202 protein-coding genes, 4 pseudogenes and 2 riboswitches (2 of these 208 cut by a window edge) are annotated in these 230,686 nt (G+C 46.5%); of the genes and pseudogenes, 131 read left to right on the top strand and 75 right to left on the bottom strand.

What is annotated here, in order from left to right; translation table 11 throughout:
* Window positions 1-80: the beginning of a DUF3055 domain-containing protein gene (locus QMA13_RS28730; RefSeq protein ID WP_028551132.1), read on the bottom strand. It extends 214 nt beyond the left edge of the window; 80 of the gene's 294 nt are visible here — the first part of the coding sequence; the start codon lies at window positions 78-80; the stop codon falls past the left edge of the window.
* A gap of 207 nt (window positions 81-287) precedes the next feature.
* Between QMA13_RS28730 and ilvD the strand changes: the two genes are divergently transcribed.
* A complete protein-coding gene (gene ilvD, locus QMA13_RS28725) occupies window positions 288-1,973 on the top strand; it encodes a dihydroxy-acid dehydratase (protein WP_282937090.1) in 1,686 nt (561 codons plus the stop codon).
* A gap of 69 nt (window positions 1,974-2,042) precedes the next feature.
* Here ilvD and QMA13_RS28720 read toward each other — a convergent pair whose 3' ends face one another.
* Complete coding sequence (locus tag QMA13_RS28720) at window positions 2,043-2,354, bottom strand: hypothetical protein (RefSeq protein ID WP_282937089.1); 312 nt, start codon at window positions 2,352-2,354, stop codon at window positions 2,043-2,045.
* A gap of 176 nt (window positions 2,355-2,530) precedes the next feature.
* Here QMA13_RS28720 and QMA13_RS28715 point away from each other — a divergent pair, with 176 nt between their 5' ends.
* Entirely contained in the window at window positions 2,531-3,580 is a 1,050-nt protein-coding gene (locus tag QMA13_RS28715) for an HRDC domain-containing protein (RefSeq protein ID WP_282937088.1), read from the top strand.
* 168 nt (window positions 3,581-3,748) lie between these two features.
* Here the strand turns inward: QMA13_RS28715 and QMA13_RS28710 are convergent, their stop codons facing one another.
* The gene (locus QMA13_RS28710) at window positions 3,749-4,180 is read right to left on the bottom strand and encodes a universal stress protein (protein WP_282937087.1); all 432 of its coding nucleotides are present in this window, start codon (window positions 4,178-4,180) and stop codon (window positions 3,749-3,751) included.
* Between the two features lie 117 nt (window positions 4,181-4,297).
* Window positions 4,298-5,233, bottom strand: a complete 936-nt coding sequence (gene corA / locus QMA13_RS28705) for a magnesium/cobalt transporter CorA (RefSeq protein WP_282937086.1) — start codon at window positions 5,231-5,233, stop codon at window positions 4,298-4,300.
* 541 nt (window positions 5,234-5,774) lie between these two features.
* Window positions 5,775-5,917, top strand: a riboswitch (SAM riboswitch).
* 118 nt (window positions 5,918-6,035) lie between these two features.
* Between corA and metA the strand changes: the two genes are divergently transcribed.
* From metA to QMA13_RS28650, 11 genes are all read left to right on the top strand, one after another.
* The gene (gene metA, locus QMA13_RS28700) at window positions 6,036-6,962 is read left to right on the top strand and encodes a homoserine O-acetyltransferase MetA (RefSeq protein WP_282937085.1); all 927 of its coding nucleotides are present in this window, start codon (window positions 6,036-6,038) and stop codon (window positions 6,960-6,962) included.
* Window positions 6,959-8,140, top strand: coding sequence for an aminotransferase class I/II-fold pyridoxal phosphate-dependent enzyme (locus tag QMA13_RS28695; protein ID WP_282937084.1), 1,182 nt, complete (start codon window positions 6,959-6,961; stop codon window positions 8,138-8,140). Before metA ends, QMA13_RS28695 begins: the two co-directional genes overlap by 4 nt.
* Before the next feature lie 7 nt (window positions 8,141-8,147).
* Complete coding sequence (locus tag QMA13_RS28690; protein WP_282937083.1) at window positions 8,148-9,320, top strand: trans-sulfuration enzyme family protein; 1,173 nt, start codon at window positions 8,148-8,150, stop codon at window positions 9,318-9,320.
* A 217-nt stretch (window positions 9,321-9,537) separates the two neighbouring features.
* The gene (locus tag QMA13_RS28685; RefSeq protein ID WP_282937082.1) at window positions 9,538-10,911 is read left to right on the top strand and encodes an EAL domain-containing protein; all 1,374 of its coding nucleotides are present in this window, start codon (window positions 9,538-9,540) and stop codon (window positions 10,909-10,911) included.
* A 161-nt stretch (window positions 10,912-11,072) separates the two neighbouring features.
* Window positions 11,073-12,209 carry a cyclic dehypoxanthinyl futalosine synthase gene (gene mqnC, locus QMA13_RS28680; RefSeq protein WP_282937081.1) on the top strand — a complete coding sequence of 379 codons (1,137 nt, stop codon included), beginning with the start codon at window positions 11,073-11,075 and terminating at the stop codon, window positions 12,207-12,209.
* A gap of 166 nt (window positions 12,210-12,375) precedes the next feature.
* The gene (ytxC, locus tag QMA13_RS28675; protein WP_282937080.1) at window positions 12,376-13,305 is read left to right on the top strand and encodes a putative sporulation protein YtxC; all 930 of its coding nucleotides are present in this window, start codon (window positions 12,376-12,378) and stop codon (window positions 13,303-13,305) included.
* Between the two features lie 317 nt (window positions 13,306-13,622).
* Entirely contained in the window at window positions 13,623-15,563 is a 1,941-nt protein-coding gene (gene thrS, locus QMA13_RS28670; protein WP_282937079.1) for a threonine--tRNA ligase, read from the top strand.
* A gap of 169 nt (window positions 15,564-15,732) precedes the next feature.
* On the top strand, window positions 15,733-16,434 hold the full coding sequence (locus tag QMA13_RS28665) for a 3D domain-containing protein (protein WP_282937078.1): 702 nt from the start codon (window positions 15,733-15,735) through the stop codon (window positions 16,432-16,434).
* Window positions 16,435-16,499: 65 nt separating this feature from the next.
* A complete protein-coding gene (locus QMA13_RS28660) occupies window positions 16,500-16,628 on the top strand; it encodes a hypothetical protein (protein ID WP_282937077.1) in 129 nt (42 codons plus the stop codon).
* Between the two features lie 246 nt (window positions 16,629-16,874).
* Window positions 16,875-17,237: a hypothetical protein gene (locus QMA13_RS28655; protein WP_282937076.1), complete on the top strand. Its 363-nt coding sequence runs from the start codon at window positions 16,875-16,877 to the stop codon at window positions 17,235-17,237.
* 251 nt (window positions 17,238-17,488) lie between these two features.
* Complete coding sequence (locus QMA13_RS28650; RefSeq protein WP_282937075.1) at window positions 17,489-17,980, top strand: hypothetical protein; 492 nt, start codon at window positions 17,489-17,491, stop codon at window positions 17,978-17,980.
* A gap of 77 nt (window positions 17,981-18,057) precedes the next feature.
* On the opposite strand, the gene QMA13_RS28645 is transcribed toward QMA13_RS28650, so the two are convergent.
* Window positions 18,058-19,350, bottom strand: a complete 1,293-nt coding sequence (locus QMA13_RS28645; RefSeq protein ID WP_282937074.1) for an ammonium transporter — start codon at window positions 19,348-19,350, stop codon at window positions 18,058-18,060.
* A gap of 193 nt (window positions 19,351-19,543) precedes the next feature.
* Here QMA13_RS28645 and QMA13_RS28640 point away from each other — a divergent pair, with 193 nt between their 5' ends.
* The 8 genes and pseudogenes from QMA13_RS28640 to glnA all read left to right on the top strand — a co-directional run bounded on the left by QMA13_RS28640 (window position 19,544) and on the right by glnA (window position 28,831).
* Window positions 19,544-19,960 (top strand): YugN-like family protein, encoded by a 417-nt coding sequence (locus tag QMA13_RS28640; protein ID WP_282937073.1) that lies wholly within the window; start codon window positions 19,544-19,546, stop codon window positions 19,958-19,960.
* A gap of 511 nt (window positions 19,961-20,471) precedes the next feature.
* Window positions 20,472-22,030 (top strand): annotated as a pseudogene (locus tag QMA13_RS28635) (S1C family serine protease).
* A gap of 119 nt (window positions 22,031-22,149) precedes the next feature.
* Window positions 22,150-22,842, top strand: coding sequence for a response regulator transcription factor (locus tag QMA13_RS28630; protein WP_028551160.1), 693 nt, complete (start codon window positions 22,150-22,152; stop codon window positions 22,840-22,842).
* Between the two features lies 1 nt (window position 22,843).
* The gene (locus tag QMA13_RS28625) at window positions 22,844-24,373 is read left to right on the top strand and encodes a sensor histidine kinase (RefSeq protein WP_282937072.1); all 1,530 of its coding nucleotides are present in this window, start codon (window positions 22,844-22,846) and stop codon (window positions 24,371-24,373) included.
* 24 nt (window positions 24,374-24,397) lie between these two features.
* Window positions 24,398-25,354 (top strand): 4-hydroxy-3-methylbut-2-enyl diphosphate reductase, encoded by a 957-nt coding sequence (locus tag QMA13_RS28620; protein WP_282937071.1) that lies wholly within the window; start codon window positions 24,398-24,400, stop codon window positions 25,352-25,354.
* Between the two features lie 22 nt (window positions 25,355-25,376).
* Window positions 25,377-25,916 (top strand): DUF2062 domain-containing protein, encoded by a 540-nt coding sequence (locus QMA13_RS28615; RefSeq protein WP_282937070.1) that lies wholly within the window; start codon window positions 25,377-25,379, stop codon window positions 25,914-25,916.
* Window positions 25,917-26,110: 194 nt separating this feature from the next.
* On the top strand, window positions 26,111-27,154 hold the full coding sequence (aroF, locus tag QMA13_RS28610) for a 3-deoxy-7-phosphoheptulonate synthase (RefSeq protein ID WP_282937069.1): 1,044 nt from the start codon (window positions 26,111-26,113) through the stop codon (window positions 27,152-27,154).
* Window positions 27,155-27,406: 252 nt separating this feature from the next.
* A complete protein-coding gene (gene glnA / locus QMA13_RS28605) occupies window positions 27,407-28,831 on the top strand; it encodes a type I glutamate--ammonia ligase (RefSeq protein ID WP_282937068.1) in 1,425 nt (474 codons plus the stop codon).
* A gap of 96 nt (window positions 28,832-28,927) precedes the next feature.
* Here glnA and QMA13_RS28600 read toward each other — a convergent pair whose 3' ends face one another.
* On the bottom strand, window positions 28,928-29,401 hold the full coding sequence (locus tag QMA13_RS28600) for a GNAT family N-acetyltransferase (RefSeq protein WP_282937067.1): 474 nt from the start codon (window positions 29,399-29,401) through the stop codon (window positions 28,928-28,930).
* A gap of 527 nt (window positions 29,402-29,928) precedes the next feature.
* Between QMA13_RS28600 and QMA13_RS28595 the strand changes: the two genes are divergently transcribed.
* Together QMA13_RS28595 and QMA13_RS28590 are read left to right on the top strand one after the other, a co-directional pair.
* Entirely contained in the window at window positions 29,929-31,245 is a 1,317-nt protein-coding gene (locus QMA13_RS28595; protein WP_282937066.1) for a DUF1800 domain-containing protein, read from the top strand.
* An 18-nt stretch (window positions 31,246-31,263) separates the two neighbouring features.
* Window positions 31,264-32,505 (top strand): DUF1501 domain-containing protein, encoded by a 1,242-nt coding sequence (locus tag QMA13_RS28590; protein WP_282937065.1) that lies wholly within the window; start codon window positions 31,264-31,266, stop codon window positions 32,503-32,505.
* A 71-nt stretch (window positions 32,506-32,576) separates the two neighbouring features.
* Here QMA13_RS28590 and thpR read toward each other — a convergent pair whose 3' ends face one another.
* Entirely contained in the window at window positions 32,577-33,167 is a 591-nt protein-coding gene (gene thpR / locus QMA13_RS28585) for an RNA 2',3'-cyclic phosphodiesterase (protein ID WP_282937064.1), read from the bottom strand.
* Between the two features lie 178 nt (window positions 33,168-33,345).
* Between thpR and serC the strand changes: the two genes are divergently transcribed.
* Complete coding sequence (gene serC / locus QMA13_RS28580) at window positions 33,346-34,434, top strand: 3-phosphoserine/phosphohydroxythreonine transaminase (protein ID WP_282937063.1); 1,089 nt, start codon at window positions 33,346-33,348, stop codon at window positions 34,432-34,434.
* A 202-nt stretch (window positions 34,435-34,636) separates the two neighbouring features.
* Here the strand turns inward: serC and QMA13_RS28575 are convergent, their stop codons facing one another.
* Entirely contained in the window at window positions 34,637-35,350 is a 714-nt protein-coding gene (locus QMA13_RS28575; protein WP_282937062.1) for a response regulator transcription factor, read from the bottom strand.
* Between the two features lie 152 nt (window positions 35,351-35,502).
* On the opposite strand from QMA13_RS28575, the gene trmL reads away from it, so the two are divergent.
* Both trmL and QMA13_RS28565 read left to right on the top strand, forming a co-directional pair.
* Window positions 35,503-35,967 (top strand): tRNA (uridine(34)/cytosine(34)/5-carboxymethylaminomethyluridine(34)-2'-O)-methyltransferase TrmL, encoded by a 465-nt coding sequence (trmL, locus tag QMA13_RS28570; RefSeq protein WP_282937061.1) that lies wholly within the window; start codon window positions 35,503-35,505, stop codon window positions 35,965-35,967.
* A 128-nt stretch (window positions 35,968-36,095) separates the two neighbouring features.
* On the top strand, window positions 36,096-36,341 hold the full coding sequence (locus QMA13_RS28565) for an AbrB/MazE/SpoVT family DNA-binding domain-containing protein (RefSeq protein ID WP_282943615.1): 246 nt from the start codon (window positions 36,096-36,098) through the stop codon (window positions 36,339-36,341).
* Window positions 36,342-36,646: 305 nt separating this feature from the next.
* On the opposite strand, the gene QMA13_RS28560 is transcribed toward QMA13_RS28565, so the two are convergent.
* Genes QMA13_RS28560 through QMA13_RS28545 form a run of 4 tightly spaced genes read right to left on the bottom strand, consistent with a single transcriptional unit; the run spans window position 36,647 to window position 41,611 of the window.
* Complete coding sequence (locus QMA13_RS28560; RefSeq protein ID WP_282937060.1) at window positions 36,647-37,723, bottom strand: phosphodiester glycosidase family protein; 1,077 nt, start codon at window positions 37,721-37,723, stop codon at window positions 36,647-36,649.
* A 13-nt stretch (window positions 37,724-37,736) separates the two neighbouring features.
* Window positions 37,737-38,168, bottom strand: a complete 432-nt coding sequence (locus QMA13_RS28555) for a hypothetical protein (protein WP_282937059.1) — start codon at window positions 38,166-38,168, stop codon at window positions 37,737-37,739.
* On the bottom strand, window positions 38,165-39,781 hold the full coding sequence (locus tag QMA13_RS28550) for a response regulator transcription factor (protein WP_282937058.1): 1,617 nt from the start codon (window positions 39,779-39,781) through the stop codon (window positions 38,165-38,167). The genes QMA13_RS28555 and QMA13_RS28550 overlap by 4 nt, the downstream gene beginning before the upstream one ends.
* A 45-nt stretch (window positions 39,782-39,826) precedes the next feature.
* The gene (locus QMA13_RS28545; protein ID WP_282937057.1) at window positions 39,827-41,611 is read right to left on the bottom strand and encodes a cache domain-containing sensor histidine kinase; all 1,785 of its coding nucleotides are present in this window, start codon (window positions 41,609-41,611) and stop codon (window positions 39,827-39,829) included.
* A gap of 152 nt (window positions 41,612-41,763) precedes the next feature.
* On the opposite strand from QMA13_RS28545, the gene QMA13_RS28540 reads away from it, so the two are divergent.
* From QMA13_RS28540 to QMA13_RS28525, 4 genes are all read left to right on the top strand, one after another.
* The gene (locus QMA13_RS28540; protein ID WP_282937056.1) at window positions 41,764-42,648 is read left to right on the top strand and encodes a carbohydrate ABC transporter permease; all 885 of its coding nucleotides are present in this window, start codon (window positions 41,764-41,766) and stop codon (window positions 42,646-42,648) included.
* The gene (locus QMA13_RS28535) at window positions 42,648-43,484 is read left to right on the top strand and encodes a carbohydrate ABC transporter permease (protein WP_282937055.1); all 837 of its coding nucleotides are present in this window, start codon (window positions 42,648-42,650) and stop codon (window positions 43,482-43,484) included. The genes QMA13_RS28540 and QMA13_RS28535 overlap by 1 nt, the downstream gene beginning before the upstream one ends.
* Window positions 43,485-43,658: 174 nt before the next feature.
* Entirely contained in the window at window positions 43,659-44,960 is a 1,302-nt protein-coding gene (locus tag QMA13_RS28530; protein WP_282937054.1) for an ABC transporter substrate-binding protein, read from the top strand.
* Between the two features lie 428 nt (window positions 44,961-45,388).
* Window positions 45,389-46,660: an MFS transporter gene (locus tag QMA13_RS28525; protein ID WP_282937053.1), complete on the top strand. Its 1,272-nt coding sequence runs from the start codon at window positions 45,389-45,391 to the stop codon at window positions 46,658-46,660.
* Between the two features lie 66 nt (window positions 46,661-46,726).
* Here QMA13_RS28525 and QMA13_RS28520 read toward each other — a convergent pair whose 3' ends face one another.
* Both QMA13_RS28520 and QMA13_RS28515 read right to left on the bottom strand, forming a co-directional pair.
* Complete coding sequence (locus tag QMA13_RS28520; protein ID WP_282937052.1) at window positions 46,727-47,263, bottom strand: hypothetical protein; 537 nt, start codon at window positions 47,261-47,263, stop codon at window positions 46,727-46,729.
* A gap of 121 nt (window positions 47,264-47,384) precedes the next feature.
* Window positions 47,385-47,879 (bottom strand): hypothetical protein, encoded by a 495-nt coding sequence (locus tag QMA13_RS28515; protein WP_282937051.1) that lies wholly within the window; start codon window positions 47,877-47,879, stop codon window positions 47,385-47,387.
* Between the two features lie 170 nt (window positions 47,880-48,049).
* On the opposite strand from QMA13_RS28515, the gene QMA13_RS28510 reads away from it, so the two are divergent.
* Window positions 48,050-48,973, top strand: coding sequence for an NAD(P)/FAD-dependent oxidoreductase (locus QMA13_RS28510; RefSeq protein ID WP_282937050.1), 924 nt, complete (start codon window positions 48,050-48,052; stop codon window positions 48,971-48,973).
* Window positions 48,974-48,990: 17 nt separating this feature from the next.
* Here the strand turns inward: QMA13_RS28510 and QMA13_RS28505 are convergent, their stop codons facing one another.
* Both QMA13_RS28505 and QMA13_RS28500 read right to left on the bottom strand, forming a co-directional pair.
* On the bottom strand, window positions 48,991-49,860 hold the full coding sequence (locus QMA13_RS28505) for a polysaccharide deacetylase family protein (RefSeq protein WP_282937049.1): 870 nt from the start codon (window positions 49,858-49,860) through the stop codon (window positions 48,991-48,993).
* Between the two features lie 174 nt (window positions 49,861-50,034).
* On the bottom strand, window positions 50,035-50,874 hold the full coding sequence (locus QMA13_RS28500) for a DUF2161 domain-containing phosphodiesterase (RefSeq protein WP_282937048.1): 840 nt from the start codon (window positions 50,872-50,874) through the stop codon (window positions 50,035-50,037).
* Between the two features lie 114 nt (window positions 50,875-50,988).
* Between QMA13_RS28500 and QMA13_RS28495 the strand changes: the two genes are divergently transcribed.
* From QMA13_RS28495 to QMA13_RS28485, 3 genes are all read left to right on the top strand, one after another.
* Window positions 50,989-52,317 (top strand): sn-glycerol-1-phosphate dehydrogenase, encoded by a 1,329-nt coding sequence (locus tag QMA13_RS28495; RefSeq protein WP_282937047.1) that lies wholly within the window; start codon window positions 50,989-50,991, stop codon window positions 52,315-52,317.
* Between the two features lie 194 nt (window positions 52,318-52,511).
* Window positions 52,512-54,407 (top strand): PrkA family serine protein kinase, encoded by a 1,896-nt coding sequence (locus tag QMA13_RS28490; protein ID WP_282937046.1) that lies wholly within the window; start codon window positions 52,512-52,514, stop codon window positions 54,405-54,407.
* Window positions 54,408-54,610: 203 nt separating this feature from the next.
* On the top strand, window positions 54,611-54,826 hold the full coding sequence (locus QMA13_RS28485; protein WP_282937045.1) for a hypothetical protein: 216 nt from the start codon (window positions 54,611-54,613) through the stop codon (window positions 54,824-54,826).
* 81 nt (window positions 54,827-54,907) lie between these two features.
* On the opposite strand, the gene QMA13_RS28480 is transcribed toward QMA13_RS28485, so the two are convergent.
* From QMA13_RS28480 to QMA13_RS28465, 4 genes and pseudogenes are all read right to left on the bottom strand, one after another.
* Window positions 54,908-56,467 carry an ATP-binding protein gene (locus QMA13_RS28480; protein WP_282937044.1) on the bottom strand — a complete coding sequence of 520 codons (1,560 nt, stop codon included), beginning with the start codon at window positions 56,465-56,467 and terminating at the stop codon, window positions 54,908-54,910.
* Between the two features lie 57 nt (window positions 56,468-56,524).
* A pseudogene (locus QMA13_RS28475) lies at window positions 56,525-57,540 on the bottom strand (ArsB/NhaD family transporter); the annotation flags it as partial.
* Between the two features lie 230 nt (window positions 57,541-57,770).
* A complete protein-coding gene (locus tag QMA13_RS28470) occupies window positions 57,771-57,926 on the bottom strand; it encodes a hypothetical protein (protein ID WP_282937043.1) in 156 nt (51 codons plus the stop codon).
* A gap of 45 nt (window positions 57,927-57,971) precedes the next feature.
* On the bottom strand, window positions 57,972-58,736 hold the full coding sequence (locus QMA13_RS28465; RefSeq protein WP_282937042.1) for a YwaF family protein: 765 nt from the start codon (window positions 58,734-58,736) through the stop codon (window positions 57,972-57,974).
* A gap of 214 nt (window positions 58,737-58,950) precedes the next feature.
* Between QMA13_RS28465 and QMA13_RS28460 the strand changes: the two genes are divergently transcribed.
* The 6 genes from QMA13_RS28460 (at window position 58,951) to QMA13_RS28435 (ending at window position 65,516) form a co-directional block, all read left to right on the top strand.
* Window positions 58,951-59,718, top strand: a complete 768-nt coding sequence (locus QMA13_RS28460) for a class I SAM-dependent methyltransferase (protein ID WP_282937041.1) — start codon at window positions 58,951-58,953, stop codon at window positions 59,716-59,718.
* A gap of 290 nt (window positions 59,719-60,008) precedes the next feature.
* Window positions 60,009-61,952 carry a DUF2334 domain-containing protein gene (locus tag QMA13_RS28455; protein WP_282937040.1) on the top strand — a complete coding sequence of 648 codons (1,944 nt, stop codon included), beginning with the start codon at window positions 60,009-60,011 and terminating at the stop codon, window positions 61,950-61,952.
* 90 nt (window positions 61,953-62,042) lie between these two features.
* Window positions 62,043-62,738: a response regulator transcription factor gene (locus QMA13_RS28450; protein ID WP_282937039.1), complete on the top strand. Its 696-nt coding sequence runs from the start codon at window positions 62,043-62,045 to the stop codon at window positions 62,736-62,738.
* A 175-nt stretch (window positions 62,739-62,913) separates the two neighbouring features.
* The gene (locus QMA13_RS28445; RefSeq protein ID WP_282937038.1) at window positions 62,914-63,204 is read left to right on the top strand and encodes a MerR family transcriptional regulator; all 291 of its coding nucleotides are present in this window, start codon (window positions 62,914-62,916) and stop codon (window positions 63,202-63,204) included.
* A gap of 208 nt (window positions 63,205-63,412) precedes the next feature.
* The gene (locus QMA13_RS28440; protein WP_282937037.1) at window positions 63,413-64,708 is read left to right on the top strand and encodes a Gfo/Idh/MocA family oxidoreductase; all 1,296 of its coding nucleotides are present in this window, start codon (window positions 63,413-63,415) and stop codon (window positions 64,706-64,708) included.
* 229 nt (window positions 64,709-64,937) lie between these two features.
* Window positions 64,938-65,516 (top strand): LOG family protein, encoded by a 579-nt coding sequence (locus tag QMA13_RS28435; RefSeq protein ID WP_282943612.1) that lies wholly within the window; start codon window positions 64,938-64,940, stop codon window positions 65,514-65,516.
* 98 nt (window positions 65,517-65,614) lie between these two features.
* Here the strand turns inward: QMA13_RS28435 and QMA13_RS28430 are convergent, their stop codons facing one another.
* Window positions 65,615-66,778, bottom strand: a complete 1,164-nt coding sequence (locus QMA13_RS28430; protein WP_282937036.1) for an acyltransferase — start codon at window positions 66,776-66,778, stop codon at window positions 65,615-65,617.
* Window positions 66,779-66,975: 197 nt separating this feature from the next.
* The gene (glsA, locus tag QMA13_RS28425; protein WP_282943610.1) at window positions 66,976-67,914 is read right to left on the bottom strand and encodes a glutaminase A; all 939 of its coding nucleotides are present in this window, start codon (window positions 67,912-67,914) and stop codon (window positions 66,976-66,978) included.
* 78 nt (window positions 67,915-67,992) lie between these two features.
* Here glsA and QMA13_RS36740 point away from each other — a divergent pair, with 78 nt between their 5' ends.
* Window positions 67,993-68,217, top strand: coding sequence for a pectinesterase family protein (locus QMA13_RS36740; RefSeq protein WP_481858253.1), 225 nt, complete (start codon window positions 67,993-67,995; stop codon window positions 68,215-68,217).
* Between the two features lie 82 nt (window positions 68,218-68,299).
* On the top strand, window positions 68,300-69,232 hold the full coding sequence (locus QMA13_RS28420) for a manganese-dependent inorganic pyrophosphatase (protein WP_282943609.1): 933 nt from the start codon (window positions 68,300-68,302) through the stop codon (window positions 69,230-69,232).
* Between the two features lie 177 nt (window positions 69,233-69,409).
* On the opposite strand, the gene QMA13_RS36735 is transcribed toward QMA13_RS28420, so the two are convergent.
* The 9 genes from QMA13_RS36735 to QMA13_RS28380 form a co-directional block, all read right to left on the bottom strand.
* On the bottom strand, window positions 69,410-69,619 hold the full coding sequence (locus QMA13_RS36735) for a hypothetical protein (RefSeq protein ID WP_481858044.1): 210 nt from the start codon (window positions 69,617-69,619) through the stop codon (window positions 69,410-69,412).
* The gene (locus QMA13_RS28415) at window positions 69,585-70,841 is read right to left on the bottom strand and encodes a SpoVR family protein (protein ID WP_481858043.1); all 1,257 of its coding nucleotides are present in this window, start codon (window positions 70,839-70,841) and stop codon (window positions 69,585-69,587) included. Before QMA13_RS28415 ends, QMA13_RS36735 begins: the two co-directional genes overlap by 35 nt.
* Window positions 70,838-71,995 (bottom strand): sporulation protein YhbH, encoded by a 1,158-nt coding sequence (gene yhbH, locus QMA13_RS28410; RefSeq protein WP_282937035.1) that lies wholly within the window; start codon window positions 71,993-71,995, stop codon window positions 70,838-70,840. The genes QMA13_RS28415 and yhbH overlap by 4 nt, the downstream gene beginning before the upstream one ends.
* A gap of 336 nt (window positions 71,996-72,331) precedes the next feature.
* Complete coding sequence (locus QMA13_RS28405; protein WP_282937034.1) at window positions 72,332-73,372, bottom strand: copper amine oxidase N-terminal domain-containing protein; 1,041 nt, start codon at window positions 73,370-73,372, stop codon at window positions 72,332-72,334.
* 163 nt (window positions 73,373-73,535) lie between these two features.
* Window positions 73,536-73,862, bottom strand: coding sequence for a cytochrome o ubiquinol oxidase subunit IV (gene cyoD, locus QMA13_RS28400; RefSeq protein ID WP_282937033.1), 327 nt, complete (start codon window positions 73,860-73,862; stop codon window positions 73,536-73,538).
* 1 nt (window position 73,863) lies between these two features.
* Window positions 73,864-74,478 (bottom strand): cytochrome o ubiquinol oxidase subunit III, encoded by a 615-nt coding sequence (gene cyoC, locus QMA13_RS28395; RefSeq protein ID WP_282937032.1) that lies wholly within the window; start codon window positions 74,476-74,478, stop codon window positions 73,864-73,866.
* Window positions 74,478-76,451, bottom strand: coding sequence for a cbb3-type cytochrome c oxidase subunit I (locus tag QMA13_RS28390; RefSeq protein ID WP_282937031.1), 1,974 nt, complete (start codon window positions 76,449-76,451; stop codon window positions 74,478-74,480). The genes cyoC and QMA13_RS28390 overlap by 1 nt, the downstream gene beginning before the upstream one ends.
* Before the next feature lie 24 nt (window positions 76,452-76,475).
* Entirely contained in the window at window positions 76,476-77,441 is a 966-nt protein-coding gene (cyoA, locus tag QMA13_RS28385) for a ubiquinol oxidase subunit II (protein WP_282937030.1), read from the bottom strand.
* A 255-nt stretch (window positions 77,442-77,696) separates the two neighbouring features.
* A complete protein-coding gene (locus QMA13_RS28380) occupies window positions 77,697-77,972 on the bottom strand; it encodes a hypothetical protein (RefSeq protein WP_282937029.1) in 276 nt (91 codons plus the stop codon).
* A 517-nt stretch (window positions 77,973-78,489) separates the two neighbouring features.
* Between QMA13_RS28380 and QMA13_RS28375 the strand changes: the two genes are divergently transcribed.
* The 12 genes from QMA13_RS28375 (at window position 78,490) to QMA13_RS28320 (ending at window position 93,264) form a co-directional block, all read left to right on the top strand.
* Window positions 78,490-79,680: a glucuronate isomerase gene (locus QMA13_RS28375; protein ID WP_282937028.1), complete on the top strand. Its 1,191-nt coding sequence runs from the start codon at window positions 78,490-78,492 to the stop codon at window positions 79,678-79,680.
* A gap of 35 nt (window positions 79,681-79,715) precedes the next feature.
* Complete coding sequence (locus QMA13_RS28370) at window positions 79,716-80,675, top strand: Gfo/Idh/MocA family protein (RefSeq protein WP_282937027.1); 960 nt, start codon at window positions 79,716-79,718, stop codon at window positions 80,673-80,675.
* A gap of 117 nt (window positions 80,676-80,792) precedes the next feature.
* On the top strand, window positions 80,793-82,349 hold the full coding sequence (locus QMA13_RS28365; protein WP_282937026.1) for an extracellular solute-binding protein: 1,557 nt from the start codon (window positions 80,793-80,795) through the stop codon (window positions 82,347-82,349).
* A 156-nt stretch (window positions 82,350-82,505) separates the two neighbouring features.
* On the top strand, window positions 82,506-83,525 hold the full coding sequence (locus tag QMA13_RS28360; protein WP_282937025.1) for a response regulator transcription factor: 1,020 nt from the start codon (window positions 82,506-82,508) through the stop codon (window positions 83,523-83,525).
* Window positions 83,522-85,330, top strand: coding sequence for a cache domain-containing sensor histidine kinase (locus QMA13_RS28355; protein WP_282937024.1), 1,809 nt, complete (start codon window positions 83,522-83,524; stop codon window positions 85,328-85,330). The genes QMA13_RS28360 and QMA13_RS28355 overlap by 4 nt, the downstream gene beginning before the upstream one ends.
* Window positions 85,331-85,624: 294 nt before the next feature.
* A complete protein-coding gene (locus tag QMA13_RS28350; RefSeq protein ID WP_282937023.1) occupies window positions 85,625-87,223 on the top strand; it encodes a glycoside hydrolase family 28 protein in 1,599 nt (532 codons plus the stop codon).
* A 21-nt stretch (window positions 87,224-87,244) separates the two neighbouring features.
* On the top strand, window positions 87,245-88,261 hold the full coding sequence (locus QMA13_RS28345; RefSeq protein WP_282937022.1) for an NAD-dependent epimerase/dehydratase family protein: 1,017 nt from the start codon (window positions 87,245-87,247) through the stop codon (window positions 88,259-88,261).
* 138 nt (window positions 88,262-88,399) lie between these two features.
* Entirely contained in the window at window positions 88,400-89,383 is a 984-nt protein-coding gene (locus tag QMA13_RS28340) for an aldo/keto reductase (RefSeq protein ID WP_282937021.1), read from the top strand.
* Window positions 89,384-89,488: 105 nt separating this feature from the next.
* Window positions 89,489-89,782 carry a DUF3817 domain-containing protein gene (locus tag QMA13_RS28335; RefSeq protein WP_282937020.1) on the top strand — a complete coding sequence of 98 codons (294 nt, stop codon included), beginning with the start codon at window positions 89,489-89,491 and terminating at the stop codon, window positions 89,780-89,782.
* A 191-nt stretch (window positions 89,783-89,973) separates the two neighbouring features.
* A complete protein-coding gene (locus QMA13_RS28330; RefSeq protein WP_282937019.1) occupies window positions 89,974-92,289 on the top strand; it encodes a glycoside hydrolase family 95 protein in 2,316 nt (771 codons plus the stop codon).
* Window positions 92,290-92,464: 175 nt separating this feature from the next.
* On the top strand, window positions 92,465-92,767 hold the full coding sequence (locus QMA13_RS28325; RefSeq protein ID WP_282937018.1) for a hypothetical protein: 303 nt from the start codon (window positions 92,465-92,467) through the stop codon (window positions 92,765-92,767).
* 116 nt (window positions 92,768-92,883) lie between these two features.
* Window positions 92,884-93,264, top strand: a complete 381-nt coding sequence (locus QMA13_RS28320) for a DUF423 domain-containing protein (RefSeq protein WP_282937017.1) — start codon at window positions 92,884-92,886, stop codon at window positions 93,262-93,264.
* Between the two features lie 84 nt (window positions 93,265-93,348).
* Here QMA13_RS28320 and QMA13_RS28315 read toward each other — a convergent pair whose 3' ends face one another.
* On the bottom strand, window positions 93,349-93,738 hold the full coding sequence (locus QMA13_RS28315) for a tautomerase family protein (RefSeq protein ID WP_282937016.1): 390 nt from the start codon (window positions 93,736-93,738) through the stop codon (window positions 93,349-93,351).
* 268 nt (window positions 93,739-94,006) lie between these two features.
* Here QMA13_RS28315 and QMA13_RS28310 point away from each other — a divergent pair, with 268 nt between their 5' ends.
* Window positions 94,007-95,932: a sensor domain-containing protein gene (locus QMA13_RS28310; protein WP_282937015.1), complete on the top strand. Its 1,926-nt coding sequence runs from the start codon at window positions 94,007-94,009 to the stop codon at window positions 95,930-95,932.
* Window positions 95,933-96,079: 147 nt separating this feature from the next.
* Here QMA13_RS28310 and QMA13_RS28305 read toward each other — a convergent pair whose 3' ends face one another.
* On the bottom strand, window positions 96,080-96,583 hold the full coding sequence (locus tag QMA13_RS28305; RefSeq protein ID WP_282937014.1) for a hypothetical protein: 504 nt from the start codon (window positions 96,581-96,583) through the stop codon (window positions 96,080-96,082).
* Window positions 96,584-96,767: 184 nt separating this feature from the next.
* Between QMA13_RS28305 and QMA13_RS28300 the strand changes: the two genes are divergently transcribed.
* The 5 genes from QMA13_RS28300 to QMA13_RS28280 all read left to right on the top strand — a co-directional run bounded on the left by QMA13_RS28300 (window position 96,768) and on the right by QMA13_RS28280 (window position 102,025).
* On the top strand, window positions 96,768-97,070 hold the full coding sequence (locus QMA13_RS28300; protein WP_282937013.1) for a YunC family protein: 303 nt from the start codon (window positions 96,768-96,770) through the stop codon (window positions 97,068-97,070).
* Between the two features lie 183 nt (window positions 97,071-97,253).
* The gene (locus QMA13_RS28295; protein WP_282937012.1) at window positions 97,254-98,876 is read left to right on the top strand and encodes a LytS/YhcK type 5TM receptor domain-containing protein; all 1,623 of its coding nucleotides are present in this window, start codon (window positions 97,254-97,256) and stop codon (window positions 98,874-98,876) included.
* On the top strand, window positions 98,861-99,610 hold the full coding sequence (locus tag QMA13_RS28290) for a LytR/AlgR family response regulator transcription factor (protein ID WP_282937011.1): 750 nt from the start codon (window positions 98,861-98,863) through the stop codon (window positions 99,608-99,610). Before QMA13_RS28295 ends, QMA13_RS28290 begins: the two co-directional genes overlap by 16 nt.
* Window positions 99,611-99,741: 131 nt before the next feature.
* Complete coding sequence (locus QMA13_RS28285; protein WP_282937010.1) at window positions 99,742-101,829, top strand: carbon starvation CstA family protein; 2,088 nt, start codon at window positions 99,742-99,744, stop codon at window positions 101,827-101,829.
* Window positions 101,822-102,025 carry a YbdD/YjiX family protein gene (locus tag QMA13_RS28280; RefSeq protein WP_282937009.1) on the top strand — a complete coding sequence of 68 codons (204 nt, stop codon included), beginning with the start codon at window positions 101,822-101,824 and terminating at the stop codon, window positions 102,023-102,025. The genes QMA13_RS28285 and QMA13_RS28280 overlap by 8 nt, the downstream gene beginning before the upstream one ends.
* An 84-nt stretch (window positions 102,026-102,109) precedes the next feature.
* On the opposite strand, the gene QMA13_RS28275 is transcribed toward QMA13_RS28280, so the two are convergent.
* Window positions 102,110-102,586 (bottom strand): dihydrofolate reductase, encoded by a 477-nt coding sequence (locus QMA13_RS28275; protein WP_282937008.1) that lies wholly within the window; start codon window positions 102,584-102,586, stop codon window positions 102,110-102,112.
* Between the two features lie 123 nt (window positions 102,587-102,709).
* On the opposite strand from QMA13_RS28275, the gene QMA13_RS28270 reads away from it, so the two are divergent.
* Window positions 102,710-104,479, top strand: coding sequence for a glycoside hydrolase family 36 protein (locus QMA13_RS28270; RefSeq protein ID WP_282937007.1), 1,770 nt, complete (start codon window positions 102,710-102,712; stop codon window positions 104,477-104,479).
* A gap of 54 nt (window positions 104,480-104,533) precedes the next feature.
* Here QMA13_RS28270 and QMA13_RS28265 read toward each other — a convergent pair whose 3' ends face one another.
* On the bottom strand, window positions 104,534-105,838 hold the full coding sequence (locus tag QMA13_RS28265) for an ABC transporter substrate-binding protein (RefSeq protein ID WP_282937006.1): 1,305 nt from the start codon (window positions 105,836-105,838) through the stop codon (window positions 104,534-104,536).
* A 168-nt stretch (window positions 105,839-106,006) separates the two neighbouring features.
* Between QMA13_RS28265 and QMA13_RS28260 the strand changes: the two genes are divergently transcribed.
* The gene (locus tag QMA13_RS28260; protein ID WP_282937005.1) at window positions 106,007-106,867 is read left to right on the top strand and encodes a helix-turn-helix domain-containing protein; all 861 of its coding nucleotides are present in this window, start codon (window positions 106,007-106,009) and stop codon (window positions 106,865-106,867) included.
* Window positions 106,868-106,979: 112 nt separating this feature from the next.
* Window positions 106,980-108,518 (top strand): FAD-dependent oxidoreductase, encoded by a 1,539-nt coding sequence (locus QMA13_RS28255; protein ID WP_282937004.1) that lies wholly within the window; start codon window positions 106,980-106,982, stop codon window positions 108,516-108,518.
* 111 nt (window positions 108,519-108,629) lie between these two features.
* Here the strand turns inward: QMA13_RS28255 and QMA13_RS28250 are convergent, their stop codons facing one another.
* A complete protein-coding gene (locus QMA13_RS28250) occupies window positions 108,630-110,600 on the bottom strand; it encodes an alpha-amylase family protein (RefSeq protein ID WP_282937003.1) in 1,971 nt (656 codons plus the stop codon).
* 213 nt (window positions 110,601-110,813) lie between these two features.
* Here QMA13_RS28250 and QMA13_RS28245 point away from each other — a divergent pair, with 213 nt between their 5' ends.
* On the top strand, window positions 110,814-111,686 hold the full coding sequence (locus QMA13_RS28245) for an AraC family transcriptional regulator (RefSeq protein WP_282937002.1): 873 nt from the start codon (window positions 110,814-110,816) through the stop codon (window positions 111,684-111,686).
* A gap of 151 nt (window positions 111,687-111,837) precedes the next feature.
* Window positions 111,838-112,551 carry a FadR/GntR family transcriptional regulator gene (locus QMA13_RS28240; protein WP_282937001.1) on the top strand — a complete coding sequence of 238 codons (714 nt, stop codon included), beginning with the start codon at window positions 111,838-111,840 and terminating at the stop codon, window positions 112,549-112,551.
* A gap of 138 nt (window positions 112,552-112,689) precedes the next feature.
* On the opposite strand, the gene QMA13_RS28235 is transcribed toward QMA13_RS28240, so the two are convergent.
* Window positions 112,690-113,691, bottom strand: a complete 1,002-nt coding sequence (locus tag QMA13_RS28235; protein ID WP_282937000.1) for a phosphotransferase enzyme family protein — start codon at window positions 113,689-113,691, stop codon at window positions 112,690-112,692.
* A gap of 270 nt (window positions 113,692-113,961) precedes the next feature.
* Here QMA13_RS28235 and QMA13_RS28230 point away from each other — a divergent pair, with 270 nt between their 5' ends.
* The 13 genes and pseudogenes from QMA13_RS28230 to QMA13_RS28170 all read left to right on the top strand — a co-directional run bounded on the left by QMA13_RS28230 (window position 113,962) and on the right by QMA13_RS28170 (window position 127,407).
* Entirely contained in the window at window positions 113,962-115,062 is a 1,101-nt protein-coding gene (locus QMA13_RS28230; protein ID WP_282936999.1) for a GerAB/ArcD/ProY family transporter, read from the top strand.
* Window positions 115,059-116,495, top strand: coding sequence for a spore germination protein (locus QMA13_RS28225; RefSeq protein ID WP_282936998.1), 1,437 nt, complete (start codon window positions 115,059-115,061; stop codon window positions 116,493-116,495). The genes QMA13_RS28230 and QMA13_RS28225 overlap by 4 nt, the downstream gene beginning before the upstream one ends.
* Complete coding sequence (locus tag QMA13_RS28220; RefSeq protein ID WP_282936997.1) at window positions 116,492-117,670, top strand: Ger(x)C family spore germination protein; 1,179 nt, start codon at window positions 116,492-116,494, stop codon at window positions 117,668-117,670. The genes QMA13_RS28225 and QMA13_RS28220 overlap by 4 nt, the downstream gene beginning before the upstream one ends.
* A gap of 186 nt (window positions 117,671-117,856) precedes the next feature.
* Window positions 117,857-118,600, top strand: a complete 744-nt coding sequence (locus QMA13_RS28215; RefSeq protein WP_282936996.1) for a (Fe-S)-binding protein — start codon at window positions 117,857-117,859, stop codon at window positions 118,598-118,600.
* A pseudogene (locus tag QMA13_RS28210) lies at window positions 118,584-120,085 on the top strand (LutB/LldF family L-lactate oxidation iron-sulfur protein). Before QMA13_RS28215 ends, QMA13_RS28210 begins: the two are co-directional and overlap by 17 nt.
* Window positions 120,075-120,851: a LutC/YkgG family protein gene (locus tag QMA13_RS28205; RefSeq protein WP_282936995.1), complete on the top strand. Its 777-nt coding sequence runs from the start codon at window positions 120,075-120,077 to the stop codon at window positions 120,849-120,851. The pseudogene QMA13_RS28210 and the gene QMA13_RS28205 overlap by 11 nt, the downstream one beginning before the upstream one ends.
* A gap of 328 nt (window positions 120,852-121,179) precedes the next feature.
* Entirely contained in the window at window positions 121,180-121,938 is a 759-nt protein-coding gene (locus QMA13_RS28200; protein WP_282936994.1) for an IclR family transcriptional regulator, read from the top strand.
* 33 nt (window positions 121,939-121,971) lie between these two features.
* Window positions 121,972-122,745 carry an SDR family NAD(P)-dependent oxidoreductase gene (locus tag QMA13_RS28195; RefSeq protein WP_028548151.1) on the top strand — a complete coding sequence of 258 codons (774 nt, stop codon included), beginning with the start codon at window positions 121,972-121,974 and terminating at the stop codon, window positions 122,743-122,745.
* Window positions 122,746-122,798: 53 nt separating this feature from the next.
* Window positions 122,799-123,719 carry a fumarylacetoacetate hydrolase family protein gene (locus tag QMA13_RS28190; protein ID WP_282936993.1) on the top strand — a complete coding sequence of 307 codons (921 nt, stop codon included), beginning with the start codon at window positions 122,799-122,801 and terminating at the stop codon, window positions 123,717-123,719.
* A gap of 144 nt (window positions 123,720-123,863) precedes the next feature.
* On the top strand, window positions 123,864-124,184 hold the full coding sequence (locus tag QMA13_RS28185; RefSeq protein ID WP_028548149.1) for a UxaA family hydrolase: 321 nt from the start codon (window positions 123,864-123,866) through the stop codon (window positions 124,182-124,184).
* Between the two features lie 245 nt (window positions 124,185-124,429).
* Entirely contained in the window at window positions 124,430-125,590 is a 1,161-nt protein-coding gene (locus QMA13_RS28180; protein ID WP_282936992.1) for a UxaA family hydrolase, read from the top strand.
* Window positions 125,591-125,638: 48 nt separating this feature from the next.
* The gene (locus tag QMA13_RS28175) at window positions 125,639-126,433 is read left to right on the top strand and encodes an SDR family NAD(P)-dependent oxidoreductase (protein WP_282936991.1); all 795 of its coding nucleotides are present in this window, start codon (window positions 125,639-125,641) and stop codon (window positions 126,431-126,433) included.
* Between the two features lie 380 nt (window positions 126,434-126,813).
* The gene (locus tag QMA13_RS28170; protein ID WP_282936990.1) at window positions 126,814-127,407 is read left to right on the top strand and encodes a PilZ domain-containing protein; all 594 of its coding nucleotides are present in this window, start codon (window positions 126,814-126,816) and stop codon (window positions 127,405-127,407) included.
* An 87-nt stretch (window positions 127,408-127,494) separates the two neighbouring features.
* Here QMA13_RS28170 and QMA13_RS28165 read toward each other — a convergent pair whose 3' ends face one another.
* Window positions 127,495-128,292, bottom strand: a complete 798-nt coding sequence (locus tag QMA13_RS28165; RefSeq protein WP_282936989.1) for a hypothetical protein — start codon at window positions 128,290-128,292, stop codon at window positions 127,495-127,497.
* Window positions 128,293-128,472: 180 nt separating this feature from the next.
* Here QMA13_RS28165 and QMA13_RS28160 point away from each other — a divergent pair, with 180 nt between their 5' ends.
* Both QMA13_RS28160 and QMA13_RS28155 read left to right on the top strand, forming a co-directional pair.
* Window positions 128,473-129,510, top strand: coding sequence for a LacI family DNA-binding transcriptional regulator (locus QMA13_RS28160; protein ID WP_282936988.1), 1,038 nt, complete (start codon window positions 128,473-128,475; stop codon window positions 129,508-129,510).
* 53 nt (window positions 129,511-129,563) lie between these two features.
* Window positions 129,564-132,725, top strand: coding sequence for an alpha-mannosidase (locus QMA13_RS28155; RefSeq protein WP_282936987.1), 3,162 nt, complete (start codon window positions 129,564-129,566; stop codon window positions 132,723-132,725).
* A 74-nt stretch (window positions 132,726-132,799) separates the two neighbouring features.
* Here QMA13_RS28155 and QMA13_RS28150 read toward each other — a convergent pair whose 3' ends face one another.
* From QMA13_RS28150 to mtnK, 6 genes are all read right to left on the bottom strand, one after another.
* Window positions 132,800-135,082 (bottom strand): hypothetical protein, encoded by a 2,283-nt coding sequence (locus QMA13_RS28150; RefSeq protein WP_282936986.1) that lies wholly within the window; start codon window positions 135,080-135,082, stop codon window positions 132,800-132,802.
* Window positions 135,083-135,121: 39 nt separating this feature from the next.
* Window positions 135,122-136,303 (bottom strand): ABC transporter permease, encoded by a 1,182-nt coding sequence (locus tag QMA13_RS28145; protein WP_282936985.1) that lies wholly within the window; start codon window positions 136,301-136,303, stop codon window positions 135,122-135,124.
* A complete protein-coding gene (locus QMA13_RS28140) occupies window positions 136,300-137,037 on the bottom strand; it encodes an ABC transporter ATP-binding protein (protein WP_282936984.1) in 738 nt (245 codons plus the stop codon). Before QMA13_RS28140 ends, QMA13_RS28145 begins: the two co-directional genes overlap by 4 nt.
* 28 nt (window positions 137,038-137,065) lie before the next feature.
* The gene (locus QMA13_RS28135; protein ID WP_282936983.1) at window positions 137,066-138,742 is read right to left on the bottom strand and encodes an efflux RND transporter periplasmic adaptor subunit; all 1,677 of its coding nucleotides are present in this window, start codon (window positions 138,740-138,742) and stop codon (window positions 137,066-137,068) included.
* 213 nt (window positions 138,743-138,955) lie between these two features.
* Entirely contained in the window at window positions 138,956-140,032 is a 1,077-nt protein-coding gene (gene mtnA / locus QMA13_RS28130) for an S-methyl-5-thioribose-1-phosphate isomerase (RefSeq protein WP_282936982.1), read from the bottom strand.
* Between the two features lie 32 nt (window positions 140,033-140,064).
* Window positions 140,065-141,270, bottom strand: coding sequence for an S-methyl-5-thioribose kinase (mtnK, locus tag QMA13_RS28125; RefSeq protein ID WP_282936981.1), 1,206 nt, complete (start codon window positions 141,268-141,270; stop codon window positions 140,065-140,067).
* A 359-nt stretch (window positions 141,271-141,629) separates the two neighbouring features.
* On the opposite strand from mtnK, the gene QMA13_RS28120 reads away from it, so the two are divergent.
* The 3 genes from QMA13_RS28120 to QMA13_RS28110 all read left to right on the top strand — a co-directional run bounded on the left by QMA13_RS28120 (window position 141,630) and on the right by QMA13_RS28110 (window position 145,396).
* Window positions 141,630-141,803 (top strand): hypothetical protein, encoded by a 174-nt coding sequence (locus tag QMA13_RS28120; RefSeq protein WP_282936980.1) that lies wholly within the window; start codon window positions 141,630-141,632, stop codon window positions 141,801-141,803.
* Between the two features lie 240 nt (window positions 141,804-142,043).
* Window positions 142,044-143,684 (top strand): S-layer homology domain-containing protein, encoded by a 1,641-nt coding sequence (locus tag QMA13_RS28115; protein ID WP_282936979.1) that lies wholly within the window; start codon window positions 142,044-142,046, stop codon window positions 143,682-143,684.
* Between the two features lie 32 nt (window positions 143,685-143,716).
* Window positions 143,717-145,396 carry an S-layer homology domain-containing protein gene (locus QMA13_RS28110; protein ID WP_282943608.1) on the top strand — a complete coding sequence of 560 codons (1,680 nt, stop codon included), beginning with the start codon at window positions 143,717-143,719 and terminating at the stop codon, window positions 145,394-145,396.
* 73 nt (window positions 145,397-145,469) lie between these two features.
* Here the strand turns inward: QMA13_RS28110 and QMA13_RS28105 are convergent, their stop codons facing one another.
* A complete protein-coding gene (locus tag QMA13_RS28105; RefSeq protein WP_282936978.1) occupies window positions 145,470-145,640 on the bottom strand; it encodes an asparagine synthase in 171 nt (56 codons plus the stop codon).
* Between the two features lie 191 nt (window positions 145,641-145,831).
* Between QMA13_RS28105 and QMA13_RS28100 the strand changes: the two genes are divergently transcribed.
* From QMA13_RS28100 to sufB, 6 genes are all read left to right on the top strand, one after another.
* A complete protein-coding gene (locus tag QMA13_RS28100; RefSeq protein ID WP_282936977.1) occupies window positions 145,832-146,407 on the top strand; it encodes a DUF1802 family protein in 576 nt (191 codons plus the stop codon).
* A gap of 183 nt (window positions 146,408-146,590) precedes the next feature.
* Window positions 146,591-147,421 carry a Fe-S cluster assembly ATPase SufC gene (gene sufC / locus QMA13_RS28095; protein WP_282936976.1) on the top strand — a complete coding sequence of 277 codons (831 nt, stop codon included), beginning with the start codon at window positions 146,591-146,593 and terminating at the stop codon, window positions 147,419-147,421.
* 27 nt (window positions 147,422-147,448) lie between these two features.
* The gene (gene sufD / locus QMA13_RS28090) at window positions 147,449-148,753 is read left to right on the top strand and encodes a Fe-S cluster assembly protein SufD (protein ID WP_282936975.1); all 1,305 of its coding nucleotides are present in this window, start codon (window positions 147,449-147,451) and stop codon (window positions 148,751-148,753) included.
* Window positions 148,750-149,976, top strand: a complete 1,227-nt coding sequence (locus tag QMA13_RS28085; protein WP_282936974.1) for a cysteine desulfurase — start codon at window positions 148,750-148,752, stop codon at window positions 149,974-149,976. Before sufD ends, QMA13_RS28085 begins: the two co-directional genes overlap by 4 nt.
* Window positions 149,963-150,391, top strand: a complete 429-nt coding sequence (gene sufU / locus QMA13_RS28080; protein WP_282936973.1) for a Fe-S cluster assembly sulfur transfer protein SufU — start codon at window positions 149,963-149,965, stop codon at window positions 150,389-150,391. The genes QMA13_RS28085 and sufU overlap by 14 nt, the downstream gene beginning before the upstream one ends.
* 46 nt (window positions 150,392-150,437) lie before the next feature.
* Window positions 150,438-151,835, top strand: a complete 1,398-nt coding sequence (sufB, locus tag QMA13_RS28075; RefSeq protein ID WP_282936972.1) for a Fe-S cluster assembly protein SufB — start codon at window positions 150,438-150,440, stop codon at window positions 151,833-151,835.
* A gap of 99 nt (window positions 151,836-151,934) precedes the next feature.
* Here sufB and QMA13_RS28070 read toward each other — a convergent pair whose 3' ends face one another.
* The 3 genes from QMA13_RS28070 to QMA13_RS28060 all read right to left on the bottom strand — a co-directional run bounded on the left by QMA13_RS28070 (window position 151,935) and on the right by QMA13_RS28060 (window position 154,907).
* On the bottom strand, window positions 151,935-152,993 hold the full coding sequence (locus tag QMA13_RS28070) for an HD-GYP domain-containing protein (protein WP_282936971.1): 1,059 nt from the start codon (window positions 152,991-152,993) through the stop codon (window positions 151,935-151,937).
* A gap of 136 nt (window positions 152,994-153,129) precedes the next feature.
* A complete protein-coding gene (locus QMA13_RS28065) occupies window positions 153,130-154,200 on the bottom strand; it encodes a ThiF family adenylyltransferase (protein ID WP_282936970.1) in 1,071 nt (356 codons plus the stop codon).
* A gap of 17 nt (window positions 154,201-154,217) precedes the next feature.
* Window positions 154,218-154,907 carry a molybdenum cofactor biosynthesis protein MoaE gene (locus QMA13_RS28060; RefSeq protein WP_282936969.1) on the bottom strand — a complete coding sequence of 230 codons (690 nt, stop codon included), beginning with the start codon at window positions 154,905-154,907 and terminating at the stop codon, window positions 154,218-154,220.
* Window positions 154,908-155,025: 118 nt separating this feature from the next.
* Between QMA13_RS28060 and QMA13_RS28055 the strand changes: the two genes are divergently transcribed.
* Together QMA13_RS28055 and QMA13_RS28050 are read left to right on the top strand one after the other, a co-directional pair.
* Window positions 155,026-155,481 carry a molybdopterin-dependent oxidoreductase gene (locus tag QMA13_RS28055; protein WP_282936968.1) on the top strand — a complete coding sequence of 152 codons (456 nt, stop codon included), beginning with the start codon at window positions 155,026-155,028 and terminating at the stop codon, window positions 155,479-155,481.
* A gap of 32 nt (window positions 155,482-155,513) precedes the next feature.
* Window positions 155,514-156,950: a bifunctional metallophosphatase/5'-nucleotidase gene (locus QMA13_RS28050; protein WP_282936967.1), complete on the top strand. Its 1,437-nt coding sequence runs from the start codon at window positions 155,514-155,516 to the stop codon at window positions 156,948-156,950.
* A gap of 71 nt (window positions 156,951-157,021) precedes the next feature.
* Here the strand turns inward: QMA13_RS28050 and QMA13_RS28045 are convergent, their stop codons facing one another.
* Window positions 157,022-157,837, bottom strand: coding sequence for an undecaprenyl-diphosphate phosphatase (locus QMA13_RS28045; RefSeq protein WP_282936966.1), 816 nt, complete (start codon window positions 157,835-157,837; stop codon window positions 157,022-157,024).
* Window positions 157,838-158,082: 245 nt separating this feature from the next.
* Between QMA13_RS28045 and QMA13_RS28040 the strand changes: the two genes are divergently transcribed.
* From QMA13_RS28040 to ytvI, 4 genes are all read left to right on the top strand, one after another.
* A complete protein-coding gene (locus QMA13_RS28040) occupies window positions 158,083-159,177 on the top strand; it encodes an HD-GYP domain-containing protein (RefSeq protein ID WP_282936965.1) in 1,095 nt (364 codons plus the stop codon).
* Between the two features lie 144 nt (window positions 159,178-159,321).
* Window positions 159,322-160,449 (top strand): radical SAM/CxCxxxxC motif protein YfkAB, encoded by a 1,128-nt coding sequence (yfkAB, locus tag QMA13_RS28035; RefSeq protein WP_282936964.1) that lies wholly within the window; start codon window positions 159,322-159,324, stop codon window positions 160,447-160,449.
* A 72-nt stretch (window positions 160,450-160,521) separates the two neighbouring features.
* Window positions 160,522-161,859 (top strand): hemolysin family protein, encoded by a 1,338-nt coding sequence (locus tag QMA13_RS28030; RefSeq protein ID WP_282936963.1) that lies wholly within the window; start codon window positions 160,522-160,524, stop codon window positions 161,857-161,859.
* Window positions 161,860-161,889: 30 nt separating this feature from the next.
* Complete coding sequence (ytvI, locus tag QMA13_RS28025; RefSeq protein WP_282936962.1) at window positions 161,890-162,936, top strand: sporulation integral membrane protein YtvI; 1,047 nt, start codon at window positions 161,890-161,892, stop codon at window positions 162,934-162,936.
* A 314-nt stretch (window positions 162,937-163,250) separates the two neighbouring features.
* Here the strand turns inward: ytvI and QMA13_RS28020 are convergent, their stop codons facing one another.
* Window positions 163,251-163,925, bottom strand: coding sequence for a C40 family peptidase (locus tag QMA13_RS28020; RefSeq protein WP_282936961.1), 675 nt, complete (start codon window positions 163,923-163,925; stop codon window positions 163,251-163,253).
* A gap of 132 nt (window positions 163,926-164,057) precedes the next feature.
* Between QMA13_RS28020 and QMA13_RS28015 the strand changes: the two genes are divergently transcribed.
* Genes QMA13_RS28015 through QMA13_RS28005 form a run of 3 tightly spaced genes read left to right on the top strand, consistent with a single transcriptional unit; the run spans window position 164,058 to window position 165,160 of the window.
* Window positions 164,058-164,261, top strand: coding sequence for a spore coat associated protein CotJA (locus tag QMA13_RS28015; RefSeq protein ID WP_282936960.1), 204 nt, complete (start codon window positions 164,058-164,060; stop codon window positions 164,259-164,261).
* A gap of 25 nt (window positions 164,262-164,286) precedes the next feature.
* On the top strand, window positions 164,287-164,553 hold the full coding sequence (locus QMA13_RS28010; RefSeq protein ID WP_282936959.1) for a spore coat protein CotJB: 267 nt from the start codon (window positions 164,287-164,289) through the stop codon (window positions 164,551-164,553).
* Between the two features lie 37 nt (window positions 164,554-164,590).
* On the top strand, window positions 164,591-165,160 hold the full coding sequence (locus tag QMA13_RS28005; protein ID WP_282936958.1) for a manganese catalase family protein: 570 nt from the start codon (window positions 164,591-164,593) through the stop codon (window positions 165,158-165,160).
* Between the two features lie 212 nt (window positions 165,161-165,372).
* Here the strand turns inward: QMA13_RS28005 and QMA13_RS28000 are convergent, their stop codons facing one another.
* Window positions 165,373-165,540, bottom strand: a complete 168-nt coding sequence (locus QMA13_RS28000; protein ID WP_481858041.1) for a hypothetical protein — start codon at window positions 165,538-165,540, stop codon at window positions 165,373-165,375.
* Between the two features lie 749 nt (window positions 165,541-166,289).
* Between QMA13_RS28000 and QMA13_RS27995 the strand changes: the two genes are divergently transcribed.
* From QMA13_RS27995 to QMA13_RS27985, 3 genes are all read left to right on the top strand, one after another.
* Entirely contained in the window at window positions 166,290-167,513 is a 1,224-nt protein-coding gene (locus QMA13_RS27995) for a chorismate-binding protein (protein ID WP_349254238.1), read from the top strand.
* A gap of 67 nt (window positions 167,514-167,580) precedes the next feature.
* Window positions 167,581-168,249, top strand: a complete 669-nt coding sequence (locus QMA13_RS27990) for an HAD family hydrolase (protein ID WP_282936956.1) — start codon at window positions 167,581-167,583, stop codon at window positions 168,247-168,249.
* 298 nt (window positions 168,250-168,547) lie between these two features.
* A riboswitch (cyclic di-AMP (ydaO/yuaA leader) is annotated at window positions 168,548-168,681 on the top strand.
* A gap of 5 nt (window positions 168,682-168,686) precedes the next feature.
* The gene (locus QMA13_RS27985; RefSeq protein WP_282936955.1) at window positions 168,687-169,235 is read left to right on the top strand and encodes a C40 family peptidase; all 549 of its coding nucleotides are present in this window, start codon (window positions 168,687-168,689) and stop codon (window positions 169,233-169,235) included.
* Window positions 169,236-169,345: 110 nt separating this feature from the next.
* Here QMA13_RS27985 and QMA13_RS27980 read toward each other — a convergent pair whose 3' ends face one another.
* Window positions 169,346-170,425: a CapA family protein gene (locus QMA13_RS27980; protein WP_282936954.1), complete on the bottom strand. Its 1,080-nt coding sequence runs from the start codon at window positions 170,423-170,425 to the stop codon at window positions 169,346-169,348.
* Window positions 170,426-170,676: 251 nt separating this feature from the next.
* On the opposite strand from QMA13_RS27980, the gene QMA13_RS27975 reads away from it, so the two are divergent.
* Window positions 170,677-171,459 carry a YheC/YheD family protein gene (locus QMA13_RS27975; protein WP_282936953.1) on the top strand — a complete coding sequence of 261 codons (783 nt, stop codon included), beginning with the start codon at window positions 170,677-170,679 and terminating at the stop codon, window positions 171,457-171,459.
* A gap of 138 nt (window positions 171,460-171,597) precedes the next feature.
* The gene (locus tag QMA13_RS27970; RefSeq protein WP_282936952.1) at window positions 171,598-172,074 is read left to right on the top strand and encodes a succinylglutamate desuccinylase/aspartoacylase family protein; all 477 of its coding nucleotides are present in this window, start codon (window positions 171,598-171,600) and stop codon (window positions 172,072-172,074) included.
* A gap of 307 nt (window positions 172,075-172,381) precedes the next feature.
* Here QMA13_RS27970 and QMA13_RS27965 read toward each other — a convergent pair whose 3' ends face one another.
* The 3 genes from QMA13_RS27965 to QMA13_RS27955 form a co-directional block, all read right to left on the bottom strand.
* On the bottom strand, window positions 172,382-173,428 hold the full coding sequence (locus QMA13_RS27965; protein WP_282936951.1) for a C40 family peptidase: 1,047 nt from the start codon (window positions 173,426-173,428) through the stop codon (window positions 172,382-172,384).
* Between the two features lie 317 nt (window positions 173,429-173,745).
* Window positions 173,746-174,402 (bottom strand): YheC/YheD family protein, encoded by a 657-nt coding sequence (locus QMA13_RS27960; protein ID WP_349254237.1) that lies wholly within the window; start codon window positions 174,400-174,402, stop codon window positions 173,746-173,748.
* The gene (locus QMA13_RS27955) at window positions 174,390-174,794 is read right to left on the bottom strand and encodes a hypothetical protein (RefSeq protein WP_282936949.1); all 405 of its coding nucleotides are present in this window, start codon (window positions 174,792-174,794) and stop codon (window positions 174,390-174,392) included. The genes QMA13_RS27960 and QMA13_RS27955 overlap by 13 nt, the downstream gene beginning before the upstream one ends.
* Window positions 174,795-175,040: 246 nt before the next feature.
* On the opposite strand from QMA13_RS27955, the gene QMA13_RS27950 reads away from it, so the two are divergent.
* Window positions 175,041-176,408, top strand: a complete 1,368-nt coding sequence (locus QMA13_RS27950) for a YheC/YheD family endospore coat-associated protein (RefSeq protein WP_282936948.1) — start codon at window positions 175,041-175,043, stop codon at window positions 176,406-176,408.
* Between the two features lie 196 nt (window positions 176,409-176,604).
* Here the strand turns inward: QMA13_RS27950 and QMA13_RS27945 are convergent, their stop codons facing one another.
* The 4 genes from QMA13_RS27945 to QMA13_RS27930 all read right to left on the bottom strand — a co-directional run bounded on the left by QMA13_RS27945 (window position 176,605) and on the right by QMA13_RS27930 (window position 181,879).
* Entirely contained in the window at window positions 176,605-177,762 is a 1,158-nt protein-coding gene (locus tag QMA13_RS27945) for a YheC/YheD family endospore coat-associated protein (protein WP_282943605.1), read from the bottom strand.
* Window positions 177,763-177,768: 6 nt separating this feature from the next.
* The gene (locus tag QMA13_RS27940; RefSeq protein ID WP_282936947.1) at window positions 177,769-179,133 is read right to left on the bottom strand and encodes a YheC/YheD family endospore coat-associated protein; all 1,365 of its coding nucleotides are present in this window, start codon (window positions 179,131-179,133) and stop codon (window positions 177,769-177,771) included.
* 93 nt (window positions 179,134-179,226) lie between these two features.
* A complete protein-coding gene (locus QMA13_RS27935) occupies window positions 179,227-180,423 on the bottom strand; it encodes a YheC/YheD family endospore coat-associated protein (protein ID WP_282936946.1) in 1,197 nt (398 codons plus the stop codon).
* 88 nt (window positions 180,424-180,511) lie between these two features.
* Window positions 180,512-181,879 carry a YheC/YheD family endospore coat-associated protein gene (locus QMA13_RS27930; RefSeq protein WP_282936945.1) on the bottom strand — a complete coding sequence of 456 codons (1,368 nt, stop codon included), beginning with the start codon at window positions 181,877-181,879 and terminating at the stop codon, window positions 180,512-180,514.
* Between the two features lie 520 nt (window positions 181,880-182,399).
* On the opposite strand from QMA13_RS27930, the gene QMA13_RS27925 reads away from it, so the two are divergent.
* Complete coding sequence (locus QMA13_RS27925; protein ID WP_282936944.1) at window positions 182,400-183,692, top strand: WD40/YVTN/BNR-like repeat-containing protein; 1,293 nt, start codon at window positions 182,400-182,402, stop codon at window positions 183,690-183,692.
* An 86-nt stretch (window positions 183,693-183,778) separates the two neighbouring features.
* On the opposite strand, the gene def is transcribed toward QMA13_RS27925, so the two are convergent.
* The 5 genes from def to QMA13_RS27900 all read right to left on the bottom strand — a co-directional run bounded on the left by def (window position 183,779) and on the right by QMA13_RS27900 (window position 187,500).
* On the bottom strand, window positions 183,779-184,297 hold the full coding sequence (gene def / locus QMA13_RS27920) for a peptide deformylase (RefSeq protein ID WP_282936943.1): 519 nt from the start codon (window positions 184,295-184,297) through the stop codon (window positions 183,779-183,781).
* Window positions 184,298-184,300: 3 nt separating this feature from the next.
* Window positions 184,301-184,549, bottom strand: a complete 249-nt coding sequence (locus QMA13_RS27915) for a helix-turn-helix domain-containing protein (RefSeq protein WP_282936942.1) — start codon at window positions 184,547-184,549, stop codon at window positions 184,301-184,303.
* 169 nt (window positions 184,550-184,718) lie between these two features.
* Entirely contained in the window at window positions 184,719-185,912 is a 1,194-nt protein-coding gene (locus QMA13_RS27910; protein WP_282936941.1) for an MFS transporter, read from the bottom strand.
* Window positions 185,909-186,727, bottom strand: coding sequence for an HAD family hydrolase (locus QMA13_RS27905; protein ID WP_282936940.1), 819 nt, complete (start codon window positions 186,725-186,727; stop codon window positions 185,909-185,911). Before QMA13_RS27905 ends, QMA13_RS27910 begins: the two co-directional genes overlap by 4 nt.
* Window positions 186,724-187,500, bottom strand: coding sequence for a DeoR/GlpR family DNA-binding transcription regulator (locus QMA13_RS27900; RefSeq protein WP_282936939.1), 777 nt, complete (start codon window positions 187,498-187,500; stop codon window positions 186,724-186,726). The genes QMA13_RS27905 and QMA13_RS27900 overlap by 4 nt, the downstream gene beginning before the upstream one ends.
* A gap of 229 nt (window positions 187,501-187,729) precedes the next feature.
* Between QMA13_RS27900 and QMA13_RS27895 the strand changes: the two genes are divergently transcribed.
* The gene (locus QMA13_RS27895) at window positions 187,730-188,824 is read left to right on the top strand and encodes an acyltransferase (RefSeq protein ID WP_282936938.1); all 1,095 of its coding nucleotides are present in this window, start codon (window positions 187,730-187,732) and stop codon (window positions 188,822-188,824) included.
* 146 nt (window positions 188,825-188,970) lie between these two features.
* Window positions 188,971-189,249 (top strand): hypothetical protein, encoded by a 279-nt coding sequence (locus QMA13_RS27890; RefSeq protein WP_282936937.1) that lies wholly within the window; start codon window positions 188,971-188,973, stop codon window positions 189,247-189,249.
* 57 nt (window positions 189,250-189,306) lie between these two features.
* On the opposite strand, the gene QMA13_RS27885 is transcribed toward QMA13_RS27890, so the two are convergent.
* The gene (locus QMA13_RS27885) at window positions 189,307-190,056 is read right to left on the bottom strand and encodes an SDR family NAD(P)-dependent oxidoreductase (protein ID WP_282936936.1); all 750 of its coding nucleotides are present in this window, start codon (window positions 190,054-190,056) and stop codon (window positions 189,307-189,309) included.
* Window positions 190,057-190,419: 363 nt separating this feature from the next.
* The gene (locus QMA13_RS27880) at window positions 190,420-190,737 is read right to left on the bottom strand and encodes an acetyl-CoA acetyltransferase (RefSeq protein WP_282936935.1); all 318 of its coding nucleotides are present in this window, start codon (window positions 190,735-190,737) and stop codon (window positions 190,420-190,422) included.
* A 157-nt stretch (window positions 190,738-190,894) separates the two neighbouring features.
* On the opposite strand from QMA13_RS27880, the gene QMA13_RS27875 reads away from it, so the two are divergent.
* Window positions 190,895-192,223: a DRTGG domain-containing protein gene (locus QMA13_RS27875; RefSeq protein ID WP_282943603.1), complete on the top strand. Its 1,329-nt coding sequence runs from the start codon at window positions 190,895-190,897 to the stop codon at window positions 192,221-192,223.
* 45 nt (window positions 192,224-192,268) lie between these two features.
* On the opposite strand, the gene QMA13_RS27870 is transcribed toward QMA13_RS27875, so the two are convergent.
* From QMA13_RS27870 to QMA13_RS27860, 3 genes are all read right to left on the bottom strand, one after another.
* Entirely contained in the window at window positions 192,269-192,556 is a 288-nt protein-coding gene (locus QMA13_RS27870; protein ID WP_282936934.1) for a YtpI family protein, read from the bottom strand.
* A gap of 125 nt (window positions 192,557-192,681) precedes the next feature.
* Window positions 192,682-193,176, bottom strand: a complete 495-nt coding sequence (locus QMA13_RS27865; RefSeq protein WP_481858252.1) for a sporulation membrane protein YtrI — start codon at window positions 193,174-193,176, stop codon at window positions 192,682-192,684.
* Window positions 193,177-193,178: 2 nt separating this feature from the next.
* Window positions 193,179-193,511 carry a YtrH family sporulation protein gene (locus QMA13_RS27860; protein ID WP_282936932.1) on the bottom strand — a complete coding sequence of 111 codons (333 nt, stop codon included), beginning with the start codon at window positions 193,509-193,511 and terminating at the stop codon, window positions 193,179-193,181.
* Between the two features lie 206 nt (window positions 193,512-193,717).
* Between QMA13_RS27860 and QMA13_RS27855 the strand changes: the two genes are divergently transcribed.
* The 8 genes and pseudogenes from QMA13_RS27855 to QMA13_RS27820 all read left to right on the top strand — a co-directional run bounded on the left by QMA13_RS27855 (window position 193,718) and on the right by QMA13_RS27820 (window position 205,045).
* Entirely contained in the window at window positions 193,718-197,392 is a 3,675-nt protein-coding gene (locus QMA13_RS27855; protein WP_282936931.1) for a DNA polymerase III subunit alpha, read from the top strand.
* A gap of 210 nt (window positions 197,393-197,602) precedes the next feature.
* Window positions 197,603-198,076 (top strand): annotated as a pseudogene (locus QMA13_RS27850) (phosphatidylglycerophosphatase A family protein); the annotation flags it as partial.
* A gap of 295 nt (window positions 198,077-198,371) precedes the next feature.
* Window positions 198,372-198,563 (top strand): hypothetical protein, encoded by a 192-nt coding sequence (locus QMA13_RS27845; RefSeq protein WP_028548091.1) that lies wholly within the window; start codon window positions 198,372-198,374, stop codon window positions 198,561-198,563.
* A 47-nt stretch (window positions 198,564-198,610) separates the two neighbouring features.
* Window positions 198,611-199,534, top strand: a complete 924-nt coding sequence (gene accD / locus QMA13_RS27840; protein ID WP_282936930.1) for an acetyl-CoA carboxylase, carboxyltransferase subunit beta — start codon at window positions 198,611-198,613, stop codon at window positions 199,532-199,534.
* Window positions 199,524-200,504, top strand: a complete 981-nt coding sequence (gene accA, locus QMA13_RS27835) for an acetyl-CoA carboxylase carboxyl transferase subunit alpha (RefSeq protein ID WP_282936929.1) — start codon at window positions 199,524-199,526, stop codon at window positions 200,502-200,504. The genes accD and accA overlap by 11 nt, the downstream gene beginning before the upstream one ends.
* Entirely contained in the window at window positions 200,497-202,254 is a 1,758-nt protein-coding gene (pyk, locus tag QMA13_RS27830) for a pyruvate kinase (RefSeq protein WP_282936928.1), read from the top strand. Before accA ends, pyk begins: the two co-directional genes overlap by 8 nt.
* A 110-nt stretch (window positions 202,255-202,364) precedes the next feature.
* Window positions 202,365-202,781, top strand: coding sequence for an acyl-CoA thioesterase (locus tag QMA13_RS27825; RefSeq protein WP_282936927.1), 417 nt, complete (start codon window positions 202,365-202,367; stop codon window positions 202,779-202,781).
* A 164-nt stretch (window positions 202,782-202,945) separates the two neighbouring features.
* The gene (locus QMA13_RS27820; RefSeq protein ID WP_282936926.1) at window positions 202,946-205,045 is read left to right on the top strand and encodes an RNA degradosome polyphosphate kinase; all 2,100 of its coding nucleotides are present in this window, start codon (window positions 202,946-202,948) and stop codon (window positions 205,043-205,045) included.
* Here QMA13_RS27820 and QMA13_RS27815 read toward each other — a convergent pair.
* Entirely contained in the window at window positions 205,005-206,546 is a 1,542-nt protein-coding gene (locus QMA13_RS27815; RefSeq protein WP_282936925.1) for a Ppx/GppA phosphatase family protein, read from the bottom strand. The two genes, QMA13_RS27820 and QMA13_RS27815, sit on opposite strands and share 41 nt — an antisense overlap.
* A gap of 364 nt (window positions 206,547-206,910) precedes the next feature.
* On the opposite strand from QMA13_RS27815, the gene citZ reads away from it, so the two are divergent.
* From citZ to QMA13_RS27780, 8 genes are all read left to right on the top strand, one after another.
* Window positions 206,911-208,026 carry a citrate synthase gene (gene citZ / locus QMA13_RS27810; protein WP_282936924.1) on the top strand — a complete coding sequence of 372 codons (1,116 nt, stop codon included), beginning with the start codon at window positions 206,911-206,913 and terminating at the stop codon, window positions 208,024-208,026.
* A gap of 145 nt (window positions 208,027-208,171) precedes the next feature.
* Window positions 208,172-209,470 carry an NADP-dependent isocitrate dehydrogenase gene (icd, locus tag QMA13_RS27805; RefSeq protein ID WP_282936923.1) on the top strand — a complete coding sequence of 433 codons (1,299 nt, stop codon included), beginning with the start codon at window positions 208,172-208,174 and terminating at the stop codon, window positions 209,468-209,470.
* Between the two features lie 240 nt (window positions 209,471-209,710).
* On the top strand, window positions 209,711-210,652 hold the full coding sequence (gene mdh / locus QMA13_RS27800; protein WP_028548082.1) for a malate dehydrogenase: 942 nt from the start codon (window positions 209,711-209,713) through the stop codon (window positions 210,650-210,652).
* Window positions 210,653-210,859: 207 nt separating this feature from the next.
* Window positions 210,860-211,453, top strand: coding sequence for a TetR/AcrR family transcriptional regulator (locus tag QMA13_RS27795; protein ID WP_282936922.1), 594 nt, complete (start codon window positions 210,860-210,862; stop codon window positions 211,451-211,453).
* On the top strand, window positions 211,450-214,539 hold the full coding sequence (locus QMA13_RS27790; RefSeq protein ID WP_282936921.1) for an efflux RND transporter permease subunit: 3,090 nt from the start codon (window positions 211,450-211,452) through the stop codon (window positions 214,537-214,539). Before QMA13_RS27795 ends, QMA13_RS27790 begins: the two co-directional genes overlap by 4 nt.
* Window positions 214,540-214,638: 99 nt before the next feature.
* Window positions 214,639-215,064 carry a hypothetical protein gene (locus QMA13_RS27785; RefSeq protein WP_282936920.1) on the top strand — a complete coding sequence of 142 codons (426 nt, stop codon included), beginning with the start codon at window positions 214,639-214,641 and terminating at the stop codon, window positions 215,062-215,064.
* Window positions 215,065-215,173: 109 nt separating this feature from the next.
* Window positions 215,174-215,503 (top strand): transposase, encoded by a 330-nt coding sequence (locus QMA13_RS36730; RefSeq protein ID WP_481858038.1) that lies wholly within the window; start codon window positions 215,174-215,176, stop codon window positions 215,501-215,503.
* Window positions 215,500-216,351, top strand: coding sequence for an IS3 family transposase (locus QMA13_RS27780; protein ID WP_481858037.1), 852 nt, complete (start codon window positions 215,500-215,502; stop codon window positions 216,349-216,351). Before QMA13_RS36730 ends, QMA13_RS27780 begins: the two co-directional genes overlap by 4 nt.
* Before the next feature lie 65 nt (window positions 216,352-216,416).
* On the opposite strand, the gene QMA13_RS27775 is transcribed toward QMA13_RS27780, so the two are convergent.
* The 3 genes from QMA13_RS27775 to QMA13_RS27765 all read right to left on the bottom strand — a co-directional run bounded on the left by QMA13_RS27775 (window position 216,417) and on the right by QMA13_RS27765 (window position 219,114).
* Window positions 216,417-217,238, bottom strand: a complete 822-nt coding sequence (locus QMA13_RS27775; protein ID WP_282936919.1) for a MerR family transcriptional regulator — start codon at window positions 217,236-217,238, stop codon at window positions 216,417-216,419.
* Window positions 217,239-217,334: 96 nt separating this feature from the next.
* Window positions 217,335-217,928 carry a 5'-deoxynucleotidase gene (gene yfbR / locus QMA13_RS27770; RefSeq protein WP_282936918.1) on the bottom strand — a complete coding sequence of 198 codons (594 nt, stop codon included), beginning with the start codon at window positions 217,926-217,928 and terminating at the stop codon, window positions 217,335-217,337.
* A gap of 22 nt (window positions 217,929-217,950) precedes the next feature.
* Complete coding sequence (locus tag QMA13_RS27765) at window positions 217,951-219,114, bottom strand: polysaccharide deacetylase family protein (protein ID WP_282936917.1); 1,164 nt, start codon at window positions 219,112-219,114, stop codon at window positions 217,951-217,953.
* A gap of 265 nt (window positions 219,115-219,379) precedes the next feature.
* Between QMA13_RS27765 and QMA13_RS27760 the strand changes: the two genes are divergently transcribed.
* The 5 genes from QMA13_RS27760 (at window position 219,380) to QMA13_RS27740 (ending at window position 226,031) form a co-directional block, all read left to right on the top strand.
* Window positions 219,380-220,912 (top strand): fumarate hydratase, encoded by a 1,533-nt coding sequence (locus QMA13_RS27760; protein ID WP_282936916.1) that lies wholly within the window; start codon window positions 219,380-219,382, stop codon window positions 220,910-220,912.
* A gap of 1 nt (window position 220,913) precedes the next feature.
* Window positions 220,914-221,909 (top strand): bile acid:sodium symporter family protein, encoded by a 996-nt coding sequence (locus tag QMA13_RS27755; protein ID WP_282936915.1) that lies wholly within the window; start codon window positions 220,914-220,916, stop codon window positions 221,907-221,909.
* A gap of 119 nt (window positions 221,910-222,028) precedes the next feature.
* Window positions 222,029-223,822: a two-component system histidine kinase PnpS gene (gene pnpS / locus QMA13_RS27750; protein ID WP_282936914.1), complete on the top strand. Its 1,794-nt coding sequence runs from the start codon at window positions 222,029-222,031 to the stop codon at window positions 223,820-223,822.
* Between the two features lie 153 nt (window positions 223,823-223,975).
* Complete coding sequence (locus QMA13_RS27745; protein WP_282936913.1) at window positions 223,976-224,695, top strand: response regulator transcription factor; 720 nt, start codon at window positions 223,976-223,978, stop codon at window positions 224,693-224,695.
* A gap of 253 nt (window positions 224,696-224,948) precedes the next feature.
* Entirely contained in the window at window positions 224,949-226,031 is a 1,083-nt protein-coding gene (locus QMA13_RS27740) for a Gfo/Idh/MocA family protein (RefSeq protein ID WP_282936912.1), read from the top strand.
* Between the two features lie 91 nt (window positions 226,032-226,122).
* Here QMA13_RS27740 and QMA13_RS27735 read toward each other — a convergent pair whose 3' ends face one another.
* Together QMA13_RS27735 and QMA13_RS27730 are read right to left on the bottom strand one after the other, a co-directional pair.
* Window positions 226,123-227,142, bottom strand: coding sequence for a cytochrome d ubiquinol oxidase subunit II (locus QMA13_RS27735; protein ID WP_282936911.1), 1,020 nt, complete (start codon window positions 227,140-227,142; stop codon window positions 226,123-226,125).
* Window positions 227,139-228,494, bottom strand: a complete 1,356-nt coding sequence (locus tag QMA13_RS27730) for a cytochrome ubiquinol oxidase subunit I (protein WP_282943601.1) — start codon at window positions 228,492-228,494, stop codon at window positions 227,139-227,141. The genes QMA13_RS27735 and QMA13_RS27730 overlap by 4 nt, the downstream gene beginning before the upstream one ends.
* A 362-nt stretch (window positions 228,495-228,856) precedes the next feature.
* On the opposite strand from QMA13_RS27730, the gene QMA13_RS27725 reads away from it, so the two are divergent.
* Both QMA13_RS27725 and dgoD read left to right on the top strand, forming a co-directional pair.
* Complete coding sequence (locus QMA13_RS27725; protein WP_282936910.1) at window positions 228,857-229,642, top strand: heparin lyase I family protein; 786 nt, start codon at window positions 228,857-228,859, stop codon at window positions 229,640-229,642.
* Window positions 229,643-229,748: 106 nt separating this feature from the next.
* A protein-coding gene (gene dgoD, locus QMA13_RS27720) for a galactonate dehydratase (RefSeq protein ID WP_282943599.1) crosses the window boundary here: on the top strand, window positions 229,749-230,686 show its 5' portion. Its footprint extends 211 nt past the window's final position; only the first 938 of its 1,149 coding nucleotides appear in the window; the start codon lies at window positions 229,749-229,751; its stop codon lies beyond the right edge, outside the window.

Below are 230,686 nucleotides of genomic sequence, written 5' to 3'. Positions count from 1 at the left end.
CGCATCGATTCCCCAACGAAGCAAACAAAGCGTGTCGTTGTATCCTCGCTAGAATCGTATAAGTAATCCAAATCTGACATGTAAGCGTCACCCCGTTCTCGCATTTCAATCGAATTGTATTCTGTATTATACATGAAGAATCGTTTGCGGGCAAAAGGCAAACATAATATTTCGCATAAGAACATTTTACATTTTCATTTCTGTGCAAACATGATAGAATTTATAGAATGATAGAACGACGAAAGTCAGTTTACTAGCCAAAACTTACCTAGGAGGTCTCACCAGATATGTCCAAACCGAAAATGAGAAGCGACATGATTAAAAAAGGCTTCGACCGTGCTCCACACCGCAGCTTGCTGCGTGCAGCCGGTGTTAAAGAAGAAGATTTCGACAAGCCGTTCATCGCGGTTTGTAACTCTTATATCGATATCGTTCCAGGTCACGTTCACCTGCAGGAATTCGGTAAAATCGTTAAAGAAGCTATCCGTGAGGCGGGCGGCGTTCCTTTCGAATTTAACACTATTGGCGTAGATGACGGTATTGCCATGGGACACATCGGTATGCGTTACTCGCTGCCAAGCCGTGAGATTATCGCTGATTCACTTGAAACGGTAGTTTCCGCTCACTGGTTTGACGGAATGGTATGTATCCCTAACTGTGACAAAATTACACCAGGGATGATGATGGGCGCATTGCGCGTGAACATTCCTACGATGTTCGTCAGCGGCGGACCGATGAAAGCCGGCAGAACAAGCGATGGCCGTGCGATCTCCTTGACCTCCGTATTTGAAGGCGTTGGTGCTTTCCAAGTTGGTAAGATCGATGAGAAAAGCTTGCTTGAGCTTGAGCAATATGGATGTCCGACATGCGGTTCATGTTCCGGTATGTTCACAGCTAACTCTATGAACTGCTTGGCAGAAGGCCTTGGTCTTGCGCTTCCTGGTAACGGAACGATTCTTGCGATCGCCCCAGAGCGTAAAGAATTCGTTAAACGTTCCGCTAAACAATTGATGGAACTCATTAAACAAGATATTAAACCTCGTGATATCGTGACTATCGAAGCTATCGACAATGCTTTTGCATTGGATATGGCTATGGGTGGTTCCACGAATACAGTTCTTCATACTTTGGCTTTGGCTCATGAAGCTGGATTTGAATATCCAATTGAGCGGATCAATGAAATCGCTAACCGTGTACCTCACTTGGCGAAAATTGCTCCGGCTTCCGATTATCATATCGAAGACGTGCACAACGCAGGCGGCGTGAGCGCGATCATCAACGAGCTTTTGAAAAAGCCGGGCGCTCTGAACGGCGACTGTATCACGGTAACAGGCAAAACGCTTCGTGAAAACGTAGCGGGCTGCGAAATTGCAGATAAAGACGTTATCCATCCATTGGATAACCCGCACTCCGAACGCGGTGGCTTGGCTGTATTGTTCGGTAATCTGGCTCCTAAAGGTTCCATCATTAAAGTGGGCGCAGTTGATAAATCGGTCGGCGGCTATCACAAAGGTCCTGCTATCTGCTTTGATTCCCAAGAGGATGCTCTTCATGGTATCGCTAACGGTCATGTAAAAGAAGGACATGTTGTCGTTATCCGTTATGAAGGCCCTAAGGGCGGTCCAGGTATGCCAGAAATGTTGGCTCCTACTTCCCAAATCGTGGGTATGGGTCTTGGCGCGAAGGTTGGTCTTATTACAGACGGCCGTTTCTCCGGCGCATCCCGCGGTATCAGTATCGGCCACATTTCTCCGGAAGCGGCTGAAGGCGGACCTATCGCTTTCGTTGAAGATGGAGATATCATCGAGTTGGATTTGGAGAATCGTACCATCCAACTGCAAATTTCGGATGAAGAATTCGAAAAACGCAGAGCGAACTGGAAAGGCTTTGAGCCGAAAGTAACTACAGGCTACTTGGCTCGTTATTCCAAGCTCGTTACGAATGCAAGCACAGGCGGAGTTATGAAGGTTTAATTCATAGCGCGGCTTAATTAAATGAAGGCAGAGAGGAATTTTTCGTCCTCCTGCCTTTTTTTGTTGCAGTTATTCCTCCGGTGCTCCATGCTCTTCGTCGCCGTCAATGTAAGAATGAGTTGGGTGAGAGCCAGGGTAGTCTCTGGATATGCCGGCATGAAGCTCACGGTTCTCATAAGTAAATCGATTCTGTGGACGTTGGTCGATTCGCCAAGGAGAGCTTTTCTCGGCAGTAGCTTCGTGCAGATTTGCCCCGTAAGGACCCTCTGGGAACTCCTCCGCAATAAGATCGTTTCTTTGCGATTCAACGGTTTTGAGATCCGTATATTTATGCCGGTCCTCCTTGAGGAAGCCGTCTTTTTGATCATCGGTATCACCCATAAAGTAACCTCTTTTCTTTGGTTATCTGCTAAGTTTGCTTATATTAGAATACCCTCTATGCGTTAGCCGCTATGCGTTATTGCTTTGAATGCCATTTTGTGATAAAATGGGAATAATTTCAAATCGTTGAGGAAGCACCTCTCTTACCATGTATCATGTGTAGGAGGGGTGCTTTTTTGCGTTTGAATATGAATAAAGGAGTGGTTCATATGAAGCTGCTATTTTTGAACAGTATGGAGAAACAAGTAGGCGAGGGGCGTGCTCGGAACGCTCAGGTTTCGGTGGGGGAAAGTAAGGGGCGCTGGTTTGCCGGTTGGCAGGAAACGAAGGAGGATGGGAAGCTCGTTCAAGAAACCTGGTACGAAGGGACAAGCTGGGATGAGCTGCAATCGTTAATTCGCAAGCAGCTCATTATGAAGCAGCAAGACGGGTTTAGGCCGATGCTTAGTTCAGGATTGTTTGCTGAAGTCGTTCCTCTTAGCAGCAAGTCCGAATATGCGCACCTGCTTCATTATTACAGTGAAGAGCATTCCAATGAGAAGCTCTACGAGGAGCTGAGGCAATGGCGGCTTAAGCAGGCGAGTAAGGAAGGCAAATCCCCTTTCCTGATTGCAACCAATCGTCTTCTCCGAATGATATGTGCTTATTTGCCGCAAACACCGGAAGAGCTGATTCAGCTTCCTGGCTTGGGTCCTAATAAAGCAGCGCTGTATGGCTCAGAATTCATTCAATTTACGCAAAATTACACTCGGACAACTTCTTTTCCGCTCGATTGGGTGGAAGCCCAGGTCAATCTCGTTGAATTTGATGAATGGAAGCAGCGGGAAAAAGAACGGCGGAACCAAGCAGAGCAGAATAAGAGAGAGCTTAAACAAAAGCTTTTGGAAGCGATATCTCGAGGAGATAGCTTGGAAACGATTCAAGATGAAACGAAACTGCAACGTAGAGATTTGGCGATTTGGATAGAGGAGCTGGAGCGAGAGGGGTATGACTTGGATTCTTACATTGAAGCCGTGCTTCAAGGCGTTCCTGAAGAAGAATTACATTTGGCGTGGGACGCATTCGAGCTTCATGGAGACCGTTATTTGAAGCCTGTACTGCAAACGCTCTACAAACAGGATGAGCTCGATAGCAAGCAAATCGATACCATTTATGAATGGCTTAGGGTGCTTAGGATTAAGTTCAGACGTATTCAAAATGGAAAAACAGCCGCCGCGGCGGTCTAAGTGTAGCTCATTTTCAAAACATATAGCGTTTTATCACCTTGTGATTGAGCAGATGCCACTAACAGGGAAGTCGTTCGCCAATAATCAAAGGACATAACGGTTCTTCCCTGCTTCATGGCTTGTATCTATAGCTCAAAGGTTCAGCAATCCATTCTATTGCGATTCGGATCATTTAACGACCAGCACAGGAATTTTGGCATGCTGCACGATTTCATAGCTCACGCTGCCCAGCAAGAGCTCCTTGAACGTTCCGAGTCCGCGGCTCCCGACAATGATGAGATCGAATAAATGTGTATCGGCATATTCGAGAATCAATTGAGCCGGGGCACCGCCTTCCAACAGTGTGGTTGTAGCAAGACCCATATACGATACTCGTTGTCTTGCTTCATCAAGCACAGCTTCAGCAGCATCATGCAGCTCATCTTGTATCGCGGCAGAGCTGGTAATGAAGGCATCGCCGACAACGATGTTATTTAATTGGGCTACATGGACGATTTCCAGTATCGAATCCGGCAGCAGTATTTTCATTTCCATCGCTTGCTCCAAGGCATGCTTTGCCGTTTCTGAGCCGTCATAGGCTAATAAAATTTTGCCGAACATAAATACTCACCTCAACTTTCGTATAATGCTTTCTATTACACGAGAGCTGCCCTAGGTGAAACAGGAACCAAAAAATCTTGCCTCAGCAGCTATGGCAGCCAAGGCAAGATTTTAATATTACAGCCAATTTTTTTTGCGGAACAGAATGAACATCGAGATGCCAATAATGAACATAAAGATCACTGCAGCAACACCACCATATTCCCAATGAATGCCGGGGATATGCTCAAAGTTCATACCGTAAATACCGGTAATAAAGGTCAGAGGCATGAAAATCGTCGTTAACGCCGTAAAAATGCGCATAATTTCGTTGGCGCGATTCGACAGACTGGATTGGTAAGCCTCACGTAAGTTGCCCATCAAATCCCGGAAAGTATCGAACGTTTCCGATATTTTTACGGCATTTTCATAGATGTCTCCGAAATATTTCTTGAGTGGATCGCTGATTAGGCGAAGCTCTTTTTTGTTTAGGGTATTGATTACTTCTTTTTGCGGTACGAGTACTTTCTTGAGCCATAAGATTTCACTTCGAAGACCGATGATCTCATTGAGATGCGATTTTTTCGTATTCATGAGGATATCTTCTTCCAGCTTTTCAATCTTAGCTTCAATACGGTCCCCAACATTCGTATAGTTATCGACAACCAGGTCGATCAAATGATATAAGAAACGGTCGGGCGCGGTGACTTCCTCTTCCCACAGCACCGGCTTCAAAATACGCAGCTCGTTGATTTTTTGTCTTGTCACCGTAATGATGTAATGTTTGCCTAGAAATATATTCAAGGCTCTGAGAAAAATTTCTTCATCATCGAACCGGATGCTATTGACCACAATAAAGTAATGGGTGTCGTACAGCTCGATCTTCGGACGCTGCTCTTCTTCGGTTAAACAATCTTCCACCGCTAATTCATGAAGATGAAATAAGGGCTGTAATATAGTTAAATCATCGACGTCGGCGTCAATCCAATAAAAGCCTTGCTCCGGTGCTTCTATCGTTTGGGTAATATCCTCAATTAAAGTAAAAATGCCGTCCTGAACCAAACGTGCTTTCATTTGCTCCACCCCTTCACATGGCTTACTATAGGCTCACCTCTTACATAGGGAACCGTAAAGTCAGCCTTTACTTAGGCTCGTGTGGAATACAAACGGAATAACGTCGTTGATTCGTGCGGACGGCACCTTCACCATTGTTTTTATTATGGTCAAAGATAAGCTTGTTCGTTAGGTAAATGAATAAGCAAAGGATCAGTCGGCGCATTGAAATCAACGGCGTGAGCCGTCGGCATTCCAAACGAAATATTCGGTTGTTGTTGAACGCAGATACTACTCCTCGGGTCTCCGTCCATTTGTTTGGTGCACCCCTTTGCTAGTGTTGTCGAATTACTTGTCTAGTATAACTGTTCATTTGTTATGCATCAAGGTGAAATCGATCGTTTTTTGTTGTTTTTACTCTATTTTAAAGTATGCGGTTTAGGGGAGTTGGTGCTGGATAGAGGGAGGGTTTTCCAATTATGAATATCATTATAGCGTCTTGACGATAAAGTCGTTTTCGTATACAGTAAGACTATAACAACTTCATAAACTAAGTTTCAAACTCTTATCAAGAGCAGGTGGAGGGACTAGCCCGATGATACCCGGCAACCGACAGACCTTTCGGCATTCACGCTAATCAGCGCGAATGGGAGGAATGCACGGTGCTAAATCTTGCGGAAGCGTATGGCTTCTGAGAGATGAGAGAGGACATTGTTATATTGACAAGGCCTTTCTCGTTGCGCGCGAAAAAGGCCTTTTTTAGTGCCTTTTTGCAGGAGTTTGTTTCTTAAATTGAACACCTACAAAAAAGGAGTGACTGACAATGCCTATTAAAATTCCTGATCATTTGCCAGCAAGAGAAATATTATTGAACGAAAACATATTCATCATGGATGAAACGGTGGCTTTCCACCAAGATATTCGTCCGTTGCGAATTGCTATATTGAATTTAATGCCGACTAAGGAAACGACAGAGACTCAAATCCTGCGTTTGATCGGCAATACGCCCCTTCAAGTCGAATTCGTACTGCTTTATCCGAAAACACACACTTCCAAGAACACTTCTGCTGAGCATTTGGAGCAGTTTTACAAAACCTTTGACGATGTGCGTAATGAAAGATTCGATGGTCTTATCATTACGGGGGCGCCGGTAGAGCAGCTTGATTTTGAAGATGTGAACTATTGGGAAGAGCTGACACAAATTATGGAGTGGAGCCGCGAGCATGTTACATCAACCCTGCATATATGCTGGGCTGCTCAAGCTGGCTTGTACCACCACTTTGGAGTTCCTAAATATCCATTGGAGCAAAAAATGTTCGGTGTGTTCACCCATATCGTCAGTACCCACAATGTGAAGCTGCTTCGCGGCTTTGATGAAATGTTCTTTGTTCCGCAATCCCGCCACACCGAAGTACGTAAAGAAGATATTGAACATCATCCTGAGTTGGAAATTTTGTCCGAGTCTCCGGAAGCTGGAGTTTACATCGTCGGAACGAAAGATGGAAAACAAATTTTTGTTACCGGGCATTCGGAATACGATGCGTGTACACTGAAATATGAGTACGACCGTGACGTGAATAAAGGAATGGAAGTAGCCGTACCGAAAAATTATTACCCGAATGATGATCCGTCTAAGCCGCCGCTAGTATCATGGAGAGCGCATGCGAACCTGTTGTTTTCCAACTGGTTGAACTATTATGTTTACCAAGAGACGCCGTTTGATCTGCACAAGGAGGAGTACAGTATATGAGCGAACAGAACAACCCGTTAAAAATTGAGAGCCGATTGGCGCAAATCGGTTCCCAGGAGGAGCCGGTAACCGGAGCGGTTAGCTTCCCGATCTACCAATCGACGGCTTTCCGTCATCCGAAGCTTGGTCAAAGCACTGGCTTTGATTATGCCCGCACGAAAAGCCCTACACGCAAGGTGTTAGAGGATGCTATTGCAGGTCTCGAATCCGGTGATGCCGGATTTGCTTGCAGCTCCGGTATGGCTGCGCTGCAAACGATTTTTGCCTTATTCAGTCAAGGCGATCATTTGATTGTATCACTAGATCTATACGGTGGGACTTACCGTTTGCTCGAGAAGATCATGTCACGTTTCGGCGTAACCGCAACATATGTGGATACGAATGATTTGGACGCTCTGGAGTCCAACTACCGCTCTAACACGAAAGCTGTTTTGATCGAGACGCCGACGAATCCGCTGATGATGATTACAGACCTGGAGCTTGTTTGCGGCTGGGCTAAGAAAAAAGGCATCTTGTCCATCGTGGACAACACGCTGCTGACTCCGTTCTTCCAGCGTCCGATCGAGCTTGGAGCCGATATCGTCATCCATAGCGCGACCAAATATTTGGGAGGACATAATGATGTCCTTGCTGGCTTGATCGTCACTAAAGGCAAAGAGCTGTCAGAGCAAATGGCATTTTTGCACAACTCCATTGGAGCCGTTCTGAATCCGCAGGACAGTTGGCTGCTAATGCGTGGTATGAAAACATTGGCGATCCGTATGGAACGCCATCAATATAACGCAACGAAAGTTGCCGAGTTTTTGCTGAATCACCCGCAAGTGGAATCTGTGTATTATCCTGCACTAGAAAGCCATCCGGGCTATGAGATTCAGAACAAGCAATCGTCCGGTAACACAGGCATTTTCTCTTTCAAAATGAAGGATGCCCGCTATATCGAGCCGATTTTGCGCCACATTCAGCTTATTGCTTTTGCTGAAAGCTTGGGTGGAGTTGAGTCTTTGATGACTTACCCTGCAGTTCAGACGCATGCGGATATTCCAGAAGAGATTCGCCGTCAAGTGGGGGTAGACGACCGTTTGCTTCGCTATTCGGTAGGCATCGAGCATGTAGATGATCTGATCGCCGATCTTTCGAGAGCCATTGATCTGGCACAGGCGGAAATAGAGGGGGCTTAAAGCCGGAATGACTGGGAATAACAACAAGAGCCCGCACGCGAATCGACAATTTGCAACGAAGCTAATTCATTTTGGAGCAGAGATCGATCCGAGAACGGGCGCATCTAGTGTACCCATCTGTCAAGCTTCCACCTTTCATCAATTTTCTCTGGATGAGCCTCAGGAGTATCATTATTCCCGTTGGGGTAATCCGACTCGTCAAGCACTAGAGGATTACATCGCGCTGCTGGAAGGCGGTACCCGCGGATTTGCTTTTGCATCCGGAATGGCTGCTATTTCGGCTGCCTTCATGCTGCTATCTGCCGGGGATCATGTCATTTGTACGGAGGACGTCTACGGCGGAACCTATCGGCTTCTGGAGTCCGTCATGACTCGTATGAACATAGAAACTTCATTTGTCGATGTAACCGATCTTGATCAGGTGAAGGCGGCATGTAAGCCGAATACGAAGGTTGTCTATTTGGAAACCCCTTCGAATCCGACGCTAAAGATTACCAATATTGCTGAAGTTACAGCATGGGCTAAGGAGCAGGGGTTACTGACGATTTTAGACAATACATTCATGACTCCATATCACCAGCGTCCGCTCGAATTCGGAGTCGATATCGTCTTGCACAGCGCGACCAAATTTTTGGGAGGACACAGTGATGTAACGGCTGGCTTGGCTGTTGTAGCTGACGATCTTATTGGAGACCGGCTCATGCAGATTCAGAACATTCTTGGAACGATTCTCGGAGTATACGACTCCTGGCTGTTGATGCGTGGGATGAAGACATTGAAGGCCCGAATGGAAGCCCATGAGATTAGTGCGCGACGCTTATCTGATTGGCTGTCGTCGCATCCATACGTAGAGAAGGTGTACTACCCTGGACTGCCCAATCATCCGGGTCGTGAGATTCATGAGAAGCAATCCAAGGGCTACGGCGCTGTTGTTTCATTCGATGTAGGGTCTGGGGAACGCGCCAGGCAAGTGCTTGGTCAAGTGCAAATTCCGCTAGTAGCGGTCAGCTTGGGAGCCGTAGAGAGTATCTTGTCGTACCCTGCTATGATGTCACACGCGGCGATGCCGCGGGAAGTCCGGCTTGAAAGAGGGATCACCGATGGACTCGTTCGTTACTCCGTTGGCTTGGAGAGCATAGATGATATTATTGAAGACTTGGATCATGCTCTTCGCGCTTAAACAATTTATGAAGCCGGTTGAATGCCTATTGTGTATTCAACCGGTTTTTGTGTTTTCAAGGCTTTCTCCGAGGTTTGACAGCATATTTCGACACGGTAGTTCTTAAGCATTATTTTGAGTCAAAAAGCCTCGTTTATAGGACATTATGTCTATTCATTGTTAGGGTCTCATGTTATGATGGTTTCAAAAAGGTGCTTGCAGGTAGAGGGGGAAGAAAATGCCGTCGCTTTTTATCAATAAGTGGAAACAACGTTTCAAGATGCTCTGCTATTTACCCTTCTCCAACCGTTCCCTGAAGTATTTTCCTCCCGAGTTTATATTTCGCGATCCAATAGCCTCCATGGTGAAGCAGCAGCGCCTCCAAGGCAAGGGCTGCAATTTGATCTTATTTCATATGGAGGATTTTCATCACCTGTTCTCCATTCATTCTTATTCGAGCATTCAAAAGCTTCAACAGCAAATCAACGATATGGTACTGGACTTACTGCCGCGCTATTTCAACCATCAGGACATTATAGGAATTAAGCGATTCGGACAAGAAGATATGGGTCTGTTTGTGAAACAGCAGACAAGCCTATCTTACGATGTGCTTCAGCAAAAAGCGCAGCAGATGGGCGCGGAGCTGCAAACTCGTTTACGTACCGGCTTTGTCAGGCAAGAAGGTCTTCTAACTTGCCTAACGGGCTGTTATATGATGGGGCCAGAAATTGAGAGTATCGATGCAGCGATTCAATATGCATATCGTTATGCTTTATCCATAGCTACGAAGAAGCTGCCTGTCCATTTCTCTAAATCAAGACAACAGCTTATCGATATTATTGATTCGGAAAATATTTCTGTGCTAGCTCAACCGATAATGAATTTGACGAGCGGAGATATTTTCGGTTGGGAGATATTAACCCGTGGCCCGCAGAATACTCCGTTTCACAGCCCTGCCGAGCTGTTTGATTTTGCTCATCAAGCGGATGTGCTGTCTAAAATGGAGTTTTTGGTCATGAAAAAAGCGTTTGAGGAAATGTCTAAACGAAACATTAAGGAACAAGTGTTCATAAATATTACGCCGGTTACACTATCTCATCCGTTACTGCTGGAGCAACTGCTAATGCTCCTTAAAAAGCATCCCTCGGTGGCTCCCTCACAGATCGTACTCGAAATTACGGAGCGCCATGCGATTCAGGATTTTAATTTCGTAGGAGCTTTGATGGCCAAATACCGTTCACTTGGGTTCCGATTTGCTGTAGATGATGCGGGAGCCGGCTATTCCAGCCTTCAATCGATCACGGAGCTTATTCCCGACATCATTAAAATTGACAAATCCGTCATTCAAAATATTGATCAAATGACCGTGAAGCAGTCTTTGCTTCGCTCGCTCATGCATTTTGCCGAAAACATTAACTGTCAGGTTATTGCAGAGGGCGTGGAGCGTGAAGAGGAAGCGGAGATGCTGTACGATTTGAAGGTACAGATGGGACAAGGTTTTTACTTCGCACGGCCTGAGCCATTGGTTGCGGATCAGGATCGGGTGCAGCGGTTTGACCTGTTAAAAGCAAAAATTCAGCGGAGCCGCCAAGCGAATATGCTGCTCGCATAATGCCAAAAGTGTGTCAGGAGATTGACGGAACGGGGCTCAGCCTCGATCTGCCAGTCTCTTTTTTAATGACTAGACTCTTGGTTTGTGGTACGATTATTGTAAAGTTTTTTCGTATGCAAAATAATTTTTGGCATTAGCTAGCAAAAAGGAGTGAGCAAAGGATGAGTACTATTGACCGCATCCTCGATAGTGCGCTGGCCGGAAACCGAATCAGTCTTGAAGACTGTATTCAATTATATGAATCGGATCAGATTGAAAAGATGGGCCATGTCGCAAACCAAATCATGCTGAGGCATCATCCGGACCCGATCACAACCTTTGTCATCGGCCGCAATATTAATTATACGAACATTTGTGATGTATACTGCCGTTTCTGCGCATTTTACCGTGCGCCGGGTTCAAATGAAGGGTATGTGCTTCCAGATGAGACTATTTTCCAGAAAATTCAAGAAACTCTTGATGTTAACGGAACGGAAATTCTCATGCAGGGTGGAACGAACCCGAACCTTCCTTTCACCTATTATACGAATCTCCTGCGCGAGATTAAGAAGCGCTTTGACATTACTATGCATTCCTTCTCTCCAGCCGAAATATTGAAGATGAAGGATGTATCCGGTGGATTAACGCTTGAAGAGGTTATGCGGGAGCTGAATATGGCCGGCTTGGACTCGCTTCCTGGAGGAGGCGGTGAAATTCTGGATGACCGTACAAGACGCAAGATCAGCCGCTTGAAAGGCTCTTGGCGCGATTGGATGGACGTCATGCAAATGGCTCATAAGATCGGCATGTCCACAACGGCCACGATGGTTATCGGCTTCGGAGAGTCGATGGAAGAGCGTGCTCTTCATCTGCTTCGTGTTCGCGACGCTCAAGACGAATGTATCGCAAACAAGTATAATTCGCCAGGCTTCTTGGCGTTTATTTCCTGGACGTTCCAACCAGACAACACGAATCTGAAGGCCGACAAGCTCGGTCCTGACGATTACTTGAAGAACGTGGCGATCAGCCGTATTATGCTCGACAATATCCCGAACTTCCAATCCTCTTGGGTTACGATGGGGCCAGAGGTCGGTAAAAAGTCGCTCCATTTTGGCTGCAATGACTTTGGCAGCACAATGATTGAGGAGAACGTCGTTTCCGCGGCAGGCACTACGCACAAGGTCAACATCGGCTCGACGCTGCAAATCATCCGCGAAGCGGGCAAAATCCCGGCACAGCGCAATACGCGTTACGAAATTTTGCGCATTTTTGATAACGAGGAAGATAAGGTTGACAACGACTTTGTAATGCAAAACTAATTCATAACGACCCTGCGAAGGATTATTCGCGGGGTCTTTTTTTTCGAGGCTAGGTGCTTGTTGTTCTATTCACTTACTATTCCATGGGAAATTGTTGTTTGTATATATGCCCCCTCCCGACCATATACTTAAAAAAGAGAAGTAAGGGAAGGAAGGAGTGAATAGGATGAAGCTGTTTGCCTTGACCTTGATGAAAACATCGGAAACATCCGTTCATAAGCTTTATGCGGCGGTGGATGATGCTGTCAGAACTGTATATAAAAATAACGTGGCAACACAAGTTCGCCAAGACCATACGTCCTTTGTCATTCATGCTGAAGGGATATACCCCCTTTTTCAATTGGATAAAAAAACCGATGAGCTGTATTCAAAGGTAGCTGAAGCGGTTTCTGAGTGGATTATTCAGGAAGAAGAAGGACGTTTAATCCGCGCCATGATATCCCGGGATTTCGATTACAAGCTGGAAGAGGATATTGCCTCTATTCTGAGCTATTGCCGTCCTGTCCAATCATCAGAAGATGATGTTGAGTCTTTTGAGCCTACCTTTGAACAGTCAGTTTCCCGGCGCAAACAAATGATTGCACAGGCAATCAGCACATTTTTGCAGGAATATACAGATTTAAATCTTCAGGGCTTTCTTAAATTCCGTCTGCAGGATTATATGGGTGAGCTTCGTGAAGTGGTCGAATATGCCATTGATGAGTTTTTGATGGATCAGCAGTATCAGGAGTTTATTTCGCTGTTGAAATATTTCGTATATATTCAAGAAGCTAAAATTCCGACAGCTCACTTGATACATAAAGGCGGCAACGAATTTACATTATTGAACGATCGGATGGAGCCTATTGACACGAGTCAGACTGACGCCACTTTAACCGTGGAAATGATCGAGAAGGACATCAACTTTGAAGATGTCATCGTCAGCACATTAATTTCCGTATCTCCGAGGCAAATTTGTATTCACACCAGAGATCCCGAGGTACAGGTCATCAAAACGATCACGCAAATTTTTGAGAATCGCGTTGAGCTCTGTGAGTATTGCAGATTATGCCATAATCTTGACCGATCGGCAGCTGCTGATTATAATAAGGGTTAAGGCAACAATCAAAGACAATAATGGTTGAAGTGCTGTGCAGAGAGAGGAGACTTGGCTGTAATCTCCTTCAGTGAACGACAATCATTTACCCCTTTGTAGCTGAGATATGGAACGCGACTTGCTGTAGCAGGCTATTCGTCAAGTATATATCTCCGATTCATTCTCGTTAAAGAATGCTTACGAGGATTCGCGGAACGAATTGCGAATCGAACTAGGGTGGAACCACGAGACCAAGCGCACTCGTCCCTTTTTGGGATGATGCGCTTTTTTGCTATTCATAGCTAAAAAAGGTTCAATATTACAGGAGGTCGAACAAAATGGCAGTAAAAGTTACTTTTCCAGACGGAGCGGTAAGAGAGTACGAGCAGGGAACGACTATTGAAGAAGTAGCGGGTTCCATCAGCTCCGGATTGAAGAAAAATGCAGTAGTGGGCAAATTGAACGGCAAAGCGGTGGATTTGAACACGGCTATCGATCAGGATGCAGCTTTGGAGATCATAACGTTAGATAGCGAAGCCGGTCTCGAAGTATACCGTCATAGTACGGCTCACTTGATGGCGCAAGCTCTTAAACGCATTTATGGAGACAAAGCGGTAAAGCTTGGTATCGGACCTGTGATCGAGGACGGTTTCTATTATGATATCGACTTGGAAACACCGGTAACTCCAGAGGATCTGGCCAAGATCGAGAAGGAAATGGAAAAAATCGCTCAGGAGAACCTGCCGATCCGACGCAGAGTGGTTGGCAGAGAAGAAGCTATCCGTATTTTTACGGAGTTAGAAGATCCATTGAAGCTGGAATTGATTCGTGATTTACCGGAAGATTCCGTGCTGACGATCTATGATCAAGGTGAATTTTTTGACTTGTGCCGTGGACCTCACTTACCATCTACTGGACGTATTAAAGCATTCAAGCTGTTAAGCGTAGCGGGTGCTTACTGGCGTGGAGATTCCAAAAATAAAATGCTTCAGCGTATTTACGGTACAGCATTCCCGAAAAAGGCTGAGTTGGACGAGCATCTTCATTTGCTTGAGGAAGCTAAGAAGCGTGACCACCGTAAATTGGGTAAAGAGCTTAAAATGTTCACCTTCTCCCGTGAAGTTGGACAAGGCTTGCCTCTGTGGCTGCCTCACGGTGCCAAAGTACGTCGTACGATGGAACGTTATATCGTAGATTTGGAAGAACGTCTTGGCTACCAACATGTCTATACGCCTGTTCTTGCCAATGTAGAGCTGTACAAAACGTCCGGACACTGGGAGCACTACCAAGAGGACATGTTCCCTAAAATGATTATGGACAATGAAGAGCTTGTTCTTCGTCCAATGAACTGCCCGCATCATATGATGGTGTACAAAAGCGACATGCGCAGCTACCGCGATCTGCCGATTCGTGTAGCCGAGCTTGGAACGATGCATCGTTACGAAATGTCTGGAGCCTTGACAGGCTTGCACCGTGTACGTGCTATGACATTGAACGATGCGCATATCTTCTGCCGACCGGACCAAATCAAAGAAGAGTTCGCGCGCGTCATCGGCTTGATTCGTCAAGTATATGAGGATTTTGGCATTAAGGATTACCGTTTCCGTCTGTCTTACCGTGATCCAGCGGATACTGAGAAATATTTCCCGGACGATAATATGTGGGAAATGTCCCAACGCATGCTGCGTGAGGTTGTAGAGGAGCTTGGCTTGCCGTTCTATGAAGCAGAAGGCGAAGCGGCATTCTATGGTCCTAAGCTGGACGTACAGATCAAAACAGCTCTGAAAAAAGAAGAAACGCTTTCTACAGCACAGCTCGACTTCCTTCTACCGGAACGTTTCCAATTGGAATACGTCGGCGAAGACGGACAGAAGCACCGTCCGGTCGTTATTCATCGCGGTATTATCTCGACTATGGAACGGATGACTGCTTTCTTGCTCGAAAACTTTGCGGGTAACCTTCCAACCTGGTTATCTCCTGTTCAAGCGAAAGTTATTCCAGTTTCAACTGCTTTCGAGAGCTATGCAAAAGAGGTTGAAGAGAAGCTCCAATTTGCCGGTATTCGTGTTGAATCTGACCTGCGTAATGAGAAGCTGGGTTACAAAATCCGTGAGGCGCAGCTTGAGAAAATCCCTTACATGCTGGTTGTTGGTGAGAATGAAATGAATAACAACAGCGTTTCCGTGCGTAAGCGCGGCGAAGGTGACTTGGGCGTACAAAGCCTGGATAGCGCAGCGGCTTTAATTAGCGAAGCTATTCGCACGAAGCAAATCGACTAAATTACCTACGGGCTACTTATTATTAGAGAACAATCCCTTTTCCTGGGGTTGTTCTTTTCTTTTGAAGACAGAGTCAAATGAACATTACATAGTGCTTGTTTGGATTTTTTGTATATTCCTAGTAGTAATTGGTTAGCCTCTTATAATAAGGGGAGGTTTTAAACCAAGTATGTTACCAAAAGCCGTAAGTCATGCGAAATGGATCTGTTTCATTGCCGTCCTGCTCGGATTGTTTTTGGCACTAGAACAAGAGCAGCAATCACTGGCGCAAAACGGTCCCGTCGAACACGGTCAATTCAAACAAGCTTTACCGGCGTTGTCCCAAAATGTACAGACAGCTGCACAACCACAGGCTGTGTCCCAGCAGGAGGAAAACGCTGCAAAAGAGACGAAGGCTGTTTCAGCAACAAAACAAAACACTACCGTTAACTATAACAAGAAGACCGACAAATATACCTTTTTGCCTAACTTGAAGAAGGACATATCCCACTATACGGCGGTGGAAGTGACTGCAACCGGTTATTACGCGGGGAAAGAATCGACAGGTAAAACGCCTGGTCATCCCGAGTATGGAGTCACTTTTTCCGGAATGAAGGTTCAGCGCGATAAAAACACATTCTCTACCATCGCTGCTGACCCGACCGTATTTCCACTTGGAACGGTTCTATGGATTCCAGGATACGGGTACGGTATCGTAGCGGATACAGGAAGTGCCATCAAAGGCAAACGGATCGATTTGTATTTCGAAACGAAAGATCAAGTGTATCGGGAATGGGGTAAAAAAACATTGAACGTATTTGTCGTCAAAAAAGGCGACGGCAAAATAACGAAGATGATTTGGAGCCAGCTCGAGAACGAAATATTGTTTTAAACTTCCAACATAAATGGGGTTCACCTTACTCATACTAATGGGTGTAAGGGGAGGTGAATGACACCATGGCTAAGAACAAAAACAAAAAGCAACAGAACGATACCGAATTTGCTCAAGAGGTAGTAGCTAAAAACGTTAAGCAAGCCGGACAAAACAATGCAAGTGAAGGTGCCAACGAAAACGCAAAATACTAATTAACGGTATGTGAGATATGATGCAAAAGAAGCGGACGCTGTATAGTGTCTGCTTCTTTTTTTGTTATGAATTGCTGGTAAAATTATGTGAATAACATTGATTCTAAATAGAAAATGGTTTATTCCTGACATGGATAACGAAATAGATGTTTTCAAAGCATATTTTTTAGTGTAGAATGAGTAATATACTGTGATAAAAGTTAACATGAGAAGATAGGGTGATGTCCCATGCGAGACGTTCTATTAATGGGGAGTTCAATACCAGTAACAAAAAGAAAAGCGGCGGAAGTGCTGCCTTTTTTAGAGGCTTATGTGGCTCGCAAGGAAGAACAGATCGCTGAAATTGAGCAGGTCATCGAGCGATACGAAAAGAAAAGGCTTATGGAGGAACGCAGCTATCGGGCTATGTCATCTTTTCGTCGAATGTTTGCCGGGAAAAAACCAGACCATCATCTGGCTGTAGAGTATATTCACTACGTTAAAAAGCCAATGGAGCAAATCCGACAGCTGCGTCTAGAGATTGAAAAGGCGAAGGCTGTGTTGAAAGAAACGGAACAATCCGATGATGTTGCGATCAGTGAGGAATTAGTTGAGGAGCTTGGCTTGTAGCTCGGATATCATCTGTATCATCTTTCCATTCCCACGTAATTTCAGCCTGTGGCTCCGATGCGTGTTGCTTCTATTTGAAGCGATGGCGACGGGGTTATTTTGTGTTTTTGGAGATACATAATCTTGACGGATGAAACTGGAATCGACTCAAGACTTTGCTTTACGACAAAAAAATCGTTATAATGGGTTCAGTCGGGCGGCTGCAGGGTTCAATATCATCTCTGAAATACAATCATGAATGGAGGGATTTGATGATGCGCCAAGTACTCATCATATTTTTTGCCGTAGCATTATTAGTATCAGGATGCACCACCAAACCAGCGGATCAGGCTGCTCAGCCGGATGCGTCCAAGCAACAACAGACACCATCTCCTAGTCCTTCAGCTTCACCCGATCCTAACGGAACGGATGCCGCTAAAGGGGATCAAACCAACACAACAAAGCCAACCGATCAGAACGCTAATAAAGCAACTCCTGCACCTGTGGAAGCGCCAAAAGGAGCAAAGGAGCAGCCGATTGTTACTTCGGATCAATATGGTAAAGTTGATTTTGGTATGACTTTCGATGAGGTGTCCAAAAATATGGGCCAAATGGGTAAGTTGATCAGTGAGTTTAAAGAAGAGGATGGCAGTAATCCAGTTGTAACTTACGAATACCAATTAAAAGACGGCGGTTCGGTTAAGGTTACCTTCCGTAACGGAAAAGTGACATCCAAATCCGACAGCACCGGTCCAAAAAAATAAGATGAAGGGCTGGCAGAAAGCAAATATGATTTGCTTCCTGCCAGCCCTTTTTGTATTTCTTGAGACCTTATGCAATACTAACTTTTCTTTAGTTGGTTCAATTCGATAAAGTCATGATCCTGGCTGTAAGCGGGAACACCGTGGATACCTACGTCGAGGCCAACAAGTTCTTCGTCGCGGCTGACACGAACCGGGACAAGCCGATTAATAAGCTTCAAAGATAACCATGTCAGCGCAAATCCCCATATGGAGACGATAACGAGCCCTAATGCTTGCACTCCAAGAAGACTCCATCCACCACCGTAGAACAAACCGCTATAGCTTTGACCTATACTCTCAGTTAATTCGGGTTTGGCGAACAATCCTACTGCGAGGGTGCCAATACTGCCGCTAACTCCGTGGACAGCAAAGGCTCCTACGGGATCATCCACTTTTTGGGAATCCAAATACTCCGTTGCAAATACCATGGCGATGCCGCTGACGGCACCGATGAAAATAGCTGCTCCATCACTTACGAACGCACAGCCGGCCGTAATACTGACCAACCCGGCTAAGGAACCGTTAATGACCATAGGAGGATCTGCTTTCCGATAACGGAATAAGGTGAACAGGATGCAGGTCGCACCTCCTGCAGCCGCGGCAAGCATGGTCGTTACTGCAATATGTCCGATAGAACCGTTTGTTGCGCTAAGGGTACTGCCGGAGTTAAAGCCGAACCAACCGAACCACAGGATGAATGCACCTACGGAGGCTAAAGGAAGATTGGAGGGAGGTACGATATTCGGTGTTCCATTTTCAGAGAATTTACCAATACGTGGACCGATGAACATGGCTGCAGCCAGTGCGGAGAACCCACCCATCGCATGAATGACGGCGGAGCCTGCAAAATCGATCATGCCGAGACTGCCTAGCCATCCACCGATGCTCCAAACCCAATGACCAGCGATAGGATAGATGAGGCCTGTCATAGCAATGGTGTACAGTATATAAGCGTGGAAGTGGATGCGTTCGGCGACAGCACCCGATACTATGGAGATGACCGCGATGACAAAGGCGCATTGGAATAGCCAGTACGTATCATTTGAGATAGAGAGCTTAATGTGTGTCAGGTCTCCTCCCATCATAAACCCGCTTGTTCCGATGAGCCCGAACGCATCCTTGCCATACATGAGACCGAATCCGATAAAATAAAAAATAAGCGCGCCAAATGTGATGTCCACAAATACTTTCATTATGATACTGACGGCATTTTTTTGCCGTACAAAGCCTGCTTCCAGAAGGGCGAATCCCCCTTCCATCAACAGGATCATCGCAGCTGTCAAGACGACCCAAATCGTATCCAACCCACTTGATAAAGCGGACAAATCCATATGTTCAACTCCCTTATAAGCAGCATTTTGGTCTTTCTACGCCAATCATTATACGGTTTTCATGATAGTTATGTCAACGAATGACGTAAGATAAAATGACATATAATGATGAATAATCGCTTTTATAAAGAAGAGGGATAAATTTCGGCTGCTCCGTTCATTCTATAACTAAAACATACATGGAGGATGGACGATGATTCCAGTGGATTCTGCCCTGGTAAACCGGGAAGAAGCGTACGATCAAATTCGCGATTATTTGCATGATCATCAATTTACTCTTGGCGGCAATTGGGAGTACGATCACGGTTATTTTGACCGTGCTTTGGATAATGACAATAAAGTGTGGCTTCGCATTCCTTTCGGCGTTACGCACGGAAGATTGGATGGGGATACGAATTCGACGGATGCTATTATTCGTATCGGCTCTCCATTTGTCTTGAAGCATTTATATAATGAAGGCTTGGATAAAGAGGCACAGGTTAACACATATGGAGCACTAGTTGACCAATTCCAGGAGCCGGTCGATAAAGATGCGCCTGTTGACGATGAGTGGGTCTCTAAAGCGAAGAGTATTTTGCGGGAAGTCGAAGCGAACTGGGCGACTCCGTAAAGCTAGTATGAGTAGGAACATTTAAATAAGAAGAGAAGTTGTCGAGGGCAACTTCTCTTCTTATTTAAACAGCCCAGCGAATATAACTTCTTTTGCCCTTTGCTCCAACGTCAAGCGTGTCCAGGCAAACTTTGCTTGCAAAGGAGCTAGGACAGACGCCCTCCACAAACGCTCAACGTCCCTCCAAGCACAAGCCCGTTCCCGCACTCATGCAAGCGTGTCCTGACGTTTTTTTGCTGATAAGCAAAGAACCGTCAGGACGAACGCGATCCACCCACTAACGTACCATCGAAGCCGCACGGCCCACTCCCACCACCGAGCTTGCGGGGTCCAGGGGCGCCAGCGCCCGGGGTCCCCCTTGAGAGCAGGGGGGATTGACTGGGTGATTGACCTCTCTTTTTAACTCCGATTCATTTAATTTTAAGGTTTCTTTAAGGTTACGAAGGCATTATATAGTCAAAGATAGCAAGTAGCACAAAGAACCTTAAAGCCTGAACGGAGGGTTTCTTCAATGGATGATAAAAAAAATTATGACGACTTCTTTCGCCGTCAAGACGGTGAAACTAACGATACTTCATCGCATGAGACAGAAAAATCAGAAGGAAATGAATCGCAGCAAGAAAAACCATCATACTATTATTCCTACGGGCCTTATAAATCTGCTATGGGAAATGAAGAAACGCCGAGCTCAACTACAGCAAGCTCAAGTGAAGGGGATACACGTGTTGAAATGACGCCTCCCAAACCGATTCGCTCTTTTTCGTACAATGGGCAGGAAGGTGGCGGAATGCCTCAAGACCCAATGAGAAACTGGCAGTATGAACCGAAGAAAAGAACCTCATCGTTCCGAAGTGCATTTATTTCTTTTTTAGCGGGAGCGGTAGTGATAGGCAGCTTGATGTTCGCTTCCGATAAAATGAACTGGTTTACCGGTTCCCAGGGAGTCATGGGCAGCAACGCATCTTCTGGAGCTTCCCAGTCTTCAAGCGGCAACGGAGCGGTCAAGCCTACTTCCCTTAGCTTAGGAAGACCAGATAATATCGCTCAAATCGCTGAGCAGTCCGGACCTGCAGTCGTTAAAATTGAGACTAAGGTGAAGGCGAAGGCAAGCAGCGGCAATTCCATTTTTGATGATCCTTTTTTCGCCAATTTTTCGGGGATGACAGCCGTTCTCAGCAAAAGCAAAAAAGCAAGGATACTGAACAATTGCAGCCTGGCGGAATGGGTACCGGATTTATTTTTGAAAAGTCCGGCTATATTTTAACGAATGAGCACGTTATTGACGGCGCTGATGAAATTTGGGTAACGGTTCAAGGGTACCAACAGCCATTTAAAGCACAGCTGCTTGGTAACAGCTATGATCTCGATTTGGCGGCTTTGAAAATTGATGCGACGGATGGCAAAGATTTTGCTTCCCTGCCGCTCGGTAAAGCAGAAGATACAAGTGTTGGTGACTGGGTAGTCGCTATCGGGAATCCATACGGATTTGACCATACAGTTACGGTAGGAGTATTGAGTGCCAAAGAACGTCCAATCTCCATTCCGGATACGCAAGGAACTCGCGAATACAAGCATTTGCTGCAGACGGATGCTTCCATTAACCCTGGTAACTCCGGCGGCCCGCTGTTGAACTTGAACGGTGAAGTTATTGGAATCAATACAGCGGTTAGTGCACAAGCTCAGGGTATCGGGTTTGCTATTCCGACAAGTACGATTTCCAGTGTATTGGATAACTTGAAAAACAACGTTAAAATTCCAAAAGAACCGTCTCCATATATCGGAGTAGCTATGTCTCCTATCGATAAGGACTGGGTTTCCGAACTTAAGCTTGAAAATACAGACGGAGCCATTATCTCGGATGTCGTAAGAAAAAGTCCTGCTTTTAAAGCCGGATTGAGACCGTATGATGTCATCGTAGAAGTGAATGGTGCCAAAGTAAAAACGACTCAAGAAGTGCAAGATAAAATCAAAGCGTTGAAGGTCAATGATAAAGTGACGCTCGGCGTTATGCGCGATGGCAAGAAAGAAAATGTGACTGTCATCATCGGCGACAAAAACGCGGAACAATAATAGATACAGAAAAGGGTTAGAACAAAAGAAAGAAGTAGAGCGAAGCCTAGTCTGTTGCTCTGCTTCTTTTTGTATCTAGAACATATATTTTGTTACAATAGGATGAAGGTGGTGCTGAGATGAGAGAAAAGATTTTGGTTATAGATGATGATGAAAAAATTACATCGATGCTTCGGAGATCCTTAGCCTTTGAAGGCTATACCGTATTCACGGCTAATCATGGTATGGATGGATTGAAACAAATATTGGAGCACGATCCGGATGCCGTTATATTGGATGTTATGATGCCGCAGCTGGATGGCTGGGAGGTTGTCAGACGTATTCGTGAGGGTGGGGCAACAGTACCGGTCCTCATGCTAACGGCCAAAGACGAGATAGCAGATCGGGTGAAAGGTCTGGATAGTGGGGCGGACGACTATTTGGTCAAGCCTTTTGCATTGGAGGAGCTCCTTGCACGTATTCGTGTGCTTCTGCGCAGAAAGACAGCTGACAAATCAGAGCAGGCGACAAATCGTTTGCAATACCAGGATGTATTCATGGATTTGGATACGCGTGAAGTGTTCCGCGGTGGGCAGTTGGTTGAGTTGACGACTAAAGAATTCGAGCTGCTGCATTTATTTATGCAAAATCCGAAGAGGGTGCTTTCCAGAGACCTGATTATGGAAAAAATATGGGGATATGACTACAGCGGCGAGTCCAACGTGCTTGAGGTTTACATCGCGCTGCTGCGACAAAAAACGGAGGAGCATGGGCATAAACGGATGATCCAAACCGTTCGTGGCGCCGGATATGTACTGAGAGGAGAGGGATGACGTGAGCATACGTCTTCGTCTGACTTTATGGTATACGGGCATTTTGTCGGTCACCGTACTATTGTTCGGCTTTGGCTTGTACGGATTGCTCTACTATAATAACTATACTTCATATAAAGATAACTTGATCAATCAGACGGAGGATGTCTACACGCGTATTCAGCCTCGAATGGTGGTTACTTTGGGCGGCGGTGTCAGCTGGGATTTCTTTATGCCTCAAGGTCGCGAACTGCTTAAAAATTCGACGACATTTTACCAGCTAAACAACTATTTAAATGGTAAATCCGATCAATCGGCAAATTTGAAGGAACTTAATATGTCATTGCCGGATCTGAGTGATAAACAGCGGCAAGTCTTAGTGGATGATGGGAAGCTGTTCCAAAAGGTGAAAATCGAAAACATGGATTTCATGGTATATAGCCTTCCGATCCCGGCCTTGAAGAATGGTCAACAGCAGCTTGCAGGTGTTTTTCAAGCGGCGGTATATACGGCTGATTTCGAAAAGCTGTTCTCGTTGCTGCGTTTAATCCTCATTTTCGCTTCGGCTGTAACGATTCTTTTGGCGGCTTCCGTCGGTTGGTTCATGGCACGCAAGGCGCTTAAGCCTATCGATCAGGTTATCGATGCCGCGAATCAGATTGAGAAGGGCGCGGATTTGGGGAACCGGATCAACTACGATGGCCCGGAGGATGAGATTGGGCGTTTGACGAATACAATCAATGGCATGCTGGGACGGCTGCAGACAACCTATTCTGATCTGGAGGAAGCTTACCGGAAACAGCGGCGCTTTGTATCTGATGCTTCCCATGAGCTGCGAACACCGCTGACGACCATCCGCGGGAATGTCGATTTGCTTGAAAAAATGTGGAAGCGAACAGCTGCCAATGGTACGGCTGAAGAAAGAGAGCAGCTAGAGCTATCCCTTGAAGCGATGCATGATATTGCCGGTGAATCGGAGAGAATGACACGTTTGGTGAATGACCTTCTGGCTCTCGCACGTGCGGATGCGGGCTTTGTAATGGAAAAATCGGACATTGAATTAAAGCCGGTTGTTGAGCAGGTTATTCGCAAAGCTCAGATGCTTCCAAGAGCGGTTGAATGGGTAGCCGGTGACTTAACAGCGCTTGAGGGAGTTTACGTTAACGGGAATAAAGACTACTTGCAGCAGCTGATTTTTATTTTCGTAGAAAATGCTTTTAAATATACCGAGAGCGGAGCGGTCAGATTGGATGCTCAAATCATGAATGATCAGATTGGAGTGCGGATCGAGGATACAGGCATCGGTATGGATAAAGAAGAGGTTCCGTTAATCTTCGAACGCTTCTACCGAGCAGACCCTTCAAGAGGGCAAACCGCAGGAACAGGTCTGGGATTATCCATTGCCAAGTGGATCATAGACGAGCATCAAGGCTCCATTGAGGTTACCACTCGCAAAGGAGAGGGGAGTACGTTTATCATTTGGCTGCCCTTGGTTCGGATATCGACAACATTCGAGTATAGGCATTCCCTAGAGACGGGGAATCAGGTATAATGAACTAGAAGGGCAGGTGCAGTGATGGATGTAATGAAAATCACTCCGAGAGGCTACTGCTACGGAGTTGTGGATGCTATGGCGTTAGCCATGCAAACGGCAAAAAATCTGAATCTGCCGAGACCTATATTTATTTTAGGCATGATCGTGCATAATTCCCACGTAACGGATTATTTTGATAAAGAAGGCGTTATAACTTTGGACGGTCCAAACCGTCTTGAAATATTGCGGCAGGTGGAGAAAGGCACCGTTATATTTACGGCTCACGGTGTATCGCCTGAGGTTCGTCAGCTTGCAAGGGAGAAAGGTCTCACAGTTGTCGACGCAACTTGTCCCGATGTGACCAAGACGCATGACCTGATCAAGGAAAAAACAGCTGAAGGCTATCATGTTATTTATATAGGCAAGAAAGGGCATCCTGAACCCGAAGGAGCCATTGGCGTTGCCCCGGATAAGGTTCACCTGATAGAAAAGCTTGACGAAATCGACCGGTTGTCATTTGATGCTTCTGCTAAGGTTATTATCACGAATCAGACGACAATGAGCCAATGGGATATCAAACACATTATGAATGGCTTGTTGGAGAAATTCCCTAAGGCTGAAATTCATAACGAAATATGTTTGGCTACTCAGGTTCGCCAGGAAGCAGTAGCCGAGCAAGCCAAAGATGTCGATCTGGTGCTAGTGGTGGGAGACCCGCGAAGCAACAATTCGAATCGTTTAGCACAGGTATCTGAAGAAATTGCAGGAGTTAAAGCGTACCGTATTGGAGATATTACGGAGATCAAGCGAGAATGGTTGGAGCCTGTAAGACGCGTTGGGGTTACCTCAGGTGCGTCTACGCCGACACCGATTACTAAAGAGGTCATAAACTATTTAGAACAGCTTGATCCACAAAATGAATCATCATGGGAAATCAAGCGAACGATTAATATGAGCAAATTGATTCCATCGGTGAAGCAAAAGGCCAGTATTGAATAACATAACGTTAGGATGAAGGGAAATGCAGCTGAAGAAGAAGGCAAAAAGCAAAAAACCTTTTCAATTCCGGAATATTAAACGTTGGTTTAAGTTGAAGTACTTGCTGCTTACTCGGGCTAAAGGAGGACCCGGTATGGTAGCCGCCGGTTTCTCCGTTGGCTTAGCGATAGAGATGTTTACGCTGCCCACCGTTGGATTGGCCTTTTTCTTAATCTTCCCGTTAGTCTATTTGTTCCGCGGCAGCATGGCTGCGGCATTGATCGGTTTTGTATTCGGAAAGATTATTTATATTCCGATGACGTACTTTCATATGAAAATTGGCGGTTTACTATTGCCGCGCGGTACCAGACAGTTTCTGGCGCAGCATTTGCCGGATTGGATGGATACATTTATACGTTCCAATCTGAAGCTGTTCATCGGCGGTGTGGTCGTTGGTATTATTTTAGGTCTTCTTGTTTATTATCCGATTCGCTGGGGACTAGAAATGTACCATTCCAGAAGAAAAGAAAGACGTAAACAAAGAAAAGCTCAATTAATGATAAGCTCTGAGTCAACGCACTAAGAGGAATTTATAAGTTCCTCTCTTGACGAGGAGCTTATTCTCGTTGTATAGTTACTTTAGTGATTAAAAGCTTAAAAGCGTATAAGCGTTGAAGTGTGTTAGTGGTTTGTCTATTTTAATTGCTTTTATAGGTACTAGTTCATGGAATCACTTATCCACGATTCTAACATTATATAAATAGGAGTGTTGTTATTATGATCGTTATTATTTCTAATAAAGTGACAGAAGAACGTGTTCAAGAAATCGTACGCCACATCGAAAAGCATGAAGTTCAAGCTCATGTATCCAAAGGAGTGGATCGGACGGTTATAGGCATTATTGGCAAAGCAGATCCAATGCTTGCTGAGCAGCTGCGTCAGTTATCCGGTGTAGAGCAGGTAGTCAAAATTTCAAAATCATACAAATTGGCGAGCCGCGATTTCCATCCGAATGATACGGTCATTAAAATTAAGGATGTTGAGATTGGTGGAGAACAGCTCGTTATTATGGGAGGACCTTGCGCGGTAGAGTCTCCTGAGCAGATTGATGAGATTGCACGTCTTGTCAAAGCGGCAGGTGCTCAAGTGTTACGTGGCGGGGCGTTCAAGCCTAGAACAGGACCGTACAGCTTTCAAGGTGTTGGCGTAGAAGGCTTGGTGATGATGGCCGAAGCGGGCAAGAAGCACGGACTTCTTACTATTACTGAGGTCATGACCCCTGAGTACGTAGATGTATGCGCCCAATACGCGGATATATTGCAGGTTGGTACACGGAACATGCAAAACTTTGATTTGCTGCGCAAGCTTGGTTCGATTCAGACACCAGTATTATTGAAGAGAGGGTTTAGCTCCACGTACGATGAGTTTCTGAATGCGGCGGAATATATTTTGGCCGGAGGTAACCCGAATGTCATGCTCTGTGAGCGCGGAATCCGAACATTCGAACCTTACACGAGAAATACGTTGGATTTGGCTGCAATCCCAGTTCTTCAATCTTTGAGTCATTTGCCGGTTATTTCTGATCCAAGTCATGGAACGGGCCGCAGAGAGCTGGTAGAGCCGATGAGCAAAGCTTCCGTAGCTGCTGGTGCTAACGGTTTGATCGTTGAAATGCATACAGATCCGGACAATTCGATGACAGGAGACGGTGTACAATCGTTGTTCCCGGATCAATTTGCCAAGCTGATGGTAGACTTAGAGAAGCTCGCTCCGCTGTGTGGCAAACGATTTGATACGAAGAAAGAAGAAATAACCGTATAATCTAACAGGAATGTTAACAATTCACAAGGCTTGATTCCTTGCTACAAGGGGGATCAAGTCTATTTTTGTCGAATTTATGAACGAAAACCATGTTATGTGTAAGAATACCTTACATACTCGTAAAAAATACCTGACATAAGTATTGACGATCATTCATGAAAAGTTTTATAATAACACCATGATAAATAAAAAACTTGAACAATGTACGAACAAACCAAGAAGAATGTTCGGAAATTAGGAGGTTGGCGATTCATGTCAGTTCAAAACGTATTAAACATCCTTAAAGAAAAAGGCATCGAGTGGGTAGATTTTCGTTTTGTAGATCTTTCCGGTAGAGCTCACCATATTTCCTTGCCAGCTAATGAAGTTGATGAAGCTACATTTGAGAACGGGGTAGCATTCGACGGATCTTCCATCCCAGGATTTAAAGGTATTGAAGAGTCTGACATGGTTATGCTTCCTGATACCGAGACGGTATATGTAGATCCTTTCACAGCTCATCCTACATTGATCGTAATGTGTAACATCCACACTCCAGATGGCGAGCGCTATGATCGTGACCCGCGCAGCATCGCTCAAAAAGCGGAAGAGTACTTGCAAACGGCTGGAGTTGGAACAACAGCATTCTTTGCACCAGAATCCGAATTCTTCATCTTTGACGAAGTTCGTTTCCAAAGCGGACAAAACGAATCTTCTTACTTTGTAGATTCCGAAGAAGCTCACTGGAACTCCAACCGTAAAGAAGAAGGCGGTAACCTTGGATTTAAAGTCGGCCACAAAGGCGGCTATGTACCAGTAGGTCCTACAGATACTCAACAGGATATCCGCAGCGAAATGTGTCGTCTGTTGATGGAAGCCGGTCTTCGCATCGAGCGCCATCACCACGAAGTTGCAACTGCAGGTCAAGGCGAAATCAACTTCCGTTTTGACACATTGACTACTACAGCTGATAACTTGATGAAATACAAATATATCGTACAAAACACAGCTAGACAATATGGCAAAGTAGCCACTTTCATGCCTAAGCCATTGTTTGGCGATAACGGTAGCGGAATGCACGTTCACCAATCCATTTTCGATGGCGATACTCCTCTTTTCTATGAAAAAGGCGGCTATGCTAACCTGTCTGAAATGGCTTTGCATTACATCGGTGGTATCTTGTACCATGCACCAGCTTTGATCGCTTTGACGAACCCATCCACGAACTCCTTTAAGCGTCTGGTTCCTGGTTATGAAGCACCAGTTAACCTGGTATTCTCCAAAGGTAACCGTTCCGCGGCTGTTCGTATCCCGGTTGCTGCTGTAACGCCAAAAGGCTGCCGTATCGAGTTCCGTACTCCGGACTCCACAGCTAACCCTTACTTGTCATTCGCAGCTATGCTGATGGCTGGTTTGGATGGTATCAAAAAGAAAATCGATCCAAGTGCTCTTGGATATGGTCCATTGGATAAAAACATCTATGACCTGTCTGATGCAGAAAAAGGCGAAATCCGCAGCGTACCTGGTACATTGGATGAAGCTCTTAACGCTTTGGAAGCTGACTATGAGTTCTTGACTGAAGGCGGAGTGTTTACTAAAGACTTCATCGATAACTACATCGGCTTGAAACGCAGCGAAGCTAAAGCAGTTGCAATCCGTATTCATCCGCATGAATACTCCTTGTACTTCGATCTGTAAGAACTTATCTATCTCTCATATAGAGAAACAGCCTTCCGGTTTCCGGAGGGCTGTTTCTCCTTCTTGCTGTACAGGAAGTTTCAGTTTACTCTTTCGTTAGGAGCGCCAACCGTTCATAGGGTACATGTAGACTATCTTTTGCTCTATCCAGAGAAAGCCTAACTTCTCATATAAAGGTCGAGCTGCTGCGTTATTAAGATCGGTTTCCAACTGCATCCGATTAGCGCCTTCCTTCTCAGCTATCGCACGGGCATGGAGAAGCAGTTGATGCGCTGCTCCCCTTCGCCTGTAGCGAGGGGCGGTATACACATCTTGAATCCGCATGATAGGCAATGCCCTCGATGTAGAGAAGCCCCAATTATAGGTTAAAAATCCGGCATATTCATCTTCGATGGTGGCCAATAAGCAGAAGGCATGCGGATACCGGAGAAGCCTCATCAGCGTCTCTTTGCATTCTGAAAGCTGTAGTTCATTTGAACAGTCTAGGTTCTTGTGCTGACCTATCAATAGAATTGCCTCTGGAATGATGTCTTCATTTAACTCGATAACCTGTACACTAACATGATCCATAGCTGTATTAACCTCCTTTTTTATAATACATTGGAAATTATTGCATTAATTAGGAAAAAATAATAGACTTATCCTGAACTGATTGTTATGATGTTGAGTTAGGTATAGTTGAATTTTCGGACTCCTTTACGGGGGACCTAGTACGGCATACATCTTTTGAATTTTCATAAGTTTCTTGATCATCTTTAGACCGCTTAAATAGCGGTCTTTTTCTTATGGAAAAGAAAAGGAAAAAGAAGCAGCACCAAGCTCAGAGTAGAACAAAAGAGGGAATGGGTGTGGGGTGGAGAAGCGATAGCGTCCGCCTTTGAAGTTCGTGTTCCAACCGCTGCAAATATGATTCTAGGACAACCACTTCAACAGCGGTCGTAATCCGACATCCACTAGCGAATGGGTTTAAGCCAAAGAGGACCGTTCGGCGAATTTTCAGACGGCATAATTCATTTTTTTGCAATCGTCACCGTTTTGTAATACATCTTCATTATAATGGAAGTAAAGAAACCTAGTTGGGATAGGTGGTGCAATGGATGAGTGCAGCATGGATGGAGAAGGAAATTGTACATTTATTGAGCCGTTCAGGGTTCTATGCAGACAAAAGAAGTGTTAGCGCTTGCATAGAGCTAGGCAAGGAGGAGACGGTACGCCGTTTGATCGCGGGAGAATCGTTAACTGGGACCGTCAGCGAGCTTCAGCCGTTGGAGCAAATCAAGGCGGACGGCAAAGAGTTGAAGGCCGATTCGATAGGGGATCAGCAAACGTATTGGCTTTATCGCATGGTTACCTCAGAGGCTCCGTTAGTTGAAAAAATGACGCTATTTTGGCATGGTCATTTCGCAACCTCCTATCAAAAGGTCAAGGAAATTCCTATCATCATTAAGCAAAATGAGCTTTTTCGCAAGTATGCCTTGGGCAATTTTCATGATCTGGTGTTAGAGGTCGGCAAAGACCCGGCTATGATGCTGTATTTGGATTCCAACAATAACAAGAAGGGCAAGCCTAATGAGAACTATGCTCGTGAAGTGATGGAGCTGTTCACACTGGGGATTGGCAATTATACGGAGCAGGACATTAAGGAAGCGGCTCGAGCTTTTACCGGATGGTCGTATAATAAGCAGCTGGATGAATTGAAGTTCAATAAAGGACAGCATGACACTGGCATGAAGACGATTTTGGGGGAAAAAGGGAATTTCGACGAGAGCAGCACGGTTGACGTGTTGTTCAAGCAGGACGCACTTTCTCATTTTTTGGCGACGAAGCTGTTGAAGTTTTTTGCTACCGATGAACCGTCTGCTGAGTGGGTCAATCAGGTGGCAGCAGATTTTGCCCATTCTAATAATGTAGGCGAAGTGCTGTCGAAGCTGTTTCTGTCCGATATGTTTTATAACACCGAATATCAAGGCAGCTTAATTAAGACGCCTGTCGAGTACGTTGTAGGCATTCTGAGAGCATTCCGTATCCCTATGTCCAAAGGCTTCGCGCAGGCTGCAAGGAAAATGGGACAAGAGCTGTATTTGCCGCCCGATGTGGCCGGCTGGAGAGGTGGCACAACCTGGCTTATGACCACAAGCCTTCTTGCGCGTTATCAGTTCGCTGAATCGGTTGCAAAACGTATAAACAATACTTTACTTACTAGTAAAGATTATAAGCTGGAAACCTCGACAGCAGCAGAGGATTGGGTCACCCAATACGCTCAAAATGCTGGGGTATGGTATCTAGGTGAGCAGACGACGCAAGTGCTGTCAAAGTATGCCGACGAGACGTTCATACATTCCGCGCAAAAAGCTGCGGGAATGAAAGGGCTGCTGCAGCTCATTATGCTAAGTCCGGAAGCGCAAATGAAATAAGAGAGGAGTGAAAGCATAATGAAGCTGACAAGAAGGGATTTTTTGTTAAAAGGTACGGCTTTGCTGGCTACTCTCGGGTTAGGTGGTCCGATGATTTTTGCGCAGGATGGATCTCCGCTTAGCAGTGCTTCCGATGATGATCAACAGAATGTAGACGCGCCTGTCCTTGTCGTTATCCAGCTATCCGGAGGCAATGACGGGATCAATACACTCATCCCTTACGGGATGGGAGGATATTTCGACGCTCGCCCCACACTTAAAATTACGGACAAAGAAGTGCTCACTATAAATAATGAAGTAGGATTGCATCCTAGTCTGGCGCAATTGAATGAGCTGTATAAGAACGGTAAGCTCGCCATTATACAAGGCGTGGGATATCCAAAGCCCGATCATTCGCATTTCCGTTCAATGGAGATATGGCAAACTGCAGAGCCGGAAAAATATATTCGATCTGGATGGCTGGCAAGGTATGTGGAATCCTCTTTAGCCCAATCGGCGAATCCGCTTAAAGCGCTCCAGATCGGGAACAATGCGAATAAGGCGTTCTATTCCGATAGCATCAATGTTCCCGTTATTCAAACTGTCGAAACGTATAATATGTTTGATCCCAAGACGCCGAAGGCTGAACAGAACCGGTTGGCCAAAGCCTTTATCGATATGTACGATCCGAGTAGACAAGGCATGCAAATCAAGATAACCTGCCAACGAGGGGCAGACGCTTACCAGAGCGTTGAAGCCATTCATGGCTTGACCAGCGGCTATCAAAATAAGCTGGAATATCCGAAATCCAACATCGCTCGCGATCTTCAATTGGTATCCAAGCTGCTGTCAGGTAAGTCGGGAACCCGAGTATTTTATGTAGAGCTGGGTGGCTTCGACGATCATGCACAGGAGAAGGAACAGCATGCGAAGCTGCTGAAGCAGTTGGATGAGGCTGTGGGGACATTTTATAAGGATTTGGAAGCACAGGGCCTGCAGGACCGTGTCGTCACGATGGCTTTCTCCGAGTTCGGTCGAAGAGTGAAGGAGAACGGCAACGGCGGAACGGACCATGGCACGGCTGCTCCTATGTTTGTACTTGGCGGCAAAGTAAAGGGCGGAATGTACGGCGTTATGCCGAGCCTCACTAATTTGGACAATGGAGACTTGAAGTACGAGGTTGACTTTCGCTCCGTTTATTATACATTGGTAAATAACTGGCTGAAGGGTGACGCCACGAGTGTGCTGAAAGGAACCTACGAAAACCTGGCCTTTATTTAATTCATAATGATACATTTCATGAGCCGATTCATTTTCTTAGGAGAATGAATCTTTTTTTATTGCAGAATGCTTTACACATTATCCATTTGCTGCCCGTCTAAAGGAAAGGTGCCTAGGATCTCGTACATAGGCTGTTGGTGCATATGGGTACGGAACAATACAATACGTCGTACGATCCATGAGGAAGAGCTTCGCTCCTCCGAGCGTTCAGGTGTTGGAAGCAAGGCTTTGGAGAAGTCTTCGTCACCAGTATTCTTTTTGGCAATGGTGATGTGAGGTCGATAGGGGCGATTTTCCGGCATGAAGCCTAATGGTTCCATCGCATGCTCGATTTGAGCTTGCAGCTGCCTCAGTGGCTCCATGTCGCCGCTCACGCCCACCCACAATATATTGGGAGAGCTCGGCTTGCCGAATGTGCCAAGTTCCCCTAACTCCAAACGAAATGATGGCACAGGCTCTGTAATTGCCGACAGGGTGTCTTTTACTTTTTCTGCAGTGTCAGGGTCGGTATCACCTAAGAAACTCAGCGTAATGTGCAAATCCTCAGGATGGACCCATTTTCTAAAGGAATGCAAAGACTGGATGGCTTCCATTTCAGTCAGCAGTATGGAGCGTTGCTCCGGTTCTATTGGAATAGCAATAAATAATCGATCCTTCTCCATGGTAAGTGTCTCCTTTCATCCTTCTACATGAAATTAAGTTATCCGACTGTTTGTGAAATATGTATCAATGATGTGAAGAATACGCATAACTACTTGATGGATAGGGACAAACTTTGCTATCATACCTATATCAAATCAAAAGATGCTGATGTAAATAACAAGGTGAAGGTGTGAAACCATGACAAAACGAGCGTATAATTTTAACCCGGGTCCTGCGGCGCTTCCGTTGGAAGTATTACAGCAAGCTCAAGAGCAATTTGTAGAGTATAACGGAATTGGCATGTCCTTGATGGAAATTTCCCATCGCAGTAAAGAGTATGAAGCTATCAATGCGGAAACGCAAGCTTTGCTGCTTGAGCTGTTGGGAATTGAATCCGGATATAAAGCATTGTTCATGGGCGGCGGAGCAAGCACGCAGTTTGCCACCATTCCTTTGAACTTCCTGAAGCCTGGTAAAGTGGGCAGCTACATCATCACCGGCAGTTTCTCCGAAAAAGCTTATGAAGAGGGCAAAGTAGTAGGAGAAGCCGTCATTGCAGCATCCAATAAAGAAGGCAAATGGAGAAGCCTGCCGAAGGCAGAAGACATCCATATTGATCCGAACTCAGCGTATGTCCACATGACTACGAACAATACGATCGAAGGCTCCCAGTTCTCTTACATTCCGGAAACAGGCGGCATTCCTTTGATTGGAGATATGACAAGCGGTATTTTGAGCCGTCCGATCGATGCAAGCAAATACGCAATGATCTATGCAGGCGCACAAAAAAACTTGGGTCCATCGGGCGTAACGGTTGCTATTATCCGCGACGATCTGTTGGCGGAAGAACCGAAGCACATTCCTTTCATGCTTCGCTATACAACGCATGCTAAGAACAGCTCCCTTTACAACACGCCTCCGGTACACTCCATCTACATGGTGAACCTGATGCTGAAATGGGTTAAGAACAATGGCGGCGTTGCAGCGATGGAGAAAAATAACATCGAGAAAAGCAATCTCGTATACGATGTCATCGATGCTAGCGGTGGCTTCTACAGCGGCAACATTGATGCCGACAGCCGTTCGATTATGAACATCACGTTCCGTCTTCCAAATGAAGAGCTTGAGAAGAAATTCGTGAAGGAGTCCGAGCAGCATAACTTCGTTGGTTTGGCAGGTCACCGCAGCGTAGGCGGTATCCGTGCTTCTGCTTACAACGCAGTACCTTACGAAGCTTGCAAAGCATTGGCTGACTACATGATCGATTTCCAAAAACGCAACGGTTAATAGATGAAGCGGCAGTCCTTACTGCACAAGGGGGACTGTCTTTTTTATAAATTCGGGGCTCCCCGCAAAGTACCTGAATCAGCTTCGAAGCCAAGGCCCCACTTTGTGGGGTTATTTTATGGCTCAACGGATCAAGAGACAATAAAAAATGAGTACCGCTACCTAAGTAAGGCGGCACTCATTTTTAACGAATAAAATCGGATTAAGCGAGGGATTCCTTCATTGCGGGTTCGGTCAGCTTGTAGCCGACATTCCGAATAGTGACAATGTATTCAGGATTTCGCGCATTGTGCTCAATTTTATCACGCAGATGGCTTATATGAACATCAACGATTCGGGTATCGCCGAGAAAGTGATAATCCCATACGCCGTGAAGCAGCTGCTGGCGGCTCAATACTTTTCCGCGGTGCTTGCAAAGGAATAAGAGCAGGTCAAATTCTTTGGGCGTAAGCTCAATAGCTTGCCCACGAATGGTAACTTCCCGCTGATCGGCTTGAATCTCGATTTGACCAACAGCAAGAGGGGCGTTCTCAACAGTAGACGGCAGTGTCTGTAAACGGCGTAAAATAGCTTGTATACGGGATATCAATTCTTGCGGACTAAATGGTTTAGTCATGTAATCATCGGCTCCGTTATCAAGACCGGCTATTTTATCGGACAAGTCCTGCATAGCTGTCAGCATAATGATAGGAACCAGGTTATTTTGTTCGCGCAGCTTGCGGCACACTTGTATACCATCCATTTTGGGCAGCATCAGGTCCAGTACGATCACATCGGGTCGAAAATGTTGAATGGCTTGAAATACCGCTTCGCCGTCATATACGCAGTGCACCTCGAAGCCTACCAGCTTCAGGTTAAACTCTATCAGCATCGAAATGGAAGGTTCGTCGTCAACAACAAGAATTTTCTTCTTCATCCTTCGAATCTCCTTTTGTATGTTAGCACTTGATAGTTATATTATTGCAAGCTTCTATCATCCACATATTAAGGATAGGTAAAGCGAATGTTAAATCTCATGATGAATGTATACTATAATTAAGCAGAATAAAACGAGGTGACGATTCAGCTATGGCATTTCATATTGTATTGGTAGAACCGGAAATTCCGGCGAATACAGGCAACATTTCAAGAACCTGTGCGGCTACAGGAACGTGGCTGCATCTGGTAAGACCGCTTGGCTTCGATACAGACGACAGAACTTTAAAACGGGCTGGGCTGGATTACTGGCATTCCGTGAAGCTTGAATACCATGATTCATTTCAAGAAGTGAAGGATAAATATAAAGACGGACGCTTCTTTTTTGCAACGACGAAGGCGAGTCGAGTTTACACAGATTTTACATTTCAGGACGGGGACTTTCTTGTTTTCGGTAAAGAGACTAAAGGTTTGGCACCGGAAATTTTGGAGGAGCACCCTGAGACTTTGATGCGTATGCCGATGTCGGATGCGGTACGTTCGCTGAATTTGTCCAATTCGGCTGCGATCATTTTATATGAAGCTTTGCGGCAAAATGGCTTCCCAGGACTGACTTAAATTGCAACAAATAAGGGGGGTATGGCAGGAATTTTAACATACGCAACGAATAGTATTAAGACAAGCTTCTGTTCGTTTTAAGGCTTGGCTATACTGTTTTTTGTTGCGGAAAGAGAGGTGAATTAATGATGAAACCGGCAGGTGTAGTTAGAAAAGTTGATCAGTTGGGCCGTATCGTACTTCCGAAATCGCTGCGTAAACGTTATCAGATGAATGAAGGGGACCCTGTTGAAATATTAGTTAGCGGAGATCACATTATTTTGGAGAGATATCGGCCGCGGTGTGTATTCTGCAGCTCGATGGAGCAGGTTAGCGAGTTCAAGGAGCGTCATATTTGCGCTGAGTGCTTATCTGAAATGAGCGTCCTAAAATAGTACCCCAATAGATGGTTAAAAAAAGCAGAAAGCATCACGGATTCCTTGATTCAAGGAATGTGATGCTTTTTTCGATCTTAGCTTCCGGTAAACCGAAAAAGAAGATTATCTCATTATGAATCTGTAGAAAGGTCTTAATTAAAGACCTTTCGTTTTGTCATCATTATAAGATGCAGTGCACATAGCTACAATAAACATCAAGAATACTAAGTTCACAATCCAAAATGTTGCTGACATCGGCTGCACCCCCTGCACATTATTATAACCAATCACTGCCTAAAAAAATATTACCAAAATGTGAACATTTATTTAAAAAACAAGAAATGAGTCGGCAAAAGCCGTAACCGACCGTCTGAAGGACGATTAATGATTTGACCATCATATATCAGGCTGGAAGAGCCTCCGCCATCTAGATTGTAGGCATCCTTGACTCCAAGCTGGAGGAGCTTGTCCTGCAGCTCGGCAAGAGTAGCGCCAGAATTGCCTCGCTCATCATAACCGTCCGTAACTAAGAACAACAGTTGATCGTTCTTAAAGTTGCCGACTACGGTTCTTGGCGCTCTGGCTGGCGAGTTTTGCCATTGAGGCGGAATGGCTTGCTTCTTGCCGTTTTGCAGCAGGACAGGAACGAAGGTAGCACCGAATGCTGGCTTCAGCTTGTCTAGATCCTCCTGACGCGAGAATCTTCCTCCGATGAGCTTGCGGTCTGTGCTCAAGCCGATAAACGCAAGATCCTCAAAGGTCGGCTCGAAGCCGTACACATACTTGCTGTTATACATGGTCGTGCTGAGCGGAAACCGTTTGCCGGTCTTGTTATCATCGGCAAAGCCGCCTGCGTTGATGCCGGCTACAGCGCCGTATCGCCGTGCCGCATCCAAAGTGGTCTCGCTGCCGCCTACCGCATCCTTGCCAAGCACCATCTTCATCGCTTTATCCGATTTCATATTTACCTTCAAAGCGTAGCCCTTATAGTTCTTATCGCTAAAATTATACAGCTTGAGATCGATATTAGAGCTGCTTGTTTGTCGGGCGACACTCCCGCCGAGCTTGGACATAATGCGTGAGTCGAATATGGCCATAGGCTTAGCGGAAGCGGCGTCTGCTGTCGTCACCATGGCCGTGACGTCTGAGGCACTTTTATCATAGAGCTGAAAAAAACGCTCAATGGTCGACTTGGTTTGAGTTGCATCCGTTTTGGCCTTGTCCAGCTGTTGACCCGATGCTTCCAATTGAGTCTGAATCGAGAACTCCGTTTTGGCAAACCGCTTAAGGTCCGGAAGCTGGACCGACAACTGGGTACAAAGTAAAAAGATCATAATACCGATAAAAGGCGCTAAGGCCAATAGAAGGGTACGGTTAATAAGTTGAATAGGATTATTCATTGCATGGGTCTCCTTATTGCAGTACATCCAGGTTTTTCTTCAACTCATCGAGTTTTTTCTTCACTTCATTCAGCTGTGTATACAGCTGATTACTGTTGTCGGTCTTGCTGTTGGCGCTATCTTTAGTAAAAGCGAGCAGTTCGTTCAAAGAATCGATTTTTCCTTGCATCTTCGTCAGATCGCTGCTGACGCTATCTTTTAGCTGGGCAATTTGCTTCTGGTAGTCCTCTTGTACGGCTTGCAGCTGTACCTCAGTCTGCTGAGCTATCTCAGCGGCGATTTGCTGCCGCAAATGATCCGTATATAGCTTGGCGCCAAGCGCTCCCAGGGCGATCAGCAGCGTCCATCCCATAAATAAAAAAACATACGTTTTTTTTCTTCCTTTAGCTGGCTTGCTTTTTCGCACCACAAGCTGCTCGGAAGCAGGTTCGATGGGCGTATTCATGGTTGATTCACCTTCCTGTACTCGTTCGGTGAGAGGCCAACCGTCTTTTTAAACACTTTACTGAAATATTTCTCATCATCGTAGCCTACCATCTCGGCGACCTGAGCAATCCGCAGATGAGGATTTAACAGGAGAAGCTTCGCTTTCTCAACACGAATGTCACTAAGATAATCGGATAAATTGACTTTAAACTCTTGTTTGAATTTACGGGAAATATATTCACGGCTTAAATAGAAATGATTGGCAATCTCTTGAAGCGTAATATCCTGATGATAATGGTTTTGAATATACTTTGCAATCTCGTAAATGACGTTTTGATCCTGATGCTGATGCTCAAGCAAATGCTTGGATAGCTCAATCAAGCTTTCGGTTAGCTGCTCCCTCCATAACGGTACGGACAAGGAGCCTGCCTCATCTGATGGGATCGTGAATGGAGTGGAGTTCAGCCATGTTTTTAGGGCAGGCGGCTTCTCGCCGAACCACTCTACAAGCCAGCGGCTGCGCATCACGTTGTATTCGCTCCACCATAGCTCAAGCTGCTCCAAGGTGATTACATCGAGCGTGCTTACAGCTGTAAACCAGTCTTCCGCCGCTCTGCTGATTTGTTCGACGCTGCCGCTTTGAACGGCCAGACGGATCTGTTCCGAATAATTGCTGAATGAAAGCACGGGCTGCGAGGTTGGCAGCGGGTCCGGCATCAAATAGACCTGCTTTTCCTTGGAGAGCAGGTTGCGTCTGCGCAATGCAGTACGTGCGTCCTTGTAAGCGGGAGACAAACCGGAAGGGAAAGGCTGGACACGGCTGACACCGATATCCAAGCTGCTTCGCAGCGCAGTCATCATTCCCTGTTGAATGGAAGAGAGAATAGTTCTCCATGAATCACTAGAGCCGAACAGCAGCAGGATAATCTCTCCCTCGCTGTTCCAGTAGCGATATGCGACTCCACGTTGGCCATCCCGCAGGATCTCATTACATATATTCGTAATGGAAAAGAATAATAGGTCCGAGTTCGCATCGAACTTCTTTTTGAGTGCGGCGTTCATCGTATCCAGGGTCATGATGGCTACCCTGCACTCCTTCACGCTGCGGTCCAAGCCGAACTCCTGGCTTAAAGCGGCTGCGGTGGCTTCATAAGTAGATGGCTCCGCAACCAGGTTGGAGAGCAGCTTCTCCCAATATACAGGTCGAATCTGATTCATCTCGATGTTGCTCTGCCGCTGACGATGGCGCTCATCCTCTTCGCGGGTCCAGCTTTCCAATGCTTTACTAACTGCTGCATGAAGCTGCTCCGCATCAATAGGCTTCAATATGTAATCGACACCGCCGTGCTTGACGGTATGCCGTACCAATTGAAAATCATCATGTCCACTGATGACGATCGTTTTGCCACAAGTATAATGAGCCGCGAGCCATTCCAGCAGCTCCAGCCCGCTTTTAACCGGCATCATCATGTCCGTGAAGATAAGCTGCGGCTGATGCTCCCGAATCATCTCAATCGCTTCTTCGCCGTCCTGGGCTTCGAATATAGCATCGATCCCAAAATGCTTCCAATCTACAAGCAGCTTGACAGCTTCGCGTACATGCTTCTCGTCGTCTACAATGATGGCTTTCATGATGTGGTTCCTCCTAAACAGCCCCTGTAGGATACTGAGGCCAAACTAACTATGGTTTTGTGCATCTAATGGAATCGTAATCGTAACCTTTAACCCGGACGGGTTGCAAGCCTCAATGCTCATGGCTGCTCCCTGAAAATAAAGCTGCAGCCTTGCGCTCACATTCAGTAGTCCGATGCTTTCCGATGGTTCGGCTGCAGCTTTCAGATGCTGACTCAACTGCTTTTGCAGCTTGACGAGCTGCTCTGCTTCTATACCACTCCCGTTGTCTTCCACAATAAGCTGAAGCTGCCGTCCATCCATGATCTTTCCGGCTATAAGCAAGCTGTTCGATTTCTCGCGAGGGTCGAAGCCATGCTTGAAATAGTTTTCAACCAACGGTTGAAGAATCATCTTAGGTACCTCGATTTCAAGCGTATCGTCATTCACTTCGAATGAGACGGACAGGTCATTTTCAAAACGCTGCATTTGCAGCTGCAAATACGATTTGACATGATCCAGCTCCTGCTTGAGCGGGACAATGGTTTCATTCGTGTTCATGCTGTAGCGCATCATTTTGGCCAAAGATGACAGCAGTGTGTAAATCTTGGGTGCCTGGTGCTGCAATGCTAATGTCCCTATCGACTGAAGGCTGTTATACAAAAAATGCGGATTGATCTGCGCCTGCAGCGCCTTCAACTGATTCGTCTTATTGGCTAAATCCAGCTTGTACTCACTCAATATCAAATTGTTGATCGTCTGCATCATGAGACGGAAGCGCCGAGCGAGAATACCAATCTCATCGTTGCTGCTCACCTGAATATCGACCTGCATATTGCCGGTCTGAATTTTGTTAATGTATCCGATCAAATTTTTGATCGGCGCTGTAAATCGGAACGAAATATAGAGCGTTGCCGAAATAACAACAATCAAGAACACGCTGAAAATGAGCGTGTTGATTTTGGTAAGCTCACGTGCATTTTTGTACAAGCTTTCGTACGGAATCCGTTTCACTAGGGTCCAGTTCATGTATGGCGTCGACATACGTTCGTAAATATGTATGCCGGAGAACGATTTGCTTTTCCACTCGAAGCTTCCTTTATTATCGGGCATAGCCAGAAGATGATCTACCCATTCCTCACGGAGCACATGTCCCACCGTAGCAGGATCTGTCCCATATACAACCGTACCGTTGTTATCCAGTATGTACAGCTCGTCCTGGCCGGGTGTGTATAGCTGATCACTAATGGATCGAATTACGTCTACACTGAAATCGATGGACAGAATGCCGAGCTCCTGCTGCGTCAAAGCGTTTCGGATTGACCGATGAAGTGTAATAACGGACGACGGAGGAACGTAAAATATGCCTCCCATCTTGTAGTCATGGATGAGGTGAGTAGGCTCCAGACGAAGCTCACTATTCATCATGTCGGGATGGTATTTGGCACTTACACCTTCGTTGCGTAATGGATTCCCCAGCAATATCGAGAACGAACGATCGCTTTTGGCGATGAATAAATACGTCTGCCTGATTTCCTTAACCGAATTAAACAAGGTTTGCAGGCCTCTCGATATTTCGCTGATGCTTAAATAATCCGAATCTCCGCTCTCGATAATTTTGTACAGCGTTGTGTCGTTATACACCGATAAGGAGCTCTGCTCGATCACCCTGAGGTAGTTCATAATATTCGTCTTCCCCTGGTAGATGAGGTTCGAGTTGCTAGCGATAGTCTCTCCCGAAATCGACTGCTTCGTGAAAAAATAAGTAATAACCATAGAAGTAGAGATCGGGATGATGGTAGCGGCAAGCAAAAAGATAATCAGCTTATTGCGGATGCTGTTACGGATCATAGACGGCCCCCTTCGTGGTCTTATGCAATTGCCAAGTTTATTGTAACAAGGGATATCAATAAATTCCACCTGATGGGTCACCATAATCGGTGTTTTTCAACCGCATTCGTTTCTATACTAGGGTTATACTTATCAAAAGGGGGAAAGATGCTATGAAAGCTAAGCATCGCTTGTCGGATTGGATGCTCCAGACAGTATTCGTCGGTCCGGCGCTCGTCTTTTTCTCCATTATCGTGATCGTACCGTTTCTGATGAGCATTTATTATTCGTTTACCGAATGGAACGGAGTCACTTCTACGATCAAATGGATAGGACTCGATAATTTCAAAAAAATTATTGTGGACGATAAAGATTTTCACTCGTCTTTCTGGTTTACAGCCAAATTCACCATAACGAACGTGGTGCTTGCCAACTTGGTCGGTTTCTCATTAGCTCTTCTGCTGACGCAGGCGCTGAAAACCCGTAATATTTTACGTACCGTGTTTTTCATGCCTAACGTCATTGGGGGCTTGCTGCTCGGCTTCATCTGGCAGTTCATTTTTGTAAAAGGGTTTGCAACGATCGGCGAGGCGACGAACATCGGATTTTTCCAACTGCCTTGGCTCGGAGATGCTCCAACCGCCTTCTGGGGTCTGGTCATCGTAAGCGTATGGCAAACCGCAGGGTATTTGATGGTCATCTACATTGCCGCATTGGCGAATGTGCCAAAGGATATTGTAGAAGCTGCCTATATCGATGGGGCAAACCGGTGGCAAACGCTTCGTCAAATTACGATTCCGCTCATTATGCCTGCCGTCACTGTCTGTTTATTTCTGACGATTTCGTGGGCGTTCAAAATGTACGATCTCAACGTTTCGTTGACTAAAGGCGGTCCGTTCAACTCAACGCAGTCCGTTGCGCTTAACATCTACGACGAGGCGTTCCGTAATAATCGTTATGGGCTAGGAACGGCCAAAGCATTTATATTCTTTATCGTAGTAGCGCTCATTACAATGGTTCAAGTTTGGACAACGAAGAAGAAGGAGGTTGAAGTGTAATGGAAGCGAAACACACTTACAATCTTCGGTTGTTATCGTTAGAAATTATCGGTATTATCGTTGGATTGCTGTTTCTTGTCCCGTTTTATTTTGTTATCGTCAACTCCATGAAAAGCTTCGGTGAACTGTTAATTAACTCAGCAAGCCTGCCGCAGTCGCTCAACTTCAGCAATTACGTGAAAGTATGGGGCATCATGAAGTTTCCGCAAGCATTCTGGAATTCATTGCTCATTACCGTATTCAGTAATCTTGGGCTAGTCGTGATCAGCTCGTTGGCTGCCTATCGGTTGGTCAGAGTTCCGTCACGCTTTAATAATCTAGTGTTTCTTGCCTTTGTTGCAGCGATGGTCATCCCGTTCCAATCGATCATGATTCCGTTGGTGCGTGTAGCCAGTGAAGTTGGACTTATGGACAGTATCCCCGGTCTCGTAATATGTTATTTCGGGTTTGGCGTTTCCCTTAACGTATTTTTGTATCATGGATTTATTAAATCGATTCCTATGGAAGTGGAAGAATCGGCTACGGTCGACGGATGCTCTCCTTTGGGCGTATTTTGGAAGATTGTTTTCCCGCTGCTGAAGCCGATGACGGTAACGGTTGTTCTCTTAAACAGCTTGTGGATATGGAACGACTTCCTGCTTCCGATGCTTATATTGAACAGTCCGGATTTGCGGACGATTCCGTTAACGACCTATTCCTTCTTCGGTCAATATACGAAACAGTGGGATTTAGCGCTCGCAGCGCTGGTACTGGGTGTCATTCCAATTGTTCTGTTTTTCCTGGCGATGCAAAAGCATATCATCGAGGGAATCACAGCAGGCTCGGTAAAAGGATAATTGTAGATAAGGATTTGGATTGGATCCAGTACAGCGAGTCAATAGGTTACACCTTTTCGTTCAATATTGTCCGTGTTCGCAGTAGGGATAATTTTTTACAATAAAGGCGTTAACACTAAAGATTTGATATAGACGCTTCATAGAAATCATCAATTTTAAGGGGAGGCTTCTCTAATGAAAAAGAAGATTGCAATATTAAGCTTGACTACGGTAATGCTGGGCTCCTTGCTAGCTGGCTGCGCGAAGAGCGACCCGGCACCAGGAGCAGCAGGTACGACAGGCGGAGATGCCGGTGCCAAAAAAGTAACGCTCAAAATGTTCCAATTCAAGGTGGAAATCGCCGAGCCTTTGGCTAAGTTAGCCGCAGAATATGAGAAAGCGAACCCGGGGGTTAAGATTCAAATCGATACAGTGGGCGGCGGCTCCGACTATGGCGCAGCGCTGATGGCAAAGTTTAACTCGGGCGACAAGCCGGATATTTTCAACAATGGCGGTTTCTCCGACCTGGATAAGTGGATCGAGCATCTGGAAGATTTGTCCGATCAGCCTTGGGTTAAAGACATGGTACCTGTAGCTAAAGAGCCAATGACCAAAAACGGCAAGCTGTACGGTCAGCCGCTGAATTTGGAAGGCTATGGCTTCTTGTATAATAAAGACTTATTTGCTCAAGCAGGCATTACAGAAGTGCCTAAGACGTTGTCTCAGCTGGAAGACGCGGCTAAGAAGCTGCAGGACAAAGGCATTCAGCCTTTCGTGAACGGTTATGGAGAGTGGTGGGTGCTGGGTAACCACTTCGTCAACATTCCATTCGCTCAACAGCCTGATCCTAATGCATTTATTGACGGCTTGAACAAAGGTACGGCTAAAATTCAAGGCAACGCAGGATTCGAGAATTGGATGAAGCTGTTCGACCTGCAATTGAAATACGGCAACAAAAACCCACTGCAAACCGACTATAAAACGCAAGTTACTGAGTTTGCGACAGGTAAAGCGGCTATGACGCAGCAAGGTAACTGGACACAGCTGCAAATTACACAAACGAACCCTAATATCAAAGTAGGCTTCCTGCCTATGCCGATCAGCGATGATGCGGCAGCGAATGATAAGCTTCCAGTCGGCGTGCCTAATAACTGGGTTATTAACAAAAACTCACCTAATAAAGAAGAAGCTAAAAAGTTCCTTAACTGGATGGTTAGCTCCGATATCGGTAAAAAATATATTACGGAAGAATTCAAGTTTATCCCTGCCTTTACTAACATTCCGGCAGACGAGAAAATTTTAGGTCCACTGGCTGCAGATATTATCAAATACAGTAAAGAAAACAAGACGCTCAGCTGGAACTGGTTTAAGTTCCCGGGCGGAGAAGCGAGCAGCCAGAAGTTCGCCGCTGCGATGCAAGCCTACGTTGCTAAGCAAAAAACGAAGGATCAAATGCTGGACGAATTCCAAAAAACTTGGGATAGCCTGAAAAAATAATATTCCTAACTCAGACCTCGGCGCAAGCCGGGGTCTTTTAGATTGTTAAGGAACTGAAATAGGAACTTGTGTGGGGAGGTAGGGTGTCCCCTGGAGGAGCGATAGCGGCCGCCTTTGTTATCGGGAAATACCCGCTGTAAAGCAATGAATTGAAAATTTCCCGATAACAACAGTGGCTGGAAGGGGATATCCTACCGGATCGAAGGGGATACCCCACCGGAAGGGGGAACTATTTTACAGCAAAGCGAGCATTAGGAAGCAATGGGGACGAAATAGCTATCAAGGAATGATTAGCCAGTAAAACCAATGCTAAATCCGCTCACATGTGCTTACGTCGGGTTTTGGCGCGGCTGTGTCCGTTTAACAGAAGCGGGGTATCGCTGTTACAATGAGTATGATTAGCGGCCAGATGGTGACGGGGGATGGACATGATAACAAGGCTTATTTCGGGTAGCAAGCAATGGTATGTGGCAAAAAAACGGTATTTACCTGAGGATAAGCGGTTATCCAGGGATGCGATCGTATCCTTATTTATTCACTTTTGCTTTCAGTTCGGGGCCTCCATGTCTGGGATTTTTTTGACCCTGTATTTGTGGCGATTGACCGAGAGCTTGTGGATTAACGGCATGTATTATATTGTCAACTATGGCATAGCGCCATTGGCGTTTGCGCTCGGAGGCTTCATCATCAAGCGGAAAGACCGCATGGTGTCCTACCGTATCGGCATCGGGCTAATTGCCTTGTTTTATCTGATCGTTGTGTTTGCACAGGAGAAGGTCGTAGATTACTATGTGCTGTTCGCGATTTTTGGAGGTGCAGCTGGTTCTTTCTACTGGGCAGGGTACTTGACCTTAATGTACGATGTGTCCACAGAGAAAAATCGGATTCGGTACTTGGCTATCAATATGATCGTGTTCACATTGGCCGGTTTGATAGGGCCTGCATTGGCGGGATTTATTATTCGGCAAAACGATGGACTGCAGGGATACACAATCGTGTTCTCCATCGCCTTTTTCATGTTCCTGATCGCCACATTAGGAAGCTTAAAAATTAAAACGAAAGTATCTCATCATAAAGCTTATTATTTAAAATTCGTTGGATTGCTGATGAATAAAAACAAGCGTTGGTTCAAATCGCTGATTGGCTTCTGGGTTATGGGGCTGTTTCAGGGAATCATGCTGTTTTTGCCGAATATATTATTGTTTCAGATCGTTGGCAGGGAGGATCTAGTAGGCTATTTGGGCGTTCTATATGCAACCTTGAGCATAGGAATGGGCATGGTCCTAACCCGTTATGGACGGGAAGACCGGGCGCGCAAGTTCTTGATTATATCTACTGTAGGGTACGTTCTGGGAACTGTATTTATCTTATGGAAGCTCACCTTGTTAACGGTCATCTTGTTCATGGTGCTTTACTCTATTTGCTCACCACTGCAAGGGAATACGATAACTTCCTTCTACTTCCGTCTGATCGGAGCGCTTCCGTTAAAAGGGCAGTTGAGAGTAGAGTCGGTTGTTATGCGGGAGACGTTCCTTAACTTTGGGCGGGTAGTTTCGATTCTAGCTCTGATTCTTATTACCAGATATAGCGGAAATGAGCTGCTTCCATGGGTATTGTTCTTCGCTGCTATAACCCAAATAGGGATGGTGTGGCTGCTTGAGCGTGTCCCGGAGATTGAAGCGGAGAAGCAGGATACCTAAAAGAATAGTAGAAACAAGAAGAGCTCGTCGTATAGATGCAGCTCTTCTTTCGTATGAGGAAACTGCCTACGAGCTCAGGATCCATTCTGTACCTTCTTTTCCCTCGAACCGGTACCATATTTCTCCGGTGTCGGAAATCCATTTGCCGTTGGCCTGAACCTTCTGAGGGGCGTAATAGCCGGCTTGATGCTTCACTTCATCCTTGATTGGAAAACGGTACGTGATGGTTTGGGTCTTCACATCGATTAAGTTCGTTACTGCCTGAACGTCGAGGGGCTTCTCCAGGAGTACGCGGCTCGTACGAAGCCATACTCTGCCTGAATCGGTTTCTATACAGGACCATTCTCCCGAATTCACGACAATATCATAATTGCCTGGAGGCAGCCAGCCGATTTCCCCTGCCTCAGAGGGTTGATTAAACAGTCGTGCCTCCGTCGGAAGCTTCACTTTCATTCCAAGCTCCTTGTTCCAAAGAAGCCAACGATCTCCTTGAGGGAGCTCGATCTTCAACCACATAGAATTGTCAAAAGGACGATTTCCGGGTTTCCACAGTGCTTTAGCGTGAACAGTATCGGGCGGCAGTGTCTCCTGCTGTTCCTTCATTTGGGTAGGATAAGGAAATACAACGGCAGGTTCAGTAAGAACAACATCGAAGGATACGCTAGCAGCTTTAACGTTTTCAGGAATGAAAGGTTCTGCGATCCATTTGATTCCATAGCTGGTCTCAATCTGATACCACGTATGCTGGCTTAAGGCTAGAGAAGTGACATTGAGCGCCTTGTAGTTGAAGCGTAGTATAAGTACCGAGAACTTTTACTTTCTGTGGCGGAATCATCAGGTCTGTCGGATCATAGCTCTGCTGCAAGTCGAAGAGTCTTGTCTCCTGAACCAGAGTAATGTCTCTATCCTCCGTGTGATAACTTCCGGTTGCTACTTTATCGGATGCCGGAATCCATTTGTCGCCAAGCCAAGTCTCGACCAAGAACCATTCGATATCACCATCCTCTTGTTTTGGAAGTGTATCCTTAACGCTCACCTGCTGGGGTGCGGAAACTATTCCAACAGGCTCCTGAGACAGGCTGCTGACATCATACATCGGAGAGTCCTTTAGTATGACTAGGCTGCCGACAAACAGATTAGCGTGAGCTTGTGCTACAAATACCATGGAGGCAAGCATGATGCCAAATACAATTATAAGATTGTTCCGTTTTTTACTCATTTCTCATCCCATCCTTTCACAATGATAATGACGCATGGATGCTGGGTTGAGTCGCTTGCCTTTTTTTTTGAAGATTTTGTAAAATCCAGATTTGATACTTCCAATGCATGGACCCTTCTCAGCTTGGTTAACCTATGGAAAAAATCGTTGCGAAGGGATGTTTATGGAAGGTGACTAGGCAAGAAGAATACGACTGCATCATCATTGGGGGCGGGATAGCTGGTCTTCAGGGAGCGATTCAGTTGGGGAGATACAAGCATAGAACGCTCGTTATAGATAAAGGCGTTGGCAGATCGACGTTGTGCCAGTGCTATCATAATGTATTGGGATGGCCGGATGGCGTATCGGGACCGGAGCTTAGACGACTTGGCCGGCTGCATGCTGAGCGGCTAGGTGTGCATTTCATGAACGATGAAGTTATTGGGCTGAGTGCGGTGGAAGGCGGATTCGAAGTGCAAACCAAAGCAGGGCGGCAGGAGCTGAGGGCGGCGACGCTGCTTTTGGCTACGGGTCTAACAGATCGTTTTCCTCAGCTGCCGGGGTTGGAAGGCTGTCTCGGATTGACGGTTTACGTCTGTCCGGATTGTGACGGATATGAGGTGAGCGGCAAAAAAACGATTGTGCTCGGAGCGGGTAATGTGGGAGCCTCCATGGCGCTGACTTTATCCTATTGGACTAAGGAGCTTGTCTTTATTAATCATGAATCGACCAAGTCATCTGTTTCCACCGATTTGCAGGAGCAATTGAAGGAAAAAGAGATTCTGGTGATTGACCATCCCTTAGCAGAGGTGTTGGTTACGCAGAGCGGTGATTTCAACGGCATTCGCTTAGAGGATGGGCGGATAGTGGAGGGGGAACGAGGGTTTATCGCTTTTGGCGGTAATGAGGTTCAATCCCATTTGGCAGCCCAGCTTGGAGTGGAACGGCTTGAGAATCGTCATATCTCCGCCGACCCCCGGTCCAAGATGACGAATGTGCCGGGGGTTTGGGCTGCCGGAGATGTAGGCGTGCACGCGGAGCAAGTGACGATTGCGATGGGTGAAGGCTCACAGGCGGCTATATGGATTCATAAAGAGCTTTTGAAACGAAATTAAGAGCAGCCGGTGCTGCATTAATTGGGTGCCAATCTGGCTATCCACTTCTCAATGGACTCTTCTCCATTGACGAAAATCCGAGTGAGCTTGAAAGGCTCTTGCTTGGAGGTAGTCATTCCTTGCTCGATCGTGAACGCATATCGGAATTCATGGTCCTTAAGAATCTTGAGGGTTGTTTGATTCCATTCGCCGTAAGGGTAGCAGTACACATCGGCAATTGATCCCAGCTGCTCTTCGATCTGACGCCTGGCTTCGGTGATTTCGTATTCTTGCTTGTCTTTCTTTATAAGCGGCAGATGCGGATGAGTCATACCATGAGGCTGAATATCCCAGCCGGCTTCATGCATTTCCTTGATCTGGTCCCAGTTAAGAAAATAGCCATCCTCGACCATGCCGGGAGACATAAATAAAGTAGCGTGAAAACCTAGCTTCTTGAGCAGCGGAAGCGCATGCTCGTAATTATCGGCATAGCCATCGTCAAAGGTGAGGAGCACCGGTTTGTCGGGAGCACTCTCGCTACCTTCCAAAATGTCGATAAACTGCTCTAACGACAAAGGTGTATAGCCATTATCGGTTAAATAGATCATTTGAGCTTCGAACTTCTCCGGGGTAATGGTGGCACGATTACCGGGATCGACGGTGATGCTGTGGTAATTGAGCACAGGAATGGGCGGTGGCGGTTTGACGGGACGGGTGTCACCTGCCTTGACCTTGCCGGTTTCCTGCTGTAGGAAGGCAGTTTCGTCCGTTTGAGCGAAGACAGACGGGGTCAGGCAGCTCCATACGACGGAGAGCATGGCAAGCCAGCAGCTAACAACAAGAAAGCCGTGACGCAGTAAGGCGCGAATCGATTGGGAACGCATACATAATAGCTCTGTTGAATTCATAGACAGACTCCTTTGCTTAGAAATCTACTACTCTATTTATATAAGGAGCTAGATGGGAATATGTCTGTTTGTATGCATTAACCATTTGGGCATAGGATGTATAGGAGGCGGCGTCCCCCCGAGCGCCGCATGACACATGAGGATGATGACTGAGAGCTGATGGAGGAGGGGGAATTATGTAGGGATGGAAACTGGTTTAGGCGGCTCCAGCTGCTCCACCACATGAGCATAGGTTTGCAGTGCTTCTTCACCGATTGGTGTCACTGAATAAATACCTCTCTCGACACGCTGAAACCAACGGTAATAGTTTTTTTGCAGCAGGCTTGCGGCATTTGGAATGCTCGTTTGTTCGCGCAGTTTGCGCGGACTCATCGGTCCGTTCAGCTGAAGCAGGTGCGCCATATGAAGCGCTTTTTCCCGATAAGAGGTGACGAGCTTGCGCTTACTGCTGCCTCCTACGTTATAATCGGCGCGCCGTTCCTTAAATTCCCGTACAATTCGCTCGGCGGCTCGTTTGTTATGGCGAGGCCGTACGGCAGGAGCAGCGGGAGAAGCATTTGCTTCCACAGCGGCAGTGTAATCGGTCGGTTCCGTAAAGCTCTCCAGAATGGGAGCTAGGGGCAGCATGTCTTGTTTGGATGACGCTGCTGCGGGAGGATGGCATTCTATAGTGACCTGCGGTTTTTTGCGTTTATAAAATTGTACGGTCATCATACCGACCCCGAGCATCTGACATAGCTTGCGCAGCTCAGGCCAGGTCGCACCGTGCGGTGCGCGGTTTTTATTCGGCATTTCAAAGGCAACGTACACCTGTCGTGTTAAGCGAAGCCTGTTGATACCTTGAAGGAGCAGAGGAATCGAGAAGTTTTTTTTCAGCTCGACGATGACAGGAGGCTCTTCGTCACGGATAGCGACAAGGTCGCAGTGATGGACTTCGCCCCGGACATGGTAGCCCTGCTGCTCGAAGAAGCTTTTGACCGGCGCATATAGCTCCGTCTCGGTTTTGATCGCCACAGCGGTTCGTCTCCTTTAGAACGGGTTCGTTTCTACTGTAAAATTAATGTTCATTATAGCATAGTTTTGATAAGATAGATCCAAAAGACTTGCATTAGTAGAGAGGAAATAAGCATGATAGAACAGGCCGGTCGAATAGAGTCGTGGTTGGGAAAACGATTTATATGTGATTGTGGAAAGGAGCATTCGGCTCCGATCCACAAAGTAGTTATAGAGCGCGGCGCGCTGGCGGAGCTCGCGCCGTATGCCCAGGAGCGAGGTTATAGCGAGCTCCTGGTGGTTGCCGACCGGCACACGCTGGAAGCGGCAGGCCGGGAGCTATTGCAGCTGTGCGAAGCGGCACAGCTGAAGGCGCGTTTGTGCGTGCTCGCGGAAGACGAGCACGGGGAGCTCGCCGCCGACGAGCGCGTCATCGTGCAGCTGATGCTGCACGTGACGCCGTCGGCGCAGGCGATCGTGGCCGTCGGCTCGGGCACGATCCACGACACGGTTCGTTTCGTCGCACACCGGACGAACCGTGCATTTCTCTCCGTGCCGACAGCCCCGTCGGTGGACGGCTTCGCCTCGGTCGGAGCGCCGCTTATTGTCGGCGGCTTCAAACAAACGATTCCGGCTATGCCGCCGGAAGCAATATTTGCGGACTTGGCCATACTCGCCAAGTCACCCCAAGCCATGATCGCCGCAGGCTTCGGCGACATGCTGGGCAAGTACACCTCGCTCGCCGATTGGCAGCTCGGGCAAGTGCTGTTCGGCGAGCCCTACTGCGAGCTCGCCGCCGAAATGACCCGGCAAGGTCTCGCGCTGTGCGTCGACCATGCCGAAGATATTGCAGCCGGGACGGAACTCGGCGTCCGCAAGCTGATGGAGGGCCTGACCTTGTCAGGCATCTCCATGCTGCTTGTCGGCAACTCGCGGCCGGCCTCCGGCGGAGAGCATCATCTCTCCCATTATTGGGAGATGCGGTTCATTCAAGAGCGGCGCCGCGCCCTGCTGCATGGCGCCAAGGTCGGTGTCGCGGCCGTCAAGATGGCCGCGCTGTATGAGTCGGCCGCTTCCCTTACGAAGGAAGCGGCCGCTGAAGCCATCGCCGCTAAACAAGCTAGCGGCGATGTTCCTACTCCTGAGCGCATGTACGCTCAGATTCAGAAGGGCTACGGTACCATCGCCGATCAGGTGGTGGCCGAGAATGGACTCGAGGCAGGCTCCGCTTCCTCGTGGGACGAGGAGCTGCCCCAGCGCATCATCGAGCGCTGGGATGCAGTTCATACCGTTTGTCGGAGCGTACCATCCGCTGCAGTCTTGGCAGAAGCTCTGCAGCGAGTCGGAGGTCCAACCACGATAGAGGAGCTCGGTGTTGAGGAAGAGCTTTTGCAGGAGAGCCTGCAATATGCTATGTATGTGCGCAATCGATATACGATCATGCGGCTTGGACAATGGCTCTAAGCCCTCACAATAACAGCGGTAGCGATTCCATGGACGTACTTATGAAAGGTGTCCTCAAGGAATCGGCTCGCCGCTGTTTTTTGTTTTTGTCTAAAATTTCGGGCAACTTATCCCCGTGCCTTGCATAATTATTTAATACACTTCGTTTCTTTGATGTTGTGACCGCAAATGCACCGTACGGAGGAGGTTAACTCATGGACATATTCAAGAAAATTTCAGATTACCGCACAGAAACCGACAGACTAGCTTGGACCGGAACCTTTGCCGAATATATCGCCTTGGTTCGTAAGAACCCGCATTTGGCGATGACGGCGCATTCCCGTGTTTACGAGATGATCGCATCGCAAGGCATCGGAAACGATAACGGCAAGCGCAGGTATCATTTCTTTGAAAAGGAAATATTCGGTCTTGATACGGCCATCGAAAAATTGGTCGAGGAATATTTCCACTCAGCGGCTAGACGCCTGGATGTGCGTAAGCGTATCCTCCTTCTGATGGGGCCGGTCAGCGGCGGGAAGTCGACGATCGTTACGTTACTTAAGAGAGGGCTGGAACAATATTCGCGTACGGATCAAGGCGCGGTCTACGCTATCAAAGGATGTCCGATGCATGAAGAGCCGATGCATTTGATACCGCAGGAGCTGCGGTACGAGGTGGAAGAGGAGTTTGGGATCAAGATCGAGGGAAACTTGTGCCCATCATGTCAAATGCGCCTGAAAACTGAATACCATGGACGCATTGAAGATGTTCTGGTGGAACGTGTATTGATCTCGGAGGATAACCGGACGGGGATTGGTACCTTCAGCCCATCGGATCCAAAGTCCCAGGATATTGCTGACTTAACGGGCAGCATCGATTTCTCGACGATCACAGAGTTCGGGTCCGAATCCGACCCCCGAGCTTACCGATTCGATGGGGAGCTGAATAAAGCAAACCGCGGTATTATGGAGTTCCAGGAAATGCTGAAGTGTGATGAGAAATTTTTGTGGAATTTACTGTCGTTGACTCAAGAGGGGAATTTCAAGGCGGGACGGTTTGCCCTTATTTCGGCGGATGAGCTGATCATTGCTCATACGAACGAATCCGAGTATAAATCATTTATCGCGAACAAGAAGAATGAAGCCCTTCAGTCGCGGATGATCGTGATGCCGATCCCTTACAATTTGAAGGTGTCGGAGGAAGAAAAAATCTATACGAAGCTGATCCGGCAAAGCGACATGTCTCACGTTCACATTGCACCGCATTCCTTGCGGGCAGCAGCGATCTTCTCGATTCTGACTCGCTTGAAGGAATCAAAGAAGCAGGGGATGGACCTCGTCAAAAAAATGCGCATGTACGATGGGGAAGAGGTCGAAGGGTTCAAGGAAGCGGATTTGAAAGAAATGCAAAACGAGTACCTGGAAGAAGGCATGTCCGGTATAGATCCACGGTATGTTATCAATAGAATATCGAGCGCATTGATACGTCAAGGCTTGGAATTTATTAACGCACTGGATGTGCTGCGAGCGCTGAAGGACGGTTTGGACCAACACCCTTCCATTACAAAGGAAGAGCGTGAGCGTTATTTGAACTTCATCTCCGTTGCCCGCAAGGAATATGACGAGCTGGCCAAGAAGGAAGTTCAGAAAGCATTCGTTTACTCATTCGAGGAGTCAGCCAAAACGTTGTTCAACAACTACCTCGACAACATCGAGGCTTATTGTAACTGGGGCAAGATTAAAGATCCGTTAACCGGCGAGGAGATGGATCCGGATGAAAGACTGATGCGTTCCATTGAGGAGCAAATCGGGATTTCGGAAAATGCCAAAAAAGCGTTCCGTGAAGAAATTTTGATCCGCATGTCCTCTTATTCGCGTAAAGGACATCGTTTCAATTACAGCAGTCATGAACGGCTGCGTGAAGCGATTGAGAAGAAGCTGTTTGCCGATTTGAAGGATATCGTGAAAATTACGACTTCAACCAAGACGCCGGACGAAAATCAATTGAAGAGGATCAACGAGGTTATTAAGAGGCTCGTTGAGGAGCACGGCTATACTACGGCTTCGGCCAATGAATTGCTGAGATATGTAGGCAGTTTGTTGAACCGATAATAGGCGCGCCGAAGTGCCCTAAATAAATAGGAGTGTACTTAGAGGGGCCATCCATTGATGGCTCTTACTGTTTTTTGATTGAGAGAATGTCGATTAGGTATTCGCCCATTTTCTATATAGGCGAACACCCTCTTGGGCTTACCCACATATACTTACATTATGACAGATGCCTATATTACTTACGGAAAGAGGGAGAATACCGAATGACGAACACTCAATTCGAAAATGAAGAAGAAATTCAGCCTGTTGGTTATGGAGGAGGATTTCACGGGGGACATGGGGAATATTTCCTTGGAGGAGGCTATTATAATCCTTTCATCGTACCTATTGTTGTAACTGACGATGGAAGATATTATCAATATCCGCATCCATATCCCTACCCTTACTATCCGTATCCATACTCTTATCCCTATTATTGATCACACTGTTCAACGGCCATAGGAACAGTTAAAAGCCTTCAGAACCACAGAAAAGTGGGGACCGAAGGCTTTTTTCAGCTCTTATCCTCTTAGTTGGAGGTTTTCTCTTCGATAAACAGGCATCGTTATTTCAACAACGGTTCCTTCATCCACAACGCTGCTAATTTCCATACGGCCGCCATGGTTTTCAATAATTTTATAGGTTACCATCAAGCCCAGGCCGGTACCCTTTTCCTTGGTCGTATAGAACGGTTCGCCGAGCCGTGGAATTCGTTCTTCAGGGATTCCGCAGCCTTGATCGGAAAAGCGGATCAGCAGTTTATCGTCACGAGCACAAAGCTCCATTACGATCTCTCCGCCCTCGGGCATCGAATCAATGGCGTTGTTTAAAATGTTGATGAACACTTGTTTAATCTGATTCTCATCACAATTGATATTTGGAAGTGAGGGGTCGATTTTCATAACCAGCTTTACATTATGTATCATGGCTTGTGAACTGAGCAGAGCAACCGTGTTTTGTAATATTTGTGCAGCATCACGCGGTTGAGCGCGCAGCGATTGCGGCTTGGCGATTACTAAAAACTCGCTTACGATAAAATTGATCCGGTCGAGCTCGTCCATCATAATGTTGAAATAAGACTCGAAGCCTGAAATTTTCGTTTGCATTAGCTGTACGAAGCCTTTGAGTGAAGTGAGCGGATTGCGGATTTCGTGAGCAACACCGGCAGCCAATTGACCTACAATCGATAGTTTTTCGGACCGGAGCAGCATTTCCTCAGCTCGTTTCCGCTCGCTAATATCTTTACCTATCATATAAACGCCCTTCATTTGTCCATTGACTACGATGGGCACGTTCAGAACACTCAATTCAACAGCACTGCCGTTTTTATGTAAAAAGGTGATTTCATATTGATGATTTTGTCCGCAAAGGGTGCCAGCAAACTGCTCCTGCCACCGGGTTGTATGCTCTGGCACAATAAGATGATGAATGGATTTGTTCAGCAGTTCTTCTTCCGTGTAGCCGGTCATTTGGAATAAAGCTGGATTGGCACTGGTACAGTAGCCGTAGCTATCGAACGAGCAGATTGGGTCGGGATTGTGCTGAAACAGGGATCTATAGCGTTGTTCGCTTTGCTCGAGCTTTTTCTCCGCCTTTTTCTTCTCATAAATGGCTTGTATCATCGCATAGGATCGGGCAAAACGGCTATCTTCCTCCTGAGCTAAAATGGAATCGAAGATATCGTTCTGAAACTCGTCCGGCTCGCTGCTCTTATCGAGTTTCTTCACTTCACCGATCATGGTTTGCACGTTGGTGATATGATCCTTATGAATCCAGGCAGCCGAAGCTGTCTTCGAGGGACTCTCCTGATCGGTGCTTAAATAAACAATGCCTTTCTTGACATCGTAACCGGTCACATGATTCATATTAACGACGTTCATCTGGTCGATCAGCCTGAAGCCTTCCTCATACATCCATTCCTCGAAAGCTTCCAGAGAGGCAGTCCAATAATATTTTTCATTGGTGGTATGGATTACGTACTCCTTATCTCTCAAGCATTCGATTTTGACTACGTCATCGGAATGCACGATCATAATATCGGAGCCTTTTTTACCGTCTCGGGTGACGGGAATTTTTTGCATGTTTTTGGTTCACCTGCCTACCTACATCATTTCTTTAATATTGGAACAGCATTTGTGTTAAAACGATAGACGTATATAAAGTCTGAGTAGTGTAATGAACAGAGTGGGTATCGTTAAAATAACGCCTGCTTTCAAGTAATACCCCCAGCTAACGTTAACGCCTTTTCGCGATAAAATATGAACCCAGATCAAGGTTGCCAAAGAACCGATAGGAGTGATTATGGGCCCCAAATCGTAGCCGACCACATTAGCGTAAATCAAGGCTTCTTTAATCGTGCCGCTTGTGTGCGTCGTATCAATCGAGATTGTTCATGACCGAGGACAGCATCACCGATAGGAAGCCCATCCCTATTGCGGCAGCAAATAAGCCGTATGCGGCAAACGAATCGATCCATTCACGGCGCTTCCTTCAGCATTTTATTAGCATTCATAATCTTGGAGCGATGGGTGGTCCACACAAGCACCAAAGCTGTGAAGCATGCGATCAAACTGACCGGAATGCCCAGCGTTTCACCGAACAGATACCCTAGTAAAAGTGCGCCTAATATGTACCAGGAAAGCTTGAACATCGGAATGCTTTTAATAGCTTCTCGAGGTGTATGAGCAAGCGATCCGTCATAAACAGCGGGAATATGCCTGCGATAATATAAGTAAAGGACGGTGATGCTAGCGATCAGAGAGAATACGTTAGGAAGCATCGTCGTCAACGCATAGTCAGAGAAGGATATATGGAAGAAATCCGCAGATACGATATTAACCAGATTGCTGATTATTAGCGGAATCGAGGTGGAATCGGCTATGAAGCCGCTGGCCATGACAAAGGGCAGCACAGTGAGGCTGGGAAGCTTGAGGGCCCGCATTTGTGCTAAGACGATAGGGGTCAGAATCAATGCGGCTCCATCGTTAGCGAAGAAGCAGGACACTATGGCTCCAAGCAGAATCGTGAACAAGAATAGCCGAATACCTTTACCTCGGGACAAACGTACCATATGCAGAGCAGACCATTCAAAAAAGCCCAGCTCGTCCAGAACTAATGAGATTACAATTAAGGCAACGAATGTAAGTGTTGCATGACGGATCCTCCGGCTAAATAAACACAATGAATTCATTATATCCTTTTAAGATTTCAGAAGTAAATGCAATAATTAGCAAAAACCGATTTTATATGTTGGGGCTGATAACATCGTAAATTTTTGGACGTTTTTTACTGAATTTGTGGAAAAAAATAGAAAATAAAAAGCCGCCTCGGAGGGCGGACTTTGAACTATTGAACATATTTTGTGTCTCGATTCCAAGAGCTTTGTCAGGACTCATCGACGTACTCGTCTTGATCACTGCCCCAGATGAAATCTTTGGTGTAGTCAATGCCAGGATTGGCGTTCTGTTCTGTGCTCTTGCTTTCTGCTGCAGGAGTCGTATCTTCATCCTGCTGCGTTGATTTATTAGTTGAATTCGGCATAGTACCCCTCCTTCCTGAAGGGTATTTTTTCCAAGGATTACGATATTATTCATGTGGGGTATCGTCGAGTTGATCCATTCCTTTTTTTGATTGTTTTCGTTTGCCGCGAATGGCGAAGCACATCAGATACATAATGGAAAACATACCTAATGCTATCGCTTCCTCAGCCAGGAGATAGTAGGGATGGGGGCCTAAAAGGTCGAGGAGGGATGCGGTCGACGGCTTGTGCATAAGGAACATATAGTTGGTATCGAGCTTATAATTCAAAGCACCAACAGCTACAACGAGCACATTAAGAAAAATCATAGTCCGAACTATGTCTTTCCAATCCGGTTTATACTGTTGGATCCAGGTCATATATAGGGCAGCAGCGATTATGGCGATGTGAACGATGAAAAAGTGGAAAAACAGGAAGTGCGGAAACGGATACCCAAGGTTAGGTGTAACGATGGCTTGTAGAGCTCCACCGACGCCTGCAAAAAATACGAAGCCGTACAACAGGCGGCTGTCAGTCAGCAGCATGATGACGGAAAGGATGAGCATAATGCTGCATAGCTCCAAAGGCAGTGTTGTTTTGATATTCCACAGTCCATGCTGTACGTACCAAATGTTCAAAATGAATTCTGGAACGGCTAAAGACAAAATGATTCCCCATCGGATAAAGGATTGAAGAATCAAGGACTCCCGTATTTTTACTCTGCATAAATAAAGAGACACTCCGATAAGACCTAATAAAACGATGGCTATAAGATGAGATGGCGAAAACATTAAGAACGTTTCGTCAACCAACGGATTCCAATGAGGATTCATCCCTTCCTGCCCCCCCATGTAAAATGATGGATTTACTTGTAGTGTAGCGATGAAGAGGAAAGCGCATAAGTACTAACTTTGACTAGTACCATGCAGTAAAGAAAATATTCTTATAGGTATTAACTATAAAAATCATTTGTTTTATATATTTCATGTAATAAGCTTAATGCTGCATAATAAAATAGGAACAGACAAGAGAGGAGCGGGATTGAAGATGAATGAAAATAGGCAGCAGTGGAATGCGTCGTTTTATGATACCAAAATCGGTTTTGTATCGAGACTTGGCAAAGGGGGTGTAGAATTGCTTGCACCAAGGCCAGGTGAGCGGATATTGGATTTAGGCTGCGGAACCGGTGATTTAGCAGACGAAATTGCACGCCTCGGAGCCGACTGCCGGGGGATCGATAGCTCTCAGGAAATGGTGGATCAGGCTCGAAGCAAATATCCTGAGCTTCAGTTCGATACGGCTGACGCCCATACGTTCCGGCTCCAGGAGAAATTCGACGCTGTATTCTCCAACGCCGCACTTCATTGGATGAAGCAGCCAGAGCAGGTAATCGGTTCCGTTCAGTTGGCTCTTCGCAAGGGAGGCAGATTCGTAGCCGAATTCGGAGGCAGCGGAAACGTGGAACGTATCTACCGGGCCATTGCCGAAGTGCTGAAACGTGATGGCATCGATGCCGAGGAACGTAATCCGTGGTATTTTCCAACCATCGGCGAGTATAGCGGATTGCTGGAGCAGCATGGTTTCGAGGTTCGGTACATGGAGTTATTCGATCGGCCTACAGAACTGGTTGACGGTGAGCAAGGGATGATCCATTGGCTGAATACATTTGCGGGGATGTTTTTCGTCGGATTGACGGAGGAGCACAAACGCGAGGCTTATATTCAATGCTGCTCGATTCTACGTCAAGAGCTGTTTAACGGAAGTTATTGGACTGCAGATTACCGGAGGCTACGGTTTGCGGCGGTATTGAAGTAACAGGGAGGTAGTCAGGAAGCGGTCTGCTGCGCAGACTGCTTTTTTTACGTATAAGCAGTTTATAAGTTTTTGGGATCCCCGCAAGTACCTGAATCCACTTCGAAGCTAAAGGCTCCACTTTGTGGGGTTATTATGGCTATATTTTCATGTTGAAAACGCTTTATTTTTTGAAAGAAAACAATATTCGCCGAAGCAGAAATCTGATACAATCATCCTAGGCAAAATTGAAAGCGTTTCTGTGATAACAGGCCTTTCCATTTTGTACAGCAAGAAGGGAGCACGATGACTGGATGTCCGCCATATCTCGTTCTAAATGGCTGCGTTATGCAATTTCAGGACTTATTATTTTTATGATGTTTACCTCGTATCATATTAAGGTCGAAGGGGAATCAAGCAATCCCCGTTTTGTGCTCATGCGGTTGGAGGATATCGGGCCGGGAGGGCAATATGGATCCATAGAGCAGCTAGGTAAGCTTAGGGCGGTTATGGAGTATTTGCGGGATCAGCATGTGGCCTATCACCTTGCCGTCATACCGCGTTGGCTTGACTATCCTGCGGACGGCTCACGTTATGACGTATCGTTGGATCAGACCGATAATCCTTATGTTGCTGCCTATCAGATGCTGCTGAAGCAGGCCGTTCAAGACGGAGCGGTTCTAGGAATGCATGGCTATACGCATCAGGTTGGGAATGTACGTCGCGACGACGGACATCATGAATCGGGAATCGGCAACGAATTTGACGAACCTGGAGAGGTATCGACCATGTCGGCTGCATTTGCGGAACCGCGTTTGAAAGCGGGCTTGGCTATATTGAACAAAGCTGGGTTGACCCCGCAATTTTGGGAATCGCCGCATTATCGATCCACTGCGGAGCAGGATGAGCTGTTTCGTTCTTATTTCGGTTTGAATTATCAGGCGGATGTGCAGGTGAGCCGTAATGCTCCAACTGCACAATACATGAACATTCGTAATGAAAAATATGGTGAGACGAGTATAGGCTCAGCTTATGTGCCTACGCCTTTTGACTACATTCCTTATAATAAAGATGAAAAAGTGATTATTGACCGATTAGGCAAGACGAACAACATCAATTCGTTCTTTTATCATCCTTTTCTTGAATTCAAATATTTAATTCCCGTTATGGATGAGGACGGTCAACCGGTAATAAGAGACGGCCTGCCGGAATACAAATATCCGGACCAGGATAAGAGCTTGCTGCAAAAGCTCATTACTGGCATTCGTGCCAAACGGTATGTGTTTTATTCGATTCAGGACTACGTTCCGTTCACGCCGGCGCAGAGCATAAAATGGAATGGAACCGCATCGGGACAGGGACAAGTGCAGCAAGGGCAAGGGAAGCCCCCAGAGCAGAAAAAGCCTATGGTCGCTGATGTAACGGGTGACGGGCAGGCCGACATGGTTGTATGGGATGTGAAAAACGGAGTGATCACCGTTACGCCGGGCTCCTTCAAGGGCTTGCGCAATGAGCCTCAGGGAACGCCTACCGTATGGGCTAATATCACCTATACTAATGGAGCTGCTGCTGCCGTCAGCGATAAAAAAGCAGGTGAGAATGCTAGTCTGTGGGTTGTACAGCCTAATGGCAAGCTTGAACGTTACGTATCGGACGGCCAACGATTCGTTCTGCAAAGCAGTTGGAAAACAGAGGCTCGCAGTTGGGCGAATCTACAAGTGATTCAGCAAGCAAATGGCGATGTGGTCCTTGCCGGACTTTCCTCGGACCGTATGCAGGTAAACGGCTTTTATGTCACCAAGGGTGAGGCTAAGGCGATGAAGCCTTACGCAATGAAAAACGAGTGGAAAAATGAGCTTCAACAGCGGACGGTGAGCGACGGCGAGAAGGTCCTGTTTCTTTCACGTCCGAATACGATAAACGGCTTGGAGCTTTCAGCTGACAAGTTATCATTGGAGTGGAGATCCAAGAAGGTTCAATTGAATGTACCCGATGAATCAGGAGAAATTCGATTAGGTGATTTTAACGGAGACGGCAAGGAGGATGTACTTCGCTGGAATCCGGAAACCATGCGTTTCACCGTTTATTTAGGCAAAGGTGATAATGAATACCAGCTCCTGTCTACCTTTGGCCCTTGGGGAAAGCCGGGATCGAAGCTCATTATTCATGATTTTGACGGAAATGGGAAAAGCGACATTGGATTGTTTGACCGTCAGGACGGATTTTTAGATACAGCCCTCTCCTTTGAAAGCAAATAAAAAAGGACGACCTGGCGGCATCGCCGGGTTTTCTTTTTGAACACTTGTATCAATCAGTGACGATCTTTTTTTTTGGTGGTGTTAGGATTCGTGATAGATCAAACGATATTCATCGTAGAGGATGACCCGGAGATTCGGGAGCTGATGCGCCTTTACTTGGAAGCAAATCAGTTTCATGTGGCGTGGACAGATCGAGGTGACGATGCGATAGGCCTCATTCAGACAATGCGACCGGATCTCATTATTTTGGACATTGCGCTGCCGGGAAAAGACGGCTTTGAAGTGTGTAAGGAAGTGCGCGATTTTTCTTCGGCACCGATTATTTTCGTAAGCTGTCAGTCAGAGGAGCATTATAAAATTAACGGATTGGCTATTGGTGGTGACGATTATATCACGAAGCCCTTCAGTCCGAATGAGCTGATCGCTCGAGTCAAAGCCAATTTAAGACGCCCGCATTTGTTGACCTCGAATACGGACCCATCCACCAAGCTGCGCTTCGGCGCAACAGAGATCGATACAGTGAGCCGTACGGTCAAGGTCCATGGCGAGGAAATCCTTTTATCCAAAAAAGAATATGAGCTGCTGAGTTATTTGGCAGGGCATTCCGGACGAACGATCACTCGCGAAGAGCTGTTTAGGGAAGTATGGGGACAAGAAATTTTCAACGATACGCGGACAATCATTGTGCATATCAGTAATCTGCGTAAAAAAATCGAGCGCGATCCTGCCAACCCGAAACATATTATCAATGTACACGGAGTCGGATACAAATTTATATATATGTAACGTGCCTGGTACGGATTGTAACATTCCGATCAGGTTTTTTTTGCTTTCGAGGAGATATGACAAAAAAAGCTTTGAAGCACCTTGTGAAATAGTCCTATCTTCACTATGTTTTCTTATTTAATGTTATATAATTTAACATATAAGTATCATTTGTGGACTATAAGGAGGTGCAGTTATGTCACTATCGGAGAAGAAAGTCATCAGCATCGGAACGGTAAGCAAATTGAGCGGATTATCGGTAAGGCAAATTCGATACTATGAGGAACGAGGATTACTCTTCCCCGATCGGACAAAGGGAGGGACACGACTGTACTCTTTTGGAGATGTCGAGAAGCTAGTGGAAATTGCAGAACGCATGGATGAAGGCTTTCAGACCCATGACATTCAGCAGTTGGAGAAGAAACGGTTTAGAAATGAAAGAGGACGCTCTCAAAGATGGGGGACGGTGAACCGAGGCTCCTTGTGATTGAAGAAGCATCTAGTTAGAATACACCTGGTGGGCGGTTCGTCAACTCATTAGAGAATATCTGTCTCAGCTGTGATTGAAAGCAGCCCCTTTCTATTAATTAGGAAGAGGGCTGTTTGGCTTAGGAAAAAGGGATTGATTATTTTGCTTCGCATGCCTATGATGAATTTGTACCTTGTACAAAATTGAAGCTGCGGGAGGGTTTGGAATGAAAGCGCTTTTAGTTGGGCTGGGAGGATTCGGTTCTGGATGGTACCGGAGGCTTCGCAATCAATACAGTGAGGTAACGTTGGTGGTTGCTGATAGGGACGAGAGCAAACGAAGCAAGATCGAAGAAGATGGAGTGCCTTTCTATACTTCGATTACGGAAGCGATTAATCAGGAAAAACCGGATATATTGTTGAATGTCACCCCAAGGCAGGTACATAAAGAAATTAATCAAATTGCCTTCGATCATAAGCTTCCTGTATTTAGCGAAAAGCCGATTGCCGATAATTACGAGGATGCCAAGGAAATGGTAGAGAGGGCTGATAACGAAGGAATCCCTTATATGATTGCGGAAAATTACCGCCGCTTCCCATTCGTAAGAAAGCTGAAGCAGCTGCTGGATGCTGGGAGCATTGGAGCCATTCTTACAGTAGACGGCGAATTTTACCGGAGCTCCGACAGACCGCTGCAGGATAAGCTGGACGTTCTGGAGGAGCTTGTTGTTCACCATTTTGATTTAGTGCGTTACTTAACAGGGCGTGAGGTCGGTAAAGTGTTCGCTACGTACCGTCATCAGCTTCATATCGTGATGGACATGCAAGCAGGAATTACCGCGACATTCACCTGCTCGACACGTTCCAAGGGCAAGCCTACGGATTGGTCCGGCAATTGGCGGATCGAAGGAACGGAAGGATGTCTTGAACTGATCGACAATCAAATTTATTTGACCAAAGACGGAGAGACCACGCATTTCGACGATTTTAGCGAAGTGGAAGCTCCTGGACCCTTCAGTGAATTTTTGCAAGCGCTGGAGGAAAATCGCGAGGCGGAAACGAGTGCCAAAGATTATTTGCGTAACCAAGCGTTGGCCCATTATACAAGGGAATCTCTTAAGCAGAATCAAATGGTAGATACTTCTTCAAGCTGGGGCTATGGTCCGATGATCGTACGCAATTATTTGGAGGCGGAGTTCGGCGAACCGGGTGTCAGCCACCATGGGAAAGGCTTAACTTACGGTAAACGGCTGTTTTCCAAAGAAGATTTTGACACGCCTATTATGTTCATGGGGTATAGCGAAATCCCGCCTGGCGCATCCATTGGGTACCACGGCCATCGTGAAGATGAAGAAGTGTATATCATTCTGGAGGGCACCGGCATTATGACGGTTAACGGAGAGCAGCGCCAGGTCAAGGCAGGAGACATTATATTGAACAAGCCTTGGTGGAAGCATGGGCTGGAGAATAACAGTGATCAGCCGCTTCGATCGATTATTTTTGAAGTGATGAAAAAAGGTTGATTCCAAAAACAGGTTAACGAACTAATGTCGTTGGATCTTCCGGTTAAAAACGAACTATGGTCTGGAGTACGGTAAACGGTAAACATTTAGTTATATCAAAAATATAATCTATTTTGATGTTCGGATATCCTTTCTTTGGTATAATCGTAGGATGGTCAAATTAGGGGCTAAATTTATCATTTACCGTATTCTTAGGTAGTATTCGTACCAGGAGGTCACTATGAACGATATTCACCGTATTTGCGTATTTTCCGGTTCCAATCCAGGGAACCACTCTGATTATGAGGACGCGGCCATCGGTCTCGGAGAGGCGCTTGTCGCTCGTGGCATTGATTTGGTCTATGGCGGAGCTAGTATCGGTTTGATGGGTCGCGTTGCGGATAAAGTACTTTCCATGGGTAGACAAGCGATAGGGGTTATGCCAAGCGGCTTGTTCCGTGGCGAAATTGCCCACACCGGGTTGTCCGAATTCCATGAGGTAGGGTCCATGCATGAGCGGAAGAAGCTGATGGCCGACTTATCCGATGCGTTCATCAGTATGCCCGGCGGTCTAGGTACCTACGAGGAGCTGTTCGAGGCTGCTTGCTGGTCACAAATCGGCATTCACAAGAAGCCCATAGGCTTGTTGAATGTACGCGGATTTTATGATCCCCTCATCGCCATGCTGGAGCATACGGTGAAGGAAGGGTTTATGCGAGAGGAAAATCTCGGGCTGCTCGTCGTTGAGTCCGATCCAGAACTCCTCGTGGACAAGCTCATTAACTATGTTCCCGTAAAGCAGGGGCAAAAATGGGTGGAATTAACTTAAAGCAATCCAGAACCGAAAGTTGCTACTTTTTGACGCTAGAAATACTAAAGGACCCTTGGCTCGCCATTTGGTTGCGAGAGGGTCCTTTTTTATTCCTATCAAGCCGCCGATTGCTTGCGGGAAGTGGATCTTGACTTGACGTAAGGCAGTACTTTGGGTTTGGAGCCGAATAGCATCCAGGAGCTTTTGACATATTTTTGTGCCAGACCGACAAGTCCCCATGAGATGAAAAGGGTGACGGCATACCCTGAGGCAATGTACAAATAATAAGTTGCCGGCGTGTAGCTGACCGGAAGTCGGAAATAATAGAAAAGAACGGCTGCATGGATGATGTACACTCCGAATGAAGTGACACCAAGATGAATAATCGTATTGATGACTTTGGTGTTCAAAGTACGATATAAAAAGTAGGAGAGCTGCAGCAAAATCAACGGCGATGTGAATGTATGGAAAAACCAGTAGCACTCATATATCAAGTCATTGGTGCTGAAATCGTTGACGCGAGTCTGGTACCACAGATTGACATCCCCGAAGCTGGAGGCAAGCCATAAGGTCCAGAGCGGTATCCAGAGCAGAGCTTTCTTGGAAAATAGCTTGCTCCACGTCACGATCATCCAATCCTTAAAAACCGGATAGTATATACCGCAGAAGGCACCCATTAAATAATAGGAAATATAGCTGATGAAAAGCTGTCCTTTATCCTCATAGTGCAGACTGAAATGATTGTAGAGCACGAAGGCCCATTGCAGGACAAAGCCGATCCAGATCAAATGCTTGGTAAGCTTTTTATAGCGCTGCAGCACCCACAGCAGAACCGGAAACAAAATGTACAGCTGCGCACTGATGAACACAAAGTACAGATGATAAAAGGTTTTGCCATAGAGAACCATTTTGAAAAAATCGGCAATAGAAGCATGCTGAAAAAACTGCTCCCACGTTTCGCCGAAGGAGTAATACATTTGAATGACATAATAAAAAGCGGAGAATATAAGATAGGGCGTTAAAATATATAGGAACCGCCGTTGGTAAAATCGTGCGAGTAATTTCCCATTCAAAGGACGATCAAAATAACTGTAGAACAACACAAGAGCACTTAGAAAAATAAAGGTTGGCGTACCGAATTTATTAAACACATTTAAAAAGTTGAAGTAGAGAAACATCGGTGAGCTTTTATCGACGATTTCACCGATTGGAATCGATGTGACATGAACAAAGATGACGCCTAGTATGGCTAAAGCCCGAACGATATAAATGATATTCAACTGTTCTTTTGCAGTGGTTGGCTTGGCTACCCCATGAACGACCCCTCCTTGATCTTGTTTACAAGAACCAAGTATAGGAACTTAATATGAATTTATTATTACTCTAGGCTTAAGGTTTGCTGAAAACCAAATTCCAATAAAATGTAAGAGGGCCTATTCGTCATGAATAAGCCCTCTCTATAGCAGAAAATAATGTTTTAAAAGATGCTCCAGTCAAAAGAAGCAGATAACGTCTCAAGCAAATGAACACCTGCGGTACTGTTTCCTTTGACATTCAACGAAGGTCCGACGACACCAATGCCGTATCGGCCGGGAACCAAGGCAAGAACGCCTCCGGAAACGCCGCTTTTAGCAGGAAGCCCGACACGGATGGCGAAAGCCCCAGATTCGTTATACATGCCGCATGTTAGCATAAAAGATTTGGCAATTTGTACATAACGGCGTGGTATAAGCTGCCGGCCTGTCTGCGGGTCTGTACCGTCATGAGCGAGCACTAGAGCCATCCGCGCTAAATGCAGGCAGTTCACTTCAATGGAACAGTGCTTGAAATACACTTCCAGCACTTCCTCGACATCGGCGTCCAGCACGCCGTTTGCTTTGAGAAAATAGGCAAGTGAGCGGTTGCGATGTGCCGTCGCTGTCTCCGAGCGAAATACGGCATCATTGTAAGTAATCGAGCTGTCACCTGTTAGCTCCCTGAAGAAGGAGAGAATTCTCTCGGTCTTCTGACCCGGTGTATCACCGTCAATGAGAGAAGAGACCGTTATTGCCCCTGCGTTAATTAGCGGATTAAACGGAATCCCCGGATCGACGAGCTCTAGCTTCAGCATCGAATTGAAATTATCTCCTGTTGGCTCCATTCCAACCTTGGCAAATACACCGTTCTCCCCCTTATCCATTAAAGCGAGCAGCAGGGTAAATACTTTGGAAATGCTCTGCAGTGTAAAAGGTAGTTCATGATTACCGGCGTTGACGATTCCGGATGCTCCATCCATGATGGTGATTCCTAATGCATCCCATGGTGCATTTGCCAGCTCGGGGATGTATGAGGCTACTTTACCTTGAGACGCTTGCTTACGGCTTTCTTCTACCCAGCCGGGAAGCTCTATATTTAATCGTTTCCATTCGGAAACCATACCCATTCCTCCACTCGATTCCTTTTTCTTATCTTTTTCGACATGGGTATCTTTCATCCCTTGTTTTAAGAATAATGAATTCAAATAGATATCATCGAAATCGAAAGAAATGCTGGTTGGGACGATTGGGGAAATGCGGCGAACCAGAGCACAGCGAGATACAAAGAGTTCAGCATTACGGGACCAGGAGCGGATGCATCCTCCAGAGCCAACTGGACTGGTCAACTGACCTCATCGCAGGCGGGTGTTATCAGCGCTCAAAGCGTGCTTGCGGGCAGCGAATACTGGGATCCGGCTTATTAAGAATGAAAGCCTTCGATCTAGATACGGATATCATTCTATGATATACTTTTCTAAGCAAAAAATATGATTAAGGAGTAAGATGATGGAAAAAACATTGATTTTCGGTCACAAAAATCCGGATACGGACACGATTTGCTCCGCTATTGCTTATGCTGATTTGAAAACGAAATTAGGCGCTAACGTAGAGCCGGTTCGTTTGGGCAGCATTAGCGGCGAAACCCAATTTGTATTGGATTATTTTAAAGTAAGCGCCCCGCGTTTGGTTGAGACTGTGGCTAACGAAGTGAATGATGTTATTTTGGTAGACCACAACGAACGTCAACAAAGCGTAAGCGACATCGATAAAGTACGTGTTACCGAAGTTATCGACCATCACCGTATCGCTAACTTTGAAACTAGCCATCCGTTGTACTATCGTGCGGAGCCCGTAGGCTGCACTACAACTATTTTGAATAAATTGTTTAAAGAAAATAACGTTCCTGTTCAAAAAGAGATCGCAGGTTTGATGCTTTCCGCCATCATTTCCGATACCCTTCTTTTGAAATCCCCGACCTGCACGGCTCAAGACGTGGCAGCAGCTCGCGAATTGGCTGAAATCGCGGGTGTGGAGCTTGAAACTTATGGTCTGGCTATGCTGAAAGCTGGAGCTGACCTAAGTGACAAAACGATTGCTCAACTGATCTCCCTTGACTCGAAAGAGTTCCAAATGGGCGGCAGCAAAGTAGAAATCGCTCAAGTGAACGCTGTGGATGTGAACGACGTTCTGTCCCGCCAAGCGGAGCTGGAAGCAGCTCTTTCCACTATCATCGCTGATAAAGGCTTGGATCTGTTCTTGTTCGTAGTTACGGACATCTTGAACAACGATTCTGTTGGTGTGGCACTGGGCAGCAAAGCTAGTGCTGTAGAACAAGCCTACAACGTAACTTTGTCCGACAACAAAGCCGTATTGAAAGGCGTTGTATCCCGTAAATCGCAGATCGTACCGGTTTTGACTGATATTTTCAACAAGCAATAATGGAAAAATGAAGAGGGCTGTTCTCACATGTTGAGAGCAGCCTTTTTCTCGTGAAGATAGCTATCACCATCCACCTCATGGAAGGATTTGAAGTTCAACTCTAAACAAATTGTTCAGTCTGGAATAATACAACAAAACCGGCGAGATAAGCTCTCGACCGGTTTTTCTTTTCCTCAGCTACAAAAACTTCCGATTATGCTTCTTCCCGTCATACGTGAACAGCACTGGCTTCGACTCCACGGTCGTTTCCAGGTGGACGGTCTTACCCCATAGCTTCTGAATATAGGGGAGCGTCCGCTCCACATATTTCAGGTCGAGCTCTACGCCTTCATAGGAGTGCTTCAAATACAGCTCACCGTTTTTCTCGTAGTCGCCGTTTTCGACCACAATATAGGGGGAAACCGCCGTTAACACGGGAATAGACGAGCTGATCGCGGATATGGGCCCATGTTTTGTCGGTGATTTTCCACTCGGGGCCTTTTTTCTCAAAAATATACAAGTCCATCTCGTCGACTAGCTGCTTGGTTAAATAGTTACGGATGAAGGAAAGGTCGGAGTCGTATTCACGGACGTCGAATATTTTCCTGCGTCCTTGACCTTTCTGGCGTCCGAAGCGTTCTTGCTCCTCTTCTGTCGGATTGTCCCAGCGCTTCTCGATATCCTCGAATATTTTCAACCCTAGATAGTAGGGGTTCAAGCTATGCCTCGATGGAATGACGACAGAGGAGTTCAGCTTGGCGAATTCGATCGTTTCATCCTCCGTCAGATCCATCTCGCGGAGAATCCGTTGATGCCAGTACGAAGCCCAGCCTTCATTCATGATCTTCGTTTCCAACTGCGGCCAGAAATACAGCATCTCGTCACGAAGCATCGTCATAATATCACGCTGCCAATCGGTGAGATAGGGGCCATGCTCCTCGATAAACAGCATAATATCTTTTTCAGGTTTAGCAGGGAATTTCTGTGGAGAATCATCTTTAGCTGCTGAACGAGACGGTGCGGAATCCAGATCCCATAGGTCTTCGTAGCCTAATTTGCGCTCAAACACTTCCTCTTTCTTTTGCTGTTTCTCATTATTTCTACCGTAACGTGAAGCATTGTAAGGCGTTGATATCAACGGATCGACATGCTCCTGGATAGCAAGCACGGCATCGATAAACTTCTCTACCTCGTCGGTACCGTACAGGATTTCATACTGTCTGACGCGCTCGGCGGTAGCGGACATGCTCTCGACCATGTTGCGGTTCGTTTTGGAGAAACGGGCATTATTTTTGAAAAAGTCGCAGTGAGCCAATACGTGAGCGACGATAAGCTTGTTCTGTATTAAGGAGTTGCCATCCAGCAGGAAGGCGTAGCAGGGATCGGAGTTGATGACAAGCTCGTAAATTTTGCTTAAGCCGAAATCGTACTGCATTTTCATTTTATGAAAAGTTTTACCGAAGCTCCAGTGACTGAAGCGGGTAGGCATCCCATATGCACCGAAGGTGTAGATGATATCTGCCGGGCATATTTCATAGCGCATCGAATAATGATCTAGACCGAAGCCAGAGGCAATTTCCGTAATTTCTGCAATAGCGTATTCCAACTGCTTGATATCATCGGCATTCATCGTGCGATCCTCCCTTCGGCTTTAGGAAAAAAGGTTCGTAGTGCTTTATACACCTCGCCTTTCTCGCGAATGACGTAGTGCACGAATTTGGGATCATGAATATTGCGGTAAGCGGACATCAGCGTACTGCTGCGGTTGTACTGGTTGACTTCCCCGTACCCGAACAGGTTGGAACGCTTTACCAGCTCGTTGATCAGCTTGACACAGCGTTCGTTGTCCGAGGTCAAGTTATCTCCATCCGAGAAATGGAACGGATATATGTTATAGCGGGCAGGTGAGTAACGCCGGTCGATCAAGTCCACTGCTAGTTGGTAGGCCGATGAGCAAATTGTTCCACCGCTCTCGCCTTTGGTGAAAAATTCCTCTTCCGTCACTTCCTTGGCTTCCGTATGATGCGCGATAAAAACAATCTCAACATGCTCATATTTAGTGCGCAAAAACCGGGTCATCCAAAAGAAAAAGCTTCGCGCAATATATTTCTCGAACGAGCCCATGGAACCTGAAGTATCCATCATCGCGATAATGAGTGCATTGGATTGAGGCACGATGATTTCTTCCCATGTTTTGAAGCGCAGATCATCAGGGCTGATACCGTGAATGCCAGGGATGCCTGCACCTGCGTTACGGCGAAGGTTTTCGAGGATCGTTCGTTTTTTATCGATGTTGGACATGATCCCTTTTTTACGAATATCGTTAAAAATGATGTCTTTCGTCATGATGTTGTCTTTCTCTTTTTGCTGCAGATTAGGGAGCTCCAGCTCTTCGAACAGCATAGACTGCAGCTCTTCAAGCTGCACCTCTGCATCGTAGTAATCGTCTCCAGGCTGATCGCCGGCTCCTTCTCCTTTACCCGGTCCTTGTGAAGGGGTAGGGTCTACGCCCAGCACGTCGCCAACCTGACTTTCGCCGTCGCCTTGGCCTACGTGTTTGCTTTTATTATAGTTGTAACGAAAACGGTATTCGTCCAAACTGCGAATCGGTACTTTAATGATATGCTTACCGTCAGACATAACGATGCTTTCATCTGTAACAAGGTCAGGCAGGTTCTGCTTAATCGCTTCTCGTACTTTTTGCTGATGCCGGGTCTGGTCCTGATACCCTTTGCGGTGCAGAGACCAATCCTCTCGGGAAACGGTAAATAAGGGTTCTGTCATGTCGGACACCTCCTGAAATGGGTTGGTTTCATGCATATAACGAGCGGACGGTTGACAAGACAATTAGAGAAAAAAGTGCTTGTTACTAAATATATTCAAGTAGGAGGGGGATATGTGAGGGGGACAAGGGCCTATTTTTTAACAGAATTGAATTTATAAATATCGGGCTCTCCGCAAAGTACCTGAATCAGCTTCGAAGTCAAGGCCCCACTTTGTTGGGTTATTTTATAAAGTTAGCGTGGAATTTCAGATGTCAGGAATATAAAAAAAGCCTGCCCCTGCAAGTAGAATGATCTACTTGAGGAACAGACTCTCTTATACAAAGGTTGAACTTAATTATTCAGCTGCGGGCTGTACGACGATTTTCCATGCTTTGCCGATTGGAGGCAAGCTTTTGGTCATCATGGCATCGTAGAAGCCGATGACGTTAGTGCCTTTAGCTAAAGTGCTTTTATCTACGGCTTCGCCCTTCATATTGACGATAGAAGTTTGCTCAGTCAATTGCAGCACGATTTCTTTTTGGGATTGCTCGGTCAAGCCAGTGCCTTTAATCAGCAGGCTGGTTGCCCCATTGTCGCCTGTACGTACTTCCTCAATAGCGCCGGCTGTTCCCAAGATGCCTTTTTTATCAGAGCCTTCAAGAACGGTGATTTTATAAGTCGGAGTTTGCGGCGGCAAGCTCAATGTAGCAACCAGTGAATGCTCAGCTTCGACTTTTTGACCCAATGTAAGATCTGCGAAAGTAAGTGCAGTGCCATCAGCAGTCTGATATGTAGTCTCATTGGATACATTGAGCACTACTCCTTCGGTGCCCACGCCGTTAATTTGTACGGACTTGTGACCTTCTACATCACGAATAGCTGTAATAATCCCTTGAGTTAGGACGGTTTTCTTCTGTTCAACCGCAGATACAGCAACGGAATTGCCTTCTTTAGTCACAGACACGTTCAGGATCTCTTGGAAAAAGGATGCCGGAACATACATCGTATTGTTCATCAGTTCAGGTGCGGTACCGAGTGTTTTGAGCATCTTATTGACACTATAGCTGTCGGCGCCGGTTTTAACATTGGTCCACTGAGGGCCTTTGCTTAGGTCAACCGAGGAGTCCTCTTGTTTCCAAGTCAAAGTGAATCCTAAAGATTCAGCAATAGTACGCAGCGGCAGCATAGCTTCCTGTGCGCCCCCTTTTTGATATCCAGTGAGGGAAGCAGCTTCACCGTTAATAGTCACTTTAATTTGTTCTACCGCGATTGGAGCGGCAATTGGTTTTACGTTATCTGCTTGAGGTGTCATATTCGGCGCTGCATAAGCTGCTCCTCCACCTAATACCATGGAAAGTGCCATAAGAGCGATTCCTTTTTTCATTACATTGTTCATAGTTTAGTTCTCCTTTTTTTGTCAGATCTCCAAATGTAACAAATTTGATTACATTACTATAGACGGGCAGGATGTCGAATATGTTGCACCCATTTAGAAGAAAAGAGGCTATCCCTTGATTATTCAAAGGATAGCCTCTTTGTCTATTATTCATTCACAATGATTAATGAGCTACTTGGTTGTAGGTCATAATCCAGATGGAGCCTGCCACAATCGTCAACAGGATGATAAGGCCTAAAGTCAGAGCCATCATATTCCAGCGTGCGTTTTCTCCTTCTTTCAAATGCATGAAGAACACGAGCTGAACAGCGAATTGCAGAATGGCCATAGCCAGAATGATCACAATTCTAGCGCCTTCACTGAACATATGGTTCAGGATAACAACCAATGGAATGATCGTCAGCACAATCGACAGGAAAAAGCCAATGACATAAGATTTCAACGATCCGTGCGAACCGGAATGCGTGTCGTGTGAATTGGATTGACTCATCTTACATCACCCCCATCAAATAAACGACCGTGAAGACGAAAATCCATACGACGTCAAGGAAATGCCAGTACAAACTGATAACATCGACTTTACGTTTGGTAACCGGCGTAATGCCGTGTTTTTTAAGCTGAAACATGAGACCAATCATCCAGCATAGACCGAGTGATACGTGAAGTCCATGCGTACCGACCAGTGTAAAGAAGGCGGATAGGAAACCGCTAGTTGCAATAGTTGCACCTTCATGATTGATCATGTTTAAGAACTCAGTAACCTCTAAAGCTACGAAGGAAGCGCCGAGTAGTGCTGTTACGGCCAGCCAGCCGATCAGCTGGTTCTTGTTGCCTTTGTGCATGGCCAGTACAGCCAAACCGCTTGTAAAGCTACTTGTTAGCAAGATGAACGTTTCAGCGATAATGCCGGGCATTTCGAACAGCTCTTTAGCTGATGGTCCGCCGTTGGTATTGCCGTGAAGAACGATATAGGTAGCGAATAAAGTACCGAATAAGATACAGTCTGTAATTAGGAAAATCCAGAACCCGAACGTTTTGAGCGACTCTTGATCATGATGACCGTGCTCATGATGGTCGTGTTCGCTGTGTGCTGCCGCATGTGCCATTAGACCTTCGCCCCCCTTAACGCAGCTTCTGTCTGCTTAATTTCATCTACCGGAATGTAGTAGTCTGTGTCGTATGAGAACGAACGTGCCAGCATGCAGAGGAGTATACCGATCATCGCCGGAATTGCTAGCCACAACCAACCCCATACAAACCCGAACCCTGCAAAGAACCAAAGCGTCGATTTGATGAAAGGAATTGCCGAGTTTTTCGGCATATGAATCGGTTCAAGCGGAGCAGTAGGCTCCGGTTTAATGCCTTGAGCAAGCTTTTGCTTTTTCTCCCACCAGTCGTCCACATTATGAACATGCGGCTCAACAGCAAAGTTATACATAGGTGCAGGTGACGGAATGGACCATTCCAGCGTACGGCCGTTCCATGGGTCACCAGTAACGTCACGCTCATGATGCTTGATGCTGTAAGCAATTTGCCATACTTGGAAGATGAATGCGATCCCCATCAAGAAACCGCCGACAGTCGAAATCATGTTAAGCGGGCCCCAGCCCATATCGAAATCATACACGGTCGTACGACGTGTCATACCGTCCAGACCCAAGAAATATTGAGGCATGAAGCATACATAGAAACCGATGTTCCAGAACCAGAATGCCCATTTGCCCAAATGCTCGTTCAGCTTGAAGCCGAACATTTTTGGCCACCAGTAGTACAGCCCTGCGAAGTAACCGAACACAACGCCACCGATCAATACTTGGTGGAAGTGAGCGATCAGGAAGTAGCTGTTATGGAACTGGAAGTCAGCAGGTGCTACCGAAAGCAGAACCCCTGTCATCCCACCGATAACGAAACATGGAATGAAAGCTACGGTCCACAGCATAGGCGTCGGGTAGGATACCCGGCCTCGGAACATCGTGAACAGCCAGTTAAATATTTTAACCCCGGTCGGAATTGCGATGGCCATCGTCGTTATGGCGAAGAATACGTTAACGTCTGCACCCGAACCCATGGTGAAGAAGTGATGCACCCAGGTAAAGAACGAGAGCACGCTAATAATAATCATGGCAAAAACCATGGATTTATATCCGAACAGCTTTTTCTTGGAGAACGTTGCAACGATTTCTGAGAATATACCGAACGCCGGTACGACGACAATATAAACCTCCGGATGTCCCCACATCCATATCAAGTTAATGTACATCATTGGGTTACCGCCGCCGTCAAGCGTAAAGAAGTGAGCCCCGAGATAGCGGTCCAAGAATAATAAGGCCAATGTAATGGTTAAGATAGGGAAAGCGAAAATAATCATAATACAGCTGGAAAATACGGACCAGGTGAACATAGGCATTTGCATCAGCTTCATGCCTGGCGCACGCATTTTCAGGATCGTCACGATAAAGTTAATACCGGTTGCCAAGCTCCCGATACCGGAAATTTGGATACCCCAAATGTAGAAGTTCTGTCCAACACCTGGGCTATGCGACATTTCGGATAGCGGTGGATACGCGAGCCAGCCTGCATCCGGCGAACCGCCGATGACGAAGGAGACGTTGAACAGCATAGCGCCCCAGAAGAACATCCAGAAGCTCAAGGAGTTCAAGAAAGGATAGGCAACGTCGCGCGCTCCTAATTGAAGAGGCACAACGATATTGAACAGACCGAACATGAGCGGCATAGCCATGAACAAAATCATGATAACGCCATGAGTTGTGAAGATCTGATTATAGTGTTCAGGTTCCAGGAACTTCATGTCAGGCATAGCGAGCTGAAGACGCATAAGAAGGGCGTCCACGCCGCCGCGGAACAGCATTAGAATGGAACAAAGAATGTACATAATACCGATACGTTTATGGTCAACGGTTGTCAGCCATTCGCGCCATAGCCAAGTCCACTTTTTAAAATAGGTGAGCACGAACACGATGGCAACCATAGCGAGCGCAATACTAACCTGGGCTCCTAGAATCATCGGATCGCCTGTTACAAAAAACCAGGATGCAAAATCTTTTATTGTATCCAGCATGTGAGTGCCTCCTTTCAGTAATGTTTAATGTCCAGCATGTGAATTCGTCGTTGTTTCTTGCTTCGTTGCAGCTTTAGATTGTTCCTGCTTAGAAGAAGTATCGCTGCCTGTAGCACCGTGGTTCGCATGACTGCCTCCGCCAACGGCATACTTCGTAACGATCTTGTTAAACAGCCCGTCAGGGAAAGAAGAGAAGAATTGCTTCGTTCCTGTACCCGGAGTCGCCAATTGATTGTATCCGTCCATCGTCAACGGTGACGAGGTTTGCTTAATTTCTTTGACCCAATTGTTAAATCCGTCCTCCGATGTGGCATGCACCTGGAATTTCATATCGGTGAAATGCTTACCGCTGAAGTTCGCTCCCGTTCCGTAGTAAACGCCTTGCTCATCGGCTTGCAGGAACAAGGTCATAGCCATACCGGACATCGTATACATTTGTCCACCTAACTGAGGAATCCAGAATGAGTTCATCGGAGCGTCCGAAGTAAGCTCGAACTTAATTGGTGTATCTTCAGGAATTTCAATGTAGTTGACTGTAGCGATGCCTTGCTCAGGATATGTGAAGAGCCATTTCCAGTCCAGAGAGGTTGCTTGAATCGTGATCGCTTTTTTCTCTGAAACGATCGGCTTAGAAGGCTCCAAAGCATAAGTGTCGCGTGCCGTAACAGCGGCCAACACGATGATAATAACGATAGGGATTCCCCACCATACTACCTCCATCAAAGTGCTGTGTGACCAGTTCGGTTTATAGGAAGCTTTGTTGTCTGGCTTGTCACGATACCGCCATACGATATAAGCGGTCAATATGAGTACAGGGACCAGAACGATTCCGCACAAAATCGATGCGGTTATAATGAGATCTTTTTGTCCAGCGGCGATGGGTCCCTTCGGATTCATGACCATGATGGATTCGCAACCCGAGAGGAGCACCAGCATGGTCAAGAAGATCAGCGGAGCAACAATCCGAGCAGCTTTTTTCGTTAGTCGCATGTAATATCATCTCCTTAAGTTTATCCGAACGCTCGGATGAAGCAGATTGTGAAATGTGGAACGTTCTTAGCTATTTCTTAAGATAACAGATATTAAACTTTATTTCGCCGCTGTTAACAAATACGTCAAGGTTTCGTCTTTTTTCTGTAAAATAAAGTTCACGAAAAAGATGATTATTAATTTTTGGCAAACAAAAACCCCTCCAAGATCGCTCTTAAAGGGGTTTAAATGTAAAAACCTGTAAGGTTTTAAAGGCTATTGTTGAATTTTGTCATTTTCATCATCAATCATTCGGGAATGAACGAGATGGATGGCCGTGCGAATAACATAAATGTGAACACTTCCTACCAAGAAGCCGACACCCACCATAAGGGATGTGTTACGATCGCTGAAGTGCTGCAAATTAAATAAACATAATAACAGACCAATGCCAAGAATGCCCCAAGCTGCAGCCGTCATCCAGTTGACAAGACGTTGTACATCCCCTGCATTGTGGCGTACGCTGCTAACTGCTGCTGTTTTCGTAGTCATAATGGTCACTTCCATTTCCTTTGTAAGTGTTTTCTTGATATCAGTATAGCATAAGTTGGATGGTTTGTTCAAGGAATGTTCAATTTTTGATCGAAATTCAGACAAATTTGGGTGAAGGCCGGCTAGAAGGCTTTGCAATGCTTTAGCATTCATGGTATGACCTGTTGGTTTTAGCTTATCCCCCGAAAGAAAAACGTAAAAAAGTAATGTGGACTATAAATCTTTCCATTTATCCAAATAGAGAGCTATATATTAAGAAGGAAGTGCAATGCTGTACGTTAGAAATACCCCATTTATAAAGGAAGTAATCAAACGAAGATAGTATCGGCTTTTGGTTTTGCTAACGACCATTTAGTACTCTCCTTATGTTAAAATCAGGGGAGTATTTGGGTTTATGACAACTAAATCATAAAAAATCACAACTCATAGTTAAAGTAAAGCCATGGAAGAGGCAGAGTACAAGTAGTATGATGATGAGAAGAACCTTATTCTTAATGAAGGAAGGGAACAACAGCTCATGTTGAATCAGAAAGAGTTCATAGAAGAAATAATGGGGTTTGACGTTTTGGATACACATACTCATCTTGTAGGGCAGCAGCTTAGCGCACAAGATTTCTGGGAGATTGCGCATTATTTTTGGCTGAACAGAGAAATGCAGGCTGCTGGGTATCCGGATCATGCAATGGATTTACCGGAGGAAGAGCGTATTGAAGTTTTTTTGGCCGCCTATAAGGCGTCTCGCAATACGTTAATGAATTGGGTGTTCACCAATATATTCAAAAATTTATACGGTATTGAAATTCGTGACGCTCAGTCTATCCGTGAGGCCGATGCAGCAGTCCGGGCGTCCAATGCCCGTCCAGGCTGGGCTCAGGAAGTGGCAGACAAGCTAAGCGTTCGTGCTTTCGTAACGAATATGCCGGATCATGCGAAGTGTAATCATATGAATCGGGATGCTATTCTTATTCCGCGGATCGACGGAAGATTGTTCGACTGGACGAAACAAATTCATCAGGCGGACAATCGGGAGCAAGCCTATGATGAAGTGAAAAAGACAATTGGCGAATTAATAGCCACCTTCAAAGGATGGGGCTGCCCGGGAATTATGACAACGCTTCCTGCATACGATGCGAAGGCCAATGAAACGTATGTGATAAAAGAGGCAACACGCGATCAGCTCATGATGCTCCTCCTTCACACTATTTGCGAGACATTGGAGCAGAATAACATGTTCCTGCAGCTGTTCCTTGGCGTTGAGCGCTCCTGGTGCGACACGGCTATTCCTGTCAATGATCCGCTGCGAATTGCTAAGCTGTCCGGCTTGTTTGCCCGTCACCGCATTCAGTTCGAGCTTGTCGTTGCCTCGGAGATTAACAATCTGGATGTCGTACAAGCGGCTTGGAATTACCCTAACGTTCATGTTGGGGGCATGTGGTGGTTCAATTTCCGCGCGAGCACTTACCGTGACATTATGCAGTACCGTATGGAGGCGCTTCCTGGAATGAAGAGCTCGCTTATTGTATCGGATGCTAGAAACATTGAATGGTGTTACGGGAAAATATTGCTCATTAAAAAGCTTATGGGTGAATTTCTATACAATCAGATCGAAGCCGGGTGGATCGACTATGAAACGGCGATTCAGCTTGCAAAGGATTGGCTTTACGACAGCGCGGCTCAACGGTACGGATTTAATCCACATTTATCATAAATCATGGCGAGAAGCTTTATGAGGGGAGTTTGAAAATGAAGGCACTTTTGGTTGGGCTCGGGAGCGCAGGATTTTCCTGGTACAAAAGATTAAGGGATAAAGGTTTGTTGGCCGCGGTGGTCGAGACAGATGCTTCAATGAAAGAGAAGATGGGGGATGATCACTTCCCTTTCTACACTTCCCTTGCCGAGGCTTTAGAGAAGGAGCAGCTTGATTTTGTAGTAAATGTAACTTCTCCTATGGCGCATACGGTAGTTAATAATGCTGCTTTTGACAAAAAACTGCCTGTTCTGTGCGAGAAGCCGATATCGTTTGATTATGAGGAATCGATTGTAGTAGTGGAGCGTGCGGTTAAGGAGAACATTCCCTTCATGATAGCAGAAAATTACCGCCGTCATGCCGCTATACGTAAATTGAAGCAGCTGCTCGATGCAGGCGCAATCGGACGTATTTCCACTATGGACATTGTTTTCTACAGATACCACCATGTCGAGCGCAAATATACGGTGAGCCTGCTTGATGATATCGGCGTCCATCACTTTGATATGATCCGCTATTTGACCGGTGTTGAAGGAAAAAGCGTCTATTCGGATATGTACAACCCGATAAGTGGTTGGGACGAAGAGGGTGCCATCATTAACACCAGCGCTTTGATAGAGATGGAGAACGGGATCAAGGTGAGCTATAACGGCTCGATCTCCTCCAGAGGAAAGCAAACGCCATGGCACGGCGATTGGCGGATCGAGGGAACGGAAGGTACGATCCAATATGAGAATCAAGTCATCCATCTTATTAAGGATGGCGTTGAGGAGCAAATCAGCGATTACAGCGGTGTAGACACTTCCGACACATTAGCGGAGTTCTTGGCATCGCTTCAGGAGAAGCGCGATTCGGAGACGAGCGGAACGGATTATTTAAAATCCCAGACACTGGTGCACTACGCCAAATTATCCAGTGCCGAAGGACGAAAATTAGAAATAAAGTACCCGAACTAGCATCTGCTCCCGAAAAAATTCGATGCCAGAGGGGCTGTACTTCAGGTGAATAGATCACCTGCGGGCAGCCCTTTTATATTCCTTCTTATTTATAATTCGAAAAATGAAGGGACTTGTATGAAGAGAACCGTCGGTGCATTTCTGACCATAGCTCTTACTACCGTTAGTACTGTTGGTTGTTTCAATGATGACAAAGCTGCAAAACAGCTAGCACCTGAGGGCAGCAAGCCTACGAAATTTTCTATTTCCTACACAACGACTTCGAGCAGCGGATATTATTCACGATTTAGCGATTTGAGCCAGGAAAAGTGGGTACTTAAATTAGGAGAACTGACCAACACTTCTCTTGAAGTGAAGGTGATTGAGGAATCTAAGCTTCCTGTTATGCTAGCAGGCAGCAGCATTCCGGACGTTATCGGAAGCAACGGTACACCCACCAGTACAACGATGTCAAGCTCAGTTGAAGCGGGTGTTTTTATGCAGCTCGACGAGTTGTTGAAGCAGTATGCTCCTAATCTGTTGAAGCACGTGCCGAAGGCTGCATGGGAAGCCGTATCTTACAATGGGAAAATATACGGTATCCCCAATTATTTGACGGTCCCGTCCCGAAGAGCGACCTTTATCCGAACGGATTTGCTGGAGAAGGCAGACTTGAAGCCGCCGCAGACGGTGGATGAGTTTCTGGATGTGCTAAGGGCCTTTAAGAACATGGGAATCGAGCATCCTTATTTGATGCGGGAAAACTTGAAATATGCTGATCTCATTTTGGGAGCGTATGACGTACTTCCTTACCGGGATCAATTTGAGGTGGTCAACGGGGAAGTGTTGCCTAAATTTTTTGATGTAGAGCATATGGAGAAAGCGCTCCAGACCTATAAGACCATGCTGGATGAGGGGCTCATTGCCAAAGATTTCGCTGCAATTTCATCGGCGGACTTCTTGAGCTTCATTCGTTCCGGCAAAGCGGGAATGTGGTCTTCCAATGCTATAGGACTGATTGATTTCCGAACCTCCATCAAACAGGCGGCTCCTTCGGCCAAAGTAGACATTATCCCTTCTCCTAAGGGACCGGAAGGTACAAGCGGCTATTTTTACTATACCCCAGTCATCTCGGCTTTTTATATTAACAAAAACGTCAAACCGGAGACAGCGGCACGGATCGTTCAGTTTTTTGACTGGATGCAAACACCGGAGGCGGAGAAATTTTTCACTTTCGGCATTGAAGGGGATACTTACACCGTGGAGAATGGCAGGATCCACTATAAGCTCCCTCAAACGAAGGAAGCTGTTGAAGAAGAAGGGTGGCGAAGCGGTATGCTGTGGGGCGCTCATGACGCTACGGCTAACCGTTTGCGGCTTCAGCTCGATCAGAATGGCAGAGATACGCTGAATGCATTAGATAACATAGTCATGAAAGAGGGGCTTCCGGGTATCGGCTTTAATCCGGACTTGATTTCATTTTCCAAGTTTCAGGATCTTGCCCCCATGACGCAGGATGGCGCTCCGAAATTTATTATGGATCATATCATCAAGATGATTTATGGCAAAGAGCCTATCAGCGATTGGCCTAAGGTGATCGAGGAGTACAGACAAACAGGCGGAGATGAAATTATTAAAGAGGCAACGGAACGCTATAACCGACAAGAAGGAATCGTTAATCTGTACAAACCATGAGGTGTGCTCTTTTCGATACAAGGGAGAAAACGGCGTTGACGCGCTTTTGTACACGCAAAAGGATTATATAGAAGAGTTACTGTGCCGAAGCGTTTCGGTATCCCCCCACAGCTTGAGGGATTATGCTTATGGCCGGTGCAAAAGGAGCTGACTTCCATGCATTTGCTCATCGTTGATGATGAACCGATTATTCGTTTAGGATTGGTCAAAATGGCAGAGGTGTATGCGCCTTCCTTCGAAGGAATTAGAACCGCGGAGAACGGCTTGGATGCTTTGCAAAAAATACAAGCTTTGGAGCCGGACATTGTCCTGACGGATATTCGCATGCCCAAAATGGACGGCTTGGCGCTATGCCAAGCGATTCACAGCGATTATGCACATATCCAAACCGCTGTTATTTCCGGATATAACGATTTTGAGTATGCTCAAAAAGCGATGACTTATGGCGTGAAGCATTATTTACTAAAGCCACTGATGAAAACGGATCTGCATAGGGTGCTAAGTCAGCTTGTTCAGGAATCGACGACAGGCTACTTCTCCGTATCCCGCTATATTGAGTGGATTGATGCGATGGAGCAGTGTATTTGGTCGCTTCAGATGGATGAATTGACTCGGCTTACCGACTTGTGGAGGCAGTACTGTATATCAGCCAATTTGACTCTAGGCAAGTTAAAGGAGCTTTTGGAAGACTGTACGGCGATGTTGGTCAAACGGTTCCATGCCAGAGGTGTGTTAAAGGATTATGTGCACACAGACCTGCAGGACTCGAGCACCAAGTCGGCATTGGATTCTTTCGAGAACAGGCTTCGTCAAATGGCGGTCACCCTTCTTGCAAATCGTAAAGGGAATTTCAAAGACCCCATGGAGGAAGCCAAAGCGTACATAGATAGCAAACTTTCTGAAGATATATCGCTTGATCAGGTTGCGGCGATGATAGGTCTCACTCCCACTTATTTCAGTGCCTTATTCAAAAGAATGACTAACGAAACATTCGTTCGCTATCGGATTAACCGGCGTATGGAAAAGGCCAAAGAGCTTCTGTCCGTCCCACATATCCGAATTGTGGATGTGGCCGAATTAGTAGGCTATGAGGATTATCCGCATTTTACGAAAACATTCAAAAAAATCTTCGGCATCTCACCGTCTGAATTTCGAAATCAAATGGGGATCAAATGAAGCGTGGAAGTGTATATCGCAAGCTGTTTGTTTATTTTTTAGTTGTTATCGTTCTATCCTTATCGAGTGTGGGAATATTCTCCTACACCACTTCTTCTCAAGAGCTGGATGTGTTGGCTAAAAATCAAATGACACAAATTGTGGCTAATGCCGTGCATCATACGGACTTATACTTGCAAGCGTATGAACGCTCAATGGTTTCTTTACTAACCAACAGAGAAGTGAAACGATTCCTGGATTTGCCGCCCAAACCGGAATTTTATGAATTTTTTGAGTATCGCAAAACGATTAAGGAAGCGGGTGTCGATCCGGTATTTATCCGTAATCCGGAAATTGCTTCGATCTACATCATTAGCTTTAACGAGAATGCAGCGTATTATTTTTATGATGTGCCGGAGCAATCGTTCAGTCCAAATGAAATTCGTGAGCAATTAAGCTATTACCGTTCCCATACCAATGAGGACGGAAGCTTGAGTATATTGAACCACAGTATATTAAACGATACGCGTTTTCCTATGCTGACCCTTATCAGACAGATCAAAGGATTAACCTCATCATCGCCCAAAGGGATTCTGGCCATAGAGATGCGTGCGCCGGACCTGGCAGCCATGTGGAAGGGAATTGAGCTTGGACCAAACGGGTACTTTTTCATTATGGACGATAAAGGACAGATCGTATATCATCCACAGCGCGAAAAGGTGGGGGCCTTTGTTGATGGCAAATTGCAGCACAAGCTCAGCGATAACGAGTTGTCTTTGGTTGAAAATACCGAGGAAGGCGTTCGACGAATGTATATGTCACAGAAATCCGACTATTCAGGCTGGAATCTCGTTATTTCTATGCCTCTGGATGAGCTGCGCAAACCTGTATCCAAGATTCGCACGACGACGATCATCGTAGGCTTGTTCACACTGTGCATTGCCCTGCTTTTGGCCTATCGATTCGGCAAATCCATTACAGAGCCGATCCAAGTACTGAAGAATGGAATGCGTGAGACGGAAAAAGGTAACTGGTCCATTATTCCACTGCCTGAACGTTACGATGAAATGGTTGAGCTTATGATGCGTTACAACGTCATGGTTAACCGGCTGTCGGAAATGGTGGAAAGAGTATACCAAGTTGAATTGAAAAATCAGGAAATGCGCCTGGAACGGCAGCAAGCGGTGCTTCAATCTCTGCAACTGCAAATCAATCCGCATTTTATGTATAACACGTTGGAAATGATCGTATGTTACGCCTTTATTCGGGATTCGGAGGAAATATCCGAAATCGTTGAGTCACTTGCTTATATGCTGCGCTATTCCGTTCAGACGAATTTGGAGGAAATAACGATAGCCAATGAGCTCAAGCATGTCATGCATTATCTGGTGATTCTGCGGCACCGGATAGGGCGCGAGTTTGAAGTCGACGTTGCCGTACAACCGGATTATCTGCTGCACAATATGGTTCGGCTTACACTCCAGCCATTGGTTGAGAATGTGTTCCAGCATGCGTTCCCAGATGGCGTAGAGGACTACCATTTCATCCGGATCGACGCTGGAGAGACTGACGGAATGTTCTGGGTTAGCGTGGAGGATAATGGGATTGGCATTACTGGTGAGGCGCTAGCGCAACTCCAAGCTAAATTAAACGCAAACAGACTTGCGGATGAAGAGTCCGGCAGGAAGGGCGGCATTGGTATTATTAACGTGCATCGGCGTATTCAAATGGTGTTTGGTGAATCCTACGGATTAAAAATTGAAAGTGCGCCCGAGCAAGGGACGAAGCTGATCATGATGATGCCAGCCCTTGTCGATAATAATTGAGTAAGGCTCAAACGAGAGGAACAATTGGCTGCAGGCATAGCAGCATTCGTTCCTTTTGCTTTGAGGTAGCGGGTTTAAAAGGACTGCTAGCCTGCAAGTTAAATAATGAATATCCTGAAGTTAAATAAAGACTATCTCTTTGTCTTACACTTTCCTCATTTTATTAATCAGGTTAAATACGGGAGATTGCCTGGTACTTTCCTATCAGCGATACTACAATAGGATGAATATATTAAAGAGAATCATGAGAAAGCCGGCGCTTTTGTCACTTTCGCGTGATTAGGAGGAGACATCATGACTGTGTTTAATGTTTTGGAATACGGGGCCGTTGGTGACGGCTTAACTATGAATACGGATGCGATTCGCCATACTTTGGAAGCTTGCGAAGCGGCTGGCGGGGGGACGGTCTATTTCCCTGCGGGAACGTATTTAACGGGTGCCGTACATTTGAAAAGCAACATGACCGTCCATATCGATTCGGGAGCGAAGCTTCTGTTCTCGACAAATCCGGACGATTATCCTTTTGTTAAAACACGTTGGTCCGGTTATGAGTGTTACGGCTACTCCCCGTTGGTTTACGGAGTGGATTTAACGAATATATCGATTGTGGGCGGCGGCATCATTGACGGTCAAGGCGCTGCATGGTGGCAGCAATACCGCGAATGCAAGGCAGGACGTCGTCCTTCAAATGTTCGTGAGCTTCAACTGTTTGATCTGAACCGTCATCTCATGGACATTAAGAGCAATATTGTGGAATGGGAGACACAATTTTTGCGTCCGGCTCTCTTCCAATTATTCCGCTGTACGAATGTGCGGTTGGAAGGCATTACACTGCAAAATTCGCCGTTTTGGAACACGCATCTCGTCTACTGCGATAATGTGACTATTCACAGCGTCTTGATTCAGAATCCTTCAGATACGCCGAACGGAGACGGGCTCGATATCGATTCCTGCCGTTACGTTCGTATCTCCGACTGCCAATTTGACGTTGGTGACGACTGCTTGTGCTTGAAATCCGGTATCGATGAGGACGGAAGACGAATCGGTATTCCGACGGAAAATGTAACAATAACAAACTGTACTATGCGCGCAGGTCATGGAGGAGTCGTCTTAGGAAGCGAAACGGCTGGCGGAATCCGCCATGTGACGATATCCAACTGCGTCTTCATTGGCACGGACCGTGGCATTCGGTTCAAATCTAACCGGGCACGCGGAGGGACAATTGAGCATGTACAAGTAAATAACATTTTTATGAAGGGTGTCCTCTGCCCGATTGCTATTAACTCGTTCTATCGTTATGGAGTCGATCCTGCTAATCCTTCGATCTCGAGTCCTGAGCCTCAGCCGATCTCGGAATCCACTCCGGTATTCCGTCATATTCATCTGAGCCATATTACGGCAACGGAAGTGCTGGGAGCAGCAGGCTTCCTGTATGGACTCCCTGAAATGCCGATTGAAGATGTCGTTATGGATCATATTCATATCGAAATGACGACGGATCCGAATGAACAAGGCGGCGAGCCCGATATGGTGCGCGAGGAGCTTGTAATGGCAGGCAAGGGAATGTACTGCAAATATGTGCGCTCTCTTCAAATGCATCATGTACGTATCGAGACGAGAGAAGGCGCTGCTCTTACAATTGAGAATGGCGATGATATAGAATTAATGGGATTTGGAATGAAAAAACCGCATGTCGGCACGGCGGTCATTGAATTGAAGGATACGCTGGGAGCATTCATTCAAGGCGGTTCGGCAGCGAAGGGAACCGATGTGTATGCGCGAATCAGCGGAGCCAATACGCAGGATATCGTATTTACTGGCAACAGGCTGGATAAAGCAGTGCAGGAAATAATCGTGGATGCTGCGGTTCAAGGAACCGTTGTGGTAAAATAGGGTAAAAAAGCAGGTGATAGAATGAAAGTATTGGTTCTTGGAGGAACAGGAGTCATCAGCCGTTCGGTTGTTGAACATGCTCTAACGAAGGGGCATGAAGTTACCGTATTTAATAGAGGCAGCAAGAATCATTTGTTCGCAAGCGAAGTGAAGTTCATCGTCGGCGATAAATCCAATCGGGAGCAATTCCGCGACCTGATGAAGGAACAGCAATTCGATGCGGTAATCGATATGATTTCGTTCGATGCAGCGGATGCTGAGTTTACATTGGATGCGTTTAAGGGTCGTGTAGGACAGTTCATCTTTTGTTCTAGCAGCGCTGCTTATCAAAGGCCTTTTCGCACGATTCCGACTGTAGAAGATGCAGAGGAACTCTGCGACGACCCGTCATTTCCATATGCTTTCCATAAAGCAGAAATGGAACGCTATTTGCGTCAGGTGATCGCTCGCGGTGAGGAAGACATAACGATCATTCGTCCTTCGTTAACTTATGGTATCGGCTGCGCTAATCTAGGTGTACTTCGACAAAATGTCAATATTGTACACCGCATGCGAGCAGGTAAACCGCTTCTCATGTTCGGTGACGGAACGGTTCCGTGGAGCTTCAGCTTTGCTCCGGATGTGGCTAAGGCGTTCGTAGGAGCTGTCGGCAATAAGAAGATGATCGGTCAATCCTATCATGCGACAAGCGAAGAAGTGCATATATGGCAAGACCTGTATACGGAAATAGGCAAGCTGGTAGGCGTGGAGCCTAACATCGTTCATCTTAGCTCTGAGCTTCTGAAGGAAGCGAACCCGGCATTATTCGCTCATTTATATTATGAAAAATGCTACTCAGGCTTGTTCGATAACAGGAAGCTGAAAAGAGACTTGCCTGGCTATAAGGCTGATATTTCACTTTCCTCCGGCCTATCTATGCTGTTAGATTGGTATGAGCGGGAAGGTCATCAAGTCGATAAAGAGAAGGATTTCCTGGAGGACCAATTAACGGGGGCCTATGCGGAATTTTGCAAGCAATTGAAGGCTATGAATTTGTAGATTCATGTCAAAACGATTCCAAAAGCTGTTAAGTAAGCAGTCGGTTATGCGTTTGTTACCCAATCGCATAATCGTCTGTTTCTTATTATAATGGACTAAGGCTGCTTACCATAATACGTTAAACAGGAGGAGTATTTCATGCAATATCGGCAATTAGGGTCAACAGAATTATCGGTCAGTGAAATAAGCTTCGGCACTTGGGCTATCGGCGGATCATGGGGAAAGGTCGATGATAATGAATCCCTTCGTGCCTTATCGCGTGCTATGGAGGCCGGAGTGAATTTCTTCGATACGGCAGATGTATACGGCAGCGGGCACAGTGAGGAATTGCTTGCCAAAGCGACGAAAGGCAAGGAAGATACGATCCATATAGCGACCAAGTTTTGCAGAGTGGGTGATATTCACGATCCTTCCATCTATTCGGAAGCTTCAGTTCGCGCTTACTGTGAACAAAGCTTAAAAAGACTCCAAAGGGAACGCATCGATTTGTATCAGATTCATTGTCCGCCTATTTCCATCTTGCGTGATGGTTCCGTATTCGCCGTATTGGATAAGCTGCGCGATGAAGGGAAAATCCGTGAATATGGAGTCAGTGTCGAAACGGTTGAGGAAGGGCTGCTTTGCCTGCAGTATCCTAACGTCAAGGCGCTTCAGGTTATCTATAATATATTTAGACAAAAGCCGGAGAAGGAGCTTCTTCCACTGGCCAAAGAGAAGGGAGTCGGAATTTTGGTTCGCCTGCCTTTGGCAAGCGGTTTGTTAACCGGTAAATTTTCCGAGCAATCCCAGTTTGAAACAGACGACCATCGCAGCTATAACCGTAATGGAGAAAGCTTTAATGTCGGTGAGACTTTTGCGGGCTTGCCTTTCGAGAAAGGTGTTGCATTAAGCCGTCAGTTGAGCTGGATCGCGGAGGGCAAAGGGAATATGACCCGCGCGGCATTGCGATGGATTCTCGACAATCCGAATATTACCTGTGTCATTCCAGGCTTCAAAAACACGGCGCAAGTCGAGGACAACCTGGGAGTGTTAAGCACAACGCCATTTACTGAATCCGAGCAGTTGCGCCTGCAACAATTCTACGAACAGGAAGTTCATGAGCTTATCCGTGGGGCGTATTAATCAAAAGTGACTATATTCCGACAAATGCCGCTTTCTTCTTGCTGAAAGCGGTTTTTTATATTAATGTCATGGATGACTATTACGTTAAGAACAGGAAGGTGTCCAATGTTTAGAACTCCAATCGGTCGTTTGCGTGCCATTGGTATTTATGAGGGAATTTCATTTCTTGTGCTGCTTATCATTGCTATGCCTCTGAAATATTATGCGGACTTCCCGGCGCCAGTTAAATATATCGGGATGCTCCACGGGGTGCTGTTTATTCTTTATTTATTAGCTCTTGCCCATGTGACGCTTGTACATCGTTGGAATATCATTAAAGTGATCGGAGCCGTCCTCGCATCACTTCTTCCATTTGGAACCTTTGTCATGGATGCTAGACTGCGCAAGAGATATAATTAATTTGTAAAAAGGGAAGAACTGGTGCTGTATGGTGCCGGTTTTTTTTATTTGGACACTAAGATCTTAGCTTTATGCAAATACATATGAGCATTTTACATGTTAAACATCATTTTATTTTTTTATAATAGAAAGGATGCACATAAGAAGCAGCTAAGTTATATAGCTTTCATCAAAGGAAGGAGTCTCTTTATATGTCCCGTTTACTCAAAGACACGGATTCAATCCGTTCATCGTTATGGTATCAGCAGCCGGCTAGCAAGTGGCAGGAGGCTCTCCCGATTGGTAACGGCCGTTTGGGAGGCATGATTTTCGGAACGGTTGCCCAGGAAAAAATTCAATTAAATGAAGATACCGTCTGGTACGGTGGACCTAAAAAAGCGAACAGCCAAGACGCGATTCACCATGTGGATGAAATTCGCCGTTTATTGTTCGAAGGAAAACAGCAGGAGGCGGAGCATTTAAGCCGGATGGCGCTTATGTCCGCGCCTAAGTATTTGCATCCGTATCATCCATTGGGAGACCTGTTCTTTTACTTCTTGAATCATGACAAAAAAACAGAAGCTTATCACAGAGAGCTGGATCTGGATACGGCGACGGCTAGCGTTCGTTACCAAATAGACGGTTTTGAATATACGAGAGAGTATTTCAGCAGTGCGGTTGACCATGTAATGGCCATTCGTCTAAAGACGAATAAACCGGGTGGCCTTACGTTTGGCGTTCATTTTATGCGCCGGCCTTTTGATGGCGGAAGCAAAAGCATCAGCTCCGATACGATTATGATGGTAGGCGAATGCGGAAAGGACGGAGTACAGTTCCGTGCCGGCTTGAAAGCGATCGTAAGCGGAGGATCGGTTCGCACTATCGGAGATTTTCTCTCCGTTGACCAGGCTGATGAAGTAACACTGCTGCTGGCCGCTAATACGACATACCGCTACGATGATCCTGAGAAAGTATGTATGGAGCAATTGGAGCTGGCTGCGAGCAAATCCTATGAGCAGCTGAAGCAGGCACATATTGCTGATTATTCGGACAAGTACGGACGTGTTCGCTTGGAGCTTTCCGCTCCTGATAAGGCTGAGAAGCAGAAGCTGCCTACTGATGTTCGGTTGAAGCAGGTGCAAGAGGGGCAAGACGATCAAGGGCTCGTTCAATTGTTCTTTGATTTTGGCCGGTATTTGCTGTTGTCTTGCTCACGCCCGGGCAGTATTGCCGCGAACTTGCAAGGGATATGGAATGACAGCTACACCCCGCCTTGGGAATCGAAGTTTACGATTAACATTAACACGGAAATGAACTACTGGCCTGCCGAGCTGTGTAACCTCGCTGAATGTCATGAGCCGCTGTTCGATCTCATCGAGAAGATGCTGCCGAACGGCCGAGTGACGGCTCGTGAAGTGTACGGCTGCAACGGCTTCGTAGCACACCATAACACCAATTTATGGGGCGATACACATGTCGAGGGGATTCTGGTGTCTTCCTCGATTTGGCCAATGGGTGCCGCATGGCTGTCCCTTCATTTGTGGGAACATTATCGCTTCGGATTGGATCAAAGCTTTTTGTCCAATCGTGCATATCCGATCATGAAGGAAGCAGCACAGTTTTTGCTTGAGTATATGGTTGAAGACGATAAGGGACGCCTTGTAACGGGACCTTCCATGTCACCTGAAAATAAATTCATTTTGCCTGACGGTACGACAGGCAACGTATGTATGGGTCCTGCCATGGATATGCAGATCGTCCATACGCTGTTTACAGCTTGCACAGACGCAGCCGGAATTCTTGGCTGCGACGAAGAATTCCGTCAGCAGTTGGAATCGGCTCTGGACCGTATTCCTAAACCGACTATCGGCAAGTACGGCCAAGTGATGGAATGGCTGGAAGACTACGAGGAGTATGATCCGGGCCACCGTCACATTTCCCAGCTATTCGCGCTTCATCCGGGTGAGATGATTCATGCACGTCGTACGCCTGAGCTGGCACTGGCTGCTAAGCGCACGCTCGAGCGGAGACTTTCTCATGGCGGAGGACATACCGGCTGGAGCCGTGCATGGATTATTAACTTCTGGGCAAGATTGTGCGAGGGAGATACGGCTTACGAGAATGTTAAGGCATTGCTGGCCAAGTCAACCTATCCGAACATGTTTGATGCGCATCCACCGTTCCAAATTGACGGCAATTTCGGCGGTACCGCCGGTATCGTGGAAATGCTGCTCCAATCGCATAGCGACGAGCTTGCTCTGCTGCCGGCGCTGCCGAAGGCTTGGCAGGATGGTAAGGTTAGCGGGTTGCGCGCTAGAGGCGGAATTGAAGTTGACCTGGAGTGGAAGCAAGGAGTGTTGTCCAAAGCAGTGCTGCGAGCAAGCCATAGCAGCGTCATTTCGATCTATGCTGCGGCTCCGCTTCAAGTACAAAGTGAAGGTCAAGCAGTCTCTGCAAACTATGAAGGCGACCTTCTGAAATTATCGGTAGAAGCGGGAGTTTCCTACGTACTTACAGCGAACGTTTAGTCATTAAATCTTACCTGTCGGACCCTAAATGGGGCTTGGCAGGTTTTTATTTTACTTTTGAAATGATAGACAAAAAGTCTTGAACATATCCTGAACATTGGAAGAGAAAGGCAGGAGTTTTGACGGATTGTGTCGAAGTGGATTGCATGCAGGGTAAACCAAAGGAGGCATATATATGCAGTATTCTATTTATCAATCCGTTAAAATTGTTGATATGAGCGACGAAATTATGTCGGAAGTCCTGTTCCATCATGGTGAGCATGAACTGGTTGCTTTGGCTGTAGGTTCTTCGGTTATTACTCATCAATTGGGTCTTCGCCAGTTCGAAGTGGTATACGATAAGAGGGAAGGCAAGCAGCAGCGCGTCAATATTGTCGATATTGAAACGGATCTAATGGCAACTCCTGCGGCGACCCGCGTTTATTTGGAGCCTGTAACGTTAATTATCGGACAGCATGACGTAGGGCAAATCTTTTAGAGTGTGAGATCATTTTTTGAGATCAGGTTGTGTTTGGCATCAGGTGCAAAAATCAGCTATGATGATATGTGCAAGAGGATCGTGATGGATTTGCCATATCGGAGGTGGAAAATAATATGAATTCACGTTTTGTGGTGATCGGGAGCATTTGTGCGTTTTTGTCGGTTGCGCTCGGAGCCTTCGGAGCTCATATGCTAAAGACGAAAATAGGAGCTGACATGCTGGCGGTTTATGAGACCGGTGTTCAATATCAAATGATGCACTCCTTGGGGCTCATCGCAATAGGGATGATCGCTGCTCTATTGCCGAATAACAAGCATCTGACCAGAGCGGGATGGGCGTTGCTGATCGGGATTGTGTTGTTTTCAGGCAGTTTATATCTGCTTGCCGTTACAGGAATCAAGCCGCTTGGCGCGATTACTCCATTCGGCGGCGTAGCATTTTTATTCGGTTGGCTGTCGCTGATGCTGGCGGCGTTGCAGTATAAGAAGCAGTAAGGTTCGCATAAAGAGGAATTCGGCTGAGAACAGCCGGATTTCTTTTTTTATAAAAAAGCAGCCTATATTAGGCTGCCTGATGGGTCATATATTTACTTTATAGTTTAATTCAAGCTCATCGCCGGGCAGGCCGCGGATCCCCCAGTTATGCTTGGGTGTTTCGAACAGTGTAATTTCCACGTCTTGGGGTGAGATGCCGAATGATTCGTGCATTCTTTGGAAAAGAAGCTGTATCAGTTTCTTTTTGGCTTCTACCGTTCTGCCTTCAAACATACTAATTTCAATTATGGTATAAGCTTCTGACCGCCCGTTGGCAAATAGGAAGTCTTCGGCTTCCATTGGAAAGAAACGATGAAATCGTTTGTCAGGAGGATACTGAAACGCGTCTACGACGCAGGAGTGAATGACCTCCGAAAGCTTTTCCTTAATAGGATTCAAGTGCTCTTTTAACCCGTAGATCTTTATTTGTGCCATGGCTCAGCTCACCTTCCTAATCTCTTCTATTCTCGACTTGTAATTCATTATAAACATTTCCATTAAAGCTGTCATTAACCTAAGTCTAACGAACTAGTTTGGGCAAGATAAGTATCGTTATGATGATGAAGATGAGACTTTTTGAGTATGAATCGTCATAATAAGGCGAAATGTGCACTTTTTATTGTTGATGTGCAGGAAAATCGTACCTGAATGTAGAAATAATTTGTAAATCTCATTGTCGAAAAATCCGTGCAAAGGAGGGGCAATGATGGGGTATAGAACAGGCTTTTTATCGGCTTTGAATAACAAAGGGCTTATGTCTCTTGTAGGCGTACATGTATTGCTCTCCATCTGTGCCGCATGGTGGGTCGATCGTCCTATTATATGGGGCGTGCTCGCTCTGTGCAACCTTGTTGTTGTCCTTCTGCTTTATCGCATTGCTCGACTAAGGTCCCCCATGCCTTTACCGACTTCAAGCATGACCTCAACAGGCGGGACCATAAAGGATAACGAGAAGGTATTCGAATCGCTGTTCGAGTACAATCCCAATGTGGTCTGTTTGATGGATAAGGAAGGTATGATCGTTAAGGTTAACGGAAATACGGAGCAGTTGCTTGGCTACACCAAGAATATGTTAGAAGGCAAGCCCTTTTGGCAGTTTCTATCGGAAGAGAGCCTGCATAAGACGAAGGACGTTCTTGAACAAGTTCGGCAAGGGGTGCCTCAAACATTCCGGACGGGAATCATTCATAAAGACGGCTATCGGCTCGACTTCGATACTACGGCAGCACCGGTCAAGGAAGGGGACTCATTAAGCGGAGTGATCGTAATCGGTCAAGACATCACAGCGACCAAACGGACGGAAGAGCGTATTCGTTACATGGCATACTATGATGATATGACGGGTCTGCCTAACCGAAGAATGCTCAATACCCAGCTGAATGAAGCTATCGCCTCGGCTAAGCTGCACCAGCATTTGCTTGCTGTTTTTTATGTAGATATTGATCGTTTCAAAATAGTTAATGACTGCTTCGGTCACGATTATGGAGATATGCTGCTTCTGCAATTGGCTGAGCGTTTTTCCCGATGCATTTCGGAGAACGACTATTTGGCAAGGACTGAGGGCGATGAATTTGCTTTCATGTTCACGGATCTAGGACATCCTGACGAAGTTCATCAGATTGCTATGCGTATATTCGAGGTGCTTGTGGAGCCTTTCTTGCTGGAACAGTACCAAGTGCACGTAACGGCTAGTATCGGTGTCGCGGTCTTGTCCGAAGAGGAGGACGATGCCGATTCGCTGACGAAATGCGCGGATATCGCTTTAACCCGGGCAAAGGATAAGGGCAAAAACAATGTCCAAGTGTTCCATTCCGCGATGAAATCCGTTTCCTTGAAAAGGTTGACTCTTGAAAGTGAATTAAGAAAAGCGCTAAATCATAACGAATTCGAATTGAAATATCAGCCGCAGATGGATATTAAAACAGGAGCTATTGTTGGCTTCGAAGCATTAATCCGATGGAATCATCCTGAGAAAGGGCTCATCCCTCCTATGGATTTTATCCCTTTTACGGAGGAAAGCGGGATGATTATCCCGATCGGCGAGTGGGTACTGCAGGAAGCATGCAGACAAAATAAGATGTGGCAAAATCAAGGTCTTGCGCATGTTCCGGTATCTGTGAACCTCTCAACGCGTCAGTTTCTGCAACACAACCTGCGGGATAAGGTGGCCGAGGTACTCAGCAGCACTGGACTCGATCCTGCATACCTGGAGCTTGAAATTACGGAAAGCAGCACGATGGACGTCGATTATGCCACTGGGTTACTATTAGAGCTGAAGTCTCTGGGTGTCAAAATCAGTATCGATGATTTCGGGACCGGGTACAGTTCTCTGTCTTATCTGAAACGATTTCCGATCGATAAGCTGAAGATAGACCAGTCCTTTGTGCGTGATATTATGACGGATCCGAACGATGCAGCTATTGTGGCATCTATTATTTCGATGACGCGTCATATGAATTTGAAAGTTATTGCGGAAGGTGTGGAGACAGAGGAACAGCTAGGCTTCTTACATCATAATCATTGCAATGAAATTCAGGGCTATTGGTTCAGTCCTCCATTGAGTGCTACACAGGCGGAGGAATTGCTCTTCGGCCATGAGCAGGCGGCAGCTGCAAATAGGCCAAAATAATGAAAGAAAGCGGGCATAGGGGTCTTCCCTTTGCCCGCTTTTTTCGTCACGAATTAAGAGTGTTCACGTTAACATAGATGCAAGGATGGCGAAGAAAGCTGTCTATTGGCGATAAAGCTTACTTTAAAACGCTTTCTTATTGCTATGTTAACTGACAGAGAAATCATCGATTTCATTAATTTTAAATAAGTAGACTTGCTTTTCATCAACATGGTACACCGAAACATTTTCGGTGGGCGGGTCGAAATTAAGTATACGACAGGGGATGTTGAGCTTGATGCCCTTTCCCTTTACGATAGTAAGTCTGACCAGAGAATTGTTTTGCTTAAATTGCTGGAGCTGATCCCAGATCGCTTGATGAGGATCCTCCTTGGGAGACATGCTTTGTTCTTTTGGATTAACAGGGGATTGCTTTTTTACCTGTACAGCTTCGGCCGGCTTTTCCTTGGATTTGCTGATCGTTTCGTGCAAGGCTTTTTCGATAATCTTACCTAATTCAACCCCTTCTTTGATCTGGTAATCTTTGATGTCCTCTCCATTTAGCAAGTGAAGCAGCTTCTCCAGAGCACGCCCATTGGTCTCGTCTTCGATGAGAATGTCTACGTTAAAAAGGAATCTGCGTTTGCCGATTCGGCTTTGATCCGACTCCATGGATGCCCCTCCTTTAGACCTATAACAAACTAACTATACCATTTTTTGAGTATTGAAAATAGCGATATTTTAAAACAAAATCATATTTTGATGAAATATGACAAGAGGAGTTGCATAGAGACTCACGCGTTGATGGGTAGGCACATATAATAACCTACAGCTGAATGAGAAGGAGTTGCTGAAGATGATGCGCATGGAACCCGTTTCACTAGACGGCTTCACCGCATTGGCGATTGAGGTCAAGCTTCCTAAAACGACCTTATTGGCCGTGACGACCGACAAAGGGTATATAATGTGTGGAGCTTTAGACGTTGGGCTGCTAAATGAGCGGCTGAAGGACCGTCGTATTATAGCTGCGAGGGCGACTGGAGTACGTACGATCGAGGAACTGCTGAACGCCCCGCTCGAATCGGTGACGTATGAAGCGGAGGAGCTCGGAATCGTCCCAGGCATGATAGGAAGAGAAGCTATTCTAAGGATGAAATAGATACTGAAGAGGTATAGTATAGGCAGGCAGCTTGATCCATCGATCGGCTGCTTTTTTAGTGCATCGGATTACCATTGCGCAATCAACGAACTCTCTTAACCTGCTCAAGGACAATTGGTTTAAGTATAGCCTGAACGTTGTATAATAGGAGGGCAGCATACATAAGAAGCAGGGAGCTAGCTTATGTTTCACTTAATGATCGATATGCTCGAGAGAGTCGGGTTTCTTATTGCAGCCGCCTTCGTCTTCTCGCGAAGCAAGTGGATGAGAAGCTACATGAGTTACCAAGGAGATAGACGCAATCATTGGCGTTTTCTTGTTTTTTTCAGCTTGTATTCGATTCTCGGCACTTATTCTGGAGTAGAAGTTTCCCAATACGCGTATCGGCCAGCGCCATGGATCGAGAGTGTATCTCCCACCGCGGCCATTGCCAACTCTCGTACGGTAGGAGTTATCATCGCTGGATTGCTTGGAGGCGTAAAGAGCGGCTTGATTGTCGGGGCCGTGGCGGGCCTTCACCGCTTGTCATTGGGAGGCTTTGTTGCGGTAGCTTGTGCGCTGGCACCTGTGCTGCAAGGCTTATTGGGAGGCTTATGCCGTAATGCATTGAAAAAAAGGTTTCGCAACATGTCCTCGGTTACCTTGGCATTTGTTGTCGGTATCGTCGGTGAGTCGCTCCAGATGACACTTATTTTGTTGTTGTCGAAGCCTTGGGATGAAGCTTTCGGCTTGGTAGCGCTGATCGGGATTCCACAAACGATTGCCAACAGCACGGGTGTGGCTATGTTCTTCATGGTGTATAACACCATCGAAAGCGAAGAAGACCGTATCGGTAACGAGCATGCCCGGAAGGCGCTTCATATTGCAGATATGACAATGCCGCTTTGGAAGATGGATCTCGCTGATGCGATTCGTGCTATTACGGCGACACTTCATGAGGAGACGCTGGCAGTGGGCGCTTTTTTCTATAAAAATGGAAAAGAGCAGGTGATGGAGGGCAGGAAAACCCCGTACTGGATTGACTTGCCTATAGAAACACAGATGAACAAGCAGATCGGGCACTTTCGTCTGTTCTATCTGAGGCAGCAGGACGACAGCCCTTCCCGTCGAAGAATGCTCAACTCACTCGCACAGCTTTTGTCGCAGCAGTATACGTTTGTGGAGGCTGAGCGCCATTCACAACTGCTTGCGGATGCAGAGATTCGTTCTTTGCAGGCTCAAATGAGCCCTCATTTCATGTTCAATGTATTGAATACGGTCAAATCTTTTATCCGTACGAAGCCGGAGGATGCAAGACAATTGGTGATGCATTTGTCCAAATGGATGAGAAACAATATGAATAATAGCAGCAAAACGCTAGTTCCTATCCGCGATGAGCTGGAGATGGTGACCGCTTATTTAACGCTTACTAAAGCTAGGCTGGGTGACCAGCTGCATTTTGTGACGGATATAGACGAGCAGGTACTGGATAAGCAGATTCCGCCTTTTTCGATTCAGCCGCTGGTGGAGAACGCTCTTGTCCATGGTTTGAAGAATTCCAATCGAGCTGGCGTCCTCAAGCTATCCATTAAGCAGGAGATGGAAGGAGACGAGCCCGGTATCCGAATTTCGGTTGAAGATAACGGGGTAGGGATGCAGACCCTTCAACAGCAGCAGGAGGAGCATGTTGGAATAGCTCTGAACAATATAGAACAAAGGCTGAGGTATCACTATGGAGCGGAGCAAGCGCTGGAAATTGAAAGCAAGCGGAACGAAGGGACAAAAATTAGCTTCAAGGTAAGGAGACAACCATGGGATGGACTATAGTTATTGCCGATGATGAAGCGCCGGCCAGAGAGGAATTGGCCTACTTGATTGAGCAGGTAAATGATGTGGATACCGTTATTCAAGCCGTCGGAGGCATGGATGCGATCAAAAAAGTAAAGGATTGCACGCCAGACCTTCTCTTTCTCGATATGGAAATGCCTGATTTGAACGGACTTCAGGTGGCTCAGGTGATAGCTGAGCTGAATCCTCAGGTCAAAATTGTTTTCTCTACCGCTTATGATCAATATGCCGTCGAAGCGTTCAAGCTGCGTGCGTTTCATTATATTCTGAAGCCCTATGATGATAATGACGTAAGCAACGTATTCAAGGAGCTTCAGCGGGTCGATCAAGGCAAGACAGTTAAAGTTCAAACGGAAACGATGCGTCCTGCGCAAATGGCTTGCGTTAAGCTTGCTTTGGAGGTCGAAGGAGGAATTAAGTATGTATCACCGAGAGATGTCGTATACATAAGCAAGGAAGGAAAGCATGTCCTCGTTCACACGAAGGATAAAGCGTATGACGCGGCCTACACGCTGCAGGACTTGGAGGAAAAGCTAACTCCTTACGGATTTTTTCGCTGTCACAAAAGCTATCTAATCCATATGGAAGCGATAGTCGAATTGAAGTCTTGGGTGAACGGAGCCTACAACGTTATAATGAGCGATTCGCAGCAAAGCATGGTTCCTGTAAGCCGCAACTATGTTAAGGACCTGCGCTTGAAGCTTGAAATTTAACATCTTGAACACGCTTTTGGACATGATGCGTCATAGCGGTATTCATGGGGTATTAATCGAGATATACTACTTGCAAGCGTTATCATGTTCAACTTGTTCAAATATTTGTTAGATTACGGAGGGGTTTCATTATGGCTAGAGGCATTAAATCGATTGTAATATGGGGTCTTATTTCTGTACTTGGGGCATTCGGCTTTGCCATGCTCGCTTTAAACAGAGGAGAATCGATCAATGCCATTTGGCTCGTTGTGGCAGCAGTTGCATTTTATGCGGTGGCCTATCGCTTCTATAGCAAGTTTCTTGCCAATAAAGTGTTCGGGCTGGACGATAATCGGAGGACGCCGGCCGAAATAAAAAATGACGGTAAAGACTTCGTACCGACGAATAAATGGGTACTCTTTGGTCACCATTTTGCCGCTATAGCGGGTGCAGGCCCGCTTGTTGGTCCGGTATTGGCAGCACAGATGGGGTATTTGCCGGGAACACTGTGGATTATAGTCGGGGTTATTCTTGGTGGAGCCGTCCAGGACTTTGTCATCTTATTTGCGTCGACAAGACGCAATGGGAAGTCGCTTGGCGAGATGATTAAGGACGAGCTTGGCTCTGTAACCGGGATCATCGCGATGGTCGGGATTCTTGGGATTATGGTTATTTTGCTGGCGGTCCTTGCATTAGTTGTCGTTAAAGCATTGATCGGCAGCCCTTGGGGCATGTTTACAATAGCAGCTACGATTCCTATTGCGATTCTTATGGGGCTCTACATGCGATATATTCGTCCGGGCCGCGTAGTGGAAGCGTCTATAATGGGTGTTATTTTGCTGTTGGCTTCGCTTATCGCAGGTAAATATGTAGCGGAGAGCCCAGCATTATCCGCTATGTTCAGCTTCAGCGGGGAAACGATAGCTCTCATGATGATTGCTTATGGCTTTATTGCATCCGCAATGCCTGTATGGCTGCTGCTGGCGCCTCGCGATTACTTGAGCACATTCTTGAAGATCGGTACGATAGCTGGCTTGGCAGTCGGAATTCTGATCGTTATGCCTGATCTTGCCATGCCGGCTACAACGAAGTTTTTGGATGGAACCGGGCCCGTTTTTTCCGGTAACCTGTTTCCTTTTCTATTTATCACAATAGCCTGTGGAGCTGTTTCAGGGTTTCATGCGTTGGTTTCTTCCGGTACGACACCGAAAATGCTGGAGCGAGAATCGCATGCCCGCCCGATCGGTTACGGCGCCATGCTGACGGAATCGTTCGTAGCTATTATGGCACTGATTGCAGCTTGCGTCATTACACCAGGCACTTATTTCGCTATTAACAGCCCGGCAGCAGCTATCGGAACGGACGCAGTGAAGGCTGCAGCAACCATTAGCTCGTGGGGCTTTACGATCACACCTGACGACTTGACCAATATGGCCAAGGACGTGGGGGAAAGCACGATTATATCCCGTACGGGCGGTGCTCCTACGTTCGCCATTGGGATGTCGCACATTTTATCGAATGTCATTGGCGGCAAGGCGTTGATGGCTTTCTGGTATCACTTCGCGATCTTGTTCGAAGCATTATTCATCTTAACGACGATCGATGCAGGAACCAGGGTAGGACGATTTATGATTCAGGAAATACTTGGTAGTGTCGTTAAGCCTTTAGGCAATACGGAATCGATGGTAGGCAATGTGGTAGCGACAGCTATTTGCGTAGCTGGTTGGGGTTACTTCTTGTACCAAGGGGTTATTGATCCTCTAGGAGGCATCAATTCGCTGTGGGCGTTGTTCGGTATCGCCAACCAAATGCTGGCTGGAATGGCCCTGCTGCTCGGAACCACAATCTTGTTTAAAATGGGTAAGAAGAAATATGCATGGGTTACCCTATTGCCTACGGCCTGGCTGTTAATCGTTACTTTAACCGCAGGGTGGCAAAAGCTGTTCCACAAGGCAACCAATATTGGGTTCTTGTCTCACGCCCAGATGTACAAGAATGCGCTAGTTAACGGCAAGCTGATGGCGCCTGCCAAGAATCCTGCACAAATGCAGCAAATCATTACAAGCGATTATTTGGATGCGGTGTTATGCGGTCTGTTCATGCTTATTGTGATTGCCGTGTTGATCTCCTCCATTCGCGTATGGTTCCGGGTACTGAACAATAAACCGGCTCCGCTGGTGGAAGCGCCATACGAGGAACGGGGCGGCAAACCAAATCGGGAGGTGCCTAAATATGTTTGATGCTGTGAAGGAAGTGCTCAAATACCGGAATCAGTTTCTTGATTTGCTTATTGGGATGCCCAATTATGAACGGTATGTTGAGCATATGAAGGAGCAGCATCCTGACGAGCCTATACAAACGAGAGAGCAGTTTTTCCGTGAAGCGCAGGATGCGCGCTATAATGCCAAAGGTGGTAAAATATCTCGCTGCTGCTAAACGGCAGACTTGGCTATAGACAGATGATACCCGCAACCTTCTATGTGAAGGTTGCGGGTATTTTTTTCCATAACGGTGGGAATTTCACTTTTTCTCGAAGGTATAGTAGGTATACGGAATGGAGGCGTCGTCCACATGCTGATCGTAAGTAATGTTGAAATGCTCCGGATCGAACGGCGGGAAATAAATATTGCCTGCAATCTCCGCATCAACAACCGTCAAATAGATTTTGTCAGCCAACGGCATGGCTTCAGCATAGATCTGTCCGCCGCCAGCCACGAGCACCTCTTCTTCAAGCTGTACTAAACGGAGCGCCTCTTCCAAGGAAGATACGGTTGTGCAATGATCGAGCTCTATCTGCTTTGTTTTGGAAATGACGATGGTGTTACGCCCAGGCAAGGGCTTGCCGATAGATTCGTAGGTTACTCTGCCCATAATGATGGTTTTGCCCAGCGTTAGGTCCCTAAATCGTTTTTGTTCACCGGGAATGTTCCACGGAATGTCTGCGTCGCTGCCGATTACACGATTTTTCGCCATGGCTGCAATTAATGAAAGGATCATCTGTTCCACCTCGGATTTTTACAGGGATATCATAAATAATAACATACAAATGAAATGGGTAATGCTGTAAAATGATAGAGTTATTGGAGTAAGGTTTCATTACTAGAGGAGGTAGTTGAGTTCATGCTAATTGAAAGCGTTATCAAGTCTGGAAGCTCCATCATTCGATTATTGGATGGAACCATTGCGTCGGAAAGTGAGGCGCGTATGGAGAAGGAATGGCAGGGAGGCCGACTGCAGGCTAAGGTTATCAATACATCGAATAAACCGCTTAAAATTCAAGAGGCGGTTCTGTTTGCCGGCGAACTCCCATTGAAACCCGAAACGCCTTTTTATGGAGAAGGGTTCATGATGCTGTGCCAATATGAAGGGACGTTGGCTTCGCCGCAATTAATCGGGGCTTATGGGACCGATTGGGACTTTTTTAGACTACCGAAGACCAAATATAACGAAAACTTATGGACGGTGTACAACCTCATTCAGTTATCGCCGCAACAGCAAGATCATGTATTGATGGCATTTACTTCTTGCAATCGTTTTGTCGGAGAATTCCGATTCAAGGACAGCTATATGGAAATTGTAATGGACACGGAAGGGATGACTCTGGAGCCGGGGCAATCATGGGAGCTGGAGTCGTTTTTGATCACTAGAGGCTCTAACCCACATCAGCTCTACGATCATTTAGTGGAAAGCATCCAAGAGAATCACCCAAGGATGGAGTATCACGAAATCCCAAGCGGTTGGTGCTCCTATTACTGCTTGCGGCCGATGACCGCACAAGGGCTGTACGAGAATGCGCGAGGTATTGCCGAGCGTATTCCGGAGCTGAAACGGATTCAAATTGATGGAGGCTATGAAGCACATAATGGAGATTGGCTGATTCCAAGACCTTCGTTAGGTGCTGATATGAAAACGATCTGTGATGGCATCCGGGCGGAAGGGGTGGAAGCGGCGGGTTATATTTCCCCCTTTATTATCAGCACGGAATCGAATCTGTTCAAGGAGCATCCCGACTGGCTCGTACATGATGAACAGGGGAATCCTATTAACGAAATAGGACGAAAACGCGAGTGGTACATGCTGGATGGAACCCATCCTGAAGCGCAAAATTATTTGCGGCATATTTCCCGGGTTATGCATGACGAATGGGGAATACGCTATTTCAAGCTAGATTTCCTGGCTTACGGCTGCTTGCCGGGAGGCGTTCGTTATGACTCGAATGCAACAAGGGTGGAAGCCTTCCGGTTAGGTATTAAAGCAATAGTCGATGAGGTCGGAAGTGACAGCTTCGTGCTTGGCTGCAACGCGCCGTTCTGGCCGATTCTCGGACTGATTCATGGAAATCGGGTGACGAATGACATTTTCAGAGACTGGAAGCATGTTTCTGACAATGCAAGAGAGCTGTTTTACCGCAATTGGCAGCATGACACGTTATGGTTTAACGATCCGGATGTTATCGTTCTGGAGAGCCTAGATTTGAGCAGCAGAAAAAACGGTGAAATCGTTGTCAAGAAATCGACACTCACAGAGCCCGAGTTCGAATTTCACAAAGCATTCATCGCGGCTTCAGGTGGAATGATTCTAAGCGGAGATTTGCTGTATCAGCTGCCAGATAAAAATATTCAGGTGCTGCAAAAGCTGATTGCAGATACTGGTAAGGCCGCCCGTTTCGACGACACGACGTTTACGGTGGGCAGAATCCAGCATGAGGATCGTCAAATGCTATGCCTGTTCAACTGGGACGATGAAGAGAAAGAGTTGAATGTTCCGCTCGAAGGCACGCATCGAGTAACCGATTATTGGAGTGATGAAGACCTTGGCGAGTACAGCGGTGAGCTTCAAGTTCGAATGGATTCGCATGGGGGAAGAGTGCTAGTGTGCACGCCCGTTTAAATTAAACAGAAGGGCCTTCCAACAAGGTGGAGGGCCCTTTCTTCAAAGCAACAGTTATTTTTTCATATCGGCTACGGCTTTGGTCACGCCTTCTTCTACTTCGCGGAATGCGGTATTGATGTCCTTCTTGCCTTGCGCCATTGGGATAAGAGGAGCGCGGTACGCTTTCTCGGCTTCGGCATCATACAAGGTTTTGGGGGAAATCGGAGCAAACTGATTATAAAATACCGACTTCAAATTTTTGTCCTTGGCATATCCGGATTGCCCGAAAACGTTCTGGACATTTTTATCAGTTAGGACGGTCATAATGCCCTTCTTGGACAGCTCGGTCTGAAATTCCAAAGAGATCAAATATTTAATGACCTCCATGGCTTGTTCTTTGTACTTGCTCGTGTTCGTAATGCTGAAGTAAGTAGGATAAGATTGCGACCCTATACCAGGCAGCTCCTTGAAGGTCGGGTAAGAGACCATGTCCCAGTTGAGACTAGATAAATCCTTTTGCGCGAACAAATAAGATTGATAGCCATACATGGCAACCGTTTGATCTTTCCAGAACATCGTGTCTGCCTCCGGCAGCAGCTGTCTGCTTTCGATGCTGGCTTGGAAGCCATCAAGCTGCGCAGGCCTTAGGATGGCTGACTCGTAAATGGTTTTCCAGCGGGGATCGGTGATCGTTGCCTTTTCTGTCTTCGGGTCCACATAGGGAAGAGAGAAGGAATTCATACGGAAATAATGAATGTTGGACATGCCGAAGCCAAGGTAAGCTTTACCGTTGTCGGTCCGCGTTAGCTTCTTATTAAGCTCAACCACATCGTCCCAGGTCATGCCATCTTTAGGATAGGGAACTCCGAAGCGATCAAATATATCTTTGTTGTAAAAGAGCGCCATATTGTTGTTGGATACAGGGAGTCCATATAATTTGCCGTTCGAAATCATCTTCATTGCCTCAATAGTTGTGGGCTCGAATCGACTTAAGTCCACATTGTTCTTCTGGATGAGCGGGGTCATATCATATTCCAGCTTGTATTTGAGCAATCCGCTGACGAATTGTCCGACGGATTCCCAGTAAATATCAATGGGGGCGTTGGCAGCCATCAGCTCGTCGAGTGTTTGGCCCTTCGTTTTTTGTAAATAAGTAATTTTATATTGAGGGAATTTTTTGCGGATAGCATTTCCGAACCGATCGTCGAAGCTTTCCACGGGGTCGCCGCTGTTGGAATAGAACACTAGCTCGGCAGGTTGGCTCAAATCTACACTAGATTCCACGGTCTTAGCAGGTTTTTGTTCATTGGAGCAACCTATAAGCCAGCTTGTCAGGACCAAGCAGCCAGCCATCATGATTTTTGCTTTTGCATGCATAATCTCACCTCTACTCATATTTTAAAAGCAAGTCTTTTAATGAAAAGGCTTTCAGTTTAAACTCATCTTAATGCAATCCTTGGTTATTTTCTTGCCATAATATTGCTTGAAAGTCGTATTCTTCACCTATATTGCGAATGATGACTTTTGTGAGAAAGGGGGAAGTCAATGCAAGAGTACACATTGTTCCAATACAACAATGCACGTCGCACACTACATTTCAGCCACCTGCTGCGCAAGCATCCTTACGATCAGAAAAAAAGCCATGTTCATGAGAAGCATTATGAAATTTATTATTTACTGTCTGGGGAACGTAACTATTTCATACAAGACCGAGTCGTGGCAGCTCAAAAAGGGGATCTCGTCATTATCAATAAGAATGAGCTGCATCATACGGCAGATCTGGGTGAGCCTGGACACGAGCGGCTCCTTATTAATTTCACGGATGAATTTATTAGCTTGCCGAAGGAGGATGAGGATAGTCCTGCAGTTTTGCCTTTTCCTTGCGGTTCTGGGGTGCTGAAGCTGAGCAGGGACGATCAAGCTATCGTAAAGAGTCTCATGTACAAAATGATGAACGAATTAAAGAAGGGTCCGAAAGGCTATTCGATGTTTGTCCGAGCGCTGTTGAGCGAGCTGCTGCTCCTGATATGCCGATGGGGTGTCCAAAATGAGAGCGAATCGGATTCATCCAAACCGCTCCATGGAAAGATCACGCAGGTAGCCCGTTATTTAATGAAAAATTACAAAGAAGACATTACGATTGCGATGCTTTCCGAGCAGTTTTATATAAGTCCTTATTATTTGTGTCGTATGTTCAAAAAGCTGACGGGGGTTGGCATCGTGGAATATGTCCAGATGGCTCGAGTGAAGGAGTCGCAGCGGCTGCTGGCGGAGACAGATGAGAAGATTATTGCTATTGCAGGAGCGGTTGGCTACGATCATGTAGGACATTTCAACCGGGTTTTTAAAAAGATTGCCTTTATAACTCCGCTTCAATACCGGAAAAAGATTAGAGCAAATAAGTAGAACGGCTTCTGAAAACCGTTCTGCAAATCATACTTCAAATCTGGTGTTGCGGATAGAATGAGAAGGGGAAGGAAACCCTATGCAGAAAATGGAATTAAGGAGTAATTGGACAATGACTTTGCATAGAGAGACCACTGCAGGCAGCCTGCCGCAATTTCCCGGCTCCTACTGGCTGCGCTCAACGAATATCCCCCAGTTCCCCAAGTTGACCGATAATTTACAGGCTGATGTTGCGGTAATCGGTGGGGGGATAACCGGTATTACCACTGCCTATCTATTGGCTAAACGAGGCATGAAGGTCGTCGTTCTGAATGCAGGCCGTATTCTGGAAGGGACGACGGGCTCGACTACGGCCAAAGTAACGGCCCAGCACGACCTTATATACAATGAATTTATCGCCCATTTCGGGGAGGAAAAGGCTCGTTTATATTACGAAGCGAACCATGAAGCCATTGCGTTTGTGAAGGATACGGTCGCTGAACTGGACATCGACTGTCAATTAAACGAAGAGGATGCTTATGTCTATACGAACCTCGACGAATATGTTCAGAAGGTTCAGGATGAATATAAGGCATATGAGAAACTCGGCATCCCGGGGGAATACGTCGATGCTGCGCCTTTGCCTTTTGAAACGAAAGCGGCTGTTCTTATGAAGAATCAGGCTTGCTTCAACCCGGTACCATTCCTGATTCGACTCACAGAGGAGATTATCCGGATGGGCGGACAAATTTTTGAGCAGACGACGGTTGTAGAGTCGACTTTGGAGAAGCAATCGATAGTGAGGACGAAGCATGGACCTGAAGTAACTTGTCAATACGTAGTCAGCGCATCGCACTTTCCATTTAATGATCTAAAGGGATTTTATTTTGCCCGGCTGCATGCGGAACGCTCTTATGTGCTTGCTGTTCGTACCAAGAAGGCCTATCCCGGTGGGATGTATATCAGTGCGGAAAATCCGAAGCGTTCTCTTCGATCCCTGCTTATCGATGGGGAGCCAGCCGTTATTATAGGCGGTGAGGGCCATAAGACGGGGCAGGGTTTATGTACCTTTCAATACTATGAGCATTTGCAGCAGTTTGGAGATGAGACGTTCGGACTCCGTGAGATTGTACACCGCTGGTCAGCTCAAGATATTTATACCTTGGATAAAATGCCTTACATTGGTCAGCAATGGCCTGACGTTCCGAATCATTTCATGGCAACCGGCTATCGCAAATGGGGAATGACGAACAGTATAGCTGCGGCCATGCTGAACACGAAACTTATCGTTGGGGAGGAAAGTCCCTACAAGGAAGTATTCACTCCCCAGAGGTTTCATGCCGACCCGGGCATCAAAACATTCATTATGCAGAATGCCAACGTAGCCATGAATTTCGCAGCCGGGAAGATGGAGCTGACACGCAGAGATCCGGACGAACTGGCACTGGACGAGGGCTCCGTTGTTCAGGTAAACGGGAAAAGAGCCGGGGCTTACCGAGACTCGAACGGAAAGCTATTTGTCGTAGATACAACCTGTACGCACATGGGGTGCGAGGTGGAGTGGAATGAGGCGGAGCGAACATGGGATTGTCCTTGTCATGGATCGCGATATTCGTTCAAAGGCGATGTGATCGAAGGTCCGGCCAAGGAGGCCCTTACCCTGCTGGATTAAGAGCAGACAGTTAGGCTGCTATTCATTAATTTAAAAAAGGTGCTCGCATGAATAAGCGAGCACCTTTTTTGACAAACTTTATAAGTTTCAGGGGGTTATTTGAGATTGAATTTAACTCTCCAATACAACCATCTGATGGCATTCCAGCTTGGGCAGCGTATAGCGGATGGTTCCGTTACTGGCGTCAAAGGGTAGGTCTTCCATCTGCGGCGCCAAGTAGACCCGGCGGATAGGCTTATCAAGCTTCAGAGTGACTTGAGTATCGTATATCGGAATCAAGTCCTCAATCACCTCGACCCCAGAGCCGCGTTTCACTGGAGTGGCATAGAGCAGATGATTGACGAAGCGCTGTTCTGCTGGCTGTTCCATTAGAGTTACAATGCCTTGCGCAGGCAGATTGGTGTTCAAAGTTTTGTCTGGCAGCAGTCGGTTTAAGGCGTACAGTACGCACTCCTTCAAAGCAAGGCTCCCCTTATCGGCATAATCGGCGAATACATTCCAGGCGAAATAAATGCCGTTGGAGCTCTCTATCATGCCCGGGCCGTTATCCTGCTGAGCGCTAGGTGTGTGCTGGTGGGAGCAGAACGTAAATACGTCGCGGTTAAAGTAAGGGTTCTCACGATGTCCGAGTAAAGTTCCGTTCGTCAAGCGAACCTGCTGCCCCTCGGAATAGAAGATGAAGGCTGCATTCTGCAGACTGCTGAGTTCAAAGTGCGGGCGGAAATAATCCGGTTTATAGGGATTCTCTTGCTCCCATGCAGCTCCCAGATCAATGGCGAATGCGTCGCCAGCCTCATTTAAGCCCGAACGCCCTGTTGCCAGAACTTTACCGCCCTTAGCGAAAAAGTCGTTCAATTTTGTTTGCAGTATGGGATTCACGGTTATTTGGTCTGGCAATACGACTACCTTGTACTGGGAGAAGTCGCTTTCCAAATCGACTACGTCGAATAATATTTTCCCTTCAAGCAGCATTCGCACGGCGCCGGCATCCGATGTTCCTGTACGGTCTCCGCGTTTCTCTTCCTTTTGTGAGACGGCCGCCTCACAGGATAGCAACGCCACGTCAGCAATGTTCTTCGTTCCGCTGCACCAAGCTTCCTTTTGCTCAACTTCTCGGTATGCTGCTCCAATCAGCTCATAAGTTGCGGGATCCATCAGCCCCTCTGGGTGCAGCTGATCTCCAATTGAGCAGCATGCTCCGTTCGCAATGCTCAATGCGGTTTCGTATCGCAGCGCGTTTGGATGCTTATAGCCGCCGAACTCACCCCAAGTGGTATGAAATTTACCGGTCATGCCGAGAAAATCCATCCCGAGTCCTTGCGCGTAACGGGCGGATAGTGGGAAATGATCGTAGCCCCAGCCCCCAGTTGGCAGAGACTCCAGCTCCAGATGCGAGTTCATCTGAGCCAAGTCGCGTCTGCCGCGCCGAATGTGACCGCCGTTATGGAAGACGGGCAACCCGGGTTTGATTCGATCTATTGCTTCGCGAATCCGGGTCGAATAATTAGTATACGTTCGCTCGCCGAGCGCAAGCACTGCCTCTTTATTGCGGGGATCTTGGCCTTCATTGCGAAGCGTCTGGACGCAGGAGTGGCAGTAGCATTGGCGTACGCCCACAATATCCAGAAAGATGCCGTCAGCATCATAGTTCCGCACGACTTCTTCCACTTGGTTGACCAAAATCTCCAGATAAGGCGTATTAAAGCAAAATTGATGATAGCCCGGCTTCATAAAGCCGTCTACCCAATTCGTATTATCGTTGATGTCCCGAATAAGCCATTCGGGATGGCGACGAGTCAGCTTCTCGTCCAGTCCGGCGGATATGTAGACAGGTGTTTTGACACCGATTTCATGAGCGGCTTCAATCATAGCACCGAGAAGGTCGAAGTCCAGCTCGGGATGAATTTCATTCGCTTCCGATGGATGGTATGCCCAGCCATGATGGCATTTCGAGAATACGGTAATGGAGTCTACGCTGCCTTTTTGGAGCATGGCCTGGAATTGTTGCTTTGAAAACTGACGGCCGATATGAGGAATGGCTTCAGAAGTATGAAAATCCAGATGAACCTGACGAAAACGCATTGATTAGCACGCTCCTTTATGTTAGGTGGTGTCCTATGATGGTGATTTGTTAGCGATTACATATCTCAACTATAAAGTAGATGGGGATGAAGGAATAGTTAATTGTACGACCTTTTATAGCATAATTAAGACCGAATCATGGATTGAGTTTAGACGTCTTGTAAACTACACTTATATAAAAGAAACTAATATGCCCTTCCCAGGGAGGTAAAGATGGATATTGTACAGCTTGCCATACCCCCTCTGCCCCAGTTTTTAACGGCTGGATATTCGATATGGAAGAAAGGGATGCAGCATTTTGAGCGCTGCTTCGAGGTTTACGACCTTATTCTCGTTTGCAGCGGGACGCTGTATATGACGGAGGATGATACCCCTTATGACATAGGAGCGGGACAAATGCTGCTGCTTGAGCCGGGGCGAACTCATTTTGGACACCGTCCTTGTACTGAGGATACAGAACTGTATTGGCTGCATTTTCGTCATCAGCGACCTGTTGCACTGCTGCCGGAGAAGCATATCCCTTGGTCGACGCACGTTCGCAGAGGGACGGATAGCGATCTGACGCCTGCCGAGCAATTTTTATTTTTGCCCAAGTACGGGGCAGTCGATAAGAAACCGCTTGTTCCTTTCATCAATGAGATGCTCCGGCTTCGTGAGAGCCTTACACAGGAGCATGCGGTGGACTTACAGGTTGTCTTGGGGAGGCTGTTATCGCAAATACAGGCTGGCGTGCGTGAGCAGCGTCGTTCAACCCGTTCTTATATGATTTCAGAACAGGTAAAGGCATATTTGGAGCAGCGTGTTTCGGATTCGTTCCAAGCACTGCGTATGGCGGAGGAGCTCCATTTCAACTTTGATTATGCAGCGCGCTGTCTAAAGAAGCATACGGGTCTAAGTCCTCTTCAATATCATCATGCCTTACGTATGGAGCTAGCCAAGCGGCTTCTGATGGAAAGCTCGCTGCCGGTTCCTGAGGTTGCTTCTCAAGTTGGCTTCAACGACTATAATTATTTCATCCGGCTCTTTCGCAAGACGGTGGGGATGACGCCGGGACTTTATCGTCAATCGGCAACAGGGTATATTTAGCTTGAATAGCACAATTACGGATGAAAACAAAAGTTCAAGTTTTTATTATAAAATTTGACGGACTTTTAGGGAACAATTGGCATTATGCGGCGGGATGGGTATAATAAACGTGTGATAAGGTACGGTTAATTTCGTTATAGGGGTGGCCGATTTGGAAATTCAAAAAATATCGTCGCGTAAAATATATGAAGTCATAGCGGATCAAATTAAGGAACAGATTGTGAACGGCGCCTTGACGCCGGGCCAAAAGCTTCCTTCAGCCAAAGAGCTGTCCGAACGCTTTCAGGTTGGAAGGTCTACTGTTAGAGAAGCGCTTAGCGCTTTAAAAGCAATGGGGTTGGTAGAAATTCATCAAGGCGAGGGCAGCTATGTCCGCAGCATTGAATCGCAGGATGTGGATCTCCCAGTGTTCGATTCACTGCTTATGAGTCGTGAGACGGTTGTGGAATTGATTGAAGCGCGTAAGGCGCTTGAAATCTCCAATGCCGCATTAGCGGCCGAGAAGCGAACGGATGAGGATATTGCCAAATTCGAAGCGGTACTGCGCAATATGGAAGATTTCCTGGGCAATGAAGAGGAGGGAGAGCGCTCTGATATGCTGTTCCATCTGACTCTAGCTCAGGCGACGCATAACTCCATTATGGGGCGAATGATCGATTCTATTTCAACTCAAATGCAAGCGGCGATCCGTGAAACAAGAAGACTGCAAATGTATTCAAGCAAAACGGTCTCCAAGCAGCTGCTGAAGGAGCATAAAGCAATCTATCAAGCGATACTGAACCGCGATCCGGCAGGGGCCCAGGAAGCGATGCGGCACCATTTGTTCCATGTTGAGCAAGTGTTGTTGAAATTTCTGAAGAAGTAAAGCATTCATTATTGCGCAAGAGGTTCTAAATAATAAGGCAGCTGCGGTCTAGGACGGGAAATAAAGTCCTTAATAGAGCAGCTGCTTTAATTTTACTACTGTATTTTTACGATCTTAACGAAGCTACCGTTGACAAGCTTAAGTCCATATATTTACGATGGGTAACCATTTTTCGATTCTTTCCTTGCTTTGGGACAAATAATCTCTTGCCCATGGGTTAAGCTTCGTTAAATCTGAACTGCGGTACATTCCTGTATACACAATGATTTCTCTTAGCTGCAGGAAAAGTGGGATTAGCTTTAACCATTCCTCTTCAAACGTGTTGTACTGAGTATATCCCCGTAAAAAATAGCTCATAAATCGATGGGCTTGCTCTACTCTCTTGTCTTTTCCTTCTTCTCCGCCATATACATAAACCAGGTAATACAGTTGTATCGCTATATCCTCGATAAACCAACTATATTGGGCCTCGTCAAAATCGAAAAGAGTAATGTCTCCATTGTTCACCACAAAGTTGCCGACACCGATGTCACCATGGATCAGACCGTAGCAATGGTCACTTTTGGATAAAGTATCCTTTATCCGTTTGATTAGCTTGTCACTACTTTCATGAACTAGGCTTTGCTCTAAAGGAACAAATCTCCTCATGTTTTGCAGATAATAGTTGTGAGTCCAATCATGCCTTCGTGTTGACTCGCTTTGGGGCTTGTAGCTTTTAGATAACGCATGCATTTTTCCTGTCATTCGTCCGAGCTCTTGATACAACTGATTATCATGCAAACACTCGGGATATCCCAATTTGTTCCCTTCAGCTTTAACGAAGGATGCAACGGTAAAATAGGTATCCTCGCCATAAATAAGCTCTGTATATTTCCCTTGGGTAGACCGTATTGGCTTTGACACAGAAATACCGTTTTTCGCTAAATATAAAATCCAGTCCAATTCTCCTGTAATCTGATCTTTGCTTCGATGGGAGCTTGGGGTGAATCTCAAGATATAGCAAGCCTCATCTTTTTCGTATTCGTAAATAAAGTTTTGCCAAGCCCCTATAAAAGTTAAGTTCTCCATCTCAACACCAAATTGGACTGCACCGGTTTTAATGATTTGTTCATTGAATAAAGCTTTAATTTCTTGCTCCATATTCACTCGTCCCTCTCTAAGCTTAATGAAATTAAAAGAGGGAGCTTCTTTTCCTGCACACACTAAAGCAATGACAACTATGAATAACCATTTGTTTAATGCTCCTTTCCAATAATGGTTGGTAAAATATTCAATATATTATTGGGATTTCCTTTTTTTATATAATGAATTCGGTTCCGACGTTGAACAGAAAGTATAAAGTAAACCATCTGAGGAATAATACGGCTAACCTGTGCCTATTTTCAAAAAAAATGATATCGGTGGTCATACATGGATACTAACCAGAGAGGCCTAAATCTTCATCAGCTTGTTACCCTCTTTATGCTTTCTTCCGGTCTCATGGATCACGTGATCGTGATTCCGTTTTTGCTTGGGATTGGAGGGCGCAGCGCCTGGATTTCGGTTATATGTGTAGGCTTGATTATGACCTGCTGGCTGCCGCTGCTTCTTTATGTAATGAAGAAAACGAACATGGAGCCGATATTTGGATGGGTGAGGCGAAAGTACGGCAAGATTCTATCCTCAATCCTTCGGATTCCCGTAATACTATATATGTTTGCTATCGGTACGATAACCATCGTAGATACGGTTGCATGGGTGAAGAGCATGTTTCTTCCCGATACCCCTACCTGGTTCATCACTTTATCACTTATGGGTGTCTGCATATGGGCGGCTTATTCAGGTATACGAACGATTGCAAGATGTGGTATTTTTCTGCTGCCCCTTGTAGTCTTATTTGGCATTTTTGTCGCAACGGTAAATATTCCGCGTAAGCATTATCATTACCTTTTGCCTATATTGGAAAATGGATTCAGCCCTGTTGCGCATGGGATGTTTATTGTAGGAGGAGGGATGGTTGAATTAGTCCTTGTGCTTCTTCTTCAACATCATGTACAGGAGCAGCTGAAATTCCGGCATTTACTGTTCACATTATGGGTGCTTGTAGGATTAACGGTTGGTCCCCTAATAGGAGCGATAGCTGAATTTGGCCCGGATGAGGCGGCGCGATTGAGATACCCGGCTTACGAGGAATGGCGGCTTGTTCGGATCGGACATTATGTGGAGCATGTTGATTTCTTATCGATCTTTCAATGGCTCTCGGGTGCTTTTATCCGACTATCGCTGTCCATTTTTATAGTTAAGGATTTGATCCAAGATTATATGCCGAAGAAAACCGCCTCCTTCACTTTTATTTTGATTATTTCGGCTCTTATGATAGGGATCGTGCTGCTCCCACACTCGGATAAAGATTTCGTCAAGTTTTTGAACCAGTGGTATTTTACGAGTGCGATCACTATCACCTTGGTCTTCAGTCTGGGCGTAACGCTGCTTGCATGGATCAAAAAACAAGGAAGGAGCGGTTCCACATGACGGATAGGAATGTATTTCATTTGCTCAGTCATGCATTCGAAAATTGCGAGGATGTAGCTATCGAGCAGTTGGGTACGGACGAAGAAAACGCCGTCTTATTTTTTCAGCCGAATATGGTGGATACCAGCCGTTTGCGTGAATACTTCATTCCGGATCTGATCCATAGTCTATCCAGAGACAGCAAAACATTAGACGAGCTGTTGAACGAGAACGGTGCTATGCTCATCGAAGGCGAGCGTATGAAATCGGAAGAATATGCTTTTCTGATTTTTAGCGGACAACTGCTTGTATACTTCGGCAGAAGAGAGCTGCTATACAGCATGAATATGGCGGATAGGCCGCATCGGGAACCGGAGGAGTCTGCATTAGAGCCTTCCATTCGCGGAGCCCGGGACGGCTTTGTCGAAGAGCTGGATATAAATATTGCTCTCATCCGAAAACGGTTGGCTACCACGGATCTGAGCGTAAAATATTACTACTCGTATGGCACTACCCGAACTCGATTGGCTTTGCTTTATTTTAAGGACCGTGTGCCGGAAATTTCGCTCAACCTCATTCAGAAGCGTCTCGACGACCTTGGACAAACGGTTCTCGTTGGAGGAAACGCGAGGCTTGAGGACGCGATTTCAGGCAATCGATATTCGCTGCTGCCTTTGAGTAATTTCACAGGAAAGCCGGACTATGCGTCCGAACGTCTAGTAAGGGGCAAATTCCTTGTATTCATGGAAGGAACACCCACCGCTATGATTGCGCCTGTTACGTTAACCGAGCTCTTCATCAGTCCGGAAGACTCCTATTTCAATTATCACGCAGCGATTGCCAATCGGCTGTTAAGGATCCTTGCCGCTTTTATCACCGTCTTCTCACCCGGCGTCTTTATCTCCTTGCTGATGTATAATCAGGATCAAATTCCGTTCCAGCTGCTGGCAACGATAGGAATATCTAGGCTGGGACTGCCGATTTCCGCTTTTTTTGAAATGATGCTCAGTTTGTTTTTGCTCGATTTGCTTAGAGAGGCTGGTGCCCGTCTGCCGAGAGCGACCGGCTCTACGATCACTGTCGTGGGTGGGATTATTATCGGAGATGCGGCTCTTCGAGCAGGTATATTGTCACCGAGCATGACTTTTCTTGCAGCAGTTGCGATTGTTTCCGGATCCACCCTGGTCAATTTGAATTTGCAAAGCACGACGAGGATCGTTCGTATGTTCGTACTTACACTCTCCGCTCTTTGCGGCATTTACGGGACGATACTCGCCTTATTTTATATGCTGGTGTATGCCGTTAATTCGAACTCATTCGGCGTACCTTATTTTAGCTATGAGAAGTATGGAAGAAAAGAAAGCTTGCTGAAATTCATCCGTCTTCCGTTTCGTAAAAACAATATCGATATCGTTGGAGGAACCCCTGCTTCAAAAGGAGATGAGGGTACTTGAAGCTCAATGTCATCAAACGAGCTATAGGAAGTGTGCTGCTTGGTACTGTTCTTCTTCTCCCTACGGGCTGTTGGGATGCCGAGGAAGTACAGCGGCTCAACTATATTGTCGGTATGGGCGTCGATTATGAAGATAATAAATTCATTATTTATGGACAAATGATCAACTTTTCCTCTATCGCCAAACAAGAGCAGCAGAATGCTTCAGTGAGAAACTGGGTTGGACGGGGGAAGGGAGAGACCGTGCTTGCGGCTATTAGCGATTTAATAGCATCGGGCCAAGGTACGATGTTTCTCGGGCACGTCAATTACTTGATCCTATCCGAAAATGTACTGAAGGAGCAGATGCTGGAGAAAGTATTCGATTTCACCAACCGTAATAAGGAAACAAGATATACCAAATGGTTTTATGGCACGAAGGAATCCATGTTTGATCTGCTCTCAGCCAAGTCCTTCTTTGATCGCAGCACACTCGATAGCATATTGGGCAACCCGGAGCAAAACTATTCACAGCTGTCGAACTTAAAGCCTTATTATATCAATGAGATCGTAGCCGGAATGCAGGAGCCTTCCTCGACAGTTATTATTCCTTCGGTCGAGCTTACGGACAAAACCTGGAGAGAACAAAATAAACCGATAAATATATTAAAAAAGTCGGGGGGATTTATATTCAATGGAACCCAATATATTGGCTGGATGAAAATGAGTGATATTATGCTGGGACGCTGGCTTCAGGCAGCTTATGAAGCATCCCCCTTAACCCTCCGATCGAATAATCGGGCTATTGCTACGCTAGAGGTGAAGAACGCGTCGCACAGGATCGAGATTCATGATCAGAAAGAAGGAATCCCACGGTTTAAAGTGAAGCTGAAGGCCAAAGGGACATTAATGGAGCTGGCTGAGGAAAGACCGCTGGAGGAAATTGAGCGGTTGGCTGAACAAACGATTCGTAAGGAATTAATGGAATATTACAAAAAGGGGCTCGCGCTGCATGTAGATCTGCTGCATCTCGGGCAAGTGTATTATATGTACCACCCGGAGAAGTGGAAGTCCATTAATGTTGACGGCCGGTTTCCTTTGGGGCCGGATTCTTTAGAGGAGATAGAAGTGCATCTGATTATTGATCATGCGCAAAAATATAAATCTCCCCAGCTTAACGGAGCTTACAAGGAATAGTAAGGAAATCAGTCTAGTTAGCTCATTTAAAAAGCTGCCGAACCAGAGGGATACGCAACAAGGGAGTTGGGGTATCGATTGGGAGGCAGCTTTTTTGCGAAGAAGGCTTTTCAAAAATCAACTTATCTGATAACCTGATAACATAAGAATTTAAACTACACTTTATTGATAAAGGAAGGGAACCCCATGCGTGTCTCTTTATTTATTACTTGTTTAGCGGACCAATTGTATCCGGAGGTTGGGGAAAGCGTTGTCCGCTTGCTGCATCGGTACGGCTGCGAGGTCGATTTTCCCCAAGCTCAAGTTTGCTGTGGACAGCCAGCCTTTAATAGTGGTTATCAGGATGAAGCGCGCGAAGTGGCTCGCGGTTTGATCCGTGCATTCGAGCATAGTGATTATGTCGTATCTCCTTCGGGCTCCTGTACAGGGATGGTGCATCATTACTATCCTCAGCTGTTCGAGAATGAACCGGAATGGAAGAAGAAAGCCGAAGATTTGATCAATAAAACATATGAGTTTTCCCAGTTCCTCGTGAACGTGCTTGGCGTAACCGATTTGGGAGCGGTATTTAATGAAAAGGTTACTTATCATGCTTCCTGTCACGCTACTCGCTTCTTGGGTGTTAAAGAAGAGCCTGGTAAGCTGATGAGTGAAGTGAAAGGTCTGGAGCTGATCGAGCTTCCGAAAAAAGAAGATTGCTGCGGCTTCGGCGGTACGTTTGCCGTGAAGATGGCTGATATGTCCGAAGCGATGGTATGTGAAAAAGCAGGCCACGTATGCTCTACAGGAGCTAGTGTGCTCGTTGGCTCGGATATGGGCTGTCTGATGAATATCGGAGGTCGTTTGAATAAAGATAACAAGCCGATTCGCGTGATGCACATTGCGCAGCTGCTGGAGGAAGGAGTGAAGAACGGTGAGTCAGGTCGATGAAAAACAGCTGATTGGAACAGGGCTGAAGAAAAGAACGGAAGAAGCGCTCAAGGATGAGTTTCTACGTAAAGCTGTTGCCTTTACTACGGATAAGCTGAAAACGGCTAAGCTGAAAGCGATGGATGATTTCGGCCAATGGGAAGAGTGGCGCGAGCGCGGGAAGCAAATCCGTAAGCATGTCATTGATAATTTAGACTATTATTTGACCCAGTTCACGGACAATGTCACCAAAGCGGGGGGACACGTTTATTTTTGCCAGACGGCGGATGAGGCTGTCAAAGTGTTCATGGATCTTGCCGAGCAGCGCAAGGCGAAGCTGGTAGCCAAAGGCAAATCGATGGTATCGGAAGAAATCCATCTGAACCACCATTTGGAAGCGCGCGGTATCGAAGCGATTGAGACTGACTTGGGTGAGTATATTTTGCAGCTGGCGAAGGAAACGCCTTCGCACTTGATTATCCCTGCGATTCATAAAAACAAGCAGCAAATCGCTGATTTGTTCAATGACGAGTCCGGCGAGCAGTTCCCGCCGGAGACCAAGGTGCTTGCGAACTATGCAAGGCAGCGACTTCGCAATTATTTCCTTGAAGCGGATATTGGCTTAACGGGCTGTAACTTCGGCGTTGCCGAATCCGGTTCGATAACGCTTGTATCGAATGAAGGTAATGGACGTATGGTCAGCACGATCCCTAAATCCCATGTGGTCATTATGGGGATGGAGCGATTGGTGCCTACCTATGACGACTTGGAAGTCGTCTTGAACTTGCTCGCGCGCAGCGCAACTGGCCAGAAGCTGACGACGTACACGTCGATGATTACAGGCCCGCGTCGCGAGGAGAGCTCGATGGACCCGAAGAGCTCCATCTCATTGTTCTTGACAACGGACGCTCGGCGCAGCTCGGCGATCCGGTGTTTCAGGAAGTGCTGCACTGCATCCGCTGTGCAGCCTGCTTGAACGCTTGCCCCGTGTATCGTCACGTGGGCGGACACACCTACGGCAGCGTGTACAGCGGCCCTATCGGGGCCGTATTGACGCCGCTGCTGCAGCAGGACATGAAGGAAGCGGGCCAGTTGGCCTACGCTTCCAGTCTGTGCGGGGCATGCTATGAGGCATGCCCGGTCAAAATCCCGCTGCACGATATGCTCGTGCAGCTGCGAGCACGCAAGGTCAAGATGGGGCTGACCCCGCTTGCCGAGCGCGCTGCCTTCAAATCGTTCCAGACAGCGTTCGGGAACGTAACATTGTACAAAATGGCGACCAAATCCGCCTATTATTTGCAGAAGCCTTTTATCAGCAAAGGCTTCATAAAGAAAGGCCCAGGACCGATGTCCGGCTGGACGCAATCTCGCTTCTTCCCGATGAAGCCGAAGCAGTCGTTCCGCGATCGGTGGGAAGCACTGCAGCAGGAGCTTAAGAATGCTCCGGTGGTCGCAGAAGCTCCTGAAGCCCCAGTGAATAAGGGAGGTAAGCCTCATGAGCATTAAGACGGGTCAAATTCATGGTCGTGAAGCCTTCATCGCGAACATCTCATCGCGATTAGGGCGTAAAGCACCTTCGAGTACCCCTCCGGAGCGTCCGTTCCGCGGCGCTCCGGAGTTCTATAAAGAGATCGAACGAACAACCGACGAGAAAATCGAGTTATTCATCCAGAACTGGACTGCTCTGACAGGGAAAGTACTAGTAGTGGATGAAGCGGAAGCCAAAGCTGGTATCGCAGCATGGCTCAAAGAAATTACGGCGGAGCTTAAGGTCACGCATGTTTCCCGCTGGGAACATGAGGGCTTGATTGAGCTTGGCTTGGATGAAGCTTTGGCTGAGGCTGGAGTGGATGTTGTTCCGTGGAAAGAGATCGATTCCACAGAAAGCGCTGCTGCAAGCGGTGCGGATAACAGCTCTAACTGGGTTAAGCGCAGCGAACTGCTAAAGCGCACGGAACGCTGCCAGTTAGGCATGATTTGGCCTGACTATGCCGTAGCCAATACGAGTACGCTCGTGCTGCAATGCTCGCCGGAGCGGGGCCGCTCGGTCAGCTTGCTGACGGATATCCTATTCGCGGTATTCCGCGCTGATCAGCTTGTAACCCGAATGGGTGAGGCATTCAGCAGCATTACTGATGGTAAAACCGACGGAAGCGACTATGCTTCCTCGCTGAATTTGATTACAGGACCGAGCCGAAGCGCCGATATCGAGAACGATCTTACGATTGGTATTCACGGGCCAGGTAAGGTATATGCCGTGATTATCAAGTAATTGTTGCGGGGGCAGCTCGCTTCCGAATATTAAGTGGTTGAGCAAAGCTTCTTTTGCTCAACCCTTTTTTTGACACTATAGAATTTATAAATTTCGGGGCTCCCCGCAAAGTATCTGAATCAGCTTCGAAGCCAAGGCCCCACTTTGTGGGGTTATTTTGCATGGAATTTAGGGGGCAAAAACCCGTTGACATATAGTTCTCCCCGTTGTACGATGAAAATGTAAATTATACAAAACTAAGGTTTTGTATATAAAACCAAGTTCGTAGAAACAGGCTTTTCAAGAAAAGCAGTAGATCCTTGTGAAGCGTAAGCTTGTAGGAGGACGCATGGAAAAGAAATATTGGGTACCTGCTCTAGAGAAAGCCGATGTTGTCCTTCAAGCGATTTCCCTACAGCCCTCCAAGCTGAAGCTAATCGATTTGTCCAAGCAGCTTGGCATTAATAAAAGCTCCATGTTTTCATTATTGAACACGATGGAAGCGTTGGAATGGGTTGTTCGCGAGTCGGAAGCGACATATTCGCTTGGCTCTAAGCTTGGTTTTATTGGAAATGTTTATTTTAAACAATTCAGCCTGATCGACCGATTCCGCAAGGAAGCATCGGTTACCAAACATACGATTCAGGAAACAATTCAGTTGGCAAAGCTGGAGCAGTGTGAGGTTTTGTATTTGGCTAAGGAGGAAATGCCGGCCCCAGTTCGACTCGCATCTGAGCCAGGAATGAAGCTTCCTGCCCACGCGACAGCACTGGGTAAGGTGATGCTCGCAAATCTTGATCCCGCGATGGTAGAGTCGTTGTATCCCGACGAGGAGCTGAGGCAGGGCTTAACTCTGCACACGATTAAATCTCGTAGCGAGCTGCTTAAGCAGCTAGCGGCTATCCGTAACGAAGGCTATGCCAGCGATCTTCAGGAGGCTGTCATGGGTTTTTGCTGTGTGGCAGCCCCGGTACGAGATACGCAGGGGAATGTCGTAGCGGCTATAAGCTGCTCTATGTTCCAGCACGAATGGGAGCAGAAGCGGGAGAGAGCAAGACAAGAAATTTGCGCCTTAGCCGAAAGGTTATCGCAAGGCACATGCAATTAATCAAAAAAGATAACTTGGAAGGACGTGCAGCACATGAGATTGGAAAATAAAATTGCGCTAATCACCGGATCCGGATCGGGTATCGGTCAAAGCTCTGCGCTTTTGTTTGCTAAAGAAGGCGCTACCGTTATCGTCAATGACCTGATAGAAGAAAAAGGTCAAGAAACCGTTGAGCTGATTAAACAAGCCGGCGGCAAGGCGGTATTCATTCAAGCAGATGTAACCAACCCGGAATCCGTTAAGTCGATGGTAGATCAAGCTATCGCACAATTTGGCCGTATTGATGTGTTGTTTAACAATGCAGGCGTTAGCGGCGTTGGCGCGATTCATGAGGTTGAGCCGGAGGCTTGGGACCGTGTAATCAACATTAACATTCGCGGTGTGTTCTTGCCTTGTAAATATGTGCTTCCTCATATGATGGAAGCTCGTAACGGTTCGATTATTAACATGTCCTCTTGTATCGCTGAAATCGGATTGGCACGTCGTGCTTCATATTCGGCTACCAAAGGTGCGGTTCTTGCTTTGACCAAATCGATGCAGGTTGACTATGCTCCATACCAAATTCGTTGCAACGCGCTGCTTCCGGGCACGATTCTTACACCATTTGTTGAGGATTATTTGAAAAAATCTTACGACAATGAGGAAGAAGCCTATGCATCCCTCAAAACACGCCAATTAAGCGGAGATTTGGGAAGACCAGAAGATGTGGCTAAAGCGGCTTTATTCCTAGCATCCGACGACTCCAAGTTCATGATGGGTTCCCCGCTATATATCGACGGCGGCGTTGTTTTCGGTAAAAACGCGTAATTTATTCTCTTTATAAGCACTTATAACGATACTACTTTTTGGAGGTATATCTAATGAAGCTTCTTACTTTTATCGAAAATGGTCAGCAAAAGCTGGGCGTTAAAACCGAGCAAGGAGTAGTACATATTTCTGCTGCTCTGCAAGCTGTTCCGGCTGCTGCTGGTCAAGCTGTACCACAAAACGTACATTCTGTTATTAACGGTGGAGCAGCTTCTGTTGCCGCATTGCAAGCCTATGTAGATCAAGCGTTGTCCGCTGCTGCTGGTGTCGCTGCAGGATATATTGTTAATGAGTCCGATTTGAACTTGGGACCTTGCGTTACTCATCCTAACAAAATTATTTGTGTAGGCTTGAACTACCGTAAACATGCAGAAGAAACGAATGCGCCGATTCCGCAGTATCCGATTCTTTTCAATAAATTTAACAACACATTGACAAACCATGGTGCAGATGTACCGCTTCCAGTGAAAGTTACTGACCAAGTGGATTACGAAGCAGAGCTTGTTATCGTTATCGGTAAAGAAACAAAGTACGTGTCCAAGGAAAATGCGCTTGATCATGTATTCGGCTATTGTAACGTCAATGATTTGTCTGCACGTGATTTGCAAATGCGTACACATCAATGGCTGCTCGGCAAAAGCTGCGACGGCTTCAGCCCATTGGGACCATACCTTGTAACGGCTGACGAAGTGGGCAATCCAAACGATTTGTCCATCCGTTGTATCGTGAACGGTGAAGTTCGTCAAAACTCGAACACATCCGATATGATTTTCCATTGCGACGAGATCGTCAGCTACATCTCTCAACATATGACTCTGGTTCCTGGTGATATTATTTTGACAGGTACTCCAGAAGGTGTTGTACTCGGATTGCCTGAGGACAAACGCGTTTACTTGAAAGACGGCGACGTCGTTACGATTGAAATTGAAAAACTAGGCTCTTTGACTAACAAAATGGTAGCAGAGCGCGTTTAATATGGAATAGATAGATTTACGAAGATGACTTTTCTACGAAAAGCTCTAAGATTACGCTTACGAAGATAGTTTTCCTACGGAAAACTCAGAAAATGCTTACGAAGATAGCTTTCCTTACGGAAAGCTCTAAGGAGGTTAACAAAGATGGCGGGACATCAAATCGAGGCAGGCGCAGACGCATTGGTCATGGATTCCAAAGACCATGTGGCAACAGCTATTAAGGATTTGGAAAAAGGACAAAAAATTGCTTACCGTGTGCAGGATCAAGTTCGCGAGGTTGTGCTACTGGATGCAGTACCTTTTGGCCACAAAATTGCTATTGAAGATGTAGCTCAAGGAACGGACATTCGCAAATACGGCGAAGTTATCGGTCGTACTACTACGGAAATCAAAGCAGGCCAGCATGTGCATGTGCACAATGTTGAAGGAATTCGCGGCCGCGGCGACCAAGCTGTAAAAGCTTAATTATAAAGAAAGTTTTGCTCCGCAAAACTCAGCTTATGCTTACGAAGATAGTTTTTCTAACGAAAAACTTAAGTTTACGCTTACGAAGAAAGTTTTGCTCCGCAAAACTCAGCTTATGCTTACGAAGATAGTTTTTCTAACGAAAAACTTAAGTTTACGCTTACGAAGAAAGTTTTGCTCCGCAAAACTCAGCTTATGCTTACGAAGATAGTTTTTCTAACGAAAAACTTTTAGGAGGAAAAAACATGGATCACATGATGGGATATAGAAGACCAAATGGTGATGTAGGTATCCGCAATCACTTGCTGATTATTCCTACGGTCATTTGTGCCAACCAAGTTTGCAGTCGCATCAATCAAATGGTAGCTGATACAGTAGCGATTCCGCATCAACACGGCTGCAGCCAAATCGGCGCCGATAAAGAACGTACCTTTGAGGTGCTGGCGGGTACAGGTAAAAATCCGAACGTAGGTGGAGTTATCATTATTAGTTTGGGATGCGAGGTTATCGATCCTAATGAATTAGCGGATGCTATCCGTCCAACAGGCAAGCTTGTTGAAGTGTTCGACATTCAATCTGTAGGCGGCTCTGTGAAGGCCATTCAACATGGTGTGGAGCTTGCCAAAAAAATGCGCGCACAGCTGGATGAAATGCAGGCTGAGCCGATTCCTTTCAACGAGCTGATCATCGGTGTTAAATGCGGTGGCTCGGATGCAACATCCGGTTTGGCATCCAACCCTGCGTTGGGTGCAGCAGCTGACACGCTGATCCAACAAGGTGGCGGCGTCGTTATCGGAGAAACGACAGAAATTATCGGAGCAGAGCATGTGCTGGCTTCCCGCTGCGCAACTCCAGAAACCGAGAAACAGCTGTACCACATCGTTGACCGCTTCGAGAAAGAGGTTGAACGGATGGGAGCTGATATGCGCGGTGGAAACCCGAGCCCAGGCAATATTGCTGGCGGCTTGACAACGATCGAAGAGAAATCTCTTGGCTGTATCAGCAAATGCGGTACGGCTCCTATCAAAGGGATTGTTGAATATGCAGAGCAGCTTCCTAAGAACGGTCTGTACTTCATGGATTCCCCTGGTAATGACATTGAGTGTGTGTCAGGTATGGCAGCTGGCGGAGCGCACCTGGTTTGCTTTACGACAGGACGCGGTACTCCTACAGGTTCAGCTGTTATTCCGGTCATCAAAATTACGGGTAACAAGCGGATGTTCGAGCGCATGAGCGATAATATGGACGTTGATGTCAGCGATATGCTGGAAGGCACGCTGAGCTTGGAAGACGCTGGAGACAAGATCTGGGATGAGATTAAAGCGGTAGCCAACGGAAAGCTGACGAAGGCGGAAGTTCTCGGCCATACTGAGTTCAGCATTAACCGTATCGGACCATCTCTATAAATCAATAAACGCGCATTTTTGTGTAGTTGTGTAGGAGGAATTTGGAAGATGGCAAGATTAAAAGGGAAGGTTGCTCTGGTTACCGGAGGCAGCCGCGGTATTGGTGAAGCGATAGCCATTCGTTTGGCAGAAGAAGGCGCGCTTGTAGCAGTCAACTATACGTCAGACCGTTCCCGTGATTTGGCTGAGAAAGTGAAAGAACAGATTGAGGCGTTGGGCAGCAAAGCAATCGTCGTACAAGCGGATGTAGGCAGCAAAGCCCAAGTCGAAGCGATGTTCCAACAAGTGGAAGAACAGCTTGGTGACGTTGAAATTTTGGTCAATAATGCTGGAATCGCGCCATTCGAACCGTTCATGAAAGTGACGGAAGAGACTTGGGACCGTACGTTCTCTACGAACGTCAAATCCATCTTCATGTGCTCCCAGCTGGCAGCGAAGAAAATGATCGAAAAGCGTTACGGCAAAATCGTTAACGTACTCTCGACAGCGAGCCTTGTCGTTACCAGTCCGGTTATTCCACATTACCAATCGTCCAAAGCGGCAGCTAACATGCTGACGAAAGGGATGGCCATCGAGCTCGGCAAATATAACATTAATGTCAATGCGGTAGGACCAAGCACGGTAGATACCGATATGTGCACTGACTTTTTGGCGGATCCGGAATTGCGCGCTAAAGAAATTGAAGCGAATCCGATGAAACGTCTCGGTACTGCCCGTCAAATAGGCGATGCCGTTGTATTCCTGGCTTCCGATGAAGCTATGCAAGTAAATGGACATTTGCTTATGGTTGATGGCGGCTTGACTGTAAAAGCGGCACAGCCGGAAGATCATATGGAGCATTAATTTTTTAAAGACGACAAGTCCTTCGATTTCGAAGGGCTTGTTTTATTTTATACAGGCTGGTTAATATAATTAAAATGGTTTAAACATGATTTTCACAAAGTGGAGACATTCGACAAACTTAGACAAGAAATCTAATAGTCTCCTAATAATTGCCTTAAACTTTTTAAAAGTTTATCTCCTATAGTAGAAGTATAAACCGTTACACATTCAGATTTAGTGTATACAAGGTTTGAAGTCAGTTTCACGACCGTTTGTCGAAAAGCCTCGTTTTGCTAAATGCAAAACACGGGTATGTTTACGAAGTTAGTTTTGCTTCGCAAAACTCGAAGTGAATGCTTACGAAGTAGTTTTGCTTCGCAAAACTCTAAGGAGATGATCCCATGAAAGACATTCAACTGCTGCATAAAGGAAAAGTTTATCAAGCGCATGTCGGGTATGAACAAGAGGATTTTATGGAAGTTGGAGTTGAGACGAACACAGCGCTTGCTGATGGAGACAGTGTGCTGTGCTTTGATTTTAAACGCCGTCAAAATATGAGGATTTTACACAATACCAACTCGAAGATGCTACTGGTACCAGCTGACTCGGAGCTTTTTCACATACAAGCAAAGCCCAAAAAAGAAGTGGAAGAATGGTTAAACGAAGGCAATGTGAAGTACACAAGTTATAAGCTTAACACTTTTGCAACCATTAGCGAGGATTTCAAAACGACAGCAGTACGCGTTGTCGACGCAAGCCGGTTCGGAATAGGCTTTGAAATTAACGATTTCTCTATTAAAATGCATGAAGTCTATGACAGCACCATGTTTTGCGATGACGAGAGCATTCACTTAAAGCTAGTTGTGCGGTACGCGCATATCTTGGAAAAAACGATTCGCTACGGTGCGGAAATCGATAGCATTTCGGCCGGCGATCTTAATAAGTTCAGGTATTATATTGCAATGCAGCAATTCAAGCAGATGATGCTGGCATGACAAGCAAGTATCCGTTCATTAGGCTTAACGTTTAAAACCAAGAGGCCGTAATAAGCTTCTTGGTTTTTTTCTGTTCGCATCTCTATGCTAGAATGTACTTACGATTTTGGCATTAACTAAGGTCCATTGATTGTATCGCCATTTCCATAGGGACTCAGCTAAAGCAATCGTATTATCGTTTGAGGGAATTGTAATGGGCTGGATCCCCTTGAGCTCCCAGGTGCCGTCCTTATCCCGATCAATCGGTTCAAGCTTAGTGTAGCCATTAACGATCGCTTTTGCCGACTTTAGAAGTCGACTGTTCTGGTAATACCCCATGGCGTCATACAAAGTTCGGCGCTCCAACAGATTAAGCATATACGTTTGATTCGTATTTTGGATGGTCACGGAAGCTTTGTAATTGTCCTTAAGCATTCCTTTAATATTAAGAGGTGCAGGGAGAGGCACAGGGACGGCTTGGTGGTTTTGAATGGAATAGATTAATAGAGAAGAGGTATCTCCATTACTGTCTTGGGAAGTGCTTAAGCAAATATCACTGATATGGTCTCCGTTGACATCCAAAAGCTTCAAAGAGGGATTGTAGCCACCTGTCAATACGATGTTGATCGTTTGAGAATCGGAGGGGCTTACAACTCGAATGTTCAGTTTATCGTAATAGCTGGAACTAGGATTTCGTTTGGTCCCGCTGAATATTATCGTATCTGGGATCGAATCGCCGGTAAGATCGGCTTTGTCCATCCTAATAAGATAGGTGGAGCTCTCAGGTGATGCTCTGGAATACTGATTTTCGGCAGCGTAGGAGGAGGGCTGAGTTAACAAACAGAGGGATAGGATCAGACCGATAGGTATCAACGCTTTGCTTTTCCATTGTTTTAGGTTCATCATCTGCGGTTTCCTTTCCGATATGAGGGTAAAGTTAATATTGTTATTCTAGTATGGATGAATCTCCCACCTTTTATGATGTTTAATCTATGGAAGACGGATTAAGTGGAGGGTGTGTCGATTTTAAGACAACTGTTGCCTTTTTAAATAACACGTGTTATTTTGATGTAGAGGTGCATTGACATGGTAAAAAGAGTCACCAGCTTTGACGTAGCAAAGCGAGCAGGCGTATCTCGCAGCGTCGTATCAGCCGTGCTGAACGGAACTCCGGGAATTGGTGTAAGCGAGGAAAAACGTAAAATGGTTCTGGAAGTGATTCGCGAGCTCAATTATCAGGTGGATGCACAAGCGCGTGGAATGAAGACGGGAAGAAGCCATTGTCTGGCTGCCTATGGAAATGTATCGAACTCCTTGTTTTTGCAGGTATTAGAAGGGATGCAGGAAGCTTGTGCAAGCCATGGATATCATGTGCTGCTGTATCCTTCCGGAAGCTCTTACGAACAGCGAATCGAAGGCTTACTCGATTTGTTTCTACAGCGTCGAATTGATGGTATTATCGCTTTAGATCGACCGCATAAGGTGAATGAGGATTGGGTGCAGGCTGTTAATAAACACCAGATACCCTATGTTTCAGTAGAAGGATATCCGCATCATGATGGGGTCCCATCCGTACTGATGGATTACGAAGAAAGCGTCCATCGGGCGCTCAATTTTATGTGGAAAAGAACGAAGCGGATTCCAGCCTATTTGGAGCTGCATCATCAAAACCCACTTGGTTGGGGGGATAATGAAAGGCGCTGCGCTTACGAGCGATGGATGACTTCTCATGGTATGGAGCCAGTAGTTTATTCAGAAGAGGACGGAATTTGGTCGGAGCGGATCGTGTATTGGAAGCAGTGGACCGAGAAATTCATGGCTTCATCTTGCTCTCTTCTGACCAACTGGTCCCGTGGAGCCGTGTATGTGAGCCGTGCGGCTCAGCTTCTTGGAATTCAAGTAGGAAAAGATATTCAGCTTATGGCCTGTGATAATTCGGAACGAATCAATCAGCATTTGTTCCCGGCAATAACTTCGATGGAAGTACCCTATCGGGAAATGGGGCTCTTGGCTGCGCAAAGACTGCTCGAGTATGTGGAAGGACAACGAGCTGTAGAAGATAAAAGCGGCATTTGGGTTAAAGCTTTACTAGAAGACAGAGAAAGCGTCGGGCTGACGACATAAATTTTTTTACATGATTATAACACGTGTTATGTTAAATTGAAGGAGGAGCATGTATGTTATTTACATTGGAAAAGCTGAAAGCTCGGCTTCAGGAATTATCGGAATTCAGATATAGAGATCGGCACCGGATTGCTGCTTTTGAGAGTCTTGAAGATCCGGAAGGCTTGACGGGGCAACGTCCCGTTGTGCCGTTATCCTTGAATGATGAAGCAGGAACTATGCGTATCGGTGACCGTTGGGAAGGAAGCGACCGTTACTTATGGCTTGCTGCTGAAGTAGACGTACCTGAGAATTGGAAAGATCGCAAAGTACTGGGACGGTTTGATTTCGGTAAAACGGGCGGAGGCAATAACTCGGGGTTTGAATCTCTGCTCTTTATCAATGGAGAGCCTTATCAGGGAGTGGACAGTAACCATAAAGAAGTATTTTTACAGGACAACGCTGCAGGTACGAAGCTTCATCTTTGCTTTCGATTATGGTCGGGTATGGGGGGGTACCATCCGAATACAGTGCAAGAGCATCAGCTGAAGCGTGCGGAGCTATGCTGGCTGGACGAAGATACCGATGATTTGTACTACACGGCTCTGGCCGCGCTGGAGGTAGTACAAGAGCTTCATGAGCATGCACCGGAGATCTCGCAGCTGGTATCAGCCGTGGATCAAGCCTTCTTACAGCTGGATTGGTCAAGTCCTGGTTCAGACGAGTTCTATGCCTCTGTAGCCGCCGCGGCGGAGCAATTGCGAGAAGCGGTGGAGAATCTGCCTAAGCATCATCCGGTTACTGTGCGCTGCATTGGACATACGCATATCGATGTCGCTTGGTTGTGGAGACTTAAGCATACTCGTGAAAAAGCTGCACGATCCTTTTCAACCGTTCTTCGTTTGATGGAGAAGTTCCCGGATTACGTATTCCTCCAAACGATGCCTCAGCTCTATGATTATATTAAGACCGATTACCCGGATATTTATGAGCAAATCAAGGAGCGCGTCCGTGAAGGCCGCTGGGAAGCTGGCGGCGGAATGTGGCTGGAAGCGGATTGCAATCTGACTTCCGGGGAGTCGCTAGTGCGTCAGCTTTTGTACGGAACCCGGTTTTTGAAGGAAGAATTCGGTGCTGAATGTACTTACCTATGGCTGCCGGACGTATTCGGCTACAGTTGGGCGCTTCCGCAAATATTGCGCAAATCAGGAATATCAACGTTCATGACGACCAAGATCAGCTGGAATCAGTATAACCGGATGCCGCATGATACGTTCCAATGGCGCGGTATTGACGGGACGGAAATATTGACCCACTTTATTACGACTCCAGACAATGCAGGGGGATGGTTATATACATATAACGGGGAAGTGACTGCCCGGACCGTCAAGGGCATTTGGGAAACGTATCGGGACAAGTCGATCAACAAAGAGCTTCTTCTATCGTATGGTTACGGGGACGGTGGAGGCGGCGTGAATCGGGATATGCTGGAGCTGCGAAGAAGACTCAATGAGCTGCCGGGAGTTCCACAGGTAACGACAGGGCGTGTCGATGAGTATTTCGAAACATTGCAGCAAACCGTAGCTGAAACCAAAGAGTACGTCCATACGTGGGACGGTGAGTTGTACTTGGAGCTGCATCGGGGTACCTATACAAGCCAAGCCTACAACAAATTAATGAACCGCAAGCTGGAGCTGTTCGGTCGAGAAGCGGAATGGATGGGCGTTATGGGCAGTCTGATGAACATGGATTGGACCGTATATGCTCAGCAAGACCTTGCGGAAGCTTGGAAAATTGTGCTGCGTAATCAATTCCACGATATTATTCCGGGCTCATCTATTCAGGAAGTGTATGAGGATTCACGAGTCGAATATGAACAAGCGGAGAAGCAGATACGGAAGGCTTACTTGCAGGCATCGGCAAGTCTTGTTCGTTCAGCCGATTCTGCAGCACTTGAGGCTGTAACCGTATGGAACAGCGCGGGCTGGGAGCGAAGCGGGCTTGTCTTTATTGATGATAAAACATCGGGCCAACAAGCATCTGAAGGAAGCTGGCAAGATAGCTCCGGCAAAATGCTTGAAAGCCAACGCGAGGAGATGGGCTGGTGGGTGCATACGGAAAGCGTGCCTTCAATGGGACACTCCACGATTCAATTCAATCCAACTCGCGACACATCAAAGAAACATAAATTGAATCCATTCATTGCTGCGGAAAACAGCATGGATACCCCATTTTACAGACTGGAATGGAATGAGAATGGTCAATTGACTTCCATTTGGGATAAAGATGCACAGCGCGAAGTGTTGGCCAATGGGGCTAAAGGCAATGTGCTGCAGGTGTTTGAGGATAAGCCTAAGGGTCGTCATGAAGCATGGGATATCGATATTTTTTATACGCAGAAAATGGAGGAGATTCGTACACTGCAATCGGCTGAGGTCGTTGAGAATGGAGCTCTTCGAGCCGTTGTGCGGTTTGTTTGGAGTTATAAAGCTTCTACACTTGAGCAAGAAGTTATTGTTTACACTCATTCACGGCGGATTGATTTCAAGACCAAGGTTGACTGGCATGAACAGCGCAAGCTGCTGAAGGTTGCGTTCCCGGTAGAGGTGCGCTCCACCGAAGCAACGTACGACATTCAGTTCGGTAACGTGAAGCGGCCTACTCACTGGAATACAAGCTGGGACTACGCCCGGTTTGAAGTGGTAGGGCATCAGTGGGCTGATTTATCTGAGCGCGGATATGGCGTCAGCCTGATGAACGATTGCAAATACGGCTATGACATCAAGGATAACGTGATGCGCCTTACGCTGTTGAAATCTGCCATGGTACCCGATCCTCAAGCCGATCAGGGGCATCATGCCTTTACTTACTCCATTCTGCCGCACGTAGGGGACTGGTTGAACGGCTGCACGGTGGAAGAAGCATGGGATTTGAATGCTCCGCTGCAGTTTCAAGCTGGCGTCATACATGCACCAACCTCGTTGTTCCGTGCTATCGGCGGTTATGTTCATATCGATGCTGTGAAACAAGCGGAGGATGGAGGACGCATTGTACTTCGCTTCCATGAATATGCAGGGCAAAGAGGCACTGTGGAGCTATCAAGCGAATATAACGTCCGCAGCTGGCAGGAGAGTGACTTAATGGAACGTCCGATCGGAGAGCCTAGTTATGAGTCAGTCCTGCGGCTGCAGCTGAAGCCCTACGAGATTAAAACCTTCCTAATTGATATCGTATAATTCAATATAAAAAACAACCCCGTCCTTGAAGTGAATGAACTCACGCTTCAAGGGAAGGGGTGGTTTTACTTTTACTAGTTCTGTGTCAGTTGCTTCACCAGACGTTTCGCTGTACCTGAAGGCGTCTCAATCGTCTCATAAACATTAATGGTCAGATTGTTATCGAACTGCTCCGTCTTAATGTTGCTGAAGCTAATTTTTTGATTTCCGCTAATAAGCTTCTCCGTTCCTGTAAAGCTTGCGGATGTGGAGCCGAGAATTCGTCCTTGTCCGTCTACCAGATCGAATTCCATTTTGGAGAAGTTTTGATCGACAATGACAGGATCTTTGCGAGTGATGTTCAGATCAAGACTCAGCTGGTATACATATCCGTTGTTATACAATGTCGCGATACTATAGGCATCAAAGGATACATCAAACGGATAGAAGCTGATCAACTTATCGGACGACTCGCTTTGAACAGCAACCTGGAATGAGCCGATGGATAGCTTATTCGGAGCTGCAGATTTCGGATCAATCACGTTCAGTGCGAGGCTTTGGCCGGTCACATCGGTCGGAATCATGTAAGAATAACTGACGACGTAGCTGGTGTTAGGCATAATCGTAGTTGTCGTGGAAGACTGCTTCACTCCAGAGAACGATTCTCCCCTATCATTAACGAGCTCCGTACCGATATCCGGAATGACAAGTGTTCCATTGCCCTTGTTCGTAATTTTATATTTTGCTATGGCTGTTTTATATCCAAAATCTGTATTTTCGTGCATGTGCAGCTCAACAAGCGAGACCTCAAGGTTTTTATCAATCAATCCATTTGGCGCTAGAGGGAGCGGAGTACCAAGCTGGTAAGGCTTCGCTTGTACTGTCGCGCTGTTCGTTTGCTGAATACCTTTCAGATCGATGATCATGACAGGAATGCTGTTGGCGTTCACCGTGCTGACGCTGTTCTTGGTGGAGCTATTGTTACTAGTGCTATTGGAATTGCTAGTAGAGCTGTTGGCGTTTGTATTCGTTGATTCATTAGTTCCTGACGTTGTCGAATTAGAACTACTAGAGTTGGTGGAGCTTTTGGAGCTGCTGTTGCTGCTAGAGCTCGAATTTGTGTTCGAACTAGAATTAGAACTGCTAGATGAGCTGCTTTCAGACTCCATTAAAGCTAATTTAACTGTAGCAGGATCAACTCCGCTAGGGACCAACACAGAGAAATTATAGGTTGCGGATTGCTTCGGAGCCAAAAATCCAGTCGTTACGGACTTATCCTGCACCGATGCCGCCAATGTTTCTGAATCAAGCATGTATGTTGCCGATAAAGCTGGCAGAGCTACGACCTCATTACCATCATTGCGCACGGTAACCGTACTTTGCACTAGGATGCCGTCGTTCTGCCGGGTAGATAAGGCTTGATCGGCTTTGATTTTCAAGCCTTTGTCCATACCGTACAAGGAGTACGGCTGCTCTGTTCCGAGTGGGACAGTAGCTGTTGTTCCAGCTAATGGCACACTTCCGGCAATTCGATCTACAGAGTCCTCTGAATAAAAGGCTTCGAGAACGAAAGGATTCGGATCGAAGGAGGACGGTACCGGAGTACGAAGTCTCACCTTCGTGAGCTTGTCAGGGATCAATGTATCTTGTCCTGTATTGACTATGGATGTCGTATAAGTCAATGAATCCGTTCCTTTAAGCCGGAATTGCAAGCTGGAAGGCAGCTGAAAGTTGGATGAGCCTGCATTCCTCACATAAAGATCGGTGAACAAATATTGGACGCCGTTCTCCGTAACCGGATAGCTCTGGCCGAGGCGCATGGCGACCAAGGCATCTTGACTGTAGGAGGAATCTACGTCCTTTAGTGAAATGAGCATCAGCTTGGCTGGATCAAGCTCATTGGATACGGCAGACGCTACGGACAGCTCCCCCAGGTTACGAGTAAAGGTGGGAGATCCCGAATCCCATGCAAATAGTTGAACCTTCAGGTTTTGAACCGAAGCATTCTTCCCTGTCTGGGAGACAAAGCTGAACTGTTGATCTTGTCCTGAGTTGACCCGGGCATTTTGCTTGCTAGTCAGCTTGGCAGGGTAGCTGTTGCCTTGCTCGTCGACGATTTGAACTCCGTATCCGTTGAAATCGACTGCACCGCTGCTGCCGTTATGCATTTTAATAGAAAATTGCAGGGCAGAGGATTCAGACCCTGCTGTGAAGGTGGCATTTTCTAAAGTGAAATAAGTGTCGTTAGCTACAAATACTCCCGCCTTACCGGCAGAGGCCAACGGGACGTTGGCCATTAACGCGGTGCAAACGGCGAGCGTACATAAAAGCGTTGTTTTTTTCGCTCTAAACGATTGCTTTTTTTGATTGGATTTCAACAGAAATCTCCTCCCATATTTCGTTATCTCTGGCGTTAGTTAGTCGGTGCGAAGAGCATCGATCGGTCGAAGTTTGGAAGCTTTATTGGCAGGATACAATCCGAATATCATGCCGACTCCAACAGAGAACAAGAAGGAGTACAACCCCACTTGGAACGAAAGCTGGGTTTCCTGTTTCGGGTTAAAGTGGGGCCATGCCAGTGCCAATCCGCTTCCGAGAAGCAAACCGATAATTCCGCCCAAACCGCTAATGACGGTCGCTTCAATAAGAAATTGCATCAAAATATTACGACGCTTGGCTCCGATTGATTTACGAATCCCGATCTCCCGGGTTCGTTCGCTGACCGTTACAAGCATAATGTTCATGATCCCAATACCACCGACCAGAAGGGATATGCAGGCAACGCTAATCAGCTGATTGTTTAAGGAGCTGGAAGCTGCAACTCTTGCTTTCATCAGCTCATCCTGATTGGAGACCTGGAAGCCTGAGTCGCTTTTGAATTTATAGGTCAAGTACTGGGTTATCGTAGCTTGAGCCGTTGGAAGCTGCTCCTTCGTTGGGGCCTCCAAGTAAGTTGTACGTATACTTCCCAGCTTAAAGGCACGCTGCGCCGTAACCAAAGGGACGAAAACGGAGTCATCCAGTGAAATATTGCCACCGATATTGGACCCTTTCTCCTTCAGCACCCCTGCGATGGTAAAGACAACACCGTCGATGTTAACATCTTCCCCTAGCGGGTCTAACGTTCCAAAATACTTTTTGGCAACGTTGCTGCCGAGTACGGCTACCTGATTGCGAAATTCCAGATCGGCAGGAGAAATGAAGCGACCGGAGGCGACTTCCCCTTTCATAAGGGGCAAATAATTTTCATTCGTGCCGACAACGGTATATTTTTCCTGTGTACGATCGTATTTGATGTTGGAACTTCCCTTTACAATGGTAGGGGCAATCGTCTGAATTTCAGGAAGCTGCTCCAGCTGCATGAGATCGTTATAATCAAGCTGGGTTGCACGACCGGTACCCATAACGTTAACTACGATCAGGTTCGTTCCGAGTGACTCATACTGCTTCTCAATAGCAGCAGAGGTACCTTGGCCGATGGCGACCAGAGTCACGACCGAGCTGACGCCGATAATAACGCCTAGCATAGTAAGCAGCGTACGCATCGGATTGTTGACTACGGTGCGTAAGGCCATGGAAATAAGCTCGAGCAATTTCATGTCATCACCTCTACAGCGGGCTTCACCTTGGCAGGCTCTGTGAGGAGAGGACGAAGTCGTTCATCCTTAAATATGGCTCCGTCGCGTATTGAAATGACACGACGGGCATTTTCTGCAATGTGATTGTCATGAGTTATTAAGACGATTGTGTTTCCTTGATCATTCAGCTTGATCATCAGCTCCAGCACCTCGTTGCCGGTTTTGGAATCGAGTGCACCGGTAGGTTCATCGGCAAGAAGGAGCGATGGAGAAATCGATAAGGCTCTGGCAATAGCAACACGCTGCTGCTGACCGCCTGACAGCTCGCTCGGCTTGTGGTGCCCACGAGTGCCCATACCAAGCATTTCCAGCATTTCCTGTGCCTTTTCCCGGCGAACCTTCTTGCTGAGACCTGCATAAATCATAGGCAGCTCGACATTCTCTATGGCATTAAGCTTCGGAAGCAAGTTAAATTGTTGAAAAATGAATCCGATTTTTTTGTTTCTAAATTCGGCCAATTGGTTGTCACTCATTTTTTCAGTGGCAACGCCATCCAGAAGATAAGAGCCGGAGGTTGGAATATCCAACAATCCGATCGTATTCATGAGGGTTGATTTACCTGATCCGCTGGGTCCAACTATAGCGACAAAATCTCCTGTTGTCACCGTTAAGGAGACGCCGTTTAATATACGTAATTTCTCGGCGCCCCGCTCGTACTCCTTAGTGATGTTCTGTAACTCAATGATAGCATTCATTCCGGGAACCTCCTTTCCACGCTATTGCTTAGCGGTTGCCGCCACCGCCGCCGCCCTGGAATCCACCAGCGCCACCGCCGCCTTGGAAGCCGCCGCCTCCAGCTCCTCCGCTTTGCTGGAACTGCTGACGTATTCTATCGATGTCGGCTTGCGAAGCGTTGGTTGCTTTCTTAGTGACCGGAATGACGACCTTGTCGCCTTCTTTCAAGCCATCTGTAACTTCAATGAATGATTTATTGCGAATGCCGATCTTGATTTCATGCTTCTCCTCTTTGGTGCCATCTGCATTCATCAGCGTAACGTAGCGTTTACCCTGCTGCTGCTGAAGGGCTTCAAGTGGAAGAAGGATGATATTCTTTTTATCCTGGATAATGATTTCAGCGGTCGCTGTCATCCCGTTTCGCAGATCGCCTTCGTTTTTAACAGAGATACCTACATCGAAGAATGTAACACCGTTCGTCGTTGTACCTACGGTGGATACCTGATTGACTTCGCCTTGGAACACTTTGTTGGAGATGGAGTCAACCTTCACAGTCGCTTTCATGCCGACTTTGATGTTAGGCAAATCCAGCTCATCGACCTGAACCGGCAGCTGCATATAATCAAGGCTTGCTACAGCACCCAGCTGTTTGTTCGCTTCAATCTTGGAGCCGACAGGGTAGCTGGCGAGCACATTCGTTTTCTTATTGGCGAAATCCGTAGAGAACACGCCGTCAAATGGAGCCGTAACGGTCAATTGGTTGATTTTTTCCTGCAGATCGTTGATATTGATTTTTTGTCTTTCGATAGACGCCTGCTTGTTCAAAATATCATTTTGAAGCGTGTCATTCGTTATCGAAACGATAAGCTCCCCCTTGTTTATGTAATTCCCAGTTTTTATATTGACATTGTTAATGATACCGCTGGCTGCGGATAAAACGCTCTCGACCTTGATGAAATCAAGCGTTCCTTTATCAGAGGATTGAGCGGTTCTACCTCCAAGGGAAACACTGCCTTTAACCTTCATTCCTGAACCCAGGGTACCATCGTTTTTAACATTCACTTCAACATCGAGCAGCTTGTTTCCGTTGGCGTCACCTTTCGGCTGTGTGCTGACGGATACTACAGTTGCCGTTTTGGTCAGATTGAAGCCATCCACGATTAGATCGATGGAATCACCCTTCTTCAATTGAACTGCATCCTCCAAGAGGAAAGGCAGCTTTGTCGTTAAAGTTGTATTATCGGAAATAGTGCCGATTCGACCGTTCTTACTAATATTGGAACCTGTGTCCAAATTGTTCGTTAAGGTTAGCGTCCCGCTAATCGGAGCGTACACGCTAAGATTGTTGAGTTGATCGTTGAGATCAGCTAAATCTTTTTGCTGCTGTGCTAGAGTAACTTGAGCTTCTTGTAAGTTGGACTGCAAGCTGAGATCGGAGATTTCAAACAAAACATCCCCTTTTTTCACCTGCTGGTTCCGCGTTAGATTCATAGTTTTGATAGTCCCGTCTACAGGGGCGATAATATTTTGGACATCCCGCGCCTCGAACTGAGAAGTTCCCGATACGGTGGAAGTAATCGAACCTTTTTTAATCTCCGATACTTTTTCTGTTGCATTGGCAGCCGGCTTCGCCGTGGTTTTGGACAAATAGTAATAGGTCCCACCACCGATAAGAGCAAGCCCAATAACAACGGCAATCCATTTTTTACTGCGAGATAATCCCATTCGTGCTTCTCCTTTCTAACATTCCAGCTATTCTACCTTGCTGTTAATTAACTTTAGCAACGGTTTGTGAAAAAAATGTGAATTTAAACTTAATGGGAGATTAAGAAACGGAAAAAAGAATGTCGGAGGAGGGAGTATTATAGCAAAAGAGCAAGAAAAAAGCCGGAATCCTGTCGAAGGATACCAGCTTATATGGTGAAGTTTTGGTTAGGATTACTCCTCAAACAGCTTCTTCAAGTTCTCTTGGAAAGGCGCACGGACGACGCCTTTTTCTGTAATAATCGCAGTCACGTATTCGTTAGGCGTTACGTCGAAAGCGGGGTTGTATACCTTTATGCCCTTCGGAGCTGTACGTTTACCGAAGCCTTGAGTGATCTCGTCTTCATGCCGCTCTTCAATCGGAATGTCCGCGCCAGTAGGCGTGTTCAAATCGATGGTCGACATCGGGCAAGCGACGTAGAACGGAATGCCGTGCGCTTTGGCCAAAACGGCAACACTGTAGGTGCCGATCTTGTTGGCGACATCGCCGTTAGCGGACACGCGGTCCGTGCCGACGATGACAGCTTGCACCCAGCCCTTGCTCATGACAGCGCCAGCCATATTATCGCAAATCAATGTCACATCAACACCTGCTTGCTGAAGCTCGAACGCCGTCAGGCGAGCGCCTTGCAGCACTGGGCGCGTCTCGTCGGCAAACACCTTCAGGTGGATGCCGCGCTCCTGCGCCAGGTACATCGGCGCCAGAGCTGTGCCGTAGCGGGCGGTAGCGAGTCCGCCCGCGTTGCAGTGCGTGAGGACGCCCATGCCGTCCTCGAACAAGGACAGCGCGTGCTCGCCGATGAGGCGGCACGTCTCCTCGTCTTCGCTCTGGATGAGCTTCGCTTCATCCAGCAGCGCTTGCTTCAGCGCTTCCGGCTCCGAACCGGCGGAAGCGAGCTCTTGGGCGCGCAGCTTCATGCGATCCAGCGCCCAGAACAAGTTCACCGCCGTCGGGCGCGACGTCGCCAGGTACTCACACTGCTTGAGCGCAGCGTCAAGCAGCTGTTCACGGCCTCCGCTTACATGGCGGACGCCCAGGTAGACGCCGTACGCAGCTGCGATGCCGATAGCCGGCGCTCCGCGTACCGCAAGCTGCTTAATTGCATCCCACACCTGCTCCGAGGTGGTCAGCTCCAGGTAGACGATCTCATCCGGAAGCAGCCTTTGATCCAGAAGGTCAAGACGGTTTTCTGCTGAATTCCAACGGACCGATTGCAGCCAATCGGCAGTTTGATTTTCTGTTGTACTCATGAATGTTTATCTCCTTTGGTATAACTTACCGCTTATTGAACGGCTTTCCATGCGATATCAATCAATTCCTCAATCGACATAGCTTGACGGTGACGTTTAATCAATGTCGTACCGATTTGCAGAGCGATGCGCTGTGCGCGCTCTTGGGCAGAGGCATCTTCCAATTTATTAATGTCAGCTACTTGAGCAAGTCCGTGAACCCGACGAACGGTCTTGCTTCCCGTATAGCCGAAAACATCCTGCAGCAGCTGCTGCATATACCAATCCTGGAATCCAGGGGTTTTGGACACACGATCAACGCCATGTTCATTCCACAATGTGCGGAACTCTTGTTCGAACACGTTCCAAGTATCTCTGATGGTTCCCGTCAAATAAGTTCGGTAATCATTGCGTGAAGCTTCGTCCTTGCTCCAGCCTTCTTGAGCTGCAAAGTTCAGCAGTAGGTTGGCAAAAACGGCTCCGATATCAAAGCCCATAGGTCCATAATACGCGAATTCAGGATCGATAACTTTTGTCGAATCCGGTTTAATGAAAATACTTCCGGTATGCAAGTCTCCGTGAAGAAGAGCTTGCGCTTTAGTCAAAAATCCGTTGCGTAAAATGGCTACTTCCAAGTGAAGCTCCGAATCGTTCCAGATCGCTTCTACAGCGTCTTGAATGGCAGGAGGAACGTCGTTGGTATCGGCATTTCGGTACGGATCATCGAAGATAAGATCTTCGGTAATTTTGCATAAATCGGGATTAATAAACTGCTGAACACGGTTTTTTTTATCCTGCTGATTCATGCCGAGATCCGAAGTGTAAAACAACGTGTGAGCTAGAAAGCGGCCGATATGACCTGCGAACAGCGGATAGCGATTGCCTTCAATCAATCCTCTGCGCATGATAACATGATCGCTCAAGTCCTCCATTGCGGTTAGCGCGAGGTCTTTATCAAACACAAAAACATGAGGAACCAGATCCGGGCAGAGCGATTCCTGAATCATTAGCGCTTCACTCTCAATCCTCGCACGATCTAATGAGAGAGGCCAAGATTCTCCCACCACCTTGGCATAAGGGAGAGCTTGTTTCAAAATAATGCTTTTGCCTGTCGACGGCTCGGTAATGTGGAACACCAGGTTTAAGTTCCCGTCCCCGATTTCTTTGCTAGTCAGCTCGCTATTGGCAGCGAACAGGTTCGGGATGCCTCTTGCATATTCCACTGCTTCGGCTTCAGTTAACGCATGATAAGAAGACATGGATGTATATTCCTCCTTAAGAGTTAAAAGTAAAGTTTTGCGAGAGCAAAACCGGTTTCGTATGCATTCACAGTGTTTGCGGTGCAAAAAGGCTTATTAGCTATCGCTTAAGTTTTGCAAAGTCAAACTTATCTCAAATAGTCCGTAAAACTATCATCCCATAGTATAGCAAATTGTGCGAGGTTGGAATAGACTTTGCCGAGATAATTCCCTATATATTAATCGGAATAATTTGTATTAAATGTTAAATTCCTTTTTTACAAAAAATTCATGCTCCGATAATATCCCCCTAATGCAGCTTTTTTACAATGTATCTATATCCAAAACGGCGGTTATGAAATTAGGAGGTATCTTTCCATATGAAAATCTTATTGCGGTTACTCTGCGGTGCTGCTGCACTAAGTATCGTCTTAGCTCTTGGGATGTATGCCGATGAAGATCAGCCGGTTGCGTCCAATCCAATGAAGGCGAATCAACAGCAGTACGACCGGATCCATGATTCGTCCAAGTTTTATGTGAATTCCAGTAAGTAAATCTATAGTATTCTTGATCGTATATGCATTCCGTGATATTGCGGAGTGCTTTTTTTGTTTTGGAAACTGTGTGCAGCAGTGTCCTGTTATTAATCGGGGACACCCCCGAAATTAATAGAAATAAGGCTTCAGAGCATGAGTTGACTTGTAGAGGATTTGTTTAGTGTCCAAAAATGAATAGAAATGGTATTATAAAAAATGGAAAATAAACCATAAAATGAGTTGAGGGAGTGGTGTAGTTTGAGTAGAAGGGCAATCCTTAGTTTACTGCTAGGCATGAGCCTCACCTTGATTTATGCAGGTGTTGGCTATGCCGAAAGCGTCGAATCTAAATTGCCGTTGCGAAGCAAGGAAGAGATCATTGGAAGATGGAAAATGTACAGTCCGGATAATTATAAAGTGAATCCTTTTACTGAAACGCCAAGAATCACTGACGTGTATGCTCCGGGTAAAGTGAACATCCGTTATTTGGAGGGTGGTGTGGCGCGAGCCAATTTTTATCGATTCATTAGCGGGCTGCCGGATAATCTGGAGCTCTCAGAGGATTTATCGGATCGGATCCAATATGGAGCAGTTGTCACCTCCGCGGTTTATGGAAATTTGAATCATGTAGTGGCTAAACCAGCGGATATGAATGATGAGTTTTTCGAAAAGGCTTCTAATGCGCTTAAAAAGAGCAGCTCTGTTGCGATAAAAGAAACCTCTCCTAACCTGCTTGCGGCTTCAGTAGATATGTACATGAACAGCAGTTTGGATGGAAATAGCATCAATCGGTATGGAAATAATCTGGATTTATTGAAGCCCTACATGAAAAAAATAGGCTTTGGGATAGCTCCGGGGATCCAAAATACCCAAACCTTTTATTCTTCCATGAGCTTTACGGATGATGTGAGTCCCGAACCGATAGATTACTCCTTTGTCCCGTATCCTGCCCAAGGAAACTTTCCTGCGGATGTATTCAAGCCTAGCAACAAATGGACTATATTGTTGAATCCTTATCAATTTATTCACGATTCCAAGGATATTGTCATACAGCTTACGCGACAAACGGACCAGCGGACATGGAGCTCAAAGAACGCATGGAATAGCAACCACATCAGAGTCAGCAATTTCAAGGATTTTAGCCAAATTGACTTTATACCGGAAGAGCTGGATAGCATCAAGGACAATGATGTGTTCTCCGTAAAAGTGACCGGTCTTAAAAGCTACACAGGCTTTGAAACGGAAATTAACTATAACATAAACTTCTTTTACATAAACAAGCCGGTGTCAGAGTCAAAAACTGAAACATCAAGTCCCGTTTCGACCATATCCAATATCAACGACCCGCTGCCGGGAGAGAAAGCTGTACCTATATCCAATGGGAATGCGCAGATTCCTCCTGCCTCTGATATCCGCTTCTCGGACATAGCCGGACATTGGTCAGAATCCACCGTGCAATGGGGGATAACGAACGGGATCGTCGACGGGTACACGGACGGGAAATTCAAGCCGGATAGCCAAGTAAGCGAAGAGGAATTCTTAAGCATGCTGTTTAAAGTATTTGATCAAAAAGCAAATTCTACTTCAGGAGCAGCATGGTCGGATAGCCTGTACGCCTTTGCAGTACAGCACAAGTATCCTGTGAAGGGCGTAGAGAATAGAGCGGCTAGAAGCCAGCTGATCACAAGAGAATCTATGGCGGAAATTATAGCGGCTGCGGATGGGGCGCCTTTATTGAAGGACAAAGCGATCGATTACTTGCTGTCTAAATCTTACGCTGAAGGCAGATCAAATGAAAGTGGTATTGCTGGTTTTTCCGGACAGGAAGGTTTGACACGAGCCGAAGCTTTGCAGTTGATTCGTAATGTGAAGGAGCATGGAATGAGCACTTTACAATAACCGAACTTTAATGGGGAGGATGGATTAATGTGATGCAAAAGAAAAGGATTATCGCTAGCTTGCTGCTTGGTGCAAGCGTGGCTTGTACTATGTCGGCTGTAGGGTACGCTCAAACAGTGGATTCCGGACTGCCAATAAGAACTAAGGAATCCATTGAAAGTAAATGGAGCATGTACAATCCGGAAGTCTACCAAGGCGAGGCGTATGATGAGGTTCCGGTTATTAGCACAGATAAGTATACTCCTGGGAAAGTGAACATCAACTATTTGAGAGGTGGCTTGGCCAGAGCTAATTTTTATCGATACATTAGCGGGCTGCCGGATAATCTGGAGCTGGAAGAGGATTACTCAAAATCTGCACAATATGGAGCGGTCATAAGCGCAGCCGTATATGGAAATCTTACTCACGAACCAAGACAACCCGCGTATATGGATAATGATTTTTTCTATACTGCCAAGTCCTCTGCCAGAGGCAGTAACTTGATCACGGTGGATGGCTCAAGAGGAAATAAAACAGCTAAAGCAATAGATAGATATATGGGTGGTTCTATATTTGACTTGTTTAAAGAGGAATATTACGGCTCTGACAAAAATGGGTATGGCAAAGATAGATTAACCTATGGACCGGATCTCCAACTGTTACACCCTTATTTGAAAAAAATCGGCATAGGATTAGCTTCAAGAAATAATCAGGCCTCTTATGCCGTATTGGATTTTACGGATCTCAGCAGCCGGGATGTTTTTAATTATTCCTATATTCCTTATCCTGCCCAAGGTGATTTCCCAGCGGATGTGTTTAGTCCAAATCAAGCCTGGACCATCATTTTGAGTTATTCTTCTTTCTCAAACATAACGAATGAAGTTTACATTGAATTAACGCGCCAATCGGATCAATACAAATGGACTACTCGAAGTACGGACGATTCCCACCTTTTGTACTTGAATCTTCAATTGGGTGAGAATAGTGGAGAACGGATTCATTTCCAACCCAAGGAACTGGACAAAATTCGTGATGGTGATGTGTTTACAGTGAAGGTAACCGGTTTGAGAACTTCATCGGACGAGCCGGCAGAATTGAAATACGATGTGAAATTCTTCTATATTAACAAGCCGCCTGTCGATCTTGATGATAAAGAGAAGCCGTCCTCCAAGCCTCCTGTCCCAGAAGCTACCGTTCCTGCAGATACCGGAAATACAGGAGCTCCGAACGAGAAGTCTTCCGAAATCCGTTTCTCCGACATAACGGGTCATTGGTCAGAATCCACCGTGCAATGGGGGATAACGAACGGGATCGTCGACGGGTACACGGACGGGAAATTCAGGCCGGATTCCCAAGTAAGCGAAGAGGAATTCTTAAGCATGCTGCTTAAAGCATTTGATCAAAAAGCAAATTCTACTTCAGGAGCACAATGGTCGGATAGCCTCTACACCTTTGCAGTACAGCACAAGTATCCTGTGAAGGGCGCAGAGAACAGAGCGGCTAGAAGCCAGCTGATCACAAGAGAATCTATGGCTGAAATTATAGCGGCTGCGGATGGGGCGCCTTTATTGAAGGACAAAGCGATCGATTACTTGTTGTCTAAATCTTACGCTGAAGGCAGATCAAATGAAAGTGGTATTGCCGGGTTTGCAGGACAGGAAGGGCTCACTCGTGCAGAAGCATTGCAGTTGATTCGTAATGTGAAGGAGCATGGAATGAAGGTTTTACAATAATAAAATATAGTGAAAAAGCAAAAAAACCTAACGTGTTATCGTTAGGTTTTTTTGTCCTTTCAGCTTAAATCGGTTAACCCATTTTGCCGCGTCGGTGCTCGACCAAGTCAATCGCACCTAACACGACATGTGCAAGTCCAAATCCGGCGACTGCTGCGGCAGCCATCGGAAATTTCCCCCGCAGCGCTACACCTGAAGCCGTTACGGCCGTACCCAATACAGCAGGAATGATTCCTTCTCTCATTGTTCATCCTCCTTGAAGTGAGTTTGTGTACGCAGGTATAGGTTCCTGCTTTTCGGCATGTTTTATGCCTGGCAACAGTTGCTTGAACGAAGATGAACTTTTATAATAGATGTTTTAGAAGTCTTTTCAAAAAAAGGTATTTTCATAACAGGAAAAGATTAAATGAAGCCATATAAGGAAAGGATGGAGTAATGGTGAGTACCCAACCAATAGCCTTAAAAGAGTGGGCTGTCGCGGTGGAAGCATTAAGAAGCGGACGGCAAATTCTCATCATGCGAAAAGGCGGCATTCGAGAAGAAACGAAAAACTTTCAAGTGGAAAGTGGCAGCTTCTATTTGTTCCCTACATATGAGCATCAAAAAAAGCAGTGGATTAAGCCGGATGACCAGCCAGAGCTGGACAAGACCTTGGAGAACTGGAGTGTTCGAGATACGGAGGTGACGATTCGTTGTTACGCGGAGCTGGCCGAAGACATATTAATAGATAATCAGGAGCAGCTTGACAAATTATCTGCATTTCATCTATGGACCGACTCATTCGCAGAAGAAAGATTAAAGTGGAAGCGAACGCAGCCCTTGCATGTTATGCTGTTAAGAGTGTACGAACTTGCTGAACCAGCTCGCCTCCCTTTGTTGGCTGATTATAACGGGTGCAAGTCGTGGATTCAATTGAACAGCTCTGTATTGGATGGTATGGAGCGCACAGCGGTATTAAATGACGATGATTTCCAAGAAGCGACGAGTAAAATTAAATCTGCCTTAGGCTAAGACCTCTTATGGTTAGTTTATGCAAGTAGAACGTATAAAAATGAGCTAAATAGGTCTTTATTGATTTGCCACGGTAAGATATAATATAGTAACATTGAGAATCATTGATAATCAATTTAGAATGATTATTAAGTAAGAATTACAACATCTAACGATTTATTTCAAATTGGAGGAAGAATAACTATGGCAAATGCACCGGAGTTTATTATAGACGGTTTGAAGGCAACTGTCGAAGGCAAAGAGATTTTGAAGGGTTTGAGCTTGAATATTAAGGGCGGGGAAGTTCACGCGGTAATGGGTCCTAACGGAACCGGTAAAAGTACCCTTGCATCCACCATCATGGGACATCCTAAATATGAAGTAACTGAAGGCTCCGTTTCTTTGAACGGCGAAGACGTATTGGAAATGGCTGTAGACGAAAGAGCAAGAGCAGGTCTGTTCCTTGCTATGCAATACCCAAGTGAAATTGCAGGCGTAACGAACGCTGACTTCCTGCGCAGTGCCATCAATGCACGCCGCGGCGAAGGCAATGAAATCTCCTTGATCAAATTCATCCGCTTGATGGAAGCGAAAATGAAAGAGCTTGAGATGAACCCTGAGTTCATGCATCGTTATTTGAACGAAGGCTTCTCCGGCGGTGAGAAAAAACGGAATGAAATTTTGCAAATGATGATGCTCGAGCCAAGCATTGTTATCTTGGACGAGATTGACTCTGGTCTCGACATCGACGCACTTCGTATCGTTGCTACTGGCGTAAACGCTATGCGTTCCGAAGACCGTGGCTTCCTGATCATTACTCACTACCAGCGTTTGCTGAACTATATCAAACCTGACTTCGTACACGTTATGATGCAAGGTCGCATTGTAAAATCCGGTGGTCCTGAATTGGCTCAGCGTCTGGAGAACGAAGGTTACGATTGGATTAAAGAAGAGCTTGGCATTGTTGACGAAACCGTAGGCCAAGATGAAGAAGAATTCAAAGTCCCTATGAACACGACAGCTCCTAAATACTAAAATAAGTCCACGACGGAGGAATATACTATGAGTACACAAACCATTCTTCCAATCGATCGTCAAACCATCGTGGAGCTGTCCCAATCGAGACAAGAGCCTGAATGGATGACCAACCTCCGCGCTGAGGCGCTGGAGCTGGCCGGATCGTTGGAATTACCAAAATTGGAAAAAACGAGAATCGACCGTTGGAACCTTCGTTCCTACGGAAGCTATAAAGCGGAAGCAGCGTTAACTACTTTGGAGCAATTGCCTGAATCGGCAAAAGCTTTGCTGCAAAACGAAAATCCCGAAAACCTGCTTGTGCAAAAAAACGCAAGCATCGTATACCATAAAGCTTCAGAAGAATTGGCCAAACAAGGCGTTATTTTCACAAGTCTTGAAGATGCATTGAAAAATCATTCGGATCTGGTAAAAAGCTACTTCGGAACGGTTGTTACCAAAGACGAAAATCAACTTGCAGCACTTCATACAGCTATCTGGAGCGGCGGCGTGTTCTTGTACGTTCCTAAGAACGTACAGGTGGAAGTGCCGGTTCAAGCTTTGTTCTTGACAGACGATGCGGATGTTAGCTTCTCCCCACATGTACTGATTGTTGCTGAGCAGCATGCATCTGTCACCTATGTTGACAATTTCATTTCCGAAGGTAACCTGAACAATCTTGTTCAAAACGGCGTAGTAGAAGTCATTGTGAAACCGGGTGCTACGGTAAACTTTGCTTCGGTACACGATCTGAATGATTCGATTACTGATCTTACTTATCGTCGCGCTGTTGTGGAAAATGATGCTACGATCAACTGGGTCATTGGTGAGATGAACTATGGCAATGCTATGTCTGATACGACATCCATTCTCAAAGGCAATGGCTCCAACTCGGATGCCAAAATCATCTGCGTCGGAACAAATGATCAGAAGCTGAACGTCACGACAAGAGCGGTACACTTCGGCAAAAATTCCAGCAGTGATATGATCACTCGCGCTGTTATGCGTGACGAATCCACTGCGATCATTAACGGTATTACCAAAATCGAAAAAGCGGCTACAGGCGCTAACGGTCAGCAAACGGAGAAAGTCCTGATGCTAAGTCCGAAAGCTCGTGGTGACGCGAACCCAATCCTGCTTATCGACGAAGACGATGTAAAAGCAGGTCACGCAGCAAGCGTAGGACAAGTGAATCCGGAACAAATTCACTATTTGATGTCCCGCGGTATTACTCTTGAAGAAGCTCAGCGCCTGGTCATTTATGGTTTCTTGGCGCCAGTTGTTTCGGAAATTCCAATGGAAAAAATTCAATCCCAACTGCAAAGCCTTGTAGAAAGGAAGCTCGGACAATGAAGACGTCGGAGATTCGGAAACTATTTCCTATCCTACAGCAAGAAGTTAACGGACATCCATTAGTGTATTTGGACTCCGCCGCTACTTCGCAGAAGCCAGTATCCGTAATCGAAGCCGTCAAGCATTACTACGAGTGGGATAACGCTAATGTGCACCGTGGAGTCCATACGCTGGGCTCTCGTGCAACAGATGCCTACGAAGGGGCACGTGAGAAAGTTGCTAAATTCATCAGCGCCAAATCGACCGAAGAAATCATTTTTACCCGCGGTACGACAACGGCATTGAATTTGGTTGCTTCCAGCTACGCTCGTGCCGTATGCGGTGAGGGCGATGAGATCGTTCTGACGCCCATGGAGCACCACAGCAATCTCATACCTTGGCAGCAAGTAGCGAAAGCTACGGGCGCTGTCTTAAAATATATTCCTCTTCAACCGGATGGTTCTATTCGTCTGGAGGACGTAGAGTCAACCATTACTGATCGTGCGAAAGTCGTTGCTGTTACTTATGTATCCAACGTTCTTGGCGTTGTTAACCAGGTGAAGGAAATCGCTGCTATTGCACACCGGCATGGTGCCGTAATGGTCGTTGACGGAGCGCAAAGCACGCCTCATCTGAAAGTGGATGTGCAGGATCTCGATTGTGATTTCTATGCATTATCGGGCCATAAAATGTGCGCTCCGACAGGAATCGGTGCATTATATGGTAAGAAAGCACTGCTGCAAAACATGGAGCCGATCGAGTTTGGCGGCGAAATGATCGATCATGTGGACTTGTACGATTCCACGTGGAAGGAGCTTCCTTGGAAGTTCGAAGGCGGTACGCCTATTATTGCCGGTGCCGTTGGACTTGGAGCGGCTATAGATTTTCTTGAAACTATCGGTATGGATGAGATTTTCCGGCATGAACAGCAGTTGACGGCTTATGCTATCAGCCGTATGTCCGAAATTGAAGATTTGACGATATACGGACCGACAAGCCATCGTGCCGGTACGGTTACTTTTAATCTGGGGGATGTTCATCCCCATGATGTTGCGACAGTTTTGGATGCCGACGGCATCGCCGTTCGTGCAGGACATCATTGCTGCCAGCCGCTCATGCGGTGGCTGAACGTTTCGGCTACGGCTCGCGCCAGCTTCTATCTTTATAACACAGAAGATGACATTGACCGGTTGGTGGCTTCACTAATCAAAACAAAGGAGTACTTCGGTCATGCAATTGGATGATTTATATCGCAGAGTCATTATGGATCATTATAAAAATCCGCGCAATCGCGGCACGTTGGATGATGAAGCCGTAACAATCGACTTGAACAATCCTACGTGCGGTGATAAAATTCAACTGCAAATGCAGGTGGAAGACGGTGTCGTCAAAGCCGCTAAGTTCGTTGGAGAAGGCTGCTCGATCAGCCTTTCTTCCGCTTCTATGATGACGGATGCCGTAAAAGGAAAAACGCTCGAGGAAGCATTGTCAATGGCTGAGAAGTTTTCCGGACTGATGAAGGGCGAATCGGTGGAATTCGAATATGAGGATATCGAAGCTCTATCCGGCGTTAATAAATTTCCCGCACGAATCAAATGTGCTACTCTAGCCTGGAATGCGCTTCGCAAAGGAATCGAACAGGCTCACAATAAGCAGTAAGATAGTCGTTTGGGATAACCCGAAGACTTTAAGGAGGTTGGCGAACATGGCAAAGAAAATGCCGGAAATGGAAGATTATAAATATGGTTTTCGTGATGAACATAAAGCGGTTTTCCAAACAGGAAAAGGCTTGACTCGCGAGATCGTTGCCGAGATTTCCAAGATGAAGGGCGAACCGGAATGGATGCTCGATTTTCGTCTGAAATCATTGGAGCAATTCGAAAAAATGGCTATGCCACGTTGGGGCGGTAACTTGGACGACTTGGATTTCAACGATATCCAGTACTATGTTAAACCGTCCGAGAAGCAAGGTAAAACGTGGGAAGAGGTTCCTACAGAAATTAAAGAAACGTTCGACAAGCTGGGTATTCCTGAAGCGGAGCAAAAGTTTTTGGCCGGCGTATCCGCTCAATACGAGTCTGAGGTAGTTTACCACAGCATGCAAAAAGAGCTCGAAGACCAAGGCGTTATCTTTACGGATACCGATACGGCTTTGAGAGAATATCCGGAATTGTTCAGAGAACATTTCGGTACGATTGTTCCTCCTAGCGATAACAAATTCGCAGCGTTGAACAGTGCGGTTTGGTCTGGCGGAAGCTTTATCTATGTTCCAAAAGGCGTTAAAGTGGATATTCCGCTACAAGCTTATTTCCGTATCAACTCCGAGAACATGGGACAATTCGAGCGTACGCTGATCATCACCGATGAAGACAGCTTCGTGCATTATGTTGAAGGATGTACGGCTCCTATCTACAGCACGAACTCCCTGCACAGTGCGGTTGTTGAAATCATTTGTAAGAAAAACTCCCGTGCCCGTTATACGACGATTCAAAACTGGGCACCTAACATTTATAACCTGGTTACTAAACGTGCCGTGGCTGAAGAAAATGCAACCATGGAATGGGTTGACGGTAACATCGGCTCCAAATTAACAATGAAATATCCTGCGGTTGTTTTGAAGGGCCGTGGCGCTAAAGGTATGGTGCTTTCCATCGCTGTTGCAGGACGCGGACAGCATCAAGATGCTGGTGCCAAAATGACTCACCTTGCACCTGAAACAACATCAACCATCGTATCTAAATCGATCAGTAAGCATGGCGGTAAAGTAACCTACCGTGGCTTGGCTTCCTTCGGACGCAACTCCGCAGGCTCCAAGGCTAACATCAAATGCGATACGTTGATTATGGATAAGGAATCCACTTCGGATACTATTCCTTACAATGAAATTATGAACGACAACATTACGCTGGAGCATGAAGCTACCGTATCCAAGGTTTCTGAGGATCAATTGTTCTATCTGATGAGCCGCGGCCTATCCGAAGCAGAAGCTACACAAATGATCGTTATGGGCTTTATCGAGCCGTTCACGAAAGAGCTGCCGATGGAGTATGCGGTAGAGATGAACCGTCTGATCAAGTTCGAGATGGAAGGTTCCATCGGTTAATACCATGCATATCAAAAGGTTCCCTTACTTCATGGGGAACCTTTTTTATATGTAATACAAAAATGAGCTCGTCCCTAATCGGAACGGCTCATTTTTGTATTACATATATATTTCCATGATTTCTAATTCGGGATAGTCCGGCAAATTAATAAATTGCTCGCCAATCTGAACTAAAGGTCTGAAAAAGTCTGTAGGATGTGTCATGACAATGATACCGTTTTCACCGTTGTTAAGCAAAATTCTTTTATTAATGAAATTAGGGATCATATTGCGGATAAACACTTGGGTAATCTTGGGATCCAGCTTGCCGAAGCTAAGTAGATGCAATTCTTTTAACACATGAAGCAAATCTTGTTTATCCCGGTAAACCCGTTGCGAGATCATAGCGCTGTATACATCGGCAACAGCAACGATCTTGGCAAGAGGGTGAATATCTTTACTATGAAGCTTGGAGGGATAGCCAGTTCCATCCAGACGTTCGTGATGCTGCAGAGCAGCTAAAGCAATAGCCTCGGGCAAGTCGGACGTAAGAATCATTTCATAGCCGTATACTGCGTGTTTTTTCACTAGATCGAATTCTTCATCCGTCAGTAGACCCGGTTTTTGAAGAATGGCATCGTCAATGCGGCTTTTGCCAAGGTCGTGCAAATAACCGGCTTTGCCTGCAAAGAGCGCTTCCTCTTCCGATTGTCCTAGCCACTTGGAGATATAATAGGAGATCATACCTACTTGAACACTGTGCTGGTATGTGTAATCATCTTTGCTGTTAAGAGTCAGTAGTAAAGAGACGACATCTTTTTGTAGTACAAAATGATTGGCAAGGGGGGCAAAGCTTTGTTCCACTTGTTTTTCATCGATTTTGCCCTGCGCATTGATTTGATTAAATAAATCTCGGATTCCACTTACCGCTTCTTCATAGGCAGCCGTCTGAGAAAAAGCTGGAGTGTGCTCTGCTTGTACTGCCGTCGGTTTTGATTCCGCGATTTGCTCTTGTTGTCGCATCATAATGTCGACATAATCAATATTGTGCAGTTGAAGCTTGTCAATATCATCGGCATTTAAGACGGTGTGTGCAGACACGACAAGGAGTCCATTCCAATTAAAAACATCCGAGCCGGTCCGATCCCCAACCTGTAAATCCATGACAGAAATTCTCATAGCCGTCTCTCCCAATCACAGTGTGCGTGTATAAGCTAATTAGTATAAGGTTATGGTACCAAGAATGTATTATATTGGCAACCTAATTATGAGCATTTTGTCACATAAAAGGGAGAAACAGCGAAAAAACTCAGAACTACATTCCTATATACCGACTATATAGGCTCTTGGCCATCACGGGATCATCTGTACCTTGAACGATTAGCCGGCCATCGGAAAACAAAATCAAAGTCAAAGCATCGTTAGGATAAAATTTTAATAAGAACGGATTGAGCTCCACGTGTCCCAGAGGACGCCACTTATCTGCCCAATCGGCCAAGACGAAGGAAGCGGGGCTTACCGGTTGAATTTGAACCGAATTCCGTCCGCATAAGTTCTGGATCGTATCTTCCTCTGCCTCCTGCTGTAAATACTCATAGTGGCCATGCCCACAAGCGGGACAATCCGATTTACGAGCTTTACTCACATCTACAGCGGCGTGCTGGTTGTACCATAAGTCCCAATGAACCATTTTGCGGTTCAGATTGGCAGTAGCACCAACGAGCAGCTTGAAGGCCTCTGTTGCTTGATGAGAAGCGACTGTATGAATAATAGGCCCGATAACCCCTGCAGTGTCGCATGTTTCTGTCGTTCCTTGGGCGGGCGCCTGCCCAAACATGCAGCGAAGGCAGGGTGTTTCACCTGGGATGACAGTCATGGACACACCGCGAGAGCTGACCGCACCACCATAAATCCATGGGATGTTGTGCTTTAAGCTTACATCATTGAGAAGAAAGCGTACGGCGAAGTTGTCCGTACCATCCAGAATCAAATCAACGTCGGCAAGCAGCGACTCGGCATTGGCAGGATGGAGGTCAGCAACGACGGGCTCAATGGTGACCAGCGAATTAGCCTGTTGAAGCCTTTTGGCTGCTGCCATCGCTTTAGGCTCTGAGGATGCTGCGTCAGCCTCGTCGTAGAGCATTTGGCGCTGCAGGTTGCTCGCTTCAACGAAATCCCGGTCAATGAGGCGCACGAAGCCAACACCGGCACGAACCATGTGATTGGCCAGCACCGTTCCGAGTGCGCCCGTGCCTACAATCGCTACACGGGATTGCATCAGCTTCGACTGCCCCTGCTCTCCAATCGGCGCAAACAATAGCTGGCGTGAATATCGCTGTGCAGCAGCAGCTGTTAGGGATTCGTTGTTCTGATCGTTAGTATTCATCGATGCGTTTCTCTCCTTTATACTAAGGGGTTCCAGGGCCCCAACTGATGTCCTTTCCATTCGGAGCCGTCTTCCCATATTTCTTTTTTCCAGATGGGTACAATCTGCTTAAGTCGTTCGATAGCGTACCGGCTGGCTTCATAAACGGCCTCACGGTGTGGGGAAGACACGGCTATCACGACGCTGATCTCACCGATATCTACCTTCCCGAGCCGGTGGGTTATGGCACATAGTGTACCGTTCCACTGTTCGTGAATTTCAGCAGTGATTTGTTTCATTGTTTTGAGAGCCATTGGTTCGTAAGCGGAATATTCAAGCAGGCAAGTTTTTTTGCCATGGGTCCATTCCCTTGTTGTTCCTGTAAAGGTCAGTGCAGCCCCGTGATCCGGATGCAGCACTTTAGCGGTAACCGTCTCGATAGAGATCGGATCGTAGGTTATTTCGACAAGCTGCAGTTGTCCTCCCGAGACAGGAGGAATGATTGCAATCTCATCCTGTTCATCAATTAATTGATCATCTGGCGCATAGCTGTGATTAACGGCTACGAAAGCTCGAGCCAATGATTGGGCGGCTTCAGGATGCTTGTCCATCAGCCATTGTTTTAAAAGAGCAGGTGTCAAAGCGGCATCAGATTCCCAATCTATTGAAATAAGGGAGCTGCCCAGCTGCTCCGCCAAGCCTGCAAAAACGAATAGTTGCAGCTTCATCTAAATCACTCCCATGGTTTTATTAACAGCATACCATAAGATAACGAGATAGTGATATAATAGAAGGGTTTCGTGTACATATAAAGGTTATCCTTTAGGGAAGCTGGAGGGGTATTGAATGAATATTACCGTATATGATGAAATAGGTGGAACGGAGCAATGTACCGTAATGGAAATGAGCTCTCTGGCCCCTAACCATATACCACTCAAAGAGCGAGTTCCTGGAGTAGAGGGGCAGGCTTTTGAATTGAAATCCTGGTATGATGCCTGGATGAACAAGCGCCAGGTTAAAACGGATCGTGAGCCTGTTTATATGAACGTAGAGGCAGTCGATGAGTTTCAAGCAACGATACCTTGGGAGCAGTTGAATCAGGCCGTGTTTCTGTATGAGCAGGACGGCAAACCGCTGCAAAAAGGTTTCCCGATTCGGCTTTATGTGCCGGATGGAAGCAGTGAATGCTTGAATGTGAAAAGTGTAGTCTCTATTCGATTTGAATACGGCGAAGCGGTTAATGAAGCATCCTACGGGTTTAAGAATAGGGTGAGTATAGAAGAACTAAGGCTTAACAAATAGATGGATAAGGCTCTAAAAGGAGGGGCTGCTGAATGAACTCACCCCATTTGCGGCTTAGAATTGTTCATTCGAACGATATTCACAGCCATTACGAGCAAATGCCCCATATCGCTGCTGTAGTTGAGGAGCTTCGCGCTTCGGCAGGAGAAGAGCATACACTGACACTGGATATTGGTGATCATTTGGACCGTATGCGACCGGAGACGGAAGCGAGCGTCGGCAGCTATAATCTGGATGTCATAGCTGCCACGGGATATGATGCGATTACGATCGGCAACAATGAAGGTTTGACGTTTACAAAAGAGGCGCTGGCTGACCTATATAGCAAACATCCGGAAATCAAGGTGCTTTGCAGTAATTTGCTGGATACGGCAACCGGGGAAATTCCAGCTTGGGCATCTCCCTATCACATTATTGTTAAAGGCAGCATCAAGGTTGGATTGATCGGGGTGACAGCTTATTATGAGGAATTTTACAGGCTGCTTGGCTGGACTATTCTAGAGCCTATCGACGTTGTCCATCAGTGGGTTGAGAAGGTTCGTCCTAAGGTAGACGTGCTCATTCTGATGTCCCATCTCGGGCTGAAGACGGATGAAAGAATCGCCCAGGAAATTCCCGGAATCGATGTCATTTTAGGAGGTCACAGTCATCATCTACTTGAACAGCCTTTGCGCATAGAAAACACGCTTGTATGCGGCGCTGGCAAATTCGGTCAATATGTTGGGGTAGTCGATGTACAACTAGACGCAAATACCCGCAAGCTGACACAGATGGAAGGATACGTCCGTAAAATGGAAGCGGAGCCTTATGACACAAAACTTGCAGCAGAGATAAAGAGATTCGGGATCGAGGCGAAGCAGACGCTCAATCGAGAGGCGGCATATTTGGAGGAATCGCTTTCTGTTCATTGGTATCGGGAGGCACCTCTTGGCAATATGCTTGCTGCAGCACTTAGGCGCTGGACGGGCTCAGATATCGGTCTGGTGAATGCGGGACAATTTCTAGAGGGCCTGGAGCAAGGAACGGTTACGGTGGGGCGGCTGCTAGAAATATGCCCATCACCTATAAATCCGTGTCAAATAATACTCACCGGTGAACAAATCATTCAAGCGCTCGAAGAATCGCTTCTTCCAGAGTTTATGGAGAAGCCTATTTACGGCTTTGGATTTCGCTGTAAAGTACTCGGAATGCTCAACATCGATGGTATAAAGGTAGAGTACAACGCGGCTGGACCTGCACTCTCCAAAATACGTCAGGTTTGGGTCGGAGAAGAGCTGCTTGATCTTGGTCGAGGTTATAGGGTAGGTACGGTGGATATGTTTTCTTTTGGGATCGGCTATTTATCGCTATCCAAAGGAACTAATGTACAGTATTTCTTGCCGGAGTTTTTGCGGGATATTATGCAAAAGGAGCTTCATAATAAAGAGGCAATCGCAGCGGGGTACAGCAAACGTTGGTTTGCCTTCTAGCAGAGGAATATTAAAAAGACTGTTGGAGCTTTTAAATGGCTCCAACAGTCTTTTTTCATCCCGTGATTGGCTTAAGCTAAGTAAAGATACAATGCAAAAACAGCAGCTAGTACAAAACGATAATAAGCAAAATATGTGAGCTTAATTCTAGAAACTAGTTTAATAAAGGTTACGACGGCAAGTAATGCTACAATGAACGATACAACGAACCCTACTGCAAAAAATCCGATAAGGTCGGGTGTAAGCAATTTGTAAGCCTTCAGTAAAGACAAACCGGAGGCCGCGAACATAAGCGGAATCGCTAATATAAATGTAAAATCGGCTGAAGCACCCCGGCTGACACCGGACAGCATACCCCCGGCAATTGTCGCACCAGAACGAGAGAAGCCTGGCCATACTACGGCCAATATTTGATATAAGCCGATATACAGTGCTTGTTTATACGTAATGTCATCGAGCTCTTGTGCCGGTTTAGGAGTAGATGATTTTTCAGCTATGATAAACAGGATTCCCCCGACGATAAGACTTAAAATTACGGTTTTCGGAGAGAATAGATGTTCTTCGATCCAGTTATTAACCAGCAAACCTACAATACCTGCAGGCAAAATACCGATCAAGATGTGGATTAAGTTCAGTTTCTTTTTACCTATACGACTCGGGTCTTTTTTCAGTCCAAAAAGAAGCAGAATCCGGTTCCAGTAAATGACGACCACGGCCAGAATGGCTCCAAGCTGAATAACAACCTCGAACGTTTTCATTATAGCATCGTCTTCAGGTATACCCATCAATGCTTGCGTTAAAATCAGATGCCCGGTAGAGGATACGGGTAAAAACTCGGTTAGCCCTTCAACAATCCCCATAATAATCGAAACCCAATAACTTAACATAATTGCCTCCTACTTTGTTTGTGCGAACCTACTCTATTTTAGCTTGTAAACAGATGTCCTACAATACCAACTTGGACTATGAGAGTAATCTTAATATTTCTTTAACCAAACAGAAGAAAAATATGAAAGAAAAGAACGAAAAAAGGCTGAAAATATGTCGAAATATGTTGCTCTTTTTCGAGGAATCCTTTACTCTAGGCATAGAACATATCTTTACTATTATAGAAAGAAGACGTGGTTTAATCATGCGTTTGCTTCCGCTGAATATGGTTCGCCCTGGCATGAAGCTCGGGAGAAGGATTTATAATGAAGAAGGACTGACCCTTCTCGGGGAACGTGTCGAATTATCGCATAAACTGATCCAGCGGTTGAGCGAACATGGTATTGACTTCATATATATAGATGATCCTAGAACGAATGATGTTATGATTCCAGATATGATTAGTGAAGAAACGAGGTTCAAAGCGACTTCCGAAATTCGCTCTTCTTTTCGAAGCATGATGGAAGCTTCCGTGAAGCAGAAAACGTCTAGCGATAAGCGTCTTGGAAAAACGTTCGGCAATGTTATGAAAATGATTATTGACGATCTAAGCGGCCATGAAGACGCGATGATCATGTTGACGAATATCAGCGTGATGGATGATTATTTGTTTCAGCATTCTTTGAACGTGTGCATTTATACGACGCTGCTCGGAATGGCCTATGGATACAATCGCGATGATTTGACTACTCTTGGATTAGGTGCGCTTCTACATGATATAGGCAAAACCCAAATTCCTCTCGAGCTGCTCCGCAAAAACGGCAAGCTGACCGATAACGAGTTTTCTTGGGTTAAGAAGCATACCGAGTATGGCTTCCAGCTGCTGAAGGAAGAGCCGAATATTTCTTTGGTTACGGCGCACTGTGCGTTTCAGCATCATGAAAGGCTGGATGGAAGCGGGTATCCTCGTGGGATTGAAGGCAAAGACATTCACGATTACGCTCGATGGATCGGACTGGTTGATTCCTATGACGCGATGACGACTCACCGGGTATACCGCAAAGCACTGCTGCCTCATCAGGCTATGGAAATATTGTATGCAGGAACGGACACGTTGTATGAAAAGAAAAAAATCGAATGGTTCCGAGATCATATAGCGATCTATCCGATAGGGATCACGGTGACTCTGAACACAGGAGAAACAGGGACCGTTGTCGGCCTTAACAAAATGGTTCCTCATCGACCTATTGTTCGAATTTTGAAGGATGAAGAGGGTCAGGAGTTGAAAGCTCCTTTTGATATCGATTTGTCCGTGAAATTATCGATTATGATAACTGGAGTCAATGAGGATCTAGGCTAGCCATCATACATACGTCAGATGAAACCCGGAGCCCCGGGTTTTTTTCATGAAAAAGTGGGAATTGCTTCGTTTAGTTTCATTTTCGTGCGTCATACGATACAATAGGTGGTAAAAATACTTTATACAGTCAGGTGTGAACTCAACATGATAATAGATAAACTGAACCCCGTTCTACCGGAAATAACACCCGAGTACGATCCTTGGGATCCGATTCGTTCTTTGCAAAAGCATGGAAAGCACATGCTCACTAGCGTAGAACTTACGGTAACCAATTTGTGCAATATGAGGTGTGAGCATTGTGCGGTGGGAGAGACGTTAACCATGACGGAAGGCCCACGAATTCCGGTGGCTAAGGTGCTGCAGCGTCTGGATCAAGTAGAGCATCTGGAGACCATAAGCATCACCGGCGGGGAGCCAAGCTATCATGAAGCGACGGTGAGGGATTATATCGTTCCGATTTTGAAATATGCGCGTGAACGGGGGGTAAGATCACAAATCAATTCCAACCTTACCTTGAGCTTGTCCCGTTATGAAATGCTCGCTCCTTATTTGGACGTTATGCATATTTCCTTCAACTATTTGAATGCCGATGATTTCCATCAAGTAGGCTTTGTTCGTACAGACCGGACGGTTACGCAGAATACAGCGGCCAAGATGTATGAGCGGATGATTGAAAACACTATAGAGCTGAGTCGTGGTGGCATGTTCGTATCGGCTGAATCGATGATCAATTATCGAACGCATGAGAAGCTGACCGACATTCATAAACTGATTGTAGAGATGGGCTGCCGTCGCCATGAGGTGCATCCGATGTACCCTAGCTCATTTGCGTCGAACTTGCCGGTACTATCGCTGGAGCATTTTCGCAGTGCCATTCACAACCTGCTGGACAATCGCGACCGTAATTTGTGGATGCTGTTCGGGACGCTGCCCTACTACGCTTGCAATACGAACGAGGAAGATCAGCGCATGATTCGAAGACTTCGGGAAGAACCTAATGTAACGGTACGCAACGACCCCGATGGACGCAACCGATTGAACGTGAATTTGTTCACAGGAGACGTATACGTAACGGACTTCTCCGATGTTCCTGCTCTCGGCAATATCCATACGGATACCTTGGAGCAAGTATTCGGAAGATGGGACGATCATCCCTTGAACGGTTCTGTCAACTGTCATTGTCCTGCTGCCCAATGCTGCGGACCCAACCTTTTGGTTGTTGATACGTATTATAAGGAAATAGACTTTAAGAATCGTAAAGCAGTTGTCTAATTATCGGAGCCTTGATTGGATTACCACAGGATATACAGTTTGATCATCACACAAAAAGGAGTTTGAGGTTCCTTGGGATTTGATTGGGGTTTGATCGCGCTTAATATCGTATTGGTACTTCTGTTGGTTCTGTTAAACGGATTTTTCGTCGCTGCCGAATTTTCTCTCGTCAAGGTTCGCACAACAAGGCTGCAGCAGCTGCATAACGAAGGGGTCGGGAAAGCCAAGTATGCTCTTGCCGTGACGAAAAAGCTGGATGCTTATTTATCCGCAACACAGCTTGGCATCACATTGGCATCCCTAGGACTAGGCTGGCTCGGTGAGCCGGCGATTTCCCATCTGATAGTTGATCCGTTGTTTGCGCTGCTCCATTGGGATAAAGCTTGGTACAGCTCGGCGCTGTCCGTATTTATCGGGTTTGCCACCATTACGTTCCTGCATATTGTGTTAGGTGAGCTTGCGCCCAAATCGCTGGCCATTCAAAAATCGGAAGCAGCATCTTTGTGGTTATCCGGCCCTTTGCTCGTGTTCCATAAAATATTTTTTCCAGCCATTTGGCTGCTGAATGGCGCGGCCAACCGTATGCTTCGTCTCATAGGCGTTCAGCCTGCAAACGAACATGATGCAGTTCACACGGAGGAAGAAATAAGGATTCTCATGAACCAGAGTGCCAGCAGTGGACATATTGATAAAGATGAAATGGCACTGTTTGATAATATATTCGAATTCTCCGATCGGGTAGCACGGGAGATTATGCTGCCGCGCACCGATATGGAATGCTTATTCGCGAATCTATCCTTTGCGGAGAATTTAAAAACGGTTTACCGAACGAAGCATACGCGTTACCCTGTGGCGAATCACGACAAGGATACGATAATTGGATTTGTGCACATCACCGATCTTTTAACGGCAGACCCGGATGAAGATCACGATCTTCAGTCGTTCATTCGCCCAGTGCTGATGGTGCCGGAATCGATGGAGATCAGCCATGTTTTGAAGCTTATGCAAAAAAAGCATTCGCAGCTTGTCATTATCGTGGATGAATATGGAGGCACCGCAGGGTTATTGACAACGGAAGATATATTGGAGGAGATTGTGGGTGAAATCCACGATGAATTCGACGAAAACGAACGTCCAAGCATCGAGAAGAAGGGCAATCAATATTCAGTAGACGGTCGAGTGCTGCTTGAGGACTTGGATGACCTGCTTTCGCTGGGGATTGAAGACAATGAGGTGGATTCGATTGGAGGATGGCTGTTCACCGAGCTTGAAGGAGCAGTATCCAAGGGGAAAAAGCTTCAGCATGGAAATTTTGAATTTGAAATAACCGAGGTACGCCGCCTGCGTATTATGAGAGTGACTATAACCCGCATAGAGCAAGCAAGTAAGCCAACAGATACTCAAGAATAATAATAAAGGGTAAAGGGGAACTGCCCATTTATGTCTCTGAGGACGATTCTGTTTTGCTCCATAGGGGTTGTATTGCTCTATGGATTGTTTACCATTGGATTTCCATTTCTGCTTGCCATGCTCATAGCCATTTTTTTAGAGCCTGTTGTGCAATGGCTGATGAAGCTGGGGAGAATGAACAGGGTGTTTGCGGCTTCGATTGCCTGCACCTTGTTTACAGGTTTACTGCTCGGATTTTTCTTCTTGGTAGGATTCAAAATGGTGTCGGAGCTCATTCAGTTCTGGAAGTATGCTCCTGATTACTTAAATGATGCAAAGCTGTTTATCGATGACACGACAGAGAAGACGCGATTGTTCTACAACTCGCTACCTTCTGGTATGGCAGAGCAGCTTCAGGGCTGGATCGAAACAGGGATCAATACCGTTACGGATAATATTAAAGGGATCGTGACGGCGGTATCAACGTATTTTCTCAATGTCGCCAAAACGATTCCGAACTTATTCATTTTCTTCGTCGTATTTGTCATCGGCTTGTACTTGATCTCGATAGGCTTGCCTAGTGTGTATCGTTCGTTCTTGAATTTGTTCGATAAACTCTCGCAATCGAAAGTGATCGCTGTACTTAAGGATTTGCGCCGAGCGGTTCTGGGATTTTTGTTCGCGCAGGTGTTAATCAGTTTTCTCACTTACATAGTTACCTTAATCGGTCTTCTCTTCCTGCGTGTGGACTATCCGCTCGCCGTTGCGCTCTTGATTGTTGTCGTTGATATTCTCCCTATTCTCGGAACGAGTGCGGTATTGGTACCTTGGGCGCTATACAGCTTCATGGCGGGGAATGTGCATTTGGGAATTGGGCTGTTGGTTCTGCTTGTGTTTATCATGATATTCCGCAAGCTGATTGAACCTAAAATTATCGGTGATGCTGTTGGCATTAATGCTCTGGCTGCACTAATGAGCATGTATGTAGGCTTCAAATTAATCGGTGTTATCGGTCTTATTTTTGGTCCTGTTCTTATCATTGTGTACCAAGCGCTGCGTAGAGTCGGACTATTGAAAATTAATATTAAATTGGACTAATTATGCGCTACGGCTCACGTATCGATGTGCTCGGCAGAGTGAAAAAGGGAGGTCTTTGACGGACCTTCCCAGAGTGTCGCGAAGCCTGTAAAACTTGAAATATGGCTAATATACTCCAGTGGGATATGCCCCTCCAGCCGCTGTTGAAATCCATGAATTTGATTAGAATTTAGCGGTAAATTCATGGATTTCAAAGGCGGACGTAAACTCCTCCGAGGCATACCCCACTTCCCTATACAGCATATTTCCGGATAAATAGGTTTCTCAACAGACTAGGAAGGTCTTAACGGACCTTCCTTTTTCATTTCGAAGTTTTAATAAAAGCGCCGTGCCCCCATATATTTGGGTCCCCAGTAGCTGTTATCCAGCTTTTGAATGTATACACCCGCAGAGCGAGTCGCGGAGATGAATTCCCCATTGCCGGTATAAATCCCTGCATGGGATATTGCGTCTGGATCATTAAGTGCAAAGAATACCCAATCACCCGGCTGCAGGCTTGCCCTGGCTATACTTGTCCCCATGGTGGCCATGACGGAAGAAGAAGTGCGATTGAATGAAACGCCAAATTTATTGTACATGAAGTAAATGAAGCCGGAGCAGTCGAAGCCGTCAGGGGTAGCACCACCCCAAACATAAGAAACCCTCATATAATTCGAGGCATCTGCTACAATTTGACGTTTTACGAGAGCATGGGATATGGCGGTTTGTGTGGATGAATCGACAGCTCCGGATACAGGCAGACTGTAAGCTTTTTGAAAATCACGTACGGCTTGCGCCGTAATCGATCCAAAATAAGCGGTGTTAATCGGATATGTAAAATATCCTAAAGTTTTGAGGTTGCTCTGCAAAGCTCCGACATTGCTGCCAGACATTCCTTGCGAAAGAACGGAAGAGACTGCTGCGTAGACTTGCTCACCGCCAGGAAGCGGTAAAATCGAGGAGATACCAATGAGTGCGGCTGTCAAACTTGCTGCAAGCGTTTTCTTCAAAAACAATTCAACTCCCTCTCCCCCTGAATTACGGGGTTTGATGAATTTGTTCCCATTTTATACTCATAATGGACAAGGAGACAATGTATAAATATTGGTAGTAGATTTTCTCATTAGAGGAGGAATCTGATCATGTTTACACAGGAGAAAGTATGGTGTCCGTATATTGGTCCTTGTGACCCATGTCCCCCTATAAGGGAGAAGGTTTATTCCACGCCGCCCCAGTTGTATATACAGTTCCAGCCCCCCAATCTCCCACAATGGTCTCCCAAAGAGGCGCTGAGGATGGGAACGCTGTGGCCCGCGCTCTATAGCCCGTATGAACCAAGATTATAGGCTGGAAAGGAGAGGAGGCTCATCTATGGAGGAGAAACGAATGCCGGTGCTTTATTACTCTATGCTGGAGGAGCTCCAGGCCATTGATTTCGTTCTGGTGGAGCTAACCTTGTATCTCGACACACATCCGCTCGACAGCAACGCTCTCCATCAATATAACGAATGTGCTCATCAGCGCATGCATTTGGCTCATCAGTTTGAACGTGAGTTCGGTCCTCTGAAAAGCTTTGGTCAGAGCTTCTCGGGATATCCATGGCAGTGGATCGATACGCCGTGGCCTTGGCAGGTTTAATCGTCTCGGAGTCAAACGAAGGGAGAGGAGCATTGAAATGTGGATTTATGAGAAAAAACTGCAGTACCCTGTCAAGGTAAGCAAGTGCGATCCTCGTATGGCTAAGCTCTTGCTGGAGCAATATGGCGGGGCGGACGGAGAGCTTGCAGCGGCACTGCGTTACATGAATCAACGTTATTCGATTCCTGACAAAATTATCGGCTTGCTGACGGATATATCTACCGAGGAATTTGCCCATCTGGAAATGATTGCGACCATGGTGTATAAGCTTACGAAAGACGCTACGGTTGAGCAAATAAAAGCGGCGGGTTTGGACCCACACTATGTAAGTCATGACAATGCTTTATTTTATGAGAACGCATCAGGTGTCCCTTGGACCGCAGCTTATATTCAAGCGAAAGGAGATCCAATCGCCGATTTATACGAGGATATAGCGGCGGAGGAGAAGGCCAGAGCAACGTATCAATGGCTTATTGATATGACGGACGATGTGGACCTGCAGGATGGGCTGAAGTATTTACGAGAGCGAGAGATTGTCCACTCGTTAAGGTTCCGGGAAGCAGTTGAGATATTAAAATCGGAGCGCGGAGCAAAGAAAGTGTTTTAAGTAGGAGACGATCGGCATGAATAAATAACGAAAAGCATCCCGATAAAACGCCGCTGTGGGTTTTGGGATGCTTTTTTATTTGGTTTCTTAATGAAATTAGGACTTGTGGGATTTGGAACGATTTCCTCTATGACCCCCATGACCACCATACCAGAAATGGGCTTTTGTAACAAAAAAAGAGGAGCAGCCCGCGGCCGCCCCAATCCCACATTTTATTTTGAAAAATAATATACGATAGCGGCAACGATTAGAATAATGATGATGATCCAGGTAATGGTGCCGGCTTTGGAGCCGGTTTTTTGGTCAGGCGGGGGAGCTGCTTGCTCGCTTGTGCTCAAAAACGTCCCGCAATACTTGCAGACAATGTCTCCTTCACTCATCTTTTCATTGCACTTTGAACAAAATTTCACCATTTGCACCACCCGCAATCTGATGGGATTTTGTTTTAAATGAGAGCCGCTTCTTTACATATGTATGGCTCAGCCGCGGTTCCATCCATATCCAAAAGAGAATGATATGAATTCATATCATCTTGACCATAGATACATCATCCAGTCCTTTTGGATATAGCATTGACAGATGGAGATTATTGGAACTATGATGTTTCCAAGGTCTCTTTGTAGAAAGGGCCTTGAGATGAGTAGAGTTGAGCCGTAATTGAGATCAGAGATGAGAAAAGTTGAGCTGAGCCCACTTGTATTGGTCTATTTGACCATACCTTCTTCCTCTCTGTTCTCTTCTTACCCAAAAGGAGGAGAACTATGAGCATTCCCTTTAAGCAATCCCCGCAAGCGACCACCTATGTAACCGAAGGAAAATTAAATGTGACGAGAAGAAGCATCCCCGTTGATTCCAATCAAGCGCTGCAAGGTATAATTGCTAGAATCGACCAACACCAAGGCGCTCTGTTTAGCAGCGGCTATGAGTTTCCAGGCCGGTATTCCCGATGGGATGTTGGATTCCTTAACCCTCCTCTAGAGCTGCGTTCCATGTCTAACAGATTTGAGCTTAAAGCTTTGAATTCGCGCGGAGAGCTGCTACTGGACTTTATATTCTCACATCTCAACAGGATGAAGAGTGTAATGCTTCATAGGGGAAATACCCTAATAACAGGGAGTATTGAGTCTTTATCCGAGCCGGAATTTGTACTGGAGGAAAATCGGACGAAGCAGCCGACTCGCCGCTGGAAGACGCCGATCAGGTTCGAAAGCTTCTTAATTCAGCCAAGGACGAAGCGGAGCTTACGATGTGTACGGACGTGGATCGCAATGACAAGTCACGTATATGTGAGCCGGGAACTGTTCAAGTTATCGGCCGCAGGCAGCTGGAAATGTATTCTCATTTAATCCATACGGTGGATCATATCGAAGGAACACTTGCCGAGCCATTTGACGCTTTGGATGCTTTTATGACGCATATGTGGGCCGTAACGGTTACGGGTGCCCCGAAACGGGCAGCTATTCAGTGGATTGAGAACCACGAGGATTCACCGCGCGGCTGGTATGGAGGGGCAGTAGGATTTTATACATTTAATGGTCACTTGAATACAGGGCTCACACTGCGGACCATGAAGATAGCCGAAGGAAGAGCAGAGGTCCGAGTCGGAGCCACACTGCTGTACGATTCTGATCCGATGGAAGAAGAGCAGGAAATTTTGACGAAGGGAGCAGCTCTCTTTCAGACTATCCGCGGCTCCGTTATTACATGGGAGCCTTCTGCAACCATGGAGCGAGAACAGCCAGGTGCAGGCAAACGGGTCCTGGTTATCGATCATGAAGATTCGTTTGTTCATACACTGGCCTCTTATTTCCGACAAACCGGAGCTCAGGTGATGACGGTGAGATGGAACTATGCCCACAAGCTGCTGGAGCAGCCTCAAGAGCAGTTTGATTGTATTATTTTATCGCCAGGACCGGGTCGTCCCGCTGATTTCAGAATGGTCAGGACGCTTGATATGTGCGTAGCACGGAAAGTGCCAATCCTAGGCGTTTGTCTTGGACTGCAGGGGCTGGTCGAGTATTATGGAGGAACACTTCAAGTGTTGAGTGTCCCTCAGCATGGGAAGTCATCGGTTGTGAATCTTACTCAGCCAAGCTTGTTATGGAATGGGATACAAGACCATTTTCAAGTGGGGCGCTATCATTCGCTTTATGCCGCAGATGTACCTGATTGTCTCAAAGTCACTGCCATTTCTGAGGATGGGATAGTGATGGCGGTTGAGCATAAGCAGGCGCCTTTATATGCCGTTCAATTTCATCCCGAATCGATACTGAGCTTGAAGGGAGAAGCAGGCTACCAGATAATCCGTAATTTTTTGTCTGCAAACCCTGCAATCAGCCAAAATGCACAGTGAGATTCGTTTGACATTGGACCTAAATCATGTTTGTATAAAAGAAAAAATCATTCGGAGGAGTTAACCAATGAGATCGACCTTACCAAAGCCGGAGGCGATGATTTTTGATTTGGACGGTACTTTGTTCCAAACGGAAACGCTGCTGCTGCCGGCATATCACGCAACATTCGATGAGCTTCGGGCTGAAGGTGCCTATGAGGGAGCTACACCACCGGAGAGTGAAATTTTAGGCAGTTTAGGTATGCTTCTTGAACATATTTGGCAGCGGGTCATGCCGGACGTAGATGTCCAGGTACACCGCAGAGCCGACGAATTGCTGCTGGATTATCAAATTCAGGGCTTGCTTCGCGGCGATGGGAAGCTATATGAAGGTGTTGCCGAAACCTTATCCACTTTGCGAGCTCAAGGAATCCGATTGTTTGTAGCAAGCAATGGATTGGAGTCTTATGTCAAGGGTGTAGTCCTACATAAAGAGCTGGGGCCTTTATTCGAAGGCTTATACAGTGCAGGGGAATATCAGACCCGTTCCAAAGTGGATCTTGTACAGATGCTGCTTGAAACTTACAATGTAAAATCGGCCTGGATGGTAGGGGATCGTTCCTCGGATGTGGAAGCTGGTCGGGAAAACGGATTAACCGTCATCGGATGCGATTATGCGGGCTTCCGTAAAGAGGGAGAACTTGAAGACGCAGATGTTCGAATTGGCAGCTTTAATGAATTGTTGGCACTACTGTAATCTCAAATTAAAACAAACAGCCATTTCCGAAAAGGTTGCACTTTTGGCTGTCAAATGTATTGGTAATAGCTGGGGGGCCGAAATATCGGTTTCCCTTTTTTTACTTTTAAAGGCTCTTTTATCGCGGTTTAATCCTGATCAAGATGAAATATTTTACATACATCCACTTTTATTGGATAAGCAGGTGTGCTGATGGAATATTTTGCACCATGAAATGCCCTAGTAGCCCATGCTACACTGAAGTGGCTCAAAAAACCAATACAAGTGTTTTCGTAGCTTGCTGGTTATAAGCAAAAAAATATATTAAAGGCCGAAGCTTAATAGAAAGCACGGGGGAACCAAATTTCTGGGGTGAAGCCGCGTAAGCGGTAGGGTGATTGACCTTTGACCCGAATCCGTCAGCTAACCTCGTAGGCCGCGAAAAGGAGAGGTTTGTATTGAAACGTTTGATGAAGATTGTTTTGACAAGTGCCCTGGCTCTTAGTCCTGTGATAGGGGTTAGCGCAGCTTCAGCTGCTCCAGCAGCCACTAACATTACGAGCACAAAGGCATCTACATTATCTGTAGCAGCCAAAAGAGATAAGGTTGTTCAAACGGCACTGTCTCTGCAAGGCAAAGTCCAGTATGTACCTTGGACACAGCGTCAAGAAGCTCACGCTCCATATAAAACGGACTGCTCCGGCTTCACCGCGCTTGTTTACAAACTAGCAAATATCGGCGTTACTCTCGTTGATAGAGACGATGATCATCAAGCTCAAGTAGGGCAGAAGATCACTTCTTATAGCAATTTGCAAAAAGGCGACTTGATTTTCTTCGGTAACATGGGCAGCTCGAAAAGCTTGAAAGACGTAGGTCATGTAGGTATTTATATTGGCAACGGAAAAATGATTCACAACATCAACAGCAAATCCGATGTTAAAATTACGGATCTTAATTCCAGCTATTACAAAAGCAGATTTATGTTTGCTAGAAGAGTAATTAAATAATACGACGCTAACCTTAATCTATTATGAATAGATTATAAGAATTACCTTCCAAGCTTTACAGACCGGTTGACGGTCAGCTTGGAAGGTATTTTTATTTTGCAGTCCGTATATTAAAGAATTTTGAAATCGGAATGGTTTTGGTATCTTGGAATATGCCTCTTTAAATGCTGAACCATTTTCGACATTCGCTCACTTTCGCCTCCGGTGCGGGTCGCTTGTTTTTCCACTGTACTTAACAACGGAACCACTCGAAAAGCGGTTCGTCCTCCAACCTTGATTCTGCGAACCCAGGTAGGAATGAAATCTGCGCTCATAATCTGCACTCTTCCGTCATCATGCTTACGGATATGAAGACGGTTAATAAGCCCTGTTAATGTATGATCGTTTCCATATAAACGTGTGGAAATGAAATTGCCGAGGGAGAAGGAGGCGTATCTCTTTTTCTTGATTCCATTCACATCCTTGGATTCGTAGAAAAGGGATGGCTGAATGACATGAGAATGTGCGCCCAAAATAATATCTGCCCCATGCTTGAATAATAAGCGGAAATACTTCTTTTGTTCTTCGTTAGGATATTTGCTGTATTCTCTGCCGAAGTGCATACATACGATGACGAGATCCACGGACTTGGCTTTTAGCCTACGGATGTCGGCAATGATTTTACTAGGTTGAATCCTATTGACGGACCAGGTTTGATCGGAAGGCACAGGAATCCGATTTGTCGTTTTAGTATAGGATAAAATGCCGATTTTGATTCCTTTTACGTTTTTAATTAAAAATTGCTGAGAGTCTTTGTGCGTCAGGTAAGTGCCTGTATGAGACAACCCTTTGGAATCAAGCACCTTCAAGGTTCGTTTAAGTCCGCTGATCCCGCAATCCATACAATGATTGTTAGCCGTTGTCAGAACGTCAAAGCCGAGCTTTTTTAAAGTGCTTGCGAACGAATCAGGGCAATTGAACAGTGGCCATCCGGTCTTAGGGCTCCTTTTAGATACGGAGTAACCGATCTCCGAACCGGAAAATGTCGTTTCAAGATTGCCGATTGTTAAATCAGCGTCGCGCAGATAAGAGGCAACAGGTTCAAATATCTCGTCAAAGGAATAACGCTTATCTCCAGCTTTGGCAGTGCCAATAATTCTATATTTCATTAAAAAATCTCCGACCGCGGCGATCGTAATGTCCGTACTCATGACCCATCTCCGTTTCTGTTGAAATAATCGTCTGCTGGGCCCTCCGAAAGCTTGGAACCGCATAATATCATATGAGCATGGAACTAGTCCCGCTTTACATGAGCGCGCCCAAATTTGCATGGCCATCCGTTGTGTCCAAATGGTTGAACAGGCGAGGTACTCTTTCTCTAATAGCGGAATAGTATAGTAACGTCTTATCATTGTTATTTAAAAGCGTTCACCGCTGTTATTCACACGGAGGAGATCCTACAGTGAAAGGAAATTTGCTTAAGTACCCCGGGAGAAAATGGTTAAAGCACGAGGCGCTTTGGAGTGAAGAGGAGATTCGCTCCGTATTACCGGAGACAGAACAATTCGCAACGGACACCTTCACACAAATGATCGAACGGCATACGGTCCTTTTTCTCAAGCCGGACCTTGGAATGAGGGGACAAGGCATTATAAAGGTTTCACGAGAAGAAGGTGGCGCCTGTATGGTCCAGACAGCCACAAAGACGTATCGACATCGTAATGTAAAATTAGCCTCCCAAAAGCTGAAGCAGTTGATCGGGAGCAAAAGCTATATCGTGCAGCAGGGCATCGACTTGATTCGTATTAAAGGAAAACCGGTTGATTTTCGAGTTTTGCTTCATATCAGGCCCAACAAGAAGTGGAGATTTTTTGGTATTATGGGAAAAGTGGCGGCCAAAAATAGGTTCGTAACGAACCATAGCAGCGGGGGTAAGCCTATTCGGCTGCATCAGGCTCTTTTATCTACGTTCCATGTATCGAAGCAGGACATCACCGAATGGGATGGTCGGATCAGGGCGTTATCCGATAAAATTGCCAAAGCTATGAAGATGCATTATCCGAACATTACCGAGCTGGGGTTGGATATTGCGATCGATACTAATCAACAAATTTGGCTGCTCGAAGCCAATACCAAACCTCAATACCAATTGTTTAGATATCATGCCAATTCTCACCTATATGACAAAATCGAAACTTCCGTCCACATTCTCAGAGCCTCAGCACTGACGAAAATGATCCGCTGACCCATGTATAGACAGAACGTTACCCGAATGAAGCCACCAAAGAAGAAAGCTCTCTTCGTCGTGAACCGACAAGGAGAGCTTTACTTATGTTTTTTTAACTTATATGTTATTTTAGAATTATCCGGGAGGTGACGCAGAGTGCAAATCACTAAACATCTATTGGATAAGAACACCAAGTTCGAGACTCCCTATTTTATTATCCATGGAGATTATAAAGGTAGTACGGTTATGGTGACGGCAGGTGTCCACGGGACGGAAAGGGCAGGAATTCTCTCGGCAAAAAAACTGTTGAAATGGATTCAAAGTAGAGTTATTCATATCTATAGCGGTAAGCTGATTGTCATTCCTACCGTCAATCAGATTGCTGTTAAGCGGCATTTAAGGGGTATTCCTGATTTAAATCGAACGTTTCCGTCTCCTCGTGCCAAAGCGGCTCGTCACCCGCTTTCAAGAGCGGTATTTCAATTAGCCAAGCGGCAGCAGCCAGGATGGTATATTGATCTGCATAAAGCGAACGGATTATCCAAGATAAATCCCAGATCTCTTGGTCAAACGTTGATTACTAATCCGGGTAGTCAAGCATCCCTGCTGCTAAACGAGTCATTCATCATATGAACGTTTCGATTCCACATAGATCAAGGCACTTCTCCATCCTAGTACGCCGATTACGAGGGTCGGGCCGATCAGCCGCATATCACCTCCTAAAAGCAAAAGCCATTACCGTAGAAACCGGAATAGGTCTTCCCATAAAGGATCGTGTTGACTATCAATTGAGAATATTAAGCAGCATTTTGAAAGATGCCGGATTGACGGGGGCTAGAACAAAAGCTCAGTCTTAATAAATAAAGCGCCGCTTGATCGTAAGCGGCGCTGAAATGTTTATACTATGAAATGATGGGATTAGTGCTATAGCATGAAACGGCTATTCTTTTATAACTTTTGTGTATTTGGTGTTGGTTGTTATGTAGACTGTCTTGCCATTCCATTTCACTTGATACCAGTATTGATTCGCTTGTTTGATCAATTCTGCTTTTTGTCCTAATTCCAAACGACCTACCGTAGCGGAGCTAGAGCTTGCAGAAGCTTTAAAGGACACCCACCCGTTATTCGTGACAACGTACTGCTTTTTCTGTGCATCTGGCTTTTCAGTTGGCGGCTTTTGTCCAGAGCCTGAGTTGGAACCGGAGTTAGAGCCTGAATTAGAACCAGAGTTAGAACCAGAATTGGAATTCCATGCTGGAATAGGCTTTTGAGGCGGCAGGACGTACGAGCTTGGAATTACTGGAGCGCTGACCGTACGTCCTGCCATTCCAGTGAAGCCGGAATCAGGTATAACGCGTCTTGCAGAATGGAAGTTTTCACCCCACCAGTAGGACCAGCTATCTATGGTGCCAAGGCCTGTCGGATTGCCGTCATCGCGTGTTCCGAGCACTACCGGCTGGCCATCGCGATTTGTACCCATGTAAATGGCAACGTGAGAAATATGGTCTGTCACCTGCCAGGTTAGAATATCGCCGATTCGCAAGTTTTCAATGCCAGTTAACTGCCATTTTCCATTCACTTTCTTCTTGCCAACGCCTGCGACCTTGGTTCCAACGGAATCATAATTAGCAGAAGTTCCTGTGATATTGTAGCCGAAATCACCGTATACGAGACGAGTGAAGCCGGAGCAGTCTTCATAGCCGTATTTTCCATAAGCATCTGTACCGTGGCCGTATACAAAGTATCCATTTTCCATATACCAAATAGCTCTGTCAACGATTTGGTATGCAAGAGAACCCGATACATTGGAATACTTGCTGCGGAAATCCGCTACGTTGTACAATTCATCTTTTACATAGCTGTCTGCCTTAATATACTTGTTGTACTTGGCAATGGCTTCGGAAGTGGTGTAACTTGCGTTAGCGGAAGCTATTCCCGTAATTCCCAAGGACATTGCTAGCGTTAAACAAATAATTCTTTTCTTCAATGATTACCATCTCCTTATCTCAGTTGCATAACCTCACCTGATATGGGTTACTTAACCATAATAACAAGGAATGATGGACGGTTTCACTGGTAGTTATAGCCAAGCTAGCTACAACTTCTTTTAATTGGAATAAATATGTCCGGAAAATGTGCTGGGAATGGGGGTGGTTCTTCTCATAAAAGGGCTTCGTTTCCTATTGTGGCGCTGGTTTAGCATTACTTATTTTACCCCGTAGTGATATATTTCTGGAAAAAGTATTGTAATATTTTGCCGGAATTATTGCCGTCTTCATTAGCTCAAAAACGAAAAAAATGAAATCAATCAGCGCTTTTTTTCAGCAAATGGCGTGCGTTTTGGAAAGGAATCCGGAAGCTCCGCTCCCATGCCTTTTTACCGTAGACCTGCCTCATGATCATTCTCCCCGGTTTAATGTTAACCTCAAGCAGCCAAAGCCTGCCGCTCGAATCTACGGCAAGATCGATTCTTAGCTCTGATAAACGAGTATGATACGATTTTTCCATAAAAGGCGGGATATACTGTGCTATCTCGGCGACAGAGCTCGTAAGAGCGTTACCTTTCTCGCTATCGAATTCCCTTTTCAAATAATTGCTTACCTGGTGAGCGCTGCCGCCGCTTTTTATATTAGATGTAATTTTGCCTTGCTTTGCTTGACGGACGGCGGTTCCTGTGGTTTGCCATTGGTCCTCCCCGTTTTTTTGCACAAGCGCACGGATATCATAGACATGTCCGCTACGGTTTCGGATGTCGATCCATTTTTGCATGAGATGATGGCCGTTTTTCAACACTTGTCGAATAAAAGAGCCGAGAGCGCTGGTAGGCAAGCTCTTCGTCGGTACTCCGTTCTGCTGAACGATAAATCGGTTTTTATCCAGAGTGACTCTTATAATTCCTTTTCCGCCCCAGCCATTAATCGGCTTTAACATAATACTTCGATGCGCATTTAAAAATTGGATGAATTCCTGTGCTGTTTTACTTGCTTGGTCGGCAGGAGATAAGGCTCAAGAAACGAGGAGCGAACAAGATGACTCTGAATTTTGCATTTGTTGCCTAATCCATAGGCGGTAAAGCAAAGCTGCTTGTTATTTTTTACAAGGCTTGCTTTTCTAAGCGATGATTCGGGATAGAAGCCAAGGTCCAAATTAATCTTGGGATATGCAGTGCGCTGTCGGGACCAAGCTCCATTTTGAAATACATAACCGTGGATCTGCCTAGTCGTTAGGTTCACTTCCTGCGGTGTATACACAATCACTCCACTGAAATTTTCCGCTAAAGCCGTTCTGGCATGCCGCTCAAAGCTACGTGGATGATGGATCCGGTGTGTCATGATGCCGAGAATATTGTTCATATAGAGGCCCTCCCGTCTCTCCAAAATAATAGAACCTCATACTAGGATATGAACAGGGCATTCATCTCGCTGTAGATATTCGCCTAATTTTGTGGGAGAGAGTCAGGTCATCTTTTTATCTTTAACGTTTAGGCAGTTTCTTTTCACCAAGGGGTAAATGCCCACATATGATGAAGTAGTTCGTTTGTAATTGTTCCAAGCATATTGCTGTCACGATGGCAAGACGATGCTGGGAAGGGGTTTCTCATGATAAGAACAAAAGTAAAGGTGCAAATTCAAAGCTCCGGCGTTTCTGCGGACGGTTCGACTCTCAAGCTCAGCGAAGCTATAGCAAAGAAATGGAAGATTCCCTTTCAAACTCCACTGAAATTATGCTTCGGAACGGGCAGACAGGAGGTGACAGTCTTACCATCATCACAAGCCGGCGTCCTGCAAATTAGCACTTCGCTTGCTTCTAAATGGAATTTGTCGGCCAATGACAGTTTATGTCTTCGTTACAAGCCGAGTTCGCGTGCGATTTATATCGGTCCGCTTATCGGGGTTATGGTCAGCACTGTATTTCCCAACATGCCAGATAAGCCATTTGGTGTCAACACGGCATTTTGCCGTGAGCTGACTGAAACATGTCAAAAATACGGGGCAGCCGTCTTTTTTTGCACGCCTAAAGACATGCAGGGTCAAAGCGATATGATAAGAGGCTGGCACTACACGAACAAATGGGTAAAATCGAGCTTCCCGATTCCGGATGTGATTTATAACCGGTTAACCTCAAGAAAGACAGAGAACAAGGCCAATGTTCAGGATTTCATTAAGCATGCGAAAACTCGCAAAGATCTCGTATTTTTCAATGAAAAATACTTAAACAAAATGGAAGTGTTCGATGCGCTAAAAAAGGAAACGGGACTAAGCGTCTATTTGCCGGAATCCTATTTGCTCCGTAATGTTTCGATACTGAAAACGATGTGCAGTAATCATTCCGTTGTATTCCTCAAGCCGGTCGGAGGGAGCTTGGGCAAAGGGATTATTCGCATCAACCGGAGTACGGGCGATTCTTACTCTTGTTATTTCACGAGCAAGAGCGGGGTTCGCAAAAAAACATTTACTAACCTAAATGATCTGTATGACAGCCTAACTGAAAAAGCGAAGAAAACACGCTATCAAATTCAACAAGGAATTAATCTTCTTACCGTGAACGGCAGACCGGTCGATTTCAGGGCGCTCGTGCAGCGTGGAGAAACGGGCAATTGGGGTGTGACCTCCATTGTGGCGAGAATTGCCGGAGATCATCAATACGTATCCAATTTAGCACGAGGAGGCTCCCTGAGTACGGTTAAAGATGCGATAGCACGCTCTGGCAACCCTAATGCCTCCGGCGGAAATTCTAAACTGAGGCGGGCCGCATTGAAGATTGCTAAAGGGATCGAGACGCAGGTACCAGGGCATTTTGCCGAGCTGGGTATCGATCTTGCACTGGATTCTCAAGGTCGGGTATGGCTAATCGAAGTCAACTCTAAGCCGTCAAAAGACGATAACGCACCGCTATCGGTGGAGGGCAAAATCCGTCCATCCGTTAGAAAGTTTGTACAGTATGCCCGATATTCAGCCAAATTTTAACGGGTATGCATAAGAATTTTGATAACCCGAAGCTGCAGAATGACAATGAAAAGGATCGCCTTCTCACCTGGATAGATACAGGCAGAGAGCGATCCTTCCTTTCGTTAATGGCGCCTCAACAGATGAAGACCCCGTCTTAGAAAGAAGGGGTCTTTCGTCTTATGCTCGTTTGAGAGCAGTCTTTTCAATTCTTGTTTTATCTGGTTTTGGTAGAAGGGCTATACGTTCTTTTACGCTTCGCTGCGGTTTTGGATAGATGAACGCTGTATAAGATCAGGTTATCCAACGATTTTTGACGGATATGAGGCTCGTCGAACTTCATCGGCTTGGAATTGGCTTCAAAGAACCAGATTTGGCCGGTCGTATCGACCCCAAGGTCCATCGACATTTCCCCAAGCATCGTTTGGCTCGCTTTCTCAATTTGTTTGGCTAAGATCAGCGCCGATTTTTTGGCCCTCCTTAATATTTTTTTGCTGACCGTAGGGCCGAAGCCAGCATCGAGCAGCTTGGCTGGATCATCAATCGAACCGCCTCTTGGGACATGAGTCGTTATACTCAGCTTTCCTGCAAGCCTAGCTCCGATACCGGCAATGCTCCATTGGCCCTTGTTGTTCTTCTGAACGAGCACCCTAAGATCGAACGGACGATGCTTATAGTTAGCCAATGTGATTCCCTGCTGTATGATGTAATCCTTATTGCCTATCGCTTCACGAATTTGAGTCCACAGCTGGGGAACGTTAGAGTAGCGGGATATATGGCTTTTTGTTTTATTTTGAATGCTTAGCTGGTATCGGCGGGTCTTCGCTGTTTTTTCCGGGATTTGGCTTACCTTCATAATGCCTTTGCCTGCTTTGCCGCGTATCGGTTTCAGATACAGGTTTTGATGCTTCTGCAGCAGTTGCTCCAAATCTTCGCTTGTCGTCAGCTTTTCAGTTGCAGGAATTAAGGTTTGAGTGTGTTTGGATTTATTTAGCCATTCAAATAACGTCCACTTATTGAAAAAGGTTGGATTGAATAAATGGATTTTTCCATGTCTCATACATACTTGAAGCACCTGCTGCACCTCAGGGAGCAGCTCGAATTTGCGATATGGAATCCTATTATAGATCACGTGGGGGAGCGGGAGCAGCTGTTTTTTCCACTTTTTCGTTTGAAAGTTATAAGAGTAGCCAATCGCTTTTTTGCCGACCAGCTTGAAGTCGGATGTGGTCATTACATAAACCAATACGCCTTTTTCCTCACCTGTACGGATCAGATCGATAAAATTTTCCTGATTTCCGCGAAAAACCCGGTTTTCATCGGCATAAGTGAGAATGGCCATCGTCGGCTTCTGCGGGCCTTCGTGTAATTCAATCTCCACTCAGGTATCCCTCCTTGCTCGAAATCGGCTCAGGTATAGGCAGTATTCGTGAATATATTGCAGCGCTGCTTTACCTTCTCCTTTGAGGGCGGGATGCTTAAAGATGGACCGCCCAGGCTTAGAGTTGGCCTCGAACATCCATATGCGTTCGTTTTGGTCGATACCTATATCAAATCCCAGCTCACCCAGGGTATGCTGACTTTTTTGCTCAATGGCTTCGGCCAGTTGAATAGCTGTATCTTTGGCGCTGGATAATACTTGGTTGGCGCGGCTGTTGAAGATTTGCTTCAGCACCTGCTCCGGAGTGAACAGCTGCCCTCCGGTCCGCACATGGGTCGTCACGCTGCCTTTTCCTGCTTTTTTGGCTCCGATCCCGGCGACTACCCATTGGTTGTTAATGTTCTTGGTCAGGTGGAAGCGAAAATCAATAGGGCAGTTATCGATTTCAATCAAGCGGATCCCCTGCTGTGCGACATATTGATTTAACCGGCCGCTGTTACGGTTAAGCAGCGACATCAAGGAATCGAATTTGCTGAAGCGCAGCAGCACGTTTTTGTCTCCGCGCCGGAAGCGGGCGTAATATCCGCGTTTGGGGTTGTAGGTGAGCCGGTAAATACCGATCCCGAGACTTCCTGCGGTTGGTTTCAGATAGATGAATTTGTGCTTATCCAGCATCTCCTTGATTTGGTTGGCAGAAGGATTGATGTGTGATTCCGGTACATACTTGAACGCATCAGTATCTTCCAATAAGTTGTAAATGTCCCATTTATCGAAAAATGCCCAGTTGAATAGCGGGATACCGCGTTTAACAAAACGCTGCTTGAATGCGTTCATCGACGGCAGCTTCTCGGACTTCCGACTTGGCAGCCGATTGTAGACGACATCGGGCAAGGGGATTGTTTTGCGGTACCAGCCGCCTTCCTTACGCTGGAACGTGCCTGTAACGGTTTCTTGGGACCAGTTTACATCATTGGGAGAGAAGCCGAAATAAAATGAGTTGTCTGAGCCGACCCGCATGAATTGGCGTATAAATTCCGTTCGCTGCCCGAATGGGGCACCGGTTGGAGATACGCTGGTCAAGACCCCTATTAAAGGGCCTAAGCGAATATCTTTGCCGTTGGTGCACATAACCATACTGCTGCCCAGCCGGGGAATTCGCAGCTGAGACATGATGGACATAGGTACATACAAATGGTTGCCCGTTTTTTTCAAAAGCTTGAAACCTGCGGAGGCGCTTTTATTTCCTAGAAGCAGGGTTACGGATTTAGTTTTCGCCAGCTTGAGGGTTCTCGCCAATTCACTAGTCAAGTAGATGACTTTTTCCTGTCTCTGTGTCACATGAATCGTGCAAGTTGTCAAACTCATGGTTTTCCTCCTAAGAGCTTTGCGTTAGCAAAGCTGTCTTCGTAAGCAGTGGCTGAGCTTTGCGTTAGCATAACTATTTTCGTATACAGTGGCTTATGCTTCATCTGCAAGCAGTGAATTACCATTCGAACGTCTGGGGGATGACTGAACCGACTTCGCATTTTGCTTGGTTCCATCCTTAGACTCTTTGGCACGGTCATGACGCAGAAGGTATCGCGCGTATCGAATGGGATTAGCCAATGCGTTATTGCGCGCTTTCTTATCCTGTAAATAAGTAAATATAGAACGGCCCGGCTTGGAATTGACTTCCAGGAGCCATATATGGCCGGTAATATCGACTCCGAAGTCGATGCCAAGTTCAGCAAGCCGCCCGTGAGACTGTTCGAGCGCTTCTGGGATTTGCTTCGAGAGGCTTCTCAGCTCGCTCAAAATTTTATCGGACTGAACAGTCCCGAATTGAGCGGTGAGATAAGCTTTTGCAGGCTCGACGGTTCCCCCTCCGTGAAGATTGGAGGTCAGGCTGCCTTGCTGACCTTTGCGAACAGCCATCCCAGTCATCTGCCATTGACCGGAGCCGTCCTTCTGTACAAGAGAGCGAACGTCGTACGCCTCGCCTGAGCGTCCGTGCAGAGGTAAATACTGCTGCAGCAAATAGCTGCGCTGCCCCGTGAAGCGGCGCAGCCAGCGCATGAGCGATGCCGCGTCGGGGAAGCTGCGCGCCACGCGGCCGTTTCGTGCGTCGCGCCCGATCACGGCAAATGCCGCACCGGCGTTTGCCGTGTTCTCCGAGCCGCCATGCTTGCGCGCCTGCGAGGCCCTACGTCCAGCGGCCCTCCGCACGAGCAGTACACCGCAGCCCTGAGAGCCGGCCTGCGGCTTCAAGAGCACCTCGGAGCGGGCTTTTAGCCAGTCGGCTGCCGACCGCACACTGCGCATCTCTTCCGTCTGCGGCAAATGACTGCTGAAGCGTCCGTCCTTTTCCAGCATTTGCTGAACCTCCCATTTGCCCTTAAGGCCGTAGCCGAGGAACATAGGGGAGGGACGACTTCGTAAAATGCGAATGGCTTCACGATATGCTTCATATTGTTTGCGGTTCGTAAAGAAACAGCGGTCGTACACAACATCAGGCATCGCATAATCCTGGCAGATCCATCGGCGCGCCACGGAATCAAAAGCATAGCCGCTGATAGTATCGTCGGACCATCGGATGCCTTGAGGGGTGAACACGAACACGGTCAGTCCGGCTCGGCTGCCTATTAAGCATAGCTTCCGGTAAAAATCCCTGCTCAAAAAAGGGGGAGACCCTTCTGATTGCGTAGTCATGATGCCGAACAAGCGATTAGGTGACGGGGTCATCATGGAATCACCTCAACATCCGTCAAAATTTAGCTGCGTATCGGGAGTACTGAACGATCCTCTTTACGGAGGGGCGAACTTTACCCTCTGCCCATAAAGGGGTATTGTCTTCCTTCGAAGGTTTGGAATTGACCTCAAGAAGCCAGATTCTGCCTTGGATATCGACCGCGAGGTCGATACCCAACTCGGCGAAATGAGCGCTGATGTTCCTTTCGATTCCTTTGGCGATCCATAGAGCTGCATGCCTAAGCTTAGGGGCGACTCCTGCTGCAGCAGCGCAACCGGACTTCACCAGCGCTTCCTTCACGGTTGACAAACGACCTCCGCGGGCCAGATTGGAAACGAAATGTTGATGCCCGGCAATTCTGGCCACAATGGATGTGACTTCCCACTGTCCAAGCTCGTTACGCTGGACTAAGGCGCGAAAGTCGACGGGGCGCCCTTCGATCGCTATCAAATGAAGCCCCTGCTGAATTTGATAGCGCTGCTGCTTGATTTTGCCCGATAGGGCGGAGAATAAATGGGCAAGAGACTTGAACGTTTGTTTACGCGCTTCATTCAAATTAGTGAAATGACATACGTAGGAGAGGTCCTCTTGCTTCGTGATTCGCATTATTCCTTTTCCTAGGCTGCCTGTTATCGGCTTAAGGAAAATAACAGGATGCTTCGCGCACATCGATTTCAATATTTCATAATTTCGCAGCAGATGAGATTCAGGCAAATACGGTTGAAGATCGGTTTCTTTGTTCAGGGCATCGAACACCTCTGACTTGTTCAAGTACTTTTCATTAAACAGAGTGGCTTGATGCCGAGTTTTGGCATGACGAAAAAACTGCTGGACATTTGCGCGATTTTCCAGCTTTCGGGAAGTCAGACGGTTATAAATGACATGAGGCATCGGAAAGCTCCTTTGCTCCCATTTGTCCGTATAACGCCACCCTTGAACCGTTTGGCTGTGATCGCTAAGCTCATCCGGGGTAATAAAGCATATAGAGACACCGAGCAACCTGCTAGTTTCGTTTAACTCACGATAAAAGGCAGTTGTCGAACCGAATGGTTTTTCGGTGTTTCCGAAATGAACGCGACTGATCAATACGCCAATTAACGGCCCGATGTGAAGGGTTTGGTCAATGGTTTTGTATTGCAGGCATAGCGAATCGCCGTGTGACAGCCCCCATTGCCCGGCAATGGCTTCGTGGATTTGAAGGACATCGGCTATTGCCGTTGGAACGATCTTAACTTCATGTTTTGCCGAACCGAAGCACAGCGTAAGCGGAGTTCGTACAGGAATCTTCCATTTTTTTACCACGGTATCGCTTAACATGAGGGGATGATCGTCCAAAGGACTGCTGACACCAAGAGTCTGAATAGTGACCTTTGTTCTTTTCACTAAAGGCAGCTCCTTCCCGACGCCAGCTTGCAATAATATCAATGAACTACTTCATCATATGAGGGCGTTTTGCCCTTGGTGAAAAGAAACTGCACCGTTATGTTAAGAACAACGGGAACTTGTTTTCGTGAAACAGAAAGAAGAGAGGTAGATCGTCGATTGGACTGAGTACAAAATGAGAAAAAAATGACATAACAAGAAGGAACAAAGGGAAAAATGTAGAAATAAGTAAAATAGGTCTTAAGACATATGGAATAATGTGCATGTTTAATAATCCACGGTAAATACGAACACATTAAAGAAACAACAAAATGCAGCATCAGACTAATGGAAGCTCAGCTGAAACCATTTTTTGGCTTTTTTCGTCCATACTAAGTGAAGGCAATGCCTTCCACTGTCAGCATTTGATTTCGGAGGCTGCATAAACAGTTATGCAAGCCTTTCATCCGGCAATCGTGTGAAAGTTCCTTAGACGAACGTCTTCGTAGTTCGGACATTTGTAAGCAGAGGAGAGAACAGTATGAAGCGTACAAAAATTTCATGGTTGTTGATGATACTGGCTGTTATTCTGTTAGCCCTTGCGGCAGGCTGCGAGCATCAGCACGCGTCTGCGAATACAACCGGTAAACCTGCCGCTGCACCGACGGCTGATCCATCCTTGAATAAGGGAGATCAGGGATCCGAAGCGGCTTCGAACAATAATGCTTTAGCACCAAACACTCCGGCAAGCCAGACGCCAGATCCTTCCAAAGAAGCTCCGGCAGCGGAATCCAATGCTACGGAGACACCTGTAACCTCAATCAAATTCATTAGTTCCACGGAAGGGTGGGCTGGGGGGGATGGCGTAGTGCTGCATACTAAGGATGGAGGAGCTCATTGGGAGAAGCAGTACCAGGGTCCAGGCCAGATAGAAGCGTTCTCCTTCATCGATAACAGCAAAGGATGGGCTTATGTACGAACGGGTTCATCGGGAGAATCGGGCAGTACAAATAACAAAGTGCAAGGGCGTTTGCTTCAGACTACCAATGGGGGAGTATTGTGGACTGTTATTTCCCAATCGGCTCCTATAAGTAAAAGCATCCGCTTTATATCGGATCAGGAAGGCTTTAGCGGCAATCAGTACACATCGGACGGCGGCAAAACTTGGACGGCGCTGTCGGTTCCTGCGGATATGAAGGGAGAGCCGTTCTTTTTTTCCAAGAATCAGGGTTGGGCTGTGACGATGAAAGAGTCGAACTACCAGGTACAGCTCACTAAAGACGGCGGCAAAACATGGAAGCCCGTATGGACCCATTCGACGGTAAGCCAAGTGACGAATGCGGTCATCCGCTCAACCGAAGCCAATGACGTATGGGTTTTACTGGTAGGAGAAACCGGTATGAATCAGACTTCCTACACCCTGCTGCACAGCAAGGATGAAGGGAAGAATTGGAAGACGGTTGTTGCCAATTCTACCGCAGGAGGCGGACCAGCCCCAGGCTATAAGGTGGGCGAACAGCCAGGGCCCAAGGGACCTGGAACTAAGCCTGGACAGTTGAGTGCCGTAAGCTCCCAGGCGGCGTTCTTAATTGGCGAATGCGCTCCGTGTGGTGATAATGGGGCAGTGACGGTCGGATCGACGCAGGATGGCGGTACTTCTTGGGTGAATGGAAGCCAACAGCTTCCTGGATTGACAGCGAACGCATCGTTCCTGGACGGCAAGCAAGGCTGGATTGTAGTTGGCTCCTATAATCAACCCTCGAAGCTGTACCAAACCTTGGACGGAGGTAAAAAGTGGACTCAGGTGCAAACGTTCGGTAAGCCGAGTTCATAATCAGAACTATAAATAAAAATCACTGTGACTATGCAATGGATAGATTTTTTCCATCTGCATGAGCACAGTGATTTTTTAATTTAGGCTTATATATTTTGTCTCGATAAATGTAGGACGTCCAATAGGGGAACCTTTTTCTTGGTTCTGTCGTGATACAGCTCATTTCCTTTAATATGATCGATATAAAGTATTCCGTCGAGATGATCGATTTCATGCTGGATGCAGCGGGCGAGGTAATCTTCTCCCTCAAGCGTGATCGTTTCTCCGGCTCGGTTCATGGTCGTTATGCGGACATGTTGAGCCCTCTTGACGATACCGGTATGCTCGGGGAAAGATAGACACGCCTCAGGACCGATCTGTTCGCCGCTCATTTGTATTATTTCCGGGTTAATAAGCTCGATCAAGCCGTCGCCACAATCCATAACGATAACTCTTTTTAAAATGCCAATCTGAGGGGCGGCAAGTCCAGCTCTGCCTTCTTCGGCATACAGGGTGTCCGACATATCGTCAAGCAGTTTTAACAGCTTTGCGTTAAATTCCGTAACCCGTTTTGCCTTCTTGCGCAAAATAGGGTCCCCGAAGGGAACAATCATTTTCTCAGCCAACGTTTACTGACCTCCTTGAGCGATTGGTTTAGTCGGCGTATATTCCCACAAATCGTTCGGTGTACATTCGAGTACCGTACATAGTGCATCTAGTGTCTCTGCCTTCATCTGGCGTGGCTGACCTGTTAGCAGTGCGCTTATGGAAGGAGCGGACAGAGAATAGTTGGCCTTTTCCTTCAACAGGCGGGCCAACGCTGCTCCGCTCCATATGCCTCTGCTTGCCATGACCTGCCTTAACATCCAAACCAGCATAAAATATAGACCTCCTGTCCCATCATTGTGATTGAAAAAGTTAGTTATTATATTAAAATATTAAGTATTACCTAATGTTAAGAGTTGTTGGATAAAAAGTAAAGCCCAAAAAGCGCTATGCCTATACAATGATAGGAGCATAGCGCTGTTGGCAATTTTGGATGCATCATCATGAAGTGAATTCTACGGAGGGAACCGGCTTCATTCTTGAAATGATAGCCAGCATAGCAACCAGTATAATCCCGAGAATGACGAGGAACCAAAGGGTAAACGATACCGAAGCATGCTCCATAAAGCGTCCTGTTAACCAGGAAAAGGCCGCTCCACCGATTCCGCTAGCAGCAATGAGCTTGCTGGTGGTTTGTTCGGTACGTCCCGGGAATAAGGAATTACTGAATATAAGCGAAATGGAAAACAAGCCGGACATAAACAGTCCGATCAATAAGATCATAATGAAGGCTCCGACTAGTTGTTTCATTAATGCAAGACCGATTAGGACGAGCACTGTAGCGGCCGAGCACCAAAGCAAGTAGCGAATGTAGCCATATTTCTCTGCAAGGAGTCCGCAGACGAGTCTGCCGAGTACCATGGTTCCCCAAAAGAAGCTGACGCTGAGCGAGGCGACGGCGGCATTGACCTCCATCGATTCCAGCAGGATGGATGGCAGAAAGTTCACGATGCTCATCTCCAGTCCCACATAAATGAAGAACACGATAATGCAGCAAGCGAGCATAGTGAATGAAAGCTTGCTGCTGTACCTTATGCTGGCAGGTGCGGTTACAGGAGGGCTTTCTATGCTTTCGTCTGTATGGATGAGTTGGCGGTTCTTCGAGCTGTAGCGCCACCAGATGAAGGCAAGCAGCACGGCTAGGACGGAGGTGCCGAAGAAGGTGAACTCCCAGTGGCCATTGGCGATAAGCAAGCTGATGGCAACGGGCATAAGCAGCGCACCTGCTCCGAAAAATACTTCGAGCCGACTCATGGCTACAGCTTTCTTGTCTTGAATAGCGTCGATAATCAGTGCACCGACAGTTGACTCAATCATTCCTGATCCGAACCCGACCAATGGCAAGCATAACAGGACGACAGGCCAAGGAGGTAGTGTGCCTATAACCAAATAACCAACACAGATGAAATATAACGTAAAAGAGAGCATACGAATACGGCCAAACCGTTTGGACCACCAAGGCTGGGTAACAACCCCAAGTAAAAAGCCGAAAAATTGAGCGAAGATCAAGTTGCCTCCATCTGCATAGTCGCGTCCATAGTGCACCATAAGCTCGGGCAAAAGAGCGGCGGCAACAACGGATGTAAACCCGATCAGTAAATAAAAGCAGCAGCCGATCCAGACAAGCCTATTCATGCGCGTCCTTCTTTCCCGACGATGTTACCGTTTAAGGTCTGTAGAGCCCACTCGACCGCATCGGCAACGCCATTCGCAGTGTAGGCAGCTTTTGCCCTAAGATCGGGATGGCTGTTAGCCATAGCAAAGCTGTGCGGCGTTGTAGCAAACATAGACACATCATTGAAGGAATCGCCAATGCACAGTGTTTCCTCCGGCAAGATGCCGAGATGGTCCTGAAGAGCCTTTAAACCGGTTCCTTTGGAAATATGACGCGGCATCACATCCAGACAGTCTACATCGGCGACATAGGCGTCGATTTGATCTCCGTAAGCGGATAACAGCTGCTTTTGCAAAACAAGGAGCTTTTCAATATCCCCGAGATAAGTAATTTTGCTGCAAATCAACTCTTTCCCTAATGCTTCAACCGCATGAGGCATCACATGAACCGGAGCTAGCAAGTTGTCTTGAATATGCGCGTTGCGATCGTTAAGCTCTGTGAGCACGTAATGATCGGGGGCGCACATGACCGTAGCGAATGGCATCTCCAAAGTGGCAACCGCCAATTCCTTAATAAGATTTGTATCGAAAGTGTCTTGACGAATCAGTTTACGATCGGCCGTGTGAACGTAAGCCCCGTTCTGGGAGACGGAGTGAACCTCGAGCTCAAGCTCGTTCATGACATGACGAATCTCTGGGTACATCCGCCCGGAGGCGAAGCAAACAGAAATTCCACTCTCTAGTGCTTTGTATATCGCTTTACGATCTTTGTCGTGAATGTGATGCCCTTTTTGAAGCAGAGTTCCATCTAAATCGCTGACTATGAGTTTAATCATCGTTCGTCTCCTTTGGCAACAAGAATATCGATCTCGTGGCGCTGCAGTGCCTCTTTCATCTCCACAGTCGGTTCCTCGTCAGTAATTATAATATCGATGGTTTCGAGGCCGGAAATGCGATTAAACTGCCGCTTGCCGAACTTGGTATGATCTGCAAGCAGAATGACTTGATCCGCTCGGCGCATCATTTCTCTTACGAGAAAGCCTTCTTCCTCATAGGGATTGGTCAGGCCGTCAGGAGTAATGGCACAAGTACCTAACAACAGCTTGTGAACATGATAGTCTCCTAGCATCTCCATCGCTCGCGCGCCATAAATAAGCCGATGCTCCGGATGAAGCTTGCCGCCGAGCAGGTGAACATCGATGCCTTCCTTGCGATTTAAAATGTCGGCGATATCGATGGAATTGGTCACAACAACATGCCCGTGGGTATGAATGCTTTCGGCCGCATATTGAACGGTTGTCGATGCGTCCAACAAAAGGTAGTCGCCCTCGTGAATGAGGGAGGCGGCCATCCGTCCGATAGCTTTTTTCGATTCCGTGGTAGCCTCGTCTCGAAGTCGGTCACTGTAGTTAGCTACATGGTTCGAAAGCGTAGGAAGGATGGCGCCGCCCCGAGTACGCAAAATACTTCCCTGCTCCTCAAGCCGAATAATATCCCGTCGGGCGGTATCACGTGAAACGTCGAACAATTCGCAAATCGTTTCAATATTGATTCGCTGGTTCTGCTCCAAATGATTCAGAATCCCGATAAGTCTCTCTTCTTGGTACAAGTAGGTCAACTCCTTCCTGATTGAATGGATTATGATAAGTAGATTATAAGGCGATTTGCATGAAGTATGCAACATAAATAAGTGAATATAAGTAAAAATACGTAATTATAAGTTTTTGCAAAAAGCATTTGATAGCATCCCCTGAACATGTGATACAATGCAAAGGACAGGTTTATCTCTATAAACTCATAGATGCTATTTGACGAGAGATGGAAGGATTGGGTTTCATTTGGCTGTAAAAAAAGCAAAGTTATTAGAGCTGGATATCGTAAGGGCTTTTGCTATTTTGGCTGTATTGCTCATACACAACACTTCAGAAGCGACTGTTGAGCTTCCAGTTGGCAGCGTATCGCAAGCCGCATATCTAGGCATTAACAAGTTTAGCAATTTTGCTGTGCCGGTCTTTATTTTCATTAGCGGATTGGTTCTGTTTTATCGTTATGTCGACGACTGGAGCGGGAAGCAGGCAGTGACCTTTTATTTAAAGCGGGTCAAGCAGGTGCTGTTCCCTTATTTGATCTGGTCCGTGTTCTATTATCTGTACAATCAATGGATTTTCGATCGGTCTCAGCTGCACTTTGACGGGGCCGAGTTCTTGGATCTGCTGCCTTGGGCAGATGCTTCTTACCATCTGTACTTTATGATTATTATTGTGCAGTTTTATCTGCTCTTTCCTTTGCTCGTTTGGCTGTGCAGAGCGTCACAAGGCTTCCGCAAAAAACTGTTTCTTATCGGAATCGCCATTCAAGCCGCCTTCTACAGCTATGGTCATTGGATAGAACCTTTGCCCAATAGCGCGTCGCTCTGTGTAACCTATTTTAGTTTGTTTGCGTTGGGCGGTTATTTAGGGATGAACTATCAGACCTTCAGCGTGTGGATAAGCAAGCACATTATCTGGGTGCTGCCGCTGAGCATTCTCTTGGGTGTCAGCTTCATGGGCTTGTTCCTGCTTGAAGAGCTTATGAATATCACTTTGGATAACACCTGGTACGAAATTATTTTCAATACCTATCCAATGTTTGCGGGCATGAGCTTTATATGGATCGGCAAAAAACTGGTTCAGTATTGGCCGCTTTTGACCAAATGGCTGCTTTCGCTTGGAGCTGTTTCGTACGGAATTTATTTAATGCATCCTGCCGTATTGACTTATTGGCGTACACACGTACTTAACGATAGCGGCCCAATGATAAGTTATCATCTATATACATTGACTGGATTTGTTCTCAGTCTGGCTGTCCCATGGTTGCTCTCTTATGTTTATGGACAAACCATGAGGAAGCTGCGCCCGGCTCCCAAAAAAAAGCTTTCTCAAGGTACAGCTTAAGAAAACGCTTCAAAAAAAGCTCTTTATCCATTTAGGATAAAGAGCTTTTTTTGAAGCGTGAGCTTGTCCGACCCCCGGAGTGCTATTTTTACAGGCTGCTTCATACAATGTATCGTACAAGTTGTAATGAATGGAGGGAGCTGCACTTGAAGGGAACGAAAAATATCGTGTTGATGGGCTTGGCGCTAGGCATGCTGTTCTACGCAGTACCGCGACTGGATCTGAGCTCTGAAGCTGTACTGCCGACCGTGTTCAGCCTTGCGTGGATTGCCCTAGCCCTGCTGATCATCGCTGCGCATTTGCATGAGCTGCTCGGGGTGGATGAAGAAGCCAGAGAAGAGATGGATAAAATCAAGCGGATGAAAAAGTGGCAGCTGGAGCAAATGGTGCAAGGAAAGCGCAAAATGCTGCAGTTCAAAAAATAAACGCCCCATGTTGAAAAACCCGACCGCACTGCGGTCGGGTTTCTTGCTGTCTACAGCTTATTTGAATGAAGCGTAGCCTTGATCCACCATAACGACACTGCCGTTGATCGCTTCCGCCTCATCCAACGAGATCAGATAGACGGAGTTGGCTACCGTTTCCGGCTTCGTTAGCTCTCCTCCCATTACTTTGGCACGCATGCTATCCAGCATGCCTCTATCCTTAAAGCCTTGAATAATCGGAGTATCTACTGCGCCCGGAGCCACTGCGACCACACGAATGCCATAAGGTGCTAGCTCCAGCGCGGCTGATTTACTCATCATAATGACAGCCCCCTTCGTTGCGTGATAGGCGAATGTGCCAGGAGAGGCCAGAAATCCGAATACGGATGCCGTATTAATAATGACTCCGCGAATTCCAAGCTCTTTCATTTTTTTGCCTGCTGCAATGATGCCATAGGCAACCCCGTGTTGGTTAATACTGATCGTTCGGTGATACAGATCCATGTTCTGCTCCAGAACAGGACCCGCGCCGCCGATTCCGGCGTTATTGAACATCACATCGACACGGCCGTATTGCTTCACCGTCTCATCGAGCAAAGCTTCAACCTCATCCTGCTTGGAGACGTCGACTTTGACGAAAATCGCTTCGCCCCCTGCTTGGGTTATGAGCTCAACCGTCTCCAGTCCGCCTTTATCGTTGTAATCGGCTACGACTACGCGGTCACCCTTGCTGGCGAATTTCAAGCATGCTTCACGTCCGATTCCGCTGGCTCCGCCGGTTATAACTGCAACTCTCTTTGCGCTCATATGAATCCCTCCAGATGATGCGATATGAAGGAGACATCACTAATATTCCTTCGTCGCTAATGTTGTGTTTCGATCTACAACGATTGTACTCCTGGGCTCGGAGTAAGTATATTTAAAGTTAATTATATGTAACTTAAGTATTACTTAACCTCAGTTTAGTCGTGACAATACCGATTTTTAGGTAAATGCTAATGTGAATAGGCCCTAGCTTGTACAGGTTATTTTTTACGGAGAGCCTGCTTGTTATACTAAAACACGCTGGATCTGCCCGTTGTCATTCTTTATTAGGAGAATCAGAGGATCTGCCAGCTGCAAAAAAACCGGCCGCAAGGGGCCGGACAGGCTATCTCAACAAAATACCAATCAAAGTAGCGAAATAACAAGCAGTTCATACAGCACAAGCGGCAAAACCACGTTGTTGAAACCACCGCCTCCAAAGTACGGATTGAAAAATCCGCGAACATGGGTCGGCATCATTTGCAGGTACAAATGGAAACCGTCGGTATCTACGATGACACCATCATAGGTGTGACCGTGAATGGTTTGCACTCGAACGGGTCTCTGTAAGTACTGATTGCACAAACCATGAATATGTTCTTTAGTGCTTTGCATTGTTTGTACGACCGACGGGTCCATTTGAAACACAGTTTGCATTTGGGTGACCTCAGGCTGGTTATACATGGGTGGCACCTCCATTCAGTATACGATATCCTATGCATTTGCCTAGATTGAGGTTCTTGCCTATATGGGCTTTTTTTTGAGCGGAGGAAAGAATATAATAGAATTAGTACAGATGAGTACAGAATAGTAAGAACGAGGTGTAACAGTTGTGGATCACATATTACAGGAAACAGCGACGAAGCATGAACAAATCTTAAAATATATTGAAAGCTTGAAGATAGGCACCAAAATATCGGTGCGCAAAATCGCGGAGAAGATGGAAGTAAGCGAAGGGACGGCTTATCGCGCCATTAAAGAAGCGGATAATTTGGGATTGGTAAGCACCAAAGAGCGTGTAGGCACAGTACGGGTTGAAAAGAAGCTGCGCGATAATATTGACAAGCTGACGTTCGGCGAAGTGGTGAATATGGTAGACGGCGAGGTGCTCGGAGGGATCGGCGGGTTGCATAAGACGCTGAATAAATTCGTGATCGGTGCGATGCAGCAGGATGCAATGATGCGTTATATCGATGCGGGCAGTTTGTTGATTGTGGGGAACCGCAGCAAGGCTCATACCTGTGCGCTGGAGCAAGGAGCGGGAGTGCTTATAACCGGGGGCTTCACAACTTCTGAAGAAGTGAGAAAGCTTGCGGATCAGCTGGAACTGCCGATTATTTCTAGCAGCTATGATACATTTACGGTGGCTTCGATGATTAACCGGGCGATTTATGACCGACTTATTAAGAAGAAAATATTACTCATCGAAGATATTGTGCCTGCCCATATGCAGGTTTTCGTGATGAAAAGCCACCATACGCTGAAGGATTGGCAGCAGCTGCACGAACAAACAGGACATGGACGCTTTCCGGTAGTGGATGAATGGAACCGAGTCATAGGGATGATTACCTCAAGAGACTTAATAGGTGCAGAGCCGGAGCAGACCATCGACAAGCTGATGACACGAAATCCGTTGACGGCGAGCCCGAATACTTCAGTAGCTTCGGCAGCCCATTTGATGGTGTGGGAAGGGATCGACCTGCTGCCTGTCGTTGATGCGAACCGGAAACCACTCGCCGTTATCAGCCGCAAAGATGTGCTTAAAGCGATGCAGCATATTCAGCGTCAGCCGCAGAACGGTCAAACGTTCGAGGATTTGATCTGGTCGGGCTTTAATGAGGAACGGACCAAAGAAGGGCAGCTATCGTTCCGTGGCGTCATTACCCCGCAGATGATTAATCAGCTCGGTACCGTGTCCGAAGGGGTACTTACCATCCTAGTCATTCAAGCGGCTTATCATGTGGTCCAAGATATCAAAAAGGGCGACCTGGTTATGGACAACATGTCCTCCTATTTCGTCAAACCCGTACAAATCGAAAGCGAAATTCATATACTGCCAAAGGTTATTGAGGTCAGCCGAAAATTTGGCAAAATTGAGGTGGAGATATTCCATTCGCAGACATTGGTCGCCAAAGCGATGCTCACCACCCAATTCCTAGACCAGTTGTAAAACCTAGCTGAGCTTGCAAAATGCGGCGTTAAAAATCTTCTGTGGCTATCGTCTGCTGAAAATACTATGATTGCGCAGGCCTGCGAAAAGATTGAACATGCCGAGCAAGAAGCAGATAATACCGAATACACGCCGTGTATTCGAATCGGTGAAGAAGAAGAGCTGCGAAATCGCAATGACGATAAGCATCAGACCCATGGCAATGTTCATCCGGGAAGCATAAATTCCGCGAAGCTTGGGGTCCTGACTTCTTCTAGAGCGAAAGCTGTAGAACACCGAAATAATTAGAGTAATAACGATTAATACAGGCAATATCATTTGAGTTATTTCCATTGCTAAGGGCACATCCTTTTAATCAAGTCGTACAAACCTCTACTAACTTTACCGATTTTCAGATGGAAAAGCAATGAAATGGGGAAGAGAAGCTCTGTCTTCCCCCTCATAGTGCGCTTGTATCTTTACATAGTCGTGCGTTTGAAGTCTTCGGCAATGACCCATACCTTAAGTTCGTTTTGAATCAGCAGTATGGTTTTCGTGTTGACGATGTAATCCTTGTCGAGAATACCACGGTACGTTTTTTTGGAGATAAGATTTTGATAAATATGAGGGGATTCCGCTATGACAGATACTTTTTGTCCCTTAACCACGGCTAGGTCATTCCGTACACGCTTTTCAATTTCCTGCTCTGTCACCTTGTCCAACGGATCTTGAGGGCTCGACTCCACAATAACATCAATTTGATTGATTGTGCTTTGTTGATTTCTAGTTTTTTTGAACGTATTGTTGTCCTGCTGCAGCTTGTCGTTTTGAGCGATGAGCTCGCGGTTCTGAATCAAAAGCGTGTTAAGCTGATGATGGTAAATGCTTAGGAACAAGGCGCTGCCGATGATGATGCCCGAGATGAGGAGCCCGGCTGATTGCAGCAGCCCTGTATACCGTTCGAACGGAGGCACTCTCAATTAGAGCCGCCTCCTTTGCAGATCCACTGAATAAGGGAGGTTCCCGCTTGGGCTCCGATAAAGGCAAAGACGATCAGCAGTATTTGCTTGATCGCAGGGGAAATATAGCCACCGACCAGATTGCTTTCTATGACCCGGAGCGGGTCAATCGTTCCCCCAACAGCAGCAACAAGCGCCCAGATTTTGATTTGCTCGGAAATGTGAAGCATCTTTAACGTTGGGGGCTCCATCATGAGCACGGCGGCAATTCCCCCCAGCATCGAACCACCTAGAACGACTCCAAAGGCAACAAAGAAATCCAGAACGCATTTCGTCAAAAAGCTAACCACTCCGATTCCTCCTCATCCCGTCCATCCGATCGAATAAGCCTTACTTGTCTAATCTATGGTACAAGTGTTCGCATTATGATAAAATAAAGAGAAATTTTACTAAGCTATTTAAAAAAGCAGCAACCGGTCTCTCAAAAAACAGATGCAGCAGCACAACGTGCATCATTTTGAGGTTGACGATACAGGAATAAAGGGAGGCGGCGCAGGTGAGTGATTTTGTCCATCTGCATGTACACAGCGAATACAGCCTGTTGGATGGCGCGGCGCGCATCGACGATCTGGTCGGTCAAGCAGCCCGGCTCGGTATGAAAGCGTTGGCGTTAACCGATCATGGGGTGATGTACGGCGCCATACCTTTCTATAAAGCTTGCAAGCAGCATGGGATCAAGCCGATTCTAGGCTGCGAGGTTTACTATACGGCAGGCTCCATTAAGGATAAAGGAACGCGGCAGGAGCAGCCGATTTATCATTTGATTCTGCTTGCGAAGAACGAAACCGGGTACCGGAATTTGATGAAGCTATGCTCGATCGGTCATTTGGAAGGATACCACTATAAGCCCAGAATCGATCCAAAGCATTTGGCTCAATATTCAGAAGGGCTTATATGCACCAGCTCGTGCCTAGGCAGTGAGGTTTCGCAGCATTTGCTGCATGAACGCTATGAAGAAGCGATGCTGGCGGCGAATCGGTATCGTGATATTTTCGGCGATGACTTCTTTCTGGAGCTTCAGGATCATGGGCTGCTGGAGCAAAAGAAAGTGATGCAAAGCATGCTGAAATTAAGCAAGGATACGGGGATACCGCTTATTGCGACGAATGATGTGCATTACGTTAGAGAAGAGGATGCACAGGTTCAGGATATATTGATTTGCATTGGTACGGGCAAGACGGTAGATGATCCGGAACGTCTGAAGTTCCCGTCCACGCAGCTGTATCTAAAAAGCGACGAAGAGATGAAGCGCCTGTTCCCTCATGTGCCCCAAGCGATCGAAAATACTCGGATCGTGGCGGACCGCTGCAATCTGGAGCTCGAATTCGGCCGCTCGATTTTGCCGCAATTCGAGCCTTTGCCTGATAATGCGACAGCAGGAAGCCATCTTGCCGACTTATGTCGGAAGGGGCTTGAGGAGAGGTATGCCCATCTTCCGCAATGGAGTGAGGACAGCTACCGCAGCGAATTGGAAGGGCGTCTTGCTTATGAATTGTCCGTTATAGAGCGTATGGGCTTCTCCGATTACTTTCTGATCGTGTGGGATTTTATTCGGTATGCTCATGAGCATGGAATTATCACGGGGCCGGGCAGGGGCTCTTCCGCAGGAAGTCTGGTAGCGTATGTGCTGAAAATAACGGATGTGGATCCAATACGGTATCATCTGCTGTTCGAACGCTTTCTCAATCCAGAGCGGGTTACGATGCCCGATATCGATATTGACTTCAGTGACTTACGGCGGGATGAGGTTATTGACTATGTAGTGGACAAGTACGGCAATGACCGCGTAGCGCAGATCATTACGTTTGGTACGATGGCTGCCAAGGCAGCCGTTCGCGACGTAGGCCGCGTGCTGAACATCCCTTACAACGAAGTGGACCGAGCAGCCAAGATGATCCCGCATCAGCTTGGGATGACGCTAGCGGAAGCCATTGAAGCTAACCCGGAGCTGAAGGCGCTCGCCGCCAAGCAGCCGAAGACAGCCGAGCTACTGCAGTTGGCGATGCGGGTCGAGGGCATGCCGCGCCATGCTTCCACGCATGCCGCAGGCGTCGTCATCTCGCGCGAGCCATTGACACAGTATGTTCCGCTGCAGGAAGGTAATGAGCAAACGGCTCTCACCCAATATTCGATGGAGCATTTGGAATCCATCGGATTGCTGAAAATGGATTTTCTCGGACTTAGAACATTATCCATTATTGAACGGACACTGCAATGGATTAAGGAGCAGACGGGAGTCGATATTGATTTCCACAAGGTTCCGATGAACGACCCGACAACGTACGAGCTGTTGAGCCGCGGCGATACGACGGGAGTATTCCAGCTGGAGTCCCCGGGTGTGCGCAGGGTGCTTAAGGATATGCGCCCGACTGAATTCGAGGACATCATATCGGTGGTGGCGCTGTACAGGCCGGGTCCTATGGAATTCATTCCTCGCTACATCCAGTGCAAGCACGGACTGCATGAGGTGGAATACCCTCATCCGACGCTGGAGCCCATCCTTAGCGACACGTATGGGATTATCGTGTATCAGGAGCAAATCATGCAGATTGCCTCAAAAATGGCGGGCTTCAGTCTTGGTGAAGCGGATTTGCTGAGGCGAGCGGTCAGCAAGAAGAAGAGGGAAGTGCTGGACGAGGAGCGGGCTCACTTCGTCAGAGGCAGTGAATCGCAAGGATTCACCGAGGCGGAAGCGAACAAGGTGTACGACATGATTGTCCGTTTCGCCGATTACGGCTTCCCTCGCGCGCATGCTACGGCTTATGGTGTGTTGGCTTTTCAGACGGCTTACTTGAAAGCCCATTATCCTATACAGTTTATGGCGTCTATGTTGACGGCCGTAATGGGTAGTCACAACAAGGTGGCAGAATACGTCGATGAATGTCGTCGTATGGGAATCCCTGTACTGCCGCCCGACGTGAACGAGAGCGGTGTCGTGTTCACGCCCGTCAAGGCTTCCGGGTCTTCGCAGTATGCTGCTGAGGATGCCGGTTCAGCCGTGCCTGATGCCGGAGGGAGAACAGCAGCCATTCGCTTCGGCCTCGCCGCAGTCAAGAATGTCGGCACGCAGGCTATCGAATCGATCATGCAGGAGCGCCACAAGGATGGCGGCGCTTACGAAAGCTTGATCGACCTATGCCGCCGAGTGGATCTGCGCGTGTGCAACAAGCGGGTAATGGAGTCACTCATCCAGAGCGGCGCGACGGATACTTTGCCGGGCCATCGAGCACAGCAGCTTGCCATGCTGGAGGAAACGATGGAAGCCGCGGTCAAATGGCGTAAGGAGCGCGACGATCTACAGCTGCATTTGTTCGGATTTGTCGAAGAAGTCAACTGGGAAGTCGAATATCCGGACATTCGTCCGTTCACGATGACGCAGCAGCTGGATCTGGAGAAAGAGCTGCTCGGGTTGTACATATCCGGAAGCCCTATGGATGATTACGAGGGAGTGCTTCGTGAGCTGGATCACGATCCGCTGCATTTTCTTCAGGAAATGCCTGACCATAGTGAAGTCATTGTGGCTGGAATGGTGCTTTCGAGCAAGACGATCGTCACCAAGAAAGGCCAGGCCATGGCGTTCATGGAGCTGGAGGATCGCGTAGCCAAGGTAGAGGTAGTCCTCTTCCCTGAGGCGTGGAAGCAGTTTGCTCCTTTGGTTCAGAAGGGCAAGCCAGTGCTGGTCAGGGCGAAGCTTCAGCAGGGCGATGAGGACGTCAAGCTGCTGGCGGACCAGCTGTTGGCGCTGAGCGATCCGGACCTGCGGCTAAAAGCGGTGCGACGTCCCGCTCAGCACCCGGCCTCTAGGAGCGTGCAGCAGCAGTCTCCTCCTGCATCTAGAAGCCGCCCTGCGGCAGCCACAGGACCCGCTGCTGCTGTCAAGCGGCCTCAGGTGCAGGATGCTTCTGTACCGAGGCAGCAGCCTGCAAGCGAGCGAGCGGTGCGCACTCAGCGCGTCTACGTCAAAATAGCTGCGGATTACGAGCAGCCGCAGGTACTTACCCGGCTCAAAGAGCTGCTCCTTCAACATGAAGGGCCGCTGTCCGTCATTTTATATTACGAGAAGAGCCAAAAAACGATCAGCCTGAGCGACCAGTTTAAGGTGAAGCCTTCTCCTAAGCTGTTTCAAGCCATGGAAGAGCTGCTCGGTAAAGATACGGTAAAAGTGAAATAATCGGCGTCTCCTCCGCATACATTTAGTAACCCGGGTTGTCTTTCGGCTTGGCCGATGGACACGAAAGCGTGAACGGGTATCATCCTAATGCCCCCCGGAATCACGCTATGGAATACGTTCGCTATCCTTATAGCTTGTCCCATGCATCGGACAGGACAGTAGAACGGGTTCCCCTTGGTTATTAGCTGGCTATGGAGGAGGCGTTGTTTCATGTCACATCAGCACATTGTAGAATGGTTAAAAAATCGGGGTGTTACGATCGATAAGATCGCCGATATCGTTTTGAAGCTGCAGCTTCCTTACAACGCTCAATTGAAAAAAGAAGATTGTGTCGAAAGTGTTTTGGCTATTTTGAAAAAACGCGAGGTTCAATATACTTTATATACCGGAATCGCCTTGGATGAATTAGCGGAAAAGAAACTGCTTCCCGAGCCGCTTCAATCCATTATGGAGCGGGACGAATCCCTCTTTGGCGTCGACGAGACGCTCGCGCTTGGAATCGTCCACGTCTATGGGATGATCGGCCTGACGAGCTTCGGCTATTTGGATAAAGAGAAGCTGGGCATCATTCGCGAGCTTAATGATCACGCTACTGGCATCCACGTTTTTCTGGATGATCTGGTTGCTGGACTTGCGGCAGCGGCTTCTGCGCGTATTGCCCATCGTCATCAGGATGAGCTGGACCATTCGTCCGCTCTGACCGCATCTGCGGCTCCTGCGAACGAACTACAAGCTCAAGATATTTCAGCTTCAGCGGATGCTTCGGATGCGACCGACGGTCCCGGTTCTGGCCCTTAATCTTTTGAATCGTACAGGTTTACACAACCGCCCCCGAACAGGATGCAAGCACTGGATATATTCAATCTGCTACTTTTTCCGCCACTTTATAAAAACGTTAGCGAACGTGGCCAACCCTTTCTTGCGGGAAAAAGAGAAGATATGATATCATTAGTGCATTATGTTCGGGAGGTCTTTTTTCATGTGGACCGTTATTTATATAGCTCCTACAGCAAAAATTGCAGATAGAATAAAGCAGAAACTGACGGAAGAGGGCTTTCTTGTTCAGGTACGGGCCATAAACATGACGAAAAATCAGTTTGAAATTCTAGTCCCGGAAGGTGAACTTGAAGAGGTTCAAGATGTGCTGAATTCCATATTGCATAGGTCTTAAGAACCGAATGGATCACATTTGAACTCTACCGCAAGCGAGGTGTAATCGTGTCATTTATAGATTTGTTTCAGAAGAAGAGAAAGTATGCTACTATTCCAAGCGCGGATAGGTCTGTCACACGAGCAGGTGACGGCGGTGAGCTTTTGCCGGAAGACAAGCCTAAACGGGAGATTCCCGAAGGCTTAATGAACAAATGTCCGAAATGCGCTGCGATTCAATTTACAAAAGAATTGGACAAAAACTTGAAGGTATGTACTTCCTGTGGGTATCACTTCAAATTAAGTGCGGTCGAACGCATTCAGATGGTCATGGATGAAGGCCGCTTTTTTGAATATGACGCTGAGATGAGTTCGGAGGATCCGCTCGAATTTCCGGATTATGTCGGCAAGTATCGTAAAGCTGTCGATGCGACGGGCATGAACGATGCAGTCATTACTGGCGAAGGAACGATTGGCGGTTTTCCTGTCGTTGTGGCTGTCATGAGCTTTGATTTTATGGGAGGCTCGTTGGGCTCGGTCGTTGGTGAGAAAATTACGAACGCTATTGAGCATGCGATGCAAAAGCAATATCCTTTGATTATCTTCTCTACATCGGGCGGAGCTCGTATGCAGGAGAGCATTCTCAGTCTGATGCAGATGGCTAAGACGAGCGCAGCTTTGGCTCAATTTAATGAGCAAGGCGGGCTTTATGTCTCTGTCATTACTGACCCTACCTTCGGAGGGGTTTCTGCCAGCTTTGCCATGCTTGGGGATTATATTATTTCTGAGCCGGGCGCCGCTTTTGGTTTTACCGGTAAACGCGTTATTGAGCAGACGATTCGTCAAAAGCTTCCCGATAATTTCCAAACGGCGGAGTTCAACTTGAGTCATGGACAGGTGGACATGGTAGTCATGCGCAAAGAAATGAAAAATACGCTGACCCGATTACTGGATCTGCATGTGGTAAAGGGGGATTTGGCAAATGGCCGGTGAATTGCCCTTTGAGCAGAAGCTTCTTGATATAAAAGCCAAGATTGAAGATCTGCGCAAGTTCGGTGCGGAAAAGCAAATTGATTTCTCTGATGAGATCGCCAGTTTGGAGCAGCGATACGAGCAGGAAGCTGAGAAGGTATACAGCAACCTGACGACGGCGGAGATAGTTCAGCTTGCGCGTCATGCGCAAAGACCGACAACACTGGATTATATCCAACTTATTTTCACTGACTTTATGGAGCTGCATGGCGATCGTCACTATGGTGACGATTTGGCGATTGTAGGGGGACTCGCTCGTTTGGACGGCATTCCTGTTACAGTTGTTGGCCATCAGAAGGGTAAAGATACGAAGGACAACATCGCCCGTCATTTCGGGATGCCTCATCCGGAAGGTTTTCGTAAGGGATTGCGTTTGATGCAGCAGGCTAACAAGTTCAAACGCCCTATTATTACGTTTATCGATACCCCAGGGGCTTATCCAGGGGGCGCTGCGGAAGAACGCGGACAGAGTGAAGCGATCGCTAGAAACTTGATGGAGATGGCTTCCTTCGGTGTGCCGATTCTTTGCGTAGTTGTTGGAGAAGGCGGGAGCGGCGGTGCGCTTGCATTAGGAGTAGGCAACCGCGTATTTATGCTTGAAAATGCCATCTATTCCGTAAGCACGCCGGAAGCGGCGTCGTCGATTTTGTATAAAGATGCGTCCAAAGCAGGAGAAACGGCCGCTTCTATGAAAATTACGGCCAATCATATTCATGCTCTCGGCGTCGTAGATGGAGTGATTCCTGAACCACGCGGCGGAGCACATCGTGATTTGAACCGTCAGGCTGAGGTCATTAAAGAAACTTTAACAAAGCATTTGAAGGAATTAATGCAGCTTTCAGAGAAGGAATTAATCGAAGACCGTTATCAGAAATTCAGAAAAATCGGTAGGTTTACTTACATTCAGGAGGGTAATCACAATCATGCGTAAAACCAAAATTGTATGTACAATCGGGCCGGTGAGCGAATCGCTTGACATGTTCAAGAAACTCATCAATGCGGGAATGAACGTCTGCAGACTTAACTTCTCGCACGGCGATTTCGAAGAGCACGGCAACCGGATTCGCAACGTTCGCCAAGCTTGTCAGGAGCTTGGTAAAAATGTGGCGATTCTACTCGACACCAAAGGTCCGGAAATTCGTACGGGCAAACTGAAAGATGATCAAAAGGTTGAATTGATTCAGGACAACTTCATTACGTTGACAACGGAAGAAGTGCTTGGCGATGCAGACCGTATCCATATTACCTATAAAGATTTGCCTAAAGACGTTAAAATCGGTTCAACGATTCTAATCGATGACGGTCTTATCGGCTTGGAAGTCGTAGACTTGACGAATAAAGAAATTAAGTGCCGCATCGTTAACGGCGGATTGTTGGGCGGTAAAAAAGGCGTCAACGTTCCTGGTGTAAAAATCAACTTGCCAGGTATCACAGAGAAAGACGCTAACGATATTATTTTCGGTATCGAGCAGGGAGTAGACTTCATCGCTGCTTCGTTCGTGCGCAAAGCAAGTGACGTCATCGAAATTCGCGAAATTTTGGAGCGCCATAATGCAACGCATATTCAAATCATCTCCAAAATTGAGAACCAGGAAGGCGTAGAAAACCTGGATGAGATTCTTGAAGTATCCGACGGTTTGATGGTTGCGCGCGGCGATCTTGGTGTAGAAATCCCTGCTGAAGATGTTCCTATCGTGCAAAAAGCAATGATCAAAAAATGTAACCAAGCGGGTAAACCGGTTATTACCGCTACGATGATGCTGGATTCCATGCAGCGTAATCCGCGTCCGACTCGTGCGGAAGCAAGTGACGTAGCCAATGCTATTTTCGACGGTACCGACGCGGTTATGCTGTCCGGTGAAACGGCTGCAGGGAAATACCCGATTGAATCCGTACAGACGATGGCCAAAATTGCCGAGCGTGCTGAAACTGCATTAGAGCACCGTGAAATCTTTATTCGTCAAAGCAATGCACAGCAAAGAACGGTTACCGAATCGATCAGCCAAGCAGTGGCTAACTCTGCAATGGATCTTGATGCTCGTGCCATCTTGACAGCTACAGAAAGCGGATATACGGCGCGTATGGTATCCAAATACCGTCCTAAATCTCCGATTATCGCTGTGACACCAAATGAGCAAGTGCTTCGCCGCTTGTCGCTTGTTTGGGGTGTTGTTCCGATCAAGGGTGAAATGTGTGAAACGACGGACGAGCTGTTCGAGCTTGCAGTGGACAGCAGCGTAAAAGCCGGTCTTGTTAGCTTGGGCGATACGGTTGTCATTACTGCCGGTGTACCGGTAGGCCGTTCGGGAACCACGAACCTGATCAAAGTACATCAAATCGGTGAAATGATTGCCAAGGGACAAGGTATTGGAACACAAATCGCTACGGGTAAAGTCGTTACGGCCCGTACTCCAGAAGAAGCGAACGCGAAGGCTGTAGAAGGCTGCATTCTCGTTACGCTTACTACGGACAAAGAATATATGCCAGCTTTCGAGAAAGCTGCTGCAATCATTACGGAAACTGGCGGTATTACTTCCCATGCGGCGGTTGTCGGTATCAGCTTGAGCAAACCGGTTATCGTTGGCGTGGATGGCGCTTTGGGATTGATCAAGGACGGCGCAGAGGTATCGATTTATCCGGAAGTGGGCGTTATTTATTCCGGTCGTGCCCGCGTATTGTAATATAAAGAGGCTTGTTAGTCTCACCCCAAGAGTGAAGTCGACGTCATACATCGGTTTCACTCTTTTTTTCTCTCATCAATGGGTCATAATAGCAGCGAGGAGGGGATAACATGTCTCCATCAACATGGTTTGAACATGAAATTAGAGTTCGGTACCAGGAAACAGATCAAATGGGTGTTGTCTATCATGCCAACTACTTGAATTGGTTTGAAATTGGCAGGACGGAGCTGATCCGCTCATTAGGAATGCCCTATCACAAGATTGAGGAGCATGGATTGCTTCTGCCAGTTATTGATGCCGAACTCAAATTCAGAGTGCCTGCCAAATATGACGATCTCCTAACGATTCGTACGAGAATTGAAGATTATACCCACTTAAGAATGCAGTTTACTTCTGAAATACGGCGCGGTGAAGAGTTGCTGGTTAGTGGGGGGACACGGCATGTGTGGGTAAATAAAGAGTGGAAGCCCACTCGAATCGACAAGGCGGCACCTGATTTGTATGCATTGCTACAAAAAGAAGGCTGAATCGGAATACATAACGCGTCTTAACATAAAATTTACAAATAACCTAATCTCCGATGACAATGTCGAACTACCATGAAGAAAGTAGAATGAAAACGGTATGTCGTTACATGACGCATATTTTCATTTTCGAAAACGGACGATTCTGATGGAGGTTACGTGACGATATGAAAGAGATGACGCAAAGAGAAAGAGAAGCTTCATCGAATTATTTGAATAGAGATTTAAGCTGGATTGAATTTAATTGGCGGGTCCTTGAAGAAGCTCAGGATGCGGATACTCCGCTATTGGAGCGAATGAAGTTTCTATCGATTGTTTCGTCTAATTTGGACGAATTCATGAGCGTCCGTGTAGCTGGAATCAAGGATCAGATCAAGGCGGGTTACTTAAAAAAAGATTTCACCGGATATACCCCCGCAGGTTTATTCAAGCGAGTAATGAAACGTTCTGCCAAAATGGTAGCCGAGCAGTATAAAACCTATCGTGATATATCGCGGCAGCTGGCTAAAGAAGGCATTATGTTTACCGATTATGAAGATTTGAATTTGACGCAGCGCAAAGCGATGGATGAATACTATCATGAGATTATCTTTCCTGTGTTGACGCCGATGGCTGTCGACCAGAGCCGTCCTTTTCCGCTCGTGCATACCCAAGCACTTTATTTGGCGGTCGTTCTCATGAAAGAGGGGGAAGACCCCGAGAGTGAGCCGTATTTTGCCATTGTTCAGGTTCCGTCGAATTTGTCTCGCTGCATTGAGGTGCCCGTCCGCTCCAACAGCAAGAAGCATGAGTTCGTCCTGCTGGAAGATCTGATTGAGCAGCATATACAGACGCTGTTTTCCGGTTATATCCCTATTGCGGTGCAAGGGTTCAGGTTGACTCGCAATGCGGATCTAACGCTGAATGAAGAGGGAGCGGAGGATTTACTGGAGGAAATTGAGAAGGAGCTGAGAAGACGAAGATGGGGTTCTCCTGTCCGTCTGGAGGTCCAGAAGGGTATTCATCCTTATGCTCTCGATCAGCTGCTGGATGAGTTCGAGATTGCGGATAACATCTTTGAAATCGAAGGGCCTCTGGATCTAACTTATTTCATGAAGCTGTCCGGATCATTAAAGGGCTACGACCATCTTCGCTTCAAACCGGTGGAGCCTGCTTATCCTGCCGAGCTGGTGGACACAGACGATGTATTCAGTACACTAAGACAGCAGGATGTGCTGGTCTATCACCCATATGAATCTTTCGATGCGATGACGGATTTTATTTGCCAAGCAGCCTATGATCCCAAAGTACTGGCCATTAAAATGACGCTTTATCGTGTCAGCGGGAATTCGCCTCTCATTCAAGCTCTGGCGAGTGCGGCCGAATCCGGTAAGCAGGTGACGGTTGTGGTCGAGTTGAAGGCAAGATTTGACGAGGAGCGCAATATCGCATGGGCGCGCATGCTGGAGCAGGCAGGGTGTCATGTGGTCTATGGGCTTGTAGGCTTAAAGACGCATGCCAAAATCACATTGGTCGTACGTCAGGAGCAAGAAGGCTTGCGCCGCTATGTTCACGTAGGTACGGGCAATTATAATGATAATACGGCAAAGCTGTACACGGATATTGGCCTCTTTACATCTCATTCAATCATTGGCGAAGATGCATCGGCTTTGTTCAATGAAGTTACGGGGTACTCAGCTCCACACAATTGGAAGGCTTTTGGCGTCGCACCCAACGATTTGAAGGATAAGCTGTTCGAGAAAATACGCCGTGAAGCGGTTCATGCTTCTATGGGCAAACCAGCAAGGATTATCGCGAAATTCAACTCATTGTCCAATCAGCAGATGGTTGATGAGCTGTATGAAGCGTCCAAAGCAGGGGTGAAGATCGACCTGATCGTACGTGGGGTTTGCTGCTTGCGTCCCGGTGTACCGGGTTTAAGTGAGAACATTCAAATTCTAAGTATTGTAGATCGATTTCTGGAGCATTCTCGAATTATTTATTTTGAAAACGACGGAGACCGGGAAATTTACATATCTAGCGCGGATTGGATGACGAGAAACTTAACTCGCCGTATTGAGCTTATGTGCCCGGTTTTTGATAAGGATATTCAAGACTCACTCATTCGCATTCTGGAGCTGAGCCTCAACGATAACGTCAAGGCTAGACAGCTGCAGTCCAACGGAATGTATGTGAGGGTGACCAATGAGGATAAACCGCTGAGAAGCCAGTTCGAAGCGATGAAGATCAGTTCATGGAAAAAGAAGCATCAGTATCATCTATCGTAAGCTTCATACCCCATATTTTTTTAAAGTCTTTATGAAATGCGGCGATCTCTTCATATTCCAGGGAGGGATCGTTTTTCTTTTGTACTTGAAGCCTCAGCTCCGTATTGTGGATAGCCTTCGCCTTAACGGAAGAGAAGACTTGCGTTTCAGAGCTATCCATAGCTACTGCAATCTGCAGCAATGTCCCAAGCTTTACGATAAGATCTATATCGGATTCAAGTAAAATTTCCTTATACTGAAGATAGGTTTGCTGTGCCTTCCCCCTTGTTTTGAATGAGGCGATAGCTGCGCACAATAAGGTTTCGCGATGACTCAGACCATCCAGTCGGGAATTCGCAATCATATAAAAAGAGTGCTTGGAGAACTGATAGTAGTTGATTGATACGCCGATACGATACAGCAGCGCGGCGGTATGAAGACAGCTACGGTAGCCATTGCCCAAGCCGTGTATGCTGTGAAGCGCATCGAACAACTGCGTGACGTTGGCAGCTACCTGCTCCAGATGCTCGATAGGCGCGCAGGAATGAAGGCCTATCATATTGCGTGCGCTGCGCTCAGCAAGGCTGTAGGACGTATTTTGGTCCGACAGGTAGGATTCAAAGAACAGCCCGTCTCTTAGTCCTGCGCCGCTAATGACATAATGACTGGAGCCGCAGGCTTCATACAAAGTGTGCAGTATGGCGAGCCCGGGAACGATGATGTCGTAACGATCCTTGGATAGTCCGTCAACTTTTTTTCTTTTTTCTGCTGTAAGCGTAGGCAGCCAACTCATTAATTCATCCATATCTTCTGTGGACATGGAATAGTTATGCGTCAGTGCAAGCGGGTATTTTCGTTTCTTTTGATTGATTTTGCAAAGGCTTCGAATCGTTCCGCCCAATCCTATCAGAGGAAGTCCAGGTTGTTCCTTGATCCATGGCTCGTTCGCAATAGCCTGCTGGACCATTTGGCGGATACCATTCAAATCTGCCATTGCTTGATTATCCGCAGCAAATCTTGCAGTAGTATTCACAGCTCCAAAAGGAAAAGACACGCTTCGTTTCAACTTGCGGTTGCGGAATAAAGAGACCTCCGTACTACCTCCACCGATATCGATTAACAGCCCGTCTTCTACATCCAGAGCGTTTATCATACCGAGAAAGCCGATTCTGGCCTCATCCTCTCCGGACAATAAATCGACTCTCAGCCCGCTTAGTTCCTGAATCGTATCGATGATCTGCTTGGAATTCACCGCATTCCGTATGGCTGCTGTTGCGGCTGCTCGGATTTCGGTAACCTGATAGGAACGGCTGATTTGTTTGAAATGGAGCAAAATCCGAACAATGAACTGAATGTTTTCGTAAGAGAGCGCATTGTCAGCCCCAATCCTTTGGCTCAGCCTGGCTGATTGCTTGAACTCGCCGATCACCCTGTAAGCAAGAGTAGAGCTAATCTCGTATATAACAAGACGAATGGAATTGGAACCGATATCGATGATGCCGATTCTGCGGTTGGTTGGCATTGTATTCCCTCCGTAAGCTTCAAAGTTTCAAATAACATTATTTTACCATCGTTTTTGCCGAGAGCAAACTTTCAGAATAAATTCATAGCCCATAACAAACAATTCTTATTGTGCTGATAATGAACTTTTATGTCCAAATTTGTTTCCTTTGTTCGTTAAATCATTTATAGTAGAACTATGAGAAGTTCTCTATAGGTGAACAACTTCACTTATGGGCAGGGACGTTCTTTTTCCATGTATAAGTTATTCGCCTGCATGAAAGCAAGTGCAGACCCTGTATGGGGTAGCTTTGGGCATGTTTTTTTCAGAACCATGATATATGGTATAGTAACTATATGAACTTGATCGTAAAGGAGAGATTGCTTTGACTGCTACAAAAGGATTAGAAGGAATCGTTGCTACTACGTCCTCCATCAGCTCCATTATTGACGGTGTTCTCACATACCGTGGGATTGACATTGACGATCTAGCTGAAAACGCTACATTTGAAGAGGTTGTTTACTTGCTTTGGTACGGCAAATTGCCAAACCGTTCCGAATTGGCTCAACTGGTGAAAGATCTGAACACATATGCTCCTGTTCCAAGCCAAGTTATCGACCAAATCAAATTGTACCCTAAAGATACGAATTCCATGGCTGCTCTTCGTACAGCAGTATCCTGTCTGGCTCTTTATGATGAAGAAGCTAATGACATGTCTCCAGAGGCAAATCTTCGCAAAGCGATTAAATTGCAAGCACAGATTCCTACAATCATTGCTGCATTCTCTCGCATTCGTGAAGGCAAAGATCCAATCGCTCCTAAGAGCGATGCTACTTCTATCGCGCAAAACTTCCTTTACATGCTGATCGGCAAAGAGCCGGATAAAGTGGCAATCGAAGCTTTGGATAAAGCGCTTGTTCTTCATGCAGACCATGAGCTGAACGCTTCTACTTTCGCAGCACGTGTTACCGTTGCAACGTTGTCCGATATCTACTCCGGTGTTACATCGGCTATTGGCGCTTTGAAAGGACCTCTTCACGGCGGTGCAAACGAAGCAGTAATGGCTATGCTGGAAGAAGTAGGCTCCTTCGAGAACGTGGAAAACTACATCAACACTAAGCTTGAAAATAAAGAAAAAATCATGGGTTTTGGTCACCGCGTTTACAAAAACGGCGATCCTCGTGCTAAGCACTTGCAAAAAATGTCCCAGGAGCTTGGTAAAATTACAGGCAACATGAACTGGTACAACATGTCCATCAAAATTGAAGAGATGGTTACGGGACAAAAAGGTTTGAAGCCAAACGTTGACTTTTACTCCGCTTCCGTGTACACTTCCTTGGAAATCCCGCGTGACTTGTTTACGCCGATCTTCGCTATCAGCCGTGCATCCGGATGGACAGCTCACATCCTGGAGCAATATGAGAACAATCGTTTGATTCGTCCTCGTGCAGAATACACCGGTCTTTCTAACCAAAAATACATTCCGATTGAAAATCGTTAATCGATTATCAATAAAGATTATTTAAGCAAGCAACGGGTTGTTGCAGTAAGCTTGTCTCATTTCCTTGAGGAGTAGGGACAAGCGCTGCGGCTCCCGTTCAATTTTGTGTTTTTTTACCACCATTTTAAGGAGGCAAACAAAGAACATGGCACAATTCGAAAACTACGCACTACCAACAGAGGGAGAAAAAATCTCTATTGTTGACGGTAAGTTGAACGTTCCTAACAACCCTATTATTCCTTTCATCGAAGGTGACGGAACAGGTCCAGACATCTGGGCAGCTTCCAAACGCGTTCTTGACGCAGCAGTAGAAAAAGCTTACAAAGGCGAAAAGAAAATCGCTTGGTACGAAGTATTTGCCGGCGAAAAAGCTTTCAATAAATACAACAACTGGTTGCCTGCCGATACTTTGACAGCAATCCGCGAATATATCGTTGCTATTAAAGGACCTTTGACAACGCCAGTTGGCGGCGGTATCCGCTCCCTGAACGTTGCTCTTCGTCAAGAGCTTGACCTGTACGTTTGCTCCCGTCCGGTTCGTTACTTCAACGGCGTTCCGTCCCCGGTTAAACGTCCTGAGTTGGTTGACATGGTTATTTTCCGTGAAAATACAGAAGATATCTATGCAGGTATTGAGTGGGAAGCAGGCTCTGCTGAAGTTAAGAAAGTGCTTGAGTTCTTGCAAAATGAAATGGGCGTTAACAAAATTCGTTTCCCTGAAACTTCCGGTATCGGCGTAAAACCTGTATCCTCCGAAGGATCCAAACGTTTGGTTCGCTCCGCTATTGAATATGCGATTGAGCATAACCGCAAAACGGTTACCTTGGTACATAAAGGTAACATCATGAAATATACCGAAGGTGCCTTCAAAAACTGGGGCTATGAATTGGCTGAGCAAGAGTTCGGCGACAAAACCTTCACTTGGGCACAATACGACAGAATCAAAGCAGAACAAGGTACAGACGCTGCTAACAAAGCGCAAAAAGATGCAGAAGCTGCTGGCAAAATCATCGTAAAAGATGCTATCGCCGACATCGCATTGCAACAAGTATTGACTCGTCCTACTGATTTCGATGTTATCGCTACATTGAACCTGAACGGCGACTACTTGTCCGATGCTTTGGCAGCACAAGTTGGCGGTATCGGTATTGCTCCAGGAGCTAACATTAACTATGTAACAGGACATGCTATCTTCGAAGCTACTCATGGTACAGCTCCGAAATACGCTGGTTTGGACGTAGTTAACCCAGGTTCCGTTATCTTGTCCGGCGTTATGATGCTCGAGCATTTGGGCTGGCAAGAAGCAGCTGACCTTATCTACAAAGGTATGGAAACAGCTATCAACAACAAAACGGTTACTTATGACTTCGCTCGTTTGATGGAAGGCGCATCAGAAGTAAAATGCTCCGAGTTCGCTAACCAAATCATCGCTCACATGGCATAATACCATCCTCCTAAAATCCTCCTTCTCCAAGGAGGACCCCAGAGGTTAGGCACCCTGGACGACGAAAGTTGTCTTGGGAGCAGCAGAAATACTATAATGAATATATGTGCAAGGAACGCGTCTGTCGCGGGGGCTTGAGCTAATGCCAAGCATCTCGCGGCACGCTTTCGTTTTGTGGGTTCATGCGTGGCAGCAACATGTTTAACTAACCACCAATTTAACTTGTAGGAGGCTATTCAAATGGGAATCAAACGTAAAAAGATTACTGTTGTAGGCGCTGGTTTCACTGGTGCTACTACTGCCTTGATGCTTGCTCAAAAAGAACTTGGTGACGTTGTATTGCTGGATATCGCACCTTTGGAAAACCCTACTAAAGGTAAAGCATTGGACATGATGGAAGCTTCTCCAGTTCAAGGCTTTGATAGCAACATTGTGGGTACAGCTAGCTATGAAGATGCAGCCGGTTCCGATATCGTTATCATCACTGCAGGTATCGCCCGCAAACCTGGTATGAGCCGTGATGATCTCGTTAACACAAATGCAGGTATCGTAAGATCCGTTTGCGAAAACGTAAAACAACATTGCCCAGATTCCATCGTTATCATCTTGAGCAACCCGGTTGATGCTATGACTTATGTAGCATTCCAAGCTTTGGGATTCCCTAAATCCCGCGTAATTGGCCAATCCGGCGTACTGGATACAGCTCGTTACTGCACATTTATCGCTCAAGAGTTGAACGTTTCTGTTGAAGACGTTCGCGGTTTCGTATTGGGCGGCCATGGAGACGATATGGTTCCATTGGTTCGTTACTCCAACGTTGGCGGCATTCCTATTGAGAAGCTGATCCCAGCTGATCGAATCGAAGCTATCGTACAACGTACCCGTACAGGCGGCGGCGAGATCGTTAACCTGTTGGGTAACGGCAGTGCGTATTACGCACCTGCAGCTTCCTTGGTTCAAATGACGGAAGCTATCATCAAAGACAAAAAACGCATCATTCCATCCATTGCATTGCTTCAAGGCGAGTATGGCTACGATAACCTGTTCATGGGCGTACCTACATTGCTTGGCGGCGAAGGTATCGAGAAGATTTTTGAATTGGAATTGCTTCCAGAGGAAAAAGCAGCACTGGACAAATCCGCTCAATCCGTTCGCAATGTAATCAAAGTAGTGACTGGTTAATTAGCCAACGAATATATAGGTACTATCTAATAACCAGTCTGGGGCTTGTCCCGGGCTGGTTTTTTTTTTAATCTCACCAGTGTAGATTAGGCGGTCATTATCCTAAGGCGGACACCGTTGCATAGATTGGATAATGATGTTAATATACTAATGACTGACTCATCAGTCATTTTGTATGTCGTTCATTGATATAAAGGGGGATTGGGTGTGGCAGAGGACAAAAAGTCGAATATGATCGATGCTGCTCTTAAGCTTTTCGAGGAACAAGGATACCATCAAACTAAGGTATCGGATATTGTACGAGAAGCAGGCGTAGCTCAAGGGACATTTTATTTATATTTTCAGGGTAAAGAGGATCTGTTCCGAGGCATAGCGGAATCGTGCTTGGATGAAATCTCTGCTGCGCTCAAGCATGGTCCGGAGCAATCCTGCCAAGACGATGGAGTGTATTACTGGATGATCCATCGGGCATTAACGGTCTATTATCATAACCGTACGATTCTTCAGATTATGTATCGCAATGGAGTGGCTTCTCAGGAAATTAAAGATATATCGGATGCATTTTATCATGAAATGATGTTAATTATTAAAGAGCATCTGAAGGAATTGTCCATATTCCCTCAATACACAGAAGAGCAATTGGAAATCGCGGCCTACTCGAAAATTGGTATGGTGGAAATGGTTGCTTATCAATGGTTTGTCGTCAAGCAATGTGGTCCCGACTATATTAATGCCATAGCGGAAGTGATAGTACAAATGGACTGCCCGCCTGGGTTCAAGATGGAAGTGAGCGGTGAATGATCGCTAAGCTGATTCAATACCGTAAAGTGACGCTGTTGTTTTTCATAATGGCTGTCTTGATGGGGATCGTGAATATTGGTACTCTAAAGCAGCGCGAGAATCCGGAGATTGATCTTACCGTTGCACTGGTGAAGACGGTCTATCCGGGAGCTTCGCCCGAGAAAGTGGAGCAGTTCGTAACGCGCCCATTAGAAGAAAAGATTAAGGAAATGAGCGATATTTCGATTCTTAGCTCCAATTCTATGGCTAACGTATCTATAATTAACGTTGAGGTTAGGGCGGATACGGACATTAAACGCGCCTGGGATACGTTGAAGCAGAAGGTACAGTCCGCAGAGAGCGAACTGCCTGCTGAAGCCCATAAGCCTGAAGTGAATGATGACTTAAGCAAAATTGCCGAGCAAATATTGCATTTTACAGTGGAAACCTCCGATCAGCTGGAAGGGCTGCGGCCGACGATGGAAAACTGGAAGAAGCAGCTGGCTACGTTAAGCGGAGTAAGCAACGTGGATATCGTGGGGTTGCCTGATCAGGAAGTAGCCGTAGTGCTGGATACCGAGAAGCTGGACACGTTCCATCTCCCTTGGGGAATTGTAGCTCAGGCGTTAATGAACGGTCATGATCGTGTTCCGCTTGGGACGGTCAATAAGGACAGCAAATCGTATTACGTCAATTTGAGTGGGGAGTGGAAGTCTGCCGAGGATATTGCCAATACAGAGCTTCTGGGACTTCCAGGCGGCAAGACGTTGAAGGTGAAGGATGTAGCGGATGTTAAGCAGCGTCCGAAGAAAACCGAGGTCAGTGTACTTCACAATGGGAAGCCGACCTTGGATATTGTCATTAATGCGGAGAAGGGAGCCGATATTCCGGCGCTTCAAAAGCGAATCGACAGCAAAGTAGCTGAGCTGAAGCCACAGCTTCCTGCGCATGTGAAGTTAAGCTCCTTGTTTACGCAAAAAGAAAGTCTGGATCATTTATTTAAAGAGCTGGGACGAGAGCTGTTAATCGGGATTGCTGTTGTTATAGCCGTCTGTTCTCTTGGCTTAACCTTCGGGACTTCATTGATTGTTGCGCTTGCTATCCCGATATCTATTACGGTTGGTTTCATTCCTGTAGAAGCGTTAGGAATCGATCTCAATCAGATTACGATCGTTGCCATCGTTATAGTTCTTGGCATTCTGGTAGATGATGCAATCGTGGTCAATGACAACATCCAAAGACGTCTCCAATTGGGGGATAGTCCGGCCAAAGCCTCCCTAGAAGGAAGCCGCGATGTCGCAGTTTCTATCCTTACGGCGACGATTGCGACTGCTGCAGCATTTATGCCGCTGTTCTTCTTGAAGGGGAATATCGGAAGCTTCATTCGTCCTTTGCCTGTCGTTATTACCCTCACCTTAGCCGCCTCAATGGCTATGTCGCTGACCATTATTCCTATTTTCCGACAATGGGTTGGAGAGCGGATATTGAAGAAGGGAAAGACCTTACATACTGGTAACTCGGCACCAGGGCTATTAGGCAAGCCAATTCAGAAGCTAAGCAATATATATGGGAAGCAAATTTACGGTTTTTTAAAGCGACCACTGTTAACAGGTATTGTAGCCTTGTTGGTTGGAACGAGTAGCTTCGGACTGCTGCCGCTGCTTGGCGTACAGTATTTTCCGCCGGCGGAGAAGGACGAAATGCTCATTGATTTCAAGCTGCCGACCGGAAGGGTATTTGCGGAGACGGAATTTACACTGGCTAAAGCGGCGGAATGGATGCAAAAGCAGCAAGGTGTCGTATTCGTAACGGCGTACTCAGGAAGCTCGACTCCAAGATTTTACTATTCCGAATCAGATATGTCGGGAACCGAGCTGGGACAGTTGTTTGTCAAAATTGATCCGAAGGTGATCCGAACCAAGGAAGTCATCACCGTGTGGAGGCAGCAGCTCAAAGCGATGTTCCCAGAGGATGTAGAAATTACGCCGCGTGAGCTCGAGCAAGGCCCACCAGTAGGTGCCCCTATTGCAGTAAGGATCAGCGGTGACGATCTGGTTCAGCTGCGGCAGCTATCGGAAGACGTGAAGGGCATGCTGAGCCGAATTCCAGGTACGGTAAGCATATCGGATGATGTAGGAATCGATATGAACACCATCGAGATTCAGGCGGATCCCGACAAGCTGCGTTTATTCGGCGTAAGTGATAAAGACTTATCTCAAACACTTCGAATAGCAACGGAAGGCTTGAAAATTACGACGCTGCAGCAGGGCAAAGAGCTGTTGGATGTATCCCTCTATTCGAAGGAACGAAGCGCCAATCCGGTAGATACAATGGGAAAAATGTATGTGCCTACCCAAAACGGAGGTACAGTGACGGTCCGCGAGCTGGGCAACATTCAAAGCAGCAAAATGATGAAGCAGATTCATCACCGCAATCAGACTCGGACGATCATTGTTCGCAGCTATGCGCAGGATCGGCTGCCTGATGCCATCGTTCAAGATTTGAAAACCGAAATGGGCAAGTATAAGCTGCCGACAGGTTACACCGTCGAATTTGGCGGTGAGAATGAAGAGCGGAACGACGCCTTCGCCTCCATTGGCAAGCTATCCATTATCGTTGTTCTACTCATTTATATTATTATGGTCATGCAGTTCTCTTCCTTATCGATCCCAATTCTCATCTTATCGACGGTCTATTTGGCCGCTGGAGGCGCGGTTATCGGATTATTTTTAACGAACTCGCCAATCGGCTTTATGGCTTTAATGGGATTGGTCAGCTTGGCGGGAATCGTGGTACGTAACGGCATCATTCTTATTGAATTCATCGAGCAGGCGAGAGAGCAAGGTCTGCCTCTATATGAAGCGGTAGCGGAAGCAGGAAAGGCGAGATTAAGGCCGATTTTGCTTACGATGGCGACGGCTATAGGAGGCTTGCTGCCGATGACGATTATGGGGGGCAATCTGTGGCGTCCAATGGGTATTACGATCATTTCCGGGTTGATTTATTCCACCCTGCTAACCTTGATCGTTGTCCCATCCCTGTTCGTTATACTGGCAAAATGGCGTGATAAAAGAGCCGCGAAAAAAGGCATAACTGTTCACAATTAACCTTTAAAAAATGGTGAAAAAGGTTGCCAGCATTTGCTTACGTCCGAAGAAATCAGGTATAATTAAAAGGATTAAACTAATGCAGATGGGGGCATCCAAATGATACAAGTGTTCGTATATTTACATGTGCTATCCGCTATTCTAATGGGGATATATCTTATGCTTCCATTTTTATCTATGCGGATTCAAGCATTGTCCGGATCTGCGCAGTTCGGTTTCTTAAGCGTACTGTTCGCAGCGAATCGTGCAGGGCAATTGGCACTGGTTATCGGGTTATTATCAGGAGGATACTTGGTCAGCAAGCAGCATTACAGCGTGCTGTGGATGGTTCTTGCGGTCGTGTTGTTCCTGGCGCTAGGAGCATTAACTGGGGTACTTGGCAGCGCAATGCGCAAAGCTTTGGCAGATCCGGCAGGCGGCAAAATCAAAGATTATGTCGGTAAAATCAAATCGGTTAGCGTGATCACAGGGATCGTATTCTTTGTTCTTGTGACCTTGATGAAATTCCCTTTCTACGCTAGCTAATATAGGACTGAAAAAGCTCAAAGGTTGGTATTATCCCCTTCAAGTAGACACTCAAAAAAACCTTCATGTTATCATGGAGGGTCGAGTGCCACTTGGAGGGGATTTTTTTATGGCTAAAAAAGGACAAACATTTCAAACGTACACAGAAGAGTTCAAATTAAAGGCGGTTAGAGCGTATGTAGAGGGTTCTGCGAGTTACAAGGTGGTAGCTCAGCGAGAAGGGATCCGTAACTGTTCTCAACTGAAGGTGTGGGTGAGAAAATGGCAAAACGGAGAGTCGTTCGATGTGCGTAAAAGTGAGTCAAATCCAATGAAAGGGCGGCCACGCACGTCCTTCCAAAGCATTGAGGAAGAACGAGATTACCTGAAGGCGCAGGTGGATTACTTAAAAAAGCGGTATCCAAATCTAGTAAAGGAGAAGCGCCAACCCAACGAATGAATTATGAAATCATGGAGGAGCTGCGCCACCAGCACGGCATTACAGTCCTGTTAGCTATTGCGGGAATACCACGGGCCAGTTATTACAAATGGAGAGCCACACAGCCTCAGCGAAAGGCAAGTCAAGAAAAGGATCATGAGATCAAGGAACACATGATGGCCATCCATTTTGCACATCCCTACTATGGCTACCCTCGGATGACGACCGCCTTGTGGGAGGCTGGCTACAAAGTAAATCACAAGAAAGTATGCCGGATCATGAAAGAATTATCGATCCAGTCGGTCATACGTAGGAAGCGGAAACGGTCCAACTACACGCCTTCTGTTGTGTATCCAAATCGTTTAAAGCGACAATTCCATGCTACGGCACCGCAGCAAAAAATGGTTACGGATATTACCTATATTTCCGATGGAACGAATTTCCATTACTTATCTGTTATTCAAGATCTTTTCAACAACGAGATTGTCGCTTGGCAATTGTCTGAACGTAACGATCTCCAGCTTGTGCTGGATACGATTACGCAGTGGACAAGAAAAAGAGACGTCTCAGAGGCCGTGCTCCATTCGGACCAGGGCTTCCAATACACGTCTCAGGCGTACAACACACGATTAGAGGCATTCGGCGTTAAAGGCAGCCACTCTCGCAAAGCAACCTGCCTGGATAACGCGTGCATCGAATCCTTCTTTTCGCATCTCAAAACAGAGAAGTTGTACCTCAACCAGTTTAATTCAGGAGCGGCAATTCGGCAAGCCGTGGAAGAATATATTTACGAGTACAACTACCACCGTTTTCAAGCCAAATTAAAACAACGTGCACCGATAGAGTACCGGTGCGCGTTGGCAGCTTAGCTTTTTTCATCTGTCTACTTGACAGGGGTATGACCAGGTCTCATAAGGCCTTTGAGCTTTTTTGTTTATCCATTAAGACTCTTGTTCTTGTAATACAAAGTCATCGCTTTTTTCAAAAAGGCGACTTCTTCCTCCGGGATATGGTAGGCTGGCTCTTTCTGTTCATCGGGTAGCGATTGGAAGCCAGTCCAAGTATTTTTCATTCCGCGCTTGATGGATGGATCCCCGCCTGAAAAACGTTCATTCATGAAGTCTAATAATGCCGCCAGCTTCTGAGCATCCGCACTGGTTGGATCAGCTGCTATGGACGTCAACCGATGAAGTTCTTTTCGGAACTGAGCGTAATCCTGCTTTCTTCGCTGTAAATCCTCGTTGCTCCATTGATACTCCATGACCTTATCCAAGGCCTCGGAGGAATAGGAACTCTTCACTAGCTCCTTCATACTATCAGCCTGAGCGGGAGTCAAATGCTTTTGCAGCGATTCGTTTATCGGTTCCATTGGAATAGCTTGGATCACTTTGATAATAGATTGCATATCATGGGGATTGGCTTGCACGAAGGCTTCTGTATCCTCCATCGTTCGGATGATCGCATCGAGCTGATTTCTTTTGGTTATCATCATAGCCTTTTGCTGAGCAAGCATCTCTGGAAGCTGTGTAGGTCCGGTTTGCAGTAAAATCTGAATCTCATCCAGGGTGAAGCCAAGAAATTTAAGCCCGATAATGTACTGTAAACGACTCAGGTCGGAATCTGTGTACTGACGGAAGCCGGAGCTATTAAAGTGCGTGGGGGTCAGCAGACCCTTTTTGTCATAATAACGAAGTGTTCTTATCGATACCCCGGCTTTCTGTGCAAACTGGCTAATCGAATACATAGTTGAATCCAAGCATGTCCCTCCTTTCTAACAGCCAGTATAAAAGGTGACTTAGCGTCACACGCAAGCAAAAAAGCTTAGGGATATTGATCCCCAAGCTTTTGCGTATTATTCCTCGGATAACTCATCCAGCGTTTTCTCCAAGCTCGGTGCCATATGCTTCAAGAAATAGTCCATTTCCGGCATATTCATCTCTTGAATGGTATGCTCGATTTGCTTTTTGGCGCTTCCGAATTCCTTATTACCTGCCGATAGCTCCGTTACGCATTTCAAATAGGCGTCCAGCAAATCCGCTGCCTTTACGTAACGTTTAAGCTCAGAATCCAGCCCTGCCGATTTGGTATCAATCAGAGGTTCGTAGATTGGCTTTAACTTCGGAGGAATCATGTCCAACAAACGCTCTGCCGCCATCTGTTCGATGTCGCGGAAGTTGGATAATATTTTGGGATTATGATGCTTGACTGGCGTCGGGATATCCCCTGTGAACACTTCTGTAGCATCATGGAATAATGCCATGCTGACGATACGGTCCGTCGGTATGTTGCGGTTGAACTCCTCATTGGCAATGGTGCAGAGAACGTGGGTAAGCAAAGCAACGTGAAACGAGTGCTCCGCTACATTCTCCTTAACGACATTGCGCATGAGGCTCCAACGTTCAATGTAACGCAATCGATACATATAAGCGAAAAAATGACTGTCCATCCAACTCATCCTATCCTGTTTACTACTTTATCACTGGCGTCTGCCGAGCGGAAAAGCTTTGTACAGTAGGATTATACACGATTTGCGCTCCAATGACAGTTTCCAAATCTTTTAATGTGATATAAATTTGATTGTTCTTCATCCATAAAGCCTTTTGAAGCGTAACGGGCTTGGCGGTGTTGCCTGAATTATTACTAGCTACAGTAATTTTCTGGCTGTTTAAGGTTCCGGTCCATTGACCGGTCTTGTATTGAATAGTTACAGTATTGCCGCTTACGGTCGCTTTGCCTCCCAATTGAGCCATCGTTTCAACTATAGGTACCTCATTGGTTGGCGGTGTGAGAGCTATAATGCTGCGAATAATGGAATTATGAAGTCCCTCGGGTGTAATTAGGCTGTTCCCGGCATTGATTCGCGGGATTTTCATTAGATCGACATCTCTTGTAGCCATTTCCGGCATAATGGTGAATGCATACTTGATTCCGCCTTGGCGGATATATTCAATGGCTTTATCATCATAGAAGCCGTAAGGATAAGCTAAGGTGTCTGGCGGTTCGGGATCCAATGCGCTTAATTTGGTTATGCAGGTCTGTGTATCTTTGATAACGCGCTGCTTATATTCTTCATCGGTTTCCTTCTTTCCATTAGTAACCAGTCTTCCGATTAACGCGGCGGAGCCGTCGGGCAGCTTATGATGAAAATCGTCTGTGTGGCATTGAGCGTCAATAAAATTCGTATCGCTTGTCATCTCGGCAATTTCATCCTGGGACAGCGAAGGGATATAGCTGGCTAACGGATTCTCCAGATCCCTCGTAATGACAAAGTTAACGGCAGGAATCCGCATGTCCTTTAAGATAGGATAAGCGTTCACATAAAAACTTTCATAGCCGTCGTCGAAAGTAACCAATACAGCATTATTCGGTACGGAGGCGCCATTCATGAATTCTTTGAATTGACTCAGCGTAATGAATTGATACCCTTTGCCTTTTAAAAAGGTCAGCTGATCCTGAAACAGCTTGGTGGTGATAGTTCCGAAGCTTTTGGCGTCGTCATCCACATGATGATACATAATGACCGCAACCTGGTCCTTATATAGGACATTAGTCTTGGCTGCTTGCAGGGACGGAATAACAAGACAAAGCCCGATAATGCTTAGGGTAATGGCCCTGATGACGAGTTTTCTCATAGCTGCGCGACTCCTTATTTGTATAGTCATAAGTTCCTAAATTACGTGTAATATGTATTCTATGATCAGGGGTAAAATCCTGCTGTAAGGTTGGAAATCTAAATAAAACTTTAAGGGAGCCGACTTTATGAAGGAAAAGGGGGCATGAAGCCTTACAGCCACTGCATTTCGCGGTTTTTGAAGCTGGCGGAATGTGCTATTATATACTTATGCATAAATGTACACACAATTGAGCAGGGCCTAATTTGGAAAGGGGATTATATTCATGCAGCATTTTCAAGACAGCGTTTATAAACTGATTGTCGAGACATCGACCAATCTTCCGGCGGACGTTCGATTGGCGATTCAATCGGCACAGGAGCGCGAGGATGCGGGAACGCGTTCGGCCATTTCGTTATCCACTATTGCTAATAACATCGATATGGCGGAATGCAACGTATCTCCGATCTGTCAAGACACGGGGATGCCGACCTTCATCGTTCATTGCCCTGTAGGCGCTAATCAAATTGTCATGAAAAAGCAAATTCTAGAAGCTGTCGCTCAAGCGACTAAAGATAGCAAGCTGCGTTCGAACTCTGTAGACTCGCTAACCGGTTCCAACACAGGCGACAACCTGGGACCAGGTACACCAGTGGTTCATTTTGAACAATGGGAAAAAGACGATGTTGAAGTGAAGCTGATTCTCAAAGGCGGCGGCTGTGAGAATAAAAATATTCAATACAGCCTTCCGACAGAGCTTGAAGGGCTCGGCAAAGCAGGTCGTGACTTGGACGGTATCCGCAAATGTATCCTGCACGCGGTATATCAAGCACAAGGTCAAGGCTGCAGCGCGGGCTTTATTGGCGTGGGCATCGGTGGCGACCGGACAAGCGGCTACGAGCTGGCTAAACATCAACTGTTCCGTCGTGTAGATGATGTGAATCCGATTGAAGACCTTCGCAAGCTGGAAGATTACATTATGGAGAACGCGAACACATTGGGAATCGGTACAATGGGCTTCGGCGGACAAGTATCCCTGCTCGGCTGTAAAGTGGGCGTGATGAACCGCTTGCCAGCAAGCTTCTTCGTATCCGTTGCTTATAACTGCTGGGCTTTCCGCAGACAAGGCGTTCTGCTCGATTCGAACAGCGGCGACATTAAAGAATGGGTATATCCGAACGGTGATACCGTATCGATGAAGAAGGAAGAGGAAGCGAGTGCTGAAACGTCCGAGCGCCGTGAAGTTGTACTGCAAACTCCTGTGACCGAAGAGCAAATCCGTCAGCTGCGCGTAGGCGACGTCGTTATCATTAACGGACCTATGTATACAGGCCGTGATGCTTTGCACAAATACTTGATGGATCACGATGCTCCGGTTGACCTGAACGGCGCTGCGATTTATCACTGTGGTCCGGTTATGGCGAAGGATGAAGCCGGCGAATGGCACGTAAAAGCAGCAGGTCCTACAACAAGCAGTCGTGAGGAGCCATACCAAGGAACGATCATTAAAAAATTCGGCATTCGCATGGTTATCGGTAAAGGCGGAATGGGCGCCAAAACATTGGCTGCTCTGCAGGAGCATGGCGGGGTATACCTGAACGCTATCGGCGGTGCTGCTCAATACTACGCTCAATGCTTCAAGAAGGTGAACGGGGTGGATTTCCTGGAATTCGGTACTCCGGAAGCGATGTGGCATCTTCAAACAGAAGGCTTTGCGGCTATCGTAACAATGGACTCCCATGGCAACAGCTTGCATGCTGAAGTAGACAAAAACTCTATGGAAAAGCTCTCCAAGCTTAAAGAGACGGTTTTCGCTTAAGATGAGATCATTCGGATTAAGGCTTAATGCTATTATAGAAAAATATTTATCTCTTATTGTCCCAGTATCTTTGATACTTGGGTTTCTTTTTTCTGCGCATCTGCGCGGATTGACAGCATGGGCTCCCTACTTGTTCGCCTATTTGACCTTTGTTATGGCCACCGGCTGCAGCTGGAATCAAATTAAGCAGGCATTCCGTATGCCCATTCCGATGCTGCTCATTTTTACGGCTGCGCATATTATTGCGCCTATTGTATCGTATGCGCTGGGCAGTGCTTTTTTCGGCTCCCATTCGCCTTATGTGGTTGGCTTTGTGTTATTCACAGTCATTCCTCTTGGCGTTTCTTCCGTGATATGGATTGGGCTGTCGAAAGGAAGCGTTCCGTTAGCGTTGTCCATGATCGTTATCGATTCGGCGCTAAGTCCTTTTGTCATTCCGTTTGAGGTGTCCGTGTTTTTCGGGGCAGAGGTTCATTTTGACCATATGAAGGTCATGCTGGATTTGATCAAAATCATTGTCGTGCCGACGATTTTGGGCGTTATCGTGAACGAGCTATCGCGGCAAAGATTCAAGGAATGGTCAGCGCCCTTCTGTGCGCCAAGCTCCAAAGTGGCTATGGTGACGGTTGTTGCGATCAATGCGGCGGCCATTCAGCCTTATGTCATCGAAATGAAGCACGATATGGTTGTGGTCATCCCGTTGGTAGTAGTGATGGTTATTTTTTGTTATTTGATTGGATTTGCCTCGATGCTCGTGATGAAGCGGCATGATATCGTCGTAACTATTGCTTATTCCTCAGGGATGCGGAATATTTCATTAGGACTGGTATTGGCACTAGCCTACTTCGAACCGCTAACGGCCGTGCCTGTCGTATTATCGATTCTTATTCAGCAGCCGTTCGCAACCTTAAACTTTTGGTGTTTGAAGAAGTATGAGAAGTCCCGTCTTTACAAAAAATTAACTGGTATTCCTCCTGCTGAACAGCTACGCTATTGACTATACTGTCTTTTAGGAAATAATAAGGACAACGGAGGACATTCACCGGTTCTAACAACGCTAAACAAGGATGTTCTAAAGATAAAGATGTTGATACGCAGCCTCAAACGGAGGGAATTATGCAGAAATTTCGAGTTCGTCTCACATTGATATTTATTTTGCTGATCGGAGCTTCAATGTTGGCTGCCGGGCTGTTCATGTCACGGATGTTAAAGGAATCTCATATTGATTCTCTCAAAACGAATATGGAAAGAGAGCTCAAAGTCATATTGTTTAGTCTGGAATGGAAGCAGAGCGGCACGGAGGCTGAGCAGATTCAATATTTTACGGATCTGGCTACTCAGTTGAAGCACTCTGCAGATGCCCGTGTGACGTATATTCGTTCCGACGGCAAAGTGCTTGGTGATTCCGATTATAAACCGCAGGAAATGGAGAATCACTTAACGCGAAAAGAGGTGGCTGAAGCAGCCAAGACCGGAGAGTTCGGCTCGGATATGCGATACAGTACGACGATTCAACGCAATATGCTCTATGTCGTCGTTCCTGTCAAAGACGGCTCGTCTATCAAGGGCTTTGTTCGCTTGGCGATGAGCCTTGAGGATGTAGACGCGTCGATCAGGAAAGTATGGTATGTTGTGCTGATAGGCTTGCTGACGGTGTTCGTCATAGCAGCTTTAATCAGCTATCGTGTCGCTTACGGTCTCACCCGACCGATCGAAATGATAACGAGGGTTGCTAACCAGATCACGAACATGAATTACAAGGCACGAGTTCATCTGCGCAAGAAGGATGAGGTCGGACAGTTGGGTCAAGCCATCAACCAGATGGCGGACAGCTTGCAGCTGCAAATGAACCGGATACTCGAAGATGAGAGCCGGTTAAAGACTGTTCTGGAGAATATGATCAGCGGTGTCGTCATGATTGATCGAGACAGTAAAATCGTCCTGCTTAATCGCTCTGCCGAAGATATTCTCGGATTTTCGGTGCAAGAGCTGCTGGGCAAAAAGTTCGATGAAGCGAAGCAGCAGTACGAATTCACTCAATTGATTCAGGAATGTATTGACTCTCGAGAGCTGATTCGCGATGAGATGATTTTCTATTATCCGTCGGAGCGAATATTGGAAATTAATCTTATTCCCATTTCTTTGACGGATGATGAATGGGCTGGCGTATTGATCGTTCTCCATGATATTACGGCCGTTCGCCGACTAGAGAGAATGCGCAGTGAGTTTGTCGCCAATGTATCTCATGAGCTTAAAACGCCGATTGCTGCGGTGAAAGGCTTTGCTGAGACGTTGCTTGCCGGGGCGTTGAATGATAAAGAGACGGCACGCTCCTTTTTACAGATCATTTTTGACGAGAGTGAAAGGCTGAATCGGTTGATCGGTGACATTTTGGAGCTTTCGAAGATTGAATCCAAGCGGATCCCGCTGCAGTTTTCACCGGTGCACATGAATACTTTCGTAGGCAATTGTCTTCATGTGATGAATGCGGAAGCTGCGAAGAAATCGATCACTTTGGATATGCAAGTGGACGATGATATGTATATTGAGGCAGATGAGGATCGGCTGCGGCAAATATTAATCAACCTATTATCCAACGGGATCAATTACACGCCAGAGGGCGGCAAGGTGAAGGTTAAGGTCGAGCCTATAGATGCCATCGGAGATGAATATGAACGGATTATAATGACGATCACCGATACGGGCATGGGGATTCCCAAAAAAGACCTGCCTCGCATATTCGAACGCTTTTACCGTGTAGATAAAGCACGTTCTCGAAGCTCAGGCGGGACTGGATTAGGCTTGTCCATCGTGAAGCATCTGGTAGAGCTCCATAAAGGGACCATTCGAGTAGAAAGTGAAGTAGGAATGGGCACCAAATTTATGATCGAGCTGCCTGTTATTCATTAACCTTATATGACAAAACCTTATGGAATTCAGATTCCATAAGGTTTTATTGTGCAAAGAAACGAAATATTTACATTAAATTAACACTTTACATTTTGCCAACAAAACTATGCTATGATAAGCTTGTCTTAATAGAAACTAAAACGGGGGATTCCCATGACACAGAAAATTTTAGTTATTGAAGATGAGCCTACGTTAGCAAGATTGCTATCTTATAATCTTTCTCAGGACGGATACGAAACGAAAGTGGTCGATCATGGCAGTGAAGGGCTGCAGACGGCGCTTCAGCATGCTTTTGATTTGATCATTTTAGATATTATGCTTCCGGGATTAAACGGGTTCGAAATATTATCCAAGCTTCGTCAGAAGGGAAATAAAACGCCGGTTATCATTTTGACCGCTCGAAATGCAGAGGAAGAAGTCGTTCAAGGCTTGAAATATGGAGCTGACGATTATATTACGAAGCCATTTGGAGTTGCGGAGCTGCTGGCACGAGTCTCTGCTGTGCTTCGCAGAACGATGTCTGAGGAGCAATTGCAGGATAAGAACACAGCTGGTGAGAAAGTTATTAATGCTGGAGATTTATATATTTATCCGGAAAAATATGAGGTTATGCTGAACGGCGAATCGATTCCGCTTAGACCGAAGGAGTTCGAGGTTCTCCTCTATCTGGTCCAGCGCCCGGGTGTTGTCGTTACACGGGACGATTTGATGAATATCGTCTGGGGCTTCGACTATATCGGCGGCCAACGAACCGTGGACGTACATGTAAGCTCGCTGCGCAAAAAGCTGGAGATGAATCAGCAGAGCGTCCAAATCGAATCGATCCGTGGGGTCGGCTACAAGCTTGTCACTTCTGTAGCGAAAAAAGCATAGGTCTTAAAGTAGAGGTGCATCTGACTATGGAGGCGCTTCTTTTTTTTGCGCTTTCCCATTTCCCGGGAAATCCTGTCGATTGCTGACGACTGGATAAAGAGGAGGCTCTTGGGAATCTATCTTTATTTCATGGCAAAATCGGATATAATATCAGCCAGATTAGAAATATCTTTTCGAGACATTCTTCACTATACTATGGCTTAGAAAGAAGCTGATCCAAACAAAGGACGCTTACCAAGGAGGACGAACAAGAATGTCTAGAACGTTTAGAATAGGAATTATCGGCTGTGGCGGAATTGCCAATGGGAAGCATATGCCCGCTTTGAAAAATCAAGCAAATGTAGAAATGGTCGCTTTTTGCGATATTGTGTTGGAAAGAGCACATCAGGCGGCTGCTAAATTCGGTACGCCGGATGCAAAAGTATACGGTGATTACAGAGAGCTGTTGAAGGATAGCTCCATCGATATTGTACATGTGTGTACGCCAAATGATTCTCATGCGGAAATCTCGATTGCTTCCCTTGAGTCAGACAAGCATGTAATGTGCGAAAAACCTATGGCCAAAACAGCTGCTGACGCACGTCGGATGGTTGAAGCAGCACAACGTACGAGTAAAAAACTGACGATCGGCTACCAGAACCGTTTCCGCTCGGACAGCCAATATTTGAAGCAGCTATGTTCTGACGGCGAGCTTGGAGAGATTTATTATGCCAAGGCTCATGCGATTCGTCGCCGTGCTGTTCCGACTTGGGGCGTGTTCCTGGATGAAGAAAAACAAGGTGGAGGCCCGCTAATCGATATTGGGACGCATGCACTCGATCTTACACTGTGGATGATGGATAACTATAAACCCAAAGCTGTGTTGGGCACGGCATTCCATAAGCTGTCCCGTAAGGAAAATGCAGCTAATGCTTGGGGTTCGTGGGATCCGGAGAAATTTACGGTGGAAGATTCGGCATTCGGGATGATCACAATGGAGAATGGCGCAACGATCGTATTGGAATCTAGCTGGGCGATCAATATGCTGCAAACGGGAGAAGCCAAAACAACCCTTTGCGGAACCGAGGGTGGAGCCGATATGCAGGACGGGCTTCGTATTAACGGAGAGAAGCACAGCCGTTTGTTTATGAATGAGATTCAGCTGGATGCCAAAGGCGTTGACTTCTATGACGGGAAAAAAGAAAGCCCAGCCGACCTGGAGATGCGTCTGTGGTTAGAAGCAGTAGAGCAGGATAAAGAACCGGTCGTTACACCGGAGCAGGCTTGCGTCGTTTCGGAGATATTAGAGGCGATTTATGAATCGTCGAAAACAGGGAAAGCTGTGTATTTCGACTAAACGTATGTAATAAGCATGACAAAAAGCCCGAGTTCCTTTCTTTGGAAGGCGCTCGGGTTTTTTGTGATTTTGACTGACAGCTGTGCCTTTGTCATTTACCTGCCTTGCCTTGAACATACGAGGCATTGAACAAGAACAGCCTCATTAGTAAATAAAGCGACGGAATAAGGAGCAGCAGGCCTGCGATAAACGCAATGATCAGCGCGATCCCCATCTCCGGACTAGTTACACTCTCATGGATGGAAATGAGCGGGTACAAAATATAGGGCAAATGCGCCGCTCCATAGCCGAAGAAGGCAAAAGCAAACTGCAGCATTACCAGGACGAAAGCTAAACCAAGTCTTTGTCGCTTCCAAATGAAGTAGGTGGCGATCAAGAAGCAAACCAGCGACAGTACGAACATCCACGCATAGTGAAGCATGTTCTCGAAGTGCCATGGATTATGCCGGTATATGGCGAAGAAGACGAGAAGGCTGGCAAGAATGGTTGGAGCACTCCAACCTAGCGCGAAGCCGCGCAAAACTTCTAACGCTTTGTAATCTTTGGCTTTGTTCGCGTAGTACGTCAGGAACGCTGCGGAGATGAATAGAATACTGACCAGCGACAAGATTACGACCGACCAAGCGTAAGGGCTGGTGAACAGCTTACCGTATTGCAGTATTACTTGTCCGTCCTGCTCTTGAATGAAGCCTCCCTCCGAGAGAGTCAATACGATGGAGAGCGAAGCCGGAATGAACAGTCCGCTGCTCCCATAGAGAAGCAAGTACAAGCTATTGTCTTTGGCTCCATAAGTACTGAACGCGTAGTACGAGCCGCGGATGGCGAGCAGGATGATCGCAATACTGCCGGGTAAGAGAAGAGCAGTACCCAAGTAATACGCGGTGTCAGGGAAGAAACCGACGATCCCTACCATAAAGAAGATGAGAAAAACGTTCGTTACCTCCCATACAGGAGACAAGTAGCGCTCGATTATGCCGTGAACGAGATGCTTTCTCCCCGTAATCATGCTGTAATAGCTGAAAAAACCGGCCCCGAAATCAATTGAAGCTACGATTAAATAGCCATATAGAAAGATCCATAGTACGGTAATTCCGATAATTTCAATATTCATTTGGGTTCACCTCCTTCAATGCCACGACCTGTCAATTCAAATTCTGCCGTATTCTTACGGAACATTTTGCGGAGTACGCCCCACACAGTAATCCCAAGAACAAGGTACAAAAGAGCGAATAACAGCAGCATCCAATCTACATTAGCGGATGTGGTGGCACCCTCGGCGGTTTTCATGTACCCGCGCAATATCCACGGCTGTCGACCGGCTTCGGCAAATATCCATCCGCATTCGATTGCAAGCATGGCCAGCGGACCTGCAGCTACGATGCATCGAAGCAGCCAGCGTGGCAGTTCACGTCCCTCGTTGCGGCGGACTTTTCGCGCGAATAGAATGTAGGCAATGCATAATACGATCAAGAGACTTCCGATGGCGACCATCATATCGAACAAGTAGTGGATGTACAGCGGCGGACGCTCGTCCGCAGGAATATCGTTCAATCCAGTAACAACGGCATTGGGCTTGCCAAAGGCTAATATACTTAGGGCGAACGGCAGCTTAAGCCCGTAATGAATTTCATGATTTTCATTGAGAAATCCACCAAGCACAAGTGGTGCCTGGGCTGTCGTTTCGAAGTGCCACTCCGCAGCAGCGAGTTTCTCTGGTTGGTATTCAGCAAGAAATTTACCCGACATATCTCCAATCACAGCGGTGAGTAGTGAGAACACAAGTCCAGCCAGCATCGTCAGCTTCAATGCTTTCTTATAATAAGCATGCTTCTTGCCAGCAAGCATGGAGACTGCGGCAATTGCGGCCAGCAGGAAGGCGCTGGTCATGTATGCAGAGGACAGCACATGGGCGGTTTTGGTCGGAGTTGCCGGGTTGAACATAGCGACCCATGGGTCAATATCAACGATCGTCCGTCCTTCCAGCTTGAAGCCTTGAGGCGTGTTCATAAACGAATTCACCACGGTGATAAAAAAAGCCGAAAGGGAAGATCCGATAATGACCGGGATGACGATGGAGAAATGGACCCACGGATTGCGAAAACGATCCCAAGTATATAAATAAATACCGAGAAAAATGGCTTCAAAGAAAAAAGCGAAAGTTTCCATGAACAACGGCAGTGCGATTGCTTGACCTGCGATCTGCATGAAACTTGGCCACAGCAGATTCAGCTGCATCCCTATGGATGTTCCGGTTACAACGCCTACGGCGACGGAAATCACGAAGCCTCGACCCCAACGACGCGCTAGTAACAGGTAATGAGGATCTTTCAGTTTAATCCCGAGAAACTCCGCGATGGCTATCATCACAGGCACGCCAACCCCGATGGTGGCAAACAGGATGTGGAAGCCCAGGGTAAGCCCCGTCAATATGCGGCTGTATACCGCCGGATCGTAGGTCATCATCATAGATCAGCTCCTTCATTGGTAGGTAGGATATGGGTTTATTCTTAACCTTTTCCCTTATTGTTAGTATAAAATATGTATGTGATTTATTTCACATAAACTATGATGAAACGATGAAGAAAGAGTTACGAAATGATGAAGACCAAATGTGTAAGTAAGTAAGATGTCCTACTAATCTTTCGGCTTTCCACCCGGGCCTGTTCGGAGCTATAAAAAAACTTTCAAATCATAAATTTCCACATATTATAATTCCTGTTACTATTGTAATATAGCGTTGTGAGCGCTTACGAAAGCGGAAGACGTTCCGCTTATGATGAAAGTTTTTTTCTATATCTGACCTAATCCAAAAAAATGGGAGGAATATGATGATGAAGAAAAGCATTAAAAGAATGATGGCAGGAGTCGCGCTGCTGTCTACTCTTGCGTTCAGCGCAACGGCACTCGCCGCAACGGTTACGGTGAATTCAGACGGTCCGAATACAGGGCAAACTGCGCTGCAAATATTCCAACAGTACTTCGGACCTAATCCAGTTGACGGGCCCACAGATTCTACTCACATTTTTGAAACGACATCTTCGGGAATCGGGAATGTGTTCCAATTCCACTTGAACAATAGCGGCGATTATGATGGCAGCAACACTGACCGTCAAAGGGTTGAGCTCAAGGGCTATAACCCGTCTCCCAGCAACGTGGTGGCCAAACAAGGTGAAACAATCACTTACAATTGGCGCTTCAAGGTAATGAATGATTTTGGCCAATCGTCATTCTGCCATATCTTCCAAATTAAAGCGCAAAACGGGACGGAGGATGCCGACCCGATCCTCACCTTTTCGCTGGATGCCAACAACTTGACGTTCCGTCATAGCCCGGTAGGGCCTCTCACCACGCTTGCACAAACTTCAAAATCTAATATCATCGGCAAGTGGGTGGAAGCTACGGTTAAGTTCACGGCTAGCGACACCGGCAGCTTGAGCATGACGTTAAAGGATGTATCCAGCGGCAATACGCTCATGTCATACAGCGGCACTAAGGATATGTGGAGAAGCGATGCGGACATCGTACGTCCTAAGTGGGGGCTCTACCGTAAAATTACTACCGGCATGCCCACAGCCGACATTCAATTCGCCAACTTCCAGATAACTAAGTAATAGGTCGTTAAGGAATTCATAGGGTGCCGATGGGTCGGCACCTTATTGTTCTATTGAACCTCATAGGTCATACTCATTTAATAAATTATAGGGTAGGTGAACGATGATGAAAATCAAATCGTTGGAATTATTTAAAGTTCCACCTCGCTGGCTTTTTCTGAAAATAACGACTGACGACGGTTTGGTCGGATGGGGAGAGCCTGTCGTAGAGGGGCGGGCAGATACCGTAAAAACGGCTGTAGAAGAGCTTAGTACATATCTCATTGGACAAAATCCGCTGCGTATTGAAGATCTTTGGCAAGTGATGTACCGTGGAGGGTTCTATCGCGGAGGCCCCATTTTAACGAGTGCAATATCCGGTATTGAGCAAGCTCTTTGGGATATTAAAGGCAAATACTATAATGCTCCTGTATATGAGTTGTTGGGGGGAGCTTGTCGCGACCGGATACGTGTCTATAACTGGATCGGTGGTGACCGTCCGAATGATGTGAGGGAAGCGGCCCGAAAACAGATCGAGGCAGGGTTTACGGCTGTAAAGATGAATGGTACAGAAGAACTGCATTACATTGATTCTTTTGATAAAGTGCAAGAGGTGCTTGATCGGTTCGCAGCAGTTCGTGAAGTGGGAGGAGCTCATTTCGGCATCGGCGTAGATTTTCACGGACGGGTACATAAGGCAATGGCCAAGATTTTGGTCAAAGAACTCGAGCCTTACCGACCTATGTTTATTGAAGAGCCAGTCCTTCCGGAAAATAATGAGGCGCTTAAAGAAATCGCTAAATACACATCTGCGCCAATAGCTACTGGAGAGAGGATGTATACGCGCTGGGGCTTCAAAGAATTACTGCAGCAGGGGATCGTCGACATTATTCAACCGGATGTTTCGCATGCAGGAGGGATTCTAGAAACACGCAAAATTGCGGCCATGGCTGAAGCTTACGATATCGCGTTGGCACCACACTGTCCGCTTGGCCCGATTGCTTTGGCAGCGTGTCTTCAAGTAGACGCTTGCTCGCCTAATGCTTTTATTCAAGAACAGAGTCT

This window comes from Paenibacillus sp. RC67 (assembly GCF_030020805.1).
Taxonomy (GTDB): Bacteria; Bacillota; Bacilli; order Paenibacillales; family NBRC-103111; genus Paenibacillus_S.
This window is presented reverse-complemented; position numbering and strand designations above follow the sequence as displayed.

Bases quoted from the DNA above. Each gene is read 5' to 3' on its own strand.
- ilvD (WP_282937090.1), top strand. From the start codon at position 288: ATGTCCAAACCGAAAATGAGAAGCGACATGATTAAAAAAGGCTTCGAC.
- QMA13_RS28720 (WP_282937089.1), bottom strand. From the start codon at position 2,354: ATGGGTGATACCGATGATCAAAAAGACGGCTTCCTCAAGGAGGACCGG.
- QMA13_RS28710 (WP_282937087.1), bottom strand. From the start codon at position 4,180: ATGTTCGGCAAAATTTTATTAGCCTATGACGGCTCAGAAACGGCAAAG.
- corA (WP_282937086.1), bottom strand. From the start codon at position 5,233: ATGAAAGCACGTTTGGTTCAGGACGGCATTTTTACTTTAATTGAGGAT.
- metA (WP_282937085.1), top strand. From the start codon at position 6,036: ATGCCTATTAAAATTCCTGATCATTTGCCAGCAAGAGAAATATTATTG.
- QMA13_RS28695 (WP_282937084.1), top strand. From the start codon at position 6,959: ATGAGCGAACAGAACAACCCGTTAAAAATTGAGAGCCGATTGGCGCAA.
- QMA13_RS28690 (WP_282937083.1), top strand. From the start codon at position 8,148: ATGACTGGGAATAACAACAAGAGCCCGCACGCGAATCGACAATTTGCA.
- QMA13_RS28685 (WP_282937082.1), top strand. From the start codon at position 9,538: ATGCCGTCGCTTTTTATCAATAAGTGGAAACAACGTTTCAAGATGCTC.
- mqnC (WP_282937081.1), top strand. From the start codon at position 11,073: ATGAGTACTATTGACCGCATCCTCGATAGTGCGCTGGCCGGAAACCGA.
- ytxC (WP_282937080.1), top strand. From the start codon at position 12,376: ATGAAGCTGTTTGCCTTGACCTTGATGAAAACATCGGAAACATCCGTT.
- thrS (WP_282937079.1), top strand. From the start codon at position 13,623: ATGGCAGTAAAAGTTACTTTTCCAGACGGAGCGGTAAGAGAGTACGAG.
- QMA13_RS28665 (WP_282937078.1), top strand. From the start codon at position 15,733: ATGTTACCAAAAGCCGTAAGTCATGCGAAATGGATCTGTTTCATTGCC.
- QMA13_RS28660 (WP_282937077.1), top strand. From the start codon at position 16,500: ATGGCTAAGAACAAAAACAAAAAGCAACAGAACGATACCGAATTTGCT.
- QMA13_RS28655 (WP_282937076.1), top strand. From the start codon at position 16,875: ATGGGGAGTTCAATACCAGTAACAAAAAGAAAAGCGGCGGAAGTGCTG.
- QMA13_RS28650 (WP_282937075.1), top strand. From the start codon at position 17,489: ATGATGCGCCAAGTACTCATCATATTTTTTGCCGTAGCATTATTAGTA.
- QMA13_RS28645 (WP_282937074.1), bottom strand. From the start codon at position 19,350: ATGGATTTGTCCGCTTTATCAAGTGGGTTGGATACGATTTGGGTCGTC.
- QMA13_RS28640 (WP_282937073.1), top strand. From the start codon at position 19,544: ATGATTCCAGTGGATTCTGCCCTGGTAAACCGGGAAGAAGCGTACGAT.
- QMA13_RS28630 (WP_028551160.1), top strand. From the start codon at position 22,150: ATGAGAGAAAAGATTTTGGTTATAGATGATGATGAAAAAATTACATCG.
- QMA13_RS28620 (WP_282937071.1), top strand. From the start codon at position 24,398: ATGGATGTAATGAAAATCACTCCGAGAGGCTACTGCTACGGAGTTGTG.
- QMA13_RS28615 (WP_282937070.1), top strand. From the start codon at position 25,377: ATGCAGCTGAAGAAGAAGGCAAAAAGCAAAAAACCTTTTCAATTCCGG.
- aroF (WP_282937069.1), top strand. From the start codon at position 26,111: ATGATCGTTATTATTTCTAATAAAGTGACAGAAGAACGTGTTCAAGAA.
- glnA (WP_282937068.1), top strand. From the start codon at position 27,407: ATGTCAGTTCAAAACGTATTAAACATCCTTAAAGAAAAAGGCATCGAG.
- QMA13_RS28600 (WP_282937067.1), bottom strand. From the start codon at position 29,401: ATGGATCATGTTAGTGTACAGGTTATCGAGTTAAATGAAGACATCATT.
- QMA13_RS28595 (WP_282937066.1), top strand. From the start codon at position 29,929: ATGAGTGCAGCATGGATGGAGAAGGAAATTGTACATTTATTGAGCCGT.
- QMA13_RS28590 (WP_282937065.1), top strand. From the start codon at position 31,264: ATGAAGCTGACAAGAAGGGATTTTTTGTTAAAAGGTACGGCTTTGCTG.
- thpR (WP_282937064.1), bottom strand. From the start codon at position 33,167: ATGGAGAAGGATCGATTATTTATTGCTATTCCAATAGAACCGGAGCAA.
- serC (WP_282937063.1), top strand. From the start codon at position 33,346: ATGACAAAACGAGCGTATAATTTTAACCCGGGTCCTGCGGCGCTTCCG.
- QMA13_RS28575 (WP_282937062.1), bottom strand. From the start codon at position 35,350: ATGAAGAAGAAAATTCTTGTTGTTGACGACGAACCTTCCATTTCGATG.
- trmL (WP_282937061.1), top strand. From the start codon at position 35,503: ATGGCATTTCATATTGTATTGGTAGAACCGGAAATTCCGGCGAATACA.
- QMA13_RS28565 (WP_282943615.1), top strand. From the start codon at position 36,096: ATGAAACCGGCAGGTGTAGTTAGAAAAGTTGATCAGTTGGGCCGTATC.
- QMA13_RS28560 (WP_282937060.1), bottom strand. From the start codon at position 37,723: ATGAATAATCCTATTCAACTTATTAACCGTACCCTTCTATTGGCCTTA.
- QMA13_RS28555 (WP_282937059.1), bottom strand. From the start codon at position 38,168: ATGAATACGCCCATCGAACCTGCTTCCGAGCAGCTTGTGGTGCGAAAA.
- QMA13_RS28550 (WP_282937058.1), bottom strand. From the start codon at position 39,781: ATGAAAGCCATCATTGTAGACGACGAGAAGCATGTACGCGAAGCTGTC.
- QMA13_RS28545 (WP_282937057.1), bottom strand. From the start codon at position 41,611: ATGATCCGTAACAGCATCCGCAATAAGCTGATTATCTTTTTGCTTGCC.
- QMA13_RS28540 (WP_282937056.1), top strand. From the start codon at position 41,764: ATGAAAGCTAAGCATCGCTTGTCGGATTGGATGCTCCAGACAGTATTC.
- QMA13_RS28535 (WP_282937055.1), top strand. From the start codon at position 42,648: ATGGAAGCGAAACACACTTACAATCTTCGGTTGTTATCGTTAGAAATT.
- QMA13_RS28530 (WP_282937054.1), top strand. From the start codon at position 43,659: ATGAAAAAGAAGATTGCAATATTAAGCTTGACTACGGTAATGCTGGGC.
- QMA13_RS28525 (WP_282937053.1), top strand. From the start codon at position 45,389: ATGATAACAAGGCTTATTTCGGGTAGCAAGCAATGGTATGTGGCAAAA.
- QMA13_RS28520 (WP_282937052.1), bottom strand. From the start codon at position 47,263: ATGAAGGAACAGCAGGAGACACTGCCGCCCGATACTGTTCACGCTAAA.
- QMA13_RS28515 (WP_282937051.1), bottom strand. From the start codon at position 47,879: ATGAGTAAAAAACGGAACAATCTTATAATTGTATTTGGCATCATGCTT.
- QMA13_RS28505 (WP_282937049.1), bottom strand. From the start codon at position 49,860: ATGAATTCAACAGAGCTATTATGTATGCGTTCCCAATCGATTCGCGCC.
- QMA13_RS28495 (WP_282937047.1), top strand. From the start codon at position 50,989: ATGATAGAACAGGCCGGTCGAATAGAGTCGTGGTTGGGAAAACGATTT.
- QMA13_RS28490 (WP_282937046.1), top strand. From the start codon at position 52,512: ATGGACATATTCAAGAAAATTTCAGATTACCGCACAGAAACCGACAGA.
- QMA13_RS28485 (WP_282937045.1), top strand. From the start codon at position 54,611: ATGACGAACACTCAATTCGAAAATGAAGAAGAAATTCAGCCTGTTGGT.
- QMA13_RS28480 (WP_282937044.1), bottom strand. From the start codon at position 56,467: ATGCAAAAAATTCCCGTCACCCGAGACGGTAAAAAAGGCTCCGATATT.
- QMA13_RS28470 (WP_282937043.1), bottom strand. From the start codon at position 57,926: ATGCCGAATTCAACTAATAAATCAACGCAGCAGGATGAAGATACGACT.
- QMA13_RS28465 (WP_282937042.1), bottom strand. From the start codon at position 58,736: ATGAATCCTCATTGGAATCCGTTGGTTGACGAAACGTTCTTAATGTTT.
- QMA13_RS28460 (WP_282937041.1), top strand. From the start codon at position 58,951: ATGAATGAAAATAGGCAGCAGTGGAATGCGTCGTTTTATGATACCAAA.
- QMA13_RS28455 (WP_282937040.1), top strand. From the start codon at position 60,009: ATGTCCGCCATATCTCGTTCTAAATGGCTGCGTTATGCAATTTCAGGA.
- QMA13_RS28445 (WP_282937038.1), top strand. From the start codon at position 62,914: ATGTCACTATCGGAGAAGAAAGTCATCAGCATCGGAACGGTAAGCAAA.
- QMA13_RS28440 (WP_282937037.1), top strand. From the start codon at position 63,413: ATGAAAGCGCTTTTAGTTGGGCTGGGAGGATTCGGTTCTGGATGGTAC.
- glsA (WP_282943610.1), bottom strand. From the start codon at position 67,914: ATGGTTTCCGAATGGAAACGATTAAATATAGAGCTTCCCGGCTGGGTA.
- QMA13_RS28420 (WP_282943609.1), top strand. From the start codon at position 68,300: ATGGAAAAAACATTGATTTTCGGTCACAAAAATCCGGATACGGACACG.
- QMA13_RS28415 (WP_481858043.1), bottom strand. From the start codon at position 70,841: ATGAATGCCGATGATATCAAGCAGTTGGAATACGCTATTGCAGAAATT.
- yhbH (WP_282937035.1), bottom strand. From the start codon at position 71,995: ATGACAGAACCCTTATTTACCGTTTCCCGAGAGGATTGGTCTCTGCAC.
- QMA13_RS28405 (WP_282937034.1), bottom strand. From the start codon at position 73,372: ATGAACAATGTAATGAAAAAAGGAATCGCTCTTATGGCACTTTCCATG.
- cyoD (WP_282937033.1), bottom strand. From the start codon at position 73,862: ATGAGTCAATCCAATTCACACGACACGCATTCCGGTTCGCACGGATCG.
- cyoC (WP_282937032.1), bottom strand. From the start codon at position 74,478: ATGGCACATGCGGCAGCACACAGCGAACACGACCATCATGAGCACGGT.
- QMA13_RS28390 (WP_282937031.1), bottom strand. From the start codon at position 76,451: ATGCTGGATACAATAAAAGATTTTGCATCCTGGTTTTTTGTAACAGGC.
- cyoA (WP_282937030.1), bottom strand. From the start codon at position 77,441: ATGCGACTAACGAAAAAAGCTGCTCGGATTGTTGCTCCGCTGATCTTC.
- QMA13_RS28380 (WP_282937029.1), bottom strand. From the start codon at position 77,972: ATGACTACGAAAACAGCAGCAGTTAGCAGCGTACGCCACAATGCAGGG.
- QMA13_RS28375 (WP_282937028.1), top strand. From the start codon at position 78,490: ATGTTGAATCAGAAAGAGTTCATAGAAGAAATAATGGGGTTTGACGTT.
- QMA13_RS28370 (WP_282937027.1), top strand. From the start codon at position 79,716: ATGAAGGCACTTTTGGTTGGGCTCGGGAGCGCAGGATTTTCCTGGTAC.
- QMA13_RS28365 (WP_282937026.1), top strand. From the start codon at position 80,793: ATGAAGAGAACCGTCGGTGCATTTCTGACCATAGCTCTTACTACCGTT.
- QMA13_RS28360 (WP_282937025.1), top strand. From the start codon at position 82,506: ATGCATTTGCTCATCGTTGATGATGAACCGATTATTCGTTTAGGATTG.
- QMA13_RS28355 (WP_282937024.1), top strand. From the start codon at position 83,522: ATGAAGCGTGGAAGTGTATATCGCAAGCTGTTTGTTTATTTTTTAGTT.
- QMA13_RS28350 (WP_282937023.1), top strand. From the start codon at position 85,625: ATGACTGTGTTTAATGTTTTGGAATACGGGGCCGTTGGTGACGGCTTA.
- QMA13_RS28345 (WP_282937022.1), top strand. From the start codon at position 87,245: ATGAAAGTATTGGTTCTTGGAGGAACAGGAGTCATCAGCCGTTCGGTT.
- QMA13_RS28340 (WP_282937021.1), top strand. From the start codon at position 88,400: ATGCAATATCGGCAATTAGGGTCAACAGAATTATCGGTCAGTGAAATA.
- QMA13_RS28335 (WP_282937020.1), top strand. From the start codon at position 89,489: ATGTTTAGAACTCCAATCGGTCGTTTGCGTGCCATTGGTATTTATGAG.
- QMA13_RS28330 (WP_282937019.1), top strand. From the start codon at position 89,974: ATGTCCCGTTTACTCAAAGACACGGATTCAATCCGTTCATCGTTATGG.
- QMA13_RS28325 (WP_282937018.1), top strand. From the start codon at position 92,465: ATGCAGTATTCTATTTATCAATCCGTTAAAATTGTTGATATGAGCGAC.
- QMA13_RS28320 (WP_282937017.1), top strand. From the start codon at position 92,884: ATGAATTCACGTTTTGTGGTGATCGGGAGCATTTGTGCGTTTTTGTCG.
- QMA13_RS28315 (WP_282937016.1), bottom strand. From the start codon at position 93,738: ATGGCACAAATAAAGATCTACGGGTTAAAAGAGCACTTGAATCCTATT.
- QMA13_RS28310 (WP_282937015.1), top strand. From the start codon at position 94,007: ATGATGGGGTATAGAACAGGCTTTTTATCGGCTTTGAATAACAAAGGG.
- QMA13_RS28305 (WP_282937014.1), bottom strand. From the start codon at position 96,583: ATGGAGTCGGATCAAAGCCGAATCGGCAAACGCAGATTCCTTTTTAAC.
- QMA13_RS28300 (WP_282937013.1), top strand. From the start codon at position 96,768: ATGATGCGCATGGAACCCGTTTCACTAGACGGCTTCACCGCATTGGCG.
- QMA13_RS28295 (WP_282937012.1), top strand. From the start codon at position 97,254: ATGTTTCACTTAATGATCGATATGCTCGAGAGAGTCGGGTTTCTTATT.
- QMA13_RS28290 (WP_282937011.1), top strand. From the start codon at position 98,861: ATGGGATGGACTATAGTTATTGCCGATGATGAAGCGCCGGCCAGAGAG.
- QMA13_RS28285 (WP_282937010.1), top strand. From the start codon at position 99,742: ATGGCTAGAGGCATTAAATCGATTGTAATATGGGGTCTTATTTCTGTA.
- QMA13_RS28280 (WP_282937009.1), top strand. From the start codon at position 101,822: ATGTTTGATGCTGTGAAGGAAGTGCTCAAATACCGGAATCAGTTTCTT.
- QMA13_RS28275 (WP_282937008.1), bottom strand. From the start codon at position 102,586: ATGATCCTTTCATTAATTGCAGCCATGGCGAAAAATCGTGTAATCGGC.
- QMA13_RS28270 (WP_282937007.1), top strand. From the start codon at position 102,710: ATGCTAATTGAAAGCGTTATCAAGTCTGGAAGCTCCATCATTCGATTA.
- QMA13_RS28265 (WP_282937006.1), bottom strand. From the start codon at position 105,838: ATGCATGCAAAAGCAAAAATCATGATGGCTGGCTGCTTGGTCCTGACA.
- QMA13_RS28260 (WP_282937005.1), top strand. From the start codon at position 106,007: ATGCAAGAGTACACATTGTTCCAATACAACAATGCACGTCGCACACTA.
- QMA13_RS28255 (WP_282937004.1), top strand. From the start codon at position 106,980: ATGACTTTGCATAGAGAGACCACTGCAGGCAGCCTGCCGCAATTTCCC.
- QMA13_RS28250 (WP_282937003.1), bottom strand. From the start codon at position 110,600: ATGCGTTTTCGTCAGGTTCATCTGGATTTTCATACTTCTGAAGCCATT.
- QMA13_RS28245 (WP_282937002.1), top strand. From the start codon at position 110,814: ATGGATATTGTACAGCTTGCCATACCCCCTCTGCCCCAGTTTTTAACG.
- QMA13_RS28235 (WP_282937000.1), bottom strand. From the start codon at position 113,691: ATGGAGCAAGAAATTAAAGCTTTATTCAATGAACAAATCATTAAAACC.
- QMA13_RS28230 (WP_282936999.1), top strand. From the start codon at position 113,962: ATGGATACTAACCAGAGAGGCCTAAATCTTCATCAGCTTGTTACCCTC.
- QMA13_RS28225 (WP_282936998.1), top strand. From the start codon at position 115,059: ATGACGGATAGGAATGTATTTCATTTGCTCAGTCATGCATTCGAAAAT.
- QMA13_RS28215 (WP_282936996.1), top strand. From the start codon at position 117,857: ATGCGTGTCTCTTTATTTATTACTTGTTTAGCGGACCAATTGTATCCG.
- QMA13_RS28205 (WP_282936995.1), top strand. From the start codon at position 120,075: ATGAGCATTAAGACGGGTCAAATTCATGGTCGTGAAGCCTTCATCGCG.
- QMA13_RS28200 (WP_282936994.1), top strand. From the start codon at position 121,180: ATGGAAAAGAAATATTGGGTACCTGCTCTAGAGAAAGCCGATGTTGTC.
- QMA13_RS28195 (WP_028548151.1), top strand. From the start codon at position 121,972: ATGAGATTGGAAAATAAAATTGCGCTAATCACCGGATCCGGATCGGGT.
- QMA13_RS28190 (WP_282936993.1), top strand. From the start codon at position 122,799: ATGAAGCTTCTTACTTTTATCGAAAATGGTCAGCAAAAGCTGGGCGTT.
- QMA13_RS28185 (WP_028548149.1), top strand. From the start codon at position 123,864: ATGGCGGGACATCAAATCGAGGCAGGCGCAGACGCATTGGTCATGGAT.
- QMA13_RS28180 (WP_282936992.1), top strand. From the start codon at position 124,430: ATGGATCACATGATGGGATATAGAAGACCAAATGGTGATGTAGGTATC.
- QMA13_RS28175 (WP_282936991.1), top strand. From the start codon at position 125,639: ATGGCAAGATTAAAAGGGAAGGTTGCTCTGGTTACCGGAGGCAGCCGC.
- QMA13_RS28170 (WP_282936990.1), top strand. From the start codon at position 126,814: ATGAAAGACATTCAACTGCTGCATAAAGGAAAAGTTTATCAAGCGCAT.
- QMA13_RS28165 (WP_282936989.1), bottom strand. From the start codon at position 128,292: ATGATGAACCTAAAACAATGGAAAAGCAAAGCGTTGATACCTATCGGT.
- QMA13_RS28160 (WP_282936988.1), top strand. From the start codon at position 128,473: ATGGTAAAAAGAGTCACCAGCTTTGACGTAGCAAAGCGAGCAGGCGTA.
- QMA13_RS28155 (WP_282936987.1), top strand. From the start codon at position 129,564: ATGTTATTTACATTGGAAAAGCTGAAAGCTCGGCTTCAGGAATTATCG.
- QMA13_RS28145 (WP_282936985.1), bottom strand. From the start codon at position 136,303: ATGAAATTGCTCGAGCTTATTTCCATGGCCTTACGCACCGTAGTCAAC.
- QMA13_RS28140 (WP_282936984.1), bottom strand. From the start codon at position 137,037: ATGAATGCTATCATTGAGTTACAGAACATCACTAAGGAGTACGAGCGG.
- QMA13_RS28135 (WP_282936983.1), bottom strand. From the start codon at position 138,742: ATGGGATTATCTCGCAGTAAAAAATGGATTGCCGTTGTTATTGGGCTT.
- mtnA (WP_282936982.1), bottom strand. From the start codon at position 140,032: ATGAGTACAACAGAAAATCAAACTGCCGATTGGCTGCAATCGGTCCGT.
- mtnK (WP_282936981.1), bottom strand. From the start codon at position 141,270: ATGTCTTCTTATCATGCGTTAACTGAAGCCGAAGCAGTGGAATATGCA.
- QMA13_RS28120 (WP_282936980.1), top strand. From the start codon at position 141,630: ATGAAAATCTTATTGCGGTTACTCTGCGGTGCTGCTGCACTAAGTATC.
- QMA13_RS28110 (WP_282943608.1), top strand. From the start codon at position 143,717: ATGCAAAAGAAAAGGATTATCGCTAGCTTGCTGCTTGGTGCAAGCGTG.
- QMA13_RS28105 (WP_282936978.1), bottom strand. From the start codon at position 145,640: ATGAGAGAAGGAATCATTCCTGCTGTATTGGGTACGGCCGTAACGGCT.
- QMA13_RS28100 (WP_282936977.1), top strand. From the start codon at position 145,832: ATGGTGAGTACCCAACCAATAGCCTTAAAAGAGTGGGCTGTCGCGGTG.
- sufC (WP_282936976.1), top strand. From the start codon at position 146,591: ATGGCAAATGCACCGGAGTTTATTATAGACGGTTTGAAGGCAACTGTC.
- sufD (WP_282936975.1), top strand. From the start codon at position 147,449: ATGAGTACACAAACCATTCTTCCAATCGATCGTCAAACCATCGTGGAG.
- QMA13_RS28085 (WP_282936974.1), top strand. From the start codon at position 148,750: ATGAAGACGTCGGAGATTCGGAAACTATTTCCTATCCTACAGCAAGAA.
- sufU (WP_282936973.1), top strand. From the start codon at position 149,963: ATGCAATTGGATGATTTATATCGCAGAGTCATTATGGATCATTATAAA.
- sufB (WP_282936972.1), top strand. From the start codon at position 150,438: ATGGCAAAGAAAATGCCGGAAATGGAAGATTATAAATATGGTTTTCGT.
- QMA13_RS28070 (WP_282936971.1), bottom strand. From the start codon at position 152,993: ATGAGAATTTCTGTCATGGATTTACAGGTTGGGGATCGGACCGGCTCG.
- QMA13_RS28065 (WP_282936970.1), bottom strand. From the start codon at position 154,200: ATGAATACTAACGATCAGAACAACGAATCCCTAACAGCTGCTGCTGCA.
- QMA13_RS28060 (WP_282936969.1), bottom strand. From the start codon at position 154,907: ATGAAGCTGCAACTATTCGTTTTTGCAGGCTTGGCGGAGCAGCTGGGC.
- QMA13_RS28055 (WP_282936968.1), top strand. From the start codon at position 155,026: ATGAATATTACCGTATATGATGAAATAGGTGGAACGGAGCAATGTACC.
- QMA13_RS28050 (WP_282936967.1), top strand. From the start codon at position 155,514: ATGAACTCACCCCATTTGCGGCTTAGAATTGTTCATTCGAACGATATT.
- QMA13_RS28045 (WP_282936966.1), bottom strand. From the start codon at position 157,837: ATGTTAAGTTATTGGGTTTCGATTATTATGGGGATTGTTGAAGGGCTA.
- QMA13_RS28040 (WP_282936965.1), top strand. From the start codon at position 158,083: ATGCGTTTGCTTCCGCTGAATATGGTTCGCCCTGGCATGAAGCTCGGG.
- yfkAB (WP_282936964.1), top strand. From the start codon at position 159,322: ATGATAATAGATAAACTGAACCCCGTTCTACCGGAAATAACACCCGAG.
- ytvI (WP_282936962.1), top strand. From the start codon at position 161,890: ATGTCTCTGAGGACGATTCTGTTTTGCTCCATAGGGGTTGTATTGCTC.
- QMA13_RS28015 (WP_282936960.1), top strand. From the start codon at position 164,058: ATGTTTACACAGGAGAAAGTATGGTGTCCGTATATTGGTCCTTGTGAC.
- QMA13_RS28010 (WP_282936959.1), top strand. From the start codon at position 164,287: ATGGAGGAGAAACGAATGCCGGTGCTTTATTACTCTATGCTGGAGGAG.
- QMA13_RS28005 (WP_282936958.1), top strand. From the start codon at position 164,591: ATGTGGATTTATGAGAAAAAACTGCAGTACCCTGTCAAGGTAAGCAAG.
- QMA13_RS28000 (WP_481858041.1), bottom strand. From the start codon at position 165,540: ATGAGTGAAGGAGACATTGTCTGCAAGTATTGCGGGACGTTTTTGAGC.
- QMA13_RS27990 (WP_282936956.1), top strand. From the start codon at position 167,581: ATGAGATCGACCTTACCAAAGCCGGAGGCGATGATTTTTGATTTGGAC.
- QMA13_RS27980 (WP_282936954.1), bottom strand. From the start codon at position 170,425: ATGAGTACGGACATTACGATCGCCGCGGTCGGAGATTTTTTAATGAAA.
- QMA13_RS27955 (WP_282936949.1), bottom strand. From the start codon at position 174,794: ATGAACAATATTCTCGGCATCATGACACACCGGATCCATCATCCACGT.
- QMA13_RS27950 (WP_282936948.1), top strand. From the start codon at position 175,041: ATGATAAGAACAAAAGTAAAGGTGCAAATTCAAAGCTCCGGCGTTTCT.
- QMA13_RS27940 (WP_282936947.1), bottom strand. From the start codon at position 179,133: ATGAGTTTGACAACTTGCACGATTCATGTGACACAGAGACAGGAAAAA.
- QMA13_RS27925 (WP_282936944.1), top strand. From the start codon at position 182,400: ATGAAGCGTACAAAAATTTCATGGTTGTTGATGATACTGGCTGTTATT.
- QMA13_RS27915 (WP_282936942.1), bottom strand. From the start codon at position 184,549: ATGCTGGTTTGGATGTTAAGGCAGGTCATGGCAAGCAGAGGCATATGG.
- QMA13_RS27910 (WP_282936941.1), bottom strand. From the start codon at position 185,912: ATGAATAGGCTTGTCTGGATCGGCTGCTGCTTTTATTTACTGATCGGG.
- QMA13_RS27905 (WP_282936940.1), bottom strand. From the start codon at position 186,727: ATGATTAAACTCATAGTCAGCGATTTAGATGGAACTCTGCTTCAAAAA.
- QMA13_RS27885 (WP_282936936.1), bottom strand. From the start codon at position 190,056: ATGAGCGCAAAGAGAGTTGCAGTTATAACCGGCGGAGCCAGCGGAATC.
- QMA13_RS27880 (WP_282936935.1), bottom strand. From the start codon at position 190,737: ATGTATAACCAGCCTGAGGTCACCCAAATGCAAACTGTGTTTCAAATG.
- QMA13_RS27870 (WP_282936934.1), bottom strand. From the start codon at position 192,556: ATGGAAATAACTCAAATGATATTGCCTGTATTAATCGTTATTACTCTA.
- QMA13_RS27845 (WP_028548091.1), top strand. From the start codon at position 198,372: ATGTGGACCGTTATTTATATAGCTCCTACAGCAAAAATTGCAGATAGA.
- accA (WP_282936929.1), top strand. From the start codon at position 199,524: ATGGCCGGTGAATTGCCCTTTGAGCAGAAGCTTCTTGATATAAAAGCC.
- pyk (WP_282936928.1), top strand. From the start codon at position 200,497: ATGCGTAAAACCAAAATTGTATGTACAATCGGGCCGGTGAGCGAATCG.
- QMA13_RS27825 (WP_282936927.1), top strand. From the start codon at position 202,365: ATGTCTCCATCAACATGGTTTGAACATGAAATTAGAGTTCGGTACCAG.
- QMA13_RS27820 (WP_282936926.1), top strand. From the start codon at position 202,946: ATGAAAGAGATGACGCAAAGAGAAAGAGAAGCTTCATCGAATTATTTG.
- QMA13_RS27815 (WP_282936925.1), bottom strand. From the start codon at position 206,546: ATGCCAACCAACCGCAGAATCGGCATCATCGATATCGGTTCCAATTCC.
- icd (WP_282936923.1), top strand. From the start codon at position 208,172: ATGGCACAATTCGAAAACTACGCACTACCAACAGAGGGAGAAAAAATC.
- mdh (WP_028548082.1), top strand. From the start codon at position 209,711: ATGGGAATCAAACGTAAAAAGATTACTGTTGTAGGCGCTGGTTTCACT.
- QMA13_RS27790 (WP_282936921.1), top strand. From the start codon at position 211,450: ATGATCGCTAAGCTGATTCAATACCGTAAAGTGACGCTGTTGTTTTTC.
- QMA13_RS27785 (WP_282936920.1), top strand. From the start codon at position 214,639: ATGATACAAGTGTTCGTATATTTACATGTGCTATCCGCTATTCTAATG.
- QMA13_RS36730 (WP_481858038.1), top strand. From the start codon at position 215,174: ATGGCTAAAAAAGGACAAACATTTCAAACGTACACAGAAGAGTTCAAA.
- QMA13_RS27780 (WP_481858037.1), top strand. From the start codon at position 215,500: ATGAATTATGAAATCATGGAGGAGCTGCGCCACCAGCACGGCATTACA.
- yfbR (WP_282936918.1), bottom strand. From the start codon at position 217,928: ATGGACAGTCATTTTTTCGCTTATATGTATCGATTGCGTTACATTGAA.
- QMA13_RS27765 (WP_282936917.1), bottom strand. From the start codon at position 219,114: ATGAGAAAACTCGTCATCAGGGCCATTACCCTAAGCATTATCGGGCTT.
- QMA13_RS27760 (WP_282936916.1), top strand. From the start codon at position 219,380: ATGCAGCATTTTCAAGACAGCGTTTATAAACTGATTGTCGAGACATCG.
- QMA13_RS27755 (WP_282936915.1), top strand. From the start codon at position 220,914: ATGAGATCATTCGGATTAAGGCTTAATGCTATTATAGAAAAATATTTA.
- pnpS (WP_282936914.1), top strand. From the start codon at position 222,029: ATGCAGAAATTTCGAGTTCGTCTCACATTGATATTTATTTTGCTGATC.
- QMA13_RS27745 (WP_282936913.1), top strand. From the start codon at position 223,976: ATGACACAGAAAATTTTAGTTATTGAAGATGAGCCTACGTTAGCAAGA.
- QMA13_RS27740 (WP_282936912.1), top strand. From the start codon at position 224,949: ATGTCTAGAACGTTTAGAATAGGAATTATCGGCTGTGGCGGAATTGCC.
- QMA13_RS27735 (WP_282936911.1), bottom strand. From the start codon at position 227,142: ATGAATATTGAAATTATCGGAATTACCGTACTATGGATCTTTCTATAT.
- QMA13_RS27730 (WP_282943601.1), bottom strand. From the start codon at position 228,494: ATGATGACCTACGATCCGGCGGTATACAGCCGCATATTGACGGGGCTT.
- QMA13_RS27725 (WP_282936910.1), top strand. From the start codon at position 228,857: ATGATGATGAAGAAAAGCATTAAAAGAATGATGGCAGGAGTCGCGCTG.